The sequence below is a fragment of the Mesorhizobium sp. M0761 genome (assembly GCF_040320205.1).
GTDB lineage: Bacteria > Pseudomonadota > Alphaproteobacteria > Rhizobiales > Rhizobiaceae > Mesorhizobium.
In genome coordinates, this window is the sequence record NZ_JAMYPF010000001.1 from 1 (window position 1) to 223,234 (window position 223,234).

Here is a 223,234-nt window from a genome sequence, read left to right on the forward strand (position 1 = left end):
ATTCAACCCCGCCCCCCTACCGCCATATTCTTACGCTCGTTGGCCGCGGCCCCACTCCCCCCGCGCCCCCGCCGGGTTCCGGCGCCGGGGCTCGATGATCAGAGTGGGCTGGCGTTGCGCGTTTTGTCGCGCTCGGCCTCGATGTCGGTGTAGGGGTCGGCATTGGCATCGAAGCCGGTCCAGCCACCGGCTTCATAGGCGCGTCGGCGGTCTTGCAGATCGACCGAGTTGGACTCGCCAAGAATACGCTCGGCCTCGTCGGCGAGTTCGTCACTGACCCTGGCGGTCACCATCGTGCCACCGCGGCGAACGCCCTCCGCATAGACATGCGCATCCCTTTCGGGGACGCCTGACTCGGTCAGCGCCCCGACGATGCCGCCGGCAGCGCCCCCGACGACCGCGCCGCCAACGGCGCCGACCGCGGTGGCGGCCAGCCATCCTGCGGCCACGACCGGACCGACGCCCGGAATGGCCATGATGCCGAGCCCTGTCAGAAGCCCGCCGGCGCCGCCAATGACGGCTCCGAGACCGGCGCCGCCGGCTGCATCCTCGGCGGCGTTGGAGGTGTCGCCATCGTCGTACCAGTCGTCCGAATTGTTGGCGACGATGCTGATGTCGGCCTGCGGCACGCCGATTGCCTCCAGTTCGCCGACGGCATCGGAGGCATCATCGTAGTTGTCGAAAAGTCCGGTTACGGTTTTCATGGTCTTGATCTCCTCGATCTGGTTCAGAGGTTCAGTTGGCGCCGGCAACGACGTTGCCCTGATAATCGAGCGCCACGGTCGTGGTCTTGCCATCCTTGGTGGCCTGACCGCGCCAGATGCCCTGGTCGTCTTTGGTCAGCTTGGACACGCCGGAGAAGCCGGCATCCTGAATGCGGCTCTTCGCCTGATCCTCGGTGAAGCTGTTGGCACCCGGGACCGGGGCGGCCGAATTGGTGGTGTCGGTCGTGCTCACGGCCGGGGTGGTGGAGCTGGTGGTCGACGATGCATTGTCGGCGGAAGCGATCTTCTCGACCATTTCCTGATGCATTTTGAGCGTCGGCAAGGTCTCGGAGGCGAAGGTCTTCAGCTGCGCGTTGTCGCCGTCCTTGGCGTAGCTCTCGAACAGCGTGACCGCCTCCGAATGCGCATCGCGCTGCATCTGGACATAGGGCTTGTCGACGGCATCGTTGGCATTCTGCAGAGCCTCCAGATCGGCCTTGTGCTTGGCGTCCAGCTCCGTCGGCACTTTCAGCTTCTGTTCGCCGGCGATGGTCGCAAGCTTGGCGTTGGCGGCGCCGTGATCGTCGATCATCTTCTTGGCGAAATCCTTGACGCCTTGATCCTGGGCCTTGCCTTCTGCGATCTTGCTGGAGTCCACTTCGAACAGGCCGCCGATGGCAGCCTTGTCGACAAAGTCCTGAGCACTGTCGGCGGCGAAGGCGGGCAGGGCGAAGACCATGGCTGTGGCGGTGGCCAGCGAAGCTAGAAGAACACGTGTTTTCATGGACAGAGATCCTCGTTGGGGCACACATCGTGCTGTGAGCCTAACCAGTGCGGCCAAGCTTTGTTCCGCCGCCCAAGCGTTATAACCGGGAGGGTCGATGCCGCGATGATGGCCCCTCATCCTCGGATTTTGCGCCTTTGCGATGTCGACGCGTGGCTCGGACGGCGACCCGCTCGATGGGCGCCTTGCAAGTCCATCGCAAAGGGAAACGAGGCCTTCGCCGCCCGCAATGAATAGTGCCCGCGGTGGCCTATCGAGGTTCAGCGATCGTTGCGTTCGAGGCGGCGCGCAACCTCTGTCTGGGCGACCTGCAGCAGCGTGTCTATTTCGAACATCGCCGCCGCATGGCCGCCGTCGCGAATGACACGGCGGGCGCGGTGTAGCAGATCGGAGACCGTCCGCAGCGTTTCAGCATGGCTCGATCGATTCGACAAATGCGTGCCCTCCATCAGCCACAACCGTTGGATCGGGAGAGTGTTCCCAAAGTTGGCGGCCGGCCGGGTGAATGACTGTGAGCGCAGGCAGCGGAACCATCCTTGTCCGTTGGCCGTTCCCCCTGCCTCAACGAAAGGAACAGCCATGGCCGACAACGACACCCCGAAGGACACCGCGAAGGACACCCCCAAGGACACCCCGAAGATGTCCGCCCGAGAGGCCCAGGAGGCCCTGGAGAAGCAGGTCGCATCGCTGAAGCGCGAGATCAGCAAGATCAACCGGACGCTTGCCGACCGCGCAGAAGATGCCGTCGGCGAAGCCGGCGGCTGGTACGGCAGCGCGACCGAGCGCGCGGCACGGGCAACGCAGCAGCTGAGATCGCAGGCGCAGACGGTGTCCGAAGCCGTCCAGCAAAATCCCGGCACCATCAGCAGCGCTTTCGTGCTTGGCGGCATTGCCGGGTTGTTGATCGGCATGCTGCTCGGGCAAAGCCAGGAACGCGACCGAAGCTGGTTCTAGCGGCGTATCTTATGACTATTGCGCCCGCCGGCTTTGCTGGCGGGCTTTGTATGGACGCCAGATCACTGTGGCTTTGAGTGAAAAACTCCCCGCTCGGGTAAACGGGATTTGTGGTCGGCGCCGCCCGCGCGGCGCCCTCGACAGGTGAGTTGAGTTTCCCTGCCGCGGTCGTATGTTGTTGACCGTAGTGGAGGATCACAAATGCCCATTCGACGCAAAGCCACCGAGGCCGGCGTTTTGCAGCCATCCGAACTCGAGCTGTTGGGCCGTGTATTCGAGCAGCTTAAGCGCGACGGTCAGTCGCCCGAAGCACGCGACGCCATCGCATCCCGGATTATCGCGAACTATATGGCCGGCGTGGTCGACGAAGCCGAGCTCGTCAGTCTTTCGAGGCAACCGCTGGGCCGGTAGTGCGCTTTCCATTCCGGGTTCAGAAGAGTTTCAGGTCGACACATCAGAGGGATAAGGCAATGCCGACTGACCCACCGATAGAGCGACGGTCGCATATCCGTGATCTTGTTCTGAAGGAAGCGACAATCCGCGTTGGCGACGCCAGTATCAATTGTCTGGTTTGTAACCAGCACGCCCATGGCGCGGAGCTACGGGTGAAGGCCGATATCGCAATCCCCGACCGTTTCGTGCTTCACGTGCCGGTAGATCATACCAGCTATCGCGCCGTGGTGCGGTGGAGACGGAACGAGCGACTTGGGGTGCAGCTTGATTCGGGAAGGCAGGCCTAGATGGCGGTAGCGGGGACGGATCACCCAGCTGTTCAAGTGCAGGGTTGATGGGACAAGGCAGGGCTCGTTTGCGGCACGAACGCTTCTTCCATGCTGCTTGCGATTTGCAATCAGTTGCTATAGCGTCTGGCTGCTTGCAAATTACAAGCGGTTAACCCGTGAACCGACTATGCGAAGGCGCTGCTTATGGCCAAACTTATCTTGGGAATGAACGTTTCCATCGATGGCTATGTCGATGACCTTGCCGGAAATCTGGTCATGGGCGCACCAAGCCAGAAGCACTTCGAGTACTGGATCGAGACGATTCGCAACCATGCCGGCGCTGTGTATGGCCGCCGGATGTACGAGGTCATGCGCTATTGGGACGATGATCACGCGGAATGGGACGCTCCGCTTCGCCAGTTCGCGACACTCTGGCGCAAGCTGCCCAAATGGGTCGTTTCGCGCACACTTTCACGGGTAGGCCCCAACGCCACCCTCATCTCCGGAGATATTGAAACGCAGATTCGCGAGATCGCGGCCCGCACGGAGGGTACCCTGAGCGTTTCCGGTCCGGAACTGGCCGGTCTTATGACCGGGCTGGGCCTGATCGAGGAATATCACCTGCACGTGAGGCCGTTCGTGCTCGGCAAAGGCAAGCCCTTCTTCCACGAGGCAAGGCCTCCGCTGCAACTGGTGTCGAGCACATTGATCGATGACGATACGGTTCATATGATCTATGTGCCGCGAGGCTGAACGATAAGGCGCTTCAGCGCCAACATGCGAACCAAGCGCGAGAGGGCGTGGTCCCGGCCTTCGCACCGAGGTCTCACATGTCAGCTTGCGTGCTGGGTACCCAAGCAGCAGAGGGTCTGCTGTCGGCCGAAAATCTGCCGGTCAGCAATGCGCCCCATGCCGGTCAAAGAGGCCTTGCCGCCGTTCCTCCATAAGCAGACATTGCAGACCTACAAGGACATCGCTTTTACGCCCGAAGCGCCGCTTCGGTTGGTCCTTCAGTGACCTGGCGGCCCAAGGGCGTCGTCCTCCACCGCCCGCCCTCGTCCGCAACTCACCGTTGCCAGCGGCTCTGCTCCTGGCCTTCCCGCGATGACCGAGCGGGTAGTGAAACATCATGGTCAAGCCTGAAAAGCAAGGTCCAACCTAGCCGCCTTTCCAGGCCTGCGTCATCATCGTCCAGCAGTTCAGGATCCTGCGTGCGCCAGCCGGGTCCGTCGGGTCGGCCGGCCGCACAGTTTTTTTCATCCCGCTGGAACATTGGCGAAGGAATGCAGTTGGGGTCGCTGCAGATGCCGCCGCGTGGTGCCTGTGGGCGATTGGTGGCAACACCTGATCGGCCGCCGCTCCTTTACGAGGCGGCTTAGCGTGTGAGCCAATCCTGCAGCAAAGGCCTTGGGATTGGAACGACCAACAGGAGGCAGTCATGAAGCACCAGACACTCGATCAACTCCAGTCAGTCGCGGACATCAGTCCACTATCGCCGGCTCTGCTGGCTACAAGGACGCAACGGATAGAGCGGTGGGCGGAACTGCTCTATCGAAATCCGACGCGCTCCCTTGTGGCTCTCACCGGGACTGAGCATCTGCATCCCTCTGTCCGCGGAGAAGCGCGCGCGGTCGGATCGGCGATCAGTGTCGCCTTTGACGATCCACTGCTGCGTGCGTCGGGCATGCAATCGGATACCTACGGGGAAGCCAGACGCTTCTTCGAACTCTCCGATTGGCAGTTGCATGAGATCGTCTGCAGTTGCCACACCGGCGCCACCATGCAGGCTGGCTGGGCCGCCGGGCGTGTCCGCAGGGTCCTCAATGGGAGCAAGATATTGGCTTGGCTGAGAAAAGGATTCATCCCGCACTGAGACACAGCGCTTGCGCCTGAAGAAGCATGCAGGCTCCAGCAGAGATTGCGTCGGCTCCGCGAAGGCATGGCTGACCTCAATGGAGTAGGGCGGCCGAGTTGCTTGCGACTTCAGAAATGACGTTCACCATTGCTTAGTGGACCTCGTCAGGGTGATCGGCAAGTTCGTGAATAGCGAGTACCAGCGCCAGTTTCGACCAACCGGTCGGCAGCGCCCTCGTGACCAAGCGGGGTTACTTATCCTCGGTGCGTCACATGTGCGCTTCGTCAGCGGTATAGCCTGCCAATCCCTCCACAGCCGTTTTGACGCTGCGAAAAGCTCGAGGCGTGAGGGGGCAATTTAACCCAGGAATCCCGAAAACGGACCTTCCGCTTTCGGCCCCGAAATTGAAATCCGAGGCACCCCGCCATCACCCCGGAAAGATCGTAAACCCGCCATCGACGCGGAGCACCTGCCCATTGATAAATCGTGCGCGGGGGCCGGCTAGAAAGGCCACCGCCTCCGCGATCTCTTCCGGTTCCGCATAGCGGTTCAGCGATTTGCGGCTGGAATCCATGCGCTCCGGATCGACCACGCGGGTCGCCTGGAAGCGTGCCGTCTTCGTGGCGCCTGGGCTGACCGCGTTGATGCGCACGCCGTCGTCGATCAGTTCCTTGGCGAGACAGCGCGTGTAATGCACGACCGCGGCCTTCAAGGTGGAGTAAACGACCTCGGGCGAGCAGCCGAGATGTGCCGCCGCGGAGGCGATGTTGATGACGGAGCCGCCGCCGCGCTGCTTCATCGGCGGCAAGAAGGCCTGGCAGACCAGCATCGTGCCGATCAGATTGTTCTCGGTGAGCACGCGGATGTCGTCCAGTTCGATGTCGAGGGCGTTGTTCGGGTTCGGCTTGCCGCCCTTGGCGCCGATGTCGCCGCCGGCGCAATTGACCAGCACATGGACGTCGCCGAGATCGGCCTCGATCCTGCGCTTCATCTCGGCCACCGCCTTCTGGTCGCCAATGTTGCCGGTCACCGACGTGACCTTCGTGCCGTGCCGCTTCAGGCGCTCGACCACTTCGCCGAGATTGGCGAACTCGCCGTATTTGGCCGGCGCCGTTTCGTCCATGTCGTGGATCGCGACATTGGCGCCGAGTTCCGCCAGGCGCTCGGCCATCACGCGGCCGAGGCCACGGCCGGAGCCGGTTACGAAGGCGGTCAGTCCATCGAGTTCACGTGCCGTCATCAGATCTTCTCCATCAAACCAAATTTGCGCATGTTGGCCGCGCTGCGCCGGATCATGTCGAGCTCATAGGAAATCAGTGAGACGTCGTCTTCGCGCTCCCAGGGCGTGCGGGTGTCGGCATCGTCGGGCAGCCGGTTGCGCTGGGCTGCCGCCAGGCAGGCGGCAAACTCGCGCGCCGTCTTCGGGGGATAGCCTCGCCACCAGTCGTCGCTGAGATAGCGGACATGCCGGGCCTCCAAGGCGCCCGGTTCGAGAACGGCGGTCATGCGATCGTGGTGCTGGCCAAGAATGGCGAACAGCTCGGCAAACGGCACCGCACCGTCGCCGATGGCACAACGGATCAGCCGATAGCCTTCGGTCGTGAACTGCACGCGGTAGTCCTTGAGGTGGACATGGCGGACATAGGGGGCGATCACCTTCGTAAAATCGAGCGGCGCTTCGCCGACCGGGAACGTGTTGCCGGTGTCGAAGGTGACGCCCACACTGTCACCACCTAGCGCGCAGAATTCGACGAGTTCCCGGCTGGTAAAGTCCTGGTGGTTTTCGATCGCAAGGACATACCCTTCGGCATTCGCGCGGGGACCCCATTCCACCAATCGCTCTCGAATGATGCCGACGTACTCGCTCCATTTTGCGCCGGCGGCGTTGCGGTCGCCGCAGAGAACCGGCGTCAGCGCCGTCCGGATGATTTTGGCCTTGAGCAGGCGCGCGGCCCGAAACGCATCGTCGAGCGGTTCGCCCACCAGCAGGCCGCCGCTGACGACCGGCGTGATGCCAAGGCCGGCGAGCCGTTCGCGCAGCGCGATCACCGCGTCGTCGGAAAGCTCGCTCAGCCATGGCACCCAGATCTCCAGCACGCGCGCGCCGAGATCGGTCGCGAGCGCGATGAAACCTTCGAGCCCCGCAGGTCTAGGATTGGCGCGTGGCGTGCCGCGGCCCTGGAGGCCGAGATGATAGGTCAGGCCGTAGGGGTTCAGGCCGACCTCGAGCATGAAGCGATCCTTTGAGTCAGGTGTGGTCATCGCAGGCCGGCATCCACGGTGATCGACTGCTTGGTGATCATGCGGCTGTCATCGGCGGCGAGGAACAGCACCGTGCGCGCGATCTCCTCGCCGAGCAGAACCTTGCGGATCACCTGGCGCTGCACGACCTGGTCGACCGAACCTTGGGTCTTGTACCAAAGCTCCCGCTGCCGGTCGGTGATGACGGCGCCCGGCTCGATGGCGTTGACGCGGATGTTGTCGGGGCCAAACGCCCGCGCCAGCGCGAAGGTCAGCCCGATAACGGCAGCCTTGGCCGCCGCATAGGGCGCCATCTCTGACGCGCCGAAACGCCAGGCGATCGAGGAAAAATTGACGATCGAACCGAAGCCCAGTTCCTGCATGTGTGGATGCACGGCCTGGGCGGCAAAGAAGTGGTGCCTGAGGTTCACATCCTGGGCGTGGTCCCAATATTCCTGCGTCACGTCGGCGACGGAGAGGCGATTGTCATCGGCGGCGTTGTTGACCAGCACTGCGACAGGCCCGAGGCGCTCGCGCACCGTGCCGATCGCGGCCTGCAGGACAGGGATGTCGGTCACGTCGCAGCGCAGGAACAGGGGCGCGTGCGCTGCCGTGGCGAGTTCGCGCGCGAGCGCCTCGCCGGCCTCCTGCTGCAGATCGAGAAACGCGACGCGCGCGCCATTGGCGGCGAAGGCGCGGACCGTGTCGGCGCCGATGCCCGACGCACCGCCGGTGATCAGCACGACACGCTCGGACAGGCTCGGATAGGTGGCGAAGGACAAGGCGGAACCCTTTTCAGATCAGGCTTCGGTCAGATCGGGTCAGATCAGGCGTTGGGTCGTCGGGTCGAACAGGCACGCCCGCGCCATGTCGATGCCGAGCGTCACCGTCTCGCCCATAAGCGGCGTGCCGTCGGGGTCGAAACGGCCGGTGATCTCCTTGCCGCCCAGGCGCAGGACGGCCATGGTCTCCGCGCCTGTCGGCTCGACCAGTTCGACCACGGCATCGATCTGCGCGATGCCCGGCTTGCGGCGCGCAAGATCGGGATCGAAGCGGTAGATGTGCTCGGGACGGATGCCGAGCACGAGCTGTCGCGGCGTGTCGGATGGGAGCGCCTGGACGATCGGCAGGCTGGCCGTCTTGCCGTCGGCGGTCTGCAGGACAACAGTGCGGCGACCGCCTTCCTGGCTCAGTTCGGCGGCCAAAAAATTCATCGCCGGCGACCCCATGAAGCCGGCGACGAACATGTTGGCTGGACGGTTGTAGATCGTGGCGGGATCGTCGAATTGCTGGACCTCGCCCTGATGCATCACGGCGATGCGCGACGCCAGCGTCATCGCCTCGACCTGGTCGTGGGTGACGTAAACCGTGGTCTTGCCGACGCGGTGATGCAGCTTCTTGATTTCGGTGCGCATGTCGACGCGCAGCTTGGCATCGAGATTGGAGAGCGGCTCGTCGAACAGGAACAGTTTGGGATCGCGCACCAGCGCCCGGCCCATGGCGACGCGCTGGCGCTGGCCGCCCGAAAGCTGTCCGGGCTTGCGCCCTAGCAGCGGTTCGATCTGCAGGAAGGCGGCAACCCGCTTGACGGCCTCGTCCTGCTGCGGCTTCGGGACGCGGCGGCTTTCCATGCCGAAGGTGATGTTCTCGCGCACCGTCATCGTCGGGTACAGGGCATAGGACTGGAACACCATGGCGATGTCGCGGTCCTTCGGCGCCACCGAATTGACCAGCCGCCCGTCGATGCGGATCTCGCCGGAGGTAACGGATTCGAGCCCGGCGATCATCGCCAGCAGAGTGGACTTGCCGCAGCCGGACGGTCCGACCAGCGCGATGAACTCGCCGTTCCGCGCTTCGAGATCGATGCCCTTCAGCACCTCGACCGCGCCGAAGTTCTTGCGCAGCGATCGGATGATCAATGTCGACATGCAATGCCCTTCACTTGATCGCGCCTCATTTGATGGCACCTTGCGTCAGGCCTCGCACAAAATACTTGCCGCCGAAGAGATAGATCAGCAGCGGCGGCAGCGCGCCGATCAGCACGGCGGCGCTCATGACATCGTAGGCGCGCACATTGGTGCCGCTTGCCGTCAGCGCGACGAGCGCTGCCGTGATCGGCTGTTGCTGCCCGGAGGTGAAGACGACGCCGAACAGATATTCGTTCCAGATGCCGGTGAACTGCCAGATCACCGTGACGATCAGGATCGGTGAGGAGAGCGGCAGAATGATCTTGCGGAAGATGCGCCAGAAGCCGGCGCCGTCGATGCGCGCCGCCTTGATCAGGTCGTCGGGGATGCTGACGTAGTAGTTGCGGCAAAACAAAGTGGTGAACGAAATGCCCTGGATAACGTGGATGAGGACGAGCCCGTAGACCGAATTGCTGAGGCCGAGATTGCCGAGGATGAACGCCCACGGCATCAACGAAATCTGGCCCGGAATGAAGACGCCGAGCAGCATGCAGGTGAACAAAGCTTCCGAACCTCTGAAGCGCCATTTCGACAGGATGTAACCGTTCATCGCGCCGACCGCCGTCGAGATGATCGTGGCCGGGATCGTCATCTTCAGGGAGTTGTAGAAGTTGCGCTGCATGCCCTCGCAGGTGCCGCCGATGCAATAGGTGCTCCAGGCCTGGCCCCAGGCATCGAGGCGGAAGCTGCGCGGCAGCGAGATCAACCCGTTGCGCGCGATCTCCTGCTGGTCGCGGAATGAATTCAGCACCACCACCAGCAACGGGACCAGGTAGATCGCCGCGAAGACGACCAGCAGCCCATAGATGGCGAAGCGGGTGAGAAAATGCCGGCGCGACGCGACTGCGGCAGCGCGACGGTCGAGCGACTGGTCCAGGGAGACGTCAGCCATGGCCGGCTTCCTTGCGCCGGCGCCAGACCACCCAGAATGAATAGGGCACCAGCACCACGGCAACAGCGGCAAGCATCATGATGGCGGCGGCCGCACCTTCGCCGATCTGGCCGCGTTGGAACATCAGGTCATAGACGTAGATGGCGGGGAAGGTGGTCGAGATCCCCGGGCCGCCTTTGGTCAGGGCCGCCACGAGGTCGAAGGTCTTGATGGCGAACTGGATCTGGATGACGGCGACCGCCAGGAAGATCGGCGCAATGGTTGGCAGAAGCACCTTGCGATAGATGCGGAACGTCGATGCGCCGTCGATCTGCGCGGCCTTGACGAGGTCCTGATCCACCGAGCGCAGGCCGGCCAGGAACAGCGCCATGGCAAAGCCCGAGGCCTGCCAGACGCCGGTGATGATCACCGCGTAGATCGCATAGTGCCGGTCGCTGGCCAGTGCGAAACTGAAGCTCGTCCAGCCGAAACCGCGCACCATGGCCTGGATGCCGTCGGTCGGATTGTAGAGCCAGCTCCAGACCGTGCCGGTGACGATGAAGGAGACGGCCAGCGGATACAGGAAGATCGTGCGCCATGCCGCTTCGCCGCGCACGCGCTGGTCGATCAGGATCGCCAGCAGCAGTCCCACGGCCATCGAGCCGACGATGTAGAAAGCGCTGAAGAAAAACAGGTTGTTGTAGGCGATGTTCCAGCGCCGGTTCGCCCACAGCGACGCGTAGTTGTCCAGGCCGACGAAGCCGTAGGTCGGCAGCAGCGAGGAGTTGGACAGCGAGATATAGAGCGTCCAGCCGGTGAACACGAAGACGTAGACGAAGCTCGCCACGAGAGAGGGGCCGAGCACGAGCAAGGGCATCGCGGAGCCCAGCCGCTCGCGCCAGGGGCGGGCAGGCGTCGGTACCGACAGGATCAGGTCGTGATTTGACATTCAGAGCACGGAGATTGGCAGAGCACAGGACTGGCGGAGCGCGGGACCGGGATGGCGGACGGCCGGGTGCGGATGGCGCCCGGCCATTCCCGTCTATTTCTGTGCTTCCGCCGCGTCGGCCATCGCATTGGCGCCATCCTCGGGCGACATGTCCGGCGTCGCCACGAACTCGGTAATGGAGTCCATGATCGCGCCGCGCATCTTCTGCGGGATGGTCATGTTGTGCGCCATCGAGCGGACCAGCGTGCCCTCCTTGATCGAAGCCTGCAGATCCTTCTGCGAGAGCTGCTGGCACGGATTGAAGCCCTTCGACAGATCGATATCCAGGCGTGCGGGGATCGAGCCCTTGGCCTGGTTGAAGACCGTCTGGAAGTCGGGCGACAGGATCAGGCTGGCCAGCAGCTTCTGGCCGTCGATGTAATCCTGGTCCTTCTGCTTGAAGAACACGACCGAGTCCGAGTTGAGGATGAAGCCGGGTTTGCCCCAATCGGTCGGCGCCTGGGCGCAGACATAGTCGGTGCCTTCCTTGAAGCCGGCGGCGGTCAAAAGGCCGATCGTCCAGTCGCCCATGATGTGGAACGCCGCGTCGCCCTTGCCGACCAGCGCCGACATCGAATCCCAGTCGCGGCCGACCATGCCCGGATCCATGTATTTGCTCGTCATCAGGCGCATCTGCGTGAAGGCCTTGACCATCCCCGGGCTGCGCATGGACTCGACATCGCCTTCGACGAAGGCCTTGCGGTAGAGATCGATGTCCTGGCCGTAGAGCACGACCTCGAACACCGTCGAATCCGTCCAGTCGGCGGTCGAATGCGAGATGCAGATCTTGCCTGTGGCGACGATCTTGTCGCAGGCCGCATTGAACTCGGCCCAGGTCTTCGGCATTTCCGCCACGCCGGCCGCCTGCATGACCTTGGGCGAGGCCCAGAGCCAGTTGATGCGGTGGATGTTCATGGGCGCGGCGACCCATTTGCCGGTCGGCTTCATCACCGGAAGCAATTCCGGCGCCACCACTTTCTCCCACCCTTCCGAGGCCGCCAACTCGTCGAGATCGGCGGTCATGCCGGTCTCGTTCCATTCGGCGATCTCAGGGCCCTTGAGCTGCACGGCAGGCGGGGCATTGCCGGCGATCACGTCGGCGCGCAGCTTGGCCAGCGTATTGGCGGTGTGGCCGGCGATCGAGGTCTGTTCCCATTTGCCGCCCTTGGCGGTGAACATCTCGCCGAGCTTGGCGATCGCCTGGGCGTCCGATCCGGTCGCCCATTGGTGCAAAAGGTTGGTCTTGGGCTCGGCGAAGGCTGTTCCGGCGAAAAATGTGCACGCAGCAGCGGCCGCAAGCGCGGTCATGACGGACTTCATCGTTTCACTCCCATATCGTGTTGCACGGTTCGTCTCGACCGCTTATGGCCGCGGTTTGAAGCCGCCGCCAGCGAGATGCGTCAATCTCGAGTTCTTTCCAAGATGACATATTGGAGCTATCAGTCAACGATGTTTATGTTGAGCCATGACAAAACCTTCGCTTAGAACCTGGCTGATCGACAGACCCTCCGCGTCGCCGGAGAGCATGATCGTGCGCTGCCTGAGCGAGCGCGGCGCACTCTCCGCGTTGCAGATCGCACGCGCCACCGGTCTGGCGCGCTCGACGGTGTCAACCGCGCTTAACGGCTTGAAAAAGTCTGGAATGGTGATCGAAGCCCCGACCAGCCGCGACGGCATCAGAGGCATCGGCAGGCCAGCCGCGGCGGTGACGCTCAATCCGACAGCGGGCACCTGCGTCGGCATTCACCTGGCTCTTCAGCAGATACGGCTCATCGTCGCCGATGTCTCGCATTCCGTCATTGCCGAACAAAATATTCCAATGGCGCTGGACTACCAGCCGCAACAGGCGGCCCAGGCGGTCAAATCGGCAATTGCCCAATCTTACAGGGAAAACGGTCTGCCGGTGGCGGGGCTCCTGGGGGTTGGTGTCTCCGTCTCCGGTCCTGTCAGCCGCGATGGAGTGGTGCTGCGCGCCAGCATGGTTCCAACATGGGCCGGCGTCAACATACGAGATGTGTTCGGCCCCGTTCTGGAACAGCCGATCTTCGCCGACAACGAGAGCAACTGCGCGGCCATTGCCGAGCTGATGTGGGGTGCGGCCGTCGGCCAGGACGATTTCGTGCTGTTCAAGATCGATCTGGGTGTCGGCGGGGCCATTGTCCAGCATGGCCGGCTGGTGACGGGCGTCGCCGGCGGCGCCGGCGAATTCGGGCACATCAGCATCGATCCCGGCGGCGACCTTTGCCGCTGCGGCAATCGCGGCTGCCTGGAGCTCTACGCGAGTTTTACCCGGCCGCTGGAACAGATTTCGCGTGTCGTTGGGCGGCAAGTCACCATGGACGATGTCATCGCCATGGCCGAGCAGGGCGACGTCAGGGCGTTGCGGATGATCGAGGATACCGCCGAGATCGCCGGTCGGGGTCTCGGCCTCATCGGCTCAGTGCTCAACCCGCCGCTTATCATCATCGGCGGCCACATGGCCCTGGCAGGCGACATTCTGCTGACGCCGCTGATCGCGTCCTATGAACGCCACACGCTGATCAAGTCCCGGGATGTCGCTCCCGCGCTGCGCACGCGCATCATCGTTGGCAGGCACACCGAGAACGATGCCTTGCTGGGCGCGGTCGGCCTCGTTTTGAGACACCAGACGAAGGAACTGTCGCTGGGGTGATCGTCAGGACCTGCCTGTGCTTGTTCAAGTCAATTGCACGTGTCGGCAGCCTTGAGCGCTTCGGCGCGGGACGATTTGGGCAAATCCGCGATCCGCCGGACAGAAGCGTAAAACCTCGGATAGTCGCCGGAACACAGGTCGAACAAGCGAAGAAAGGCCGGAACCTGTTCACCGTAGACAGAAGTTGCGGCGAGCTTGGCGTTGTTGATCGGGGCAGCGAACCAGGCGTCGTATCCCCGGTATCCCGCCCAGTGCCTGTCGCGCATCCGCCGATAGCGCATCCGCAACCGGTCGATGGTTGCTGCCTTGGCGGCCGCCATCTTTTCCGGGGTGCGGGGACTACCATAGACCTGCCTTAACTCGTCGCGCGTCTTCGCCACCAGTCCAAGAAAATCGGCGCTGCGCTTGCGATCGGCTTCGTAGCGGCGCAATCCGGCCCGGTCGCCGGCGGCGCGGAGCCATTTCCTGACGCCGCTGGTTTCGACGGCAACGGCGAACGCCTCGTTGAATGCGGAATCGCCATCCACATAGAGGCGCTGATGCGCCAGCTCATGAAAAACAAGGCTGGCGAGATAGGTGTCGTCCTGACGCAGCATGGTGCTCAGTAGCGGGTCACTCGACCAGCCAAGCGTGGAATAGGCGGTGACGTCCGAGACATAGACGTCCAGCCCCTGTCTTTGAAGTTCGACTGCGTTCTCAGTCGCGGATTTCCGGGAGAAATAACCCCTGTATGGAACGCAGCCGAAGACCGGAAAGCACCATGTTCGTGGCGCAAGCGAGAATTGCGGCGCGGCAAAAACGGCCCAGGTCACGGCGTCGCGATGGATGTCGACATAGCTGCGATAGCTGTTGTTTTCGGGCAGTGCCAGTTCATCCGTCGCAAACCGTCTTATGGCGCTGGCCGACGTCAATTTGGCGCGCAATGCCTCAGGCGTCGAAGGATCACGGATGAGTTTTCCAATATTTTTGCGGGCGGCCATGATCTGCGCGTGACCCTGCAACGACTGCGCGTAGTAGGAAATGCTCGTGCAGCCGGTCGCCCCGGACGCGATGATCGCCGCGGCAAGCATCTGAAGAACGCGCTTCACTGTTTGCCCACCTTGCCCATCTCCCCATGCAGCAAACGTCCTGGTCCCCCCTCAAACAGGAGGCACCGGTTTCCGTCAAGAGCTGCAGGGGCAGGGGGCGACACCGACCTGGGCAGGGCAATGCGGGCATTCGCCTAGGATTGACGAAAGTCCACCGCAGGGCGGAGCGGGCGAGATACGGACCGTCCGTTGGGACGCCGTTCCCCCAAGCTGCCGCGCGCTATTGGTCCGAAAACTTCACGCTCACGCCGCGCTGGCGAAAATAAGCCTGCATCAACTTACGGCCCGAGCGGTTGTTCTGGGCCAATTTGGCCGGATCGAACACCGCCTGTTTTGCGCCCTCTCGTGTCAGCGCAGCCTTGAGCGTCGCGATATGGGCGTCGATGTCGGCATTGTCCGCCCGCAGCGAGGCATAGATACTTTCGGTCGCTTCGGCCACAGTCGGTTCGCTCACAGATGTCGTCCTTTGGTTGGTTGGGCGGCGGCTTTACCACAGATTTGCGGCTCCGACGATATCGACTGAACCGTCAGAGCACAGCGCCCAGGGCGCAAAACCGCAAAACGTATGTATTCGGCCCTGCTAAACATTGCCCGGCAGGCGAATGGGTCTAACTATCGTTACGAAACGGGGGGAATCAGGTGGCTGCCAATCGTCGAAACGAGATCTCATCGTCCGAGCGAGGGCTAGGACGGATTCTTGCGGCAGGCAATGCCCATCCGCGCACAGCTCTGCCTACCGTGGCAACCATCGTCACGACAGTAGCTGCGCTGTATTTCGGTCGTGAGGTGTTCCTTCCCATTGCCATCGCGCTGCTTTTGACCTTTGCGCTGGTGCCGATGGTCTCCGCACTGAAGCGTGTCGGCTTGCCTCGGCTGCCCGCAGTGCTTCTGAGCGTCATTGGCGCATTCGCGGCCCTGGGCCTGTTCAGCTTCATTGTTGCGACCCAGGTAAGCGAGCTTGCTCAGAACATTTCCGTCTACCAGACAAACATCCTGACCAAGGTGCGTTCCCTCAAGGAGACGGGCGTTGGTGGCGGCATAATTGCCAGGCTGAGCGGGGTGATCGAGCGTGTCGGTCAGGAGATCGACAAGCAGGATGTGGCGCCGCCTGCGGCCGACAAGCCCCGGCGTGAGCCCGTACCGGTCGAGATCGTCGCCCGCGAGAGACCTCTGGAGGTGTTGCAGAACATCATCGGACCGTTGATCAGCCCGCTGGCATCAGCTGGCCTGATCATCGTCGTCGTCATCTTCATGCTGCTTGAGCGCGAGGATCTGCGCGACCGGTTTATCCGCCTCGTCGGCTATGGCGACCTCCATCGCACAACGCAGGCATTGCAGGATGCCGGCAAACGGGTTGGCCGCTATCTGATCATGCAATTGGTGGTCAATATCGTCTACGCGATACCAATCGCAATTGGCCTTTGGGTGCTCGGCATTCCCAACGCGCTGCTGTGGGGGTTGCTGGCACTGGCGCTGCGCTTCGTTCCCTATATCGGCCCTGTTATCGGCATGCTGCTGCCCTTGTTTCTGGCCTTGGCGGTTGCGCCCGGCTGGTCGCTGGTGCTGTGGACCGCCGCACTGTTTGTCGTCATGGAATTGGTAACCGGCAACGTCATCGAACCGTGGCTCTATGGCTCGCGCACGGGACTTTCTCCTTTGGCAATCATCGTTGCGGCAATTTTCTGGACATGGCTGTGGGGGCCGCTCGGCCTGGTCCTTTCGACGCCGCTGACAGTTTGCCTCGTCGTCCTCGGGCGACATGTTCCGCAGTTCGAATTTCTCGACGTCCTGTTTGGCAACGAGCCCGTCCTTGAATCTCACGCCCGACTCTATCAACGGCTCCTGGCCGGCGATCCCGACGAGGCAACTGACCATGCCGAGGAGATCCTCGAGGAGAAGTACCTGATCGATTTCTACGACACTGTCGCCATTCCTGCTCTCCTGTTGGGCGAGCAGGACCGCATGCGTGGCGTGATGGGCGATCAACAGCGAAGGCAGGTGGCGGCGAGCGCCCAAATTCTTGTGGCAAATCTTGCCGACGATGCACAGGAAGAGGCAAGCGAAGAAGATGCGCCGACAACCACCGCGGAAGGGAGCGCGAGCAGGGAAACAGATGGCGTCGAAGAGGAAGAGATCGAGCTGCCCGACGGCAAGGACATGTCGGTGCTTTGTGCCGGCGGTCGCGGCGAACTCGACGATGCCGCTGCCGCCATGCTCGCTCAGGTGCTGGAGGTGCAAGGTGCTACGGTGGCGAAGGCCAGTTTTGTCGATATGGAGCCGGCAGGTATTCGTCGTCTCGAACTAGAGGCGATCGACACCGTCGTGGTCGGTTTCCTGAACCGGGATTCGCTCAAGCATGCCCGCTTTCTGGTCCGGAGACTGAAGCGCGCCAAGGCAGGTTTGAGAATTGGGATTGTGTTCTGGTCAGACGCGGAGCAGGGCGATGTCGGGCAAGAAAGGCAAGCTTTGGCCGCCGACATCAGCGCCGATTTCGTAGCGCACGGCATGGTCAACGCTGTGCTTGGCGCACTTTCTCCAGCGCCGGCCGTTCCCCTCAAAGTCGTTTCGAAACGCCGCGATCGACGCCGTCCGGCCCCTCGAAAACGGATCCCGGCCCAGGCAACGGCCGCAACAGCCTAGCCGCACCGCCATGTCTCAGATTGCCGCGCCGGCGCTGGAATGCCTGGTGAGACGGCAAGATCGTCCCCCACTCGCAAGCCATGGAACAATCTCGCGGCCTTGCGGTTCCTAACATCGAAGGAGACCCCCCATGCTTAGATTCCTTATCCGCCTTGGCGCGATCTATGCAGCGTTCCAGATCGGCAGGGAGTTCGGCCGCAAGGAGACCGAAGTCGTGCTCCTGCCGCCGCCCGTTGACTATGAGCGGCACCCGACGTCAAGAAACGAAACCGAGTTCGGAGAGACATAGGACTGCTCAATCTGCCTGGTCGATCTGGCCCATGCTGGCGCCGTCCCTGCGCGGGGCGCATTATCGTGCGAACGGACCGGCCTCTTGGCTGTGCCAGGATGGATCCGGGTAATGCAAATTGAGCCGCTATCTCCGCCCGCTCAAACGCGGCACAAAGAGGTTGACCGTGCGTCGAGGAATGAGTCTCTCGCAGATCTTGGCGTTGAGCCGATGGAGAAGGCATGCCAGCACGGGCAAGGCACGACCCTAAGAAAGTGGAAGGGAAGAAGCACTGGTGCTGTCAATTGCCAGGGATACCGGCATCACCGAGGATCACGGGCGCGACCTTGTTCGCCTGATCGGCACCGGCCGCAATTCGCTGCTCCGTGAGGCGCGGCAGCTGCTCCGGCAGCGCCTGGCTAATTTAGACCAAAGGTGCTCAGAGCACGGCTATCCCGTCGCCTTATGCTGCCCGGCGGTCATCGCTTTGAGAGCCCGGACCACCTCTGCAGGTCCGGCGGGTTTCATCACTCTTACGCCAGACGAGAACGCTTCGGGGGTTTCCTCGAGCCCCAAGCCGGAATAGACGATGAAAGGAACCGCCCGCCCTGCCAAGGTTTTTGCCGCGTCAACAGCCTCGCCGTCCGACAGCCTGACGTCCAGGATCGCTGCGGCGGGGGTATGGTCCGCAAGAAAACGTTTCGCCTGGGAACATGTCGCCGCCAATGCCACGGCAAAGCCCGCCTCCGAAAGAGTGGACTCCATATCCAGTGCTATCAAGGCTTCGTCGTCGACGACAAGGACCAAGGGTTTGCCCATGCGCGGATGATCGCACGTTTGTAGATGGAAGACGAGTCGAGGCTACGACCCTTAGGGTCCGGTTCCCGTACGCAGCGGGTCGAGATCGCGAGCAATGGGAACCAACTGATCCAAGCCGCATTATATTTGGTTGGACTGGACAAGGTGTTTGGGATGCATGAAGCAACACAGGCGACTGTTGTCGCCTTCGAAAACCCGGGAGTGTCCAGCAATGACGGTCTGGATTTCGATTACAAGGATTTCTTCGAAAACGGCGCCGTTGCCCTGCATCTGGTGAACGCAGACGGCGTGATCGTGCATGCCAACCAGGCTGAGCTCGACCTTCTCGGCTATCCCGCAGAGGACTACCTCGGTTGCCACATCGCCGAGTTCTATCCCGACCGGGACGTCATAGAGGACATTTTGGGGCGCCTTGCCAATGGCGAGAAGATCGTAAGATATCCGGCGCGATTGAGGGCCAGCGATGGATCGATCAAGCACGTCGAAGTCACCTCAAGCGGACATTTCCGGGACGGCAAGCTGATCAACACCCGGTGCTTCACGGTCGATGTAACCGACTTGGTACACACCCGCTCGGAGCTCAGGCAGCATGACAGTACCTATCACCAGATACTCGACGGCCTACCCGTCGCCATTTACACGACCGATCAGGATGGGACGATCACCTACTACAACCGCGCCGCGGCCGATCTGGCAGGCAGGGAACCTGAAATCGGCAAGGATAAATGGTGCGTGACGTTCAAGCTGTTCACTGCCGACGGCAAGGAATTGCCGCACCATGAATGCCCGATGGCCATCGCGCTCAAGGAGAATAGGCCGGTCCGCAATCAGCAAGCTGTTGCGCAGCGTCCCGATGGATCGTTTTTTCCGTTCCTGCCCTACCCGACACCGCTGCGGGACGAGCACGGCGCTCTGATTGGCGCCGTCAACATGCTGCTGGACCTGACGGACCGCCAACGTGCCGAAGAAACCAGGCAGCACCTCTCAGCGATCGTGGAATCCTCATTTGACGCGATCGTCAGCAAGGATCTCAACACCATCATAAAAAGCTGGAACCAGGGCGCCGAACGGCTTTTCGGCTACACCGCCGAGGAAGCGATTGGCCGGTCGGTGACCATGCTGATCCCCGAAGACCATCAGGACGAGGAACCCCGCATCCTCCAACGCATTCGCCGTGGCGAACGCGTCGAACCATTCGAAACGACTCGCCAGCGCAAGGATGGCAGCCTGGTTCCGGTTTCGCTGACGATATCGCCCGTGCGTAACGCAACTGGGCAGATCACCGGCGCATCGAAGATAGCGCGAGACATCACGTCGACGAAGGAGAATGAATATCGCATCCGCATGCTGATGCGCGAGGTCAACCACCGGGTGAAAAACCAGTATTCGGTCATCCTGTCGATGATCCGGGAGACCAACAAGCGATCGGAGACGCCAAAACAATTTGAAACCCAGGTGCGCGAGCGCATCATGGCGTTGTCACGATCTCACGACCTGCTTGTATCGGCGGATTGGAAGGGTGCCACGATCAGCGACCTCTTGGCGGCCCAGGTCGAGCCTTTCCCGCGGGGGGATGTGATCGAAATGTCGGGCCCATCATTGGTGCTCAGTCCCAACGCAGTTCAGTATCTCGGGATTGCCTTCCACGAACTGGCGACCAACTCGGCCAAATACGGCGTGCTCTCAGGGGACAAGGGCCGGATTTCGGTCACATGGGGCATCACCGGTTCCGGTGCTTCGAGGCTCTTTCACCTCACCTGGGCCGAAACCGATGGTCCGCAGGTTCAGACTGTCGGACAAGGTGGCTTTGGAACCGTTGTGCTGAAGCGGGTTGCGCCCGCAGCGGTCAGTGGGCAGGGAATTCTCGAACACGGTCCGCATGGCATAACATGGAGCCTGGAAGCGCCTTTGGCTTCCGTGGCAGCTTCTGCCGTCCATGAAGCTTAGAAGCAGGAAGCAGCCCTGCAACGAGCATTTGTCAATTGGAAGCCCTTGATGCGGCCTTTGTCGGGCGAAAACCCCGTTGCCGCTAAAGATCGCCGGAGCCATTGCTAAAGTCGACAGAGCAAATCACCGGCAGAGGGCGCATTTCGTTCCACGGAACGGGACAGGACCGGCGTAGCCAGAGGCGAGGTAACTATGGACGTCGACGAGTTCCGTGCGACCCTTCAGGGTGTAGAGCCCCCGGCGAATCTTGGGATGGCGCTCCACGCTCTATGGTGGGATAGACAGGGCGATTGGGAGCGGGCGCATGAGTGTGTGCAGGCCAACGAATCTGATCCGGCCTCTGTATGGGTTCATGCCTATCTGCACCGCAAAGAAGGCGACCTTTCTAATGCAGCCTACTGGTACCGCCGCGCCGGGCAGCCTGTGGCAACTGGCAAGCTAGACGCAGAGTGGGAGTCGATTACAGAATCACTTCTTGCAGGATAGTGAGGGTCGCCCAAGGGGCAGCCTAGCGCCTCATCGCCCCGTAGAGGCGAAACTCACCTCCGCCCGATGGGATCGGCTGGGCCCAGGAGGTCCGAACGTTTCCGCATAAATTGATGCAGCGAGATTGTTCTCGCGATTCCGTAAGGTCTCTGTTTAATAAGCTATATCTAATATTGACTACTTTCTGTCGCTCAAAAGTCGCAGACTTCATTTTACTGATCACCGTTAGCTTCTTGGTAGCTCTCATGACTATAAACTTCTTGCGGGCGAATAGCTTTCATGCTGCCTTCGCGCACTCAGGAATCAGGGAGCTTAGGCATGGCGGAGCGGATTGCGCGTGATGGGTTTTGGGTTTTGCATCTCGCGCGCTTGCCGCAAGTCGTGTCGCTTCGCTCCAGCACTTCCGCCTTGACGATCCTAACTGTTGCCCTTGCGCTGAGCGCCGCGCCGGCTCGGGCCGATGGCGGCAATGGTAGCAGCGCAGGCGCTGGACAAGGTGGCGTTGACGGCGCGCTCGCGAGTGCCACGGGTCAGAATGCCGCCAATGGCGCGACCGCTGGTGGCGGTGGTGGCGGCATTGACCTCACGACGGGTGACGGGGCGCCAGGAGGATCGGGAGCGGTAAGTGGGACAGCCAACAACCCAAATGGCGTTGCCGGTGCCACTGGTGCTACGGGTCTGGTCATCTCGACAGACGGGACCATTGCAACCAGCATCAGCGGCGGGGCCGGCGCTTTGGGCTCCCCTGGCACGAATGGCGTCGTCAGGAGCGGCGGCGGTGGCGGTGGCGGTGTGGGCGTCAGTGCCACGGCCGACGTTACAGTCACTGGCACAGGATCGGTGAGTGGTGGCACTGGCGGCCGAGGTGGGACCAATGGCAACAGCGGCAGCGGTGGTGGCGGCGTCGGCATATTCTCGTCCGCAAGCGTGTTTGTAGAGGCGGGCGGCAGCGTTACCGGCGGCACGAGTCTCTCCACAATTGGGGTCCAAGCAGGTGGTGGCGGCGGCGCAGCTGCCATCGTCCTGATGGGCGGCGGGACAATCCAGAACAGCGGGAATCTGCTCGGGGGTGCCGGTGGAAGAACAGTTCTCGGCGGCGGTGGGGACGGTGGCGCCGCTGTTCTGCTGCTTTCAGGTGGAACCGTCATCAACAAGCTAGGTGCGACGATCGTTGGCGGCAGTGGCGGTCAGGGCTCCTTGGCAGGCGGCGATGGCGCCGCAGGGATCAAGGGCGCCAACATCGCGGTCATCAATGCGGGTACGATCAGCGGCGGTGCCGTCGGCACCGGTGGCGGAACGCCGGCAGCCGGCAAAGCCATCCAGTTCACCGGCGGCGTCAATTCGCTGGAGATTCAGGCCGGCTCCACCATCACAGGCAATGTGGTCGCTTTCAGCGCCGCGGATACATTCAAGCTGGGTGGCGATATCAGCGCCAGTTTCGGTGTGTCGCAGATCGGCGCTGGCGCCAAATATGACGGGTTTGGGTTCTACGAGAAAACCGGAAACAGCACCTGGACCCTAACGGGGACGACAACTGCCGTCACGCCTTGGACCTTGTCCGGCGGGACCCTGCAAATTTCGAGTGACAACAATCTGGGCGCCCTGTCGGGCGGCTTGACCTTCGACGGCGGCACGTTGCGCACGACCACCAGCTTCGCCACCAATCGCAATGTCCTGATCAATTCGACCGGCGGGTTCGACACGGTGGCAGGCACGCAGTTGGACGTGTCAGGCCAGGTGACCGGCACCGGCACACTGGTCAAGAGCGGCGCCGGCACCCTCAACGTCACCAATTTGTTCAACAGCTATACCGGTGGCAACATCGTCAATGCAGGAACGCTTGTCGGCAACACCGTGGCGATCCGTGGCGACATCCTGGACAACGGCGCTGTCTCGTTTCTCGACCTCGGCCCCCACACCTTCGGCGGAAATATCTCCGGCTCGGGCAGCGTCAACATCGAAGGCTTCGGCACGCTGACGCTGACCGGTGCCAACACCCACAGCGGCGGCACCAAGGTCGGGACCGGCAAAAGCATCTCGGTCGCGTCGGACCAGAATCTGGGTGCCGCTACGGGCCTGCTGACACTCGACGGCGGCGAACTCGGCACGACAGCAAGCTTCGCCATGAGCCGCGATGTCAAGCTCACTTCCGCCTATGGCTACTTCCGCGCGGCGGCGGGTACGACGCTGACCGCGAATGGCGAGCTGAGCGGCGTGGGCGGCGTCTACAAGGAGGGCGCCGGCACCCTGGTGCTCAACGGCGACAGCACCTATTCCGGCCGTACCACGGTCGACGGGGGCAAGCTCGTCGTCGAAGGTTCGCTTGGGAATACCGAAACGACGGTCAACAGCGGCGGCACGCTGGGCGGCTCCGGCTCGATAGGCGGCGCGGTGATCGTCGCCGATGGCGGCGTGCTGGCCCCCGGCTCCAGTCCGGGTACGCTTACGGTCGGATCGCTCAGCCTGAGCTCCGGTTCTATGCTCGACTACGAGCTCGGCCAGGCAGGAATTGTCGGCGGCGGTGTCAACGACCTGATCGAGGTGACCGGAGCGCTGACGCTGGACGGCAGCCTCAACATCACCGATGTAGGCGGCTTTGGCCCTGGCGTCTACCGGCTCATCAATTATGGCGGCGCCCTCACCGACAATGGTCTCGAACTCGGCAATCTGCCGGCCGGCGTCACGGCGGCCGATTTGACGGTGCAGACTTCTGTCGCCAACCAGGTCAATCTTATCAGCAGTGTCGGTAACGACCTGTTGTTCTGGGACGGTGACGCGGCCGGGAATGCCAACAACGAGCTGGTCGATGGCGGCAACGGCACGTGGACTGCGGCAAGCCCGACGTGGACGACGAGCACCGGCCTGGTGACCGGCGCGATGAAGCCGCAACCCGGTTTCGCCATCTTCCAGACGCTTGGCGGCACCGTCACCACCGACGACAGCGCCGGCGCGCTGGAGGTTACCGGCATGCAGTTCGCTGCCGATGGCTACGGCATCGAGGGCGACTCCGTCACGCTCGCCGGCGCCGGTGGCGAGAGCATCATCCGGGTCGGCGACGGCACGGTGGCCGGAGTGGGTTACACCGCCACCATCGCCTCCGTGCTAACCGGGACCAGCAGCCTGACCAAGACCGATGCGGGCACGCTGGTGCTGTCCGGCGCCAACACCTACACGGGCGGCACCACCGTCCTGGGCGGCGTGCTATCTGTTTCAGCCGACAACAATCTCGGCGTTGCCGCTGGCGGCCTGACGCTCTCCGGCGGGACGCTGCGCAACACAGCGGCGTTCAGCTCGGCGCGCGACGTCACGCTTTCGTCGGCCGGCGGCACCTTCGACACTGTGGCCGACCTGACCTTGTCCGGTGCGATCTCTGGCGCTGGCAGCCTTGCCAAGACCGGCGCCGGCACGCTGACGCTTACGGGAACGAACAGCTATGGCGGCAACACGTTGGTCAGCGCTGGCACGCTGGTCGGCGATGCAACCTCGATTCGTGGCGACATCGGCAATTCCGGCACTGTCGTGTTCGACCAGGCGGCGGACGCCAGCTTCGCCGGCGATATCTCCGGCACCGGCGCAATGATGAAGGATGGCGCCGGCGTGCTGACGCTGTCAGGCACGTCGCTGCTGGACTGGACCGTCAATCAAGGCGGCCTCGTCTCGGCAGCCGAGCGCTTAGGTGGCGATGTCGCGATCGGCGCCGGCGCCTCCTTCACATTCGACCAAGTCGCCTCCGCCAGCTATGCCGGCGTGCTCTCGGGCGCCGGTACGTTCATCAAGGACGGCCAAGGCACGCTGCTGCTTGCGTTGGACAACTCAGGCTTTACCGGCGCCACTACGGTCAGCGGCGGCACGCTTGCCGCGGGCGCTGCGAACGCGTTCAGTTCCTCCTCGCAGTTTTCCGTCGCCTCGGGCGCCACGCTCGATCTTGCCGGCACGTCCCAGACGATTGCGGGGCTGAGCAACGCCGGAACGGTGCGCATCGCGGGTGGCGTCCCAGGCGACACACTTACCGTAAGCGGCGACTATGTCGGCAATAGCGGCGCCGTCGTTCTCAACGCTGCGCTCGGTGGTGACGGTTCGCCGACAGACATGCTGGTGATCGCCGGCAACACGTCAGGGACGGGTACCCTTCAGGTCGTCAATTTCGGCGGGTCGGGCGCCCCAACGGTCGGAGGCATCAAGATCGTCGACGTCGGCGGCGTCTCGAACGGCAGCTTCTCGCTCGACGGCAATTATACCTTCGAAGGCGATGCAGCGGTCGTCGCGGGCGCCTACGCATACAGGCTCTACAAGAACGGCGTCAGCACACCGGCCGATGGCGATTGGTATCTGCGCTCGGCCCTGGTCAACGGCGATCTCGATCCGCAGCCACTCTATTCGCCCGGCGTGCCGCTGTACGAGGCCTATGAAGGGGTGCTGCAGGCCTTCAATGAACTGGGCACCATGCAGCAACGCATCGGCAATCGGTCGTGGGGCGAGGGTGCTACGCCGCAAGGTGCGGAGCTGCCAGGCCAGGGCTCGGTCGACGGCAAGGCGATATGGGCGCGCATCGAAGCTGCCCATGCCGAGATCAAGCCGGAGACGTCGACCTCCGGCACGAACTATGACGTGACCACCTGGAAGCTGCAGGCCGGCGTCGATGGCCTGCTGCACGAAAGCGACGCCGGTACCCTGATCGGAGGGATTACGGCCCACTACGGAACCGCGTCGTCGGACGTCTCCTCGATCTTCGGGGCAGGGTCGATCGCTGCCACCGGCTACGGCGTCGGCAGCACGCTCACCTGGTTCGGCAGCGGTGGCTTCTACGTCGACGCGCAGGCCGAGGCGACATGGTATGACAGTGACATCCGGTCGGCCACGCTGGGCACCACGCTTGCGGACGGCAACAACGGTTTCGGCTACGGGCTGAGCGTGGAGACCGGACAGAAGATCGCCCTCAAAGGCAACTGGTCGCTGACGCCGCAGGCCCAGCTTGCCTATTCCTCGGTCGACTTCGACGCGTTCACCGACCCGTTTGGCGCCGTCGTGTCGCCCGGCAGCAGCAACAGTCTCGTCGGCCGCCTCGGCCTCTCCGCGGACTATGAAGACCAGTGGGTGGACGATGCGGGGCAAGTCAGCCGCACGCACATTTACGGGCTCGGCAACCTTTACTACGACTTCCTCGACGGAAATGATGTCGATGTGTCTGGCACGAAACTGGTCAGCGAAAATCAGGCGCTGTGGGGCGGTGTCGGCCTTGGTGGCTCGCTGAGCTGGGCGGACGGTCGCTACGCCGTCTTCGGAGAAGGGACAGCGCGGACAAGCCTCAAGGATTTTGGCGATAGCCACGCCCTGGGCGCCAAGCTCGGGTTCGCTGTGAAATGGTAGCGGCGATCGAGATGGACATGTCGACCTTGGCTTGAGGGTCGGGTCCGGCAAGGCTGCCGAGGTCTATGGAATCCGGACTTGCGGTCATCCGGCTCGTCGGCCCTGGACGTTTCCTTACCGGCTGCCGGCATCAAATACCAGGCTCGCATCCGAAGCACCCTGGCGCTCGATCACAGGGATGCCAGCGCGCTGGACATGCGCTCCAGCCCTTGCCGCAACAGAGGACGCGGGCAGCCGACATTCAGGCGGATGAAGCCTTCGCCGCCAGGCCCATAGACGCGGCCGTCGTAGAGATTAACCCCGGCCCGAACTGCTGCTGCGGGTAGCCGGTTGATGAACTTGCCAGCCGAAAGCGTTTGCGCAAGGCAAAACAGCCGGTCGGCCCCGCGCCTCTTTCCCCTACGCAAGAGGTGCGGGCGATGTCGCGGGCTTCAGTCCTTGTGCGGGACGATATAGCGACGGCTCACCGAATCCGCCCCTGTGCCCCGCGTGACGACAATGGTCCTGTATCCCGCGGGAACGGAACCTGTAGCCATCGGATCGATTAAACGGCATCGACCGACAATCTCTCCGTTGGGCGCGTCCGCGAGCCTCCTCGCTAGCGTCAACTGGCATGTGTCAAGGGATCCGAAAACGGCCGGTGATGTACCGAGTGGTTCGCAGACTCCCTGGCCGGGGCTGCAAGAAAGCAAAACTAGCACAGCAGCCGTTACCGGATCCATTTTTGAAGCTCCCTCCGCGAATGAGCCTCAACGCGCTATGTCGCAGTTTGTTTCATTAAGCCCGGTTGTGCCGAGCCCGGCCAGCAGGGGCAGGAAGCCATGCCCACTATATCGCGCTGCCGGAATCGCCAGACGCCGGCAGCAACCAGCGAGATGACAAGGCGCGGATGTAGAGCGGGACGAAGCTTATATCAGTGGTGGGTCTTTCGATCCGCCAGCGTAAGCGCTTCGTCTATTTGTTGGCGCAGGCGGGTGAGGTCGTCCAACCGAAAATCAAGCGGCAGTTCCGCTCCACTCTCCAATCGGAGAAAGATGGCTACAGTGCCGTCCTCTTTCATGGCCAGTTGAGTGCTCGTTATAGAAATGCCCTGCAGTTTTGGTGTCATTTCGGCAGGAAGAGTGGCGACGAGCTTTCCCATCTCGACCGAGAGGGCAGCAATTGCCAAAGGAACACATTGTGCGGAGAAATCGAGTTGGAATCTCTTTGTGTCGATTGATCCAAATGTGACCGACACCGTGCCTAAGGCGGCGTCGATCCCAGATGCTAAAACTACATCCAGAACCGGAGCCTTCATAACCGTGTCCGCCATGGCGTTCCCCCGCTTTGTTGAATCGCAGCAAATCATCATCCCTGCGCCGGCACAAGGACACGCCCAACGCTCCCCGCCAACCATGGGATCTACGCCTTGTCGACAAGTCGCGTCTTCCGCTTCGGCGCTACGTAGCTCTCCACTAAGCGAGCGTGGAAATTCGAACTCGGCGCAATGATAACCCACAAAGACCAAATCTTGCCGTCTATGGTTATGGGAGGGGTTAGGACCAGCAAGGTCCGCGGGATTTGCGGCGTGCGATCCTTCATGAACGTGGATCCCAATCGGGATAGATCTTGGCGGACAGCCTAAAGCCGATTGATGACGAGGCATGGGCGCATTGCATTCTGACTCCGGAGATGGTTGCGAAGCTCTCCGCCTAACCGCTCCGCATCGCAAACGACAGAACCCCGCCAAGTGTGGGGTTTTGTTGTGGCAGGCGGGCGGAACCGGAACGCTCTTAAACCGTTTAAAGCCCATAAGGGACGGCAACGGAAAGATAGAAGATCATGAATAAGATTGTATCGGGTATGCTGGCGGCCACGCTGTCAGTTTCGTTCGCGGCCACCGCCGCTGTGCCTGCAGGTGCAGCGCAAATGTTCACGCCGCAGGCGCCTTCGGCGTCGTCCGATGTGCAGGCGGTGGACTACAAGCCGTGGATGAAGCATCGCGGCGATCGCAATTTCTCGCGCTACAACAATGACGGCCCCTACTGGAACGGCCATCGCGGCTCGCGCCATTACCGACACGGCTATCGCCGCCACGGCGATTTCTGGTTCCCCGCCGGAGCATTCATTGCCGGCGCCCTGATTACCGGCGCGCTCAACAACAACCATCGCGTCTACCGGGGTGGCGATTCGCATGTGCAGTGGTGCTACGATCATTACCGTAGCTACCGCGCCTCGGACAACACCTACCAGCCGAACTACGGCCCTCGTCGGGAGTGCAATTCTCCCTACTGAGATTTTTGACCGAAATGAGAACCCCGCTTCGGCGGGGTTTTTCTTTGTGTGAGGCGTGACGGCGATTAGGGTTACGAGACCCGACATCGCTGTGAGGGACAAACAAATGCTCCGCCGCCACGAGACTCAAGATATCCGGCTGGGCAAGGTTCCGAAGAGTTGCTACCGTCGAGTTTCCTCGGTTATGGCAGATCGATAAATAGTCAAAGAATACAATAAAATCAACGGCGATGGCGGAGAGAGCGTCCGTCCGCCGCACTCACGACAGGTTCCGCCGAGTTCCGAAAACACAACAAATACAACGGAAAAACAGCTAAAATCGATCCGAAGAGTTCTGCCCAATTCCGGCTAAATCCAATGCTTGTTTGTGGGTTGGATTGTAGGTACATTTTGCCCATCGCAAAATAAGAGCATTGGGCGGGCTTATGGCTAGGTCGATCAACAAATTAAGCGCCGTCGAGGTGGCAAAGAAATCAAAGCCGGGCACCTACGGTGACGGCGGCGGCCTTTATCTGCAAGTGGCAAAGAGCACCGCGAAGGGTGCGCAGGAGGGCGACGTCACCAAGTCCTGGCTCTTTCGCTTCATGCTCGCCGGCAAGGCCAGGTACATGGGCTTAGGTGACGTTAACACCCGTTCCCTGAAAGACGCCCGCGATAAGGCGAGGGAAGCACGCCAGAAGATCACCGATGGCATAGACCCAATCGAGGAGCGGAAGGAGAGGAAGGCCACTCTTCGCGCCGACGACGCAAAGCGGATCACGTTCAAGCAGGCGTCCGAGCGCTATATTGCCGCCCATAAGGCGGGCTGGAAGAACGCAAAGCACGCCGAGCAGTGGACGAATACGCTGGAAACGTACGCTTGGCCGTTCATTGGGGATTTGCCGGTGGGCAAGGTCGAGACCGCCCACGTCCATCAGATACTGGACCCAATCTGGAACACAAAGACCGAGACTGCTTCGCGTGTCCGAGGCCGGGTCGAGTCGGTGCTTGATTGGGCGACCGTGAGAGGTTTCCGTCCAAAGGAAGACAACCCGGCCCGGTGGCGTGGCCACCTCGATAAGGCGCTGCCCGCGCGGTCGAAGGTCGCTAAGGTTCAACATCATGAGGCTTTGGCTTACGCTGACCTTCCCGCGTTCATGACGCGGCTTCGGGCGATGGATAGCATTTCGGCTCGAGCGCTTGAGTTCACCATCCTGAATGCAGTGCGGACCGGCGAGGCCATTGGCGCGATGGAGGGCGAGATCGACTTTGCGAACAAGCTCTGGACCATTCCCGCCGAGCGCATGAAGTCGGGCCGACCTCATCGAGTGCCGCTCTCAGAGCGGGCGATCGAGATCTTGAAAAGCGTCCCGCGCGAGGCCGACAGCCCCTACATCTTCCCCGGCGCCCGCAAGGGCAAACCGCTCAGCAATATGGCGATGCTGGAACTGCTCCGGGGCATGGAAGGGATGGAGGGCCTGACCGTCCATGGCTTCCGCTCAACGTTCCGCGATTGGGCAGCCGAGCGCTCTAATTTCCCGCGTGAGATCGCGGAGGCGGCGCTGGCGCACGTCCTCTCAGACAAGACGGAGGCGGCATACCAGCGCGGCGACATGTTGGAGAAGCGCCGGCGGCTAATGACTGCTTGGGCAGGATATTGCAGTACCGCGCCAAAGGTTCGAGTCAGCGCATGAGTTCGCGATAGTTGATGCGCGAGGTTGCGACTCGTTCGGTCGCAGTGGTCGGATCGCTCAACACACGTTCGATCCAGGCTCGCTGGTCTTTATCGACCGTAACGACCTTCAGCATTGCAGTGGCATCATTTTTGAACAACGCCTCGCGCATCAAGCTGGGGTGATGCTGTTGGTACTCCTTCAGCACATCGATCATTGAGCGGGCGTGAGGCACGAGGAACATGAGCCGAACTATGTCGGTCCCTGCCTCTTTGGCATCCAATGCCAATGTTAAGAGGGCCAAGTGGGAAGCGGTCTCTAAGTGAGAATAGCCGCTTTCCAAACTGAGAAGTGCTATGCCCATGCCATATCGAGTTAGGTCGTAAGCAAGATACTCTGCGAACGCCTCGACTTTTGCCAGATCGTCCGGGGTGGATTTGAGTCCAGTTTCACCCATCTCATTCTCCCGCCGTCACGTGAATACTCGTCTTATATGACGTGGTTTCATAGAGTGCCAGATGTTGCTCTGACTAAATGGATGTCAGGGAACGGGTCGGCTGGAATGTCCGACGTTTGCGGGTCGAGAAGGGTATGTCGCAAGACCACCTTGCGTATGCCGCTGAGATCGAGCGCGCCTATGTAGGCTACCTAGAACGCGGCAAGCGCAACGCGACAGTCACCACTCTTGAAAAGGTGGCGAAGGTTCTTGGGTCGGATATCTCCGAGCTTTTCGCGATCCCGCCGAAAGACGCCGCACCGATTGCCCCGCTAAACGCTGGTAGGCGAAGAGTCTGAAAGCCGTTACGTCACCATTAGGCTTCTAAGCTGGCGATATCCAGGAGAAGTGGCAACCCGGCCGCGCGGGTAAACTTCGCCGCTAATCCCAACAGGCTTGCTCGTGAAACCAATATGTTCTACCCCGCCTAGACGGAAACCAAAACCGTTGAGTGGGCGCCTGAAGGTAGGGGCGTTGCAGTGGGTTCGATCCCCGCCGCCCACACCTTTGTGAGCCCTCAGATGCAATATTCTTGGATCGTTTTGGCTTGGGTGGGACCGGATCTCGAAGACCGATTGCTCAAGAGCGATTTGGCTTCTGTCGAGCCAAATCCGGGCTTTTTGAAACCTCTCGGAATTGTGTCTGAACGGGCGTACCGGCCATGGGTGATCAAACCATATATTGAAGTCTGGCAAGAAATTAGCCGCAAGATAAATCGGGAAACCGACGGCAAGGTTTTTGGACGAAGTTCCCAGTTCACGATACAAGATTCAACCGGTTCAAAGCCTAGGCACTACAATTTCAATTTGCGTTTTTATCGACCTGGCACGCTATGCGTGGAAGTACATCTGGTTGAAGATATTGGACAATCAACAGAAGATTTTTTCAGTGATCGGGACCTTGCTAACCATCCGTTCGTACCAACAGTGGTCGACTGTTTAATTGGGATTATCAGCACAGGTCAATTGAGCGGCTATCCGACGTCCAACTCCTATTCGGCAAAACCTGCAATGTTAATGCCTGCACCCGTAGGGGAGAACGATTTTGAGACCTGGAGGGACAGTTCCAAGGACGAAATTGTGGGGCTTCTGATAAACAACAAACACTTCGATCACGCGAGCGATTATTTAGTACAGAAAATATTCGATAAAAATAAGGAAATGGACGTAAAATATGCAAGATCGGTTCTTTCCTTAATAAGCAAGCAGGGCGTGATAACGACATATCCGGCCCAAGGAGGCGATCTAGCACGTGATATCAAACGAGAACATGTTCGCAGATTTCGTTTTCTCGAGTACGCTCTTGCGCTTCAAAAATTCATAGAGAAGTATCGAGATATACGTACAGACAATCGGGAAAGAGCTGAGTTTTTGCTTTTCTTGTGCACGCCATTTCTAAGTGAAAAGGCAAACCTCCCGAAAACCGTTACTGGAACCAACACATGGCGGATACTGGCCGAAGAGTTTTCTTTGGAGAGATCGGTTGGCGCGCTAGAGAAGACGCATACTTCAGAAAGCGAGGCTAAGGAGGAGTACTATATTGCTATTAAAGGTGGTGGATATGACGCGCTGAATTATATGGAAAACGTTTACAACGTTACGAGACCAAGTAGAAATTGGCTGGCGCGGGATTTCAGGTCAAGTAAGATCGTGCCTTGGGTTATAACCACTTTAGTCGCAATATTAATAGGATTATTAAAGTATTTCTTCTAGTCTATATGCCAAGACAACAAGTTTTGCCGACCCGGCCAAATGACAGACTTTCGCGTAAAATTTGCGAGGGACGTGGCTGGGGGGATGACGGGGGGTGGCATCAGCGAAAGCCCCTCTGCGTCCATTGAGAATAAGGGGGGTGGGGTCCTCAAAAGCCATATCGATGTGCGCCCCGCACATGGCCCACAACGCGCGGCGGGCACGGCCCGGCATCCCATGCCCCGATTGCGTTGAACCCGCGTACACGGCCCACCCACGGCCACGGCGTTCATGGCCACCCCATCCACCATCCGCCGTGATCGCAACACACCACGTTAAGCCATGTCCCAGGCCTCCGATCGTGTTCAAAAAACCCCTCCGAAACGCCCGCGCCGAAAGGGCGGAAATCCGGGCTTTTGAGCCCGTCATTTTTGCGTTCAAAAACCATTTGTTTTTTGCACATCGCGCTTGACTGCCACGCATAGTAGAGCGACATTTTGCGAGTAAATTCAGTCGCTTAATGCGGAGTAGCCGCACCATTGAAGGAGATACAACTATGCAAGTCACGCGCACGTTTTCACATCGCGAGTTCGGCCATTTGGGCGAGGCAACTTTGGCCGTCGAAAAGGGCAAATGGACGTTGGACGGCCAAGCCCTTCCTGACGCCTCAGTCGAGTACCTCATGGGTTTCGCCCTCCAATCTCTGCAGGATGCATACGCGGGGGCGAAGAGCCAGGAGGCGGCCAGCGCCGCTTTCGACACTAAACGCAAACGGCTGATCGAGGGTGCCATTGGGCGAACGGCTGGCCCGGCCGAAGAGCCGCACGTTCGGTTTATCCGCCAGATGGTCCGCAATGCGCTCAGCCCCGAGAGTAAGGCCCGATATGAGCAGACCGAAGCGAAGGACCGGAACAAGTTCCTCATGGGGCTTTTCACCGGGCTCCCCGCCACGAAACGCGACCGTCTCGACGCTCAAGCCCGGACTGCTCATGAGGCATCGCTCGCCGCGAAGGCCGCGACTGAGTTTGAACTGACCATCTAACGACACATAGCCGATGTTCTGCTGGGCGGCTCGCGAAAGCGGGCCGTCTAGTCGAATGCTAGGCCCACACATCATGGAAAGGGCGAACGCCATGCGCGCCGCACTCTACCTCCGCGTATCCACCGACCAGCAAACCACCGACCGACAAGAGCGCGAATTGCGGGAAGTCGCGGGCCGTACGGGGTGGGAAATTGTCCAAGTCTACCGCGATCACGGCGTTAGCGGCGCAAGCGCCAAAAAACGCCCCGCCTTTGAAGCCCTCTGCAAAGACGCTGCCCGCCGCCGCTTCGATGTCGTGATGGCGTGGAGCGTCGACCGGTTGGGCCGCTCTCTTCAGGGCCTCGTCGCGTTCCTCTCCGACCTCCATGCCTTGCGCGTTGACCTTTTCCTACACCAACAAGGCATCGACACGACCACCCCAGCGGGCAAGGCAATGTTTCAGATGATGGGCGTGTTCGCTGAGTTCGAGCGCGCGATGATAAGTGAACGAGTCAAATCGGGACTCAACTCGGCGCGGGCGAAAGGTAAGACGCTGGGCCGTCCTCGCGTGGCTAAGGCGACGGAGGAGGCGATTGCCCGCGACTCTGGTAGCGTTCGCGCTCTTGCCGCCAAGCATGGCGTGAGTGTGGGCACGGTTCAGCGGATTAAGCACCAAACAGCGGGATGAAGGGGTTTAGATCACGCTGGGATGCTATGGCTCCAAAACTGGGGATCGGACCAGCATTATTTTAAAATGCTGTGTTGGCAGACTTGCGCTCAATGTTGCAGTCAGCAATGTTGCGACCGGGTAGGAATAATAAACGGGGGGAACTATGAGAAGATTTGCTTTAGTTATTTTGGCGGTTCTGGCGGGATGCGCTACGCCTCCTGATAAGATTGCAGGGGTTCCGAATGCAGGCCCATGCACGCCGGCCGACAAGGAGCGTCTTGCCGTTCTTACAAACCAGCAAAACAAGGCAGCCACAGGCGATGCACTGGGTGTTTTCCTCATAGGGGTGCCGGTTTCGTCAATGTCTGGCGGAGATCACGAAACTGAAATCGCTGTTCTCAAAGGGCGCTGCGGCCCGCCCAAAACCTGAGAAGTGTTCATTGCCAGAAATGACTGTCGCCGCCTAGAGGGTGGGAGGAGTGGCTATGCCAACTGATTGGACTGACGACGAGCTGAGGGCGTGTGTGGTCAGCTATCTGGCGATGCAATCCAAGGCATTCTCAGGAGAAAAATACGACAAGTCTGCTGTTCGTCGCCATCTCACAAAAGGGCCGCTATCCGGGCGAAGTGCGCCGTCTATTGAATGGCGAATGAGAAACATCTCGTCAGTGATGGAGAGCCGTGGTCAGCGGTACGTCCCCGGCTATTTGCCTGCAGCGAACACCGGTTCGCAAGTGGCCAGGCGGATCGCGAAATTTATAGATGAACTAACTCCGGATGCCTCCGCTGCAGCATCGGTTCCGCGAATGATATTCTTCAACGTCGGATGGATGAAGAAATATCAGGGCATGTCGCCAGGTGATCCCACGCTCGGGCGTCACGGGTATTTGCGCGAACATGCTCATGGGTGGGAAAGTTTCAATTTTCTGCCCGAAGAGGGGCGTGTGTTCGGCTACCAGCCTAGAAAAGACAAGATCTGGCTTCCTAACCTGGGAGGCTCGCCAAAGGGTGAAACGGTAGAGCACGTCTTGGTGGTTTGGCTGGCTACCCACCCGGTGACTTTGAAGGTCCTGATTGTCGGATGGTACAAGGATGCGACTGTCTATCGGACGGCTATCCCCCGCACTCCTACGCGAGGCGAAGGGGCGGGGCTGAATGAAATTCCCTACACAGTTGAAGCCCTTGCTGAGAATGCGACGCTACTGCCGGAACCTAACAGGGAGTTCAGGACGCACACTCACCATTCGATGAAGGGCGGCTTAGGGCAGTCCCCGGTCTGGTATGGCGCGAACGATGAGTTTAGGGGCCGAGTTTGGCGGTATATCCAATCGGTCGACCAAAACCTCAACTCGCCAAAGGCCAGCAGACGAAGCAAAGGGGGCGCCCCTCGTAATCCGGACCCCGAACTTCGTAGGAAAGTGGAAAAGGCTGCGATCAAACATGCCACCGACTTTTACACCTCAAAAGCAGGCGGCGGTTATGATGTAGATAGTGTGGAAGCCGACGGTTGCGGATGGGATCTCGAAGCGACGCGAGGCGACGAAACGCTATTGATTGAGGTGAAAGGTCTGAGTGGTAGCGGTGGCATCTGCGAGTTTACACCGAACGAGTATGCGAAATCTCATCATCGCGACCATCAACCAAGGTACGTGGTCTACATCGTGAACAACTGCCTGTCCGAAACACCAGCTGCCAGCATATTCCAATATACGGCGCGAGGTTTATGGGAGGCGGCTGATGGGAGACGGCTAACATTCACCGAAGTGATCGGCGCAAGGCTAACCATCATTGATTCAGTTTCAACAGACGATGGGCTTGAACCCTCTGGCTGAAGTGGGTTCGCCACGAGCCAGTCGCCCAGATTGTCTCGACCAGATCCAAATTGGTGGCGAGACCTTAGTCTCGAATCTCCGGTAGACTATCGAAATTGCCAATCGGCTTGCCATCCTTGTCGGTGATCTCGCCCATTTCTTCACCTCGCTCAAGGCGGTCCGCTACCTCTCTCAGGGACAGCACGGTCTGGGCCAGACACTCTTCCATCAGGGGTCGCTCAATGTTGATCTCGACCGTGAGTGAGATCGCATGCCCTTCGACCTCCCAATCGTCCGGCGATGTCATTTCGTCCTCCAAAATTCGATGGGTTCAGCGGGGTGAGAAAAAGCTACCGCAATACGGTCTGTAGCCAAGATAGAAATTCGGGAACGTTAGCCAAGCCGGCTTTGATAGCCTCAAGGGTCAGGGCCTTCGTCGCTTCTGCGGGCAGTGCCTTGATTTGCTCGACGATTTTGGACCGAACGCTTGGCGGCGCATCCGATTTGACGACACGATCAATCAATAGCGCTTTCACCGTGTCCTCATGGAAACGGATCGTCACCACTCCCAGGATTGCGGACAGCCCCCCATCGTCGGCCAGGAAATCCATTCCAGCGGCGGTGATGCGGGATCCGGTGGGAGCAGCAGGGGAATTTAGGGTGCGCGACCATTTGGCGTCAGCCAAACCGTGCTCGCAAAGGTAGTGCAAATTCGCGGAGAATTTGGCCCTGTCTACTCCGTCGAGAATACGAAAATTTCGGAGTGCCTCTGGATAGGCCTCGGACATCGCCCGCAACATTGTCAGCTGAAGATTACGATCAAGTGTCACGCCGCCCTCCCGGGTTCCCCGAGCCAGCTTAAGTCTTTTTATGCGCTGTTCTAGTATCTAGTTCTCGGATCAGTCTTAGTTCATCGCCTTCCGCTTCGCCTCCGCCCGCAGCCGCGCCGCCTCCAGCCGCAGGCCAAGGCCTTCCATCGGGTCTGAACCTTTCGTCGTTCCGGGCGACACGCGCCGGGCCTCCACCTTGCGGAGCAGTTCGAGGGCTTTCAACTGCAAGCCAACGTCTTGCTTTGGGTCATGAGCTACGCCCATCAGGAACTGGTAGGTCAGGTCGAAAACCTCTGGCGGGGCCTCGTACTCAATGATCGCCTTGGCCGCGTCGATGGAGCGCGGGATCGGCACGTCGGGCGAAGTCATTATGTCGAGCAGCTTTCGCAGTGCTGGGCTGATTTCGGGGTCGTCTGTCATTTCGTCCTCGTTTGAGTAGTCACGCAAAGCGGTAGATGCGGTAGCGGGGCGGTAGCGGCGTAAACGTTTGTTTTTGAACGGCTTCTACCGCTTCTACCGGTTCTACCGGTCTAAATCCGTTATGAATTGGAAATGGCGATCCGGGAAACAGCTCCATGGTGCTACCGGTAGCGACCGGTAACACCGGTAGCGCGCACCCGAGAGCCATATCATCCGCTCAACGTCAGGGGCGCTCTCCAGTAGCCTTTCACGTTAGCGCCATCGATCCGGAGGACCTTCGGGCCGCTCCAGCCAAGCTTGCGCATGCAATCGCCCAGGCGCCGGTAATCGGCCATCCGCGCGTGGCGCATCTCGATGCCCATGACCTTCTCGAAGACAGTTTGCGTTGAAATCCGCAGCTCGCCCTCCGCAATCTTCGCATGGGCGGGAAGGGCGCTCAGCAGCAAATCTTCCCACGGGTCGCCCGACACCCTTTCAGCCTGTCGTTCGGCCGCCGCTGCCCAAAGCCTTTCCGGGATCGAAATCGGCTCGGCCGCCTCGCGCTCTGCCTCTGCAGCTTCTGCCCAAAGCTGGAGCATGTCTTTCGCCAGGCATTGCAGATCAATCTTGCCCACCGTCACCGGCCAGAACCTCCGGTTTCCGGTCGCATCGTGGAGATACTGAGAGTCATTCGTCGTGCCGACGAAAATGCACCGGCGGGGCAAGTCCATCGGAAGACGCTGATAAGCACCGCGCCCTCGGTCATGCGTTTTCGAGATGAACTGCTTGACGCGAGTCACTTCCGATCGGTTTAGCCCGACCAATTCGGGAAGCTCAACAATCCACTTTCCTGCCAGCAATTCTTGCTGTTCCCGATAGCTCACCCCGATAGCGATCTCGTCCGAGAAGAAATCTTCGCCGCCAGCCATGATCTTCAGTACGCTCGACTTACCGCGCCCCTGTGGTCCTTCCAGCACCAGCACGCAGTCAAACTTGCAGCCGGGGCGGCGCGCCCTTCGAACACCAGCGACCAAAACCGATCGCCCGAATGCCCGATTGAGTTCGTTGTCATCTGCGCCCAAATACGCGCTCAACCAAGTGTCGATCCTCGGCACCCCGTCCCACGGGTGCGCCTCAATCCTATCGAGGACCGGATTGAAGGAGTTTTCTTGCGCCAGAAGGCGGATCGCGTCCCACGTGTGCGACGGCTCAGGATCGAACCCAAACGCTTGGATCACCGCCCGGCGTATATGCAGCACAATATCTTCCATCGTCACCCCGAGCCGCCCTTCCAAGCCCTCGCAGATGACCTTTTCTCGGAACTCGTCAAACCGAAACACGACCCCGAGTTTGCGGATAGCCATCATCGCATTGTCTAGCGACGCCACAATCCCACTGGGATTTCGCACCCGGCTAAGTTCCGTCGCCCCTTGCTCCGTCTTGGCTGGGGCAGGGTCTGCGGACGCCTGCTGCTTCCGGGTCAGCTGCTCCGCGAACATCTTTACTAGAGGTCCGTTGCCGCGCGCCGTCGGCTGTTCTTGCCCACGCTCAAACGCCCTCCATTCAGCCTCGGCCTCCACCGTCAGCGCCGCCATGTCATCCTCGGTGAGTGGCCCGACCACTTCCCAATCGAAAGCCTCCGTTTTCATCGCTTCGCGCACTGGCCCAATCTCTTCTGTTCCCTTTCAAGCATCACCGCCAATCCGCGCAGGAGCAGTTCCCGCGCTCGCGCCGTCCGCGGCAATTGAATGGTCTCCACGAGTTCCAGCGCCTCGAAGATGGGCTCCCACGCTGCCACAAACGCCTCATCGATCGGCGGATCTGGCGGCCTCCGCCGCTTCGCCCTCACTTCATTCAAGCTGATTATCGTTGCCATCGTTCGGGCTCCTTTCCTCTCGCCAGCACGATCCAAACAATCGCCACCACGGAAAAAGCGACCGCCCCACGAGCCATGAGAGCACTCATCACTGCGTGGGCGCCTCCATCTCATGCAGTCCTTCAAGGAGGTGACCAAGCCCACGTTGCCGAAGTATCTCTGCAGCCTTCGCCCCTGCCTTGCGGGCGAGTTCGGTCAGATCGGCGGGGGGCTCTACGCCAGAGACCCGAAAAGCGGTGAATGTCACCTTTACTTGCCTCACCGCCGGCAGCGCCTTAAGTTCGCTCAGCCCTTGCTCCGGCGCGCGGATCAGCAATTGCCAGGCGAACTCCTCCTCAACATCCGGATACTCGCAAAGCAGTGCGAGTACCCGCATCACAGCGGTAATGTTGTCAGGCCTCATATGCGCCATGATCTGTTCCCCGAAACGGTGCTTTCCGTCGGGGGAAAAGCGAAGGCTGCGGAGGATTCGGCGAACCTCCGCATCCGGGTCACTAACCTTTGGCCGCGACATCGCCGTTCCCCTCAATCAGCCCGATCAGGTAGTCCCGCACCTCGCCGTCTTCCCCCGCCATCGCGACGAGGAGGTGCGGTGCGCCAGCGGCTTTGATCCGCTGCTGCTTCGCTTGGGTCTCCCGTTGAAGTTCCAGATCGCGCCTATTGCCTTCCTGTATCTCGCCGCGCCAAGGCTCCGCGCCATAAGGCATCTCGTTCTTGTGAGCGCCCTTGTAAAATCCCTCGTCGGCTATGAAGTCGACAAAGGACTCGTAATATTGTCCACGACCCGGCGCTGAGGGAGTGGGGCCTTTCTGGGTCGGGGCAATGCCCTTCTTGAGGGCACTGAAAGATGTTTCGTCTGCCATGTGCGTTCCTCCTTATGCCGCTGCCGCATCGCGCTGGGCAATCTTGCGTTCTTGCCATTCGGTCACGTCCGCGAGTCGCCACGCGACTGCCTTCGCCCCGATCTTGATCGGCTTGGGAAAATTCCCCTCCTTCATCTGTTCGTATAGAGAACTTGTCTTTAGCCCAGTGAGTCTTTCGACATCTGGGCGGCGGATGAAAGTATTATTATCGGCACTCATTGCGCATTTCTCCTATATCCGGCAGTTTCGCCAAAGAACAATTCAATAATACCAAACAATTGCGCGCGGAAAATCCCGGAAATTGGGTGTTAGATTTATTTGTCCCCTAGGTTTTCCCTGCGTCACAACGTCGCACAACGTCGAGCCATACTTTGAACTGTGATTTATATTTGGATTGCTCGGAGCATTGTTGCTTTCCGGCGACTCCTGATGGATTTAGGAATGGGAAAAGAGTCGCGCCTAGCGCGCGTGCGCAGGGAGTCGAATGTATGGGCTTTGTGCCTCGCACAAAGTACGGCTTTTGCCCTCCAATCATGCCGCTGGAGAGTGCGTTCGCGACGAACGTGCCGACCGCTACTTGGCCGAGTTTGACTTCCGCTACAATCGCCGCGCAGCTTTGAAAGTCTCGGGATGCAGAACGCGCCGAAGACTTGCTGCGCAAGAATCGCGATAGACGTTGACCTGTCGGCGGATTGATGAAGGCAGTCTCGCCTAAGCAAAAGGCGAGGCGCATCCTGTGAAAACGCAGGAAAAAGAGAACGAAACAAGATTGATAGCCTTGCGTGAGTCACCCGACTCACCAGAACATCAAAGGCGACCGTGGTTCAGACGGTCGCCTTGACGTTGTTGTTAACCCAAGCCGTAGGAGGGCTTGTTTGTGATCACCCCATGTAAACTAAACGAGTCGGTGATTTCCGCTACCACTCCTGTGCCGCAAAATTACAGGAGCCTTTAAAATGGCACTCTACAAATACAGCACCCATCTTGCCCAAAGTGACCATGCCGCGTTCGATGCGAAAGAGAAACCGGGAACGGTCGTAGTAAACTCAGGCATCTATCGGTGCGCGACTTGCGGTGATGAGATCGCCGCGAACAAGGGCAATCCGTTGCCCCCGCAAAACCACCATCAGCATCCCAACAAAGCGCCTATAGAATGGCAACTGCTGGTGTGTTCTGTTCAGAAATGAGAATGGCGGGCGCTATCTCAACCTTCAGGTAGCGCGCCCGGCGCAAAACCTCGTCGCCCTTTTCCTGTTCCGCGTCTTTTGAGGTTTCGGGCATGGCAGTTCTCTATGTCGATGAAAGCGGAGAAGAGGGGTTTAGCGCTACCTCATCAGACTGGTTAATAGTCGGCGGCGTCATACAGCGCGATCACATCGTCTTTGAAGCTACGAAACTTGCTTATGACGCGTTCAAATCAAAGCACCGAGCGCCAAATTGGCATTTCCATTTTCAGAAGGCCAGCCACAACGTCCGCCTTGGCTTCATTGACGCGATGCGAGACACCGGGATGCGAGCGATGGCCGTAGCCATCTACAAGCCCGGCATCCTGAAGCCTGATAACTTCCGTAAACGCTACTTTCTGTATTTCTATGCTCTCCGCTTCCTGCTGGAAAAGGCTACAATTTGGTGTCGCGATCATGGCATGTACGATGAAATGCACGTGTACCTGTCGAGCCGGCGCGGACTAACCGTCGAAAACCTAAACGAGTACCTTGAACGCGTCATCTCCAGCCCGTTCGTGAAGGAGGACCGGATGGAGTGGAGCTTCCTTCGCAACAAGGGCATCTTCATAAAGCCGAACGAAGAGTTGCGCGGGTTGCAGATTGCCGATTGCGTGGTGAGTTCCATCGGACAGGCTTGGGAGGCAAGCGAGTTCGGACTATACGAACCGCGCTTCATAAAAGACCTGCGGCCGATGTTTCACCATGACGACCAAACGTATTCGCGCGCTATCAAGATATGGCCAAGCGTGCCAACCCACCTCATCAGCGGAATCCTGGAATAGTACGAGCGCCCGGACAGGGACCTGAATTTGCACTCAAGACGCCTAAGCAGCCATCGGCGTCGCGCATATAGAAATAGGAAAATATGCCTATGTGGGTAGGAATGTGGGGCCATAGCCGACGTTTTTCTAACGTGTTGATTTTATTTGGCTATTTTGGAAAAATGGCGGAGAGAGCGGGATTCGAACCCGCGTTACGGTCTCCCGTAAACACACTTTCCAGGCGTGCGCCTTCAACCACTCGGCCACCTCTCCGTCCTTGCATTCGCGCCGGCCGGTTTTGCCATGCGGGTTGGGGAGATGCATCCCTTTGGGATTTGCGGGAAGACCCGCTTGATGGACACCGCCAACCAGCGGATGCCCTTCCCGGCGCCCGTCAATCAAACAGGCGCGGGGCTCATCTAGTCGATCCGGCGCCGAATGCCAAGCCATAACGGCAGTCTATTCGCTTTGCCGTCCACGCATCGTTTCACGGGGCGTTGAACGCCTCCGCTTCTAAGGCGCTTCGGCTCTGAATGGTGTGCACGGGCAAGGCGGCAGGGCCGGCCGTGCTTGACTTCGCCCCTCGCCACCTGTCGAGTGCGGCGGAGGCTTTGCGGGGGCAACGTCCAGACATGACATCGAGCAATGAACAGCCGGCCAGCGGAACGCCGGCCGGAGGCATGCCAGGCGGGCTGACGCCCGCAGGGCCTCCGGACAGCGGGCTGTCCTTCGTGCCCGTGGTCTGGCTCCTCTTCGTCATGGCATGGTCGGTCTACTGGCTGGTCTCGGCGCGGTGGCTGTTCGAGAGTTCCGGCCTGCCGGACAGGGTCTTCTATTTCGTGCTTGGCGGACTGGCCTTCGACATCGTCACCATCGTGTGGGGGCTTTATCTGCTCGGCCTCGCCTTAAGCCGTTCCGCGCGCTTTCCGCGTCATTTCACCATCTGGCAGATCACCACCATCGCCTGGCGGCTGGCCGAGCAGGTCTATGCGCTGACCGTGCCCGATTTCACCGTCTCCGCCAGGGAGCTTGCGATCGCCGCCACCGAAATCGTCATCGGCCTGTTTTGCATTTACCTGCTGCGCCGCGGCGACGAGGCCAAGGCCTTTTATGCAAGGCCGGAAGCGCAGGCACCGTCAGCCTTTAGTTCGATCGTCGCCGCGCTGGCCGGCATCACCCTCGGCGCCGTCGTCGGCGCCGTCGCCGGCTTCGCGCTCGGCGCGGGGATCGCCGAAGCCACCGACATCAGCTGTTTCGAAGGCGGCTGCGGCTACTTCGCGGTGTTCATCGGCCTTGCCGGGCTGGTGGTCGGGGCCATTGGCGGCGGCGTCCTCGGCATCTGGCTCGTCCATCGGCGGAGCCGAAAGGTGGCCATATAGGCGGGCGATAGGCTTCAAATTCGTGTATGGTGATTGCACGCCGGGCGTGCGCATTCTATTCCTCGCCTTGACCGGAAGGTCCTCGGGAGGAACTTGAGGACTGGGGAAGATTTCGATGTTGCGTTTTTTGTTTCGCCTCGCGGCCATGATCGCACTCTCGGTCGCCGTCATCATGGCCGTGCTCGACGCGACGCGCTCGGTGGCGGCTTCCACATTGGTCATGACGCCGCTGAATTCGAGCTGGCTGGCGGTTTCGCCCGACACCCGCGCGGCCTTCGAGACCTTCGTGCGCGCCAAGGTCAATCCGATGATATGGGATGGCGGCATCGCCTGGGTGCTTGCCCAGCCGGGGTTTGCCGTGTTCGCGGTGCTTGCCTTCATCCTCTATGCGGTCGGCTACCGGCGCCGGCGGCGCGGCGGAGAATTCGCGCCGGGCTGATGGGGTGTCCCAGCGGACTTGCGACGAGAACGCGGCAATCGTCCACAGCTGTCACCGCATTGGGCATGTTTTTCCAACGGGGGGCATGCTTTTCCAAAAGGTCAAAATTCCGCGTGAATTTTGTTTCGGGCCGTGCCAGATTGCCTTGAGCGGGAGGGGAGTACACTCCTGGCTGATGCCGCATGCCTGCCGGAGAACCGGGCAGACGGGCGGCGCGTAACGGAAAAAAATAACCGACAGGGTGTGGATCACATGAAACGTATCGTTCTCGGCCTCCTGGCCGCAACCGCAATGGTTCTTCCGGCTTTCGCCGCGGATGTCCAGCCGGCCATCCTCTACGATCTCGGCGGCAAGTTCGACAAATCCTTCAACGAGGCTGCCTATCACGGCGCCGAAAAGTTCAAGACCGAGACCGGCACCGCCTATGTCGAGTTCGAAGTGTCGAACGCCTCGCAACGCGAGCAGGCGCTGCGCCGCTTCGCCGAGGACGGCCGCAACCCGATCGTCATGGCCGGCTTTGCCTGGGAGGATGCGCTGAAGGTGGTCGCGAAGGAATATCCCGATCTCAACTTCGCCATCATCGACGATGCCGTCGATATGCCCAATGTCCGTTCGCTTGTGTTCAAGGAAAACGAAGGCTCCTATCTTGTCGGCATCCTGGCGGCGATGGCCTCGAAGTCCAAGAAGGTCTCCTTCATCGGCGGCATGGACATTCCGCTGATCCGCAAGTTCGAATGCGGCTATGTCGGCGGCGCCAAGGCGGCCGGTGCGACCGATGTCATCCAGAACATGACCGGTGACACGCCCGCGGCGTGGAACGATCCGGCCAAGGGCGGCGAAATTGCCAAGACGCAAATCGACCAGGGCTCCGACGTCGTCTATGCCGCGGCCGGCGGCACCGGCGTCGGCGTGCTGCAGGCGGCGGCGGATGCCGGCAAGCTCGGCATCGGCGTCGATTCCAACCAGAACGGCCTGCAGCCCGGCAAGGTGCTGACCTCAATGCTGAAGCGCGTCGACGTTGCGGTCTACACCGCCTTCATGGACGGCAAGAACGGCACCTTCAAGGGCGGCCTGCAAAATCTCGGCCTCAAGGAAGGCGGCGTCGACTACGCCATGGACGACAACAACAAGGCGCTGGTCACCGACGAGATGAAGGCTGCCGTCGAAAAGGCCAAGGCCGACATCATCGCCGGCACGATCCAGGTGCACGACTATACCGCCGACAACGCCTGCCCGTATTGATTGATAAGAATTCGCTTACGAACCGCCGGGTAAAAGCCCGGCGGTTTTGTTTGAGGGCTTTAAAGGACGTTGAGGATTGGCGGAGGTCTCGGCGACGTCCGGTCTCCCCCCTTGCGGGGGAGATGCCTGGCAAGGCAGAGGGGGGGCTGTCCCTCGGCCTAACGGCCAATCAGGTTGGCGATCCTTCACACCCCCTCTGGCCTGCCGGCCATCTCCCCCGCAAGGGGGGAGATCGGCAGTTTCGGCGTTGCGGGTCCTTCTTCGCAAGTCCATATGCGATTGCCTTGGACGTCAGGGCAGAAGCGCACCGCCGGTCGACAACAAGCCCAAGAGATAACCCAGCGCAAACACCACGATCAGCGCGATGGCGATGACGGCGCCGCGTCGGGCACCGAGCGAATGCACGCCGACGCCATAGGGCTTCCGCTCCAGTCTGCCGAGCGCCGGCGTCGCTTCGTCCTGGCCGACCACACGCATCTGCGGCAGTTCGGCGATGCGTTGCGAGATCAGCCGCCAGCGATCGTCGTCGCCCGAGGGCCGCCCCGTGCCGTCGAAGACATGCATGCGCTCGGCCAGCCGCATCACCGTGTCGCGGAAGGCGGGATCGATCGCCAGGTCTCGCTCGGCACGCTCGCGGTCGCGATCGTTCATCAGGCCAAGCACATAGTCGCCCGCCCGCGTAACGCGATCGCTTTCACCGGCCATCGGCTTCTCCTTGCTACCAGTGCGGCGGTTTGGTTATCGGCACGTCGGGTGCCGATTGTTCCTCCAGCGCCATGAAGCGCCCGGTCAGCGCATCCAGCTTGCGCTGCATGCGCTCGATGACCGTCCACTGTTCGGCGATCTGGCCCGACAGTTCCTCGATCGTCTTTTCCTGCTCGGCGGCGCGGATTTCCAGCGTCGTCAGCCGGTCGACAGGCATGATCATTCGAAACTCCCCAGGTCCTGGTGCACGCAGTGCAGCATGATGCGACTGTCGAGCCTTGCATATTAGTGAATGTGAAGGTCTGCGGCCACGTTCGAAATTGACAAGCGCACCGGGATTTGTCGAGAGTGGCCACTGCGCCGCCAATTGGCACGGGTGGGGCATCATGCTAGGCGTTTTGACCAAGCGATAAAAAAATAAGAGTGGGACAGGCTGCATGGCGCAAGCCGCAATCGAACTGATCGGCATCAACAAGAGTTTTGGCGCCGTTCGCGCCAATCGCGACATCAATCTGGAGATCGCACGCGGCACCATCCACGGCATCGTCGGCGAGAACGGCGCCGGCAAGTCGACGCTGATGTCGATCCTCTACGGCTTCTACCAGGCCGACAGCGGCGAGATCCGTGTCGGCGGCAAGGCGGCGTCGATCAAGACCTCCAACGACGCCATCGCGCTCGGCATCGGCATGGTGCACCAGCACTTCATGCTGGTCGACAATTTCACCGTGCTGGAAAACATCATCCTCGGCGCCGAAAGCGATGCGCTGTTGAAAAAGAGCATCGCCAAGGCGCGCTCCGAACTGGAGCGGCTCGAGCGCGAATACGGGCTGGAAGTCGATCCCGACGCCATCATCGAGGAATTGCCGGTCGGCCTGCAGCAGCGTGTCGAAATCCTGAAGGCGCTTTATCGCGGCGCCGAGATCCTGATTCTCGACGAGCCGACGGGCGTGTTGACGCCGGCCGAGGCCGACCATCTGTTTCGCATCCTCAGGCAATTGAAAGACCAGGGGAAAACGGTGGTGCTGATCACCCACAAGCTGCGCGAGATCATGGCCATCACCGACAATGTCTCGGTCATGCGCCAGGGCACGATGGTGGCGACGCGCGAGACCAGCAAGACGACAGTCGGCGAACTGGCCGAACTGATGGTTGGGCGGCGCGTGCTGCTGCGGGTCGAAAAGGGCGAGACGGAGGCCGGCGCGGTCAAGCTGGCCGTCAAGAACCTGACGGTGAAAGACCAGCGCGGCGTCACCATGGTCGACGACATCTCCTTCGATATCCACGCCGGCGAGATCGTCGGCATTGCCGGTGTCGCCGGCAACGGCCAGTCCGAACTGCTCGAGGCGATTTCCGGCATCAGGCGCGCAGTTTCCGGCTCGGTGATGCTCGATGGCAAGCCGATCGACCTGACCGGGGCCGCCGATCCCGGCGAGTTGCGCGACCGTGGGCTCGCCCATGTGCCGGAGGACCGCCATCATGTCGGCCTGGTGCTGGCCTTCGAGGAGAACGAGAATTCGATCCTCGGCTACCATGACGACCCGCGCTACCTGAAAGGGCCGTTCCTCAACATCGACGCCATCATGGCTGATGCCAAGGACAAGATCGAGAAATATGACATCCGGCCCGGCAATCCGCGTCTGAAAACGGCGAATTTCTCCGGCGGCAACCAGCAGAAGATCGTGCTGGCGCGAGAAATGGAGCAGGACCCCGGTGTTCTGATCGTCGGCCAGCCGACACGCGGCGTCGATGTCGGCGCCATAGAATTCATCCACAAGCGGCTGATTGCCATGCGCGACCAGGGCAAGGCGGTGCTGGTGGTGTCGGTCGAGCTCGACGAGATCCGTTCGCTGTCCGACCGCATCCTGGTGATGTTTGCCGGGCGCATCGTCGGCGAACGCGGCCCGGAGGCGACCGAAGGCGAGCTTGGTCTGCTGATGGCAGGCGTCGATCGCCAGGAGGCGGCAGAGTGAGCACGCCTTACGCCAAGCTGCCGGCCTGGGCCGATTATGGGCTGATCCCGCTGATCAATCTGTCAGTGGCCTTCATCGTTGCCGGTTTCGTCGTCATGCTGGTCGGCGAAAACCCGTTTCGTGCCGCCGTCATCCTGGTCGAGGGCGCTTTCGGCAAGGGAACCGGCATTGCCTTCACGCTGTTCTATGCCACCACCTTCATCTTCACCGGCCTGTCTGTGGCGGTGGCCGCGCATTGCGGCCTGTTCAACATCGGGACCGAGGGCCAGGCCTATATTGCCGGCCTTGGCGTGGGCGTGGTCTGCCTCGCCTTCGACACTGTGCTGCCGTGGTGGCTGACCTTTCCGCTGGCGATCGTCGCCGGAGCCGCCGTCGGTGCGCTGTGGGCGCTGATCCCGGCCTATCTGCAGGCCAAGCGCGGGTCGCACATCGTCATCACCACCATCATGTTCAACTTCATCGCGGCCTCGATCATGGTCTACCTCCTGGTTGGGCCGTTGAAGCCGGCGGCGTCGCAGGCGCCGCAGACGCGCAACTTCCTCGCCGGCGCCGAACTGCCCAAACTCAACTGGATCATCGAACTGTTCGGCGCCAAGATCCGCTCGGCGCCGTTCAACATCTGCTTCCTGCTGGCGCTGCTCATGGCATTCCTGGTCTGGCTGCTGATCTGGCGCACCAAGCTCGGCTACGAGATGCGCACCTATGGCCACAGCCCGAAAGCGGCGCGCTATGCCGGCATTTCGGAGACCCGCATCATCATTATCGCGATGATGATTTCGGGCGCGCTGGCCGGCATGATGACGCTGAACCCGGTGATGGGCGACCAGCACAATGTGGCGATCGATTTCGTCTCCGGCGCCGGCTTCGTCGGCATTGCCGTGGCGCTGATGGGCCGTCTGCATCCGGTCGGCATCGTGCTGGCGGCGATCCTGTTTGGCATGCTCTACCAGGGCGGCGCCGAACTTGCCTTCGAAATGCCGGCGATTTCCCGCGACATGATCGTCATCATCCAAGGCCTGGTCATCCTGTTTGCCGGTGCGCTGGAGCACATGTTCCGGCCCTACGTCCAGGCGCTGTTCGCCTCGTTCAGTCCAAGGTCGGTCGGCATCGAAGCGGTCAAAGGGAAGGGCGCCTGAGATGGATGTCTTCATCGCCATCGTGCAGATCCTGGACTCGACCATACGCCTGTCGGTGCCGCTGCTGCTCGCTTGCCTCGCCGGCCTCTATTCGGAACGCGCAGGCGTTTTCGACATCGGGCTGGAAGGCAAGATGCTGGTCGGCGCCTTTGCAGGTGCGGCCGCCGCTTCGGTCTTCCATTCGGCCTTCCTCGGTCTCGGCATGGCGATCGTGATGTCGGTCGCCTTTGCCCTGGTGCACGGCTTCGCCTCGATCACCCATCGCGGCAACCAGATCGTCTCCGGTGTGGCCATCAACTTCGTCGCCGCCGGCTCGACCATCATTCTGGGCCAGGCCTGGTTCCAGCAGGGCGGGCGCACGCCGGCGCTGCAGCCGGGCGAGCGTTTCGAGGCCATCACTCTGCCAGGTGCTGCCGCGATCCATGATGTGCCCATCATCGGGCCGATCTATTCCGAGCTGCTCTCGGGCCATTCGATTCTGGTGTATCTCGCTTTCGCTATGGTGCCGTTCACCTGGTGGGTGTTGTTTCGCACCCGCTTCGGCCTGCGCCTGCGCGCCGTCGGCGAGAACCCGGCCGCCGTCGACACCGCCGGCATCTCGGTCGCCTGGCTGCGCTACCGGGCGCTGATCTGCACCGGTGTGCTGACCGGCATTGCCGGCGCCTACCTCTCGATGGTGCAGAATGGCGGCTTCGTGAAGGACATGACCGCGGGCAAGGGCTACATCGCACTGGCGGCGCTGATCTTTGCCAAATGGCGACCGGTGAACGCCATGTTCGCCTGTCTTCTGTTCGGCTTCCTCGACGCGGCGGCGATCCGCCTACAGGGTTCGCCGCTGCCGTTGATCGGCAAGGTGCCGGTGCAGTTCATGCAGGCGCTGCCCTATGTGCTGACCGTGATCCTGCTTGCCGGCTTCATCGGCAAGGCGATCCCGCCGCGCGCCGGCGGCGTGCCTTATGTCAAGGAACGTTGATCCGGGCGCCCAGGAGCACTGTGTCGAACATGCGGCTGGTGCTCGAAAGGCGCCAGGAAAACGCAAATGGCCGGGTTTTGACCACGATCGTCGGAGAGAACGTCTAGATGTCGCATGATCTGTTCGAAGCCGCGCAGGAGGCCATGGCCAAGGCCTACGCGCCCTATTCGAAGTTTCCGGTGGGTGCGGCGTTGCGCACCGAAGACGGCCGTGTCTTCACCGGCGCCAACATCGAGGTCGCGTCCTATCCGGAAGGCTGGTGCGCCGAGACCACGGCGCTCGGCCATTACATCATGGGCGGCGGCGGCAAGATTGTGGAAATCGCCGTCATTGCCTCGCGCATGGCCAAATGCTCGCCCTGTGGCGGCTGCCGGCAAAGGCTGGCGGAATTCTGCCGGCCGGACACAAAGCTCTATCTTTGCGACAACACCGGCGTGGTCGAGACCGTGACCATGGGCGACATGCTGCCCTACGGGTTTCGTGGCGACATTTTGAAGTGAGAGTTGGCTGATATGAAGGAAGCTCTGGACCACCTCGTTGAAAGGCTGGACGGGTTGGCGCCGACAACGGCGATGGTGCTGGGGTCGGGCCTTGGCGGGCTTGTCGACCAGGTCGAAAATGCCGTGCGCATCTCTTATGCCGACCTGCCGGGTTTCCCCCGCAGCGGGGTGACTGGCCATGCCGGCGAGGTGGTCGCGGGGCTTTTCGCCGGCACGCCGGTGCTGATGCTGTCCGGCCGCGCCCATTATTACGAGCACGGCGTTGCTGCGGCGATGCGGCCGGCGCTGGAGGTGCTTGCCGGCATCGGCATCACCAAGCTGATCCTTACCAATGCCGCCGGCTCGGTCGATCCCGACATGCTGCCTGGATCGGTGATGCTGATCACCGACCACATCAATTTCTCCGGCTCCAACCCGCTGATCGGCGAGCCTAGCGACCGCCGCTTCGTCGGCCTGACCGAAGCCTATGATGCCGGCCTGCGCGCGGCGATCGAACGGGCGGCGAAGGCGACAGGGACGGCGCTGCACAAGGGCGTCTATATGTGGTTTTCCGGTCCGTGTTTCGAAACCCCTGCTGAAATCCGCATGGCCCGCGTCATGGGCGCCAAAGCGGTAGGGATGTCGACCGTACCGGAGGTCATTCTCGCCCGCTTCTTTGGGCTTCGCGTAGCCGCCTGTTCGGTGATCACCAATCTCGCCGCCGGGATGACCGGGGCGGAACTGTCGCACCAGGAGACCAAGGACATGGCGCCGATCGGCGGCGCACGGCTGGCGACGATCCTTGCGCATGTGTTCCAGGATGGGTTGCCGGAGCCAAAGGGCACCTGATGCTTCCGCAGGAAATCATCCGCCGCAAGCGCGACGGCCAGAAACTGTCCGCGCAGGAGATTTCGGCCTTTGTCGCCGGCGTCACTTCGGGCAGCGTCTCGGACGGCCAGGTCGGCGCCTTTGCCATGGCGGTGTTCTTCAACGGCATGAACCGCGACGAGGCGGTGGCGCTGACGCTCGCCATGCGCGATTCCGGCGATGTGCTCGACTGGTCGGACCTGCCGGGTCCGGTCACCGACAAACATTCGACCGGCGGCGTCGGCGACAATGTCTCGCTGATGCTGGCGCCGATCGTCGCCGCTTGCGGCGCCTATGTGCCGATGATCTCCGGCAGGGGCCTTGGGCATACCGGCGGCACGCTGGACAAGATGGACGCCATCCCGGGCTATATCAGCCAGCCGGATATCGCGCGCTTCCGCAAGACGGTGCTCGAGACCGGCTGTGCCATCATCGGACAGACCGCCGATCTCGCGCCCGCCGACCGTCGCCTCTATGCGATCCGCGATGTGACCGGAACGGTGGAATCGGTGCCGCTGATCACTGCCTCTATCCTGTCGAAGAAACTCGCGGCCGGCCTGCGGTCGCTGGTGCTCGACGTCAAGGTCGGCAATGGCGCCTTCATGGAGAAGTCGCGCGACGCGACAGCACTGGCCAACAGCCTGGTCGAGATCGCCAACGGCGCCGGCCTGAAGGCCTCGGCGCTGGTCACCGGTATGAACGAGCCGCTGGCGTCGGCGGCCGGCAACGCGGTCGAGGTGCGCAACGCCGTCGATTTCCTCACCGGAAGGTTCCGCGACAAGCGACTGGAGGATGTGACGCTGGCGCTGGCCGCCGAGATGCTGCAATCGGCAGGGCTGGCGTCGTCCAATCAGGACGGTCTCAGGCGCGCGGCCGAGACGCTGGCCGGCGGCCGCGCGGCAGCCGCCTTCGCGCGTATGGTCGCAGCCCTTGGCGGTCCCGCCGATTTCGTCGAGAAGCCGGAAAAATACCTGCCGAAAGCGGCGGTGGAGTTTGCGGTCAAGGCGACAGGCAACGGTTTTGCCACCGCTATTGCCACCCGCGATATCGGCCTTGCCGTGGTCGGGCTCGGTGGCGGGCGCACGCGGCCGGACGACAGGATCGACCATGCGGTCGGCATCACCAGGCTGCTGCCGCTCGGCGCCGAGGTGCGGGCCGGCGAGCCGCTGGCGCTGGTCCACGCCCGCACGCAAGTGGAGGCCGAAGCGGCCGCAGCCGCCGTGCTTTCGGCCTATACGATCGGGGCGTCGAAACCAGCCGCCGACAAGACTGTCATCCGGCGCGTGCTGCCGCGCGGGTAGCGGAACGCGCTACTGCACCAGCAACAGTGTGCCGTTTTCGACCTGGTATTTTGCCAGCCGCTGCAAAAAGCTCATGCCAATGAGGTTGGTGCGCAGAGCCTTGTCGTCGAGCACTACCGCCTGGACGTTGTCGACGCTGATCTTGCCGATCTGCAGGCGATCGATGTTGACCACGGCGGCCCTGATCGCGCCATTGGCGGTGTTGACCTGCTGGTTGAAGTCCGACGGGTTGAGCGAGATGCCGATGCGGCGCGCCGTCGAGGTGTTGATGGCGACCAAAGTGGCGCCGGTGTCGATCATGCCGTCGACCTGGCGGCCGTTGAGCTTGAAGGCGGAGGTGAAATGGCCGCGCTCGTCAGCCGCCACCAATACTTTGCGCCCAGTGGGCAGCGGTGCGGCCGGCTTGCCGGGAACCGAGGCCATGTTCAGTTCGGGCTGAGGCTGCGCGGACGGCTTGCCGGCGACGGTCGACTTCAACAGGTTGTCGAGAATCTGCGGATTCGACTGATAGACGATCGGGATCGATGCCGACGTTCCGGCGAACACGCCCAGAATGACAAGCTTGCGCAGCATGAATGGACCTTCGTGAAGGCCCATTCTTGCCCACGTATGGTGTGTGCCGCTTTAACGCCAACCCGAAACCGCGGCTTTGCGTAAACGGGCGGTAAACGACTGGATGTCAGCTGGCCTTGCCAGCCGCCGTCATTTGGTTCCGTACATGCGGTCGCCGGCATCGCCGAGGCCGGGCATGATGTAGCCCTTCTCGTTGAGCTGGCGGTCGATGGAAGCGGTAAAGACCGGGACATCCGGATGCGCCTTGGTGAAGCGCTCGATGCCTTCTGGCGCCGCCAGCAGGCAAAGGAAGCGGATGTTGGTGGCGCCGCGCTCCTTCAGCTTGTCGATGGCCGCGATGGCCGAGTTCGCGGTCGCCAGCATCGGATCGACAACGATCACCAGCCGGTCGGCGAGATCGCTCGGCGCCTTGAAGAAATATTCCACCGCCTCCAGCGTTTCGTGATCGCGGTAGAGGCCGACATGCGCGACGCGGGCCGCCGGGACCAAGTCGAGCAGGCCTTCGAGCAGGCCATTGCCGGCGCGCAGCACCGAGGCGAAGACCAGCTTCTTGCCCTCCAGCGTCGGCGCTTCCATGGTTTCCATCGGCGTTTCGATGGTCGTCGTCGTCAGTTCGAGGTTGCGGGTGACCTCGTAGCCGAGCAGCAGCGAGATCTCGCGCAGCAGCCGCCGGAAACCGGCGGTCGACGTCTCCTTCTTGCGCATGATGGTGAGCTTGTGCTGGACAAGCGGGTGGTCGACGACGGTGACGCCCTGCATGGGTTGCTCCAGTGAATGGTGAATAGTGAATAGTGAATAGTGAGCAGGTTTGCGAGTCCCGATGGATCGATCATTGCGGTTGACAGGCCGAAGAGCCGGCAAACCATATCACCAGTCACCTCTTCGCATCGAGCCGGGCAAGCAGCGCGCTTTTCGTCTTCCTGTCGACGAAAGCCGCCTCGATCGCGGTTCGGGTGATGGCGGCCAGCGCCTTTTCGTTCATGGCGAAGTGCTCGGCGGCGATGTCGTATTCGCGCTTCAGCGAGGTCCAGAAATAGGGTGGGTCGTCGGAATTCAGGGTCACCTTGCAGCCGGCCGCCTGCAGGGCGGGGAAAGGGTGATCGGCGAAACTGTCGTAGACTTTGAGCGCGATGTTGGAGCCGGGGCAGCATTCAAGCACGATGCCCTCATCGGCGATGCGGCGCACCAGGTCGGGATTTTCGATGGCGCGCACGCCATGGCCGATGCGCGAGGGGCGGATGTGGTCGAGTGCGGCCTGCACCGTCTCCCAGCCGGTCAACTCGCCGGCATGGATGGTGATGCCAAGACCCGCTTCACGGGCGATCTCGAAGGCCCTGACATAATCCTCCATCTCGCCCATGCGTTCATCGCCGGCGACGCCGAAGCCGGTGACCAGCGGATTTCCGCAGCGCGCCGCAAAACGCGCCGCCTGCTCGATCGATTCGACGCCGACATGGCGTACGCCGGTGACGATCATGCGGCCCTCTATGCCGGTCTTGGCTTTGGCGCGCAGCATGCCTTCGCCGAGCGCATCGGTGTAGGCCTTGGGCGACAGGCCGGCCCTGACGGCATGGTCGGGCGAGGTGAAGACCTCGGAATAGATGGCGCCGTCGCGGGCAAGGCTGGTCAGATAATGGTCGGCGAGGCGGGCATAATCCTCCTCGGAGCGGAACAGGTCGGCGGAAAAGTCGTAAGCCGCGAGGAAAGAGGTGAAGTCGTGCCAGACGAACGAGCCGTTCTGGATATAAAGCGAGGTGTCCTTGCCGTATTTCTGCGCCTGGCGGACGACGAGTTCGGGCGCCGCTGCCCCCTCGATGTGGCAGTGCAGTTCCGCTTTCAAAGGCATGCAGTTATCCCGTCTCATCAGTCCAGGCCGTAAAGCCCACCACCTGGAAGCGCGGCCGAACACCGCGCCTTAAACAATAGCGCCCGCACCATCGATCGGCTATGGTCCCGCCGGTTTTATGACGGATCAAAATAATGTCAGTTGAGAGAACCACGGCCGCGGGCGGCATGGAAACCTCCTATGGTTTCAAGAAGGTAGGGCCAGGCGACAAGCAGCCTCTGGTTAATGAGGTTTTCCACAAGGTGGCGAAGCGCTACGACCTGATGAACGACCTGATGTCGGCCGGGCTGCACCGGCTGTGGAAGGATGCCATGGTGACATGGCTCAATCCGCCGAAACGTCCGGGCTGGAAAGTGCTCGACGTGGCCGGCGGCACCGGCGACATCGCCTTCCGCATCGTCGACGCCAGCCATGGCAACGCGCATGCCACGGTGCTCGACATCAACGGCTCGATGCTCAGTGTCGGCCGTGACCGCGCGGAGAAAAAGGGCCTGTCCGGCAACACCGATTTCGTCGAGGCCAATGCCGAGGAACTGCCTTTCACCGATAGCACCTTCGACGCCTACACCATCGCATTCGGCATCCGCAACGTGCCGCGCATCGATGTCGCGCTGACGGAAGCCTTTCGCGTGCTGAAGCCTGGCGGACGGTTCCTGTGCCTGGAGTTTTCCGAGGTCGAGATGCCGCTGCTGGACAAGGTCTACGAAGCCTGGTCGTTCAACGCCATTCCGCAGATTGGCAAGATGGTGACGGGCGAGGGCGAACCCTATTCCTACCTGGTCGAATCGATCCGCAAATTTCCCAATCAGCAGAACTTTGCTGCCATGATCACCCGCGCGGGCTTCGAGCGCGTGTCGTTCCGCAACTATTCCGGCGGCATTGCCGCCCTGCATTCGGGCTGGAAGCTTTGAGGCACCACAGTTTGCAGCAGCAGGGTAGGCGATGAGCAGCGTCGGCGCCGCCTTTCGGCTCGCACGGGCCGGCTGGGTGCTGGTTCGCGAAGGCGTGATCGCAGCTTTGCCGGGCGACGAACTCGGCGGCCTGCCGAAATTCGGCTGGCGCATGGCCCGGCTCTTCACCCGCCGCCGCGCACTCGCTTATGAGCGCAGCGACCGGCTGGCCAAGGCGGTGGTCCGGCTCGGACCCTCCTACGTCAAGCTCGGCCAGTTCCTGGCGACGCGGCCCGATGTCGTCGGCAACGACATGGCGCTCGACCTCGCCATGCTGCAGGACAAGATGCACACTTTTTCGCAGGCGGAAGCGGTGGCGGCGATCGAGGGCTCGCTCGGGCGCAAGATCGGCGAACTCTATACGCAGTTCGGCGGGCCGGTCGCGGCGGCCTCCATCGCCCAGGTCCATCCCGCGCAGGCCATGCATGACGGTGTCGATACCAAGGTGGCGGTGAAGGTGATCCGGCCTGGCGTGCGCCGCCGCTTCTTCCAGGACCTCGAAAGCTATTTCCTCGCCGCCCGGCTGCAGGAGAAATACATCCCGTCGTCGCGCCGGCTGCGGCCCGTCGAGGTGACCGAGACGCTGGCGCAAACCACCAAGATCGAGATGGATCTGAGGCTCGAGGCGGCAGCGCTTTCGGAACTTGGCGAAAACACCAAGGATGACCCGGGCTTCCGCGTGCCGTCGGTCGACTGGGAGCGCACCGGGCGCGATGTGCTGACCATGGAATGGGTCGACGGCGTCAAGATGAACGACATCGCCGGCCTCGCTGCGGCGGGCCACGAGCTGAAGGCGATCGCCACCAACCTGATCCAGTCGTTCCTGCGTCACACGCTGCGGGACGGCTTCTTCCATGCCGACATGCATCCAGGCAATCTGTTCGTCGAGGCCAATGGCAATATCGTCGCCGTCGATCTCGGCATTGCCGGACGGCTCGGCAAGAAGGAGCGCCGGTTCCTCGCCGAAATCCTCTACGGCTTCATCACGCGCGACTATCTGCGCGTCGCCGAGGTGCATTTCGAGGCCGGCTACGTGCCGCGCCAGCACAATGTCGCGGCTTTCGCGCAGGCGATCCGCGCCATCGGCGAGCCGATCCACGGCCAGCCGGCCGAGACCATTTCGATGGCCAAGCTTTTGACGCTGCTGTTCGAGGTCACCGAATTGTTCGATATGGCCACGCGGTCGGAACTGATCCTATTGCAGAAGACCATGGTGGTGGTGGAGGGCGTCGCGCGTACGCTCGACCCGGCCTTCAACATGTGGAAGACGGCCGAGCCGGTGGTCGGCCAGTGGATCGCCGGCAATCTCGGGCCGAGCGGCCTGCTGATGGACGCGCGCGACGGCGCCAAGGCGCTGCTGGCGCTGGCCCGCCAGGCGCCCGATCTTGCCGCCCGCACCGAGCGGCTGTCGCGCGAGATCGATTTTATGGCGGAGCACGGCCTCCGCTTCGACGAGGCGACATCGCGCGCCATCGGCAAGGCCGAAGCCCGTTACACCCGCTCGGGCCGGCTGGCGCTGTGGGTGATCGCGCTGACGCTGGTTTACATCGCGTGGAAGCTGCTCTGATCGCTTGCAACGCTAGCAACGGTGGTGCTAGCGTTGCAGTCGCGCTATTGATGTCGCGGAGCAAGTCATGGGCACCATTACTGTCCGCAATCTAGCTGACGACGTGAAGCAGAAATTGCGTGAGCGCGCTGCGGCGCGCGGGGTGTCGATGGAGGAAGAGGCGCGTGATGCGCTTGCCAAAAGCGTGCTGTCGGCGGAAGCCGGCATGCCCGAGAGCGAAACCCTCTATGCAACAATCCGCCGCTTGGTTGAGCCTCATGGAGGTTTTGACATCGATCTGCCCGAGCGAGGTCAATCCACAAAAACGCACAAAACCCTCGACCGCAAGCGCATCCTGCTGATCATCGGCGGCGGCATCGCCGCCTACAAGGCGCTGGACCTGATCCGCCGGCTGCGCGAGCGCGGTGCGGCGGTGCGCGTCGTGATGACATCGGCGGCGCAGGAGTTCGTCACCACGCTTTCGGTCGGCGCGCTTTCGGCCGACCATGTCTTCAGCGAATTGTTCGACCGCAATGACGAGCACGATGTCGGCCATATCCGCCTGTCGCGCGAGGCCGACCTTCTGGTAGTGGCGCCGGCCACTGCCGATCTGATGGCCAAGCTCGCCAACGGCCATGCCAACGATCTGGCCTCGACGGTGCTGCTCGCCACCGACAAGAAGGTGCTGATGGCGCCGGCGATGAACCCGAAAATGTGGTCGCATGCCGCGACGAGCCGCAACCGGGCGACGCTCGCCAAGGATGGCATCGCCTTCGTCGGCCCGGCCAAGGGCGAGATGGCGGAAAGCAACGAGGCGGGCGAGGGCCGCATGGCCGAGCCGCTGGAGATCGTGGCAGTGATCGAGGCACTGCTCGACAGCAGGCCGAAGCCGCTGGCCGGCCGCAGGATCATCGTCACCTCGGGGCCGACGCATGAGCCGATCGACCCGGTGCGCTACATCGCCAACCGCTCTTCGGGCAAGCAGGGCCATGCGATTGCGGCAGCGCTGGCAAGACTGGGCGCGGATGTACGCCTGGTCTCCGGTCCGGTCAGCATTGCCGATCCGGCCGGCGTTGTGACGACGCATGTGGAGACCGCGGCCGAGATGAAAGCGGCCGTCGAGCAATTGTTGCCGGCGGACGCCGCGGTCTTCGTAGCTGCCGTCGCCGACTGGCGCACCGCTGGCACGGCCGGCGAGAAGATCAAGAAGGTGGCGGGCCAAGGCCCACCGGCGCTGCAGATGATCGAAAACCCCGACATTCTCGCCAGTGTTGGTCATCAAGGGCAACGGCCGGGGCTGGTTGTCGGCTTCGCCGCCGAGACGCAGGACCTGATTGCCAACGCCGAGGCCAAGCTGAAGAAGAAGGGCGCCGATTTCATTGTCGCTAACGATGTCTCGCGTGAAAGCGGCGTCGGCCCCACCGGCGTCATGGGCGGCGACCGCAACAAGGTGCGCATCGTCTCGAAGGACGGTGTCGAGGAATGGCCTGAGATGGGCAAGGACGAGGTGGCGGCGCGGCTCGCCGCGTTCATCGCCGAGCGTTTGCAAGCCTGAGCGGCCGCCGGTTCCGCAATCGGGCAGGCCATGGTCTTGCAGGCAGCCTTGTGGCCGAGGGCATTTGACGCCGACAGCGCCGGCGGAATGCTGTCGCCAAATTCTCGATCCGCCGTGCCCTCAGCCTGTCGCCAATTGCGGCCGGCGTGCCGCCAAAGCCATCTTCAACGCCGCCAGGCAACCGACAATGCCAAGTGGCACGAAGGCCAGGTACAGCCAGCCGGCGACGTGCGCTGCTGCCTCGCGGTTCAGCCCGTCCGAAAAGCCGCTGGCATTGGCGATGATGCCGGCCATGGCGGCGCCCACGGCGTAGCCGATGCGCTGCATGGTCGGCACGGCGGCCGAGGCGATCGTCTGCTCGCCGTCGCGGGCCGAGGCAACGATGATGCGGGTCAGGAAGGGCCATGACACGCCGAAGCCACCGCCTTGCAACAAAGCGCAGAGCAGGATCACCGGGATCGAGCCGGCGGGGATGGCATAGGCGAAACCGGCGAGGCCGGCTGCAATCATCAGCGCGCCGATGACGACGATCTGCCGTTCGCGCTGCAGCGGCGCATTGGCGACGGCGATCGACAGGATTGACCAGGCGATCGATTCGGCGGCGATGATGTAGCCTGTGGTCAGGATCGGGATGCCGTGCAGCGTGGTAAGCAGAAGCGGCCCGTAGATGGAAAAAGAGACCGTCGCCACCGAGAAGGCGGCAACCATGGTCATGCCGCTGCCGACCGGCGAGCGCCATGAGAACAGGCCCGACGGGAACAGTCGCGATTGCGGCTTCATGGCGTCGACGAAAACGAACAGCGCCAGGCCGGCGAGGCCGAGGACCAGCAGCAGCGACGATCGAAGCAAGGCGACGTCGACGCCTGCGGTGGCGATCAGCACGACGGCGATGGCGAGGCAGCCAAGTGCTGCAAAGGGGAAGGGCGGCGAGGTGCCGGCGGCGGCTTGCGGCTTCGTCGCTTCCGGCGTGTTCAGGACGATGAAGCTTGCCGATGCCATGGCGATGCCACCCAGCACGAAGACGCCGAAGGCCCAGCGCCAGGACAGGAGCTCGACCATGATCGCGCCGAGCATCGGGCCGCTGAAGGCGGCGACGCCCCAGATCGCCGACATGATGCCGAACAGCTGTGGCCAGATGCTGCGGTTAAACAGCCGCTCGACCGAGACGAAGGCCAGCGACACCAGCGCACCGCCGCCGAGACCCTCGACCAGACGGCCGCCAAGAAACACCGGCATGGACGGCGCGGTGGCGCAGATCAGTGCGCCCACGGCATAGAGCAGGGCGGCGACCGTGACGTTGGAGCGTAGAGCGACATAGCTGACCAGCCGCCCGGCCGCTGCGCCGGCGACAATGGCGCCGAGCTCGTAGACGGCCAGCGACCAGCCGACGAACTGCACACCGGCGAGGTCCCCGACCATGGCCGGCATGACCGTCGCCACCATCGTCTCGTTGGTGGCGTGCAGCAGGATGCCGAGGCTGATGAAGCAGAAGCGCGCGAGGTCGCCGCTTGCCCACAATGCCCGCCAGTCGACCTTGTTGCTGGTGATTCCAGTCATTCTTTTACCCTGCCTTTGCATATCTCGATGCCGGCGCATGGCGCCAGAAGCCAGTCGGGCTTTCCGGCGGGGCCATGCGCGCTGTTTCAGTCAGGCGAGTTGTAAAACCTCAAGCGCAGTTGAGCTCAAGTGGCTTTTTATCGAAGTGCAAACGGTCGAGATTGGCCGGAAGCCTCTCCGCTTGATGCGCCGGTCAGTTCTCAATGCTGCGCAGCTGAAACTGGCTGACGCCGATCGCAATGTTGATACCGGTCTGCGTCTGCAGGCTGAGCGGCTGCAGGGTGAAGGCCTGCGAGGAGCCGCCGACCAGGAGATTGGCGCCGGCGCCGACCGCCGCGGTCACTTCGGCGCTGGCGCCGATATAGTCGCCGGCCAACGCGCCGGGCGCATAGATGTTCCTCAGCGGCGTCAGCACCAGCCATTGCATGACGGTCTGCTTGGTGGTGCCGATGTCGAGCCCGTATTTGTTGACGGCGCCGAAATAGGCTTCCGGCGAAAAGCTCTTGTCGGCCGGCGTGAAGGTGCAGCTCAGATCCTTGCTGGAGCCGAAGATGAAGCCGGTGCCGCCGCCGATGGCGCAATCGAGCACACCGAGTTCGATACCCTGGCCTTGCGCTTGGGCCTGGGCGGTACAGATGATGGTGATAGCGGCGGCGATGGCTGGTTTCAGCACGGCGGATCCCCCAAAAAGCATGCGGCGCGAAACAGTAACCTGTTCCGCGCCGCGCGTAGAGGGATCAGTCGATCCTTATTTGCCGATGCTTATTTGAACGAGTGGATCAGTTCCAGGGAGGTCACGGCGACCGCTACATTGACGCCGGTCTGCGCCTGGACGCTGAGCGGCTCCAGCACAAAGGCGCCGTCCAGCCCGCCGACCAGCAGATTGGCGCCGCCGCCGGTCACCACGCTCGCCTCGGCGTTGACGCCGTAATAATGGCCGGCAAGGTCGCCCTCGTCATGGCCGCGGGTGGCGGCCAGAACCGCCCACACCAGCTGGCCCTGATGCGTCTGGCCGAGATCGACGCCGAGCTTGGAGATCATCCCCGTGTATTTCTCGGACGGCCCATGGTGATAAGGGCGGAACGTGCAGTCGACGCCCTTGTTCGACGTGATGAAGTAACCGACGCCGCCGTCGATGGTGCAATCGAGCGTGCCGAGCTGAAGCTTGCCGGCGCTGGCGGGAACGGCAAGCAGCGTCGTGGCAAGTGCCGCGGCACAGATGATTTTCTTGATCATGGGTCAGTCCTTTCGAAAATGCCTTCAACAACGGTTGAATGGCCCGGAGCGTTCCGCTGAAAACTTGGCGCGATCAAGGCAGGGGTTAACGCTTTGCCCCCGGTGGTTAAGATTGGGTGATAGTGGGGTTTTCTGGATACGCAATCTCAAGGGGAAGCGCTCTGCGCTTTCCCGGGGAGAAACCGCTCACGCGGCGCACTGCATCAGGAATGGAACGTTGTTATAAAAGGCCGCCGATGGCGGCGCGCGGCCGCATCTCAGCCGGCGGTGGCGCCCGATGTGCGCGACAGGCCGTCCTTGGCCGGCTGGTAGGTCGGGTCGAGATGGGCGGCTTCGCGGTAGGCCTTCGAGGCCTTGACCTTGTCGCCGCGGCGCTCGTAGATCAGCGCCTGGTTGGACCAGGCTTCGGCGTTCTTGCCGTCGAGTTTGATGGCCATGTTGAAGTCGGAGAAGGCGTTGTCCTCGTCATTCATGGCGAGATAGGAGAGGCCGCGGCCGTTATAGGGTTCGGCGGCGTCCGGCGCCAGCGAGATGGCGGTCGAGAAATCCTCGATGGCAAACTTGTGCTGGCCTTGGCTTTGATAGATCAGGCCGCGATTGTGGTAGGCGCGGGCATCCGTCGTATCAAGCTGGATCGCCTTCTGGAAATCGTTGAAGGCCTGCTGGGTCTGGCCTGCCTTGCGATAAAGGTTGCCGCGGCCGATATAGGCGGCGTCATAATTTGCATTGATCTGGATCGAGCGGTTGTAGTCGGCAAGGGCGGCCGCCTGGTTGCCGAGGAAGCGCTGGATCAGCGCTCGGTTCGAATAGGCCTGGTAGAAATTCGGGTTGAGCTGGATGGCGGTGTCGAAATCCTTCAGTGCCGCCTGATACTGGCCGCCACGGCCATAGGCCGAGCCGCGCACATTGTAGCCTTCCGGATCCTGCGGATTGCGCTGGATCACCGCCGACAGCGAGGAGATGTTCTCGCTCGAGCCTTGCGCCTTGTCGATGTTGTTGAATTCGCCGGTCGGAACGCTCTGGCAACCGGCCAGCACCAGGCCGGACATCAGGGCTGCCGCCAGGGCCAAACCGCGCATTGTGGTTCTGCGCTCTACGCCGATTGCGTTCATGTCTGCCCTGTCCTCACTTCAGCCGCGCCGTCCAGGTCCCCCTCCGGGCCGGGTCACAGATTGTCGTAACAAAATCTAGAACGCCGTTTGCGCGTTCAAGGGAACGGCCTCCAACAGAATGGCGGCGCTCCAAACAAAAAGGTGGCGGCGATTCCGCATCGCGCCACCTCAGAGTATCCTTCGAAAAGGACGAAAAATTGGCGTCAGAACCGCGGCGGACGCGGAGCACCACCAGGACCACCGGCGGCGCCGGCAGCAACCGGGCGCGGCGTCATCGGCAGCAGGCCTTCGCGCTGGGCGCGCTTGCGGGCCAGCTTGCGGGCGCGGCGAACGGCTTCGGCCTTTTCACGGGCGCGCTTCTCGGAAGGCTTCTCGTAATGGCCGCGCATCTTCATTTCGCGGAAAATGCCTTCGCGCTGCATCTTCTTCTTGAGAGCGCGAAGCGCCTGATCAACGTTATTGTCGCGGACGAGTACCTGCACGGGCAATCCTGTCTTTCGGGTTTGATATCAACAGGCAAGTGACCATAGCCACATGCCTCCGCGGCGCTTTACACCACGAATTGTGGCGGCTGATAGCAGAATCAGGCCGCGCTGTCCACACTGGAAATGAAGGACAACCGCCAATTTGCCACGGCAGCCCCGAGATAGGGCGCCAACTAGGCGCTGGCCAGATGGAGCCGTGCGAAATCCTCGAAGAATTCGCCGTAATCGCAGGTAATTTCCTCGCCGGCTGATATATCTCGAGTGGCGGTGGCGCCGCCATATTGCGAAAAATCCGTGTTCGGCCGCTCGGCGTGGTTCATGAAGCGGCCATTATCGACTTCATAGACCATGAAGCCGGGACGGTCGGGGCTCGGATAGGCATAGCGGTCGAGCAATTCCTTGAGGTGCGGCGGCGCCGCCTCGTATTTGTCCATCGGGATCAGCCGGTCGAAATCCGGATCGAGCCGCCATATCGAGGCGCCCTTCCTGATCGGCTCGGCGGCGAACACGCCGACGCCTTCGATTGCGCTCTGGGCGACATAGGTCCTGATCAGCAGCATGTCCGTCCTCCTCACCCGAAACCGAATCGCCAAATCGCGTGGAAAAAGCAAGTCCGGTTTCGGGTTCTATGGCTGATCGGCGCGGGCGATGACCCGCGAAATGCTTCACGTCCGGGTGATCGAGACGCCGCCATCGGCAAACAGCGCCGATCCTGTGGTGAAGCTCGACGCATCCGATGCCAGGAAGAGCGCAGCGCGGGCGATCTCTTCAGGCACAGCGACACGTTTCAAGGCATGCAGGTTTTCCACGAAAGCGCGTGATTCCGGCGTCTTGAATGTTGCCGACGGGGTGTCGGTGCCACCCGGCATCAGCGCGTTGACCCGCACGCCCCTGGGGCCGTATTCGGCGGCCAGTACCTGCGTCAGGCCGATCAGTCCGGCCTTGCTCGCGGCATAGCTGGTCATGCCCGGCATGCCGACTGTGTGACCGACGAAGGTCGAGGTGAAGATCAGCGATCCGCCGCCGCGTTCGACCATCGCCGGCACCTGGTATTTCGCGCCGAGAAAGGCGCTGGTCAGATTGGCGTCGAGCGTCTCGCGCCATCCGTCCAGCGACAGTTCCGAAATCGGACCCATCGTTCCGACGGAGCCGACATTGTTGAAGGCGATATCGAGCCCGCCGAATTTTTCGACGGCGAGATCGACGAGGGCTTTTGCATAGGCTTCGTCGCGGACATCGCCGGCAAGCGCGACTGCCGTGCCGTCGGCGTCCTCGATTTCGACGACCAGCGCATCGAGTTCGGCCTGGCGGCGGGCGGCGATGACGACCCTGGCGCCTTCTTCGGCGAAGAGTTTTGCGGTGGCGCGGCCGATGCCGGAACTGGCGCCGGTGACGATCGCTATTTTATTGGTGAGTGCGAACATTTTTTTACATCCTTTCATCGCGCCGGCTGTGCCGGCAACCGGGATGTTGATCGCAGTTCGGGACGGTGCTAGCCACCCGATACGTGCTCGACTTGCTGAATGGCTTCGCAGCGGCACAAGCGCCGCGCGCCGGACTATTGCTTCAACAGCCAGCCGAGGCGATCGAGCGAAAATGCGTAGCTGATGGCGATGAGCAGCGTGATGACAACGCCCGTAGTCGTGTGACCGGCGGCATAGAATCCGGCTGCACCGCCAAACAGGATGGCCAGTTCAAGCACCAGCCTGACTGCGCCTGGTACAGGAACCGGCGCGCGTCCGGACCGGCTCGGATCGCCGCGCACCGCGAAGGTTCCCCACAGCGCAGCTGCAATGAACGGCAAGGCCAAGGCGAAGAGCCAGCGCCACCATCCGCCGGAGAGGCTCCAGCCGGCAAAGCCGAGGCCAAGCAAGGCGGCAAGTTCCAGCAGGAAACGCAAGGTTAGATTCCACCAGGCGTTGCCCATATTCGTCCTCCAGAGTCTCGCGATCGCCAGTGTGTCCGAACGCAGCCATGCCTGCCAGCCCGGGCAGGTCTTTTCCACCGCGGCGCAAAACGGCAAGCGCCGTCGCAAACAGCGCAAGGGTGGAAGCGCCGTTTCGCTAGTGATACACCTCGCGCGCCGGGGCTGCGTAAAATACCCCATCGCCATTTGCGAGGCTGGAACGTTGAAAAAATATTCGGTATTCGCCATCGCCCGCGAGGCCATGCGCGGCCACAAGGGCTGGGAGGAACAATGGTCCTCGCCGGAGCCGAAGAAGGAATATGACGTCATCATCGTCGGCGCCGGCGGTCATGGCCTGGCCACCGCCTACTATCTCGCCACCGTGCACGGCATCACCAATGTCGCGGTGCTGGAAAAGGGCTGGCTAGGCGGCGGCAACACCGGGCGCAACACCACCATCATCCGTTCCAACTACCTTTACGACGAGAGCGCCGGCATTTACGACCATGCGCTGAAGCTGTGGGATGGGCTCTCCCAGGAACTCAACTACAACGTCATGTATTCGGCGCGCGGCGTCATGATGCTGGCGCACAATGTGCACGACATCCAGGTGCTGAAGCGCCATGTCCATGCCAACCGTCTCAATGGCATCGACAATGAATGGCTGACGCCTGAGCAGGCGAAGGAATTCTGCCCGCCGCTCAACATTTCCAGGCAGGCGCGCTATCCCGTCGTCGGCGCCGCCTTGCAGCGGCGAGGCGGCACGGCGCGTCACGATGCGGTGGCCTGGGGCTATGCGCGCGGCGCTTCGGCGCGCGGCGTGCACATCATCCAGAATTGCGAGGTCACCGGCGTCAAGCGGGCGGCCAATGGCGCGGTCATGGGCGTCGACACGACGCGCGGCTTCATCGGCGCCAAGAAGGTCGGCGTGGTGGCTGCAGGCCACTCCTCGGTGATCATGAACATGGCGGGCGTGCGCATGCCGCTGGAAAGCTATCCGCTGCAGGCGCTGGTGTCGGAGCCGGTCAAGCCGGTGGTGCCTTGCGTGGTGATGTCGAACACGGTGCACGCCTACATCTCGCAGTCCGACAAGGGCGAGCTGGTGATCGGCGCCGGCACCGACCAGTATGTCTCCTATTCGCAGACCGGCGGCCTGCACATTTTGCAGCATACGCTGGACGCCATCTGCGAGATGTTCCCGATCTTCACCCGCATGAAGATGCTGCGCTCGTGGGGCGGCATCGTCGACGTGACGCCCGACCGTTCGCCGATCCTGGCCAAGACGCCGGTATCAGGCCTCTACGTCAATTGCGGCTGGGGCACGGGCGGCTTCAAGGCAACGCCCGGCTCAGGCCATGTCTTTGCCCACACGATTGCCAAGGACGATCCGCATCCTATCAACGCGCCCTTCACCATCGAGCGCTTCCGTACCGGCCGCCTCATCGACGAGGCAGCGGCGGCGGCGGTGGCGCACTGATGATGGTGGAGTTGGCTGTAGCGGTGCCGCTGGTGCTGGCGGGGGAGCAGGACCTGTTCCACTTTCCGTCACCGGACGAAGTGCGGACGCAGCCGATCAGCCGCGCCGGCAACGAAGCCGATTGGCCGTTTTCGATCGACGCCGGCATTCTGGCATGCGTGTGGAGCGGTGGCCAGAAGGTGGTCATCTTCATGGAGAACAGGCCCTCCGATCTCGGCGAGGACGACACATTCGATGCGCGCAGCGTCATCGTGACGACCGATCCGTTTCAGCTCACGATCGGCAACATGGCGTATCGCGAGCTGTTTCGCCCCGCCGCAAGTGTAGAGGAGCGCATTCGGCTCGTCGCGCCTTTTGCTGCGATGGGCCAGAGGCTTTGCAACCAACCGGCCGGCGCGCATGTCGGCCACGGCGAATTGTAGGAACGAACGATAATGCTTCTCATCCGCTGCCCCTATTGCGAGGAAGAGCGCCCGGAGCTCGAGTTCCGTAACGCCGGCGAGGCGCATATTGCGCGTTCGGCCAACATGGCGGGCGAGAGCGACGACGATTTTGAAAAGTTCTTCTTCATCCGCTCGAACCCCAAGGGCATCATCTATGAGCGCTGGCGCCACATCCATGGCTGCGCACGCTTCTTCAATGCGGTGCGCGACACCGTCACCGACAAGTTCGTCATGACTTACAAAGCCGGCGAGCCGAAACCGTCCAAGCTGCCCAAAAACTCCAACGAAATGGCTTCCAAATGAGCGGCGCGTTCCGCATTCCGAGCGCCGGCCGTCTCAGCCAGGCGAAGACCGCGCGGTTCTCTTTCGACGGCCAGTCTTACACCGGCATCGAAGGCGACACGCTGGCCTCGGCGCTGCTTGCCAATGGCGTGCATTTGGTGGGACGTTCGTTCAAGTATCACCGTCCGCGCGGCTTCCTGTCGGCCGGAGCGGAAGAGCCCAACGCGCTGGTCGAGGTCAAGCGCGACGCGGCACGCAAGGCGCCCAACATCCGCGCCACGGTGCAGGAGCTCTATGACGGGCTCGTCGCCAACTCGCAAAACCGCTGGCCGTCGCTCGCCTTCGACGTCGGCGCGGTCAACGACATTGCATCGCCGCTGTTTTCGGCCGGTTTCTACTACAAGACCTTCATGTGGCCGAAGGCGGCCTGGAAGAGCCTCTACGAGCCGAAGATCCGCGCCGCGGCCGGCCTCGGCGTTTCGCCTGACAAGCCAGATCCCGACCATTATTCGTCGCGCTATGCGCATTGCGACGTACTGGTGCTAGGCGGCGGTGCGGCCGGCATTGCGGCAGCGCTCGCCGCTGCCGAAACCGGCGCGCGTGTCATCCTCGCCGATGAACAGGCCAGCTTCGGCGGCAGCCTGCGCTTCGAGAGCGGGGCGAAGATCGACGGCCAGGACGGTTATGCCTGGGCGCAAGGCGCGGTGGCCAAGCTCACCGCCCTGGACAATGTCCGCGTTTTGTCGCGGACGACGGCGTTCGGCTACTACGCGCAGAACTTCGTCGGCCTGGTCGAGCGGGTCAGCGACCATCTGCAAAACCCCGGCCACGATTTGCCGCGCGAGCGCCTATGGCAGGTACGCGCCAAGCGCGTGGTGCTGGCGACCGGCGCCATCGAACGCCATATGGTGTTTGCCGACAATGACCGGCCCGGCATCATGCTGGCCTCGGCGGCGCGGACTTATCTCAACCAGTACGGTGTCGCGGTCGGCAAAAATGTCGGCGTCTACACCGCAAATGACTCGGCCTACTCCGCCGCGATCGACCTGAAGAAGGCCGGCGTCAACGTGGCGGCGATCGTCGACCTGCGCGACCATCCGACCGGACCTGTGATCGACGAGGCGAGGGCGCTCGGGATCGAGGTCAATTTCGGCCGCGCGGTGATCCGCGCCGGCGGCAAGTTGCGCGTGACCTCGATGACGGTGCAGCCGAAGAATGGGGGCGGCGAGCGCACCATTCCGGTCGACGCCATCCTGATGTCGGCCGGCTGGACGCCGTCGGTGCATCTGTTCTCACAGTCGCGCGGCAAGGTCGCCTTCAATGACGAGACCAAGCGCTTCGTGCCGGGCATCTATGCGCAGGACTGCGTTTCGGTCGGCGCCTGCAACGGTACGGATGGGCTCTCGGCGTCGATCGATGAGGCCTATGCGGCCGGCGCAAAGGCGGCGAAGGATGCGGGCGGCAAAGTGGCCAAGGGCGTAAAGCCGAAGGTCGACGCGTCGGAAAGCTGGTCGCGCGGCATGCTGGGCGCGGCGCCCGGCGCCGGGCCGGACAAGACGGTCAAGGCCTTCGTCGATTTTCAGAACGACGTCACCGCCAAGGACATCCGCCAGGCGGTGCATGAAGGCATGCGCTCGATCGAGCACGTCAAGCGCTTCACCACCAACGGCATGGCGACCGACCAGGGCAAGACGTCCAACATGCACGGCCTTGCGATTGCCGCCGAGACGCTTGGCAAGCCGATCCCCGAGGTCGGGCTGACCACATTCCGCGCGCCCTATACGCCTGTCACTTTCGGCGCGATCGTCAGCCATTCGCGCGGTCCGCTGTTCGACCCGACACGCAAGACCGCGATCCATCCCTGGGCGCAAGCGCAAGGCGCGGTGTTCGAGGATGTCGGCCAGTGGAAGCGCGCCTGGTATTTCCCCAAACCCGGCGAGGACATGCACAAGGCGGTCGACCGCGAATGCGTCGCTGTGCGCACCAATGCCGGCCTGTTCGATGCCTCGACGCTGGGCAAGATCGAAGTGGTCGGACCGGATGCGGCCAGGTTCATGGAACTGCTCTATACCAATCCATGGGAGAAGCTTGAGCCCGGCCGCTGCCGCTATGGTATCATGCTGCGCGAGGACGGCTTCATCTATGATGACGGCGTCGTCGGCCGAATGGCGCCGGATCGTTTCCATGTGACGACGACAACGGGTGGCGCGCCGCGCGTCATGAACCATATGGAGGATTATCTCCAGACCGAGTTCCCGCATCTGAACGTCTGGCTGACCTCGATCACCGAACAGTGGGCGGTCATCGCCGTGCAGGGGCCGAAGTCGCGCGACATCATCGCGCCTTTGGTCGAAGGCATCGACATGTCCGACGAGGCGCTGCCGCATATGTCCGTGCGCGAAGGCAAGATCAGCGGCGTGCCGACCAGGCTGTTTCGCATGTCGTTCACCGGCGAGCGCGGTTTTGAAGTCAACGTGCCGGCCGATCACGGCCAGGCTGTCTGGGAGGCGCTGTGGGCCGAAGGCCAAAAGCATGGCGCGACTGCTTACGGCACCGAGGCGATGCACGTGCTGCGCGCCGAAAAGGGCTACATCATCGTCGGCCAGGACACGGACGGCACGGTGACGCCGAACGATGCCGGGCTCGACTGGGCGGTCGGCAAGAAGAAGACCGACTTCGTCGGCATCCGCGGCCTGACGCGGCCCGACCTTGTCGCCAAGGGCCGCAAGCAACTGGTCGGCTTGAAGACCAAGGACCCGAAAGTGGTGCTTGAGGAAGGCGCGCAGATCGTCGCTGATCCGAAGCAGGCGATCCCGATGAAGATGATCGGTCACGTCACATCCAGCTACTGGTCGGAAAATTGCGGTCGCTCGATCGCGCTGGCGCTGGTTGCCGGCGGCCGCGACCGGATGGGCGACACGCTCTATGTGCCGATGCCGAACGGGGTGATCGAAGTGGAGGTTACCGGCATGGTGTTCTTCGACGAGACGGGAGGGCGCCTCAATGGCTAAGGCTGCTGCAAAGAAGACGGCCCCAGCTGCAGCGCCGTCGGTCGAGCGCCGCCCGGCCCTGGCTGGACGCGTCGTTTCCGCAACGGATGTCAAGGTCGAGGTGCTGCCGCCGGCGGAGCGCATGTCGCTGCGCGCGCCGGAGGCTTCCGTCGCGGCGCTGTCGAAGGCGCTCGGCCTGACCTTGCCGAAGCAGCCGAAAACTTCGGCGGCCAAGGCTGGCCGCACGGCGCTGTGGCTCGGCCCTGACGAGTGGCTGGTCATCGACGAGGCCGGCAAGGATCCGCTGGACGATTGTGCTGGGGTTGCCGCATTGCATTCGGCGGTCGGCATCTCGCACCGCAACGTCGCCTTCGCCGTCACCGGCCCGGCGGCTGCCGCCGCGATCAATGCAGGCTGCCCGCAGGATTTGTCGCTCGAGGCTTTTCCGGTGGGCGCGGCGTCGCGCACCATTCTCGGCAAGTGCGAAATCCTGCTGTTGCGCACGGCAGCCGACGCTTTCTGGGTCGAGTGCTGGCGTTCCTTCTCGGACTATGTCTTTACTTTCCTGTCGGAAGCAGCCAGCGACGCGGCGGCGTAGGAACGTTTGACGGGTCAAGCCGTTCTGCTTCCCCCATCAGGGAGAACATACGATGCCGTCGAAAGCGCCGCCGAAGTCAGCTGGCAAGACGTCCGCCGTGCGCTCACTCGAACATGAGCAGCATCACGAGGTGACTGCCGAAGAAGAGGAACTCGAGGAAGGCCTCGAGGACACGTTTCCGGCCAGCGATCCGGTGTCGATCACCTCGACCGCCATCCCAGGCGCGCCGGCAAGACCCGGCAAGGCCAAGACGGTGCCGGGTCGCAAACCGCGCAAGAAATAACCCGTTCGGCTACGCCAGGTTTGAACTCAGGAAAAGCCGGCTTGCGCTGAGGAAATGGGGCGCTGAGGAAAAAACGGGCGGCCGGGATTATCCTGCCGCCCTTAAATTAATCGTTGTGCTGTGGTCGAGCCCGATCAACTTAGAACGTGCTCGGCACGATCCATGGGTTGATCTCGATGCCGAGACGCGGGCTCTTGGCCTTGACGTCGGACTTTTCGATCGAGCCGGTCACGGCGCAATCGAGCTTGGCATTGGTCGTGGTGTCGACGCAGGTGGCGGCCTGCTTGGTCGAGTGTGTGTTGTTGGCGGCGAAAGCCGAGCCGGAGAGAGCCAGCACGGTGGCGAGAGCGAGAAGGGTCTTGTTCATGTCTGTCTCCATCGGTTAAATTTTTTTCGTACATGTACGATACAACGTACACATACGTCCACCGAGATGGGTTTTCAAGTCGGAAAACGTACGCGTACGAAAAATCTTTTTGAACGCCGAAAATTGCGGCGCACTGACACAGCCGAAGCTGTCAGGCCGGACGTTGAATTGGAGGGGCGGGGATGCTCAGCAGACGACCGGGGTCTCGGTCAGCGGCGGCACATTCTGGGTGCTGAGCGTGGCGAGTGTGAAATCGCACATCCGCGTCACGAAAGCCTGTGGATCGCCGAAGGGGTAGAACGGGAACGTGATCAAAAGCGAGATGGTGCCGTGGCCGACTGCCCAAAGCATGGTGGCGATGGCGCGCGGATCGCCCTGCAGCTTGCCTGCAGCAACGCAGGCCTCGACCCTGGATATCAGCGCTTTCATCGCCGGGTTGGCATCTTCCATGTCCTCATTGCTTCTGCCTTCCGGCAGCTTGGTCTTTTCGGTCATGAACACGGTGCGGTATTCGTTGGGATTGCCGAGCCCGAAGGCAGCATATTCGGTCATCACCGCACGCAAGGCCTCGATCGGATCGTCGGAAGGATGCTCCTCGATGCGGCGGGCAAGTGTTTCGAAGGCATCCTCGGCCAGCGCAAACAGGATGTCTTGCTTGTCGGCGAAGTAGGAATAGACCGACATCGGAGCATAGCCGACCCGCTTGGCCAACTTGCGAATGGTCAGGCCTTCATAGCCCTCTTCCTTGACGAGCTTGTGGGCTGCGTCGAGCAGTTCGGAACGCAGTTCGGCCTTTTGTTTCTCGCGGCGTTTCTGGACGCTCAGTGGCAAGATCCGGTGCCTTTGGTTGGTTGTGCATGACTAAATATATACGCTGTACGGAAACGGGCAAGGGCGCTGTCAGGGGCATCAAAAGGCGACCTCAAGCTTTCTCTCGAATAGTCGTGCCCGTTCTGGTCCATTTCGCCAGCATCTATGTCACAGCATGTGTACCCTGGGCGCACGCAGGCAACATCGGACTGTTACAAACAAAGCCTATTTGGCGGCTCTGCAAGAAATTTCGGTTTTGGGGGGCCTCTATGGCTGCGATAGAGCTTTCGTCCGGGCTGCCGGGCGCACATCCACTTTCTCATGGCGCAAGGCTAGCGCTCAGGCGGGTCGTGATAGTCGCATGGCTGGCGATCGCAATCGGCTTCGCCATGGAAGCGCTTATCTTGACTGCCGGATTTGCGGCAGGTTCGCACCCGGCGCCAACCCAGGTTCTGATAGACTTGGCGCAAGGCGTGACCTGGTCATTCTTCGTCTGCGCCGGCGTCAGCCTCGGCACGGCGATCACCAAGGTGCGAGCCTCGCTTGGCGGCCTTATCGCCATGATCTCGGGGCCGCTGGCCATGGGCATCGCCAAAGGTACGCAAAAGGTGATGGTGAGCGCGCTTGATGTATCGGCAAAGCCCGTGATCCTGTCGCTCACCACGCTCGGTATGTTGCGGGCGATCGAGTATGGTTTGCTGGGCTGGATGCTGGCTTCGCTGGCATCCAAGGAAGAACCTCGCTCGCTGCATTTCATGCTGGCGGGTGCCTTGGCCGGCGCGGTGTTCGGCGGCGGGATCACGGCGCTAACGATCGAGACTGCCGCAGCCAAGGACATTGCGCTGGCATTGCCGCAGGCTGTCGCCACCGGCCTCATTGAGATCGTGTTTCCGATCGGATGCTCGCTGGTCGTCTACATCGCCCTGCAAGTCAGCCGGCACATGAAGTTCATTTCCAGCGATGCGCGCTAGAGCAGGATGATTTCAGGTCGAATTGACCTGAAATCTGAATCCGGGTCTAATCAAATTGATAGAGCATGATGTCGTCCGAAAACCGCTTCACACTTTCGGCATCATGCTCTTTGTACAGACGGTGATCGGTTTGCGTCCTGTTTCCAGGCCGGTTGCCACCTCCGTATGGGCTTGCTCCCCGGTCGGGGAACGGAACTGATCCGATCTGTCATCAAATCGCGCCGACCACAATATCTCATTGTCGAGTCAGGTTCGGTCGATCAGCTTGGCGGCAAGGTGCGACAGCAGCTTCACCGCTTCGCCATAGGTCCTGGCCTTTTCGGGATTGGAGGCGTTGCCGTCGAGCGCCCGCTTGTAGACGCCCTGACAGATGGCCGCCAGGCGGAAGAAGGAGAAGGCGAGGAAGAAGCTCCAATTGTCGATGCCGGCCAGCCCGCGCCGACGGCAATACGCCGCGACATAGGCTTCCTCCAAGGGCAGGCCGAGGGCGGCGCGGTCGACGCCGCCAAGACCGCGAAAGCCCGAGGCGTGCGGCAGGCGCCATTGCATGCATTGATAGGCGATGTCGGCGAAGGGATCGCCGAGTGTCGACAGTTCCCAGTCGAGCACCGCCAGCACTTTCGGCTCACTGGCTGCGAAGATCATGTTGTCCAGCCGGTAGTCGCCATGCACGAGGGATATCCGGCCGTCATCGGCCGGCGTATGCGTCTCCAGCCAGGCGATCAGCCGGTCCATGTCGGCGACCGTGCCGGTCTCCGAGGCGCGGTACTGGCTGGTCCAGCGTGCCAGCTGGCGTTCGAAGTAATTGCCGGGTTTGCCGAAATCGCCGAGCCCGACCGCCTCGACATCGACATCGTGCAGGGCCGCCAGCGTGGCGTTCATAGCATCGTAGAGGGTGGCGCGCTCATCGTTGCCAGCGGCCTCCGGCACTGCCGGATCCCAGAAGATGCGGCCGTCGAGAAAATCCATGACGTAGAACATGCGGCCGATCGGCGTCGCCTCCGCCGACAGATGCAGCATCGCCGGCACCGGCACGGCGGTGCCGGCCAGCGCCTTCATGACCGTGAATTCGCGGTCGACCTGATGCGCCGATTTCAGCAACTGGCCCGGCGGCTTGGCGCGCAGGACATAGCGGCCGCTGGCCGCGGTCAGCAGATAGGTCGGGTTCGACTGGCCGGATTTGAATTTTTCGATGGAATGAAGCCCGGCAAATCCCGGGATGTGCGCCTCGAGATAGGGCGCTAGTGCCGTCTGGTCCAGCGCGTTGGCGTCGCCGCTCATGCGGTCTCCGGCTCACGCTCGATCAGCGTCAGCGTCAGCCAGCGCGCCGTCAGCGCCGGCTTCTTCGAGCCTTCGATCTCGATGGTCACGTCATGCGCCGTCTGCACCCAGCCCGACGGCCTGACCTTGACGTCGGCCAGCACGAAGCGGGTGCGGATGCGCGCGCCGGTCTTCACCGGCGCCAGGAAGCGCAGCGAATCGAAACCGTGGTTGACGCCCATCTTGCCCTTTTCCAGCGGCGGCATGGTCTCGAAGGTCATCGCCGAGAGCAGCGACAACGACAGGAAGCCATGCGCGATGGTGCCGCCGAACGGCGTCTCGTTTTTGGCCCGCTCGGGGTCGCAATGGATGAACTGGTGGTCGTCGGTGGCGTCGGCGAACTGGTCGATCATGGTCTGTGTGACCTCGCGCCATGGCGAGACGCCGACTTCCTTGCCGACGCTGGCCAGAAGCACATCGAGACTGATCGGTTCCACTGCGGTGTCCTCCCCTTGCCGCCGACCGCGGCTCATTCCTTGAACAATGTCAGCCCATGCTGCACCGACTGCCCGCCGTCGATCGGCAGGATGGCGCCGGTGACATAGGAACCGGCACGGCTGCACAAATAGAGCGTTGCGCCGCCGATGTCATCCGCCACGCCGATACGGCCGATGGGGACATGGCTGCCGACATGTCTGGCCTTTTCTTCGGTGCCGGTGGCAAAGGCGGTCATCCGGCTCTGGAAGGGGCCGGGCGCAAAGGCGTTGACGGTGATGCGCCGCGCCGCGAGCTCGATCGCCAGCGTGCGCGTCAGGTGGTGAACGGCGCCTTTGGAGGCCGTGTAGGAATAGGCATCGTCGGCCAGCGGCTGCGTGCCCATCACCGAGCCCAGATTGATGACGCGGGCCGGATCGGCATCGCTGGCCGCAGCTTCCAGCAGCGGCAGCAATTCGCGCGTCAGATGGAAGACGGCGGTGACGTTGACGGCGAACACCTTGGCCCAGCCGCTATAGGGAAAATCCTCCAGGGAGGCACCCCAGGATATGCCGGCATTGTTGACCAGAATATGCAGCTTCTCGGTGCGCGCCTTGACCTCGCCGACCAGCGCGGCAATGCCTGCTTCGCTCGAGACGTCACCGGCAAAGCCTTCGGCACTGCCGGAGCCGCCGAGCCCGTTCAACTCAGCGGCGACCTTGATGCAATCCTCGCCCTTGCGCGAAGCGATCATCACGGTGGCGCCGGCTTGGACCAAAGCGGTCGCCACCATGCGGCCGATGCCGGTCGCGGCTCCCGTCACGAGCGCGGTCTTGCCGACCACTGAGAACAACTCGTCGAGATAGCTCATCGATCCTCCGCCTCTTCCTTGCCGCCCGGCAAGAGTTCGCGTTGACAAGGCTATCCGAAGTACGGTCATCCTTGCCACGGGTAAAGTGCCTGGATGCGTGAAAGGGTTGGAGACCGATGGCGGACATGAATCTCGGCATGACCGAGCGGCTGAAGCCGATCCACGCCCGCGTCGCCGCCATGGTGCGCGACGAGATCATGCCGCTCGATCATGAGTTTTTGAGCGAGGTCGGCAAGGGCGGCGACCGCTGGGTCTATACCGCGCGGCAGACCGAAATCCTCGAAGGGTTGAAGAAAACGGCCAAGGAGCGCGGCCTGTGGAATTTCTGGCTGACCGGCTCCGAGCGCGGCTATGGGCTGTCAACCGTCGAATATGCCTATCTGGCCGAGGAGATGGGCAAGGCGCATCTCGGCGCCGAGACCTTCAACTGCTCGGCGCCCGACACCGGCAATATGGAGGTGCTGGAGCGCTACGGCTCGGACGACCACAAGCAGGCATGGCTTGAGCCGCTGCTCGAGGGCAAGATCCGCTCGGCCTATCTGATGACCGAGCCTGACGTTGCGTCCTCCGACGCCACCAACATCGCCATGCGCTGCAAACGGCAGGGCGAAAACTATGTGCTGAACGGCGAGAAATGGTGGGCATCAGGCGCCGGCGATCCGCGCTGCGCCATCTATGTCGTCATGGTCCGCACCGGCGGCGAAGCCGATCCGCAGCACCGCCGCCACTCGATGATCTTGGTGCCGTCCGGCACCAAGGGCGTGACCAAGCTGCGGCCGATGCAGGTCTATGGCGACGACGACGCGCCGCATGGCCACATGCATCTTCGCTTCGACAATGTGCGGGTGCCGGCCGGAAACCTGATCCTCGGCGAGGGCAGGGGGTTCGAGATCGCCCAGGGGCGGCTTGGCCCCGGCCGCATCCACCATTGCATGCGCGCCATCGGCCAGGCCGAAATGGCGCTGGAGCTGCTGTGCCAGCGCTCGGTGCGCCGCGAGGCCTTCGGCCAGCCCTTGGCCAAGCTCGGCGCCAATTTCGACATCATCGCCGAATGCCGCATGGAGATCGAGATGGCGCGGCTGCTCTGCCTCAAGGCGGCGTGGATGATCGACCAGGGCGATGCGCGCGCAGCCGCGCCCTGGATCAGCCAGATTAAGGTCATCGCACCGCGCGTCGCGCTCAAGGTCACCGACGAGGCAGTGCAGATGTTCGGCGCGCAAGGCATCAGCCAGGACACGCCGCTGGCACGCTCATGGACGCATCTGCGAACCCTGCGCCTCGCCGACGGGCCGGACGCCGTGCACCGCCGGCAGGTGGCGCGCACGGAGCTCAGGAAATACACGCAGGAAAGGGTCTGAGTGGATGAAAACCCTCATCGCCCGCGATTTCGCGCCGCTCGACCAGCTCGTCCATGCCGACAATCTGAAGGAGCTGGTCGGCTGGCATCTCGCCGGCAAGGTTCGGCCGGCCATCGAAGGCACTTATCCGCTGGCCGATGCCGCCGCCGTGGTGACGCGCGTGCTTGGCCGTGGCGCATCCGGCAAGCTCATCCTCAAACGTTAAGGAGCCCCGCCATGCCGATACCTTCAGACATGAGAGCACTGCTGCTGACCGGCGACGGCTACACCAGGACGCCCTCCGGCAGCGTGCTGGAGGCGATGGAGCCGTATCTCAAGCTTGGCAGCATCGGCGTGCCGACGCCCGGACCGAGCCAGGTTCTGATCAAGGTCAGCCTCGCCTCGATCAACCCGTCCGACGTCATGTTCATCAAGGGCCAGTACGGTCAGCCGCGCGCCAAGGGCCAGCCGGCCGGCTTCGAGGGTGTCGGCACGGTCGTTGCCAGCGGCGACGAGCCCTATGCGAAAAGCCTGATCGGCAAGCGCATCGCCTTCACCACAGGCGTCACCAATTGGGGCGCGTGGGCGGACTATGCAGTTGCCGAAGCTGCCGGCTGCATTCCGCTGCTCGACACGGTCCGCGACGAGGATGGCGCGGCGATGATCGTCAACCCGCTCACGGCGCTCGCCATGTTCGACATCGTCAAGGAGACGGGCGAAAAAGCCTTCATCATGACCGCCGGCGCCAGCCAGCTTTGCAAGCTGATCGCGGGTCTCGCCAAGGAGGCTGGGTTCCGGCCGATCGTCACCGTGCGCCGCGACGAGCAGATTCCGCTGTTGAAGGAGATCGGGGCTGCCCATGTGCTCAACGAGAAGGCGCCGGATTTCAAGGCAGCACTACGCGATGTGGTCAAGGCCGAGCAGCCGCGCATCTTCCTCGATGCCGTGACCGGGCCGCTGGCCTCGGCGATCTTCGACGCCATGCCGAAGCGCTCGCGCTGGATCATCTATGGACGGCTCGATCCGGACACCACTGTCATCCGTGAGCCCGGCCAGATGATCTTCCAACACAAGCACATTGAAGGCTTCTGGCTGGTCGAATGGATGCGCCACTTCCGCGACAAGCGCGGCCCGGCGATCATGGAAGCACAAAAGCGCTTTTCGGATGGGCGCTGGTCGACCGACGTGACGGCGGTGCTACCGCTGGATGAGGCGATGGCGAAGGTCCCGGCGGAGCTGGCCAAGCCGAACGGGAAGGTGTTTATCAGGCCGTGACTTTCGACCCTCCCCCTTGTGGGGAGGGTCGACGAAAGAGCAATTTTGCTCTTTCGTCGGGGTGGGGGTCTTGGCTCCTACCTCTGTTATTCGCGGGAGCGCTGCACCGACGTTAGTTGGCGCTGCACCCCCACCCCGGACCTGCGGTCCGACCCTCCCCACAAGGGGGAGGGTAAGCGGAGCTACTCCGCCGGCTCCACATTCGTGTACGCCGCTTCCTCAAGCTCCCGCTTCAGCCTCGCTTCCTCATGCGTCTTCGGCGTGACGAAGCGGCCGAGCAGGAGGTAGGCGACCGGGGTCAGGAATAGCGTCGAGACGGTGGCGAGACCCAGCCCGCCGACGATGACCCAGCCGAGCGCGATGCGCGCTTCGGCACCGGCGCCGGCGGCCAGCACCAGCGGGACCCCGCCGAGGATGGTGCAGATCATCGTCATCATCACCGGCCGCAGGCGGATGATCGAGGCCTGCTCGATCGCCTCGCGCACGCCGAGGCCGCGGTCGCGCAGCTGGTTGGCGAATTCGACGATGAGAATGCCGTTCTTGGCCATTACGCCGACCAGAAGCACGAGGCCGATCTGGCTGTAGGCATTGAGGCTGGTGCCTGACAAAAGCAGCGCAAAGATTGCGCAGGCAAGGCCGAGCGGGACCGTCGCCATGATGATGACGGCGCTGACGAAGCTTTCGAACTGGGCTGCGAGCACCAGGAGGATGATGACCAGCGCGAAGCCGAAAATGGTGATCATGGCGCTGTTGGTCTCGCCGAGCGTCGCGGCTTCGGCCAGCGGCAGGACGCGGCTGCCCGGCGGCAGCAGCGGGGCGGCGATCTGCTCGGCAACGCCGAGCGCGTCACCCAGTGCGAAATTGCCGTTCAGGTTCGAGGTGATCGCCACCGAAGGCTGCTGCTGTTCGCGGGTCAGCGACGGCGGCACGGCGCGCTCGGTCAGCGTGGCGATGGTCGACATTGGCACGAAGCGGCCGTCGGCGGTCTTCAGGAAGATGTTTTCCAGATCGGTCGGATCATTGATCGGGTTGGTGGTCGAGACCAGCTTCACGCCATAGCTGCGGTCGGCGATGTAGACATCGACGACATCGTTGCCGTCGAGCATCGCCTGCAAGGTGTTGGCGAGCCCTGATATGTCGATGCCGAGATCGGAGGCGCGCTCGCGGTCTATGGCGACAGCCAGCTGCGGCTGCGTCGGGTCGATGGAAAGCCGCGGCGTCTGGAAGCGCGGATCGGCCTGCATCCGGGCGATGATCTTCACCGCCGCGTCGCCGAGCGCCTTGCGGTCGTTGCCGACCAGCGCGAATTGCAGGCCGTTGCCGGCGCCGCGAATGCCGAGGCTATTGGCCTGCACCGGGAAGATGCGCACGGATGGCACCTGCCGGGTCAGCTGGCTTATCTGCGCCATGATCTCCTGCTGGCTGCGCGTGCGCTCGTCCCACGGCGCCAGCGTCATCACCATGAAGCCGGAATTGTAGGCGCCGTTCTGGCCGGCGTTTTCGAAGGTCGAGACGATCTCACCGGAATCGCGCAGCGGCTGGATCAGCCGCTCGATCTTCTGCATCTGCTGCGTGGTGTAATCGAGGCTGACGCCTTGCGGCGCGTTGATGCGCAACAGCACGACGGCGCGGTCCTCGCTCGGCGTCAGTTCCTGGCGGATGGTGCCGAACAGGCTGAAGGCGACGCCCGCAAACAGCACCGCAACCAGCAGCACGATCCACGGCGCGCCAAGGCAGGCATGCAGGGCGCGCTTGTAGGCCGCGTTCAGCGCGCCACCGACGCGCGCGCCAATGCCGTGACCGCCTTCATGGTGGAGCGATGCGCCGGTCAACATGCGCGAGGCCAGCATCGGGCACAGCGTCAGCGCCACCACGCAGGAGAGCAGCACCGACATGGCGAGGACGAAGCCGAATTCGCGAAACAGGCCGCCGGTCTGTCCCGGCAGGAAGGAGATCGGCACGAAAACGGCAACGAGCGTCAGCGTCGTGGCGATGACTGCGAAGAACACTTCCTGGGCGCCGAGCACGGCGGCGGCACGAGGCCCCATGCCTTCGTTGCGCCGTCGCACGATGTTTTCCAGAACGACGATGGCGTCGTCGACGACAAGGCCGGTCGCCAGCACCAGCGCCAGAAGCGTCAGGATGTTGATGGAGAAGCCGGCGAGATAGATGGCGGCGATGGTGCCAATCATGGCGACCGGCATTGAGAGACCGGGGATCAGCGTCGCGCGCCAGTCGAGCAGGAAGATGTAGATGACGATCAGCACCATGGAGATCGACAGGCCGAGCGCGATCTCGACCTCGTGCACGGCGCCGTTGACGAAGACTGCGTCGTCGCTGGTGATCTTAATCGACATGCCCTTGGGCAGGTTTTCCTGCAGCTTGGCGACGGCTGCCTTCACTCCGGTGGAAATGTCCAGCGTGTTCGATTCCGCCTGACGGATGATGCCAAGGCCAATGCCGGTCTTGCCGTCGGAGCGCAACGAGGTCTGGCCGATGTCGGGACCAAGCGTGACGGTGGCGACGTCGCGGATGCGCGTCGTGCCGCCGATGATGATGTTTTCGAATTCTTCCGGCGTCGTCACATCGGCCGTGGTGCGGACGATGAGATCCTGGTTGGTGGTGGTGATCGAACCGGCTGGTGAATCGAAAGCGACCGAGGCAAGCGCTGCCCTCAGATCGGCGACAGTGAAGCCGAGGCTGGCGAGCTTGTTCTGGTCGACATCGATGCGGAAGATCTTGTCGCGGTCGCCATAGACCTGAACGTCGGCGACGCCAGGCACGGCAGCCAGTTCGTCCTCGATCTGGTCCTGGACAATCACCGTCATGTCCTGCACCGACATGGTGTCGGAGGTGACGGCCAGTCGCATCACGGCATCGGAATTGGCATCGGCCTTGACGATGCGCGGCGGATCGGAGGTCTCCGGTATCATGTTGGCGACACGGCCGACCGCGTCGCGCACGTCGGAAGCGGCGACGTTCAAATCGACGCCGTCGTTGAACTCGATGGTGACGCGGCTCTGGCCGAAGGACGAGGTCGACGAGATCGACTTGACGCCGGATACGCGCGCGACCGCACCCTCGATGGTGTCGGTCAGTTCACGGTCGACGGTTTCGGCGGCGGCACCCTCGAAAGCCGTCGACACGGTGACCACGGCGCGGTCGACATCGGGCAGTTCGCGGATTTCGACGCCGTAGAAAGCGGCAAGGCCGGCCACTGCGATCAGCGTGTTCAGCACGAAGGCCATGACCGGCCTGCGGATGAAGAGAGCGGTGAAGCCGGTTTCGCTGGCGGTGCTGACAGGCGCGGTCATGAGCCTTCGGCCGCGTCCGCGGCGCGCTGATCCTGGCCGGCGATGCGGACCGCGCCGCCTTCGCTGACGCTCTGGGTGCCTTCGGTCACCACCATGTCGCCATCCTCGATCTCAGCGTCGATCAGCACCGTCTCGGTGTTGCGCTGGATGATGCGCACGGGAACGCGCCTGGCCTTGCCGTCCTCGACCTGCCAGACATAGGCGCCGTCGGAACCCCACAGGATCGCCAGGGGGCTGACGGCCGGGTAGGTGTCGCCGGGGAAGCGCATGGTGATGCCGAACGACATGCCGGCGCGCAGCGAATCCGCCGGATTGGCGATTGCAGCCTTGACCAGCAGAGTGCGGCTCTTTTCGTCGATGTGGTTGTCGATGGCCGACACGGTGCCGGTATAGGCCTTGCTCGGATTGGCGATCGGCGTCGCCGACAGTTGCGCGCCGACCTTGACGGCGGCGGCAAAGCGCTCGGGCACCAGGAAATCGACCAGGATGGAGGAGCGGTCGTCAAGCGTGGCGATCGCCGACTGGCTGGTGACGTAATTGCCGGCCGATATCGGCAGGATGCCGACCGTGCCGGCGATAGGGGCGACGATCGAACGACGCTGCAAGGCGAGTTCGGCATCCTGCAGCGCCAGTTTGGCGCCGGCCAGCACCACTTGGGCATCGGCGACGGCGACCGGGGTCGCGGCGTTGGAGGCCCTCAATGATTTCACCCGCTCGAGCTTGTCCTGGGCATCCTGCAAGGCGAGCTTGGCACGATCCTGCGAGATCACCTCGGTCTCGGAATCGAGAACAGCGATGATCTGCCCCTTGTCGACGCGGGTGCCGGACTGAACGAGGAATTCAACCAGCCGGCCGGAGCTGTACGGGTTGACCGTCACCGAGGCGTTGGCGCGGCCGGTGCCGATCGCCTGCAGGCGATCGTTGATGGTGGCGGTGGCCGCAGGCAAGGCGACGACATTTGCCGGGCGGCCGGCAGCGTTGCGACCGCCTGCCTGTTTTGTCGTGTCGACCGCACCGGTTGTGGCGGGCGCCGAAGCATAGGTCCAGTCGATGCCCCAGCGTGCCAGAACCTCCGGCGCGCCCGGGAAGAATCGCGCCCAGGCGAGGACAGCCGCGACCAGGATCACAAGCGCAAAAACGATCTGTTTCCAGGCGACCATCGACACTCCGGTTGGCAAAACGTCTACCGGTTTCACCAAGCAAAAAAACGCGCAGCGACGCACCCGGTATGTGCGAAGCCGCCGCAATATCATGGCTTTATGGCAATTCTGCCGCTTCCATGCACATTAAATCTGCGTAATTTTGCGCACCTGCGGCCGGGATTGAGCGTGTCAGCGCAGGCTTTCCAGGTCGCGGATGCGCTTGGCGCTGTCGGCCTCGAGTTGCCTGGTGACAGCGCCGATCAGCGTCTCGGCGACAACGAACAGAGCGGCGGAAGAGTCCCACGCCGAAGGCACGGCGGTGCGTCCTGCAATGACATGGCGGGCGAAGCGGGCGATCGGCGATAGCCACTGGTCGGTGAACAGCACGATCTGCACGCCGCGCTGATGCGCGGTCTCGGCAAAGCGTACCAGACTGTCCTGGTAGCGCCTGATGTCGAAGATCACCAGCACGTCGCGCTTGCCCATGTCGATCAGCCGGTCGCGCCAGATGCTCTCCTGACCGGCGAGGTGATAAACGTCGGGCTGGATGATGGCGAGGTGGGCGGCCATGTAGCGCGCCAACGGATCGGTGAAGCGGCCGCCGATCAGGAATGTCTTGCCGCGCCGTTCGGCGAGCCTTTCGGCGATGTCGGCAAGCTGCCTGTCGGACAGATGCCTGAAGGTCTCGCGCATATTGTCCAGCGTCGCCTCCAGCATTGGCGACACGGCACTGCTGCCCGGTGAGGCCGGATTGAGCGTGCGCGATGCCGGCGACTGCAATTGCGCCGCCAGTTCGTCCTGCAGCGCCGACTGGAATTCGGGATAGTTCTGGAACCCCAGCCTGGAGACAAAGCGCAGGATTGTCGGCGACGATACGCCGGCGGCGGTCGAGAACTCGGCGACCGTCTTCAACCCGATCAGCGGATAGTTTGCAATCAGCGTTTGCGCGGCGCGGCGCTCGCCGGCCGGCATCGTGCCGATGCGGTCCGAAATCAGTTCGGCAATGCTGGAAATCATCGTTTTCCCCACCCCTGAGCCCGTCCAGACCGCTTCCCCGAAATCGCGTTTGACAAAGCCGGACAAACTGTATGAAATCATCCACAGGGACGCAATGAGGCAAAATACGTAACATAAGATACAGCGCTCCCCAGGGGACGGCAGACTATGGAGAGAGCACGGCCCGCCAGCCTTGCATCGTCTGATACCGTAGGGGTGACGAACCCCGGCGGGTCCAGCCCTTTCGTGCTGACCTGCGACCACGCTTCCAACTTCCTGCCGTCGGCATTCGGCACGCTTGGCCTGCCGGCCGAGGACCTCTCCCGCCACATCGCCTGGGACCCCGGCGCGCTGCCGGTGGCCCGCCGCATCGCGACCGCCCTCGATGCGACGCTCATCGAAACACGCATCTCGCGCCTGATCATCGACTGCAACCGTCCGCTCGACGCGCCGGACTTGGTGCCGCAGGTCAGCGAGACGACGGCCATTCCCGGCAATGCCGGCCTGTCGGACAGTGAGCGCGCCGAGCGCATCGCCCTCTCGTGGCGGCCGTTCCACGACACGATCGCATCGATCATCGACGACCGGCAGGCGCGTGGGCAGGAGACCCGTCTGGTGTCGGTGCATTCCTTCACCCCGGTCTACAAGGGCAAGAACCGGCCCTGGCATATCGGCATCATCCATGATGACGACCGCCGGCTGGCGTCGCCGCTGATAGCGGCGCTGCAGCGGCTCTCCGGCGTCACTGTCGGCATCAACGAGCCCTATTCGCCGGCCGACCGCGTCTATTTCACTTTGGAGCGCCATGCACGCTCGCGCGGCCTTGCCTGCGCAATGATCGAAATCCGCAACGACGAGATCTCCGGCGAGACCGGGCAGCGGAAATGGGCGGATCTGCTCACAGGCATTTTTTCTGACCTGGAACCCGAGGAGGCCAAGGGTTCCCGGCGACAAGCAATGGGAAAGTCAGTTCAATCGGCCAGCTAAGAACGTTAAAAAGGGGACTTCAAATGGCAGCACCGATACACACGGACACATCGGAGGACGTGAAGGTCCTTCACAGCATGGGCTACGCCCAGGAACTATCGCGGCGCATGGGAGCATTCCAAAGCTTTGCGATCTCGTTTTCGATCATCTGCATCCTGTCCGGCGGGTTTGGATCATTCCCGATCGCGCTTTCGACGGGCGGTCCATTCTCACTGACCATCGGCTGGATCATCGGCAGCGCGTATGCGCTTGTCGTTGCGGCCTGTCTTGGCCAGATCGCGTCAGCCTACCCGACGGCAGGCAGCCTGTATCACTGGTCGTCAATCCTGGGCGGCCGGTTCTGGGGTTGGGCAACGGCCTACGTCAATCTGCTGGGACTGCTGTTCGTCATCCCGGCCGTGAATGTGTTTCTCTATCTCATCACGCGTGATCTGTTCTTCGGTTCGGTACTCGGCTGGGACGTCTCCGGCTGGGGGATGGGGACGCAAATTCTATCGGTCGCCGTCATCACCGCGGCGCAAGCCCTGCTGAACCATTTCGGCATCAGGCTGACGACCATACTGACGGATTTCTCCGGCTACCTGATCCTCGGGGTCACCGTCATCCTTATCATCATGTTTCTGATGGCGGCGCCAAGCCTGGACATCGGCAAGGCGTTCACCTTCGTAAACAACACCGGGGCTTCTGGTGGTGGCGTTTCCCCGCAAACCGGTCCATTGATGGCGATCATCATCGGCCTTCTCTATCCGCTGTTCACCATTACCGGCTTTGACGCGTCCGCACACACGGCGGAAGAAACAGTCAATGCGCGCGACACGGTGCACAAGGGCATGCTGCATTCAGTCTTCTGGTCCGGCGTGTTCGGTTTTGTGCTGATCCTTGTCATGATCATGGCCATCCCGGATCTGAATGCCGCCGCCGCCTCCGGCTGGAGTTCCTTCAACAATCTCTTCATCGCAGCCATCATGACGTCGTTTATCGGCAAGTTGATGCTGATCGGTGTGATCATTTCCAACTTCCTCTGCGCATTAGCCGCCGTGACGTCCACATCACGGATGATCTATGCGTTTGCGCGTGATGGTGGCTTGCCATTCTCGGGCCTGCTGAGCTCGGTCAGCCCGACATATCGCACGCCGGTGGCGGCGATCTGGTTCTCCGCCATCATGGCGGTCGTGTTGACCGCCGTGACGACGCCACTCAATGCCTTTGCCGCGCTCTCGACCGGCTGCGCTATGTATCTCTACATTTCATATGCAATGCCGATTGTTGCGGGTTTCTTTGCCGAAGGAAAAACCTGGACCACCTTTGGCAGCTTCCGTCTGGGCGGTTTGTCAAAAGTCTTCGCGGTCATTGTCATGATCGGAACCGTCCTGGTCACGATCGGTGGTCATGCCTTCGTCGTGTCGATCCCCGGCACACCGGGCGACGCTGCCGCCAATCCGCCGGTTGCCGCCACAAGCTTCGTGCCGGGCCTGTGGTACTATTCGGTTGGCTTCGCCATCATCCTGGCAATTCTTTGGTTCGCCATTGAAAACCGGCGTTTCCAGGGTCCGCCAATCGGCGAGGCGGCAATCGCCAAGCGCAAGGCGATCATTGCAGCCGCTGAAAAGGCTGTCGGCGAATCTGCCTGAGCAACAATCAAAGCCGTGGCGAGTTCGATAGCCACGGCTTTTTCCCTTTCAAAGTGACAAGCCCAAGCGGCTAGCTGGAGTGCCAAAGGAATGGCCGGAAATTTCTCGTTCGATCAGTTGAAGAAAGCGGTCTCCAGTGGCGAGATCGACACGGTGCTGGCCTGCATCGTCGACATGCAGGGCCGGCTCGCGGGAAAGCGTTTCCTGGCGCAGTACTTCGTCGATTCCGCCCATGACGAGACGCATGGCTGCAACTATCTGCTCGCCGCCGACATCGATATGGAGCCGGTGCCGGGCTACAAGGCGGCAAGCTGGTCGAAGGGCTATGGCGACTTCGTCATGAAGCCGGACCTTGCGACGCTGCGGCGGATTCCGTGGCTGGAAAAGACCGCGCTGGTGATCTGCGACGTGCTCGACCACCACACCCATGACGACCTTCCGCATTCGCCGCGCGCGATGCTGAAAAAGCAGGTCAAGCGGCTCACCGAACGCGGCTATATCGGCTACTTCGCCTCCGAGCTCGAATTCTACCTGTTCAACGAGACCTACGATTCCGCCCGCAAGAAGCACTGGCAGGGGCTCGACACCGCGTCGCCCTATATTGGCGACTACCAGATCGGCATCACCACCAAGGAAGAAGGCGTCATGCGCCGGCTTCGCAACGAGATGGAAGCGGCGGGCATTCCGATCGAAAACTCCAAGGGCGAATGGGGCCCAGGCCAGGAAGAGATCAATGTGCGCTATGCCGAAGCGCTCGACATGGCCGACCGCCACGTCATCCTGAAGAACGGCGCCAAGGAGATTGCCGAGTCCGAAGGCAAGTCGATTTCCTTCATGTCGAAATACAATTACGGGCTCGCCGGTAATTCCAGCCACATCCACAATTCGCTGTGGAGCGCCGACGGCAAGACGCCATTGTTCTTCGACAAGAAGGCGGACTGGACTTTGTCCACGCTTGGCCAGCAATGGGCGGCTGGGCAACTGAAATATGCCAGGGAGTTTACCTGGTTCCTGGCGCCCTACATCAACTCCTACAAGCGCTTCCAGGCCGGCACCTTCGCACCGACCAAGATCATGTGGAGCGAGGACAACCGCACCGCCGGCTTCCGCCTGTGCGGTGAGGGCACCAAGGGCATCCGCATGGAATGCCGCATCGGCGGCGCCGACCTGAACCCCTATCTCGCTTTCGCGGCGCTGATCGCCGCCGGCCTTGCCGGCATCGACGAGAAGCTCGAACTGCAGAAGCCGTTCGTCGGCGATGCCTACCAGGCCTCGCGCCTGCCGGAGATCCCGAAGACGCTGCGCGACGCCACCGAGACGCTGGCCAAGTCGAAGATGCTGAAGCAGGCGCTCGGCGACGATGTGCTCGAACATTATGTCCACACCGCAAAGTGGGAGCAATTCGAATACGACCGCCGCATTACGGATTGGGAACTGCACAGGGGGTTCGAGCGGTATTAAACTTTATACAGCTTTAATGTTGACACTGTAGTGAAGTTAGTACCATATGGTACCTGTAAACTGCAGTGCGCTACATTGAGGAGTTTGCAATGTCCAAATATGCGCCGCTCAAGGACTTTCTCATTGCCCAAAATGTCGATCGCGTTCCGATGTCATTCGCCGAAATCGAGAGAGTGCTCAATCTGCCGCTGCCCGCATCGAAGCAATACCCTGCATGGTGGAGCAACAATCCGAGCAACAATCCCATGACAAGGGAGTGGCTTGAGGCTGGGTTCGAAACCGAATCCGTCAATATAGGGAGTGGGAAACTGGTATTTCGCCGCGTTCGCAAAGTACCCATTTCGGCGCCGCCCAGTGGTAGGGTGCCTGCCGCGCCAAAGGAGGCGCGCGCGGATCGCCACCCCGGTTTTGGTTTCATGAAGGGCCTGATAACAATCGAAGCCGGATTTGATATCACCAAACCTTTCGATGACGAGCCATGGGACCGGGGCTATCTGGGCGGTGAGGCTGACGCGCGTGACGGCAAACTTGCGGTGCGTAAATGAGCGAAGGGCCAAACCTGCTTCTGGATACATGTGCGATGATCTTTGTCGCCAACGATAGTCTGATCGATCCGCACGCAAGCCGGGAGATTTCGGAAGCGGCCTATGACGGCCGTCTGTATCTTTCGCCGATGTCGGCATGGGAGATCGGAATTGGCGTAGCCAAGGGCCGGCTCAATCTGCCATTGGCGCCACTCGACTTCGTGGAGAGATTCATCGAGCGAATGTCGGCAAAGCTCAGCGCTATCTCACCAGCCATTCTGATTGCGTCATCCAACCTGCCCGGTCCGCCCCATAGTGATCCCATGGATCGGATACTGATGGCAAGTGCGAGAGCGTTGGACATGGTTCTGGTGACGCGTGACGAGCCCATCCTTCGCTATGGCCGCAATGGCCATCTGCGCACCCTAGCCTGCTAACTTGGAGTATCCTTTGGAAACCGTAAAACTCAAGTCGCCCATCGATGGTTCCATTTACGCCGAGCGGCCAATCGCGACCGACCAGGCGATCAATGCCGCGGTCGAGCGCGCCAAGGCGGCGCAGGAGAAGTGGGCGCTGACGCCGATCGTCGAGCGCGGCAAATTTATGCTGGCGATGCTCGAAGCGCTGGTCGCGATGACCGACGAGATCGTGCCGGAGATCGCCTGGCAGATGGGGCGACCGGTGCGCTATGGCGGCGAGTTCGGCGGCGTCAGGGAACGCACCAATTACATGGTCGAGATCGCTGAAGCCGCGCTGAAATCCGTGCCGGCATCCAACCCGAAGGACGGCTTCCGACGCTATGTGAAGAAGGATCCGCTCGGCGTCGTCATGGTGATCGCGCCGTGGAACTATCCCTATCTGACCGCCGTCAACACCATCGTGCCGGCACTGATGGCCGGCAATACCGTTATCCTCAAACATGCGGCGCAGACGCTGCTGGTCGGCGAACGGTTCCAGCAGGCGTTCGACAAAATTGGGCTGCCCAAGGGCGTGTTCCAGAATGTCGTGCTGAACCATTCCCAGACCGAAAAGCTGCTCGGCTCGGGCAAGATCGACCATGTCAATTTCACCGGTTCGGTCGGCGGCGGCCGCGCCATCGAGAAGGCGGCGGTCGGCACCTTCATGACGCTCGGGCTCGAACTCGGCGGCAAGGATCCGGCCTATGTGCTGCCCGACGCCAAGCTCGACCATGCGGTGGCCAATCTGGTCGACGGCGCCTTCTACAATTCCGGCCAGTGCTGCTGCGGCATCGAGCGCGTCTATGTGCATGAGAAGGTCTACGACCAGTTCGTCGAAGGTTTCATCGCCGAGACGAAGAATTATGTCGTCGGCAATCCGCTGGAACAGGCGACGACAATGGGGCCGATGGCGCAGGCGCGCTTTGCCGACCTGATCCGCGAGCAGAAGGCCGAGGCGCTGCGCAAGGGTGCAATCGCACACATCAGTATGAAGGTGGCTAACGACAAGGCCGGCTCGCCCTATCTGGCGCCGGAAGTGCTGACCGGCGTCGACCACCAGATGAGCGTCATGCGCGAGGAAAGTTTTGGCCCGATCGTCGGCATCATGAAGGTGCGTAACGACGAGGAGGCGATCGCGCTGATGAACGACAGCCCCTACGGGCTGACCGCTTCGATCTGGACCGGCGATATCGAGCATGCGGTGGCGATCGGCGACCGCGTCGAGACCGGCACCGTGTTCATGAACCGCTGCGACTACCTCGATCCGGCGCTGGTCTGGACCGGCGTCAAGGACACCGGCAAAGGCGTCGCCCTTTCGGCGCTCGGCTACGACAATCTGACCCGGCCGAAATCCTTCCATCTGCGCGAAGCCATCTGATTTTTTGAAAGACAAGACATGTCCAAGCTGATCTCCAAATGGAACTACCCGACCACCGTCCGCTTCGGTGCCGGGCGCATCAAGGAACTGCCTGAGGTGCTCGCGGCCACCGGCATTAAGCGGCCGCTTTTCGTCACCGATCCGGGGTTGGCGAAACTGCCGGTCGTCGCTTCGACGCTGAAAATCCTCGACGACGCCAAGGTATCCTATGGCGTGTTCTCCGAGGTGAAGCCGAACCCGGTCGATTCCAACCTCACCGCCGGGATCGCCGTGTTCAAGAAGGGCAAGCATGACGGCGTCATCGCCTTCGGCGGCGGTTCAGCGCTCGATCTCGGCAAGCTGATCGCGTTCCAGGCTGGCCAGACGCGGCCGATCTGGGACTTTGAGGATGTCGGCGACTGGTGGACGCGCGCCAATTCGGATGCCATCGCGCCGATCATAGCCGTGCCGACCACTGCCGGCACAGGCTCGGAAGTCGGGCGTGCCGGCGTCATCACCAATGAGGCGACGCACACCAAGAAGGTGATCTTCCATCCGAAGCTTTTGCCGGCAATCGTCATTGCCGATCCGGAACTGTCGGTCGGCATGCCCGGCTTCATCACCGCCGGCACCGGCATGGATGCGCTGGCGCACTGCCTCGAAGCCTATTGCGCGCCGGGCTATCACCCGATGGCCGACGGCATTGCGGTGGAAGGTGTGCGCCTGGTGTTCGAGAACCTGCCCAAGGCCTACGCCAACGGCAAGGACCTTGTCGCGCGCGCCCACATGATGAGTGCGGCCGCCATGGGTGCTGCCGCCTTCCAGAAGGGTCTTGGCGCCATCCACTCGCTGTCGCATCCGATCGGCGCGCTCTACGACACCCATCACGGCATGACGAATGCGGTGTTCATGCCCTATGTCTTGGCCTTCAATCGCGACTCCATCGAGGAGCGGATTGCCCGGCTCGCTGCCTATTGCGGCATCAAGGGTGGCTTCGACGGCTTTGCCAAAGCGATCATCAAGCTGCGCAAGGAATTGAAGGTGCCGCATGCGCTGCCCGATCTGATCAAGGGGCTCGACATGGACAAGAAGCGCAAAGGGCTGATCGCCGACATGGCGGTGGTCGATCCGACCGCCGGCGGCAACCCGGTCAGGCTGACCAAAAAGGCGGCGCTGACGCTGCTCGAGAACACTATCGCCGGCACTGTCTGAGGCGGTTTCTGCGCCGGACGTGATCTAAAAACGAAGGGAAAGGAAGGGCAAGGGGGCAAAAAGCAAGGCAATAAACCATTAGCCGGGAAATTAAGTCGAGGCTAATTGCTACAGCCGGTTAAAAAGAGTTAACTTTTCGTACCGCCGGGGGCCAGTTTCAAAAAGCTTTCATCTGGCTGTCATATGAAACCGATACCGCATCGCAGGCGTCCAGGACGCCAGTTCAACGGAGAGAACACATGTTCAAGTTCACAGGGAAAGTGCTTTCCCTTTCGGCCGTCGCCCTCATGGCGACCTCTGCTATCTCGTCGGCCCAGTCCATGGATGAACTGGTTGCCGCTGCGAAGAAGGAAGGCCAGCTCACGACCATCGCGCTGCCGCATGACTGGTGCGGCTACGGCGCCGTCATCGACGGCTTCAAGGCAAAGTATCCTGAGATCACCATCAACGAACTCAACCCCGATGCCGGCTCCGGCGACGAGGTCGAGGCGATCAAGGCCAACAAGGACAACAAGGGCCCGCAGGCGCCCGACGTCATCGACGTTGGCCTGTCCTTCGGCCCGACCGCCAAGGCTGACGGCCTGATCCAGCCCTACAAAGTGTCGACCTGGGACTCGATCCCCGACAGCGCCAAGGATGCCGATGGTTACTGGACCGGCGACTACTATGGCGTGCTATCCTTCCTGGTGAACAAGGACCTCGTCAAGGAAGCGCCGGCTGACTGGGCTGACCTGCTGAAGCCGGAATTCGCCAACACCGTGGCGCTTGCCGGCGACCCGCGCGCCTCGAACCAGGCCATCCAGGCCGTCTACGCGGCCGGCATTTCCGGTGGTGCGGCTGCCGGCGAAGCTGCTGGCACTGCTGGTCTCGACTTCTTCAAGAAGCTTAACGCCGCCGGCAATTTCGTGCCGGTCATCGGCAAACCGGCGACCCTGGCACAAGGCCAGACGCCGATCCTGGTGACCTGGGATTACAATGCACTTGCCGGTCGCGACACGCTGAAGGGCAATCCGCCCGTCGACGTCGTCGTGCCGAAGACCGGTGTCGTTGCCGGCGTCTATGTGCAGGCGATCAGTGCTTTCGCACCGCATCCGAACGCTGCCAAGCTCTGGCTGGAGTATCTCTACTCCGACGAAGGCCAGATCGGCTGGCTGAAGGGCTATTGCCACCCGATCCGCTTCAACGATCTTGCCAAGAACGGCAAGCTCCCGGCCGACGTGATGGCCAAGCTGCCGCCGGCCGAGGCTTACGCTGCCGCGGTGTTCCCGACGCTGGACGAGCAGGGCAAGGCAAAGGAAGCCGTCACCAAGAATTGGGATGCCGTCGTCGGCGCCAACGTCAAGTAAGACTTGAAACCAACCGGGCGGCCTCGCGGCCGCCCGGTGTTCCTCGGAGACGGTAGCCGGCGCATGACAGATATCTCGCTTTCCGATCACGCAGTTGCCGGGAAGACCGCGCCCCCCAGCGAGGCGCGTGCAATGCGACTGCCGACGCAATGGCTCGGCGTTGCGCCATTCTTCATCTTCGCCATCATGTTCCTGATCCTACCCACGCTCTATCTGATGCTGGGTGCATTCCAGAACGATGCCGGCGAATTCACGTTCGAAAACATAGCAGCACTGGCGCAGCCATCGATTGTCGCCGCCTACTGGATCTCGCTCAAGGTCAGCCTTTCCTCGTCGCTGATCGGCGCCTTCGCAGGTCTCGGCATCGCCATCGCCATCGTGCGCGGCGGCCTGCCGGAGTGGATACGTTCGGCGACGTTGACATTCTCCGGCGTGGCTTCCAATTTCGCCGGCGTACCGCTGGCCTTCGCCTTCATCGCCACGCTCGGCCGGCTGGGCCTTGCCACGGTGATGCTGAACACTTTTTTCGGTCTTAATATCTACGCGCACGGCTTCAACATCCTGTCGTTCTGGGGCCTGACGCTGACCTATGTCTATTTCCAGATTCCCCTAATGGTGGTCATCATCACGCCGGCGATCGACGGCTTGAAGAAGGAGTGGGGCGAGGCTGCGGCGACGCTTGGCGCCACCCAGACGCAATACTGGCGCATGGTGGTCATCCCGGTGATCTGGCCGAGTTTCCTCGGCACGGTCATCCTGCTCTTCGCCAATGCCTTCGGCGCCATCGCCACCGCCTATGCGCTGACCGGCTCTTCACTCAACATCGTGCCGATCCTGCTCTATGCGCAGATACGCGGTGACGTGCTGCACAATGCCCATCTCGGCTATGCGATCGCCTTCGGCATGATCGTCATCACCGGGCTGGCCAATGTCTTCTACATCTGGTTCCGGACGCGCTCGGAGAGGTGGCTGAAATGAAGTCCGGAAAATTCTGGGCCTGGGTCGTCTTCGGGCTGGGCGCGGCCTATTTCTTCATTCCGCTGATCGCGACGGTGGAATTTTCCTTGCGCATGCGGCGCGGCGCTTATTCCTTCGACGCCTATCAGATCGTGCTTGGCGACCCTCGTTTTCAGGCGACCTTTGGCTACTCAGTGCTTGCCGCCATCTTCACCATCATTCTGGGCGTGTTGATCGTGGTGCCCGCCGCCTACTGGATTCGACTGCGCCTGCCGCAACTGCGCCCGATCGTAGAGTTCATCACGCTGCTGCCGCTGGTCATTCCCGCCATCGTCATCGTCTTCGGCTATATCAGGATGTACGGTTCGAATTCGCCGCTGCCGTTCCTGGCGACCGACATGGGCACAAATGCCTTGCTGGTCATCGGCTATGCAATGCTGGCGCTGCCATACATGTATCGCGCGGTCGATACCGGACTGCGCACCATCGACGTCAGGACGCTGACCGAAGCGGCGCAGATCCTTGGCGCCGGTTGGGGCACGATCATTGGTCGTGTGATCCTGCCCAATGTGCTGATCGCCGTGCTGTCGGGCGCCTTCCTTACCTTCGCCATCGTCATTGGCGAATTCACCATGGCCAGCTTGCTCAACCGGCCCGCCTTCGGCCCCTATCTGCAAAACGTTGGCGCCAACCGCGCCTATGAGCCGGCGGCGCTTGCCATCATCGCCTTCGCCATCACCTGGGGCTGTATGTCGCTGATCCAGATTCTGTCCCGTTTCGCGCCGAGATCGGCGAACCGCCCGAACTGATCGACAAAGTACTGATCGAAAGAAAAAGCCATGGCCGAACCATTCCTCTCCATCCAGCATGTGCGAAAATCCTTCGGCGCCACCACCGTGGTCGAAGATTTCAATCTTGATGTCGAGCCGGGCGAGTTCGTTTCCTTCCTTGGGCCATCGGGTTGCGGCAAGACCACCGTGCTGCGCATGGTCGCCGGTTTCGAAGAGCCGTCGGCGGGCAAGATCGTCGTCGCAGGCAAGGACATCACGAGGCTAAAGCCCAACCAGCGCAATGTCGGCATGGTGTTCCAAGCCTATGCGCTGTTCCCCAACCTGACGGTGGCGCAAAACATCGGCTTTGGCCTGAAGGTCGCCGGCATGCCCAAGGCGGACATCGACAGACGCGTGGCCGAGATGCTCGACATCATCAAGCTGCCGCAGATGGCCGACCGCTATCCCTACCAGCTCTCCGGCGGCCAGCAGCAGCGCATCGCGCTGGCGCGTGCCATCGCGCCGAAGCCGAAGCTGCTTTTGCTCGACGAGCCGCTGTCGGCGCTCGACGCCAAGGTACGTGTGTCGTTGCGCGAGGAAATCCGCTCGATCCAGAAGAAGCTCGGCATCACCACCATCTTCGTCACACATGACCAGGAAGAGGCGCTGTCGATCTCCGACCGCATCGCGGTGATGTATGGCGGCAAGGCCGAGCAGGTCGGCACGCCGTTCGAGATCTACAACCGGCCGGCGACCAAGTTCGTCGCCAATTTCGTCGGCACGCTGAACGTGCTCGAAGGCAAGGTCACTGACGCCGCGGCCGGCACGGTGCAAGTCAACACGCAGGAAGTCTCGCTCAAGGGCAAGCTCAACGGCTCGAAGTCCGGTGACACCCTGTCGCTGGCGCTGCGTCCCGAGGCGATTTCGCTAGGGCGCCAGCCCGGTCGCGATTCAAGCCTGTCGGGCGAAATCTCCGAAGTGCACTTCCTCGGCTCGGTGATCCGCGTTCGCGTCGGCATCGGCGGCAACACGGTGTCGCTCGACACCTTCAACAGCCCGGCCACACCACCGCCGGCTGTTGGCGAGAAGGCGGAGATATCGTTTTCATCGAGCGACATGCTGGTGCTGCACTAGTAAAAGCAGCATCCCAAGGGAACCGAGACGGTCGAATCAGGCCAGCGCGATGAACGGCCGTATCCTGCCAAGGTCGGGCGTTTGCTGGACAATCAACAGCATCTTGCCATCCAGCCACTGCCCATGATGCCGCTTCGCCGCTACGATGGGCCATGGCGCTATTCGAACTTACCCTCATCCTGCTTCTGGCTGCCGTCGCGCTGACGGCGCTGTCGCGGCGGCTGGAAATTCCCTATCCGTCCCTGCTGGCTCTGGCCGGCGTCGCGATTGCCTTCGTACCCGGTGCGCCGACGATCGAGATCGATCCGGAGCTGGCGCTTGCCCTGTTCATCGCGCCGGTGCTTCTCGACGCCGCCTATGACACGTCGCTGCGCGACCTCAAGCGCTTCCGGCTGTCGCTCGCGTTGCTCGCGCTGGGCGCCGTGGTCTTCACCACCGTGGTGGTTGCCTTGGTCGGCTGGAAGATGGCCGGCCTGCCGATCGCGGCGGCAATCGCGCTTGGCGCCATCGTCGCGCCACCGGATGCGGTGGCCGCATCCGCCGTGCTCAGCCAGTTCAAGGTACCGCACCGCATCACCGCCATCCTGCAGGGCGAGAGCCTGCTCAACGATGCCACGGCGCTGCTGATCTACCGGCTGGCGGTTTCGGCCGCGCTTGGCACGATCATGCTCAGCAACGCCGTTCCGGTGATCCTGCTGGCAACGATCGGCAGTGTGATCGCGGGCTATCTGTTTGGCCGCGTCTCGCTGCTGGCGCTCGGCCGCATCGAGGATGCGGCGAGCAGCACGGTGGTGCAGTTTGCCGGAACCTTCGCCGTGTGGATCATCGCCGACAGGCTCGGCCTTTCCGCCATCATCACCATCGTCGTCTATGCCATGACCATTGCGCGCAGGGCGCCGCGCCAGTCGTCGGCGAGACGCCGCGTCAGCACCTATTCGGTCTGGGAGTCGGCGGTGTTCGTGCTCAACGTGCTGGCTTTCGTGCTGATGGGCCTGCAGGCACGCACGATCGTTGGCAGGCTGGCCGGCGACGGGCAAGGCGAAGCATTCCTTTTCGCCGCAACGGTGCTGGTCGTCGTTATCGTCGCGCGCCTTGTCTGGGTGGCGAGTTACGTCGCGATCATCCGGTGGCTTGCCCGCTTCGGCAGCCAAGAGGCAAGGCGGGAATTGCCGACGTTCGGCGGCGCCGTCATTGTCGGCTGGTGCGGCATGCGTGGGTTGGTGACGCTGGTGGTGGCCATTGCGCTGCCGGCCGATTTTCCCGGCCGCGACCCGATCGTGCTTGCCGCCTTCGCGGTGGTGCTGGGCACGCTGGTGCTGCAAGGCATGACGCTGAAGCCGCTGCTGCGCTGGATCAACTTCGACCCCGATAGAACCGTCGACAATGAGGTGGCGCAGGCGCGCGTCGCCATCATGCAGGCAGCACTGGACGTGCTGAGCCGCAAGACATCTGCGGCGGCGGCCGTCGTGCGCGAGCAGTATGAGGCGCAGCGCCTGATTGCGGAAAACCCGGATGATGCTCAGGCCGCGACCGAATACGACCGGCTGCGCCTCTATGCCATCAACCGCCAGCGCGACACGCTCGAGGAGTTGCGCAGCAACGGCACGATCGGCGACGAAGCCTACCACCGGCTGGAGGAAGAGATCGACTGGGCCGAACTGGCGGCATCGCCGGCGGGCCGGTTCCAGCCGCTGACCACATCATAGACGCTGGCCCAGTTCCGCCGTCGTGCCGGTACATTGCAACCCGTCTGCCGAACCGCTACTGCCAAAGCGAAATTGAGCCGGATAAGCAATGAAACTGGTCAGCTACAACATCCAGTACGGGTTCGGCGGCGATGGCCGTTACGATCTTTCGCGCTGCACCAAGCTGGTCGACGGCGCCGATATCATCGCGCTGCAGGAGGTCGAGCGGCATTGGCAGCGCACCAATGAGGACGACCAGCCGGAGGTCCTGTCCAAGCTGCTGCCTAGCTATTACTGGGTCTATGGCCCGGCCTTCGACATGGACGCCAGTGAGCGCCGCGACGGCCGGGTCGTCAACCGCCGCCGCCAGTTCGGCACCATGCTGCTGTCGAAGCTGCCGATCGCCTGGTCGCGGCTGCACGCGCTGCCCATGCGCCGCACGCTGCGGCCGCTCAACACGCGCAACGCCGCGCTCGAATGCATGATCCGCACGCCGGCCGGACCGGTAAGGGTCGTGTCGCTGCATCTCGCCCATATCGCGGCGGAGGAGCGTCTGGAGCAGATCGACTATCTCTTGGCCGAGCATCGCCGCGCGCCGTCCGAGGGCGGCCCGTGGAGCGGCGCGGACAATGAGCCTTCGCGCAACTGGACCAGTGGCGAGGCAGAGCCGGAAAACCCGACAGCTGCGATCTGGATGGGCGATTTCAACATGGAGCCGGGCAGCGCCGAATACAGCCGCATCGTCGGCAGCACGCCCTATCATCGCGGGGCAGCTTATCTCGACGGCTTTGTTGATGCCGCTGCCGTCGCTAGCGAGCCGGCTGCCGATTTCCACACCCATGTGAAAACGATCGACGGGAAAGTGGCAAAACGCCGGCTCGACCATTGCTTCGTCGGCGGTATGTTCGCGGACCGTGTGCGCTCGGTCAGTGCCGATATAGGCGAGATCGCTTCAGACCATTTTCCGGTCCGGATCGATATCGATCTCGAAACGCCTTTGAACTCGGGAGATCGGTGAGCCCTCGATGACGCTTTTCGTCTTTTTCGCGGTGCTTGCCGCCGCCGCCATGCACGCGATCTGGAACGCGCTGGTCAAGGTGCATCTCGATCGCTTCCTGTCGATCACGCTGATGACGCTGGGCATGGGTTTTGCCGCACTGTTCGTGCTGCCCTTCGTCGAGTTTCCAAAGGCCGCGGTATGGCCCTTTATCATCGCCTCGGTGCTCTTTCACATGGGCTACCGGACCTTCCTGATCGGCGCCTACAAGGCCGGCGATTTCGCCCAGACCTATCCGCTGGCGCGCGGCACGGCGCCGCTTTTGACCGCCCTCGGCGGCGTTGTCGTGGTGCAGGAGATGCCGGCGCCGTTCGCCATCCTCGGCATCCTGCTGCTGTCGGCCGGCACGCTGGTGATGTCGTTTCGCGGCGGCGCGCATCTGGAGCGGATCAATGTGCGGGCGGTCGGCTTTGCGCTCGGCACTTCGATCTTCATATCCAGCTATACGCTCTCCGACGGCAGCGGCGCGCGGCTGGCCGCAACGGCAACGAGCTATGCCGCATGGCTGTTCATCTGCGATGCCACGTGGGCGCTGGTGCTGTGCCTCATCTTTCGCGGGCCCAAGGCGCTGCCCGTGCTGGCGCGTGACTGGAAGGCAGGCCTGTTCACCGGCGTGCTCAGCGGCGCGGCCTACTGGATCGTCATGTGGGCGATGACCAAGGCGCCGATCGCCTCGGTGGCGTCGTTGCGCGAGACGTCGATCCTGTTTGCCATGATGATCTCGGTTTTCGCGCTCGGCGAGAAGATGACAGGCTGGCGCGGCGGGGCCGCGCTCAGCATCGTCGCCGGTGTCGTGGCCCTCAGGCTGGGCTGAGAGCCTGATACTTCAGCCGAGCACCGTCATCACCTGTCCGCGCCGTTCCGGACTGAAGCGGATGACGAGGATGATGCAGACGGCGACCACGCCGGCAAACAGCGCCAGCGCGTAGCCACGAGATTGGGCGAGAAGGCAGCCAGCGCGCCGATCACCGAATAGCTGACGATGTTGAGCATCAGAATGGGCTTGCGGCCATATTTGTCGGCCAGCCTGCCGAAGAAGAAGGCGCCGATGAAGCGTGTCGCCAGCGTCAGGAACAACGCTTTGGAGACTGCCGGGACGTCAGTGATGAATTCGGTTGCGATATCGGTGAGCAGGAACGTCAGAAGGAAGAAATCGAAAGCGTCGAGCGTCCAGCCGAGGAAGGAGGCAAGGACGGTTTTCTTCTGCTGCGCGGTGAGAGCCACGACGTTCCTCCTAAACGCCCCCGGGGAACGATATGTTCCTTGGGGCGCAAAAGAGAACAGGCGTCAGCCGGCTTTCGAAAGAAGCGCGGTCACTTTTTCGTAACGTCGAGATCGAACACCATCAGCCCGTCGGTGCCGCCTTCGAGCGCTGCGACCAATCGGGCGCCGGCGCGCTGATGCGCTTCATGCACGAGATAGGCGTCGCGGGCGGCGGCATCGCGGAAGTCGATGGTGAAGGCATGGCTGAAGCCGCGCGCGAACGGCTCCGGGCTGACATTGGTGCTGAAATGGGCCGTGTCCATGCCGTCGACAACGGAGCGCAGTGCTTCGAGATCGGCGTGGATTGCCGTGCGCTCGGTGGCGGGCACATCGCTGCGGAAGCGTACGAAGACGCAGTGTCTGAGCATTGGTTCGTTCTCCTAAGTGGCTATGCGGCCCGATTGCCGGAGAACACCGCCGGCGGAAGCGGCTCGCGGCCGAGGATGATGTCGGCGCCTTTTTCGCCGACCATGATGGTCGGCGCATTGGTGTTGGAGGAAGGCACGCGCGGCATCACCGAGGCATCGCAGACGCGCAGGCCCTCGATGCCGCGCAGGCGCAGGTCCGGTGTGACCACCGCCATATCGTCATGGCCCATGCGGCAGGTACCCACGGGGTGATGGTCGGTCTTGGCGGTGCGGCAGGCATAGTCGATCAGCTCGTCATCGCTGGCGAGCGATGGTCCGGGCAGCACCTCGCGCAACACGTAAGGTGCAAGCGCCTTTTGCCGCATGATCTCGCGCGCAAGCCTGAGGCCCTTGATCGACATGGCGCGGTCATAAGGGTCCGACCAATAGTCGGGATCGATCAGCGGGTGGTCGGCCGGGTCGGCGCTGCTCAGCCGCACCGTGCCGCGCGAGCGCGGGCGCAGGAAGGCCGAGTTCAAGGTCACGCCGGGGTTCTTCAACCTCTCGACGCCGGCCTCGATGCCGGAGCCCAGTCCCAGATGGAACTGGATGTCGGGCGAGGCGGCGGTCGGATCGGCGTACCAGAAGCCGCCGGTCTCGAACAGGCTGGAGGCGACCGGCCCTTTCTTCAGCAGCAGATACTGCAAGCCGGCCCACGCGGTGCGGTGCAGTTTGGCGTAGTTGTCATAGGTGTGGTCGCCGGTGCATTCGGCGATGACGAACAAATCGAGATGGTCCTGCATGTTGGAGCCGACACCGGGCAGATCATGCACCGGCGTCACGCCGACCGATTTCAGGTGATCAGCCGGGCCGATGCCCGACTGCATCAACAGCTTCGGCGAACCGATGGCGCCGGACGAGACGATCACTTCGCGCTCGGCGCGCATGATGGTCTTCTCGCCGCCGGGTTTGTCGGCGATCTCGACGCCGGTGGCGCGGCCTTTCTCGACGACGATGCGGGTGACCAGCACATCGGTTCGGACCGTCAGGTTCTTGCGGGCGCGGATGGGCTTCAAATAGGCGACCGAAGCGGATGAGCGCCGGGCGTCCTTCTGGGTCAGCTGGTAGTAGCCGACGCCTTCCTGGCTAGCGCCGTTGAAATCCGGGTTGAAGGGGATGCCCATCTCTTGGCCGGCGCGGAAATAGGCTTCGCAAATCGGCAGCGGCGAAATAGGGTTCGACACGCCGAGCGGCCCCTGGTCGCCGTGAAAATCGTTGGCGAAGCGCTGGTTGTTCTCGGCGCGCTTGAAATAAGGCAGCACGTCGCGATAGCCCCAGCCCGCGAGGCCCTCTTCCTTCTCCCATGCGTCGTAGTCGCGAGCGTTGCCGCGCGTGTATATCTGGGCATTGATGGACGAGCCGCCGCCGACCACCTTCGCCTGCGTATACCAGAAGACGCGGTCCTGCATGTGCCTCTGCGGCACGGTCGACCAGCCCCAGGAAGCGATGCCCTTGGTCATCTTGGCAAAGCCCGCCGGCATGTGGATGTAGGGGTGCCAGTCCTTGCCGCCGGCCTCGAGCAGCAGCACGGAGTTCGCTGGATCCTCGCTCAGCCGGTTGGCCAGAACGCAGCCGGCCGGGCCGGCACCTACGATGATGTAGTCGGTCATAACCCTATCCACCTACAGTCGAGGCACGGAGAGCGCGCCGTCGACATTGATAATCGAGCCTGTGGAAAAGCCGAGCTTGCCGGCGGCAAGCGTCGCCACCACGGCGCCGATGTCCGATGCTTCGCCCCAGCGTTTTGCCGGCACCAGGCCGCTGTCGATAAGCGCGTCGTATTTGGCTGATACGCTCGCGGTCATGTCCGTGCGAATGATGCCCGGCCGCAGCTCGAACACGCCGATGCTTTCCGGCGCAAGCCGCAGCGCCAGGTTCTTCACCCACATCGAAAGGCCGGCTTTCGAGATGCAGTAGTCGGCGCGTTCCGGCGAGGCCATATCGGCGCTGACCGAGGTGATGGTGATGATCGAGCGCGGATGATTGCTGGGAGCCGCCAGCATCGCCTTGGCGACGGCCTGGCTAAGGAAGACTGTGCCGCGCAGATTGACGTCCAGCGCACGGTCGAAATTCTCGGGCTTCAGCTCCAGCAGATCGCCGCGCACCACGGCGCCGATGCCGGCATTGTTGACCAGGCAGTCGATGCGGCTGAAGGCACGTATGGCGGCGTCGACGAGGGCCGTGTGATCCTCGAGGTTGGCGATATCACAACGGACATAGGCGAACTCCGCACCCCGTGCGGTGATGTTGGCGGCCAGTTCGTCCGGCGCTTGTTCGGCAAGGTCGGCGATCAAAATGTCGAAGCCGGCCCCGGCCAGCGCCTCGGCGCAGGCGAGCCCAATACCCCGCGCACCGCCGGTGACGATTGCTGCGGGGCGGGTCATGCCGCGAGGTCCGTTCGGCGAATATGCTCGGCCACGCGGAGCGCCTGTGCCGCAATCGACAGCGCCGGATTCACGGCGGCCGAGTTCGGCAAAAAACTGGCGTCGACAACGAACAGGTTCGGGTGGTCGAAGGCGCGGCAGAAAGGGTCGAGCGGCGACGTCGCCGGATCGTCGCCCATTTTCACCGTGCCGCACTGGTGCGAGGGCGTGCGCTTGTCGAAGGGACGCGACAGCACGATGGGATAACCGCAGGCGCGGAAGTTCTCACGCATCAGCTTGGTCAGCCCGTCCAGCGACTGCATGTTGGAGCGCCGCCATTGCATGACGATGTCCTTGCCGTCGACCATGATGCGGCTTTCCGGATCGGGTAGATCCTCGCACATCAGATACCAGTCGACGGCGTGACCGGCCATGTAATCGAGCGCGAATTTCGGCACGCGTTTGACGTTGGCCTTCAACATGTTGCCGTCGATCTTGCCGAGCAGCTGGACGTTGCCGAGCGGCTTGCCGCCTTTGCCGTCGGAGAGATAGTAGTCATTCAGCATCAGCGTCTTCTGGTAGACGCTGTCGTTCCTGCGGCGCGGATCGATCGCCAGCATGGCGCTCGAATTATGGTTCATGAAATTGCGGCCGACCTGGTCGGAGCTGTTGGCGAGGCCTTTGCCGTCTGATGACGGCGAGCGCAGCAGGATGACGGCGGAATTGACCGCGCCGGCGGACAGGATGACCAGCTTCGGCGCGACTTTCTTCAGCTCGCCATTCTGACGGTAGTGAACGGCAGCGATGCTTTTGCCGTCGGACGACGCTTCGAGATATTCGACATGGCAGCCGGTTTCGAGTCGGATATTGCTGTCCTTAAGTGCGGCCGTCAGCGGTCCGGTCTGAGCGTCGACCTTGCCCTGGGCGGTGTTGGGGAAAGCATCCCAGCCGGTCTTGCCCTCTTTCAGCCAGGTGTCGATGTCGACGCCGAGCGGCAGCGAGGCCGGATGCAGGCCGAGGGCTTTCAACTCAGCGCGGGCGCGCGCAATCGGCGCCTCGTCGGGCACCGGCTTGAAGGCATAGGGGACCGAGTGGAACGGTTCGGTCGGGTCCTCGCCGAGTGAGCCGCGGACGCGAAACAGCTGCTCGGCTTTCGAATACCAGGGCTCGAATTCATCGTAGGAAAACGGCCATGCCGGCGAGACGCCACCGAAGTGCTCCATGGCGGCGAAATCCTCTTTGCGGTAGCGGATCAGCACCGCGCCGTAGAATTTCGAATTGCCGCCGACATAGTAGTAATTGCCGGGGTTGAAGGCCGCACCGCCGGCCTCGCGCCACATCTCCTTCGGACGGTAGTGGCCGTCGACGAAGATGGAGCGCGTGTCGCGGGCATGCGGCGTTGCCGTCAAGGGCTCACCGCGCTCCAGCATCAGGATCGAGGCACCGCTGCCCGCCAGACCGGAGGCGATCGTAGCGCCGCCGATACCGGAGCCGATGATGACGATATCGGGGCTGACCATCTCGATCAGCGGATGCGGTGTTCGGTCGCCGGATCGAAGAACACGGCCTTGGTCAGGTTGAAGGCGAGCGGCGTGCTGGTGCCCGGCTGGATGTTGGCGTCGGCCCGCAACCGCGCCACCACGCCCTTGCCGCCGAGGTTGGTCACCGCGAACGTGTCGGACCCTGCCGGCTCGACCACTTCGATGTGCAGGTCGGCAGTGGCAATGTTGGAGGCGTTGCGTTCCGCACCTTCCGGATCGGTCAGCGCTTCCGGGCGCACGCCGAAGATGATCGGCTTGCCCTGGAATGCCGAAAGACCCGCCGGCGCGTTGGCCATCGGCAGCGTGATCGGCTCGCGCGCCTCGCGCTCCAACACGACGGACAGCGCATTGCCCGACGTGGCAATGGTCGCCGGGATCAGGTTCATCGCTGGCGAACCCATGAAGTCGGCGACGAACAAATTGGTCGGGTTGTTGTAGATCTCGGCCGGGGTGCCGAACTGCTGCACCTCGCCGTCGCGCATGACGGCGATCTTGGTAGCCAGCGTCATCGCCTCGATCTGGTCGTGGGTGACGTAGACGATGGTTGTGCCGGTGGTGGCATGCAGGCGCTTGATCTCGATGCGCATGTCAACGCGCAATTTGGCGTCGAGGTTGGACAAAGGCTCGTCGAACAGGAACAGCTTGGGGTCGCGCACCAGCGCCCGGCCCATGGCGACGCGCTGGCGCTGGCCGCCGGAAAGCTGGCTCGGCTTGCGCTGCAGGAGGTGGCCGATCTGCAGGACCTTGGCCACCTTGTCGATCGCCTTTTGGCGTTCGTCGGCCGGCACGCCGCGCATCTCCATGCCGAAGGAGATGTTTCCGGCCACCGTCATGTTCGGATAGAGCGCATAGCTCTGGAACACCATGGCGATGTCGCGCTTGGATGGGTGCAGATCGTTGATGGCGCGGCCGTCGACGCGGATTTCGCCCTCGGTGATCTGCTCCAGGCCGGCAATCGTGTTGAGCAAGGTGGACTTGCCGCAGCCGGACGGGCCGACCAGCACCAGGAAGCCGCCCTTTTCGAGCTCGACATCGATGCCCTTCAGGATCTCGACATTCCCGAAGCGCTTCTTCAGCCCATCAATTTCCAGAAAAGCCATGGTCGTTCCTTCCGAATTGATCAGCCCTTGACCGCGCCAGCCATCAGCCCGCGCACGAAATAGCGGCCGGCGACGACATAGACGATCAGGGTGGGCAGAGCCGCGATCATCGCGGCCGCCATGTTGACGTTGTATTCGACGACGCCGGTCGAGGTGTTGACGACGTTGTTGAGCGCCACCGTCATCGGCATGGAGTCGCCTGTGCCGGCGTAAGCCGAAGCGAACAGGAAGTCGTTCCAGATGTTGGTGAACTGGTAGATGACGGTGACGACGAAGATCGGCATCGAGTTCGGCAGCATGATGCGGCGGAAGATCTGGAAGAAGGAGGCGCCGTCGACCTGTGCGGCCTTGATCAGCTCGTTCGGGAATGCCTCGTAATAGTTGCGGAAAAACAGTGTGGTGAAGCCGATGCCGTAGACGACATGGACGAAGACCAGGTTGACCGTCGGATTGCCGAGACCGAAACTCGTACCCGTCGCATTCTGCAGCTTCACGCCGAAACGTCCCAGGCTGCCGAGGATGGTCGCCATCGGCAGCAGCACCGACTGGAACGGAATGAAGCAGGCAAACAGCATCAGCCCGAACACCAGCGTGGCGCCGCGAAAACGCCATTTGGTCAAGACGTAGCCGTTGAGCGCGCCGAGCATGGTCGAGATCAGTACGGCTGGAGCCACCATCTTGATCGAGTTCCAGAAATAGCCCTTGATGCCGGCGCAGGTGAGGCCGACGCAGGTCTCGCCCCAGGCCTTCAGCCACGGGTCGAAGGTCGGCGCCGTGGGCAACGCCAGCATGTTGCCGTTCTGGATCTCGTCCATGGTCTTGAACGAGGTCACCAGCATGACGAACAGCGGCATCAGATAGAACAGCGCAAACAGCGCCAGAAGCCCGTAGATGACGATGCGGTTGAGGGTCTTGGTGCTGATGCCGCCGGAGGCCTGCCGGGAAGCAGCGGGGCGGGCAGGGGTGGCGACAGCGCTCATCGCGGCTTCTCCCGCAGTTCGGAATAGAGATAGGGCACGATGATGGCGACGATGGTCATCAGCATGATCACGGCACTGGCCGAGCCGACGGCCATTTCGTTGCGCTTGAAGGTGTACTCATACATGAAGTTGGACGGCAGCCAGGCCGAGCCACCGGGGCCGCCGCTGGTCAGCGCCACGACGAGATCGTAGGACTTGATGGCAAGGTGCGCGAGCACGATGAAGGCCGACAGGAAGATTGGCCGCAGCAGCGGAATGACGATGCGGCGGTAGAGCTGAAAGGTGGTGGCACCGTCGATCTGCGCCGCCTTCATGATCTCGCCGTCAATGCCACGCAGGCCGGCCAGGAACATCGCCATGATGAAGCCGGAGGCCTGCCAGACGCCGGCAATGACCACCGTGTAGATGACGAAATCCTTGTTCTTGATCCAGTCGAAATGGAAGCTCGTCCAGCCCCACTGATGCAAGGTCTGCTCAAGACCGAGGCCGGGGTCGAGGAACCATTTCCAGGCGACGCCGGTGACGATGAAGGACAGCGCCATCGGGTAGAGATAGATCGGCCGCAACACACCTTCGCCGCGAATCTTCTGGTCGAGCAGGATGGCCAGGAACAGGCCGAGCGCCAGGCAGATGGCGATGTAGAGAAAGCCAAAAATGCCCATATTGACGATCGACGTGTACCAGCTCGATGGCGGGTCGGAGTCGAACGTCCAGCCCCACAGCCGTAGATACGCGCGTGGTCCGGTAATGACATAGGACGGGAAGGTCTTGGAATTAGTGAAGGACAGATAGACAGTCCACAGGATAAAGCCATAGACGAAGACGATGGTGATGGCGAAGCTCGGCGCCAGCACGATCTTCGGCAGCGCGTCCTGCAATCGCGCGCGCACGGAGGGGCGAGACCGCTCGGGTGTCAGCTTGATCTGGGTCGTCGCTACACTGCTCATGAGGCTCCTCCCGTTAGGGTCGTCCGTGCTCTGCCGTCAGGAGGCAAGGCGGCCCCGTGCATACGGGTCTCTGGTCGGCATGGTGTTCAAGAGGGTTTCACCGTTTCACGGAAACGGCGAACCTCTCTAACTCTTTCTTTTACGCAATTCCGGCCGGAAAACCGCTCACACTTTTCCTGGAATTGCGCCAGCCGTCCAATCCTGAGGCGAACCTTCCCCGCCGAAGCGGGAAAGGTGTCTTGCCGGCCAGGGCTTACTTGGCGTCGTCGATTGCCTTGACCAGTTCGGTCACGGCTTCGTCCGAGGTCTTGATCTGACCGTGGACGAACTTCGAAACGACGTCCTTGTAGGCATTGGCGACCGCCGGAGGCGCGCCATAGCCCTGGGCAAGCGAGCCGAACAGTGTGCCGCCTTCGTTGGCAGCCTTCAGGTCGGCGATGCCCTTCTTGCCGCACGCGTCGAAGTCGGTGTCCGGAACGTCGGTACGGGCGGGAACCGAACCCTTGACGACGTTGAAGGCCGACTGGAAGCTCTTCGACAGGGTGGCGGTGGCCAACGCGACCTGGGCGGCCTTGCGGTCGTCCGGAACGTTGAACATGCCGAACATGTCGGAGTTGTAGACCACCGAGCCTTCCGTGCCCGGGAAGCGATAGCACAGGAAGTCGGTGCCCGGCGTTTTCTTGGCGGCGTTGAACTCGCCCTTGGCCCAGTCACCCATCACCTGCACCAGGGCATCGCCCTTGATGACCATGGCGGTGGCAAGGTTCCAGTCGCGGCCCGAGAAGTTCGGGTCGACATAGGTGACGAGCTTGGCGAGGTTGTCGAACGACTTCTTCATCGTGTCCGACTTGAGGGACTCGTCGTCGAGGTCGTTGAAGGCCTTCTTGTAGAACTCAGGTCCGCCGGTCGACAGCACAACCGAGTCGAACATGGTGGCTTCCTGCCAGTTCTGGCCGCCAAGGGCGAGCGGAATAACGCCAGCCGCCTTGGCTTTGTCGAGCAGGGCGACGAAGTCGTCGAAGGTCTTTGGCTCGGTGCCGCCGATCTTGTCCATCACCGCCTTGTTGATCCACAGCCAGTTGACGGAGTGGACGTTGACTGGAGCAGCGACCCACTTGCCGTCATAGACGGAGAACTTCTGCAGGGCTGCCGGAACCGACTTGTCCCAGCCTTCCTTCTTCGCCGTCTCGGTCAGGTCGCCCATGACGCCGGCCGCCGCATAGTCGAGCACGGTGTAGCCGAGCATCTGCGACGCGGTCGGGTAATTGCCGGCCGCGACCATGGCCTTCAGCGCAGTCATGGCGGCGTCGCCGCCACCACCGGCCACCGGCACGTCCTTCCAGGCATAGCCTTCCTTGGCAAGGTCGCCCTTGAGGACGTTGAGAGCAGCCGCTTCGCCGCCCGACGTCCACCAATGCAGCATCTGCACTTCCTTGACGTCCTCGGCATGGGCCGAGAAAGCAAAGGCCGTCGCCAGAGCCGTTCCGATAAGCATTTTGCGCAACATGTTCTACCTCCCTTGTTGCATTACACGACCGGTGGAAGCCCACCGGGTTCTTCCAAACTCAGCCGACCCACCAACCGGTGCGCTGGCCGCGATGAAACTGGATTGTCTTTTCCTCGGTATAATCCTCGACAGCGCGTTTGCCGAGTTCGCGTCCGATGCCGGACTGCTTGTAGCCCCCGAATGGCAGCTCGGGAAAGCCTTCCATGAATGTGTTCACCCAAACGGTCCCCGAACGCACACCACGCGCCACCGACATACAAGTGTCGATGCTGGCGCTCCACACCCCTGCCGACAGACCATAGGGCGTGTTGTTGGCGATGTGCAACGCCTTTTCAATCGATCCAAAAGTCAGCACGGAGAGCACCGGGCCAAACACTTCCTCGCGCGCAATAGCCATGTCTTCGGTAACGCCGCGAATGATGGTCGGATCGAGGTACTGGCCGGCATTGGACGCCAATTGGCCGCCACCGCTATAGACATTGCTGCCGTCTTTTGCTGCTGCCGCAACGTAATCTGCGACCTTGGTCAGATGGTCGGCGGAAATCATCGCGCCAACCTTGGTTCGGTCGTCGAGTGGGTCGCCGACCGTTACCTTGGCGGTCAGGGCCTTGACAGTGGCGAGGAAATCGTCGGCGATGGCTTCATGCACGATCAGCCGGCTGCCGGCATTGCAGCATTCGCCGGCGTTGAAGAAGCCGCCGAACACTGCTGCGTCAGCGGCCGCCTCGAGATCGGCATCGGGGAAGACGATCTGGCCGTTCTTGCCGCCGAGCTCCATCGAGACTTTCTTCAGCGACTGCGCGGCGGAAGCCATGGTCATCTTGCCGACGCGGGTAGAGCCGGTGAACGACACCATCTCGACCAGCGGATGGCTGACCATCGGCCCCCCGACATCGGCGCCGAGGCCGGCCAGGATGTTGACGACGCCCGCGGGCAGGCCGGCCTGCATCAGGATGTCGCCGAGCACGAAGGTCGAGGCCGAGGTCATTTCGCTCGGCTTAACCACCGCGGTGCAGCCGGCGGCGAGCGCGAAGGGCAATTTCTGGCTGACGATCAGGAACGGGAAATTCCACGGGGTGATGATCGAGACGACGCCGATCGGCTCGCGCAGGACGACGCCCAGCATGGCGTCGCCGAGATTGGCGTAGCTTTCGCCGTGCAGCGTGCGGGCGAGCGAGGCGGCATAGCGCCAGATGTCGATGGCGCCGCCGATCTCGCCGCGCGCCTGGGCGATCGGCTTGCCGGATTCCAGCGCATCGAGTCGGGCGATGTCTTCGAGCTGGGCCTCGATCAGGTCGGCCGTCTTGAGCAGGATGGCTGCGCGCTCGGCCGCCTTCGTGCGCGGCCACGGGCCGGTCTCGAATGCCTTGTGCGCGGCCTGCATGGCCGCCTCCACCTCGGCCTCGCCGGCCTGCGCATAGCGCGAAACGGTGAAGCCATGGCCGGGGCTGTTGCGCGCAATCGTGCGGCCGTCACGGGCATCGACATGCTTGCCGTCGATCAGCAGCTTGTAAGCCTTCGGCGCCTTGGACGCCTCGGCCGGCATGGAAATGTTGAGCGGTGCGTTCATCATGCTTTCTCTAAGATCTGGAAAAGGCCGGCCTCTGCTTGGCCTTGAAGGCGCTCACGCCGGCTTTGAGGTCGCCGGTCAGCGCAACGAAGCCGCTGGCGAGCGCCTCGGTGGCGGCCGCACTTTCCTCGCCTTCGGCGACTGCGATCATCAGCTTGGCGGCTTCGGTTGCGAGCGGCCCGCGCCCGGCGATTTTTTCGGCCCAAGTCCTGGCCTCTGCCAGCGCCTGGCCGGTCTCGACCACGCGGTCAACGACGCCGAGGGCAAGCGCGTCGGAGGCGGCAAAGAGCTCGCCGCCGAGTGCCATGCGGCGCACGATCTGGGCCCCAAAGCGGCGCACGGCGCGCTGCGTGCCGGACCAACCGGGGACGACGCCGATCGATGTCTCGGGGAAGCCGAGCTTCACCTGCGTTTCGGCGACACGGAAGTCGCAGGCGACCGCCAGCTCCAGCCCGCCACCCAGCGCATGGCCGGAAAGCACCGCGATGGTCGGCTGCCGCAGCCGCGCCAGTCGGTCGAAGACACGGTGGCCGTAGCGCACCCATTGCACCTGAAAGTCGGCAGCGCTCATTTGTGCCCAGGCCTCGACGTCGCCGCCGGCGCAAAAGCCTTTGCCTTCGCCGCGGATCAGCACGACGCGCACACCTTCAGCCATTTCGGCTTCGTCGAGCGCTGTCTCGAGCGCGCGCAGCATCGGAATGTCCAGCGCGTTGAACTTCTCCGGCCGGCGCAGCGTGACGATGCCGATGGCGCCGTCCTGCTCGAAGGTGACGAGGCGCTCAGCCATGCGCGCCTCCGAGAGAAGCGCCACCATTCAGCGACAGGCCGATCGGCCGGTCCTGATAGAGAGCCGCCGGCGTGAACTTGAGATCGTTGGCGATGCCGAGCGGAATCTCTGACTGCGCCAGCACATCGCGTTCGAGGTCGATGCCGGGCGCCAGTTCCGTCACCATCAGACCGTCCGGCGTCAGCTTCATCACGCAGCGCTCGGTGACGTAGGTGATGTCCTGCCCTTGCGCGACGGCGCGCTTGCCGGAGAAGGAGATGTGTTCGACCTCGTTGACCACCTTCTTGACCTTGCCTTCTGCATCGATGCGGATGCCGCCATCGGCGAGCGACAGTTTTGCGCCGGCATTGAAGAAGCCGGAGAAGACGATCTTTTTCGCCCGTGCCGTGATGTCGACAAAGCCGCCGGCCCCGGCGGTGACATGTGGCCGGGCCGAGAGTTTCGACACGTTGACGGAGCCATGGCGGTCGATCTGCAAGAAGGAGAGCAGCGAGGCATCGAAGCCGCCGGCCTGGAAATAGATGAACTGGTGCGGCGAGGGCATGATCGCTTCGGCATTGGAAGCGCAGCCGAACTTGAAGTCGAGCAGCGGCACGCCGCCGACGGCGCCCTGCTCGATCACCCAGGTGACCTTGCCGTGCTGGCCTTCCTCGAGAAGGATACGCGGCACGTTTGCCGAGATGCCGAAGCCAATGTTGACCGCCATGCCGTCCCGCAATTCCATGGCGACGCGGCGCGCGATTACTTTCTGGACGTTCATCTCAGCGTTGCGGAAGCTGGACAACGGCCGGAAGATCTCGCCCGAAATCGCCGGGTCGTAAGGCGTCAACGTCGTCTGCAACTGGTCCGGCGCCACCACGATGTGGTCGACCAGGACGCCGGGCACGCGCACGTCATGCGGCTTCAGCGTGCCGTTCTCGACGACGCGCTTGACCTGCGCAATGACGATGCCGCCATTGTTGCGGGCGGCGAGCGCCTGTTCGAGGCCGCCCAAATAGGCGCCTTCATGCTCGTAAGTGAGGTTGCCGCGCTCGTCGGCGGTGGTGGCGCGGATGATCGAAACGTTGGGCACGATCGAGCGGAAATAGAGCCATTCCTCGCCGTCGAACTGCTGCACCGAGACGATCGGCTCGCTTGCAGCCTCATTCATGGCGCAGCCCTGGTGGCGCGGGTCGGCAAAAGTGTCGAGGCCGACCTTGGTCAGCACGCCCGGCCGCTTGGCGGCAGCTTCGCGGTGCATGTCGAACAGGATGCCGGACGGCACATTGTAGGCGGCGACCGAATTGTCGCCGATCATCTTCCATATCTGCGGCGGCTCGGACGAGGAGGGGCCCGAGGGATAGGAGCCGCAGAGCGTGCGCTTCAACAGGCCAGGCTTAGCCAGATGGTCGATGCCCTTGATGCCATACATGTCGCCGGCGGCGATCGGATGCAGCGTGGTGATGTCTTTCGGATGGCCTTCAGCGTCGAAGCGCTGGCCGATGGCAGCCAGCACGGCATCCGGGCAGCCGAGGCCGCTCGATGACGAGACGGAGACGGTCATGCCGTCCTTGATGAGGCTGGCGGCCTGCTGAGCGGAGACGAGCTTGCTCACTTGGCGCTCCCGAGTTTCGGCTCGATGGCAACCGCCTTGCCGGATTTCCCGGACAGCAACGCTGCTTCGGCGCAGGCTAGTGACCAGACGCCGTCCTCGCCGGTGGCGGAGGGCTGGCCTTCTCCACGCATGGCCGCATGGAACTGGCGCAGCGACCTGGCGTAGAGGTCTTCGCGGTCGAAGCTCAGTTCCTCCTCGCCTTTGGCGGTGCGTAGCAGCACCGAGCCGACTGGCTTCTGCGTCATCACATTTTTTGCGATCAGCGAACCTTCGGAACCATGCACCTCAAAGCCGGTATCGGCGAACTTGGTTGTGAAGCCTTCATGCGACTGGGCGATGATGCCCGACCCGAAGCGCCAGATGCACATGGCGCCGTCTTCCAGCCCGCTGCTGGCCATGCCGGCCAACTGGGTGAAGGCCGAAATCTCGACCGGGTCGTCGCCGAGCACGAAGCGCAGCGTGTCGGCATCATGCACGGTGATGTCGAGCACCACGCCGCCGCCGGCCTCAGGCTTGGTAATGCGCCAGCCCTGCAGGTTTTCCGGCAAATAGACGGAATGGAAGACGCGCGCGGCAATCGGCTTGCCGATATGGCCGGCTGATATGGCGTCGCGCATGGCGCGGTGGGCGCCGGCATTGCGCAGATGATGATTGGTGCCAAGCACGACACCGGCTTCCTTGGCGGCGGCGACCATTGTGCGCGCGTCGGCGCTGTTCAGCGCCAGCGGCTTTTCGCACAGAACATGCTTTCCCGCCTTGATCGCAGCCAATGCCTGTTCGAGATGCAGTTCATTGGTGGTCGAGATGTAGACGGCGTCGATTTCGGCGCCGAGCAAATCGTCCAGCGTCGAGACGGCAAGCGGAATATTCTGTTCCGCGGCATAAGTCTTGGCGCGCTGCGGACTGGAGCTCATCACCGCCGCGATCTCGCCACCCTCTTGCGCGCGGATGGCGTTGATCATGAACTGTTTGGCGATCGTGCTGGCGCCGATCAGTCCCCATTTGACGCTCATGCCGCGTCTCCCATTCCTGCTGATGTGTCCTGGGCGCCGCGATCGGGACCGCAGCTGTCCCTGACGACCAGATTGACGGCGCCGATATGGTCCTCGGCATGCGTGATGCGCGACTGGATCATCTTCAGCATGACGTGGGCGGCGCGTTCACCGAGGCCGGGTGTGTCGACCGAGACGCTGGTCAGCGCCGGCATATAATGCTCGGCCTCGACCACGTCGTCGAAGCCGACGACGGCAAAGTCCGCGCCGGGCTCCAGCCCGCGCTTGCGCAGCGCCAGCATGACGCCGAAGGCGACGGCATCGTTGAAGCACAGTGCCGCCGTCGGCGGCTCGGCCATGGCAAGGGCGGTTTCCAGGCACGCGATGCCGCCCCTGCGGCTGGTCTCGCCTTCGACGACAAGCACGTCGCGCCTGGCAATGCCCAATGTTTCGCAAGCTTCACGAAAACCGCCCAGGCGCTCCTGATAGACGACCAGGTCGGAGGTGCCGCCGAAGAAGGCCAGCCGGCGATGGCCCTTGCCGATCAGATGGGCGGCGGCGAGATACGCGCCGCGATGGTTGTCAGGAGCGATCACCGGGATGCGGCTGTCCGGCAGGCGGCGCATGGCGAAGACGACCGGCACGCCCGCCATCTCGAGGCGACGGAAGGCGCCCGGCGTGGTGCCGCGTGCCGGTGACACGATCAGGCCTGCGACGCCCTGTTCCATCAGCGACTTCAGCACTTCTTCCTGGCGCACCGGGTTCTCCGCCGTGTTGGCGATGAAGGGCACGATGCCGGCCGACTGGAAGACGCGCTCCATGCCGACCGCCAGCTCGGCGAAAAAGGGGTTGGTGAGATCGTTGATGACCATGCCGATGACGTTGGAATGGGCTTTGCGCAGATTGGCGGCGCCGCGGTTGTAGACATAGCCGACATCCTCGATCGCCTTGCGAACCTTGACCGCGGTTTCAGGCCGGATCAGCCCTGAGCCTTGCAGCACAAGCGACACCGTCGATTTGGACACACCAGCCTCGCGGGCGATGTCCAGGATCGTTGCCTTGGCCCGGCTGGCCATGTCGGTGGTTTCCTCCGCCTAAATGAGAAAATCTATTGGAACGTTCTAATCACTCTGCCAAACGAGAGTCAATCGGGATTCTTGCGGAGATCGAAAAGGTGATGAATGTGGTTCCTAGCAAGGACTCTTAGCCTTCTTCAACGTTTGGGCCGGTTCAATCGCCGGAATCATAAAGTTTCTTGATTTATTGGAACGTTCCATTTATAGGATGCCGAAAACGGAGGTTGCCATGGATATCACCCTGCCTACGCAGAATGGCGGCCGCGTCAGCTACAAGCTCGCGGGCAGTCCGGTCGAGCCCGTAATCGGTGCGGTTTTCCCGCGCATCGCCTATGCCGCGGCCCATGTCGTCGCCGACCCTTTCGCGATGACCGACCCCTGGTCGAAGCCTGCGGTCGACTGGGACAAGACGATGGCGTTTCGGCATCATTTGTGGCGGCTTGGCTTCCGCATCGCCGAGGCGATGGACACCTCGCAGCGCGGCATGGGTTTCGACTGGGCGAATGCGCAGGAATTGATCCGGCGCTCGATCGCCGAGGCGCGCAGCGTCGAATGCGCAGACCTCGCCTCGGGCGCCGGCACCGATCATCTGGCGCCGGCCAATTCGAGATCACTCGAAGATGTGATCGCCGCCTATGAGGAGCAGTTCGCTTTCATTGAAGGCGAGGGCGGCAAGGCGATCATGATGGCCAGCCGGGCGCTGGCAGCGGTCGCAAAGGGGCCGGACGACTATATCAGGGTCTACGATCGCATCCTCAGCCAGGCATCCGGCAAGGTCATCCTGCACTGGCTGGGCGACATGTTCGATCCTGCACTGAAAGGTTATTGGGGCAGCGGCAATTTCGAGGCCGCGCTCGACACCGTCGTCGCCATCATCGAGCGTCATGCCGGCAAGGTCGAGGGGATAAAGATTTCCCTGCTCGATGCCGGCAAGGAAGTTGCCTTGCGCAACCGGTTGCCGGAAGGCGTCGTCATGTTCACCGGCGACGATTTCAACTATCCCGAACTGATTGCCGGCGACGGGAAGCGGCACTCGCACGCCTTGCTCGGCATATTCGACGCCATCGCGCCGGTCGCCAGTGCGGCGCTCGCGAAACTGGCTGACGGCGACCGCGCCGGCTTTGACGCGCTGATGGCGCCGACAGTGCCGTTGTCGCGCAAGATCTTCGAGGCGCCGACGGAGTATTACAAGGCCGGCATCGTCTTCATGGCCTGGCTCAACGGCCATCAGGACCATTTCGCCATGGTCGGCGGCATGCAGTCGGCGCGCGGCATCCTGCACTATGCCGACATCTTCCGCCTTGCCGACCAGGCAGGGTTGCTCGCCGATCCCGAGCTTGCGCTGGCCAGGATGAAGCATTTCTGCGCGGTTGCAGGTGCCTGAGAACGACACAATCGCTGGCTGAAACCTGTCCCCCGTATGGGGGATTTGCGTTCTCGCGCCAAATCTGTATTCGGTTGCCGGGATTGGATGCGGACGGAGCGGCAATGACGGAAAAAGTGGCGCTCATCACCGGGGTTACCGGGCAGGACGGGGCCTATCTCGCAGAATTGCTTCTGCAGAAGGGCTATATTGTCCATGGCGTCAAACGCCGCTCGTCCTCGTTCAACACCGAGCGCGTTGACGACATCTATGTCGATCCGCACGAGCGCGGTGCGCGTTTCTTCCTGCATTATGGCGACCTGACCGACGCGACCAACCTTATTCGCCTGGTGCAGGAGACACAGCCCGGCGAGATCTACAATCTCGGCGCCCAGAGTCATGTCCAGGTGAGTTTCGAGACGCCGGAATACACCGGCAATGCCGATGCGCTGGGAGCACTCAGGCTGCTCGAGGCGATCCGCATCCTGCGCCTGGAGAAGTCGGTGCGCTTCTATCAGGCCTCGACGTCGGAGCTTTATGGCAAGGCGCGCGAGGTCCCGCAAAGCGAGACCACGCCCTTTCATCCGCGCTCGCCCTATGCCGCGGCCAAGCTTTACGCCTACTGGATCACGGTCAATTACCGCGAGGCTTACGGCGTGTTCGCCGCCAACGGCATCCTGTTCAATCACGAAAGCCCGACACGCGGCGAGACCTTCGTCACTCGCAAGATCACACGGGCCGTCGCCTCGATTCATCATGGCCTGCAGGACACGCTCTATCTCGGCAACATCGATGCCAAGCGTGACTGGGGCCATGCGCGCGACTATGTAGAGGGCATGTGGCGCATTCTGCAGCACAGCGAAGCCGATGACTTCGTGCTGGCGACCGGCGAGGCGCATTCCGTGCGCGAATTCGTCGAACTGGCTTTTGCCGAGACCGGACGCAGCATCCGCTGGCAAGGCGAGGGTGTCGATGAAGTCGGTGTCGATGCCGGTTCGGGCACTGTCCTGGTCCGTATCGATCCGCGCTATTTCCGGCCGACCGAGGTCGATCTGCTGCTCGGTGACCCCGCCAAGGCCAAGGCAAGACTCGGCTGGTCGCACACGACCGGCTTCAGGGATCTGGTGACGGAAATGGTGCAGGCCGATCTGGCACGCGCGGCCGGCGGCACGCGGCAGAACAGCCGTTCTGCGTGAGGCAGGCCGATGGACGCGACATTTGAACTGAAGGGCAAGCGTGTCTTCGTCGCCGGGCATCGTGGCATGGTCGGTTCGGCCGTCGTGCGCCGGCTGGCGAGCGAGGACTGCGAGATACTCACCATATCGCGCGACAAGCTCGACCTGCTCGACCAGGCGGGGGTGCGGCGCTGGATGGCCGACCACAGGCCGGATGCGGTGGTGATGGCGGCCGCCAAAGTCGGCGGTATCCTGGCCAATGACCGGTTCCCTGTCGATTTCCTGCAGCAAAACCTGGTTATGCAGGGCAATGTCATTGACGGCGCCTTTCGCAGCGAGGTCGGCAAGCTTTTGTTTCTCGGCTCGTCCTGCATCTATCCAAAGCTCGCGCCGCAGCCGATCAGGGAAGACGCGCTGCTGACCGGTCCGCTCGAACCCACCAATGAATGGTATGCGATCGCCAAGATCGCCGGGCTCAAACTGTGCCAGGCCTATCGGCGCCAGCATGGCGTCGACTACATCTCGGCGATGCCGGCCAACCTTTACGGTCCTGGCGACAATTTCGACCTGCAGAGCAGCCATGTCGTACCGGCGCTGATGCGCAAGGCGCATGCGCTGGCACTGAGCGGTGGCAGCAGCCTGGAGGTCTGGGGCTCGGGCACGCCGCGGCGTGAATTCCTGCATGTCGACGACGCCGCCGATGCCTTGGTCTGGCTGTTGAAGAATTATGCCGGCGACGGCCACGTCAATGTCGGCTCGGGAGAGGATGTCACCATTGCCGAGCTTGCCCAGACCGTCGCATCGGTCGTCGGCGTCGAGGCTAATATCGCCTTCGATACGACCAAGCCAGACGGCACGCCGCGCAAGTTGATGGATGTTTCGCGGCTGTTTGCAACGGGATGGCGCCCCCGCTACGCGCTTCGCGGTGGATTGGAACAGACATATGCGTGGTTTCTCAACCATGTTGAGAAGGGTGATGTCCGCCTCGGCGCGGCCTGATTCCAATTTTCCTTGAACCATTTCGCTGCCGCCCGCGACCAAGCGGTGTGTAGCAAACACGGTCCATCAAGGAGAACGTCAATGTTTATCACTTCAAGAAACGTCTTTCTCGCCGCCATCGCGGTTTCGGTGCTGGCAGGGTGTCAGACGGCACCGCCGAGGGAATGCGAGAAGACCAAGCCCGGTGTCACTTACAACGGCAAATGCTGCGGCATCGGCACACAGTGCCGTGAAGGCAACAACACCCCTCATGACAAGCCCGACAGGCCCGATCCGCGGCCACAGTGATCCGCGAGCCAGAAACGTCCCGGCACGTGCCGGGACGTTTCGTCCCCCGACAGGGTGGATTTACGGATCGGAAGGCCGCTACCCGGTTCCTTGCTGGCCGGCATTTGAATACGAAACGGGACGGCGGGGCAGTAGACGATGCGGTCGCGCAGATCGCGCGAAAACTTCCCGCCGGATCTGTACTTCAAGGGGCTGTTCGACTGTTCGAAGGGAAGGTCCCGTAGAAACTCAGATTTCGCTTTCCGTCGATGCGAAGGATGCTACTAAAAAAAATTCGAGATGCTCTTGAACTCATTTGGGGCGCCTCCTAATTCGATTTCCGCCAAGGCCATAAGGCTCGGCAAAAAATGGCGGCGCCGCACGGGGCGGCGTCCTTGTACCCATGTTGCTTCAAGGAGGATGTGGCTATGAGAACCTTTGATACCCTCTATCGGACCACCGTCGGTTTCGACCGGCTTTTCGACATGCTCGACAGCGGCACGCGTCCAGACTGGCCGCCCTATAACATCGAGAAGGTCGACGAGAACGATTACCGTATCTCGATGGCCATCGCAGGCTTCAGCCAGGATGAGGTTGAGCTGACCCAGCATGGACCCGAACTGGTCGTGGTAGGCCAGAAGGCTGATGATCAGAGCGGACGCCAGCTGCTGCACCAGGGCATCGCCTATCGCAGTTTCAGGCAGACGTTCAAGCTTGCCGACCACATGAAGATCAAGGCAGCCAAACTGGAGAATGGCCTCCTCTCGATCGACATCGTCCGTGAGATTCCCGAAGAGCTGAAACCGCGCCGCATTAGCATCGGCGTCGGCGACACGCCGACGGCCGCCACTCAGATCACGCAAGACACGGACCGCGCGCGTAAAGCCGCGTAATCCTGTCGATCTGTCACTTTGAACTGCGGGTCCGCCTCCCGGTTTCGGCCGGGAGGCTGTGATTGCGGAGAAACGAAGATGATCACTGCAGGACGTACTGGCGCGCATCTGTCGCGCGCCCGCAGTTGGCCTGGACCGCGCAAACCATGAACTCAATGGTTCGTTCGATTTGGAGGATCATATGAACGATCGGATGTTTGACAGCGCCGTTTTCGTGAAAAGCGGCGACAACCTTGTTCAGGAAATCACGTGTCTCGAGGACGCTCTGGAGTTCCTCTATGAATGGCCGAAGGACAGGCGCGGCCCCATTCACCAAACCGCATTGCGGGCCTGCCAGCGAGCTTTCGATAGCGATTATCCGCTTTCCGCAGCCAGAGACGCGTTCAGCGGTTTTGCGAAAGCAGCCAGAATCCTTGAGGAAGAAGTATCCACGACAATGCCGTGGATGATGGGCAGAGGTGGCGAAGGCGGAGGAGTGACTGCCTAAAGCGCGTCGCGCTGAAACCGATTCATGCGACACGCTTTAAGTCTTTGCTTTGATGCATGTCGTTGTCCCAGACCCGCGGCACACTTCTGCGTGACATGCATTAGGAAAGGAGGTCATGATGCTATCGAAACCTTTTGAAAAGCCAGTCCGGGTGTGGGTGGGCTTGGGCTTTCCCCGCCAACTCAACACGGTCGCAGATGCCTATCAATTCGCATCCGAATGGTGTGGCAACAGCCCGGAGCAGAGAGCTGCTATTCGCGCTTGCAAAGCCGCTCTGATTGGTGATGTGGAACCCGAGACAGCACGAGGCGTCTTCGTCGCGTTCGCTCGCAAGAAGGATATTCTTATGGAGGACGGCATCGAGCCTGCGCCTTCAAGGACGCTAAGCCCGCACCACGTCTAAAGCGCGTCGCGTTTGAACGGACTCAGGCGACGCGCTTAGGTCTTTGTTTTTAGGCATGTCGTTGTCTCAAAACCGGGGCCACTTTTGAGCGACATGCATTAAAATGTCCACAAACACGAGGCGGCTGCCACAAGCGGTGGCCGCCTTACCGGCTAAGTCGTCGAAGGGGTGCGCCAAAAACGGGCTTGGCTAAGTTATTGAAAGGATGGTGGGCGTGACAGGGATTGAACCTGTGACCCCTGCAATGTCAATGCAGTGCTCTCCCGCTGAGCTACACGCCCATCCGAAGCCGCGCATACACCATTTTTGGTCCAGCGCGTCAATAGCCGGAAAAGGGAAAGAAAGGCTCGTTTGTCGCGCCGCCGACGAAGCGGCGAGATCACACCGTGCGTGCTTCAGGCGGCCTGGAGCATTTTTTCGACCTCGTTGACGAGATCGCGCAGGTGGAAGGGCTTGGACAGCACCTTGGCGTCTTTCGGCGCCTTGGAATCGGGGTTGAGCGCGACGGCCGCGAAACCGGTGATGAACATCACCTTCAGGTCGGGATCGATCTCGGTGGCGCGGCGGGCGAGTTCGATGCCGTCCATCTCCGGCATGACGATATCGGTCAGCAGCAGGGAGAAAGGTTCTTCGCGCAGCCGCTCGTAGGCGCTGGCGCCATTGTCGAAATCGCTGACGTGGTAGCCGGCCCGCTCCAGTGCCTTGACCAGGAACCGGCGCATGTCGTCGTCGTCTTCCGCCAGCAGAATGCGTGCCATCTTGTCCCGTCCGAATCACCCCAGCCAAGCCTGCCGTCCGGCAAGCCCGTTAACCATCCTGTATATGAGGAGCTGACGGTAAACATCAAGTGAACGTTGGCGGCATTAATCCTGATTTGACGGGGTTCCTGACATGCCGAAATGCTGGACATGCGGCCGATGAGGTGGCAGTTTCCCATCATGATGCATTGCTGTTTCCGGGTTCGTTCAAATTGACGACGGCAGCCGAAGATTTTTCGGTCGTTCCACCCTTCGAAATCCGATCGGGCGCCGAGCAGCGCGTTCCCTTCGTCTTCAACTCACCGCATAGCGGCCGCTATTATCCAGACCGCTTCCTGGCCATGGCGCGGCTCGACCGGAACGCCATCCGCCGCTCCGAGGATTGCTATGTCGACGAGCTGTTCGGCAGCGCGGTGGTGCTGGGCGCGCCGATGCTGGCGGCGAATTTTCCGCGCGCCTACCTCGACGTCAATCGCGAACCCTGGGAACTCGACCCGCGCATGTTCGCCGAGCCGGTGCCGTCCTTCTGCAACATCCGCTCGGCGCGCGTTGCCGGCGGGCTCGGCACCGTGCCCAAACTGGTGGGTGAGGGGCTCGACATCTATTCCGGCCGTCTGCCGCTGGCGGAGGCCGTCCAGCGCATAGAGGCGGTCTACAAACCCTATCACGAGACGCTGAAGCGGCTATTGACCAGAACCCATGCCAGGTTCGGCTATGCCGTGCTGATCGACTGCCATTCGATGCCGGCGAGCATCAGGGTGGGCGACAGCGGCCTGCGGCCGGATTTCATCGTCGGCGACCGTTTCGGCATCTCGGCCACGGCGGCCCTGACCGAAACGGCGATCGGCCTGCTCATCGGCATGGGCTACACCGTCGCGCACAACAAACCCTATGCAGGCGGCTTCATCACCGAGCATTACGGCCGGCCGGCGCGCCATCTGCATGCGCTGCAGATCGAGGTCAATCGCGGCCTCTACATGAATGAGCGGACGTTCCAGAAATCGGCCGGCTTCGATGCGCTGGCCGACGATATGGCGCGCTTTTCGGCCGACCTGATGGCGATGCCCGACCACCACTTCATAGACCTGCCGCTGGCCGCCGAATGACGCCGGAGCGGCGGCTGTTCATGAGATCCCGCGCTGGCCATCCCGCACGTAAAAAAAGACCGCATCGTTTGCACGACACGGTCGAAGTCTAGGGAGGAAACGCCCAAGGAGGGCATGGACAGGAAAACCTGTCCGAGAACAAATTTATTGTGCGATGCACAAATGTCAATCGATCCACGCTTTTTTAATTCACTCTGATGTGAAAATGCGTTTCGATGGGGCCGATGTGTGACATTTCGGCAACGTTGATGTCTCTGATAAATCGATAAACCGGCTTGTTTTGGCGGGAAAGTGCCGGCAGACCGGGTTGGCACTCTGCAATGCGGGAGAATCACGTGGACATCAGCATCGATTTCATGCGCCGGATCGCGCAAGCGGCGGCGGCTGAAACCTTGCCGCGTTTCCGCGCACAGGGCGCGGTGGCCAACAAGGAAAAAGGCAGTTTCGACCCGGTCACCGAGGCCGACCGCGAGGCCGAGCGCGCCATCCGGGCGCTGATCTCGGCTGAGTATCCCGGTCACGGTATCCTTGGCGAAGAACATGGCAGCGAAAACATCTCCTCAAGGCATGTCTGGGTGATCGATCCGATCGATGGTACTCGCGCCTTCATCTCAGGCTTGCCGGTGTGGGGAACGCTGGTCGGATTGACGGTCGACGGTGACGCCGTCGCCGGCATGATGGCGCAGCCGTTCACCGGCGAGCTGTTCTACGCCAACGCTTCCGGCTCCCACTACGAAGGCCCCGGTGGGCCGCGGAAGCTGTCGACCCGCAAGAGGACGAAGCTTGACGAGGCGACCTTGTTCACCACCACGCCGGCGCTTTTCAAGGGCGAGGCGCGCACCCGCTACGACGCGTTCGAGAAACAGATCCAGCTCGCCCGCTACGGCGCCGATTGCTACGCCTTTGCCATGATTGCCTCGGGCAGCGTCGACATCGTCGCCGATCCCGGATTGAAACCCTACGACATCGTGGCGCTGATCCCGATCATCGAAAAGGCCGGCGGCGTCGTCACCACATTCGAGGGCGGTCCGGCGGAAAAGGGCGGCGACATCCTGGCCGCCGCAACGCCGGAGCTTCATGCGGCTGCAATGGCAGCCCTGCGGGGCTGATAGTCGACCCGATCAGCGCGGCTTGATCGAGCGCTGGAATTCCGCCGGCGTTCGCCCGTAGACCTGCCTGAACGCTGAGCTGAAATGGCTGTGGCTGGAGAAGCCGAGGTCCAGGCCGAGCGTGGTCAGATTGTCGTAGCGGCCAAGCAGGTCGAGCGCGCGCGCCAGCCGCAGGCGCAGATGGTAGCGATAGAGCGGCATCGCCTCGACCTGCTGGAAAACCTGCGTGAGATAAACCGGTGATACCCCGACTTCAGCGGCGATCTCGGCCAGCGTCCAGCGCCGCGAAAGATCCGAGGACAGGACGAGCTTGGCGCGATCGACCAGCTTCTGCCGGCCAGCGCTTGCGCCGGCGGCATGCGAGGTGCGCTCGCCGAGGGAGCGCCGCACCAGCGTCAGCGCAAGGGTTTCGGCCTCCAGCGTTTCGGCAATGTTGCGGCTCAGGCTGTGGCGCAGCACCGCCACCAGCGCCTGAGCCCGCGGGTCGATGCGGCGGCGCTGACGACGAAACGCCACGGCGCTGCCCGAGCGCAACTGCTCCTTCGGCGTCAGCTCCTGCAGTAGCGCCTCCTCGACAACGAGATCGAGGCAGGAATCGCCACCCTCGACGGGATGGCTGATCCGGTAGCCTTCGGCGTTGTTGAAGAACAACAACTGGTTGGCTTCGGCGACCGCATCGTTGCGGCCGACATGGCGCACGAAGACGCCGCGATAGGGAAACACAAGATGCGTAGCAGCGGTGCACTCTTCTTCGCTCTTGTGCCGGCATTCGCCGCTGCAGAGGACATCCCTCACCCTGACGGTGCCGGTGTCCAGAAGCGTCTGTACCGTGAACTGCGACATGGTGAGCTGAGACATGGCCGTTGCATTCTACCCTTGCACCGAAAGCTGCTCCGGCACATTTAGGCGATTGGCTTGTCCAAACCTGTCAGGAGACTTCACCTGTCGGGCTCTTCGTAACGGCCATGGCTCAGTCCCACAAACGGCGCATGTATTCGCAGTGAGCGTCGCTGCGCGACAGACCGATGTCCTTGAGCTGTTCGTCGGTCATTTCGAGCAAGGCAAGGCGGCTTCGGCGCCTTTCCAGTTGACGGCCGATCCAGTTGGCCGCCGCGATGCCTTGTGTCCGCAAGGACCGCCGGAACGTCGCGGTTTGAGTTGTCGGCTGATGTGCGAGGCATTGCGCCGCCGCTGCATGATCGGGGCGCATCGCTCAGGCTTCCCCGTTGCCGGCCACTGATGCGCCGGCCACTGAGGCGCCGGCTTCGTTCAGCGCAATCGCGCATTCCTCGCAGCAGACCTCGACGGTCTTGCCGCCGACCTTGACGCGGATCGGGTTGGCGTCCAGCTGGCAATCGCAGGCAGCGCAGGTTTTCTCGGTCATGACGTCATCTCCTTGGCGTTCAGTACGCGGAGAGATGAACATTCCGGGGCGGCACCGGCTGTCAGAATCTTTAGCTCTTTGTGTGCTGCCGGCGCTGCTCCTGACAGAAGGCTGTCAGCAGGCGCAAGCTCAAGGCGCCGCAACATGCAGCGCCGGCGGCATCAGGCTGTCGGGTCGTCGTTGCCGGGTATGAAGGCGTCGAAGGCGGCGAGCAACTGCTCGCGATAGACATCGGCCTCCTGCAGGATCTCGTGTTTCGAGCCATCGATCATCAGCAGCGAGCCCAGACGCAGACGCCTGGCATAGGCTTCCACGGCCTTGGTCGAGACGACCTGATCGGCGCCGGCGGCGATCATCAGCAGCGGCACCTGGATCCTGGCCATGAAGTCGGGCTCGCTGATGGCTTCGCCTGCCTTGATTGCCGCCTGCAGCCAGCGGATCGTCGGCCCGCCGAGCGCCAGTTGCGGATAGTGCTCGTAGATTTTCGTGTTGCGCTGATAGCGCTCGGGGTCCGATGTCACCTTGTTGAGGGCGAAGGGCAGGGTTTCCCTGGGACGCGGACCCCAGGCGGCGTAGAGTCGGCCGAGGCCGAGAAAGCACAATACCGAGCAGACGCGGCGCGCCGTTTTTGCCGACACGGGCGAGTCGGGCACCGTCAGGAAAGGCGCAATCAGCACCATGCGACGCACCCGGTTGACCATCGACGGCGCCGCGAGCAGCGCGATCACGGCGCCCATGGAATGGGCGAGGATGTAATACGGGCCGCGGCAGTCGGGCAGCACGATATCCTCGAAGAACTGTTCGAGGTCGCCGGTGTAATCGTAGAAGGAGCGGACATAGCCGCGTTGCGGGTCGGCGATCAGCCGGTCGGAATCGCCCTGGCCGCGCCAGTCGAGGGTGGCGACGCCGAGGCCGCGGTCGGTCAGGTTGCGGATGGTTTCGAAATATTTCTCGATGCACTCGTTGCGGCCGGGCAGCAGCACGACGGTGCCTTTCAGCGGCCGGGTGACCGCGGGAAACAGGCCGTAGCGGATCTTCTTGCCGTCGCGCGTGGTGAAAAAGCCGCCGCCGACATTTTGCGGCGGCGGATTGCCTGGCGTGGGATGGAAGAGATCCGTCATTAGGCGCTTGCGTGTTCGTGGTGTCTCACCCGGCAGGGGCGTCGGCATGGTGATAGACGCCAATGGATGAAAAGCAAAGGGAGGGCGCCAAGGGGGCGGACGAACAACGAGCAAGGCCGGAAGCAGCCTGCGGCGGCGTGCTTCCGGCCTCTGTCGATCCGGGAGGAAGGGACATTACACCCGGTCGGCCTCGTCGCGGCGCTTTCATCCGGCGCCGCCTGGTTCTTTATCGTGGGGCACTCTAGCGCCGGCCGGCTGAACGGGCGCCGAAGCGGCGGTTCATCTGCCGTTCATCGACGCCTCGATTGGCGCTCTTCGAAAATCCTTGAAATGCGCTTTTGCGCTCCCCAAATGTCGGATGCAGCCGCCGATCTTGGGGCTGCTGGTCCACCGAAACGCCTTTCCAGGGTTTCGCACCGGCCACACGCAAACATGTTGCTCAACAGGAGAACACCTCATGCGTCACGTTGATTTTTCCCCGCTCTATCGCTCGACCGTCGGCTTCGACCGACTGTTCACCATGCTCGACTCGCTGGCCCAGCCTGATGGCGCGCAGACCTATCCGCCCTACAACATCGAGCGCACCGGCGAGGACGCCTATCGCATCTCGATGGCGGTTGCCGGCTTCTCGGACGAAGAGATTTCGATCGAAGCCCACCGCAACGTGCTGACCGTCAAGGGTGAGCGCAAGGAAGAGGGCAATGGCGAAGGCTCCGAGCTGCTCTACCGCGGCATTGCCTCGCGTTCGTTCGAGCGCCGCTTCCAGCTTGCCGACCATGTCGAGGTCGTCGGCGCCACCCTGAAGAACGGCCTGCTTTTCGTCGACCTTAAGCGCAACATCCCCGAGGAGCTGAAGCCGCGCAAGATCGCGATTACCGCCTCTTCGGCCAACGCCAAGCAGATCGAGGCCAAGAACGCCGCGTGATCAAGACGGCGGCGTCACAACGCCCAAGGTTGAAAGCGTCTCCTCCCGAGACGAAAGCGGCGCCGCGAGGCGCCGCTTTTTTTCGCCGCAGCCTCTGTCACGCCAACCGAAGAGTTCTGGCTCTTTTGCGGCGGGCGCCGTCTTCCCATGAAGGGCGATGTCTGATCTCTCGGCTGATTTTTCCCTGGCCCTAACGGCAACCATTGCGGTGACCTTCCTGCTGGCCGGCATCGTCAAGGGCGTTACCGGTATGGGACTGCCGACGTTGGCGATGGGGCTGCTGGGCACAATCATGCCGCCGGTCGCCGCGGCTTCGCTGCTGATCGTGCCGTCCTTCGTCACCAATATCTGGCAGCTGTTTGCCGGCCCGAGCTTCGGATGGATCCTCAGGCGGCTGTGGCTGATGATGGTCGGCATCGTCGCCGGCACGCTGGCCGGCTCATGGCTGCTGGCCAGCGACAATGTCAAATGGACGACGGCCGGCCTCGGGGCGGCGCTGATCGTCTATGCCGTCTATACGCTGCTGGCGCGGCAGTTGACGGTTCCCGCGTCAGCCGAGCGCTGGTCGTCGCCCATCGTCGGTTTCCTTACCGGCATCGTCACCGGCGGCACCGGCGTGTTCGTCGTGCCCGCTGTACCTTACATTCAGGCGCTGGGCTTGAGCCGTGACGATCTGATCCAGGCGCTCGGCCTGTCCTTCACCGTGTCGACGATCGCGCTCGCTGCCGGCCTTGCCTCGCACGGCGCGTTCCAGGTCGGGCATGTCGCCATGTCGTCGCTGGCGGTTGCGCCGGCCTTGCTCGGCATGTGGCTCGGACAGTTGCTCCGGCAGCGGATCAGCCCGGCGACCTTCCGGCGCTGGTTTCTTGTTTTCCTGATCTTGCTTGGCCTCGAGCTTTTGGCGCGGCCTTTCCTTGCTTAGCCACCGGTGCCGGTTGCGAGAACGGCCTCGACGTTTTGCCGGTGGACGGGCTCGTACAGCGCGAAGTACTCGACCGCGCCCGTGGCGAATATGTCGGCGCCGCAGGTTTTCAGATCCTGCTTCGCAAGATCAGGCTCACGCCGGCAGCGAAGCAGTTTTTGAACGTAGGCTTGCGTCGCGGCGATGAGGCCTTTGTCGTAGCCGCCTCGCTCAATCGCTTCGAGCGAGCCGTGATTGGGCAAGATGCGGTCTATCGACCAGCCGGCCATGCGTTCGAGATCGTCCAGATGTTGCGCCAGCCGATCCGCCTCGCTGACATAGGTGATCGGATCCTCGAGCGTGTCGCCCGCCAGGAGCAGGCCGGTTTCGGGCATGAACAGCACCGTGCCGTCATGGCTGTGGATTTCGACCTGACGCAGTTCGACGGCGATCGATCCAACGGCGAGGTCAAGACTGCCTGCGAAGGTCCTGTTCGGCAGCACGAGAGGCTTGATCGGTGGAACACCGCTTTCGATCTCAGCCCGGTTGTTCGCGAGCGCCGAGGCGGTGAGCGTGTTGGCGATAATCTCGCAATCCTGAAACACCTCATTGCCGGCAACATGATCGTCATGCCAGTGGCTGAGCACCACCCGGATCGAGCTGACCCCCATGTCTTCGAGCGTCTGCCTGATGAAGCGCGCGTGGGGCAGCGAAATATGCGTGTCGTAGACCAGCGCCTGCGAGCCATCGACGATCGCATAGGTGCGGATGCCGAGGGCATAGGCACCGTCGTCCAGCCAGTTCGGCTCGTCCGACCAGGCGCGAACGCCGTCGATGCGGCCATCGTAGAAGCCGAGCACGTTTGGCGACGGGCGAACCAGCCGGACGGTTGAGCCGAGAGGTGGCTTTGTCATTGGCGCGGTCTCGCGGGTTCAGGCGATCATCTGGCCGAAGCGGTCGACCTCATCTGAAGTCGTGGCAAAGCTCGTGACGAAGCGATAGAGCAACTCGTCGTCGCCGACATGGCCGTCGAAGCCGTGCGGCCTGTGCCAGTCGTAAAAGGCGGCGCCGACGGATTGCAGCCTTTCGGCTTCCGCCTTTTTCATCACCGCGAACACCTCGTTGGCCTGCGGCAACCAGGCGAGCTTAGCCGTTGCCGAATCCTCGATCGCAGCCGCCAGGCGCGCGGCCATGGCATTGGCATGACGGGCCATGTCCAGCCACAGGCCGTCCGTGAAGTAGGCGTCGAACTGCGCTGCGATGAAGCGCGACTTGGAGAACAGCTGTGCGGCGCGCTTGCGCAGGAAGGACAGCTCCTTGGCGCGGTCTAGATCGAACAGCACCAGCGCTTCGGCGCACCAGCAGCCGTTCTTGGTGCCGCCGAACGAGACGATATCGACGCCGCGCTTCCAGGTCATTTCGGCCGGCGTCGTCTCAAGCGCGACCAATGCGTTGGCAAAACGGGCGCCGTCCATATGCAGCGGCAGGGAAAAGCGTTTGGCGATCTCCGAAATGGTGGAAATGTCGTCGAGCCCGTACACTGTGCCGACTTCGGTCGATTGGGTGATCGAGACGGCCGTCGGGCGTCCCCAATGGACGATTTCGGGTGCGAAACGGGCGACGGCGCGTTCAAGATTGTGCGGATCGATCTTGCCCAGGGTGCCGTCGACAGCATGGAGACGCGAGCCGCCGCTGAAATATTCCGGCGCGCCGCATTCGTCCTCGATGATGTGCGATTCGCGGTGCGCAAAGGAAATGCCGCCGGGCTTGTTGTAAGCGGCCAGGGACAGCGAGTTGGCCGCCGTGCCGGTAGCGACGAAGAACACCGCGACCTCGCGTTCGAAGATCTCGCTGAAACGCTGGTAGACGGCCCGGTCGAGATCGCCATCGCCATAGGCGGTCGAAAAGCCGCCAGCATTGGCTGACAGCCCGGCGGCAATGTTGGAATGGACGCCCGCCCAGTTGTCGGATGCAAAGAACATCAGGAAAGTCCCTGCCTGGTTGAGAAAGTCTGGTTGCGACAAGAGCGCGACCATGGCCGTTTCGGGGTTTGACGCGCAAGGGCCAAGGGTTGAAAAAGCGGTAAAGCCAAAGGCGATCACGAAGGAGTGCCGGGACCGAAATTTCGTTTCAACAGCGCCCGACGTAATTTTCTGTCGCCAAACGTCCAAGAATTTGGTGAATCGGTCTTGTGTGCGCCCAGGATTTCTGCCATAAAAATTTAGGACAGTAGTGCTGTCTTATTTTGTCGCACAAGTCAGGCTGGATTGGCGTATCATTTGGGCCACTCCGGCCGTTGCCGCGAGCGACGGGTAGACGGCTCGGCTGTGGCCTGTACGATACCGGATACGAACCGGCGGTGCACCGCACGGTCCGCCAAGGATTTCGAAAAGACGTGCCGCAAGATGAGAGCGGAAGCCAGTCGCTTCCCAAGGTAGACCAGCGCCCCAAATGCTAGACGTGCAAGGGGCCGGAACGGAGGACAGGACGATGACGGAACTGACGCCATCTGCGATTATCGGCCAGGCCGCGCAGACGAAAGCGGCAGCCGTTAAAAATACCGTTCTGACCAAAGAAGGCCAGACCACCAACGGCCTGACCACCAATGGCATGGCCGCGCAGGGTCTCTACGATCCGCGCAACGAGCATGACGCGTGCGGCGTCGGCTTCATCGTCAACATGAAGAACGTGAAGTCGCACCAGATCGTCAAGGACGGGCTCTTCGTGCTCGAAAACCTGACGCATCGCGGCGCTGTCGGCGCCGATCCGCTGATGGGCGACGGCGCCGGCGTGCTGGTGCAGATTCCCGATCATTTCTTCCGCGAAGAGATGGCGGCCCAGGGCGTCGAACTGCCGGCGGCAGGCCAATACGGCGTCGGCCACTGGTTCATGCCGCAGGATGCGGCACTGCGCGCCCATATCGAAGAGATCATCGCCGAATCGGCGCAGTCAGAAGGGCTGCCGCTGCTCGGCTTTCGCGACGTGCCGGTCGACAATTCATCGCTGTCGAAGGCGCCCGATATTGCGGCCTCCGAACCGTTCCATCGCCAGGTCTTCATTGGCCGCACATCGGACATTCCAGATGACGAGGAATACGAGGCCAGGCTGTACCTGCTGCGCAAGGTGATTTCCGGCCGCATCTACGCCGAGAACAACAACAAGGATATCGGCGCCTACTGTGTGTCGCTATCGGCGCGTACCATCGTCTACAAGGGCATGTTCCTGGCCTACCAGGTCGGCGCCTATTACAAGGATTTGTCGGATCCGCGTTTCGAGACCGCGCTGATCCTCGTCCACCAGCGCTTCTCGACCAACACCTTCCCGTCATGGAAGCTCGCGCACCCCTACCGCATGGTCGCGCATAATGGCGAGATCAACACGGTGCGCGGCAACAACAACTGGATGGCGGCGCGCCAGGCCTCGGTCGATTCCGAACTGTTCGGCAACAACATCTCCAAGCTGTGGCCGATCTCCTATGACGGCCAGTCCGACACGGCGTGCTTCGACAATGCGCTCGAATTCCTGTTCCAGGGCGGCTACAGCCTCAGCCACGCCATGATGATGCTGATCCCGGAAGCCTGGGCCGGCAACAAGCTGATGGATGCCGATCGCAAGGCTTTCTACGAATACCATGCAGCGCTTATGGAGCCGTGGGACGGGCCGGCCGCGGTCGCCTTCACCGACGGCCGCCAGATCGGCGCCACGCTCGACCGCAACGGGCTGCGGCCGGCGCGCTACATCGTCACCGACGACGACCGCGTCATCATGGCGTCAGAGGCCGGCGTGCTGCCGGTGCCGGAGGAGAGGATCGTCAAGAAGTGGCGGCTGCAGCCCGGCCGCATGCTTTTGATCGACCTCGCCAAGGGCCGCATCATTTCCGACGAGGAGATCAAGTCGGAGATCGCCACCAGGCATCCCTACAAGACTTGGCTCAACAACACGCAGCTGATCCTCGAGGATCTGAAGCCGGTCGAGCCGCGCGCGCTGCGCAAGGATGTCAGCCTGCTCGATCGCCAGCAGGCTTTCGGCTACACGCAGGAAGACACCAAGCTGTTGATGTCGCCGATGGCGACCACCGGCCAGGAAGCCGTGGGTTCGATGGGCACCGACACGCCGATCTCGGCGATGTCGGACAAGTCGAAGCTGCTCTACACCTATTTCAAACAGAATTTCGCCCAGGTCACCAACCCGCCGATCGACCCGATCCGCGAGGAGCTGGTGATGAGCCTGGTGTCGTTCATCGGGCCGCGGCCGAACATCTTCGACCTGGTCGGCAATTCGCGCCGCAAGCGGCTCGAAGTGCGCCAGCCGATCCTGACCAATGGCGATCTGGAAAAGATCCGCTCGATCGGCCACACCGAGGACCGTTTCGACACCAAGACCATCGACGTCACCTACGGGTCGAGCGAGGGCGCTGCCGGCATGCAGGGCGCGGTCGAACGTCTGTGCGAGCGGGCGGAAGCCGCTGTCGCCGGCGGCTATAACATCATCATCCTGTCCGACCGCCAGGTCGGTCCCGACCGTATCGCCATTCCGGCACTGCTGGCGACGGCTGCCGTGCACCACCATCTGATCCGCAAGGGTCTGCGCACCGCGGTCGGCCTGGTCGTGGAATCCGGCGAGCCGCGCGAAGTGCATCATTTCTGCTGTCTCGCCGGCTACGGCGCCGAGGCGATCAACCCCTACCTTGCCTTCGATACGCTGCTCGACATGCACAAGCGTGGCGAACTGCCGGCTGAGGTTGACGCCTACGAGGTGGTCTCGCGCTACATCAAGTCGATCGGCAAGGGCATCCTCAAGGTGATGTCGAAGATGGGCATCTCCACCTACCAGTCCTATTGCGGCGCGCAGATATTCGACGCCATCGGGCTGAAGTCGGATTTCGTCGAGAAGTACTTCACCGGCACAGCGACGCTGATCGAAGGTGTCGGCCTGGACGAGGTCGCGGCTGAGACGCTCAGCCGCCACACCGACGGTTTCGGCAACGATCCGGTGCTGCGCAACAGCCTCGAGGTCGGCGGCGAGTACATGTACCGCATGCGCGGCGAAGCCCATATGTGGTCGCCCGACGCCGTCGCCACCTTGCAGCACGCCGTGCGCCAGGGCTCGTGGGAGACGTTCAAGGAGTATTCCGCGCAGATCAACAGCGAGACGGCCCGTGCCCAGACCATACGCGGCCTGTTCAGGATCAAGCTTGCGGAAGAGACCGGCCGCAAGAAGGTGGCGATAGAGGACGTGATGTCGGCGGCCGATATCGTCAAGCGCTTCTCGACCGGGGCGATGTCGTTCGGCTCGATCTCGCGCGAGGCACACACGACGCTGGCGCGCGCCATGAACCAGATCGGCGGCAAGTCGAACACCGGCGAGGGCGGCGAAGAGGCCGACCGCTATCTGCCGCTGCCCGGCGGCAGCAAGAACCCCGAACGTTCGGCGATCAAGCAGGTCGCCTCGGGGCGGTTTGGCGTCACCGCCGAGTATCTCGTCAATTCCGATCTCATGCAGATCAAGGTCGCGCAGGGCGCCAAGCCCGGTGAGGGCGGCCAGCTGCCCGGCCACAAGGTCGACGCCACCATCGCCAAGGTCCGGCACTCGACGCCTGGCGTCGGCCTGATCTCGCCGCCGCCGCATCACGACATCTATTCGATCGAGGATCTGGCGCAGCTGATCTACGATCTGAAGAACGTCAACCCGGCGGCCGATGTCTCGGTAAAGCTGGTGTCGGAAGTCGGTGTCGGCACGGTCGCGGCGGGCGTCGCCAAGGCGCGCGCCGACCACATCACCATCTCCGGCTATGATGGCGGCACCGGCGCGTCGCCGCTGACCTCGCTCAAGCATGCCGGCAGTCCATGGGAAATGGGCCTTGCCGAGACGCACCAGACGCTGGTGCTGAACGGGCTGCGCTCGCGCGTTGCACTGCAGGTCGATGGCGGCTTGCGCACGGGGCGCGACGTCATCATCGGTGCGCTGCTCGGCGCTGACGAGTTCGGCTTCTCGACCGCGCCGCTGATCGCGGCCGGCTGCATCATGATGCGCAAGTGCCACTTGAACACCTGCCCGGTCGGCGTCGCGACGCAGGACCCGGTTCTGCGCAAGCGTTTCAAGGGCACGCCCGAGCATGTCATCAACTTCTTCTTCTATGTTGCGGAAGAGGTGAGGGGGCTGCTGGCCGAGATAGGCTACACCCATATCGATCAGATCATCGGCGACAGCGACCTGCTGGAAAAGCGCGAGATGATCCAGCATTGGAAGGCGCGTGGGCTCGATTTCGGCAAGATGTTCTTCAAGCCGGACGCGCCGCATGAGGCGGTGCACTGGACCGAACGGCAGAAACACCCGATCGACGATGTACTCGATCGCAAGCTGATCGAACTGGCGAAGCCCGCGCTCGAAAGCAAGCAGCCGGTCAAGATCGAGGTCGACATCCGCAATGTCGATCGCTCCACGGGCGCCATGCTGTCGGGCGAAGTCGCCAAGCGCTTCAGGCACAAGGGCCTGCGCGAGGACACGATCCAGGTGAAGCTGACCGGCACCGCCGGCCAGTCGTTCGGCGCCTTCCTGGCGCGCGGCATCTCGTTCGATCTCGTCGGTGCGGCCAACGACTATGTCGGCAAGGGCCTCTCGGGCGGACGCATCGTCATCCGGCCGCCGGAGGAGTCCAGGATCGTCGCGGCGGAATCGATCATCGTCGGCAACACCGTCCTCTATGGCGCGACCGAGGGCGAGGCCTATTTCGCAGGTGTCGCCGGCGAGCGCTTCGCGGTGCGCAATTCGGGCGTCGCCGCCGTCGTTGAAGGCGTCGGCGATCATGGCTGCGAATACATGACCGGCGGCATCGTCGTCGTCATCGGCCAGACCGGTCGCAACTTCGCTGCCGGCATGTCGGGCGGCGTGGCCTATGTTCTGGATGAGGCCGGCGATTTCGCCGCGCGCTGCAACATGGCGATGGTCGAGCTGGAGCCGGTTCCGGAAGAAGACGATCTGATGGAAAGGCTGCTGCATCATGGCGGTGACCTCGACCACAAGGGTCGCGTCGACGTCTCGGGCGACATGACCACCCATGACGAGGAACGGCTTTACCAGCTTATCTCGAACCACGTCCATTTCACCGGTTCGGTACGCGGCCGCGAGATACTCGACGACTGGACGACCTTCCGGCCGAAATTCCGCAAGATCATGCCGGTCGAATACCGCCGCGCGCTGATCGAGATGGAACGCATGCGCATGGGCGTGGCGGCGGAATAGGTTTTTCGACTTGCCGGGAGGCGCAGGCTTCCCGGCGGAACTTTCAGCGACAGTTTGACCTCGGATGCAAGGTTGCCACGGCTGCCTCAAGGGGTTAGCGGGTGCGAAAACCGCACCATCTGGACAGCAGGAACTGGACTATGGGCAAGGTAACAGGCTTTCTCGAAATCGACCGGCAGGTGCACAAGTACCAGCCGGCCTCCGACCGCATCCGGCATTTCCGCGAATTCACGCTGCCGATGTCGGACAAGGAGGTCGAGAAACAGGCCGCGCGCTGCATGGATTGCGGCATCCCGTTCTGCCACGGGCCGACCGGTTGCCCGATCCACAACCAGATCCCGGACTGGAACGACCTCGTCTACAATGGCGACTGGGACAATGCGATCCGCAACCTGCATTCGACCAACAATTTCCCCGAGTTCACCGGCCGCATCTGCCCCGCGCCCTGCGAGGAAGCCTGCACGCTGAACCTTGAGGACATTCCGGTTGCCATCAAGACTGTCGAACAGGCAATCGCCGACAAGGCTTATGAAACCGGCCATATCCGGCCTTATCCGCCAGAGAAGAAGACGGGCAAGCGGGTCGCTGTCATCGGCTCCGGCCCGGCAGGGATGGCGGCGGCGCAGCAGCTTGGCCGCGCCGGCCACGAGGTCAGCGTCTATGAGCGCGAAAGCCGCCCCGGCGGGCTGATGCGCTACGGCATTCCCGACTTCAAGATCGAGAAGCACTATATTGACCGCCGCATCGAGCAGATGCAGGGCGAGGGCGTGACCTTCCATTGCGGCGTCAATGTCGGCGTCGACAAGCCGGTGGCAGAGTTGCTCGCCGGATATGATGCGGTGCTCTATTGCGGCGGTTCGGAATCGCCGCGTCCGGCCAATATTCCGGGCGACGATCTCGGCGGCGTCTATGACGCCATGCCCTATCTGGTGCAGCAGAACCGTCGCGTCGGCGGCGAGCCGATCCAGTCGGTGGCCTGGCCGTCGCATCCGATCATCGCCGGCGGCCAGCATGTCGTCGTCGTCGGCGGCGGCGATACCGCGTCCGACTGCGTCGGCACCGCCTTCCGCCAGGGCGCGGTGCGCGTCACCCAGCTCGACATCCGCCCGCAGCCGCCGGAGAAGGAAGACAAGCTTTCGGTCTGGCCCTACTGGGCGACCAAGATGCGCACCTCGTCCTCACAGGCCGAAGGCGCGGAGCGCGAATTCCAGGTGGCGACGCTAGAATTCATCGGCGAGGACGGCCAACTGACCGGCGTCAAATGCTGCGAGGTCGACGAGAAGCGCAAGCCTATCCCCGGCACCGAATTCGTCATCCGTGCAGACCTCGCCTTCATCGCCATCGGCTTTGCCGGCCCGGCCGCCGTGGGCGTCGCGAAAGAGCTGGACGGTGAGATGAAAATCACCACCGACAGCCGCCGTTCCCGCAATGTCGAAGCCAATGATCGCGACTACAAGACCAGCGTCGACAAGCTCTACGCCGCAGGTGATGTGCGCCGCGGCCAGTCGCTGGTTGTGTGGGCGATCCGCGAAGGCCGCCAGGCCGCGCGCTCGATCGATGAAGCGCTGATGGGGTCGACGGTACTCCCCCGTTAACGGTTGATCGCGGCAGCGGCCTTGGGCGGCCACGAGAAGTCGTCGGCGCGGCCGGGCGAGGCCTCGGGCGCCTTGCCTTCGAGGATTAGTTTTTCGCCGGGCAGATCCGGATTGGCTTTCGGCGCCGCCGCCGCACCGAGAAGTTCGGTACCGCCGTCGAGCGCCGGATCGTTGAGCAGCATTGGAACGGTGCGGTCGACCACGATCGGGGCGGCGGGCAGCGACGGCGCCTCGACCGGGGCGCCGGCCGGTGCGGCAGCCGTCACCACGCTTCCCGGCGCTGCCAGGCCGAGGATCTTGGCCAGCGGCTTTTCGGTGTAGAAGGCGAGCTTTCGCTTGCCGGCTTTCGAGACGTTGATGCCGTCGTCGGAGCGCAGCCGCACGGCCTGGCCGTTAATGTCGGGGCCGGTCGAGACAAAGGCGCCGTTCTCGTCGACGAACCCATCCCAGACATCGACGAATTCGCCGCCGTTCTTCTCGGCAGCCGAGTGGTAGATGTCGTTGAATGCCAGCATGTCGGAGGTCATCTTCGGCGTCTTGAAGGCTGGCATGCCGACCCACAGATAAGGCACCTTGGTCGCCGCCAGTGCCTTTCCCAAGGCTTCGGTCCGGCGTTCGTATTCCTTGGTCCAGTTCTCGGAGCGCGGCTGCTCGCGCACATCGTTGACGCGCATCTGCTGGCGGTCGTTGGAGCCGAGCATGACGACGACCACGGAGGGTTTTTCGGTCTCGACCAGCGATTTGACCTGTTCGGGCCAGTTGTAGACATCATCGCGCACGAAACCCGAAGAACCGTTGGCGCGCTCGACGATCCTGACGTTGGCATTGTCGGCAAAGGCTGTTTCGAGGCCTTCGGCCAGGCCGTTGGCCATGAAATCGCCGATCACCAGAATGACGCGGGCATCCGGTGTCTTCTCGACAATCGGAGCGGAAGGTTCAATGGGTGCACGGGGCTTCTTCTTGACCTTCGGCTTTGCCTTGCGGATGTCGAGCGGCGGCTCGATGCGTTCGCTGCGGCGCGGGAACAGAAGGTCGCGCAGCGACCAGCCGCGGTTCTGCGGTTGTTCCTGCGCCAAAGCCGGTGTGTGGAAACTGCCGGCGAGTCCCGTCGCCAGGACAACGATGGCCAGAACGAGGATCGGCAAGCGGAAAACGATCACACGGATACGCGCTGCCGAAACCAAGCACCCTCTCCATCCCTTGGTGCATGGCCCTCGCAGGGGATCATGCACAGACCGATGCTACGGCATCCCTTGCGCGCCGCAATGCGCGGCGCTGCCGATGGCTCTATTTCTTTCTGAGCCATTTGAGCACTTCCATGCTCGGATACCCGTCCTGGGTCAAGCCGACCGTTGCCTGATAGGTCATGATGGCGGTTTTCGTGCCGTCACCGATCTTGCCGTCGAACTTGCCGTCGTAAAGTCCGTGCTGCGAAAGCCGCTTCTGCAACTCCTGCCTTTCCTCGAAGGACAGTTTGGTGAAAGGCCGCTTCCAGTCCTGCACCAGACCATTAGAACCGGCGATTTCGTCGGCAAGAAGGCCGACGGCCAGGGCATATTTGTCGGCGTTGTTGTAGGCCTTGATGACGGAGAAGTTCTTGATCATCAGGAAGGCCGGTCCGCCGCGGCCGTCCGGCACTTTCAGGGTCGCCTTGTCGGTTGCGTTCTTGAACGGCTTGCCATCGGCCCTGGCCACGCCGAGGGCCTGCCACTGCGCCAATGTCTTCGAGCCGGCAGGCAGTTTGCCCGCTGGAATGGTAACCTCGTAGCCCCAGGTCTTGCCGCCCTGCCAGCCATTCTTCTTCAGCAGATTGGCTGATGTCGCCAACGCATCGGGGATCGAATTCCAGATGTCGCGCTTGCCGTTGCCGTCCATGTCGACGGCATAATGCTGGTAGCTGGTCGGGATGAACTGGGTCTGGCCCATGGCGCCGGCCCAGGAGCCCATCAGGTGGCTTTCGTCGATGTCGCCGGTCTGCAGGATTTTCAGCGCCGCGACCAATTGGGTGCGGGCGAATTTCGAACGCTTCGGGTCGCCATAGGCGAGGGTTGCCAGCGAGCGGATTACATTGCGCATGATGTCGTCGCGCTTGAGGATCTCGCCGTAATTCGATTCCATCGACCAGATGGCGAGCAGGATGTAGCGGTCGACGCCGAACCTCGCCTCGATCCGTTCCAGCCACGGCTTCCATTTTTTGGCCATCTGCTGGCCGACGGCAACGGACTGGTCGTGGACGCGGTTGTCGAAATAGTCCCAGGCAGGTGCGGTGAATTCGGGCTGGGTGCGTGCCTTTTCCAGCACCACCGGGTCGGGTTCATTGATGCCCCGGAACGCCCGGTCGTAGACCGCGCCGGAAACGCCGCCCGCCACGGCGGTGGCGCGGAAGCCGGCGACCCATTGCCGAAAACCGGCATCGGCGAAGGCCGGTCCGGCCGGCATCAGCAAGGCGAGCGAGAGGCTGGCCGCCGTCAGCACGCTGGTAAAGAGTTTTGCGGCACTGCGAACGGACATATTTTCCCCTTTCTCTATCTCAGGAAAGACCATTCATCGCCGAACCGGGTTAGCAATTGGTTTACCATAGGCGGCGCCTGGAACGAAAAGACACCTGGATGCTTTACCGGTTGATGTTTCCCTCAATGGCCCGATAATCCCCAATTCCGGCGCGAAAATGTCCCGAGGCGGGATTGCCGGGCACGCCCTCAAACGGATAATTGACGCATGAAGCGAGTTCGCAAGGCAGTTTTCCCGGTCGCCGGTCTCGGCACACGGTTTCTCCCGGCCACCAAGGCCATTCCCAAGGAGATGCTGACCGTCGTCGACCGGCCGGTCATCCAGTATGTCGTCGATGAGGCGCGCGAGGCCGGCATCGAACATTTCATCTTCGTCACCGGCCGCAACAAGGCGGTCATAGAAGACCATTTCGATATCCAGTTCGAGCTCTATGATACGCTGGCACAGCGCGGCAAGGACGAGCAGCTGGCCCGCCTGCAGCGGCTGCAGCCGGCGCCGGGGCAGACCTCGTTCACCCGCCAGCAGGTGCCGATGGGGCTCGGCCACGCCGTCTGGTGCGCCCGCGAACTGGTCGGCGAGGAACCCTTCGCGCTGTTGCTGCCCGACATGATCATGCAGTCGGAAAAGAGCTGCACGAAGGCCATGGTCGAGCTCTACGAGGAGACCGGCAACAACATCATCGCCGTGCAGGAATGCGATCCGGCCGAGACCCACAAATATGGCATTGTCGGCCGCGGCGAGGACACGCATCACGGCTTCCGCATCACCGAGATGGTCGAAAAGCCGAAGACCGGCACCGCGCCGTCCAATCTCTACATCAACGGCCGCTACATCCTGCAGCCCGAGATTTTCAAGATCCTCGAAAGCCAGGAAAAGGGCGCCGGCAACGAGATCCAGCTCACCGACGCGATGCTGAAGCTGCAAAAGCAGCAGCCCTTCTTTGGCTACCACTTTCAGGGCCGCACCTTCGATTGCGGCTCGCCGGAAGGCTTCGTCGAGGCCAATGTCGCCTTCGCGCTGTGGCGCAGCGACATGAACGAGAACATGGCCGGCGTCATCCGCACGCTGCTCGATGAGATGAAGCCGTCCGAGCGTCGCGGCGCTGCTTTTTAGCTACCGCTGCAGCTTCAGCCCCAAATAGATGCTGTTGGCGGTGTAGTTGCGCCCGGGCAGATTGCTGGTCAGCTTTTCGGTGCGGGCGCGGCTGGTGAGGCCGACATAGCGGTTCAGCCACCAGGTCAGCCCGGCCTCTGCACTCAGCGTCATGTCATGGCCGTCGGAGCCGGTGTAATTGCGCCAGTCGAGCCCAAGGGCTGCGTTGCCGGTCAGGTCGGCGCGGATCTGCCGCTCGCCGGTGAGGCGGCCGGAATAGAGGATGTCGCCGCTCTTACCGGCATTCGTCGTGCCTTCGACCGTGGTTCGCCCGGTGAGGCCGATGATGGTACCGCGCTCGGGCGACCATTTGAGGTCGGCATTGATGGTGGCTCCCGAAATCGCCTCCAGGTTCTTGTCGTCGATCGCCTCCCTCAGCCAGCCGGCCGAGAACTCACCCTTGAGCTTCTCGCCCATGTCGACTTCGATACCGGCGCGCGCGCCAAGCCGGGTCGAAGAGCGCTCGAAGCCCTTGTTGTCGATCCGTTGGTCATATACCCGGCGGCCGAGCTCAATCTCAGCAAAGGGCGTCAGAGCCGGGGAAATTTCATAGCCGGTCCGCAACGTTGCGGTATAGAGCGTGTTGTCCTGGTCCTTCTGCGACAGCGACGTGCCATCGGTAAGTTCGGCATCGCCATAGATGTCGCGGGAGACTGCGCCGGTCAGCGCAAAGCGCATCTTGCCAACGTCCTTCTCGACGCCGAGGCTGCCGTCGACCGTCTGGCGGATCGGCTGCGATTTGACGCCGGCAATGGCGTCGGGCGCGGAGGCCGATTCCGGCGCAATCTCGTAGCCGAGCTTGGCGATGGCGCGCAGTTCATTGTCGAGGTCGACATTGTACGTGCCTTGGATACGGCCGCGTGCCTCATTGATCTTCTGGCCCGAAATGGTGTTGCGGAAATTGCCGTAGCCGTCGATGACCGCCGAATTCTCGCGCCAATCGGAGGCGGCGGAGAAACGCAGCGCCGTTTCGGACAGCACCGCCGACTTGCCGCCAGCGCTGGAATCGGCGTTCGACGTGACGGCAACGCCCTGCTCGAGCGTCGGCCGCAGCAGGAACGAGCCGACCTTGATGCCGGTTGCCGCGTACGGGTCGTCCTCGAGCTTCTTCTTCTGGCCCTCGATGGCGTCGGTGCGCTCGGCGCCGGGGTCGAGCTTTCGTCGGTCGACGCCGTCGACGGTGAGGACACGGCGGTTAGCTGTGTCCTGATCGGCGTCGCCTGCCGCAGTGCCGTCCGGGGTCGTTCCGGTGGTGGTCTGGTCCGTGGCTTTGCCAGGCTTCTTCTTGTCGGCAGCCTTGGTTTTGTCCTTGGCCTTGTCTGCATCCGCGGCGGCGCGTTGCTTTGCCGTCGACGGACGGCGTGGCTGGACGGTTGGCGGCTTGTCGGTGAACGAATCGTCGATGGTCGCCGGCGGGTCGAAAATGCTGTTTGCGCCGGCCTGTGACGGGTCGGTGTCGTCAGGCAAGGCGCCATCGCTGGCCGGCACATAGGCGGTTGGCGTGTTTCCCGTGGGGGCGGTGTCGGCAGGGGCGGGCTTGACCTGCGTGTTGGCCTTGCTCAATTGCCTGGCCCGGCGCTGCTGGTCGGACAGGATCGCCGATTCCGAAACTTCACCGCGCAGCTCCGTCTCCTGGGCATGAAGCGCAGTTGGCCGCAGCAAAGCGAGCACGCTCGTCGCCAGAAGCAGAGCGCAAAAGGCTCTGCCCGTTCGACCTTTTTTCTCTTGAGGCTGGGCCCGCGACATCGTCACCACTGCTTGCGCGGCGCAAGCGCGCCATACTTACCGAACCGTAAACGGGGATGGTTAACGGAGGGTTGAAGGGCGGCCTGTCGGACATGGCTGGACGGCAATTCTGTTGGACAGGCGAACGGCAAAGCGCTAATCGCATCAGCCATGCATGCGGGATCCCAAGAAAAGAAGCCTTTGGAGGCTTCGATCGCCTCGGCGCTGAGAACGGTAGCCACGGAACAGGCCGGCGTGGCGGCATTGGCCGCCGCGCTGGAGAACGAACTGGCCGAACCTTTCGCCCGCGCCGTCGACATGGTGTCGCGCATCAATGGCCGCGTCATAGTCACCGGCGTCGGCAAAAGCGGCCATATCGGCACTAAGATCGCGGCCAGTCTGGCTTCGACCGGCACGCCTGCCTTCTTCGTCCATCCGGCGGAGGCCAATCATGGCGACCTTGGCATGATCGCCAGAGACGATGCCATCATCGCCATGTCATGGTCCGGCGAGAGCAGAGAATTGATGGGCATCGTCGCCTATTCCAGGCGCTTCTCGATCCCGCTGATTGCGATTACCGCGGGCGCGGCCTCGGCGCTGGCGCGCGCGGCCGACGTGGTGCTGCTCCTGCCGTCCGTGCCGGAAGCCTGCCCGCACGGCCTGGCGCCGACGACATCGACCCTGCTGCAACTGGTGGTCGGCGATGCGCTGGCTATCGCGCTGCTTGAAGCGCGCGGCTTCACGCCCGACCATTTCCGCACATTCCACCCCGGCGGCCAGCTCGGCGCCAATCTCACGCAGATCCACGAGATCATGCATGTCGGCGAAAGGCTGCCGCTGGTGGCTTCCGGCACGGGCATGCGCGAGGCGATCCTCGAATTGTCGAACAAGGGCTTCGGCTGCGTGGCGATCGCGACGACGGATGGCGCGTTGGTGGGCATCATCACCGATGGCGACATCAGGCGTCACATCGGCAGCAATCTCATGGAAATGAGCGTCGATCAGGTGATGACGAAAAAGCCGAAGACGGCCACACCGGACACGCTGGTGGCGACGGCGCTGCAGATTATCAACAATTCGGCCATTACGAGCCTGATGGTGGTCGAAGGCAGGCGGCTCGTGGGACTGGTTCATCTGCACGACCTGCTGCGCATCGGCGCCGCCTGAAAAAATCAAAGGACGCGTCGCGTTCGGGAAGCCCTAGGCGACGCGGCCTGATTTTCCGGATCGAAAGCGGCATGCGCTTTCGAAATGTCAAACTGCCTCGACGGTCAGTTCCAGATCGGTGTCGGCCGAACTGACGACGCGCACCTGCGTGCCGGCCGGCAGGTCGGGACCGGAGACGCGCCACAGTGTGTCGCCGAGTTTGATGCGGCCGCGACCGTCCTTGATCGGCTCGGCCAGCGTTGCCATCCTGCCGACCAACTGCGCGCCGCGCCGGTTGAGCAGCGGCTGGTCGCTAGGGGTATTACGCCCACCAACCAGCTTCTTTCCGGCAAAGGCCGAGACCAGCGACAGGGCCAGGAAGGCGAGGACCTGGACTTCCCAGGCCCAGAAGCTTGCGTCCCAGACGAGCAGGGAAATCACACCGATCACCAATGCGGCGATGCCGATCCACAGCATGAATATTCCTGGCGCGATGACCTCCATCACCAGGAGGACGAAGCCCAGAACCATCCAGTTCCACGGACCAAGTTCGGAAATGATGCGGTCGAACATGGGAGTGCGCTCCTATGATCTCAGTTCTCAGCTAGCCTCAATTCTCGCTTGGGCGAACCACCGGAGGGCGGGCGGCCTGCCTGGCGGCGCCGGCGGTGCCTTCGCTGCGGAACACCTCCCTGGCGATCTCGCTTATGCCACCGAGCGTGCCGATCAGCGCCGAGGCTTCCATCGGCATCAGCACGACCTTGCTGTTGTTGGCGGTGCCGATCTTGCCCATCGCTTCAGTGTATTTCAGCGCCACGAAGTAGTTGAGTGCCTGCACGTCGCCCTTGGAGATGGCTTCCGATACAACCTGGGTGGCTCGCGCTTCGGCTTCGGCCGAGCGTTCGCGCGCCTCGGCGTCGCGGAAGGCGGCTTCCTTGCGGCCCTCGGCCTCGAGGATCTGCGACTGCTTGAGGCCTTCGGCGGCGAGGATCTGCGCACGCTTGTTGCGTTCGGCGGTCATCTGACGGCCCATCGATTCGATGAGGTTGGCCGGCGGATTGATGTCCTTGATCTCGACGCGGGTGATCTTGATGCCCCACGGATGCGCCGCTTCGTCGACGACGCGCAGCAGCCGTTCGTTGATGGCGTCGCGGTTCGACAGCAGTTCGTCGAGGTCCATCGAACCCATGACGGTACGGATGTTGGTCATCGTCAAATTGAGGATGGCGTTCTCCAGGCCGGCGACCTGGTAGGCGGCCTGGGCCGCATTGAGGATCTGGTAGAAGGCGATGCCGTCGACGCCCACAATGGCGTTGTCGCGCGTGATGATTTCCTGGCTCGGAACGTCGAGCACCTGCTCCATCATGTTCATCTTGGCGCCGATTCGGTCGACGAACGGCACGATCAGGTTGAGGCCGGGGCTTAGTGTTTTGGTGTAACGACCAAAGCGCTCCACCGTATAATTATAGCCTTGCGGGATTGTCCGGATGCCTTTGATAAGAAGCACCAATACCAGAAAGGCAAGCGCACCAATCGCAATACCGAAACCACTGAAGTCCATTTGAATCTCCCTCAGATGCCGGCCATGGCGTTGATTCCATGCAACCGACTTCACCAAACACTTAGGTGTGTTTCAATAATGTTACAATCAGGTGATCGTTGATTATTAGTGCATGGAATAGCGCAACTGCGGCGATCGATCGCGCAACGTGGCGGCCTCAGACCCAGCCCGACAGCTCGCGCCGCACCATCGCCTCGATCACCGCCATGCCTTCTGCACTGTCGTTGAGGCACGGGATGTGGGCGAATTTCTCGCCGCCGGCGTGATGGAAGGTCTCGGCCGCCTCGCGGCCGATTTCGTCCAGCGTCTCGATGCAGTCGACGGAAAAGCCTGGGTTGACGATGGCGATCGATTTCACGCCGTCCTTCGCCAGTTTCTCGACCGTCTTGTCGGTGTAGGGCTGCAGCCATTCCTGGGCGCCGAAGCGCGACTGGAAGGTGATGATCAGCTTCTTTTCATCCCACCCCAGTCGTTCACGCAACAGCCGTGTCGTCTTCTGGCAATGGCAGTGATAGGGATCGCCCTTCTCGAAATAGGGCTTCGGGATGCCGTGATAGGAGGTGATGACCACCTCGGGCTCGAAGTCTAGCGTTGCCAGATGCCGTTCGATCGAATGGGCGAGCGCCTCGATGTAGACCGGCTCGTCATAGTAGGGCGGAACACTGCGCACGGCAGGCGCGCGGCGCATCTTCATCAAGGCGCGAAACAGCTGGTCGTTGGCGGTCGCGGTGGTGGTCGCGGAGTATTGCGGGTAGAGTGGGAACGACAGGATGCGGTCGCAGCCTTGCTCGACCAGCCTTTGAGCGACGCTCGCGGTCGAGGGGTTGCCGTAGCGCATCGCCCAGTCGACCACGACATCGGGTAGGTCGATGAGCGCTGCGGCCAGCTTTTCGCCCTGCGCCCGGGTGTAGGTGCGCAGCGGCGACTCGTTCCTCTCGCGGTTCCATATCCTGGCGTAATTGGCGCCGGACTTGTTCGGTCTCGTGGTCAGCACCAAGCCGTAGAGGATCGGATACCAGATCGCCTTGTTGAGCTCGATGACCCGCGGATCGGACAGGAATTCGCGGAGATAGCGCCACATCGGCTTGAAATCGGTGCCGTCCGGCGTGCCGAGATTGACCAACATGACGCCGATCTTGCCTGCCTTTACCGGCGGATGTCCGGCCGGTAGCGGGTCGAGCGCTTTCGCGGCTTTGGGGTCGACAGGCGTGGAAAGCGTCATGAAGGTCTCCCGACACCGCGAAAACCGACGATGTCGGGCGAACCTAGCGATGCGGAGCAAGTTTTCAATGCTGCGTCTGGCCGCACCTTACCTTGAAAGCCAAAAACCCGTCCGGTTACCCGGACGGGTTTTGCTGGTCGTGAGTGCGAAGCGAGGTTACTTCGCCGGAATGGTCAAGGTCGCGCCGACAGGAAGCCGGCGTGGTTCGTAGCCTTTGTTGGCCTCGGAGATCACCTTCCACTTGGCGCCGTCGCCGTAGGCCTTCTTGGCGAGATCCCAATAGGTATCGCCGGCGACGATGACATGGCTGGCTTCGGCCGGGGCGGCGTCAGCCGGCTTTGCCGGAGCAGGTGCGGCTTCGGCCGGTTTTGCCGGTTCGGCCGGAGCCGGCGTTGCCGGGGCGGTTTCCGCCGGGACAGTCGGCGGCGTGGTGGTGATGTCGCCGGAGCCTGCCGGCAATGCGGGCATCGCCGGCTCCGCCGGTGCAGCCTCGGCCGGTTTTGCCGGTTCCGCTGGAGCAGGTGCCGGTTCGGCTGGTTTTGCCGGCTCGGCGGCCGGGGCAGCCGCTACGGTTGCGGCAACCTCGGTGATGCGGCCGTCGAGCTTGGGCGTGTAGGGCCGGTGCGCGGCGAGATAGTCGGCGACCACCTGTTCGAGGCCCGGGCCGTAATCATAGGCGTTCTTGGCCTTCTCGGCGAAGACCTTGTAGCCGTCGCCGCCCTGGCGGACGTAATTGTTGGTGGCGACCAGATAGTCCTTGTCCGGATTGATCGGCGCCCAGGCACCGTTCTGCATCACCTCGACCGACTTGACTCGGCCGGCATTGGGCGCGACCGACTTGTCGAACGAGTATTTGAGACCTGCCACCTGCGGGAAGCGGCCGCCGCCGTCCTCGACCTGGCTGACGCCGTTTTCCAGCCCGGCAACCAGATCCTTGCCGGAAATCTGGAAGGTCGCCAGCGTGTTCTGGAACGGCAGCACGGTCAGCACCTCGCCCATGGTGACGGTGCCCTTGTCGATCGAAGCACGCAGGCCGCCGCCATTCGAGACGACGATCTCGACGCCCTGTCCCTTGACGCGGTCGAGGATGGCGTCGGAGACGAGGTTGCCCATCGCGCATTCCTTGGTGCGGCAGCTTTCGCGGCTGCCGTCGATGGCCTCGGTGGTCTCGGCCACTTCCTTGTTCTTCAGCGCCTCGATCGGCGCACCGAGTTCCTTGATGCGGGCAAGAACGGCCGGATCGGGAGTGATCGACTTGTCGAGGAAGATCGGGTCGCCGCTGGCTTCCTTGACGTTGCCATTGTCGTCGAACACGACCTTGAATTCGCCGAGATATTTCGAATAGGACGCGGCCTGCACGACAGGCACCTTGGAGCCGTCGGGGTTGTCGACCATCGTCGGATAGGGGCCTTCCGCCTTCGGGTCGGTGTTGGACAGAAGCGAATGGCTGTGGCCGCCGACCACCACATCGATGCCCGGGATCTTGGCGATGACATCGCGCTCGCGCCTGTAGCCGATATGGGTGACGGCAATGATCTTGTTGACGCCTTGCGCCTTCAGCTTCTCGACCTCGGCGGTGATCGACTTCACGTCGTCCTCTATGGTAATGTTGGGGCCGGGAGAGGCGAGTTCCGGCGTGTCGTTGGTCACGGCGCCGACAATGCCGATCTTCTGGCCGCCGACCTCAAGCACAATCGACGGCTTGATCTTGCCTGCGGCGCCGGACTTGTCGTTGGGCACGACATTGGCGCTGACGATCGGGAACTTCGCCTTGTCGAGATAAGGCACCAGCGCGCTCTCGCCATCGTCGAATTCGTGGTTGCCGAGCGTCACCGCGTCGGGCTTGATCTGATTGAGGAATTCCTCCTCCGCCGTGCCCTTGTAGGTGATGTAGAACAGCGATCCCTGAAAGCTGTCGCCGGCATTGAGCAGCAGCACGTTCTGGCCTTCGAGCTTCTTGCGCTCCTGTGCGATCGCGGTGACCAGCCGGCCGGCGCCGCCGATGCACTCACCCTTGGTCTCTTCCTCGGCCGAGCAGGTCGACTCGTATTTGTTGTTGCCTTCGATGCGGCTGTGCCAATCGTTGAAATGCAGGATGTTCAACGTGTAGTCGGCAAAGGATGGTGCGGCCGACAGGCCGAGTGTCGAGGCAGAGAGGGCGGCAATGGCGGCGAGCTTCTTCATCTTCGTCTCCCGGATATGATCAAAGGCGTTTAACGCTCTTGCCCGACTGCAGGATAACAGCCAGCATTTCGGGTATGTTCACATCGCGGTTGTGGCGATGCAAGAAGAATCAGGGCGGATAACCGGTCGGTTTGCCGGCATAAAAAGGCGGCGGCATCGCGCCGCCGCCATGCGCAAAGCCGCATGGGAAAGGTTCAGCCGCGCCTGGTCAGCACGAAGTTCTGCCCGGCGGAGCTGGTGCAATTCAGCTGGTTTATGGACACCAGCAGGCAGTTGAAAGCGATTGGCTGCTGCCGGATAAGCGAGGTTCCGTTGATCTCGACCGAGGTGGCGCCGGTCTTGGTGTAGCTGCCGTCAGCGAATTTCTCACCGGTCTCCGCCGAAACGGTGGTGAAGACGCCGCCGTTCAATGTCGAGACCGCCTTGCCTTCGGCGTTCAGCCATGAGCCTTCGACGCCTCGCGCCTGCGATGAGATCGGTGGCCCGTCGGAGCCGCCGGTGGTGCAGGCGGCAAGCATCGTCGCAAGAGCGCCCGCCGCGCCCGCAGAAAGAATTTTGCGCGCAATCGTCATATCAAATCCTCTCCTGACGCATCGGCCCAATCGTCAAACGACGTTTTGGAGAACACGATGTGCGTGGCCTCATGTTTCCAGAGCCGTCCCTCGTGCGTCCAAATGGATGCACACTGCTCTCGTCCGCATCCCTTCAATCGCCCGATTTCCGGGCGATTGCAAGGCAGTGAGGCAGGGGTATGGAACCGCTATCGAACGAGGATGTTGCGGAATTGCCACGGGTCGCTTTTGTCGAGGTCCTCGGGAAACAGGCCCGGACGGTTATCGAGCGGCGTCCAGTCGGTGTAGTAGCCCTTGACTGGTCCGAGATACTGGGACTGCACTTCCAGGCAGCGCTTGTAGTCCATCTCGTCGGCCTCGACGATGCCGGCTTCCGGGTTTTCCAGCGCCCAGACCATGCCGGCGAGCACGGCCGAGGTGACCTGCATGCCGGTAGCGTTCTGGTAGGGCGCCAGCTTGCGGGCTTCGGCCAGCGACAGCTGCGAACCGTACCAGTAGGCGTTCTTGGCATGGCCGTAGAGCAGCACGCCAAGCTCGTCCACGCCATCGACCAGCTCGTTTTCGTCAAGCACATGGTGGACCGGCTGCGGCTTGCCGGCAGCGCCGAACATTTCGTGGAGTGACAACACGGCGTCGTTGCAGGGGTGATAGGCATAGTGGCAGGTCGGGCGGTATTGCACCTTGCCCTTCTTACCGCGCACGGTGAAGAAGTCGGCGATCGAGATCGCCTCATTGTGCGTCACCAGGAAACCGTATTGCGCGCCCGGCGTCGGGCACCAGGAGCGCACGCGGGTGTTGGCGCCGGGCTGTTCGAGATAAATCGCAGCCTTGGAGCCATGCTTGTGCTCCTTGCCGTTCTTCGGCATCCATTTCTCATGCGTGCCCCAGCCGAGCTCGGCCGGCTGCAGCCCTTCCGAGATGAAACCCTCGACCGACCAGGTGTTCCAAAACACGTTCATCGGCTTCGGCTTCTTGGTGCGCTGGGTGTCGCGCTCGGCGATGTGGATGCCCTTGACGCCGGCCTTCTTCATCAGCTTCGCCCAGCCGTCACGGTCGTCCTGCGCGGGTTCGGAAAACTCGAGGCCGAGGTCGCCGGCAAGGTTCAGCAGCGCCTGCTTGACGAACCACGAGACCATGCCCGGATTGGCGCCACAGGTCGAAACCGCGGTAGCGCCGCCGGGCTTGTCGTGCTTCTCCTTGATCAAGGCTTCGCGCAGCGCGTAGTTGGTGCGGCTGGCATTGTCGGCCTTGGCGTCGAAATAGAAGCCGAGCCACGGCTCGACGACGGTGTCGATGTAGAGCACGCCGAGCTTGCGGCAGAGCCGCATCAGGTCGACCGAGCCGGTATCGACCGACAGATTGATGCAAAAGCCCTGGCCGCCACCATTGGTCAAAAGCGGCGTCAGCAGTTTCTTGTAGTTTTTCTCGGTCACGTGCTCCTGCACGAAGGCGATGCCGCGCTCGTCGAGCAGCTTGCGGTCGGTGTCGAGCGGGTCGATGACCGTCATGCGCGACTTGTCGAATTTGAAATGGCGCTCGATCAGAGGCAGCGTTCCCCGTCCGATCGAACCAAAGCCGATCATCACGACAGGGCCGGTGATTTCACCGTAAACGGGCCAGTTTTCATTCGCCATTTTATCGAGCACTCCTTCAAGCAACGCGCCAAAACGGCCGTTCGACCGCCGCGCGACAAACCATAGATCATTGTCACAATAAAGCGAAAAGCAGGGATAAGGTTAGTTCCCGACGGCGCAGATGCGCCTACGGTTCGAGCAGTTTCGCGAATTCCGGCGTGAGCAGCGCTTGTGCTTCGGAGTCCGGGATTTCAACGAGATCGCCGGCGCAAGCCTGGATGACGTTGGGCAAACCTTGCAGTCCGAAGACCAGAACCTGCCTGTCGCCATCGCGCTTCAGGCTGGCGCCGAGATAGTCGCCGATCAAATCGTCGATGCCGCATTCGGCCTCGTAATCCACCTCGGTCTGGTCGCTTGGCTTCTTGCGCTTCTCCTTGACGAAGGTGGCCAGCGAGGGGCCTGGCTTGCCGTCGACCGTATCGGAAAACATGTCCTGAAGGGTAAGCAAGGCGCCACGGCGCACGTCCATGACATAGGCGTCGGAATAGTTGTTCGGATGCGCACCGCCGCAATAGAGGCTGCCGGATTCCGACCAGCTCATCAGCTTCGGCGTCAATGACGTAACTTTGGACGTCGTGTCTTCATAGCCGCCAAGCGAATCGTCGTCCATGCCCTCCATCGGCGGCCCGTCGTGGAAACCGGCATATTGCAGCGCCGCGCACGTCAAGGCGCTGAGGCTGTCATGCCAATGGCGGTTCTGCAGCAAGGCATTGGCGGCTTCGATCGGCGCCCTGCCGGCGAGATCGACGATGCGCGGCCTGGCGAATTTGGTGCGCGGATCGGTGACATAGTTGTAGGCTGCATCCGGCCAACCTTCCTTGGCGTCTGCCTTGGGCGCAAAATCCAGCTTGAGATAGTCGTAGGGCGATGCCGCCATGGTGATCGGCGCATCGTCGCCCGAGAATGTCATGTCGGTGAAATCATAGAGATCGCGTGGCGTCGTCGCCGGCGTCTCCGTCTGGGCACGGCTGGCGATCCTTGTCAGCTTCAGCGGCAGGGTCTTTTTGGCCGTCCAGGTGCCTTCCAGCGTCTTGCCCTTGTCGGCGGAACTCAACCGCCAGACGGCGCCGATGGGTGGAGCCTGGCCGTCGCCGCACTTCTTGGCATCGCAGGCTTCTTCCTCGGCCAATTGAAAGGTGGCGCCCTTGCTCGACTTCGCCTGCAGAGGAATATCGACGCCCTTGGAGCGGTAGAAATAGCGCGCCGCCAGTGCCTCTCCAGCCGTCGCCGGATCACCGGTAAACTCGACGACGATGTCGATGTTGCCGAGCTTCCCCGCATAGGTCACCGGTTCCGCATGCGCTGTTGCCGGCAACGCCAGGAATGCACCGAGCAGGACGGCTAGCTTCAGAACATGTCGGATCATCGTCACTCCTTAGCCATGGTTTGCAGGCGTTGCACCAGCCGGTCACGGTCTGATGTCATCCCCTTGTAGTCGAGTTGAGCCTCATCCAGCGCCTGCAATTGCGCCGCGAAAGAGGCGGCAAGCGTTGCCCGGTCGGGATGCCGCGCCAGCACTTTCAGCGGGTCGAGATGGATGCGGATGGTGAACAGGATGTCGCGCGACAGAGGCAGTTTGCGCAGCGTCTGGCGCTCCACGCGGATGAAGGCATGGGTGTTGACGTCGCCGTCGGGAAATCGCGAGGGGCGCCTGGTGGCGCGGTCGATGCGCTCGACATTGGAGAGCGGATGATAGAGCGCGTCGCCGGCCTGGATCGACCAGTTGAAGCGTTCGACGGCCTGGCCCTGCAGGCCGTCGAACATGCGGTTGATGAGCTCGGCCGGCCTGGTGCCCGGACCGAAGCCCGGCACCGGTGCGTGGATCTGCTGCAGCGGCCGGCCGAATTTCTCGACCAGCGACCAGGATGACGGGAAACACAGCGAGCCGGCGGCGAGCCGCCAGCCGGTGTCGTCACGACGCATCAGGATCAGGTCTTCCTGGACGAGCAGCGACGCTGCGACCAGCGGGGCATCGGGGAAGGTGGCGTCAGAGTCGGCTTTGGCGCCAATGACCTCAACCCCGGCATTGGTGCGCCGGTACATCCCGGGAAATGTCGACAGCAGATGTGCTTCGATGAGGCCGCGCACTTCGCGCTGGGCTTCGCGCGTGCCGTCTTCCTCGACAAACACCTTGTCGGGAATTTCGGCATACAGCCGGCGCTTTTCGGCGAGATGGTCGAAGAGATACCGGTCGACCTCGATCCACTTGTCGAGTTCGAGCGGCTTCAGCCCGATGGTGAAGAGCTTTGAGGAGCCATCATAGGGCGTGTGCGTGGGCTGACGAGAATTCATGCTTCGCTAGAAAGTGTCCAATGCCGGCGGTTATTCTCGCAGCCGCTTCGTATCAGGCCAATGTTGCCGGGATCAAGCCGCGCAGAGAATTGCCGACGAACAGTGTTTTGGCGGATTTCAACTCGTCATAGCTGTAGATCGCCTCCTGGGCGCGGCCTTCGTCCAGCAGCTCGGCGCGCAATACGCCAGGCAGCAGGCCGCAGTCGAGCCTGGGTGTCATCAGCATGCCATCACCGAAATCGGCGAAGACGTTGGTGATGGTGCCTTCGCAGATTTCGCTGCGCTCATTTGCGAGCAACACTTCGTCGGCCTGGGTGATCAGATATTCGGAGCGGGCGTGGGTGTAGATCTGTCGCCGGCTGGTCTTGTGGCGCAGCAGCGCGTCCGAGGAAGAGAGCCGGACCCGCGCCAGTCGCAGCCGCCAGACCTTGTCGGCGGCGAACGGCTCATAGGGCTGGACCGAGGCGGTCACTTCGCCATTGCGCTGAAGGACGAGCCGGGTGCGCAGCGCCTTTTGCTGCGCCCCGATAGTATTCGCCAGCACCTCGCCGATCCGCTGCGGATCGCAGGCAAAGCCGAGTTCTTCCGCCGAGCCGTAAAGGCGCGCGAGATGGCGTTCGAAGCGCAGAAAGCCCTGGCCGGGCTCCCAGCGCATCGTCTCGATCAGCTCGAAATCGGCGGTGTCCCCGTCGCGAAGCGCGCCTTCAGCAGACACTCCTGATACTCCTCTTGCGCCGTCGAATCGAAGACGACGCCGCCGCCGACATTGTAAACGGCCTCGCCACTGGAAAAGAGCGATATGGTGCGGATCGCCACCGAAAAGCGCATCATGCCGGCAGGCGCGATCCAGCCGATGGCGCCGCAATAGACGTCGCGCGGTGTCTCTTCCAGCTCGTGCAGGATTTCCATGGCGCGGATTTTCGGCGCGCCGGTGATCGAGCCACAGGGAAACAGCGCGCCAAAGATTTGGCGGATGCCGAGATCAGGCAGAAGCTTCGCCCGCACACGGCTCACCATCTGATGGACGGTCGGGTAGCTCTCGATGCGGAACAGTTCCGGCACTTCCAGCGTGCCGACCTCGCTGATCAGCGAGATGTCATTGCGCAGGAGATCGACGATCATTCGGTTCTCGGCCTGGTTCTTTTCGTCGTTGCGCAAGAAGGACTTCAACCGCGCGTCCTCGGCCTTGGTCGCGCCGCGCGGTGCGGTACCCTTCATCGGATGGGTTTCGATCATGCCTTCGGCATTGATCTCGAAGAACAGCTCGGGCGAACGCGACAAGACGATGGGATCGCCGAGCGAAATCAGCGCGCCATACTTGACCGGCTGGCGTCCTGTCAGTGCGTCGAAGGCAGCAAGCGGATCGCCCGACCATTGGGCACGGACCGGAAAGGTCAGGTTGCCTTGGTAGCAATCGCCCTTGCGGATGTGGTCGTGAAGGCGCGCGAAGCGTTGGGCGTAGTCCTGAGCGGACCAACTGGCCTTGGCGTCGAAGATGGGGCCATTGGTGGCCGGCGCATCGTTGCGCGGCACGGCCTCTTCGACCGGAGCATCGAACACACCCAGACAAACCAGTGGCGCGCGCCGGCCTTCAGGCAGCAGCGGCACCAGTTTCGGTTCGAGCAGATAGCCCGCTTCGTAGGAGAAATAGCCGGCCAGCCATTTGCCGGCATCGCTCGCCGCCTGCGCGGCCGCCAGCGCCGGCAGAAAATCCTTGCCATCATAGGCAATGATGATGTCGGCCGGGTGGTCGAAGACCAACTGACGGCCGCTTTCATCGTTGCGGAAAATGGCAGAGGGCAGGGGCATGGGGCTCGGGTACTGCGGTCGATGACGCCAGAACCGCTCTATATGGGGGCCGGGCGGCGTGCAATCGAGGGAGCGGCGTCGCAGGGCGCAAAGACAGTGGCGAATGCAAAAACAAAGACGGCGCCCGAGAGCGCCGCCTTCTGGTTATGTTGCCGATGACAGATCAGCTGTTGTTGGCGGTCCCGGCGCTCGGGAATTGGCGTGCGAACTCCTTTTCGTCGCCGGCGGCAAGCAGCTTGGCCTGCTCGACCCACTTTTCGCGAGCGATGCGGCCGTCGAAATTCAGCGTGTCCTCGATGCGCTTGACGTCGGCCGCGGTCCAGCCGGCGATCTGCGCGTAGGTCGTGACGCCAAGGCCCTTGAGCAGTTTGTCGTTGACCGGGCCGATACCGATCAGGCGACGCAAATTGTCGGCCTTCCCAGCTGCCGGGGCGGCCTTCTTCGGGACGGCGGCGGGCTTTGAAGCCGCGGCTTTGGGCGCGGCCTTGGCGGCGGCAGGTTTGCTGGCCGCTGGTTTTGCGGCCGCGGATTTGGCCGCAGCTGGTTTGGCCGCGGCGGGTTTGGCGGGGGCAGGTTTCGCGGCCGAGGCGGACTTGGCCGTTGCCGCTGTCGACACCAGCGCGGCCGGCGCCGAACTGGAAGGCTTGGCGGATGGAGTCGATGTTTCACGCAGCCGGCGTTCGAGATCGGCGCGGGTCTTGCCGCAGGCGTCGAGTTCGCCAGTCAGACGATCGGCGTCGGCGCGCAGTCTGTCACGCTCGCTGCGGGTGCGGTCGAGATCGCCGCGCAGGCTGTCAAGTTCGCCGCGCAGCCGGCCCCAGATAAACCAGCCAACCAACACACCTACAAGGAACGCCAGGACAATGTAAAAGAAGGTCATCGTCTCTCTCCAGTCGGATCCGTCCGCCGCCGTCCCAAGTCATGACCTTGGCAGATCGGATCATCCAATGTGGTTCGGCGGCTCAGGGAACAGCCGGTCTGTCGTCGACTGTCGGCGTTCGGCTTTCCCGCCCATTGCCAACCGTCGCTGTCGCATTCGTCAGACCGCTGCCATGGGCCGGGATGCTGTCCGGCCTTAAGCCGCGCGCCCGGCTGAGCTTCGGTCGGAAAGCTATCATACGGCTTCGGGAAAGCTAACGGAAAATTTCGCCGGAGAGTTATTCAAGAACAGATATTTAGAACAAGAACAACGCTGCCGTCACATGCATTCCGGCTAAACTGTTCTGCGATTCCGCAAAGTCGAGACCGCTCCTGAACCTGTCACTCTGCGCCATCGGTCCAATGGGTGCGCGCATTAACTGTCGAGCGCTTCCAACTCGTCGATCAGGCCGCCGATCACGCCAAGCCCGATCTGCCAGAAGGCGGGGTCGGTGGCGTCGAGGCCGAAGGGCGCGAGAAGCTCCGAGTGATGCTTGGTGCCGCCGGCGCGCAACATCTCGAAATACTTGTCCTGGAAGCCATGCTCGGCGTTCTGGTAGACCGCGTAGAGCGAGTTCACCAGGCAGTCGCCAAAGGCATAGGCGTACACGTAGAAGGGGGAGTGGACGAAGTGCGGGATGTAGGTCCAGAAGACCTCATAGCCCTCACGCAGCTTGATCGCCGGCCCCAGGCTTTCGGCCTGCACCTCGAGCCAGAACTGGCCGAGCTTGTCGGAGGTCAGTTCGCCGTTCTTGCGCTCTGCATGCACCTTGCGCTCGAACTCGTAGAAGGCGATCTGGCGCACGACCGTGTTGATCATGTCCTCGACCTTCTGGGCGAGCATCGCCTTGCGCTCGCGCTTGTCGGTGGTCTGGTCGAGCAGCGAACGGAAGGTCAGCATCTCGCCGAACACCGAGGCCGTCTCGGCCAAAGTCAGCGGCGTCGAAGCCATCAGGGCGCCCTGGCCGCCGGCCAGCACCTGATGCACGCCGTGGCCGAGTTCATGCGCCAGCGTCATCACATCGCGCGGCTTGCCCATGTAGTTGAGCAGCACGTAAGGGTGCGCCGAAGGCACGGTCGGATGGGCGAAGGCGCCGGGCGATTTGCCGGGCCTGACCGGCGCGTCGATCCAGTTGCGGTCGAAGAAGGTGCGGGCGATCTCCGCCATGTCGGGGGAAAAGCGCTGATAGGCCGACAGCACAGTGTTCCTGGCATCATCCCAAGGAATCACCGCTTGCGGCGTTTCGGGCAAGGGGGCGTTGCGGTCCCAGTGGTTCATCACCTCCATGCCGAGCCAGCGCGCCTTCATCGCGTAGTAGCGATGAGACAGGCGCGGATAGGCCTCGCGCACGGCAGACGCCAGCGCATCAACCACGCTGCGCTCGACGCGGTTGGCGAGATGGCGGGAGTCGGCGATGTCCTCAAAGCCACGCCAGCGGTCGGAAATCTCCTTGTCCTTGGCCAGCGTGTTGGTGATCAGCGTGAAGGTGCGCAGGCTCTTGCGGAAGGTTGCGGCCAGCGCTTCGGAGGCGCGGCGGCGGACCTCCCCATCGGCGTCCTGGAGGCGGTTCAGCGCCGGCTCCAGCGTCAGTTCCTCGCCGTCTATGTCGAAGCGCAGATCGGTCATCGTCTCGTCGAACAGCCGGTTCCAGGCACCGCGTCCGGTGATCGATTTCTCATGGAACAGCTGCTCGACCCGGTCCTCGAGCTGGTAGGGCTTGTCCATTCTGAGGTCGAGCACCCAGGGGCGGTAATGGGCAAAGCCGGCGTCGGCGGCGAGGGCTGCTTCGAGCGCCTTGTCGTCGATCAGGTTCAGCTCCAGCGCGAAGAACAAAAGATGCGCGCTGGCGTCGGTCATCTTCTCCTGGATGTCGCCATAGAGCTTTGCGCGCTGCGGATCGGCGGTGTTGCCGGCATAGATCAGGCCGGCATAGGAGACGATGCGGCCGATCAGTTCCTCCAGCGCCTCATAGGCTGTCAGCGCCTCGCCAAGCCTGCCGGCGCTGCCGCGCTCGGCCTCCGCAGCCAGCGTGCCCTTCCAGCGGTTCTCGAAGGCGACGGCATCGGCCGCCGCCTTGGCAAGGTCGCGCTTCAGTTCGGGCGCCTCCATGCCGGAATAAAGATCGGCGAGATTCCATTCCGGCAGGTCGCCGAGTTCCGCCGCGCCCTGACCGGACGCTACCGCCGCAAGCTGCCGACCGAGAATCCTGCTCATCAACAATTACCTTCTGGAATCAAGGGGAAAGGACAAGCCGGTCAAATCCTAAGGAATTCGTTCACCGGGTTTTTTGAAACCTTGTTTAGAACCCTGTGCCAAGATGATCCATGGGAATTTCCCAGGCGGGCAACTCAAATCAGTCATGACAGGTTCCATTCTTATAGTCGATGACGATCCCGTGCAGCGCCGGCTGCTCGAGGCGGCGGTGACGAAATTCGGCCACAGCGCCATCGTTGCCGATGGCGGCGAGGCCGGTCTGAGCGCGCTTGACGGACCCAATGCGAGGGATATTTCGGCAGTCATCCTCGACCTTGTCATGCCGGGCCTCGACGGCATCGGCGTGCTGAAGGCGATGCGCGAGCGCGGCATCACTGTTCCCGTCATTGTGCAGACTGCGCAGGGCGGCATCGAAACGGTGGTTTCGGCGATGCGCCACGGCGCTTTCGATTTTGTCGTCAAGCCGGCGTCTCCCGACCGGCTGCAGACCGCGGTCGGCAACGCGCTCAAGGTCGAGGCGGTCGAGGACGAGGTCAAGCGCACGTCGCGGCGTCGCGGCGGCCACCTGACCTTCAAGGACATGATCACGCACAGCCCGGCGATGGACCGGGTGATCCGCCTCGGCCAGAAGGCTGCGGCCTCCAACATCCCGATCCTGATCGAGGGCGAATCGGGCGTCGGCAAGGAATTGGTGGCGCGCGCCATCCAGGGCAGCGGCGAACGCCGCACAAAGCCGTTCGTCACCGTCAATTGCGGCGCCATCCCCGACAATCTGGTCGAATCGATCCTGTTCGGTCACGAAAAAGGTTCGTTCACCGGCGCCACCGAAAAGCACACCGGCAAGTTCGTCGAGGCGCATTCGGGCACCCTGTTCCTGGATGAGATCGGCGACCTGCCGCTCGACGTGCAGGTCAAGCTGTTGCGCGCCGTGCAGGATGGCGAGGTCGATCCGGTCGGCGGCCGTTCCACCGTCAGGGTCGACATCAGGCTGATCTCGGCCACGCACCGCAACCTTCTGCAGCAGGTCAAGGACGGCAAGTTTCGCGAGGACCTGTTCTACCGGCTCAACGTTTACCCGATCGTCGTGCCGCCGCTGCGCGACCGCCGCGACGACATCCCCTATCTGGTCAAGCATTTCATGGACAAGGTGGCGCCGGCGGGCAATCGCCTGCACGGCATCTCGGATGCCGCACTGGCCATGCTGCAGGCCTATGATTGGCCGGGAAACATCAGGCAGCTGGAAAACGCCGTGTTCAGGGCCTCGGTGCTTGCCGAAGGCGATGTGCTCACGACTGACGAATTTCCGCAGATCCGGGCGCAGGTCGACGGCACCGTCAATCTCGACGCCGATGCGTCCTTGTCGGACCCCGGCATGGCCTTGAGCACCGGATCGCAAGGCGATGGCGCGCAGACTGATGACGCCGGTACTGCAGCTGCCGAGCTCGCCCCTCCGGCCAGGTTGCTTCAGCGTTTCGGCACATTGAGGGCGCTGGACGAGCGTGGCAATGTGCGTGCGCTGGCCGATGTCGAACTCGAAATGATCAAGCTCGCCATCGACCATTACAACGGCCAGATGAGCGAGGTCGCACGGCGTCTCGGCATCGGCCGCTCGACGCTCTACCGCAAGCTCAAGGAATACGGCATCGACCCGGAAACCGGCCGCCTCGACCGCCTTGCCTCCTGAACGCCGAATTCCACAGCTTGCCAACGCAAGGCCGGGACCAGCTTGCCATGCCACATCCGGCGCTGCATAAGGGTTGGGGCGGGAATATGGCTGATGCGGACAGCGTTGTTCACGCATTAAGGCCAGCGGTAACAGATCGTGTAGCGGGAAAAGGCTGAATCTTGATCTAAACCAGCAGTTTACCAAGAAATCCTGTGTATATTTTTGACGGGATATCGCCACGGTGTTACCGCATTTCGGCTTCAATAAGCGATGATTAACCATTAGGATCGATATTCGGATGTGAGAACCACGCATCCGTTTGGACAAATCCGGGGACAAACGGCAGCCTGCAAGGCCTTTTGATTTGAACAAAGTCGAACGACACAGAAACGGGCGGCGCGATCACATGGGCGTCTGGCCGAGATGGCTGGCAGCGTTGATCGTTGCGTTCGCTTTCCTCGCCGCAACTGCTGCCGGCGCCAGCGCTGAAACGCGCTCGCTCAAGCTCTATCACCTCCACACGCACGAAAAGGCCGAGATCGTCTACAAGCGCAATGGCCGCTACGATCCGGCAGGCCTCAGGAAGATCAACATCATCCTGCGCGACTGGCGTCGCAACGAACCGACCAAGATGGATCCGCGCCTGCTCGATCTGGTGTGGGAAGCTTACCGGCAGGCCGGCGCCACCGACTACATCCAGGTCGTTTGCGGCTATCGCTCGCCGTCGACCAATTCGATGCTGCGCAGCCGCAGCCGCGGTGTCGCCAAGGAAAGCCAGCATATGCTGGGCAAGGCGATGGACTTCTACATTCCGGGTGTGCCGCTGAAAAAGCTGCGCAACATCGGCCTGAAGATGCAGGGCGGCGGCGTCGGCTACTATCCGTCGTCGGGTTCGCCCTTCGTCCACATGGACGTCGGCAATGTGCGGCATTGGCCAGGCATCAGCCGCCAGGAACTGGTCAGCCTGTTCCCCAATGGCAAGACGCTGCATGTGCCGAGCGACGGCAGGCCGTTGCCGGGTTATGACCAAGCGCTCGCCTCCTACAAGGCGCGCAAGGGCGCCGGTTCTCCTGCCATCATGATGGCCAGCGCAGGCGGCAGCACCAAGAAATCCGGTGGCTTCCTGTCCGCGTTCTTTGGCGGTGGCGGTGAAGACGAAGCCGACGACAGCGCCGATGTTGCTACCGCCGCGCCGCCGCCGAGAAGCGTGAAGCCGGTGCTGGCTGCCACGAGCAACAACAACAGCAATCTGCCTGGCATCGCGATCGTGTCGCCGCAGAACGCCAAGCGCGCCAACATTCCGCAGCTTGCCGACGACAGCGCTGACGATTCGGAGCCGCAGGACACGCCGGAGACGATCATCGCCGCGCTGCCCGCCAAGGAAGTGCCGCTGCCCGCTTTCGCACCGCGGCCGAAGGCCGATGTCGGCGCGCAACAACCTGAGACCGTGCCGTTCGGCGTGGCCGATGCCACCACCGAACAGACGGTGGCGACGGCGCAGGCGCCGGCCAATGTGCCGTTCGGCACGGCCGATGCGAGCAATGCCGACCAGGGGGCCGATCAAGCTGCCGCTCCGGCGCAGGTCGCGGTCAACGTCCCGTTGCCGACCTGGCGTCCCGACCGCTCTTCGCCGCCGGCTGAGCTTGCGCCGCAGGACAAGGGCGTTCTGCTGGCGCTGGCCGATACGGCTGCCCACAAGCAGACCGCAACCGACGCGTTCTCGGTGCTGCCGTCGCAGCGTCCGGACGAGGTCAAGGCGGTTCTCGAACAGGCCAGCGCCGCCGATACAGCCGGTGCTACCGACGACTATCAGGTTGCGTCGCTTGAGCCGCGCTCGGCGTTCAACGATCCGTCAGGTGTCGATGCCGCATCGCCGCGCGGCGCTATTGCTGCCCGTCCCGCCGGTACCGATCCAGCCTCGGTGATCGGCGCCGGCGTCAAGACGACACGCAAGGAAGCCAGGGCTTCGGCCCGCGACCTGAAGCCAGGACCGAAGGCAGTGGTGGTGGCGGCCGAACCGCAGGCGGCCCGCTGGGCGCTGAGCAGCGGCGACCACATCGCCACCGTTTCCAGCCCGACGACAGCGCCGCGCTATGCCTACAACATCGTGCATACGCCGCCGAGCGAGGTCTACACCGCAGGCTTCCAGGCGGACAACCAGATGGCCGATGCCAACCGCTTCACCGGCAATGCCGTAAAATTCCTTTCGGTCGCCCGCTTCCAGACGAAGTAAGAGCTCGACGGGGTAAACATCGAAGCCGCGCTGGGCAACCCGCGCGGCTTTTTGCTGTTGGCGAATCTCCAGCACTGGCTTCTAGCGTCCCGGAATGCTAACCACCAGCCTGCATTCCCGCTTCGTCTAATGGTAGGACAGCGCCCTTTGAAGGCGTGAATCGTGGTTCGAGCCCATGAGCGGGAACCAAAATCTCAACGCGTAGCAAACCCGGTCGGCGCAGCTGGCGGGTTTTTGTGCCGAGTGCAATTCCGGGAACACTGTGATTTTCCCGGGAAAGCGCGGAGCGCTTCCCTTGGGATTGCGCAAAGATAAAGTAGCGGAGGTTATTTTCCGAGCTTGCTCGCGCTCTGTGCGAGCGCCTCGATCTCATCCCACTTGCCGGCCTTGACCAACTCGTCCGGCGCCACCCACGAGCCGCCGACGCAGATAACGTTGGACAGGCTGAGATAGTCGGCGGCGTTCTTGGCCGAGATGCCGCCGGTCGGGCAGAATTTCACGTCGGCCAGCGGCGAGGCAAAGGCCTTCAGCGAGGCGATGCCGCCGGATTGTTCGGCCGGGAAGAATTTCAGGAACCGCAGGCCGGCCTCGCGGGCAGCCATGATCTCGCCGGGCGTGATGGCGCCGGGCAGCAAGGGAACGTCGCTGTCCTTGGCCGCCGCCAGCAACTCGCGCGTGATGCCGGGGCTGACGATGAACTTCGAGCCAGCCGCCGCTGCCTGGTCGAACTGCTTGGCATCGAGAATTGTGCCGGCGCCGACAATGGCGCCCTCGACCTCACCGGCCACGCGGCGGATCGCTTCCAGCGCATCGGCGGTTCTCAACGTGATCTCGATCGCCGGCAGGCCGCCGGCGGCCAGCGCCCGGGCGAGCGGGACGGCGTCCGCGACATTGGCGATCTTCAGCACCGGAATGACCGGCTGGCCATTGAGCAGCGACAGGAGCTTTTCGGTCTTGCTGGGCATTGGCTTTTCTCTCCCTGGGTGATTTCAACCGACTAGCAGAAGGCCGATTCCGAGTCCACGAAACCCGGCCTGCCGCGATGTCACATGTCGGCCAACGAGCCTGCGGGCGAATACCGACGAAGTGTCTTTAGCTCTGCCTTGAATCCGCTTTGACCACGGTCTAGTGGCTTGGCGATGACCAACCATGAACCCGTGCGCGTCGCCGCGCTCTACAAATTTGCGAGGCTGGGCGACTTCGACGCGCTGCGGGTCTTGCGCACGCCGCTTGCCGCCTTCTGCTGCGGGCGCGGCATCAAGGGCACGCTGCTTCTGGCGCAGGAGGGCATTAACGGCACGGTCGCCGGCAGCGAAGCCGACATAGCCGACCTGATCGCTTATCTCGAGGCCATCGAGGGTCTTGCCGATCTCGAGGTCAAATACAGCACTGCCGCCGAAATGCCGTTCCATCGCATGAAGGTGCGGCTGAAGCGCGAGATCGTCACCATGGGCGTCGAAGACCTCGACCCGGCGACGGGTGCGGGGACCTATGTCGCGCCGGCCGACTGGAACGCGCTGATCTCGGACCCCGGCACCATCGTCATCGACACACGCAACGCGTACGAAGTGTCGATCGGGACGTTCGAGGGCGCGGTGGACCCGCGCACGTCGAGCTTTCGCGAATTCCCGGCCTGGGTGGAAAAACACCGCGACCAACTCGACGGCCGCAAGGTTGCGATGTTCTGCACCGGCGGCATCCGCTGCGAAAAGGCGACGGCCTATGTGAAGTCGCTCGGCTTCGAGGATGTGTTCCATCTCAAGGGCGGCATCCTCAGATATCTTGAAGAGGTGCCGGCCGAAGACAGCCTGTGGCAGGGCGAGTGTTTCGTCTTCGACGAGCGGGTCTCGGTGTCGCATGGGTTGACCGAAGGCGAGGCCGAACTCTGCCGCGCCTGCCGGCATCCGCTGACGCCGGAGAACCGGCTGTCGCCGCATTTTTCCACCGGCGTGTCATGCCCGCATTGCTACGAGGCACGCTCGGATGAGGATCGCACCCGCTATGCCGAGCGCCAGCGCCAGGTCGAACTTGCGCAGGCGCAGGGCAGGGGACATATCGGCAGTTAAGTGCCGCCGACGCCCTGACTGGATCACCACACGACAGAATAGCGGTCGATCACCCACAGCCATGTGCCGTCGGCCTGCCGGCGCGCGACCTCTGAGGTTATCGAGCCGTCGGCAAGCCTGGTCGACGTCAACGCGAGGTCGCCGTTAATGGCCGCCGGGCGCTGCTCGCCGCGCTGGAATTTTCGCCAGCTCGCGGCAAAGGCGCGGATCGCCTCATGGCCACGCGTCAATTCGGCTGCTCCGGTGTCGATGACGGCATCGGGTTCGAACAGCGCTACCATGCCCTCAATGTCTCCCGCCCATTGCCGATCAATTAGCAGGCGCTCCAGATCCTGGGGATCTCGTGCTTGGTCGCGGTCTGGCTGATCGGTCACGGCAAAACTCCTCCCTCGCCGACGTTGCGGCGACACTAACCGAAGCCGAGGCGGGTTTCGACACATCGAATTTGATTTGCGGCATTGCCGGCGCCGATAGCAAAGCGCCGGTCCGTCATTGTAATGTCAACAATCGGGACCTACGTCTGCAACGTCCAAAACCTGCCCGTCCACGTTCGCGCGGGCCCTTTTCTGGAGGCACCATGTTCGACCCCAAGAAGCTTCTCGACGATCTGCTCGGCTCGCAAGTTCCCGGCACAACCGGCACCGTTCGCGACAAGGCCGGGCAGGCTGTGCAGATGGCCAAGGACAATCCGCTGGCCGCCGGTGCGCTGGCCGCGGTGCTGCTTGGAACCGGCACGGGACGGCAGGTCACCGGCACGGCCGTGAAGCTCGGCGGACTGGCTGCGATCGGCGGTCTCGCCTACAAGGCCTACCAGAATTACAAGGCCGGCAATGCACCCGAGCAGGCGCCGGCGGCCGGCCAGCCGGAATTGCTGCCGCCGCCCGCCGACACCGGCTTTCATCCTTCACAGGCGCCACAGGGGGAGGACGAGTTCACGCTGACCCTGGTGCGGGCGATGATCTCGGCGGCCAAGGCCGATGGCCATGTCGATGACGCGGAACGCCAAAAGATCGCCGGCAAGCTCAGTCTGGCCGGCATCGGCACGGAAGCGGAAAAGTTTCTGATGGCCGAGCTGGACAGCCCGCTCGACCTCGATACGCTGGTCGCAGGCGCCAAGACCGATGAGCAGAGGCTCGAGCTCTACACGGCGTCCCGACTGACGATCGACCCCGATACGCGCGCCGAACGCGGCTATCTCGACCTGCTCGCCGGCCGGCTCGGCCTGCCGGATGCGCTCGTCGATCATGTCGAGGCGACGGTGTCGGCGGCCAAGGTGCCGGTTCCGTCAGGCACGGCGCCGAACCCGCGCTGGTAGACAACGCAGCCGCGGCGGGAAAAGCGTTAACTTCTCGTTTACCGAGGAAGCGCATGATTTTAGTTAGTCGGATCGGCTTTTCCTCCTCCCAAGCCCGGTTCAGATCAGGGGGCGGTCGCCAATGACCGCCCTTTTTGTCGGACCGATCACATAAAGCGCGTGGCGCTTCATGTTTTTGTCCGGATGCATGTCGTTCTCTCAGAACCGGGGCCACTTTTGAGCGACATGCATTAGTGTCCGGCTTGCCATGATCGCCCTCATTTGCGATGGGTCGGTGCATTCGGATGCACCCCGATCTGTGCCGGGGATGCGCGGCGCGCAGGAGCAAAATCCATGACAGCCCTCACAGAGAAAACCGCCATCGTCACCGGCGCCGGCACCGGCATCGGCAAGAGCGTCGCCACGGCGCTGCTCAAGGCGGGCTGGAACACGGTGTTTTGCGGCCGCCGCAAAGCGGTGCTCGACGCCGCCATTACCGAAGCCGGGAAAGCGGACGCCAAGGCGCTGGCAGTTGCCTGCGACATCAGCAAGGCCGGCGAAGTCGATGACCTGTTCGAGACGGTGGCCGCAGCCTTCGGCCGCGTCGACCTGCTCTTCAACAATGCCGGCATGAGCTACAAGTCGACGCCGATCGACGAGATCCCGGTCGAGGTCTGGAACGATATTGTCGGCGTCAATCTCACCGGATCGTTCCTATGCGCCCGCGCCGCCTTCGGCGTCATGCGCAAGCAAAAGCCAATGGGCGGCCGCATCATCAACAATGGCTCTGTGTCGGCCTATGCGCCACGGCCGGGCTCGGTGCCCTACACCGCGACCAAGCACGCCATATCGGGGCTGACCAAGACGCTGGCGCTCGACGGCCGGCCCTATGACATCGCCTGCGGCCAGATCGACATAGGCAACGCGCTGACCGATATGGCGCACGCAATGACGGTCGGCGTGCCGCAGGCCAATGGCACCATCGCCGCCGAAGCGGTGATGGACGTCCAGCGCGTCGCCGACGCCGTCGTCCACATGGCCAGCCTGCCGCTCGATGCCAATGTGCTGTTCATGACGGTGATGGCGACCAAGATGCCGTTCGTGGGGCGTGGGTGAAGAGCCGAAGGCCTACCTCTTCAAAAACGACTCGATCCGCTCCAGCGCGCGCAAGATGTTCTCTTCGGAATTGGCGTAGGAGAGCCTGATGTAGCCTTCGCCGAGAATGCCGAAATCGGGGCCGCCGATCAGCGCCACGCCGGCCTCCTCGAGCAGTGCCGAGGCGAGCTTCTTGGCCTTCCAGCCGGTCTTCGAAACATTCGGGAAGGCATAGAATGCGCCCTTGGGCGTGATGCAGGAGACGCCGGGCAGCGCGTTCAGCCCCTCGACCACGATCTTCCTGCGGTTGTCGAAGGCGCGCATCATCTTGTCGACATCGTCCTGCGGGCCGTCGATGGCGGCGATGCCGGCGAACTGGCTCGGCGCGTTGACGCAGGACCAGCAATTGACCGCCAGCTTGCGCACCTTGTCGTAGAGATGCGCGCCCTTGTCGCCATTCGGCCAGATCGACCAGCCCATGCGCCAGCCGGTCATCGCCCATGTCTTCGACCAGCCGTTGAGCACGATCAGCCGGTCGCGAATTTCCGGAAAATTGAGCAGCGAAAAATGCGTCTCGCCGTCATAGGTCATGACGTCGTAGATTTCGTCGGAGAGGATAGCGACCTGCGGATGCGCTTGCAGCCCCTCCACCAGCTTCTCGATCTCGGCGCGCGGCGTGACGCCGCCGGTCGGGTTGGCCGGTGAGTTGAGGATTAGCAGCCTCGTCTTCGAGGTGATCAGCCCCAGCGTCTCCTCGGCCGAGAAGGCAAAGCCGTTCTCTTCGCGGATCGGCACCGGAATGGGCGCGGCGCCGGTGAACTCGATCATCGAGCGATAGATGGGAAAGCCAGGGTCGGGATAGAGGATCTCGGCGCCGGGTTCGCCGAACATCAGGATCGCCGCGAACATGGTCGGCTTGCCGCCGGGCAGGATCATCACATTTTCCGGCGAGACCTCGACGCCGGTGGTGGCCAGCGTGCGCCGCACCACCGCTTCGCGCGTCGCCAGCAGGCCGTTGGCCGGGGTGTAGCCATGGTGACCGTCGCGCAGCGCCTTGATCGCTGCGTCGACAATGTGCTGCGGCGTTTTGAAGTCGGGCTGGCCGATGCCGAGATTGACGATATCGCGGCCCTGTTGAGCCAGTGCGGTCGCCCGCGCCAGCACGGCAAAGGCGTTTTCCTCGCCGAGGCGGTCGAAGGCCGAAATCGTGTGGAGCATTTTTCCCGTCCGTGTGGTTCTTGCTGTTAGGTCGCGTTTTTGTGAGCGTCTGCTCACAAAAGTCAAACGGATTGGAGTTTTGCGTGTCGGAAAATCTCAAAGATTGGCAAGCGCGTCCGCGGCCCGAGCGCAAGCCCATTGACGGGCGCTATGTCCGGCTCGAACCGCTGAGCGCCGAAAAGCATGGCGACGGCCTTTACGAGGCGTCGTCGGTGCCTGACATTGACGGCCGCTTTGCTTGGCTGCCCGACTACCCGCCGCAAACCCGCGCCGATTTCCAGCCATGGCTGGACAAGGTCGAGGCGAGCGAGGATCCGCTGTTCTTCACCGTCATCGACAAGGCCAGCGGCAAGGCCGCCGGGCGACAGACGCTGATGCGCATCGATCCCACCTATGGCGTCATCGAGATCGGCAACATCTATTGGGGGCCGCTGATCTCGCGCAAGCCGGCAGCGACCGAGGCGCAGTTCCTGTTCATGAAGTATATTTTCGACGGGCTCGGCTATCGCCGCTACGAGTGGAAATGCAACAACCGCAACGAGCCGTCAAAGCGCGCGGCGGAACGGTTCGGCTTCAAGTTCGAGGGCATTTTCCGCCAGCATCTTGTGGTCAAGGGTGAAAACCGCGATACGGCATGGTACTCGATCATCGACAAGGAATGGCCGGCGCTGCGCAAAGCCTATGAGGCATGGCTCGATCCTGCCAATTTCGATGGCGAAGGCCGGCAGAAGCGGCGGCTCGAGGATTTCCGCGCCGAGTTCGGCGCGTAACAGGAGTTTCTTCCGATGGCGCACAGCCATGATCATGGTTTGCATGCTGGGCATGGCGCCGGCCACGTGCATGGCTCGACCGACAAGAAGCGTGTGCTGATCGCAGCCTGCCTGACCGCCGGCTTCATGGTGGCCGAAGGGCTTGGCGGCCTTTTGACGGGATCGCTGGCGCTGCTGGCCGACGCCGGCCACATGCTCGCCGACTCGATTGCGCTTGGCCTTGCCTGGTACGCCTTCCATCTTGGCGGGCGGCCGGCGACGGTGCGCCTCACCTACGGCTTCGGCCGAGTCAAGACGCTGGTTGCCTACACCAACGGCATTGCCATCTTCGCCATTGCGCTGTGGATCGTCTACGAAGCCTGGGGCCGGCTGATGACGCCGGCGCCGGTGCTGGGCGGGCCGATGCTGGTGGTGGCGATCGCCGGCCTTCTGGTAAACTTCGCCTCGTTCTTCGTGCTGCATGGCGGCGACCACGACAGCCTCAACATGCGCGGCGCCATCCTGCATGTGCTGGGCGACCTGCTCGGCTCGGCGGCGGCGATCGTGGCGGCGCTGGTCATACTGGCCACCGGCTGGACGCCGATCGATCCGATCCTGTCGGTGCTGGTCTCCCTGCTGATCCTGTCCACCGCGTGGTCGCTGATGCGCGAAGCCGCCCACGTCCTTCTCGAAGGCGTACCGGCAAGCCTCGACCGCGACCTCATCGCCAAGGACATTGCCGGCACCGTCAAGGGCGTGCGCGAAGTGCATCACATGCATGTCTGGTCGCTCGACGGGTCCAGCAACATGGCGACGCTGCATGCCTGCCTCAACGATGGCGTCGATCCGCACCAGGCGGTCAGCGCCATCAAGAAGCGGCTCGCCGCCGAACACGGCATCAGCCACGCCACGGTTGAACCGGAATTCGGCCAGTGCGCCGACAGCCATGACGAGCACGATCATGACCACGACCATGGTGCGCCACCGCATCACGGCCATTATCACTGACAGGGAATTTCATGGCATTGACATCCGAGTTGACGAGTTCCCGCTGTGGCGGGACGGCATGATGGACCGCGACACGCGAAACGCGCTGATTGCCGCAGCCTGGATCATGCTGCTGTTCGGCATCGCGGCGTTCTATCTGCCGACCGTGATGCTGGCCATCGGCAATGTCTCGACCGTACTTGCCGGCATCGTCGGCATCGCCTTCGTGCTGGCATTCTTTCTGGTGTTCTGGTTGCGGGGTCGCAGCCAGAACAAGGGCAAATAAGAGGCTTTGAAATGCGCATCCTGATTACTGGCGCCGCCGGCATGGTCGGCCGCAAACTTGTCGACCGGCTGGCCAGGGACGGCACGCTCAACGGCCGCAAGATCACCGGGCTCGACCTGCACGATATCGTGCCGCCGCAGGCGCCGGCGATGGACGGCGTCAGCATCGCCACGCATACCGGCGACCTTGCCGACGCCGGTGCTGCCGAGAGCCTGGTCGCCTCACGCCCCGACGTCATGTTCCATCTCGCCGGCATCGTGTCGGGTGAGGCGGAAGCCAATTTCGATCTCGGCTACCGCGTCAATCTCGACGGCACACGGGCGCTGTTCGACGCCGTGCGGCTGGCGGGCTTTTCGCCGCGCCTCGTCTTTACCTCGTCGATCGCGGTGTTCGGCGCGCCGTTCCCGGATGTGATCCCGGACGATTTCCACCCGACGCCGCTGACCTCCTACGGCACGCAGAAGCAGATGAGCGAAGCGCTGCTGGCCGACTATTCCAGGCGCGGCTTCTTCGACGGCATCGGCATAAGGCTGCCGACCATCTGCGTGCGGCCCGGCAAGCCGAACAAGGCGGCGTCAGGTTTCTTCTCCGGCATCATCCGCGAGCCGCTGAGCGGCCACGAGGCGATCCTGCCGGTGCCGCGCTCGGTGCTGCACACCCATGCCAGCCCGCGCTCTGCGGTCGGATTCCTGATCCATGCCGCCGGGCTCGACGGTGCCGCTGTCGGGCCGCGCCGCAACCTCACCATGCCCGGCGTTGCCGTCACCGTCGGCGAGCAGATCGAGGCGCTGGAGCGCACTGCAGGCGCCGAGGTGGCGAGCCTGATCCGTGAGGAGCCCGACGAAACGATCTGGGCGATCGTCAAGGGTTGGCCGACGCGCTTCGAGGCGCGCCGTGCAAGGGACCTCGGCTTCAGCGCCGAAAACAGTTTCGATGAAATCATCCGCGCTCATATCGAGGATGAGCTGGGCGGAGATATCGCGGGTCAGGCCTGACCCGCCGAGGTCACACAGCTCCGGACAGGCTCGCCGACAACAGCAACAGCCCGAACAGGAAGACGAAGGCGGCGCCGCCGATTTCGACGACTGTGTGGATGCGGTTGCCCATGCGGCCGTCGCCGGCGAAATAGACCGCCCAGTTCTTGGCTGTCACCGCGATCGTCGCCAGCGCCGAGACTGTGATGGCGGTGCCGATCGACATCGCCAGCACCGAGAGCAGGCCGCCGAGCCACAGGCCGTTGAGCAGCGCGAAGCTGAGCACAATCAGCGCGCCGGAGCAGGGACGGATGCCGACGGCGGCTACTGCCGACCAGGCCGTGCGCCAGTCGAAGCGATCGCCCGACAGCAGCGCCGGATCGGGCGCATGCGAATGGCCGCATGTGTCGCAGACCTCGCCGGCTGGGTGATCGTGATGAGCGTGGTCGTGATGGGAATGATCGTGCGTGTCGTGGTCGTGCGCGGCGTGATCGTGATGATCATGCGAATGGTCGTGATGCACATGCAAGGCGTGCGAATGCGCATGCGCCGCGTGGCTGTGACCGGCATGCGAATGGCCGCTATGGGAATGACCGGCGTGGGCTGCCGACAAGCTGTAGGCGGGCGCCCTGCCGAACCAGCGCTGGACCGTGAGCCCAAGCTTGCGCCACAGCAGCCAGGCGCCGAACAAAGTGACGAAGACATAGCTCATGATCTCCATGAACCAGGCTGCGTCGGTCATCGAGATCGCGGTGCCGCGCAGGACGAAATAGGCAAGCAGCATCACCAGGATCGCGGTCAGGCCCTGCAGCAGCGCCGAAACGAAGGACAGCAGGATACCGCGCCTGAGCGCCACTTCATTGGCCACCATGTAGGACGAGATGACCGCCTTGCCGTGGCCGGGGCCTGCGGCGTGGAAAATACCATAGGCGAAGGACAGGCCGATCAGCAGCCACATCTTGCTGCCGTCCTCGCGCATCGCCTTCATCGCGGTGGCCAGTGCGCGGTAGAATTCCTGCTGGCGCAGATTGATCCACATCAGGATGTGGGCGAACGGGCCGGTGGTGGGCGCCATGCCGTCATTGACACCGATGCCGAGTGAACTCTGGGCATGGGCCTGCCCGAGAAAGTGCGTCATCAGCAGGGCAGCGGCCACGAGGCCGAATGCCAAACGCAGGGACGTTTTCATCACCGGATCTATCCTTCTGGCGGGCAATTCAGTTCGAGCTTGGTGGCGAAGATCTTGCTCATGTCGGTGCCTGTCGGGTCGTTGAAGAACGCGTCCGTCAGGGTCTTCTGGTTTTCCTTGATCGCCTCGTCTGGATCCGGCCGGATGACGCTCTTGGTGCAGTTCGAGGGCAGGCCTTCCACGGTGATGTTGCTATCCTCGGTGAAGTCGATCGCTGTGTAGAAGGTTGGATCGTAGACGCCGAAATCGATCTTGCCGGCGAGCTTGATCGGCACCTTGGGTTCGGATTCGAACAGGATGATCAACTGGTCGTTGTCGAAATTGGCCATCAGATGCGGTGGCGGCGTCATAGGCACGTCCTTGCCGTCGACGGTGACGAGCTGGAAATAGTTGAATTCGGCCAGCGAGGCATGAACGGTGTCGGCGACATCCTTCAGCTCCTTGTCGTCAAGCTTCAGGTCGGAGTTCTTGTCGAACTCCATCATCACCGTACTCGAAAACAGATCATCGAAACGCCAGAGGTGACGCAGCGCTTTCACACTTTGGTGATCCGGCGAGAGGATCACGTCGAGGCGGGCCTCGGCGAAGACATGAGGATGCGCGCCAGCCGCTCCGACGGAGGCAAAAGTCGTCGCCAGGGCCGAAGCCAGCATGATTGCGTGCCGTTTCAGATGCATTCTCGGTCGCTGTTCCATCGGCCTCGGAGAGATTTCGAGAGGTTACCAGAAACGGGGCGAAATTGGGACCGCGGCACGGCAGGACCGGCTCAAGCGCTCTCGCGGTTCCTGAACCATTGCACCAGGAAATCGACGAAGACACGGACCTTGGCCGGCAGATAGCGGCGGTGCGGGTAGACGGCGAAAATGCCGCTGCCCGACTGGATGCGGTCGTCGAGCAAGGACACCAGCAGCCCGGATGCGAGGTCGGGCGCGGCGATGAAATCCGGCAGGATGGTGAAGCCCAGACCGGACACGGCGGCGGCTCGCGCGGCCATCGGGCTGTTGACCTCGATCGGACCCGATACGTTGACACTGACTGACTCCTCGCCATCGCCCCTGAAGCGCCAGTTGGCGAGCGAGCGGCCATTGGTGTCGACGATGCAGGGCAAGTTGGCGAGATCCTGCGGGCGCGTCGGCTTGCCGTGCTTGGCGATCAGCTCCGGCGAGGCGCAAAGCTTGATCGAAAACGGCCCCAGGCGGCGGGCGATCAGCGATGAGTTCTCCAGGCGCGAGATGCGCACGGCAAGATCGAAACCTTCCTCGACCAGATCGACAAAACGGTCGTCGAGATGGATGTCGAGCACGATGTCGGGATGCTGTTTGGCGAAGTCGATGAGCGACTGGCCAATCGGCGCATCGGCGAAGGTGCGCGCCGCCGACAGCTTGATCCTGCCGCGCACGTCGCCGGAGGATTCGCGCACGGCGTCGGCCAGGCTGTCGACCTCGCGCACGATTTCCGAAGCGCGGCTGTAATAGGTATGGCCGGCCTCGGTCAACGAGAACTGCCGCGTGGTGCGGTTGAGCAGCAGCGCGCCGAGTTCGTCCTCGAGTTCGCGCACATATTTCGACAGCAGCGCCTTGGAGCGACCGATCTTGCGCGCGGCCGCCGAAAAGCCTTCGGCCTCGACGACGTCGATGAAGGCGCGCATGCGGGTCAGTGTATCCATCATCAGGCCTTTCGTGCCGCATCGAGAATTCGCCGGCCGAGCCGTATCAGGGCAATGTCGCTGCCGGGAGGGCCGAGCAGCGAGAGGCCGAAAGGGGCACCGTCAACCGAGCCCAGCGGCAGGGTGATTTGCGGGAAGCCTGAAAGACCCGAAAGGCACAAAAGATGCAAGGCCCTTTCGCGGTAGGCCTGGAGCTGCTGCGGCTCGCTTTTGACCAGAGGTGCGGGGCCTGGAACGGTGGGCAGGACAAGAAACCCGTCCTGGCCGAGCAGCGCGGCTAGCTCGGAGCGGAACGTCAAGCGGCGCACCGCCTCGGCCCGCGCGGTCTTTTCGTCGATTGTCCGGCCGAAACCAAAGCGCTCCTCGACGCCCGGCCCGAGATCGCGCTCGCCCGAAATGATCCAGGCGCCATGCTGCTGCCAGGCCTCGGCGGCCTGGAGGCGGCGAAAGCACCAGTAGAGCTCGTCGGGGAAGGAGGCGAAGCTGTATTCCACCGGCGCCGGCTCGCCGACAAGGCCGGCCGCCAGCGCTCTCATCCCGGCGTATTCGGCTGCCTCGGCCGGGCCGGCGACGAAGGCGTCCAGCCAGCGGATCGACAGCGGCCGGTTGAGCGGATGCTGGTGCGGGTCGCGGCCAAGCAGCAATTTGCCGATCGTCTCATAGGTTTCGATGTCGTCGGCGAACCAGCCGAATGTGTCGAAGCTCGGCGCCAGCTTCATCGTGCCTTCGAGCGAAATGCGGCCATGCGTGGTGCGCAGCCCGATCAATCCGCAAAAGCTCGCCGGGGCGCGGATCGAGCCGCCGGTGTCGGAGCCGGTGGCGATGTCGGCAAGCTTGCCGGCCACCGCCGCGGCCGATCCGGAGGACGAGCCGCCGGTGACGCGGTCGGGGGCAGCCGGGTTCACCGGAAACGGAAAATGCGCGTTCTGGCCCATCAGCGAGAAGGCGAACTCGTCGGTCTGCGTCTTGCCGATGAAGCGCGCGCCGGCGTCGAGAATCACCTGCACGGCCGGTGCCGTGCTGGACGCGGCATGCGCCTCGTCGAACTTCACCGGATTGCCGCAACCGGTGCGGTAGCCGGCGACGTCGTAAATGTCCTTTACCGCCAGCCTGAGCCCTGCCAGCGGGCCCAGTTCCGCATTGGCCACCGGCATGCGACGAAGGTCGAGGAAGGCGTTGAGCGGGCCGTGCGTGCCTGTCATCGTTCGATATCCGTATACGGTTGGCGAAGCATTGTTCGATGGCAGGAATTTTACAACCTGGGATACGATTTTTATTGATTGTGAAATCTTTCGACCCTATATCGCGCTTGCCCAAAGTCGCACGTGCCTGTGGGTGTCCGCCGATCCTCGAATGGTGAGGGAAATCGGTAAGGTAACTGGAGCTAACCCCTCCAGTCGGTCTAGCGGCCAACCGCCAGCCCGAGGACACCTTGAAGCAACGACGGTGCGGGCCTTTCTGGTGTTCTGCCGGTCGTCCAAAGACCGGGGTTACTGAAGAGGCACACCTTCATTGCCGGCAGTGCGGACGGGTCTCCCATCCAAGCCAAGGCAGACAAAGCGAACCGAGGCCGGGCAAGGCCAAGGTTCACCGCCGCGAGACGGCGTTTCATGGTTCCGGGGTCTCCACCGGCTGGTTCCATGAATTTCCGTCCCGCCTTTGTTTGACCGCGCGTCGCGAGGCCGAGAGCCCGCGTCCGCAGCCTTATTGCGCGCCGCAAGGCGTTAATGGAGAGACCCCGATGGCCACCCAGCGCATCCTCGACTTCCTCGCCACCCGACGTCCGTCCGGCCCCTGCCTCGTCGTCGACCTCGATGTCGTGCGCGACAATTTTCGCGCCTTCGAAAAGGCGCTGCCCGATTCCCGGATCTACTATGCGGTGAAAGCAAATCCGGCGCCGGAAATCCTGCGCCTGCTTGCTGCGATGGGCTCGTCCTTCGACACCGCTTCCGTTGCCGAGGTCGAGATGGCGATGGACGCCGGTGCGCCGGCGGACCGTATCTCCTTCGGCAACACCATCAAGAAGGAGCGTGACATTGCACGCGCCTACCAGCTCGGCATTCGGCTGTTTGCCGTCGATTGCGTCGAGGAAGTCGACAAGATCGCCCGCGTCGCTCCCGGCGCCCGCGTGTTCTGCCGCGTGCTGACCGACGGCGAAGGCGCCGAGTGGCCGCTGTCGCGCAAGTTCGGCTGCGTGCCGGCGATGGCCGTCGACGTGCTGCGCCATGCCAGGACGCTCGGCCTCGACGCCTATGGCGTGTCGTTCCATGTCGGCTCGCAGCAGACCGACCTGACGGCGTGGGACCGTGCGCTGGCCGACGCCAAGAAGGTGTTCGCCACGCTCGCCGATGAAGGCATCGTCCTCAAGATGGTCAATATGGGCGGCGGTTTCCCGACGCGCTATCTGCGTGACGTGCCGGCGGCCCAGGCCTATGGCCAGGCCATCTTCTCGGCGCTGCGCAAGCATTTCGGCAATGCGATCCCTGAGACCATCATCGAGCCGGGTCGCGGCATGGTCGGCAATGCCGGCGTCATCAAGTCGGAAGTCGTGCTGATCTCGAAGAAGGCCGAAAACGACAATGTGCGCTGGGTGTTCCTCGACATCGGCAAGTTCGGCGGTCTGGCCGAGACGATGGACGAGGCGATCCGCTATCCGATCGTCACCCGCCATGACGGTTCGGAGACCGCACCTTGCGTGCTCGCCGGCCCGACCTGCGATTCGGCCGACGTGATGTACGAGAAGACGCCGTATCCGCTGCCTCTGTCGCTGACCATCGGCGACGATGTGCTGATCGAAGGCACCGGCGCCTACACGACCACCTACTCGGCGGTCGCCTTCAACGGCTTCGAGCCTCTCCGATCCTACGTGATCTGACGGCTTCGGCCTTCAGATCACCCCAGGCGGACGTTTGCGTCCGCCCGGGTTCGCCTGTGGAACAAGCTCCGCTCGTGAAGGATCGCGGAAATGGACATTGTAAATTACATTGACGGCATTGGATTCTCCCCCCTTGAGCGGGAGATGGCCGGCGCCATTCCCATCGTCGCCGAAACTGCGGCAGACATTGCATCGCGTGAAGCGTTGCTCGATCGCGCCATGGGGCCGATGCGGCGCAAGAAATCGTCGGAGAAGCTGCGGCGTGGCCGCCGGCCTTCCGAAGGTCTCGCTTTTGTCGTGCGGGATGCCGCCGGCGCGGTTGCCGGCACGGTGCGGCTGTGGGACGTACGTCTGGGCGAGGGCGGCACGGGAGCACTTCTGCTCGGACCGCTCGCCGTCGATCCGGCGCTGAAGAACGCCGGCATCGGCTCGGCGCTGATGCGCCATGCTTTGGCCGAGGCCGCGCGTCTCGGCCATGCCGCGGTGCTGCTGGTCGGCGATGCGCCTTATTACGGTCGCTTCGGCTTTTCGGCGGAGAAGACCGGCGCGCTAGCCATGCCTGGTCCGTACGAGCGGCACCGCCTGCTCGCGCTGGAACTGATCGATGGTGCGCTCGACGGCGCGCATGGCACGCTGAAGGCTGCAGGTCGCAAGCTCAAGACACAGAGGCTCTCGCTGGCCGCCTGATTGGTCAAAAACAAACGCCGCCGGTCCTTTGCATTTCAGCGAGGGCGGCGTTTTGTTTTTGCGAAGGGCTCAGCCGATCAGCTGGCTGAGCGCCATGGCGACCGACATATCGCCTTCGACCTTTATCTTGCCGGACATGAACGCCATGGTCGGATTGAGGTCGCCGGCGATCAGCGAATCCAGATCGTCGAGCGACAGCTTGATGGTGCAGTCGGTCGGCGCATCGGTGTTTGAGACGGTTGCGCCGTCGATGACGATGACGCCGTTGCTGCCGGTATCGAACTTCACGGAATGTTCGAACCCGGCGCTCGCCACGCGCGACCTCATCTTCTCGGCAATGTCCTGAACGCTCATGACTGTTCTCCTGGTCTCGTTGCGTTTTGCCGCGCTTCAGTGACCGGCCTCCGCCGAAGTCGCTGTCTCGCGCGTACCGCGATCCTGGTCGCTTGGCGCATATAGCTTCGAGTTGACGTAAACGTCAACGCGCGATGCGTCATCTCGTTTCAGTCGGAAGGAATGCGGCAGAGAACATTCACCCTGCGACGAAGGTTAGTGTTCAGCAGCGGGCTTCGCCGCCTCGGCCTGGGCCGATTCCGCCGGGGCCGGTTCGGTCGGCGTGGCCGGATCCTTGCGGCGGCGCATGGCGTTGTCGCGGATTTCGTCCTTGGTCAGGAAGTTGACCTGGTCGATCAGCACTTCATGCACCAGGTCGGCGCCGACGCGAGCGTTGACGGTGTCGCGTATGGCCTTGCGGAAGGCATCGAGATCGATGGTTTCCTTCTTGGTGAAGTCGATCTGAGGATTGGAGTAGAGATAGGAATAGACCTGATCGGTCATCAGCGCTTCGGCCGGGATCGACATCTTCTTTATCTCGGCCGGCTCGACCGTGTAGACGAGCTTGGTGAGGAAATAGCCGTCGATCTTGGAATCGCGGATCAGCGGCACCGAGATGATGTCGGTCTTGACGTAGTCGAGGCCACCCAGCATCGGTTTCGGCGTCTCGCCGACGCCGCGCTCACCGGCCGCCTGGAACGAATAGAACACCGCGCCAAGCGTGGCGGCGCAGATCCAGATCGCGGCGGCGATGAATTTGATCACCGGTTGTTCCCGCCTGTTGCCGAGATCATCAGCTCGCCCAACCGAATTCGCCGGCCGAGTATGTGCCGTCGGCTTCGGCGCGCTGAATGGCGTTCTTCAACAGCGTGGCGACTTCGTTGACCGCGTTGAGGTGGGCGAGGATTGCAGCCTCGTTTTTCGCGAGCTTCTGGCGCAGCCGCGCCAGACTGTCGCGATGCTGTTCCAGGAATTCGATCTCGTTGGCGCCCTTCATGGCGCGGGTCAGCTCATAGAGGTAGCGGCTCTTGCGGGCGTTGGAGGCCTTGAGGTCATAGCTGGTGTCGTTCTTCAAACCGGCCGTCTCTTCCTCGACCGCTTCCTCGATGCGGCCGATGATGGCGGCAAGGTTGCCCGGCCGTGCAAACGGGATCGGCGCTTCGGACGTACGCGCCGGCAGGTTGGAAGAGTATTTTGAAAAATCGGCCATTGAAAATCCTGGTCTAGATCTTGATTTCGGTTTTGATGGTCGTCTCGTCGCCGGTCATCGACCGTGCGGCCTTGCGCTGCAATTCCTCGACCAGCGAGGTGGACAGCCGGGTCTGCTGGTCGATCTCGGTCTTGTGCGGCCCGGTTGACACCGGGCCGATCGGCACGGTGCGCTTGCCGTCCTTGTAGTGGTCGGCGAGCAGCGATTTGGCGATGCCGATCCCGCCGCGCTCGGCCATGACGTCGGCGACACGCTCGGCAAGCTGCGATTTCCACATGTCGCCGGCCAACCCCTTGCCGTAGACGCCCTCGGTGTCCTTGGGCAGCATGTTCTGGATGAAGGTCTGCAAGACCATGGCCTCGAACTTCTTGAATTTTCCCGCGGGATCGGCGCCTGCCGCGGCCTTGTCGGCCGTGGCACGCGACAAGATCGAGCCGGTATCCACCGAAGCCGCCATGTCGACCAAAAAGGCGCCGCCAACGCCGTTGGCCCGCTTGGCCAGCGCGGCACGGGCAGCCTCGATATCCGTCGGGTCGACGGCTCGGGCAACATCGAGAACGATGTCGCTGGGTGGAGAAATCGCCAAGAAAGTCCGCCTCTTTGCCGGGTTTCCTGAGCGACCATGCCGCAGCAAGCTTGTGGCAGGCTTGCCGGCTCGAAATCCTTCGCCGGATGCTAGGCATTGCTATCAGCAGCGGCAACTCCGGCTGGGTCGATGCGATCTGGTCGTTTGCGGTGGGCGCTGCCGGCGTCGCCATGGTCAGATCGTAGGTGGCGTAGGCGCAGAGGCCGAACACGGCGCCGTACACCCAATACAGCCCGCCGCACGGAACGAAACCGAACGCCGTCCGCAAGTGACGCGGCTTTAACTTTCGATTATTCCTGCCCGCGCCTCTGCGCGATCAGATCGAGCCGGTCGCGGTCGGAGCGTTCGCGTTCGTCCTGTCGGCGCACGTCCTTGTAGGCGCGCTCGACCATGTTGGTGCGCGCCGTCGCAGTGGCGATGAGCGTGACCTCCTGCCTGGCGCTTTCCAAGCTCGCTTCCTGCCGGACCAGCGCATTGGCGATGCGGCGATGGTAGAGATCAGGGAACAGCACCGCCATCGACTGGTCGGCGTCGAAATGCTGGACAAGTTCCCTGGCCTCGGTTTCGGCGGTTGCCGCTGCCGCCAGGAAGGCCGCATGGCGCGTCTCGTGCAGGGCCTTCAGCTGCTCCTGCACCTTGACCAGTTTCTTCAGCCGTTCCTTGCGCGTGCTCATCTCACCTCGCCAGCGTCAGATCGACAAAGCCGTCGACGAACAGCGACAGCATGGTGCCGATGGCGAAGTAGAAGATGATCATGCCGCCGGCGATGACGAAAGGCAGTGAGATGAAGTAGACCGGAATCTGCGGCGTCAGCTTGTTGACGAAGCCGATCGTCAAATTGACCAGGATGGCATAGGCGATGAACGGGCTGCCGAGCCGGATGACCAGGAAGAAGGCGTCCGACACCGTGTCGGTGAGATCGACCAGGGCGGCCTGCGGATTGAAGAAGACGTTGACCGGCGCCACCGTGTAGGAGGCGACCAGAGCGCGGATGATCTCGTGGTCGAAATCGAAGACGAAGAGCAGCAGCAACGCTGAAAACGAGATGATGGCGGCGAGGGCCGCCTGCGGCTCTGGCTCCTCGATGGCGGGGCCGCCGGTGCCGCCATAGCCGATCAGCATGGCGATGGCCGAACCTATGAAGCGCAGCGCCTCCATGTAGAGCCTCGTCATCGCGCCGATCAGCCCGCCGACCAAAAGTTCGGAGATGATCATCGGTGTCAGCACCTGCGGACGCGCATCGACGAAGGGAAAGATCTTGTCCCACAGGAAGGCGAGCAGGCCACCGGTGGCGGCGATCGACACGAACAGCCGGACCTGGACCGGCACGCGGGCGCTGGACAGACCCGGCACCAGCATGAAGCAGGCGCCGATGCGACAGAAGGCGAGGAAGGCGGCGATGACGACGCCTTGCGACAGGATGTTCACGAGATCGTCCCGAGCACCTTGATCTCGACGCCCTTGGCGATTTCGACATGGGAGAGAACGGGAAGCGTCGTGAACAGGCGCTCGATGATCATGCGCACATAAGGCCGCGCATCGGGCGCGGTGACGAGGACAAAACGCTCGCCGGCCTCGAGATGCTTGCGGATCGCCTTGGTCGCGTCCTGGCCGAATTCCTCCAGCTGGCGCGGGTCGATGTCGAACTCGCGCACCTCGCCCTTGGCGTCGCGCTTGAGGCTCTGGTGGAAGGCGAGGTCCCAGCGGTTGCCGAGCCGCAGCACCTTGAGCATGCCGCCTTCGGAGAGATCGCCGCAGATCTGCTGGGCCATGCGGATGCGGACATGCTCGACGATCTGCTCGGTGCGGCGCACATGCGGCGCGATCTCGGCGATAGCCTCGATGATCAAATGCAGGTTGCGGATCGATACGCGTTCGGCCAGCAGCAGTTTCAGCACCGCCTGCAGGCCGGGGTAGGAGATGTGCGAGGTGCATATCTCGTCGGCCAGCTTGCGGTATTCCGGATCCTGGCGCTCGAGCAGCGCCTTCATGTCCTTGTAGGACAGAAGCTGCGGCAGGTTGTTGCGGATCACCTCGGACAAATGGGTGAGCAGCACCGACATGTTGTCGGCAAAGGTATAGTTCTCGCGCTTCAGATCCTCGGCGAAGGTTTCCAGCACCGAGAAGGCGCGCATGCCGAAGGCCGGCTCGCGGATTTCCTCGCCGGGAACGTCGGGCAAATCCCGGTTCCCCAGCAGCACCATGATCTCGCCGACGCGCATCTGATATTCGGCGACGACGGTGCCGTGGACCTTGATCTGATAGCTTTTCGGCGGGATGCCGAAATCGTCGGCGACGCGCACTTCCGGCACGACGAAGCCGTATTGCGTGGCAAATTTCTTGCGCATCTTGGCCATGCGGAACACCAGTTCCTGATGCGACACCAGCAGCCGCGTCGACAGCTGCTTGCCGATCAGAAGCTCGATCTCGGCGGTGGTCAGCGAAGCCTTGACCGAGTTCTTCTCTTCCTCGACTTTGTTCGCCTTCTCCAGATCCTTGATCGCTTCGGCGGCGGCAGCCTCGCGGTTGGCGCGCATCGGGATGACGTAGCCAAGACCGGCCATGCCTGCAGCCAGCGTGAAGAACGGGAAGAACGGCAGGCCGGGCATCAGGCCGAGCAGGACGAGCAGCGAGGCCGCGACATAGAGCGCGCGCGGATGCGCGCCGAGCTGGCCGAACACCGCCTGGTTGGTCGAGCCGCGCGTGCCGCCCTTGGACACCAGCAGGCCGGCGGCGAGCGAAACGATAAGCGCCGGGATCTGGGTGACCAGGCCGTCGCCGACCGACAGCTTGATGAAGACATCGGCGGCTTCGCCCATGCCCATGCCGTGCCTGATGTAGCCGATGGCGATGCCGCCGACGATGTTGATGGCGGTGATGATGAGGCCGGCAATGGCATCGCCGCGCACGAATTTCGAGGCGCCGTCCATCGAGCCGAAGAAGGACGATTCTTCCTCGAGTTCTCTGCGGCGCAGTTGCGCTGTCTTGTCGTCGATCATGCCGGCGGACAGGTCGGCGTCGATCGACATCTGCTTGCCGGGGATAGCGTCGAGGGTAAAGCGGGCGCCGACTTCGGCAATACGGGTGGCGCCCTTGGTGATGACGATGAAGTTGACTACGATCAGGATCATGAAGACGATCAGGCCGATGACGAAATCGCTGGCCATCACCAGTTTGGAGAAGCCGGCGATGACATAGCCGGCGGCGTGCGTGCCCTCATTGCCATGCGACAGGATCATGCGCGTGGTGGCGATGTTGAGCGACAGCCGCAACATGGTGGCGATGAGCAGCACGGTCGGGAAGGACGAGAAATCGAGCGGCCGCTGGATCCACAGCGCCACCATCAGGATCAGCACCGACAATGCGATCGAGAAGGCGAGGCCGATGTCGATGAGGAAGGCCGGGATCGGGAGGAACAGCACGGCCAGGATGATGACGATGCCGATGGCGAAGAAGACATCGCGGCCGTTCTTGGCCACTGTTCCTGTCGCTAAGCTTTCGCTGACTGCCATGTCGTCCCCAATCACAAGCCTGCCGAGCACGCGACAGCCCTTCGAGCCTAACCGGTCAAGCTTGCGCGAGGGTGGGAGGACTGGTTACTTGCCAGGACGACAGAGGCCTTGAGGAGAGAGATCATGCTGGTGATCATCGGCACCATTCGCCTGCCGGCGCAACGGCTCGACGAGGCAAGGCCGGCCATGCGGCGCATGATACTGGGCAGCCGTGCGGAGCCCGGCTGCATCGAATACTCCTACGCGCAGGACGTGCTCGACGTCGGGCTCATCCATGTAACCGAGGTGTGGAGCGACAGGGCCGCGCTCGACGCGCATTTCCGCTCGCCTCACATCGCCGATTGGCGGGCGAGCTGGGCATCGCTCGGCATAGGCGAGCGCAACCTCATGCTCTATGAGGCCGGCCAGCCGAAGCCGATCTGAGGACCGGGCACAGTCAAGAAGGCGTGGGCCCAAGAAAGTCTAGCAGGCGTTGACCTGTCTGCAGGACCATCCGCTGCCATCGGTATCGTGGCAGTCTTCATAGCTGCCGTAGCAGGTGTTCGTCGAATTGCGATACCAAGGGTAGCCGCCAGGACAGCAAACATCTTGTTGTGCAGTCTGGATAAATTCCTTTGCCGGCCGGCTTTGGTTTTCCGGATTGCCTCCCGCCAAAAAAAGAGACATCGGGTGTGACACAACAGACCTAACCGGCATATCCATGCTTGAATTGCTCACCGCAGACGAGCTCAAAAAAATCATGCCAACAGCTAATGAAAAAAATCCCCGCGCACTCATGTTCTCCTCCTTGAGGGAAATAGAGACGGGCAAAAATAACACAGCTGCGTCGATTGCGTAAGCGATCGCTCATATACCTCGACACGCTCGCGGGGAATTGAAGCGGGGCGGCAAGCCTGACTGCTCCTCAGCGCCAGAATGGCGCCGCAAGCAGCCGGCATTATGTCGGCGTGCTGATCGTCGCCGAACTGCACAGCGATCCGTCCGATGGTGAGACGCCGGTGCTGGCGCCGGCCAAATTCCGGCATGCGGTGCTGGTGCCGACCATGAACGTCCAGTCCACCGCCGAAACCATCCAGCGCGCCGTCGCGGAGGAACTGGCGGTGGTCGAGAATTTCGACAACCGGGCCGTTGTCGGGCTTTTGACCGAGGGCCATCTGATACGGCGCTACGCCGAGGAACTCGACAAGGCGCGGCGCGACCTGTCGGGCGAAGACTAGGCCTCGGCCGGCATCTTAAATGTCCCTACTCGGCGCTTGCCACGTGTACAGTGTCACTGTACAAATTGTTCAGTGGGAGAAAAAGACGGGATGAGCACCGACCAGGCTCCGGTCAAGAATGGCGTCGCCTCGACGGCGACGCATGCCCATCAGATGCTGGGCCAGCGGCTGAAGAGCCTGCGTCTCGGCCGGCGGCTTTCGCTGCGCGAACTCGCCGAGCTGACCGGGACCAGCGCCAGCTTCATCAGCCAGCTCGAGCGCGGCCTGACCGGCGCCAGCACCGCCTCGCTCAACCAGATGGCCTCGGCGCTTGGGGTGAGCGTGGCGATGCTGTTCGAGGATAGTGCCGCCGGGCAGCGCGGGGTCTTGCTGCGCAGCGAGCGGCCGAGCCTGCCGCCCAGCGACGGCTGCCGCAAGATGCTGCTCTCGCGTCCCCCTTTAAGCGACATGGAAGTCTATGTCGGCGAGTTCGAAATCGGCGGCTCGACCGGCCCAGCGCTCTACACCCATGGCGACGCGCACGAGATGCTCGTCGTGCTGCGCGGCATCGTCGAGGTTTCGCTCGGCGATGTCAGGCATGTGCTGGAAGAGGGCGACAGCATCGAATACGCGACATCGACAGCACATCGCTCAGAGAACATCGGCAGTGGCCGAGCCGAGGTGATGTGGATCATTGCGCCACCGACTTCGGTGCGCGCCGAACTCGATCAATACAGGGCCTGGAAACCGCTCGCAGCCAGGTAGGTTCAATCCATGCGGGTCAAATGGGAGAACAATAATCATGCTGAAAACAAGACATCTTGGCCTTGGCGCCGTGCTGGCGCTCGGCGTTCTGGCAACCGCAGCGTTCGCGCAGGAAAAGCCTGTCGCGGGTGAGGTCAAGGAAGGCTCGCTCAAGGGCAAGACGCTGACGCTCGTCTCCTATGGCGGCATCTACCAGGACGGCCAGGCCGCCGCGCTCAAGGAGTTCGTCGAAAAGTCCGGCGCCACGCTGCTCAATGACGGGCCGACAGAGATCGCCAAGCTGCAGGCGCAGGTCGAATCCGGCAACGTCACCTGGGACGTCGTCGACACCGCCGACCTGCCGCCTTACGTCTATTGCGGCAAGCTGTTCCAGAAGCTTGATTTCAGCAAGCTCGACGTCTCCAAGGTGCCCGAGGGCCAGGTCGGCGAATGCTCGGTGCCGGCCATGAACTACGGCGTCGTGCTGATGTACAACAAGGAGAAGTATGGGGATAACCCGCCCAAGAACTGGGCCGATTTCTTCGACACGGCAAAATTCCCCGGCACGCGCGCGCTCGACGGTTCGGGCGACCCGACGGGCGGCCTGCTGGAGCAGGCGTTGAAGGCGTCTGGCGGCGACCCGAAGGCGATGACGGCGGCCGACATCGACAAGGCCATCGATGTCATCCGCAAGCTCGGTCCCGACACGATCTATTGGAAGACCGGCGCTGAATCGCAGCAGCTTGCCGAATCTGGCGAAGCCGACATGCTGATGATGTGGACCGGACGTGCCATGACGGCGGTGAAGAACGGCGCCAAATATGCGCCGGCCTGGCAGGACTGGCTGGTGGTGATGGACCAGATGACCATTCCGGTCGGCGTCAAAGATACGGATGCGGCTTATGCGCTGCTCAATGCCTATCTCGGCAAGGGGGCGCAGGAGATCCTGGCGCAGCAGACCTCCTATACGCCGATCAACAATGACGCGCAGCCCAAGGTCGATGCGTCGGTCGCCGCCTTCCTGACCAACACGCCCGAGCGCCAGAAGCAGGGTTACAAGCAGAACATCAAGTTCTGGGTCGAGAACTTCCCGGTGGCGCAGGAGAAGTGGTCGGCGCTGATGGCCGGCAACTGAACAGCCGAGCGAGAGCCAGGCCGTGAGCGCGTCCGAACCCATCGCCCAACCCGCCGCCCATGCGCGGTCGGGTCGGGCATGGCGGCCGTTCGCGCTCACGGCGCCGGCGCTCATCCTGCTCGTCGCGGTGATCGGGTATCCGCTGCTCACCATCGTGCTGCGCAGCCTGTCGGAACCTGAGTGGGGGCTGCAGAACTATGCCTGGTTCTTCGGCGCGCCGGTCAACCTGACAGTGCTGCAGCGGACTTTCGTCATTTCGGCCTGGGTGACGCTGGTCTGCGTCATCGCGGCCTATCCCTATGCCTATCTGATGACCGCGGTCGGGCCGCGCGTCCGGCTGGTGCTTGTGCTTTGCGTGCTGATCCCGTTCTGGGTGAGTGGTGTGGTGCGAACGCTGTCATGGGTGATCCTGCTGCAGGATTCGGGCGTCATCAATTCGTTGCTGCGCTCGGTCGGGTTCGGCGGCGTCAAGCTGATCCGCACCCAGACCGGCGTGGTTATCGGCATGGCGCAGGTGCTGTTGCCGTTCATGATCCTGCCGCTCTATTCCGTGATGCAAGGTATCGACCTCAGGCTGATGCGGGCGGCGCAAAGCCTCGGTGCGCGGCCGTCGCGCGCGTTCTTCACCGTCTATCTGCCGCTGTCGCTGCCCGGCGTCTATGCCGGCGCGATCATCGTCTTCATCCTGTCGCTCGGCTTCTACATCACGCCGGCTTTGCTCGGCGGCCCGCGCTCGACCATGCTGTCGACGCTGGTGCAGACGCAGGTGCTCAGCCTGCTGCAATGGGGCAGGGGCGGCGCCATGGGCGTCGTTCTGCTGGTCACCACCTTCGTGCTGCTGGCGCTGGCAGCACCCGTGATGCGGTCCAGGCATCGGGAAGCGGGGCGGCGCTAATGGAGATGAAGCCGCTCACCCGCGTTCTTCTCGGGCTCGTCTGCCTGCTGGTGGCGATATGGCTGGTGGCGCCGACGCTGGTCGTGGTGCCGATGTCGTTCAACGAAAACAAATCGCTGGCGTTTCCGCCGCAAGGCTTTTCCTGGCAGTGGTACCAGAATTTCGCCACCAATCCGGACTGGTCGAACAGCTTCCTGAACTCGCTGAAAGTCGCCTCCATCGTTGCCGTCGTGGCAACGGTGCTCGGCACGCTTGCCGCCTTCGGCCTCGACCGCATGAAGGCGCGGCCGGCGAACCTTTTGCGTATGCTGATGCTGACGCCGATGGTGGTGCCGGGCGTGGTGCTGGCGATCGGCATCTATGCCGTCTATCTCGACACGCAGCTCGTCGGGACGCTGCTCGGCTTCGTGCTGGCCCACACCATCCTTGCGCTGCCCTTCGTGCTGATCGCGGTCTCGGCCAGTCTCGAAGTGTTCGACCGCCGGCTGGAGACAGCCGCAGCCAGCCTGGGCGCCGGCGCACTGACCACGTTTCGCACGGTGACGCTGCCGCTGATCGCGCCGGGCGTGCTCTCCGGCCTGCTGTTCGCTTTCGCCACCTCGTTCGACGAGATTGTCGTGTCGCTGTTCATCACCAACCCCTATCTCAAGACATTGCCGGTGCAGATTTTTGCCTCGATCACGCGCGACGCAGATCCGACGGTGGCGGCTGTCGGCACGATCCTGCTTTTCGCGACCACGATCCTGATCGGCGGCGGCATGCTCCTTCTTGGCCGCGAGCGGAAAGGACGCCAATGAATCCGAAGCCGACAAGCAAGGGCGCGGCGATCGATCTCGAAGCGATCAACAAGGCCTATGGCGGCTTCAAGGCGCTGGACGGCGTGTCGCTGCGCATCGAGCCCGGCGAGTTCATGACGCTGCTCGGCCCCAGCGGCTCGGGCAAGACGACGACGCTCAACGTGATTGCCGGTTTCACCGATGTCACCAGCGGCAAGCTTCTGGTCGGGGAAAAAAGCGTCGTCGGCGTGCCGGCGCACAAGCGCAACATCGGCGTCGTCTTCCAGCATTACGCGCTGTTCCCGCATATGAGCGTCGGCCGCAACGTCGCCTATCCGCTGACGTTGCGCGGCGTCGACCAGGCGACGCGGCAGACACGCGTGGCAAGGGCGCTCGACATGGTCAAGATGGGCGATTTCGCGCATCGCTATCCCAGCGAATTGTCGGGCGGCCAGCAGCAGCGCGTGGCGCTGGCGCGCGCCATCGTCTTCGACCCCCCGCTGCTCCTGATGGACGAGCCGCTCGGCGCGCTCGACAAGAAGCTGCGCGAATGGCTGCAGCTCGAGATCAAGCGCATCCACCGCGAGCTCGGCACCACCTTCGTCTATGTCACGCACGACCAGGAAGAGGCGCTGGTGCTGTCCGACCGCATCGCCGTGTTCAACCGCGGGCGCATCGAGCAGGTCGGCACCGGCCGCCAGCTCTATGACGAGCCGGCAACGCTGTTCGTCGGCCGCTTCATCGGCGATTCCACCGTGCTGCGCGGCGAGGCGCGCAGCGATGGCAACAGCACCGCGCTGAGCATCGCCGGCGAGACGGTGACGGTACCGCGTAAGCTGTCGGGAGAAGCCAGCCCGGTGATGCTGCTGCGTCCCGAAAAGCTCGCGATCCGAAGAGCCGGCCAAAGTGCTGCCAATGGCGCCAACCGCCTGTCGGGAACGATCGCGGAAGCCATCTATCTCGGCTCGGAATCGAAATACGAAGTTAAGCTCGCCGACGGCTCGGCCGCGATCGTGCGCTCACCACTGACCGGCGAGAGTTTTGGCCTCGGCGACAAGGTCGAGCTCTGCTTCGACGGCAGCGATGCCAAGCTGCTGGCGGACGACGCAAGCGCCGACACCACACTCACCTGATTCCATCTGGCCTGATCCCATCTGGCCTGATCTCATCTGAAAGTCATTCCATGCAAGCCAAGCGCAACGGCGACATATCGTTCTGGTATGCGGATCTGGGGGCGGTTCCCGTTCCGCGCCCGCCCTTGCCTGGAAACATCGAGGCCGATGTCGCCATTGTCGGCGCCGGCTATACCGGTCTGTGGACCGCCTACTATCTGAAAAAGGCGAAGCCATCGCTGCGCGTCGTGATCGTCGAGCGCGAATTTGCCGGCTTCGGCGCTTCGGGGCGCAATGGCGGCTGGCTGTCGGGCGGCTTCAGCTGGTCGCGCGAAAAATATCTCAAGACATCGAGCCGCCAAGGCGTGATGGCGATGCAGGCGGCGATGGCAGGCTGCGTTGATGAAGTGATCCGGGTCGCGACCGAGGAAGGCATCGACGCCGACATTCGCCGCGTCGACAACCTGACGGTGGCCACCAACGCAGCGCAGTTGGAGCGCGTGTGCGAAGAATGCGAGACGATCCGTTCCTGGGATGTCGACCCGAACCGCGTCGAGATGCTGGACGCCGCCTCAACGCGCACGCGCATCAACATCCGTAACGTCATGGGCGGCTTCGTCGTCCATGGCCAGGCGCGGGTGCAGCCGGCCAAGCTGGTGCGTGGGCTTGCCGATGCCGTCGAGCGGCTGGGCGTGCCGATCTATGAGAAGACGACGGTGACAAGCATCGCCAAGGGCAGCGTGACGACAGACCGCGGTACGGTGCAGGCGGAGACGATCATCCGCGCGACCGAGGGTTTTACATCAGGCATCCCCGGCGAGGAGCGGACCTGGCTGGCGCTCAACAGCGCGCAGATCGTGACTGAGCCGCTGCCGCCCGACCTGTGGCGCGACATCGGTTGGGAAGGGCACGAACTGCTCGGCAATGCGGCGCATGCCTATTGCTATGCCCAGCGCACGCGTGAGGGACGCATCACGATGGGCGGACGCGGCGTGCCTTATCGCTACGGCTCGCGCACCGACGTCAACGGCCAGACGCAGCAGGCCACGATCGACCAGCTGCACACGATCCTGACGACGCTCTTGCCGCAGACCAAGGGATGCCGCATCGATCACGCCTGGTGCGGCGTGCTCGGCGTGCCGCGCGACTGGTGCACCACGGTCGGCCTCGATCCCGCGACCCGCATCGGCTGGGCCGGCGGCTATGTCGGCCTCGGCGTGTCCAGCTCCAACCTTTCGGGGCGCACGCTGGCTGACCTTGTTCTCGGGGCAAACACCGAGCTGACGAAGCTGCCCTGGGTCAACCGCAAGGTCAGGCCATGGGAACCGGAGCCCTTCCGCTGGCTGGGCGTGCATTCGATGTACCAGCTTTATCGCATTGCCGATGGCCGCGAGGCGGCAGGGCTTGCGCGCACCTCGAAGCTGGCCGCGTTGGCCGACAGCATCACCGGCCACTAAAGCCATTTGTTCTCACGCAATTCCGGGGCAGACCCCTTTCCTGGAATTGCTCTTATCCATGGAGCTAGACTTGATCGATCTTTCGACCTTCCACGATCTCGCCAAGGCCGAGATCGGCGCGTTCTCTCCTAAGCCAAGCTCGATTGAAGGCGATCAGGTCGAGGCCGTGCGCTCGTTCTTTCAATCGCCTGACGGGACTGTCGATGTCGGCATCTGGGAATGCACGCCCGGCCGCTTCACCGCCGATCGTTCGGACTCGTCGGAGATCTGCCACATCATTTCGGGGCGCGTGGAACTGAGCCGCATCGATGGCGAGGTGCGGGAACTCGGTCCGGGCGATCTCCTCGTCCTGCCGCAGGGCTGGAAGGGCGAGTGGCTGATACGCGAGACCACGCGCAAGCTCTACATGATCCAGAGCGCCTGCTGACCGGCGCTACGGCTATGGCGAGCTCAGTGATCGATCGGCCCCTTCGGCGAGACCAGCGCGGTGCCGGCGGTCGTCGGGCGCTCGATCAGGCGGCGCACGCGCGGCGGTTCGTCGCCGCTGTGCAGCGCCCGCACCCGCTCGCCGACGACGGCGTCGGCATGGGTGGCGCGCCGGTTGTGGCGGATGTATTCCAACCAGGTCGGCGTGTGGTAGTGTTCGATCCAGACTGCGGGATTTTCTAGGTCCCGAGCCAGCGTCCAGTTGCGGGCGCCGTCGCGGCGGCGGATGCGCCCGCGCTCGGCCATGGTGGCGAGGAATTCGGGTACATCTTCGTCGCGGATAATGTACTCTATCATGATGGCGATGGGGCCGCTGCGCGGCTTCAGGTCGAGGCCGAGATGCGGCTCCTTGAAGCGGTTGAGCGGGTCGAGGTTGAGAGTCGTCTGCTGCGGCAGCGGCAGGAACAGGCCGATGGCGCCGCCAACAAGCATCGCGATGGCCGCCGCAATCAGCGCGGTTTCGGCGCCATGCGCATCGGCAACGACGCCCCAGATCCAGCTGCCCAGCGCAATGCCGCCGAAGGTCGCCGTCTGGTAGACCGACAGCACCCGGCCGACGACCCAGCGCGGCGTCGACATCTGCACCGTGACGTTGAAATGCGACAGCGCGATCACCCAGCAGGCGCCGCCGATGAGCAAACCCGCCGCAGTCTGCCAGGCATTGAGGCTGATGGCGGCATTGAAAGCGCAGACGGCAAAGCCGGCGAAGGCCATCCGCACCATCGTCTCGCTGGACAGCAATTGTCTGAGACGCACGCTTATCAGCGCGCCGCCGACGGCGCCGATGCCGAAGGCGCCGAGCATGATGCCGTAGGTCAAGGCATCGCCCTTGACGACGTCGCGCGCCACCAGCGGCAGCAGCGCCAAAACCGCGCCGGCGCTGAAGCCGAAGGCGGAGCCCCTGACCAGCACCTTGCCGATGTTGGGCGACATGGCGACATAGCGCAGGCCGGCGCCCATGGCGGCGCCCAGCGTCTCGCGCGGCAGCGTCGAGACCGGCAGCTCCGGCTTCCAGCGGAAGAGCACGATGATAAGACCTATATAGCTCAGCGCATTGGCGGCGAACGCAGCAGCCGCACCAGCGGCGGCAACGATGATGCCGCCGATCGCCGGGCCGACGCTGCGTGTCAGGTTGAAGCCCAGCGAATTCAGCGCAACCGCGGCCGGCAGCTTGTTGCGCGGCACCATGTCGCCGACCGATGCCTGCCAGGACGGGTTGTTGAGCGCCGTGCCGCTGTCGATTAGGAAGGTGAAGGCAAGCAGCGTCCACGGCGTCATCCAGCCGTTCCAGGTGAACAGCGTTAGAAGTGCAGAGACGACCAGCATGAAGATTTGGGCGATCAGCATCACCTTGCGCCGGTTGAAGCTGTCGGCGATGGCGCCGGCGACGAGTGCAAACAGCATGATCGGCAGAGTGGCCGAGGCCTGGACCAGCGCCACCTGATAGGGCGACGTGGCGATGGTGGTCATCATCCAGGCGGCGCCGACGCCCTGGATCAGGCCACCGAAATTCGACACCAGGCTGGCCGACCAGACGGCGCGGAAGATGCCGTGCCGGAACGGCGCCAGCGCCGAGACGCGTTCGCTGTCCGGCTCGTCATCGATCATTGGACCTGTCCCACCTTCACGTGCTGGTTTCGTCCGCCGGGACGACAATCATGGCATCCGTTTGAAATAGAGCACGACATCCAAAAGGGCGAACGCGTCTTCGAAAAAGATCATGGTCCAACAACAGGATAGCAAGGCGAAAATACGTCAGCCGGGAAGGGTCCGCTACCCAGAGCGATGTTCTCATTGGTCCACTGCGCGGGGGTGTCGGCCGTGCGCAAATTCAGCTTCTGTCCCGGGCAGCGGCATGCAAGGCTTCGGTCAGCGTGCTTGGCGTCTCGCCGCCGGCGTGAAGGCGCAGGAAAAGCTCCATGCCGACAAGCCGCAGCCTGGATGGTTGCTCGCGCCGCGCCAACTGGACCATGTCCTCTAAATTCGCGGCGGGCCATTTCAAGGCATCGCGCAGGAAACCGCCGCGTAGCAAAGTCTCCGTGCCGGCCGAAAATTGCGACGACATCTCGAAGCCGATCTTGCGCGCCTGGACGTTCTGGCGCGGAATATGCTTTTCAGCGACCTTTCGCAAAAGCCATTTTCCTGTTTTGTCGCGGTATTTCTGCCGCCTCGGCAAATGGATGGCGAAGTCGATCAGGCGGTTTTCCAGGAACGGGACCCGCAGTTCCACGGACGCCGCCATGCTCAGCCGGTCGTGCCGGTGCAGGATGTCCTGCAGATGCGAATAGAGGTCGTAGAGGCAACTACCGAGAAAGGCGCGATCCGCGGGCGGCATAACCGGCTCCAGGCGGTCGAAGATCTCGGTTTGCAGAAAATTCAGCTCCGGCGACAAAGCACGCAGGACCATGCTGCGATCCATTTGTGAGTGGCTTCCAGCCGAGACCTTGTAGGGGGCATGACGCTGTTGCTCGAATCTCCGGTCGAGCGAGCGCTTCGAATGGACCAGGCGCCGGGGCCACGACCAGGAACGCCACTTCTTCATGCTCAAGGCCTGCAAGGGGTAGCCGCCAAACAATTCGTCTGCGCCTTCGCCGGTGAGCAGCACCTTGACGCCATCGGCCCGGCATCGTTCGGCAAGCGCCAGCAGTGCGACATGGCTGGCGTGCCAGCCATCGCTTTCAAGATGCCAGATTACCCTTGGCCAAAGTTCGAAAAACCGGTTCCTGTCGACCGGCACCCGGCGCAAGGGCACGCCGACATGGCGGCCGGTGCGTTCGGCGTCTTCGGCCTCGCTGTTGCCGAGCTGCGGGTCGACGACATAACCGTGGACTTCCGGCCTGAACCGCTTTGCCAGCGCCGTTATCAGGCCGGAATCGACACCGCTGCTGCAGGCGGTGGCAACGCTGGTATCGGCGATGCAGTGAAGTCCGACGCTGTCCTTGAGCAACGCCTCGAGCGTCGCCATGTGTTCAGCATCAGCGGATGCATCGCCGGTAATGCGCGCGGTCTCCAGCACGTCCAGCACATGCCAGAAGCGGCGCTTCTCGATAACGCCATCGGTGATCTTCCACAGGCCGGCGGGCGGCAGGCGCTCGATGCGGTCGAACAGGCTGTAGCTGGAATCGCGGCTCTGCCAGGCAAGCCGCAAGGTGATCTCGCGGCTGTCGATGTCGCGCGGAAAACCGTCGCAGGCGAGGATCGCCTTGTCCTCCGAGGCGAACAGGATTCGCTCCGGCGTGTCGGCCACCGACATCGGCTTGATTCCAAGACGGTCACGCGCAAGCCACAGCGCACTGCTGCGAGCGTCGAAATAGGCGAAGGAAAACATCCCGTCGAACAGCGGCACGGCTTTTTCGGGACCCCAGTGATGCAAGGCTTCGAGAACCACTTCGGCATCGCAGATGGTTCGAAAGACGACGCCTTGCGCCTGCAGCGTTTCGCGCAGCGAGCGGTAATTGTAGACCTCGCCATTGTAGACGAGAACGCCATCGCCGGAAGAAGTCAGCATCGGCTCACGGGCGGCGGGCGAGGGATCGATGATGGTCAGTCGGCGGTGGCCGAGGGCCAGCCGATTGTTGTGCCAGCTGTCATGATCGTCGGGGCCGCGATGTACCAGCGCCTGCATCATGCTGGCGACGTCCGACAGGTCGTTGGCGTCGATCGGGTTTCGTTTGCGCCAGACGCCGGCTATTCCGCACATGGCCTGCCGGTGAGTTCTGCCTGAGTCATGGCCTGCAATCTAGCCGGAACACAGCCGCCTGCAAGCGCTGCCTAGAACCCGTTTTCGATGCGCTCGAAGATAACGTTGGTGAAGGCCGAGATCTGGCTGCCGATGAACGGACCGGTCAGCGCCACGACCAGCATGATGGCGACGATCTTGGGCACGAAGGTCAGGGTGATTTCCTGGATCTGGGTCAGGGCCTGGATCAGGGCGATGCCGATGCCGACTACCATGGCGACCAGCACCACCGGCGCGGACGCGACGAGCACCGTCCATACCGCGTACTGGACGATGTCGAGTGCGTCGGCCTCGTTCATGTGAGCGCGCCTCTATGGAACTGTCTAGCTGGCCGGCTTTATCGAAACGCCCGCGCCGACCGGCACTTCGGTGCCGTTCTGCAGCACGGCGATCACGCCGTTGCTTGCAAGCCTGACCGAGGCCACGACGCCGGTCGTCTTGCCGTCGGCCGAGGTGATCGAGCGGCCGATCAAGGCATCGGCCTGCGACAGCGCCGACGACTGCATGATCTGGTCGAGCTTGGTGTTGGTCTGCACCGATTGCTCTACCTGCGAGAAGGTGGCGAGCTGGGCGACATACTGCGTCGAATCCATCGGTTTCGTCGGATCCTGGTTCTTCATCTCGGCGATCAGCAGCTTCAGGAACGACTGGTAGTCGACCGCTGTCTTCGATGTCTGCTGGGTACCCTGGTTGGCACCCGTGGGGATCGTCGTCGTCATGTCCACATTCATCAGTATTGTGCTCCCACGGCCAGCGGGCGCTTCGCACCCAGAACATCGTCATTGCCGCCAAGTGCGCGGCGTTCGAGCGGATAAAGCGCGCGGATGGCCTTCAGCGCTTCATAGATATGGTCTTCGCCGACCATGCGGTCGATCTGCTTCAGCGCGCCACTGATCTGCTCATCCTCGAAGCTTGCCAAAAGCAAGGGCAGCGAGCGGCGGAACATGGCGCGCGCCTCGATGGCGCCGGCCGGGTTCATCAGCATCACCTGCAGGATGAAATAGAGCTGCTTGAGCGGCGTCGAGGCATCGTCGGCCTGGATGACATGGTTCTCGAGCAGGAACTGTACGTCGTTCATCAGCTCGACGGTGACCTTGCGGTCGACGCGGATGACGGCGCCGTTGATGTAGATCTTCTCGTTCGGCTTCAGCGATATCTTCAGCGTGTTGGTCATTGAATGCCGTCCCGGATGATCTGGGACACTTCGATCAGCCCTTCGAAATTGTCGGTGCGGCCCTGGCGGATGTCCTCGGCCTCGCGCAGCAGCCACAGGCCGATGGAGATGAGGTTGGCGCGCAGTTCCTTGGGCAGGACATTGTCGCTGGAACCGAGATCCTCGACGAAGGTGGTCCAGACCCGGTTGGTGAAGTGCAGCGCTTCGACCGCCTCCATCGAGGTGTGGCCGACCGCCGCCGCCGCCGCCAGCATTTCGATCGAGCGGGTCAAAAGCTGCCGCTCGCGATCTTTCGCATCGGCAACGGAGTCGGTCTGGATGTCGGCGTAGGAGAATTGGTACATCGTTTGGCTCTACCGTTGCGGTTGAGATTGTCAGGTCAGGTAGTTCAGCAGACTCATCTGCTGCAGGCGCGCGGTCAGCGCGAAGGACGTCTCGATATGCTGCGTCAGATCCGCGACGCGGGTGGCGGCCTCGGCCGGATCGACGCCCTCCAGATCGAGGATATGGCGCTCGAACAGGTCGACCTGCGTCTTCATGCGGTCGCTCGCGTCGGAAACACGCTTCTCGGCAAGGCCGGTCTCGGCCTGCAACTGGCCGAGTCCGCCCAGCGCCTCGCCGACCATCGTCTGGGCGCGACCGACGACGGTGGTCTTCGCCGCCTGGCTGATGTTGCCGGAGAGCAGGCCGGTGACCAGGGCGGAAGCCATGGCGAGCTTGCGGATGCTGTCTTCATTGGCGCTGGCCGAGGTCTGGGTGGTTTCGCCCAGCGAAATGCGGCTGACGATCTGCTGGTCGGTGGCGTTCGACCAGTTGGCCTGCCAGCCGGCGCCCATGAACTGCGGCACGACATTGCTGGTGATGAAGCCGTCCATCTGGGCGGCGGTGATGTTGGCGGCGAGCGGATCGGTCTGCGTGAAGCCGAAATACGACGAGAAGGAAGCGTCGAACGCCGCCTTGGCCGGCGAGCCGGCGGCGGTGAAATCGTCGATCGGCTTGACGTCGGTGTTGGTGCCGGCAAACAGATATTCGCCGTTGACGCTGGCATTGAGGATAGAGGTCATCTGCTGCACGGCGGCCTTGCCGGCTTGCTGCGTGATGGTGCTCGAGGAATTGCCGGCGGCGGTCAGTGCGGTCAGCAAATTCTGCGCAGTGTCGGAAAGCTGGCCAAGCGCAGCCTGCGTGGAGGACAGCCGAGCGGTGACCAGCGAATTGGAATCGATGATGACGTTCAACCGGTCGAGGTCGCGCGAGAAGGTGACCGCCTGCGAGGTGCGCGCGCCGAGCGCCAGACCGACATCGGCGACGGTGCCGGTCGTCGATTCCTTAGTGGCTTTGACCAGTTCGCCCTGCATGCGCATCTGCTGATAGCGCGCGGCGTTGGAGAGAGCGGCTGAGGAGACGGATGTGGCTTTCATGGCTTATCCCACGGCATCGAGCAGGGCCGACAGCATGTCGTCGACGGTTTTCATCATGCGCGCCGAGGCCTGATAGGTGTGTTCGAGGTCGAGCAGCAGCGACATCTCCTGGTCGACATTGACGCCGGTGTCGTTGGACAGCGCCTCGGCGGTGCGCGATGCCAGCGCTTCCTTGGCGTCGGCGTTGCTCGAGGCCTGCTGGCGCTGGCCTTCGAACCAGCCAATGGCATTGGCGGCGTAGTCGGACACGCTGGACGTGACGGTGATGCCGGCCGCAGCGTCGAAAGGCATCGGCTTGTCGAGCTTGTCGCCATAGCCGATCAAGAGCTGCGAATAGGAGGCGTTGCCGGCAGTGTTGGCGATATAGGCCGCACCATTGGCGCCGCCGTCGCGCAGCAGCACCGGATTGCCGCCGACGCTCGAGTCCATTGCGGCGTTGACCTTGATCGAGCCGGCAAGCCCGTCGATCAGCGTGCCGGCGGCCGGAATGGCGGGCGCACCCGACCAGGTGAACAGGCCGGTTCGGTCGGGCTGCGAAGGTGCTGTTTCGGCAAAGGCGGTGATGAGGCCGCGCGCCACTTCGTCGAGCTGGCTCTGCATCGTCGCCGCGACGCCGTCGCGCAAGGTGATGAGCCCGGCGAGCTTGCCGTCGGCGCTGGTGTTGCCGCCAGCCCCGGCGCTGACCGGCACATTGTCGATGTAGATGGTGTTGCCTGGTGTGCCGGCCGTGTAGCCCGCCGACGGGGTGAAACTTACCGAGCGCGGAATGGTCTCGAACAGTGTCGTGCCATCCTTGGTGGTGATGACCATGTCGTTGTCGCCACGCGTGAAGGTCGACACCGGCACATAGTCCGCGATCTTCTTCAGCAAAGCGTCGCGCTGGTCGAGCGCGTCGGATGCGTCGGTACCCGAACGGGTTGCGGAGATGACCGCCTTGTTGGCGTCCTGGAACTGACTAAGCAGCGAGTTGAGATCGTTAACCGCCGTTGATATCTCGCCATCGGCCTGGGTGCGGAAATCCTGGATCGCGTTGGTGCCGTCGTTCAGAGCGCGCACCACCTGCTGGGCCGCGTCGATGACGCTGGAGCCGAGGTTCTGGTTGGATGGCGTAGCGGCGTAAAGCTGCAGCGCGTTCTGCAGCTTGCCGATCGCGGTCGAGGCAGAGGAGGCGTTGTCGACGCCGTTGACGGCAACGGCGAGGCGGTCAATTCCGCTGTAAAGCGTGCTCTGGCCGCTCCATGCCGATTGCGCGCTAAGGTTCTGGCGAAACAGCAGGGCGTTGGTGGCGCGCTGGATCTCGACCGAGCGGGCGCCGGGCGCGCTGCTGACGACGACCGCCGTGCGGCGGGCATAGTCGGGGTTGCTGGCGTCGGCAATATTGCGGGAAAGGACGCTGGTCTGCTTCGATGTGGTCTGAAGCGACTGTTGGGCTATGGTCAATGCGGAAGTCAGCGACATGCGGGTCTTTCACGAGGCCAGTGGGGAGGGGATGACGTCTCTGCCCTGTCGGCGGCGTCGGCGTTCGGAAACCTGCAATCCCAGACCACTCCGGCCGGTTTGCCGGTGTGGCCTTGAATTCGAAATCCGCGCACCGCGCTGCTCTGGTTTGGGTTCATTCCCCTGGCGCCCGTCGTTTATCTCTTCAGGTTGACAAGGACATCCATGAGGTCGGAACCGGTCTGGAACACTTTCGAGTTAGCGGTGTAGCTGCGCTGCGCCGCGATCATGTTGGTCAATTCCTCGGCGATATCGACGTTGGAATTTTCCAACGCGCCGGAGATGATGCTGCCGAGCTTGCCTTCATTGGCGAAGCCGATGCGCACGGTCCCGGAGTCGGTGGACTGTGCATAGACATTGCCCGGCAGTGCGGTGAGGTTATCGGCGCTCTGGACGTCAGCCAGCGGGATCTTGAACAGCGGCTTGGTCGAGCCGTCCTGATACTGGGCGTAGATGACGCCGTCCTCACCGATCTGGATCTTTTCGATCGTGCTGGGCGCGTTGCCGTTGACCTTGGCTTCGGAGACCGTGAAGCCGGTGCCGAGCTGGGTCAGCTTGGACAGATCGAGATCGAGCGACGCACCGCCCGGCACGGGGATGGTGATTGAGTCGACGGCGCCGGTGAGTTTGCCGGTGGTGGTGTCGAAGGTCAAGTTGGCCGTGGCCAGCGCACCGCCCGTATAGGGGAAGGATGTGCCCGGCGTCGCCTGGGACTGGTCGAACACAGAGACCGACCAGGTGCCGGTCCCGGTGTTGGTGAAATAGAGGTCGAGCAGCTTCTTGTTGCCGAGATTGTCGTAGGTGACCATCGAGGATTTCGACGTGTATTCCGCCGTCGGGCTGTTGGTGGACGGCAGCGGACCGGCGGGCGGCGTGGCGCCGGCCGGCAGATTGGCGTTGAAGTTGCCCGCGGTGCTGGGCGTCGCGGTCATTTCCTGGTCGGAGATCTGGACCGGCACCAGCCCTTCGAAACCGTTGGCGGTGGCAGCCGGTGTGCCGTTGGCGTAGCTGTAGGCCATCAGCTGGTAGCCGGCGGCGTTGACCAGTCTGCCCTGAGCGTCGGGAACGAATGCGCCGGCGCGGGTGAGGAAAGGCGTTCCGCTGGGGTCCTGGACGACGAAGAAACCGTTGCCGTTGACCGCAAGGTCGGAAACCGAGGTCGTGTACTGCAGCACGCCCTGGGCGCTGATGGCCGAGCGGATGGTGGTGTTGACGCCGCCGGAATTATAGGCGCCGCCGACCTGCGGCATGATCAGCGTCGAAAACTCGGCCGAGGATCGCTTGTAGCCGGTGGTGTCGGAATTGGCGATGTTGTCGGCTGTGGCCGAAAGGCGGTTGGCCTGCGCGTTCATGCCGGAAACGCCGGTCCGCATCATTCCGTAAAGGCTCATCGAACGTCTCCTCAATGCCCAACATCGTTGGGCCCATCTGTGGTCGCGAGGATATAATTTCTGTCTTGCGCGAGGCTGGCGCAGACCGCCATCAGAACACCAGCCGGTAGCCAAGGAAGCGCTTGGAATCTATCGGGTCCTGGCCGAGCTTTTCGCGCAGCTTCTTGCGCAATTTGGAGATGTGGCTCTCGACGACGTTCTCCTCGACCTCTTCGTCGAAGATGCCGTAGATGGCGTTGAAGACCTGGGTCTTGGTGACGCGGCGTCCGCGGTTGCTCGCCAGATATTCGAGGATGCGGCGTTCGCGGCGCGGCAGAGGCAACGGCTGGCCATCGATCTCGGGATCGCGGCCGTCCATGAAGATGCGCATGGCGCCGATCTCGGTATAGCTGACGTCCTCATGGGCGCGGCGGCGGATGGCGGTGATGCGGGCCAGGATCTCCCGGATATGGACCGGCTTGCGGATGACGTCGTCGACACCGCTCTCGAACAGCCGCAGCGTATTCTCGAGCGAGTGCTGTTCGCTGAGCGCGATAACCGGAGCGCCGGTGCGGTCGCGGATCTGGCGTGGCGAGATGGCGCCTTCGCGGCAGTCGCCGATGAGGAAGGCTCGGACCGATCGCAAATCCGTGTCGGCGGCCGATGTCACCCACTCGCCGAATTCACCGGACGCGAAGCCTGCACAGGCGACGCCCTCACGATCGAAAAGTGAATTATAGCCTTCAGTTACGAGCTCACGCTCGTCAACGATTACAATCATCGGCCCCGCCTCCGAATCAGATCATCTGCCCCGTGGGAAGAGCCGTAACCGGTGCCGGGAATCCTGAACAACCATCATTTCTTGTAGCTATTTTCTTGGGAGTTATTTCGAGTTTCGAAATAACCGCAATCAGGAGGTTGTATCGTTGGTTGCCGAACGGGTGACGTGGCACGTCACCCGCCGGGCGTGGATTTGCAGCCGTTCGCAAGAGATGATTCACCTAATGGTTGCAGAAGTTGCGGGCGTTCGGGGTCCATTTGCCGAAGCCGGTGGCGACCATATTGGCGATGACGCGGCAGACATAGAATTTCTGCGCGGGGTCATTGTCGGGGCCGGCGTGGTAGCGGGCGACGGCCATCGACCAGCTGACATGACGCGCATGCAGGCTGGCCAGGAAGCGCGCGGCATAGTCGACATTCTGGCGCGGGTCCAGCATGTCGTCGACGCTGCGGAAATGCGCGGCGTGATAGTGATGGTTGATCTGCATGCAGCCGAGATCGATGAGTGTCTTGCCCTCGCGCCGGGCTGCTTCGAAGGCGGCCAGGGCCTCGGTGCGGTTCCTTGGAAATACCGCTTTCCCCTCTATATTCAACGCATTAGGCTGCAGGCTTCCCTTCTTGCCGGTCTCGGTCAGTCCGACCGCATAGAGGATGCCGGCCGGCACGCCATAGCGATCGGCGGCACGCAAAATCTCGGGCTCGCAAGGGTTGGTGGCGGCGGTGGCCGGCTTGGTGGCGAGGCTAGATAAACATATCGTCGCCAGCACGCTCGCGAGCAGGCGCGCCAGCGCGGCCGAATTCCTGGGCATCGTCATTGCGGTTTCTTCCCGACTGGTGGCCGCCCGAACCCGTATTGTTGCCGCTCGAGTTTCCGGGCTGAAAAGCGGACTGGTCGCGGCCTTGCGGCATTGGATGCGAGTTCGCTGCATCGCTGCGGGCCGCCGCGTGGATCGCTATCGAGGGTTGCAGGATGGTCACCTTGTCGACATCGAAGCCGAGCCCGCGCAACGACTTCACGATGGCGTCGCTGTCGGTGGCGAGACGGCGGTAAGCCTCATGGGTTTCGGGCTTCAATTCTATCGAAAGTTGTTCTCCGGAAAGCCTGAGACTGGCGGTGACCATGCCGAGCTCTGCCGGGTGAAGCTCGATCTTCAATATATGTGTCGGAACGGCAACAGAACCGGCCGTCTGGGCGGTCGTCGACGGCGTCGAAACCGCTTGCCGCAGGCCGTTATCCGAAGCCAGCGCGTCGATAAGCGCCGAAGTCGTTTGGTTTATCGGACTATGCGCCGGCGCGGGGAAGCTCTGTTCGGCGACAATGTCGACGCGCGCAGCGAATGGCGGCTGTTTTCCCTGTGTGGACGATGCCGCGGAATGGGCTCCATCGACGGACTTCGCCGACGGCGCGGACCGTTTTGCCTCGGGTGCCGAAACGTCGCTTGCCGTCTGGCCCGCCGGTAGAGGAGGCGTCGGACCATCCTGGTGCGGCAGTTTGCCGGACTGGAGCCCGATCGCGGGCAGCTTTTGCCCCTGATCCTGTGCGGAAACGCTGGTACCGGGCTTGGCCCGTTCCGATCGCGTCGTCGTGTCGAGTCTGTTGTCAATGCCGGACGCTGCGCGGTGTCTCTTCAGAGGCGACGTCTGTGCAGAAGTGGCCTCGCCAGCGGGCGCCGGTTGCCCAGTCTGTCCATTCGTCGCGATGCCGTTCCCGCTTGTCCGGACCGTTGAGAAATGCCTGATATCGTGCAGCGCCAGCACCAGTGGCAAATGATCCTGCAGCGATCCTGCATCCGCGTCTCGTCCGGCCACCTCAGCGTCCTTGGATGGTTTGTCCGGGCCACTATCGGCATGTTCTTTTGCGGCCTTGCCGGCAGCGGATTTCGTCCCCGTTTTGCCAGACTGGGTGTGTGGGATTTCGCTTTTGCCGGGACCGGCAGGGCTGCGTTTGGCCCAATGCAGCTCGTGCGACGCGGCCTCAATTGCTCCCTGGCCTATCGGTGTCGGCGCATCGTCGTCGCCGCGCACCATGTCGCCGAAGCTTTTGTCGCCGCCCTTGGCGTTTGAGGCCGACTGCTTCGATCCGGCGTGCGCGGGAGCCGGCAGGGCCTGGCCAACATTGGTGGTCATTTCGGGGCTGCTCCAAGCATCTGGTCGATCAAATCGAGCTGGTGACGCGTCCTCGCCATGGCGGCGTCGGTGGGATCGGTAGGCTCTACTGCGGCGGGGGCCGGCACCGATGCCGGCACGACCGGAGCCGCATCGCTGGCCGAGGCGACTGCAGGCGTTTCCGCCGCCTTTGGCTCGGGCGTGCTCGGTGCCTGCGCGGCCGGCTCACTTGCCGCCTTCGGTTGGTCGGTTGCGGGCTGTTCACTCGACGTTGTGGCGGCTGGCTGTTCCGGCATCGCGCCTTCGACCGGCGGCAGCTCTGGCTCGTCGGGTCTTTCCACGGCCGCGGTCTTGACCGGCTCCTGCCTGGCCGCGGCAGGTGCGGGCTTTTCGGCAGGCAGCGGCGCCGGCGGGGCGATGACTTCACCCGCCACGGCCTGCGCGGCATCGAGCAGGTCGCGGTCGCTTTGCGAAAGCTGGTTGCGATCGATCTTGTCCAGCTTGGCGCGGACCTCGCCGATGGTGCCGGACGTTACCGTGGACAGGCTGGAATAGAGCTGGGCGCGCGGATCGTCCTGATTGTGGATGCCGTCGCGGCCCCGTTCAGCCCTGGCCGAGGCAAAGGCGGAGAGATCGGCAAAGCCGTCGATCGCGGCGCGGCGGGCGATGCGCAGATAGATCACCTTCTCGCGTTCTGGATCCATCATTGCGGTGATGTCGGCGAGCTTGTCCTGGCTGATCGCCATGTGCAGCGTGATGACGCCGGAGACGAAGGCGTCGGCGAACTGGCTGGCATAGGGCGAATAGAGGTAGTCTTCGACGTATTGGGTTGAGGCAAGCGCGAAACGCGCACCGTCGCCTTGCGCGGCGGCGATGCCGACCGAGCGGCGCAGTGCTGCTTCCTCGACCAGCGTGCCGGGGCTGAGCAGGCGAGCATCGTCGAGCAGCGCAAGCGCGCTGACCGGTTGCTCGGTGGCGAGAAGCGAGCCCTTGACCAGCGCCAGAAAGGCACCGACATCGGGGGGCAGGGTCATCGGATCGATCGGCTTCAGCGCCTCGATCGCAGCCGCCTGCCGGCCGTTCAGATAATCGACAATGCCCTTGGCGATGGTCAGGCTTTGCGGGTCGGTCTTGGCGCGCGACACCGCCGCCTCGACGGTGACGGGGTTGCCGCCACTCATGCCATAGACCAGCAAGGCGCGAAAATTCTTCGGGTCGCTGAAATCATCTGCGTCCGCCGCGCGCAGCCTTGTGTCGGCCATTTCGAGCAGCTTGGCCTGCATCGGCAGCGCGGCGTGATCGCCGGCGGCGATGCGGTCCTGCACAAGCTGCAGCGAGCGCACCAGCTGATAGGGCTGCAAGCCGTCCTCGGCGAAGGCCGATGGCGGATGGACAGCGCTCAGCAGCAGCAGCCCGACGGCGCGGCCGATGATGGCGGCGCGCCTCATCCGTCGGTCGCCATCAGGATTTCGATGCGGCGGTTCGCGGCCGCCATCGGGTCGGCTGCAATTTTCGGCTCGCGATCGGCGAAGCCGGCGACCTCGGTGATGCGGCGCTCGTCGACGCCGCCGCGCACCAGCATGTAATAGGCGGAATGGGCGCGCGCCGTGGACAGCCGCCAATTGTCGTAAGTGTCGCTGCGGAACGGCCGCGCGTCGGTGTGGCCGTTGATGCTGATCGTGCCTTTCTGCTCGTTGACGATGCGGCCGATCTTTTCCATCGCCAGCACCAGTTCACGCCTAGGCACCGCCGATCCGATCTCGAACATGCCGAAATCGAACTGGTCCGTGATCGAAATGACGACACCCTTGTCGGTGGCTTCGACGGAGACGCCATTATGCAATTTGTCGCCTGGCTTGAAGGCCTCGGCCAGTTCCTGCTTGACCTGCGCCGCGGCTCTAACAGTGGCGGCCGTCGGCGCTTTTTCTGCGGCTTCGGGTTTGGGTGCGGGTTGTGCTTCGGCGGCTTCGGCCTTTGCAATCTGGGCCTTGGCTGCTTCAGCCTTGGCCTCTGCTTTGGCTTCAGCCTTGGTCAGCGGCTTATCGGAAACGGATTTCGCCAGCGGCTCGAGCGGCGCCGCGGCCACTGGCGGCGCGGCCGGCACGGCCTTCACCTCCGCCACTTGCGTCTGTGCCGCCTTGTCACCCGGCTTCAGGGGATCGCCTTCGATCTTGGTGCGTTCGGCGGTGGCTTCGGCGCCTGGTGCAGCCACCTGCTGCGACCAGAAATCCGGCGCGAACGGGTCGCGGTAGGATTGGCCGCCGGATGCGCCGGTAGCCGGGCCGGACGCCTGCGCGCCGCCATCGCCCTTCTCGCTGACATTTTGCATGACGCCGGTGTCGGTGGCGATTTCCGACAGCACCGCATAGGGATCGGCAAACAGATGCTCGTCGGAAAGATCCGTCTTTGGCGCCGATTCCTTCGGCTGCTTCTTGTCCGAGGTGCCGGCGCCGCCGATGCCGTCCTGTCCGGCCTTGCTGGTCTTGTCCCGCGGGTCGTCCGCCGTCAGCCCGACCTTGCTCGGGCCATCGCCGAGGTCTTCAAGGCCCTTGCGGCTGGCGTTGCGATCGACCAGCTTGACCGGGTTGAAATAGCTGGCAACGGCAGCCTTGGTCTGCTCGTTGGCGGCGTTGATCAGCCACATGACGAGGAAGAAGCACATCATGGCAGTCATGAAATCGGCAAAAGCAATCTTCCAGACGCCGCCGTGGTGGGCGTCGTCGTGGTCGTCGTGATTGCGCCGCACGATGATGATCTCGTGCCTGGGCTCAGCGGCGTCGGCAACGCTCATGACGTCCACTCGTTCATAATAGGGCCCCCGCTCATGACAGGGCCTCCGACAAGGCGGCCGACCATTCGGCAATGCGGGTTTCGAACACCGCCTCGTCAATGGCGACGGTAAGGTCGAAGCCGGGCGCCTCGATGAAATCGAGATTGGCCGCGCGTGGGCCGAGCGAAGCCTTCAGTGCCTCGAACAATGACAGCGGTCCGCGCACGGCGATGCGCACCGCCTCGCTGTCGCCGACGGCTTCGCGGATCGTGCCGGCAAGGGCTTCCAGCGAACGCTTCTGCAGATCGTCGCTGACAAGGCCGCCAATGATGCGCGCAATGGTGGCGCCGACGAGGTCGCTGACCTTGGCCTCCATGATCTCGATACGGGCAGTGACGACCGCGCCGAGATCGCCGCCGAAACTTTCCAGAAAGGCCTTTGCTTCATCGGCATTGGCCTGTCTCTGCGCCTCGAGCGCTGCCTGGTGGGCGATGGCAAGGCGGGCTTCAAGGGCGGCTTCGGCATCGATGACCGCTTCGGCGATCAGCGCGCCGATGTCGGCCTGCGGCGCCGACGTCTCCGGCCTTGGCTCGGCCATGGCCGCGAGCGAGGGCTGGCCGGCACGCTGGCTGCGTGCGCCGAAATCCGGCAAAAGGTCGAAAAGCGCTGCCGAGGCCATGGTCTATACCGCTGCTTCCTGGGCCGCCCATTTGCGCAGGATCTGCGCGGTGCGCTCCTCATTGATGTCGACCATGCGGGCAAGCCGCTCCTGTGGCGCCGGCCTGATCTTCTGGCGAAGATCATCGAGTGGAGTCGGGCCGGGGCGGCTGCCGGGCAAGGCAGCCCGCGCCGGTTCGGCGCCGGCGGCTTCGGGTGTCGGCAGCGAACGCTGGACGTCGTCGAAGCTCGGACCGGCAAGTGCCGGCGTCGGCCGCGCGCTCAGCGCGGTGGCCATTGGCCTCAGGCCGAAGAAGGCGACCAGGAACACCACGACGATGAACGCGCCGGCGTTGATCATCGTACCGGCATGGGTTCCGATCGACGCCATTATGCCCGGCTGTTCGACCGGCTCGCCGTCCAGCCCGTCGATGAACTCGACCGCCGAGACATCGATGATGTCGCCGCGCTTGTCGTCGAAGCCGGTGGCTGAGGCGACCATTTTCTGGATGTCGGCGACGCGCTTGGCGATCTGTTCGGGTGTGGCGTCCTTGCCGAGGATGGTCATCAGCCGCTGCTGGTTGACGACGACGGCGATCGACATCTTGGTGACGGAATAGCCGTTGGAGACTGTGGCGATCTTCTTGGAGTTGATCTCGTAATTGGTGATCTCCTCCTTGCGATCATTCTCCGATGACGTCTGCGGACCATCGGTGCTGGTCGCCTGGGTCTCGGGCAGGTTCTGCTCGACGGTGGCCGGGGTCGAGGCCTGCCTCTGATTGCTGTTTTCGTTGGCGCGCACCGACTGCACGGAACGCTCCACGCGTGACTCCGGATCGAAGATCGTCTCTTCGGTCTGGCGGGTGTCGGTGTTGACGTCGGCCTTGACGCTGGCGCGGAAATTGTCGGGGCCGAGATAAGGCGTCAGCGCGCGGCGGATGTTGTCGCCGATCTGCGCCTCGACGGTCTGCTCGACGCCGAGCGTGCGGGCAGCACTTGTGTTGGAGGGATCGTCGCCGGCGGCGAGAAGGTTGCCGTTGGAATCGAGCACGGTAACCTTGTCGGCCGACAGGCCCGGCACGGCGGCGGCGACGAGATGGCGGATCGACATGGCGCTCTTTTCGGCGTCGATGCCGGAATAGCGGATGACCACCGAGGCGGAGGGTTGCTGTTCGTCGCGGCGGAAATTGGCGCGCTCGGACATGACGATGTGAACGCGGGCGGCCTTGATGCCGGATATCGACTGGATGGTGCGGGCGATCTCGCCTTCCAGCGCGCGCACGCGGGTGATCTGCTGCATGAAGGAGGTCAGCCCGAGCGAGCCGACATTGTCGAACAGTTCGTAGCCGGCATTGGCGCTGGTCGGCAGGCCCTTTTCGGCGAGCAGCATGCGCGCCTGCGCGGTGGTGCCGGCCGGCACCAGCACGGAGGTGCCGTCGGAGCCGACGTCGAAGCCGATGCCGGCCTCGCCGAGCACCAGGCCGATCTGGTTCACGTCGGAGCGATCGAGCCCGACATAGAGCGTCTCATAGGCAGGGCGGTTGAGATAGACCGAGCCGATGCCGATGACGGCCATCACCAATGCGGCAATGCCGGCCAGCATGGCAAGGCGCCTGACGCCAAATGCCCTGAGATTCGAGATGATGCTCTGGATCTGTTGCGGCACGATTCAAGCGCTCCCAGCATGATATTCCGTGGGAACACTAGACCGCGAAGCTTGTGCGAAGATGATAGAGCATGTCGCCCGGAAGTGTGCAGCGGTTCCGGGTCAACGACATGCGTCAAAACACAGCCACAAAGCGAAAGGGCCGCGCTGTCGGCGCGGCCCTTCAATTCAAGAAGGAGAAAGCCGGGTCAGGCTTACTGCTTGAACAGCGCCAGGATCGACTGCGAGTTGCCGTTGGCGATCGACAGCGACTGGATGCCGAGCTGCTGCTGGACCTGTAGGGCCTGCAGCCGCGTCGATTCCTTGTTCATGTCGGCGTCGACCAGCGCGCCGACGCCCTTGTCGATCGAGTCCGACAGGTTCGACAGGAAGCTCTTCTGGGTATCGATGCGCGACTTGGCGGCGCCGAGATAGGCAGCGCCCGTGGACAGCTTGGCAAGCGCCGTTTCAACGGCGCCAAGTGCGGTGTCGATGGCTGCCGGAAGGACCTGGGTTGTGCTGGGATCGAAGAAGGTCGTCGCCAGCAGAGCGCCGACGATGCCGCCGGTGCCGGGAAGATCGAGGACCTGCGTGTCGGCCGCCTTGACGTCGATGGTGTCGATGGCGACGGTCGTGCCGGTGCGGTTATAGGACGCGACGATCTTCAGGTCGGAGGTCGCGGCAGCGTCGTTCTGCAGCAGGTTCGAGCCGGCATAGGAGGCGTTGGTGACCGACGACTTGATCTGGTCCTGGATAGCCTTGATCTCAGTGGCGATCTTCTGCTGGTCGTCCTTGCTGGCGCTGCGCGCAGTGACCAGCTTGGCCTTGATCAGGTCGACCTGGTCCTTGATGTCGGTGATGGCGGTATAGGCCGTGTCGACCTTGCCGGCGCCGAGGCCAAGCGCGTCCTGAACGGCCGAAAGCGCCTTGTTGTCGGACTTCATCGTGGTGGCGATCGACCAGTAGGCGGCGTTGTCGCTGGCGGTGGCGACGCGGTAGCCGGTCGAAATGCGCGACTGAGTGGTTTCAAGCTGCTTGTTGGTGTTGTTCAGGCTCTGCAGCGCGGTCAGAGCCGAAGCGTTCGTCATGATGCTAGCCAAGATATTTACCCCTTTTCAAACACTGGCGTGTCCCGAACACGCCGGATCAACTTCATCAAGGGGGTAGGCATAAGCCCATCGACCGTATGGTCTGCCCGCCATGGAATGGTTAACCATGACTACCGGGATATGGTTAACGGCCTGTTAAACCAAGCCATTCAGGGCGCTGGCCAAGAGCAAAAATCGGCAGCCATTCAGCAAGACTATCAACAGCCGCAAAAGAAATCGGGCCGCGCTGTTGGCGCGGCCCGACGGATGGTGTCAGTCGTAATGTCGAGAGATCAGCCGCGGAAGAGCGACAGGATCGACTGCGAGTTGCCGTTGGCGATCGACAGCGCCTGGATGCCGAGCTGCTGCTGGACCTGGAGGGCCTGCAGACGGGTCGATTCCTTGTTCATGTCGGCGTCGACCAGAGCGCCGACGCCCTTGTCGATCGAGTCCGACAGGTTCGACAGGAAGCTCTTCTGGGTGTCAATGCGCGACTTGGCGGCGCCGAGCGAGGCAGCGCCGGTGGACAGCTTGGCAAGCGCGGTTTCAACAGTGCCGAGCGCGGTGTCGATGGCGGCGGGGGTAACCGCCGTGGTGCTCGGGTCGAAGAAGGCAGCGGCGAGCAGGCCGCCGACGATGCCGCCCGTGCCGGCGACATCGAGAACCTGCGTATCGGCTGCCTTGACGTCGATGGTGTCGATGGTGACGGTCGCGCCGGTACGGTTGTAAGCCGCAACGATCTTCAGGTCGGACGCAGCGGCAGCGTCGTTCTGCAGCAGGTTCGAGCCGGCGAAGTTGGCGTTGGCGACCGAGGACTTGATCTGCGCCTGGATGGCGTTGATTTCGGTCGCGATCTTCTGCTGGTCTTCCTTCGAGGCGCTACGGGCAGTGACCAGCTTGGTCTTGATCAGGTCGACCTGGTCCTTGACGTCGTTGATGGCGGTGTAGGCGGTGTCAACCTTGCCGGCGCCGAGGCCGAGGGCGTCCTGCACGGCCGAGTTGGCCTTGTTGTCGGACTTCATCGAGGTCGCGATCGACCAGTAAGCGGCGTTGTCGGAAGCGGTGGCAACGCGGTAGCCGGTCGAGATGCGGGCCTGCGTCTGCTCGAGGGATTTGTTGGTGTTGTTCAGGCTCTGCAGCGCGGTCAGCGCCGAGGCGTTCGTCATGATACTGGACATGGCTACTCGTACCTTGATTTTTACAGGGTGTTTTTGACATACCGGCTTTTCCGGTATGACGGAGCGGCATCATGCCAATGATCGTGAGACCCGATCACCCGCCATCTGCGAGCAATATGCGGGCAAGTCCCTACCAAAGGGCTAAACGGGACGGTTAACCGGAAATATATTGCATAAAACTTTAGCAAGGCGCCAACGGCGCGCGGACGGTCAGGTGAAGGAGCGCACCAGGCTGCCGACAAGCAGGTTCCAGCCGTCGATGAGGACGAAGAACAGGATCTTGAAGGGCAGCGAAACGACGGTCGGCGGCAGCATCATCATGCCCATGGCCATGGTGATGGTGGCGACGATCAGGTCGATGACGAGGAACGGCAGCACGATCAGGAAGCCGATCTCGAAGCCGCGGCGGATTTCGGAGATCATGAAGGCCGGCACCAGGATGCGCAGGTCGACGGTGTCCCTGGCAACGACCTGGCCGCGTTCGCGGGCGAGATCGGCGAACAGGTCGAAGTCCTTGTCGCGGACATTGTGCAGCATGAAGGTGCGGAACGGGTCCGAAATCTTTTCGAACGCCTCGGTCTGGCTGATCTGGTTGTCCATCAGCGGCTTGACGCCGGTGTTCCAGGCCTGGTCGAAGGTCGGCGCCATGACGTAGAAGGTCATGAACAGCGACAGCGAGATCAGGATCAGATTGGCCGGCGTCGACTGCAGGCCGATGCCGGCGCGCAGGATCGAGAAGGCGATGACGAAGCGGGTGAAGCTCGTCACCATGATCAACAGGCCCGGCGCCACCGACAGCACGGTGATCAGACCGAACATCTGGATGATATAGCCGACGGTGGCGCCGTCGGCCTTGCCGATGCCGCCGAGATCGAGCTGCTGGGCGGCGGCGACAGAGGTGGCGGCGACGACGATCGCGGCGGCGAGGACGAGTTTTCTCATTCGAGCAGCAATGTCCTGATCAGAACCTGTTTGGCATGGCCACCGCTGCGGATTGCGGCGCGCTCCTCGAGGTCGGCTTTCAAATGCTGGTAGCCGCTGGCGCCTTCGATCTGATGCATCTTCAGGGTGCGGACCATGGCAAGCAGGTCCTGGTGAATGCTTTCGGTAAGTTCCGGCGGCTGCGGCGCATCGTAGACCACCGACGCTTCCAGCCTTATCCAGGTGTCGGCAGGCGAAGCCAGATTGGTGGTGATCGGCGCCAGCTGGACAAGCGTCGGCCCGGTGCCGGGCGCATGTTCGGCCGCCTTGCTCGGTTGCTCGGCATTGGACTGGTTCTCCGGTGCGGCGGGCACAGGCACCGGTCCCCCGACGCCCTTCAGATAGCCGCCGGACATCCAGCCCATGCCAATCGCGGCGCCCGTCACCGCCAGCAGCATCGCAAGCTGGATGACAAGCGACGGGCCCTTTTTTTGCTGAACCTGTTCGACATTTGCCACGGCGCCGTTCTCCAGTCCTAAAAGGGGAGGACTTGGTCGAGGATCTGCTGACCGTAAGCGGGCTGCTGGATTTCGCTGACGCGGCCGCGGCCGCCATAGGAGATGCGCGCCTCGGCGATGCGTTCATAAGAGATGGTGTTTTCAGCGCCGATATCGGATGGACGCACCATGCCGGCGATGGTCAGCACCCTGAGCTCGTAATTGACGCGCACCTCCTGCGAGCCGCGGATCATCAAATTGCCGTTGGGCAGGACTTCGGTGACGACGGCGGCGACGTTGAGCTCGAGGTTCTCCGAGCGCTTGATTTCGCCGTCCGCATTGGTTTCGGTGGTGGAACTCAAGCCGGCGTCGCCCTTGCCGCTGGTGGTGGCACCTTCCCATCCGAGGTTGACGTCATAGCCGAGCTTGCGACCGGCGGTGCGGCTGCGGTCGTTCTGGTTCTTGAAGTTGGCCTTGTCGTTGAGCTTGATCCTGACGGTGAGGATGTCGCCGTCGCGCAGCGCGCGTGGGTCGGTGAACAACCGGCTCTGGCGATCATCCCACAGCGAGAATTTCTTCACCGGCGCGGCTGGCGTTTCGGGATAGGAGTAGGGCGCATTGACGCTGCCGGTAATGCCGGTGCCAACCGGCGACAGCGCCGGCTCCCTGCCGATCTCCCTGGGGTCGGAGGCGCAGCCGGCAAGTGAAGCGGTGGCGACCAGGGCGAGTATATGCGACTTCATGACGGGTCTACCCTTCGCGCCGCGCTGGCCATAATGCCGGTGAGCGTGGCTGCCGCCTTCTGGTCCATTTCGTTGAGAATGACGCCGGCCTTGCGCGAATCGAGTTTCATCAGGATGGCGGCGGCGAGATCAGTGTTGACCATGGCCAGGCGCTCGGCCGCGGCATCCGGTTTCATGCCGGCATAGATCTTGACGACGCCATCCTCGGCGCGGGCCAGGAAAACTTCACGCCGCTTCAGCCATTGCTCGTATTCGGCGCGCTTGTCGTCCAGCGCCTTCATGCGCTGGTCGATGCCAGCCTGCAACTGCTTCAACTCTTCGGCCTGCAGCGCGTAACGGCGGTCGCGGGCGGCGTCGGCGATGTTGGAGCAGAAGCGCTGGATCTCGCTTTCATCGGGCACCTTCTCGCGGACCAGCTGCTGCATTGCCGCCGGCTGTTGCCCGCCAGGCAGAACCTGCCGCACCGCTTCTTCCGCGCGGACAGTGCCGCCGGCAAGGACGGTGGCGGCGATGACGCAAGCTGCCAAGGCTGCGCTGCGGCGGTGCTGCTTTTGGGAGAAGAAATCGATCATCGGCATGGCCTATTGGAGAACCAGATCGGCCTGCAAAGCGCCGGCCGACTTGATGCCTTGCAAAATGGCAATGATGCCGTCCGGCTTGACGCCGAGACGGTTGAGGCCCGACACCAGCGTTTCGAGGTTCGGTCCGTCGAGCACATTGACGCGGGCGTCAGGCCGCGTGGCATCGATGGTGGTGAAGGGTTCCTCCGCTGTCACGCCCTTGGAGAACGGTTCCGGCTGGACGATCTTCGGCTGTTCGGTGATGCGCACGGTGAGCGTGCCGTGGCTGATCGCCACCCGCGAGATCTTGACCTCGTTGCCGATGACGATGGTGCCGGTGCGTTCGTCGATGACGACGCGTGCCGGCGTGTCGGTCTCGACCACCAAATTCTCGATCTCGGCGTAGAAGCGCGCCGCCGAAACATTCTTCGGCCGCCTGATCTGCACGGTGCGTGCATCGCGCTCCGCCGCCACGCGCATGCCGAAGCGTTGCGAGGTGTAGCCGTTGATGGCGTCGGCGATGCGGACGGCAGTGGAGAAATCGGGGTTGCGCAATTGCAAGGTGAGCAGCGCTTGGTCCTCGAATTCGGCGCGCACAGTGCGCTCGACGATGGCGCCGTTGGGCACGCGGCCGGCCGTCGGCACGCCCTGCGTCAGCTTTTCGGCATCGCCCTGGGCAGTGAAGCCGGAAACGATGACCGAGCCTTGCCCGACAGCATAGATCTCGCCATCGGCCGCCTTCAGTGGCGTCATTATCAGCGTGCCGCCGGCAAGCGATGTGGCGTCGCCCATGGAGGAGACGTCGATGTCGATGCGGGCGCCCGACTGCACGTAAGGCGGCATGTTGGCGGTGACGATGACGGCGGCGACGTTCTTGGCCCGCGCGCTGCCGCCTTCGGTGGCGATGCCGAGATTTTCGAGCATGGCGCGGATCGACTGTTCGGTGAAGGGCGAATTGCGCAGGCTGTCGCCCGATCCGGCGAGGCCGATGACGAGGCCGTAGCCGACGAGCTGGTTGTCGCGCGAAGCCTGCAGCTGCGCAATGTCCTTGATGCGCGATGCGACCTGGCCGGGTGGCAGAGAGCCTGGGCCGTTGGAGACCCTGAACATGCGGTTGGTGGTGGCCGGATCGTATTCGGGATCGACAAAAGCGCCGCCATTCTGGCCGGCAAGATCGCGCTTTTGCTTCGGCGTAAGACCGTCGGCCAGCACCGGCTGCAGGCCGACAACGGCCGCGAGCAGAAGGGCAGCTCCGCGTCTCATGACGCGCTGACCCGGACGGTGCCGTCAGCCATCACCGTGCCGGAAAAGATCTTGCCGCTGTCTGTGTTGCGGACCTTGATCAAATCGCCGGCGGCACCCGGCTGCAGCGACACCGCCGTAGCCGAAATGGTGAGGTCGCCGGCGATGAAATAGACCTGCACGGCGGCGCCCTGTTCGACCAGCCAGGCGTCGCGGATGGCGGCGGCCGGGATGTAGCGGCCGGGCAGCAGCGTGCGCTTGGCGACCTTGCCCTGGAGTTCCATGGCCTGCGTGGCGACCGCATCCGGCCTGTGCTTTCCGGGGAGCAGCGTCACCGGTTTCAGCACGCCGGTGTCGATCATCTCGCCGGGATAAATGACCCGGTTGGGGATCAGAACGATCTCGCCGGTTGCCTGACTGCTCGCGACGTGGGTGCTGGTCTGCTGGTCTGCGCTCTCCTGGGCAAACGCCGGCACACCGCCGGCTACCAGCGCGAGCATCAGCGCGGTGCGGCAAAGCGCGGAGCGGGAGGCCGGAGAGAGCATCAAACCTTACCTGATGTTCTTGGACACGACGGAGGCCATGTCGTCGGCGGCCTGGATGACCTTGGAGTTCATCTCATAGGCGCGCTGCGCCGAGATCAGCTCGGTGATTTCCTTGACAGGATCGACGTTGGAGGCCTCGAGATAACCCTGCTCGACCGAGGCGAAGCCGGGATCGCCGGGCACGCCGACATTGGCCGGGCCCGAGGCCGGCGTTTCCTGGAACAGATTATCGCCGAGCGGCGCCAGGCCGGCTTCATTGGCGAAGTTGGCGAGTTGCAGCTGGCCGAGCAGCTGGAGGTCGGTCTGGCCGTCGATGCGGGCAAAGACCTGGCCGGTCTTGTTGACCACGACTTCGATGGCATCGGTCGGCACGGTGATGGCCGGGATGACATTGGCGCCGTCGACGGTCACCAGCTGGCCGGTGGCGTTGGTGTTGAAGGCGCCGGCGCGGCTGTAGAGTGTGCCGCCGTCGGCGCCCTCGATCTGGAACCAGCCTCGGCCGGTCAGCGCCATGTCGAAACTGTTGCCGGTCGAGGTCAGTTCGCCCTGGGTATGGACGTTGCGCACCGCCGTCGTCTTGACGCCAAGGCCAATCGACACGCCTTCCGGCACCAGCGATGAATTGGAGCGGTTGGGCACGCCCTGCGTGCGGTCGACCTGGTAGAGCAGGTCGGAGAATTCGGCGCGCGCGCGCTTGTAGCCGGTGGTGTTGATGTTGGCGATGTTGTTGGCGATCACTTCCAGATTGGTCTGCTGGGCATTCATGCCGGTCGCTGCGATGGCGAGTGCTTTCACGGCAAGTCTCCTCAGATGCCCATACGGCTGATTTCGAGATAGGCGGAGACGACCTTGTCGCGGATGGCGATCGTGGTCTGCAGGGCCTGCTGGGCGCTCATGACGGCGTCGACGACCTGACGGGTATCGGCGTCGCCCTTGAGCGCCTGGATCGACACCTGCTCGGCATTCTGCAAGGTGTTGACGGTCTTTGAAGCAGCCTGGCTCAGCGCTTCGGCGAAGGTGGCGCCGATTTCGCTGCCGGCCATCGGCGCCCTGGTGCCCTGGAACAGGTCGGTCGTGGTATCGGCGCCACCGATCTCCGGCTTGAGGGGAAGCGATCCGATACCGCCAATGCCGCTGATCATTACTGGTTCCTCATCAGGTCGATGGTCATGGAGATCAGATCACGCGCCTGCTTGATGACCTGAAGGTTGGCTTCGTAGGAGCGGTTGGCCTCGCTCATGTCGGCCATCTCGACCAGCACGTTGACATTGGGCATCTTGACGTAGCCCTTGTCGTCGGCGGCCTCGTTGCCGGGCTGGAATTCGACGGGAAAGTCGCTGGGGTCGCGGTCGATGGAGTTGACCTCAACTGTCGTGCCACCGGAGGCACGGTCGAGTTCCGAGACGAAACTGATGGTCTTGCGGCGATAGGGGTCAGCGCCCGGGGTGTTGCCGGTCGACTGCGCGTTGGCGAGATTTTCCGAGACGACGCGCAAGCGGTCCGACTGGGCGCTGAGGCCGGACGCGGCGATCTTGAGGGCTGAGGTCAAGGCGTCCATGGTCAGCTCTTCACCGCCATCATCATCATCGAATGGAAGGCCTTGACGATCGCGGTGTTGAGTTCAAACGAGCGGCGGACCTCGCCGGCCTTCATCAGTTCGTTCTCGACCACGACCGTGTTCTTCGAGGGCATGATGGCGCCGGTCGTCTCTTCTGGCTTGACCGTGAAGCCGGCATTAGTGGCGGCAGTGCCGAGGTGGCCTGCCTGGGTGGCGGTCAGCGACACTGCCGTGCGGTCGAGCACCTTCTCAAACGGCTCGACATCGCCGGCGGTGTAGCCCGGCGTGTTGACGTTGGCGATGTTGCCGGCAATGGCCGACTGGCGCACCGACAGCCATTGCGACTGCTTGGCGGCGAGATCGAAAAGATTGACGGGCTCCATGGGGATCTCCGGGCTGGTACGTACAAGACTAGGCTGCCAGTCTTGCGCGGACCTTGCGCGGCTCGGGGGTAAATCCGGTGTGCCGCTATTTGGAGAGTTCGATCACCTGGTCGGTGCTGGTGACCATGACCCACTTGCCGCCCCGTTGCTCGATCGACGAGACGACGCTGGTATCGGGCAGCTTCGAGCCGCGCTGGACGATCCACAGGCCGGCATCGTCCTCGATCATGGCGCGGCCATTGGCGACATGAACCATGCGAAATTTGGCGTCCGCCGGGAAGGGCTGCTCGTCGACGCCGGGAGGCTGGGTCTTGTCCTCGGGGTCCTGCAGCGTGCCGGTGGCGAACAGGTCGACATCGGGAACATCGTTTGCCGTCAGCGGCTGACCGCTGTTCTCCATCTGCGAGCCGCCGCTGACCCGCCCTGCATTGGTGCCGCTGCCGCCGAACTTGATCGCCTGCACGCCGAACTGGTCCTGATTGAAGAAGATATACCAGGGAAACAGCGCGCAGATCAGGCCAAGCGTGATGCCGAGCGCGGCAAAGACGATATCGCTGCGGCGGTCGGATTTCTTGTCGAGCCTGGGATATTGCGGCCTTGGCGGCTGCGGCCATGCGGTGACCGGGAACAGCCCGTCGAGAAGCGAGTCACGACTGGTCTCGATCGCTTCTTTGGGGCCGGCGCGAGGGGTCCTTGGCAATTCAGGCTTGACGACGCTGGGCAAGGCAGGCTCGGCCAAGCGAGGCACAGTGGACTCGACTACGCTGGCTACCCTGGGCAAGAATGGCCTGGCGGCCCTGGCCAGAATGGCCTCAGCCTTGGCGGCCTTGTCGAGATCGGCCTTTGCCCTGACAGCTCTCGCTTCGTTGGCCCGGGCTTCCTCGGCGGCACTGGCCTCTGCGATCATCTCGCGCAAAAGCCGCTCGGTGTACTGAAGCTCAGTCTCCTGCATCGACACTTTGCTTGCCTTTCAGATGACGGGCGAGGTCGGAGAATGCGTCGCTCGAGGCGCGATCCCTGGGCGACTGCGTCAGCGCCTCGTAGATCAGCGGCACCTGGCGCACGGCAATATCGAGCTCGGCATCGGCGCCGCCCTGATAGGCGCCGAGCAGGCGGATGTCGCGCGTGTCCTCGAAGCGCGAGATCATCGACTTCAGCCTGGTCACCAGCATGCGTTGCTCGGGGCTCCATGCCTTGTCGGCGAGGCGCGAGATCGACGACAGCGGATTGACCGGGGGGTAGCGGCCCTGTTCGGCAATGGCGCGGTCGAGCACGACATGGCCGTCGAGAATGCCGCGTACCGAATCGGCGACCGGGTCGTTGTGGTCGTCGCCGTCGACCAGCACCGAGATGATGGCAGTGATTGATCCCTGTCCTTTGATACCGGGGCCTTCAGCGCCCGGGCCAGCGCGTTCGAGCAGCTTGGGCAGGTCGGTGAAAACCGAAGCGGGATAGCCGCGGGCGACCGGCGGCTCGCCGGTGCCGGTCGCTACCTCGCGCAGCGCATGGGCAAAGCGGGTAATCGAATCCAGCACCAGCAGCACGCGATGGCCCTGGTCGCGAAAATGTTCGGCAACGCGCATGGCGGTATCCGGCGCGCGCCGGCGCATCATGGCGCTCTCGTCGCTGGTAGCGACGACGGCGACCGTCTTGGCCATGCTCTCTGCGCCGATCGTGTCTTCGAGGAATTCGCGTACCTCGCGGCCGCGCTCGCCGATCAGCGCCACGACCACGGTGTCGAAGGCGTCGGCGCCGGCCAGCATGGCGAGCAGCGTCGACTTGCCGACGCCGGAACCGGCAAAGACGCCGAGGCGCTGGCCGAGGCAGAGCGGCGTGAAGATGTCGATGACCTTGACCCCGGTCGTGAAGGCGGTGCCGACGCGCTGCCGCGCCATGGCGCCGGGCGTTGTGCCGTCGCCGCTCGCAGCCTCGCCGATCCTGATCAGCGGCGGGCCGCCGTCGATGACGCGGGTCAGCGCGTCGATGGCGCGCCCACGCCACGAAGCATGCGGCGTTACCGTCAGCGGGCCGCGGCGAAACACGGCGTCGCCGATGCCGGCGTCGGCGCTGCGTTCGAAAGGGGCGATGACGACTTCGTCGCGGCCGATCCTGACGATCTCGCCGCGGCGCGTGCCGGCATTGCCGCGCTGTTCGACGAGGTCGCCAAGCCTGGCGACTTCAGACAGGCCGCGCACCTTGTAATGCGTTGGCGAAACCTCCGAAACACGGCCGCCGCGCCGCAGCAACGTCTCGGTGTCATCGAAGCGGCGCCAGATCCGCTCCAGCGCAGCCAGCCGGTTTTCCGGTGCTGTCTCCGGTTGCCGTTCAAGCGCGCGTATCGATGATTTGCTGCTCGACATGCTGCTACGACTTGGAGCCGAGCGTCTTGATGGCGTCGTCGGTCGAGGCATCGGTCTGGCGCATCAGCGCCGCCGTGTTCTCGAAGGCGCGCTGGACCATGATCAGGCGCGTCATCTCCAGCACCGGATTGACGTTGGATTCCTCGACATAGCCCTGCGCGACGCCGAGATCGGAACGGTCGGTGACCGGCTCCGGCGCACGCGCGGGCACGATGCCAGAATTGCCGTAGCGGACGAAATTCGGGCCGGGATCGAAATTGAACAGGCCGATGGCGCCGACGAGCTTGTCGCCCTGGCGCAGCGAGCCGTCGGCGCCCGCCTTGGGTGGGCCGTCGCGCGGGTCGAGCTGGATCGGCGCACCGCCGGCGTCGAGCACCGGATGGCCTTCGAGCGACATCAACTCGCCGTTCTCGTTCATCGAAAAGCGTCCGTCGCGCGTCATCACGGTGCCGGCCGGGGTGTCGATGCCGAACCAGGCATCGCCCTGGACGGCGAAGTCGAACGGGTTGCCGGTCTGCGTCATCGCGCCATGCGCGCCGGACAAATAGGTCTTGCCGGAGGAGGCGAAGGACACCGATTTGGGGCCGCTGCCGGAGACGACATCCTCGAACTTCACGCCGGTGGCGCGAAAGCCGATGGTCGAGGCGTTGGCGACATTATCGGCGATGGTGTCGAGACGGCGCTCAAGCGCGATCTGCGAGGAAAGGGCGACGTAAAGGCTGTCCTGCATGGTGTTCTCAGAATCTCAGTTTCTGCATGGCCATCATCAGATCGGTCGAGATGCCGACGGTGGTCGGCTGCGCAAACAGCACACCGATCGATGTCTGGGCGGTCGAGGTCGGATGATTGATTTCCCAAAGGCTGGTGAAGCGGGTGAGGAATTTCTCGAGCTTGGCCGGGTCGGTGAAATCGGTGAGGTCGAGCTTTGCGTCGAAGGCCTGCGCCTGCTTGTCGATATCTGCGGCAGCGAAGGAATCGGGCAGGCCGATGGCGGTGCGTACCACGCTGGCCAGGGCCGTGTCGGCCAGCACGTCGTACCAGTTGGTGATGGTCGAGGCCTTGCGCTCGAAATAGAGCGCCAACCGCACGCCCTCATTGGTCTTGCCGGCGTCTTCTTCCAGGGTCTGGCGCATGTATTTGTCGACCACCGGCTGCTGCGACGGGCTGCGGGTCGTTGCCGCTTCGCCGTAGGCCTCGAAATTCAACGAGGTGGCGAGCCTGGCATAGGCCTTGTTGGAGAGCTTGTTGGCGACACTGGCGGGATCGCGGACACCGCCCTCAAGGACATCACGGACGAGATCCTTGTTGGTGGTCGCCGGATCGAGCCCGCTTGCGGACAGAGCATAGTTATAAAGGCGGCTGTCGGCCATCAGGTCGTCGACCGATTTCACCTTGGTGATGTTGGCGAGGTAGTAGCTGGTCTCGGCCTGGACGGCGTCCGCATTCGGCTTGATGAGGCCAAGACTGGACTCGGTCGTGTAGAGCTTCGGCGTGGTCTTCAGCACCGCGTCGCGCGTGATCGTCTGATCGCCATACTGGGCAAAATCAAAGGCGCTGACGAAGTTGGCGTAGCTCTTGTCGGTCAACAGGTTGGCGGGACTCAACGGATCGGTGACGCCGCCATTGACCATGGTGCGGATCTGCTTCGTCGTCTGGGTCGATGCATCAAGCCCATAGGCAGCCATGGCGAAGGTCAGCAGGCGCTTGTCCTTCAGCAGGTCTTCGATGGACTTCACCTTGGAGATGTTGGCTGCGTAGTAGTCGGCCTCGCCCTTGATGTATTGCGCGGTCGGCTTGACGAGCAACAGTCCGGTTCCGCCGATCACAGCCTTCGGCACCGCCTGCTGGACGGCGTCGCGCGCCGTAGCCTGGTCGCCATATTGGGCAAAGTCGAAAGCCGCGACGAAAGCCGCATAGCCCTTGTTTGTCGACGTGTTTGCGGGGCTGTTCGGGTCGGTGACGCCGCCTTCCAGCATGGCCCGCACGGTCGCAGCCGGCTCGGCGTCGGCGTCCAGGCCGAACGCGGCCATCGCATAGGTGAGCAGGCGATCGTTGCCCATCAGGTCGTCGATCGATTTTACGTTGGAAATGTTGCTCAGGTAGTACGAGGTTTCGCCCTTGTAGTAGGTGAAGCCGTTCTGCGAAGGGCCGACCGAGACCTGGAGACCATAATTGTTGGTCACGCCCTGCTGTGCCGAATTGTAGCTCGTGGCATTAGCGCCAAGTGCGGCGAAATTGAAGGCCGACACGAACTCGGCATAACGCTTGTCGCTCAGTTTGTTGGCGAAGCTGTCGGAATCCGACACCCCTTCCTTCAGGGCTTTGACCATGAAGGCCTTGGCGTAAGCCATGTCGCCGAGACCGAAGGCTTTCATGGCATATTTGAACAGCCGGTCGTTCTTGACGAAATCGTCGATCGATTTCACGCTGCCGATGTTCGCGAGATAGTAGTCGGTGTCGCGCTTGGTGATCGGCTCCGCCTCGATGCGGTCGATCGCCTTGGGGATGTCCCTGGCGATGAGCTGGTAGCTGGTAAAAGTGCTCAACACGACATGCCTCCGGTCGCAGCTTCAAAAGCAAGACTATGCGGACTTGCTTGCGCGAGGCTGAATCGCCTCACCTTGCATGATTCAAGCCTCACACAAGGCACGGGGGCTATCGGTTAGGCCTGACGTGATGCGGAAGGATCTGGCGTGGGCATTCTGATCGGACTTGTGGTGACGCTCGGCTGTGTTCTCGGCGGCTTCATGGCGATGGGCGGCCATCTGCATGTGCTGATGCAGCCTTGGGAAGCGGTGGTCATCTGTGGCGCCGCACTTGGCACCTTTCTCGTCGCCAACCCGATGAAGACGGTCAAGGACACCGGCAGGGGTATCCTCGAAGCGTTCAAGCAGGCGGTGCCGAAAGAGCGCGACTATCTGGAGACGCTGGGCGTGCTGCACAGCCTGATGCGCGAACTGCGCTCGAAGTCGCGCAGCGAGGTCGAGGCGCACATCGACAATCCGGAGGAGTCGGCAATCTTCCAGGCGTTCCCGACCGTGCTCAAGAACCACGACCTGACGAATTTCATCTGCGACTACTGCCGCATCATCATCATCGGCAATGCCCGCTCGCATGAGATCGAGGCGCTGATGGACGAGGAAATCCAGACCATCAAGTCCGACAAGATGAAGGCTTACCATGCGCTGGTGGCGGTGGGCGATGGTCTGCCGGCGCTCGGCATCGTCGCCGCCGTGCTCGGCGTGGTCAAGGCGATGGGCGCGCTCGACCAGTCGCCCGAAATCCTCGGCGGCCTGATCGGCGCTGCCCTTGTCGGAACCTTCCTCGGCATCTTCCTGTCCTATGCGGTGGTCGGGCCGGTCGCCACCAAGATCAAGACGGTGCGCGAGAAGAAGAACCGCCTCTATATCATCGTCAAGCAGACGCTGCTTGCCTACATGAACGGCGCCCTGCCGCAGGTGGCGATCGAGTTCGGTCGCAAGACCATCTCGTCCTATGAGCGGCCGACGATCGACGCCGTCGAGCAAAGCACGATGAACACAGCTTCCGCCGAGAAGAAAGCGGCTTGAGCCATGCATGACGACAGACAGGACCGCACGCCGTCATGACAAGTCCTGGCAGCCCCTCGCAAGCCCGCTCGCTGATCATTGAGCGTCTGGTCGGTGACAGCGGTGAGGCCGCTCATGTCATCGGCACCGGGCGCTCGATGGGCGAGCGCGCCCTGCCGCTGCTGCAGAAGAGCCTGGCCGGCGAACTCGGCGCACCGGTCACCGTCGACCTGCGCGCGGTCGAGATCAGCCGTGTTCCCGATGCCCGCACGAATGCCGGCGATGCCTTTGCCATGGCCATCATAGCATCGCCGACGTCTTCGGATGCGATGACGCTGGTGGCTGATGCGCCGGCCATCGCCGTGATGGTGTGCGCGCTGTTCGGCGGCGATCCGGATCAGCCGGTTTCGCCGATCGAGCGCGCTCTGTCGCAGATCGAGACCGATGTCGCGACCACGGTCTTCCAGGAAGTTGCGCAGGCGTTGAACGGATCGGGCCGGCGCTCGCTCGAGCTGCGGCTGCCGGTGCCGCGGGCGCTTTCGGGCAGCGAAGCCAAGCGCCGCGTGCTGCGCGATGGCGCGGCGGTGCGCATCGTCTTCGGCATCTCGACGCCGACCGACAGCGGAACGGTCACGGTGATGATCCCGCAGCGCATCCTGCTGGCCACACGCGGTATCGCCGATGTCCACGACAGCGAAGGCACGACCTCCGACTGGCGGGCACGTTTTTCCGAAGAGGTCATGCGCTCGACGGTGACGCTCGAAGCGACCATGCCGCTGGCCCGCCTGACGCTCGGCGATCTCGCCGGTTTCGAGCCGGGCCAGATCATCGAGTTCGAGGAAACCGCGCAGTCGCAGGCCAAGCTGAGCGCGCGCGACAAGACGCTGTTTGTCTGCGAGTTCGGTAAACTCGGGCAGAACTACACCGTCCGGATCAGGCATCCTTACGATGCCGGTCAGGATTTTATCGATGGGCTCATGCCGGGCTGACGCCGGGCAAGCCCAAGCATTTGGAGACGACTGATGGCCAAGACCAAGGTGGAAGCCAATATCGACCAGCCGGACGAACAGCTCGACCGCGCCATCGAGGAATTGCGCGGCGTCCTCCAGGAGGAGGAAAAGCGCCCCGACGCCGCCTTGCGGGCTGCCACGTCCGGCGCCAATTCCAACATCATCATGAGCATCCCCGTCGATGTGCAGATCATCCTCGGCAGTACGGAAATGCCGGTGTCGGACCTGATGGCGCTGCAGAAGGGCTCGACGGTGGCGCTCAACCGGCGCATCGGCGAACCGGTCGATGTCGTGGTCAACGGCCGCAAGATCGCGCGCGGCGAGATCACCGTGCTGGAAAGCGATCCGTCGCGCTTTGGCATCAGGCTGACCGAAATTATCGCGGCGACCAAGGGCGCTTGAGCAATGAATGACATGCGGTCTCAGCAGGAGCGGATGCCATGACGACGCCGGTGACGCTCACGCGCCCGCAAAAGGCCGCCGCCATCCTGGTGGCGATGGGCAAACCTTCGGCCAGCCGGCTGCTGAAATTCTTCAAGCAAGAAGAACTGAAG

General features: G+C 62.8%; 221 protein-coding genes, 3 tRNA genes and 2 pseudogenes (1 of these 226 cut by a window edge). 97 read left to right on the forward strand and 129 right to left on the reverse strand.

Annotation, left to right across the window (positions count from 1 at the left end; genetic code table 11):
• Window positions 1-98 precede the first annotated feature (98 nt).
• From NKI32_RS00005 to NKI32_RS00015, 3 genes are all read right to left on the reverse strand, one after another.
• Window positions 99-704 (reverse strand): general stress protein, encoded by a 606-nt coding sequence (locus NKI32_RS00005; RefSeq protein ID WP_023671087.1) that lies wholly within the window; start codon window positions 702-704, stop codon window positions 99-101.
• 31 nt (window positions 705-735) lie between these two features.
• Window positions 736-1,488 carry a DUF4142 domain-containing protein gene (locus NKI32_RS00010; RefSeq protein WP_023733543.1) on the reverse strand — a complete coding sequence of 251 codons (753 nt, stop codon included), beginning with the start codon at window positions 1,486-1,488 and terminating at the stop codon, window positions 736-738.
• A 260-nt stretch (window positions 1,489-1,748) separates the two neighbouring features.
• A complete protein-coding gene (locus NKI32_RS00015) occupies window positions 1,749-1,922 on the reverse strand; it encodes a hypothetical protein (RefSeq protein ID WP_155923304.1) in 174 nt (57 codons plus the stop codon).
• A gap of 145 nt (window positions 1,923-2,067) precedes the next feature.
• Here NKI32_RS00015 and NKI32_RS00020 point away from each other — a divergent pair, with 145 nt between their 5' ends.
• The 5 genes from NKI32_RS00020 (at window position 2,068) to NKI32_RS00040 (ending at window position 5,037) form a co-directional block, all read left to right on the forward strand.
• A complete protein-coding gene (locus tag NKI32_RS00020) occupies window positions 2,068-2,442 on the forward strand; it encodes a hypothetical protein (RefSeq protein WP_023833641.1) in 375 nt (124 codons plus the stop codon).
• Between the two features lie 201 nt (window positions 2,443-2,643).
• Window positions 2,644-2,853 (forward strand): hypothetical protein, encoded by a 210-nt coding sequence (locus NKI32_RS00025; RefSeq protein ID WP_023671091.1) that lies wholly within the window; start codon window positions 2,644-2,646, stop codon window positions 2,851-2,853.
• A gap of 59 nt (window positions 2,854-2,912) precedes the next feature.
• Window positions 2,913-3,182 (forward strand): PilZ domain-containing protein, encoded by a 270-nt coding sequence (locus NKI32_RS00030; RefSeq protein WP_081725353.1) that lies wholly within the window; start codon window positions 2,913-2,915, stop codon window positions 3,180-3,182.
• Between the two features lie 186 nt (window positions 3,183-3,368).
• Complete coding sequence (locus tag NKI32_RS00035) at window positions 3,369-3,917, forward strand: dihydrofolate reductase family protein (RefSeq protein ID WP_353001447.1); 549 nt, start codon at window positions 3,369-3,371, stop codon at window positions 3,915-3,917.
• Window positions 3,918-4,602: 685 nt separating this feature from the next.
• On the forward strand, window positions 4,603-5,037 hold the full coding sequence (locus NKI32_RS00040; protein ID WP_353001448.1) for a hypothetical protein: 435 nt from the start codon (window positions 4,603-4,605) through the stop codon (window positions 5,035-5,037).
• Between the two features lie 409 nt (window positions 5,038-5,446).
• On the opposite strand, the gene NKI32_RS00045 is transcribed toward NKI32_RS00040, so the two are convergent.
• The 7 genes from NKI32_RS00045 to NKI32_RS00075 all read right to left on the reverse strand — a co-directional run bounded on the left by NKI32_RS00045 (window position 5,447) and on the right by NKI32_RS00075 (window position 12,406).
• A complete protein-coding gene (locus NKI32_RS00045; protein ID WP_352862487.1) occupies window positions 5,447-6,259 on the reverse strand; it encodes an SDR family NAD(P)-dependent oxidoreductase in 813 nt (270 codons plus the stop codon).
• Window positions 6,259-7,251 (reverse strand): sugar phosphate isomerase/epimerase family protein, encoded by a 993-nt coding sequence (locus tag NKI32_RS00050; RefSeq protein WP_352862488.1) that lies wholly within the window; start codon window positions 7,249-7,251, stop codon window positions 6,259-6,261. Before NKI32_RS00050 ends, NKI32_RS00045 begins: the two co-directional genes overlap by 1 nt.
• A 26-nt stretch (window positions 7,252-7,277) precedes the next feature.
• Window positions 7,278-8,042, reverse strand: a complete 765-nt coding sequence (locus tag NKI32_RS00055) for an SDR family NAD(P)-dependent oxidoreductase (RefSeq protein ID WP_352862489.1) — start codon at window positions 8,040-8,042, stop codon at window positions 7,278-7,280.
• A gap of 39 nt (window positions 8,043-8,081) precedes the next feature.
• Window positions 8,082-9,188: an ABC transporter ATP-binding protein gene (locus NKI32_RS00060; protein ID WP_023686485.1), complete on the reverse strand. Its 1,107-nt coding sequence runs from the start codon at window positions 9,186-9,188 to the stop codon at window positions 8,082-8,084.
• A 25-nt stretch (window positions 9,189-9,213) separates the two neighbouring features.
• Complete coding sequence (locus NKI32_RS00065; RefSeq protein WP_023671100.1) at window positions 9,214-10,119, reverse strand: carbohydrate ABC transporter permease; 906 nt, start codon at window positions 10,117-10,119, stop codon at window positions 9,214-9,216.
• Window positions 10,112-11,047, reverse strand: coding sequence for a carbohydrate ABC transporter permease (locus NKI32_RS00070; protein WP_023704068.1), 936 nt, complete (start codon window positions 11,045-11,047; stop codon window positions 10,112-10,114). Before NKI32_RS00070 ends, NKI32_RS00065 begins: the two co-directional genes overlap by 8 nt.
• Window positions 11,048-11,140: 93 nt before the next feature.
• Window positions 11,141-12,406 (reverse strand): ABC transporter substrate-binding protein, encoded by a 1,266-nt coding sequence (locus NKI32_RS00075; RefSeq protein WP_023751364.1) that lies wholly within the window; start codon window positions 12,404-12,406, stop codon window positions 11,141-11,143.
• Between the two features lie 145 nt (window positions 12,407-12,551).
• Between NKI32_RS00075 and NKI32_RS00080 the strand changes: the two genes are divergently transcribed.
• Window positions 12,552-13,757 carry an ROK family transcriptional regulator gene (locus tag NKI32_RS00080; RefSeq protein ID WP_023751363.1) on the forward strand — a complete coding sequence of 402 codons (1,206 nt, stop codon included), beginning with the start codon at window positions 12,552-12,554 and terminating at the stop codon, window positions 13,755-13,757.
• Between the two features lie 29 nt (window positions 13,758-13,786).
• On the opposite strand, the gene NKI32_RS00085 is transcribed toward NKI32_RS00080, so the two are convergent.
• Both NKI32_RS00085 and NKI32_RS00090 read right to left on the reverse strand, forming a co-directional pair.
• Window positions 13,787-14,827: an aminopeptidase gene (locus tag NKI32_RS00085; protein ID WP_031202672.1), complete on the reverse strand. Its 1,041-nt coding sequence runs from the start codon at window positions 14,825-14,827 to the stop codon at window positions 13,787-13,789.
• 238 nt (window positions 14,828-15,065) lie between these two features.
• A complete protein-coding gene (locus NKI32_RS00090; RefSeq protein ID WP_023686482.1) occupies window positions 15,066-15,299 on the reverse strand; it encodes a hypothetical protein in 234 nt (77 codons plus the stop codon).
• Window positions 15,300-15,484: 185 nt separating this feature from the next.
• On the opposite strand from NKI32_RS00090, the gene NKI32_RS00095 reads away from it, so the two are divergent.
• Together NKI32_RS00095 and NKI32_RS00100 are read left to right on the forward strand one after the other, a co-directional pair.
• Window positions 15,485-17,485: an AI-2E family transporter gene (locus NKI32_RS00095; RefSeq protein ID WP_353001450.1), complete on the forward strand. Its 2,001-nt coding sequence runs from the start codon at window positions 15,485-15,487 to the stop codon at window positions 17,483-17,485.
• Window positions 17,486-17,615: 130 nt separating this feature from the next.
• Window positions 17,616-17,774, forward strand: a complete 159-nt coding sequence (locus tag NKI32_RS00100; protein WP_023726519.1) for a hypothetical protein — start codon at window positions 17,616-17,618, stop codon at window positions 17,772-17,774.
• A gap of 429 nt (window positions 17,775-18,203) precedes the next feature.
• On the opposite strand, the gene NKI32_RS00105 is transcribed toward NKI32_RS00100, so the two are convergent.
• Window positions 18,204-18,572 carry a response regulator gene (locus NKI32_RS00105; RefSeq protein ID WP_023747091.1) on the reverse strand — a complete coding sequence of 123 codons (369 nt, stop codon included), beginning with the start codon at window positions 18,570-18,572 and terminating at the stop codon, window positions 18,204-18,206.
• 153 nt (window positions 18,573-18,725) lie between these two features.
• Between NKI32_RS00105 and NKI32_RS00110 the strand changes: the two genes are divergently transcribed.
• Window positions 18,726-20,519 (forward strand): PAS domain S-box protein, encoded by a 1,794-nt coding sequence (locus NKI32_RS00110; RefSeq protein WP_353001451.1) that lies wholly within the window; start codon window positions 18,726-18,728, stop codon window positions 20,517-20,519.
• Between the two features lie 894 nt (window positions 20,520-21,413).
• Entirely contained in the window at window positions 21,414-26,372 is a 4,959-nt protein-coding gene (locus tag NKI32_RS00115) for an autotransporter outer membrane beta-barrel domain-containing protein (protein ID WP_353001453.1), read from the forward strand.
• 913 nt (window positions 26,373-27,285) lie between these two features.
• On the opposite strand, the gene NKI32_RS00120 is transcribed toward NKI32_RS00115, so the two are convergent.
• On the reverse strand, window positions 27,286-27,684 hold the full coding sequence (locus NKI32_RS00120) for a hypothetical protein (protein ID WP_023683172.1): 399 nt from the start codon (window positions 27,682-27,684) through the stop codon (window positions 27,286-27,288).
• Window positions 27,685-28,193: 509 nt separating this feature from the next.
• On the opposite strand from NKI32_RS00120, the gene NKI32_RS00125 reads away from it, so the two are divergent.
• Entirely contained in the window at window positions 28,194-28,646 is a 453-nt protein-coding gene (locus tag NKI32_RS00125; protein WP_023683173.1) for a BA14K family protein, read from the forward strand.
• A 425-nt stretch (window positions 28,647-29,071) separates the two neighbouring features.
• Entirely contained in the window at window positions 29,072-30,319 is a 1,248-nt protein-coding gene (locus NKI32_RS00130) for a tyrosine-type recombinase/integrase (RefSeq protein ID WP_353001455.1), read from the forward strand.
• Here the strand turns inward: NKI32_RS00130 and NKI32_RS00135 are convergent.
• Entirely contained in the window at window positions 30,309-30,755 is a 447-nt protein-coding gene (locus tag NKI32_RS00135) for a hypothetical protein (protein ID WP_353001456.1), read from the reverse strand. The genes NKI32_RS00130 and NKI32_RS00135 overlap by 11 nt on opposite strands.
• A gap of 77 nt (window positions 30,756-30,832) precedes the next feature.
• Here NKI32_RS00135 and NKI32_RS00140 point away from each other — a divergent pair, with 77 nt between their 5' ends.
• The 6 genes from NKI32_RS00140 to NKI32_RS00165 all read left to right on the forward strand — a co-directional run bounded on the left by NKI32_RS00140 (window position 30,833) and on the right by NKI32_RS00165 (window position 36,008).
• Entirely contained in the window at window positions 30,833-31,093 is a 261-nt protein-coding gene (locus NKI32_RS00140) for a helix-turn-helix domain-containing protein (RefSeq protein WP_353001457.1), read from the forward strand.
• A 180-nt stretch (window positions 31,094-31,273) separates the two neighbouring features.
• Window positions 31,274-32,506, forward strand: coding sequence for a hypothetical protein (locus NKI32_RS00145; protein ID WP_353001458.1), 1,233 nt, complete (start codon window positions 31,274-31,276; stop codon window positions 32,504-32,506).
• A 535-nt stretch (window positions 32,507-33,041) separates the two neighbouring features.
• Window positions 33,042-33,527 (forward strand): hypothetical protein, encoded by a 486-nt coding sequence (locus tag NKI32_RS00150; protein ID WP_353001459.1) that lies wholly within the window; start codon window positions 33,042-33,044, stop codon window positions 33,525-33,527.
• 91 nt (window positions 33,528-33,618) lie between these two features.
• Window positions 33,619-34,194, forward strand: a complete 576-nt coding sequence (locus tag NKI32_RS00155) for a recombinase family protein (protein WP_353001460.1) — start codon at window positions 33,619-33,621, stop codon at window positions 34,192-34,194.
• A 145-nt stretch (window positions 34,195-34,339) separates the two neighbouring features.
• Entirely contained in the window at window positions 34,340-34,606 is a 267-nt protein-coding gene (locus NKI32_RS00160) for a hypothetical protein (protein WP_353001461.1), read from the forward strand.
• 94 nt (window positions 34,607-34,700) lie between these two features.
• Window positions 34,701-36,008 carry a protein NO VEIN domain-containing protein gene (locus NKI32_RS00165; protein WP_353001462.1) on the forward strand — a complete coding sequence of 436 codons (1,308 nt, stop codon included), beginning with the start codon at window positions 34,701-34,703 and terminating at the stop codon, window positions 36,006-36,008.
• Window positions 36,009-36,072: 64 nt separating this feature from the next.
• On the opposite strand, the gene NKI32_RS00170 is transcribed toward NKI32_RS00165, so the two are convergent.
• From NKI32_RS00170 to NKI32_RS00205, 8 genes are all read right to left on the reverse strand, one after another.
• Window positions 36,073-36,294 (reverse strand): hypothetical protein, encoded by a 222-nt coding sequence (locus tag NKI32_RS00170; RefSeq protein ID WP_353001463.1) that lies wholly within the window; start codon window positions 36,292-36,294, stop codon window positions 36,073-36,075.
• A gap of 43 nt (window positions 36,295-36,337) precedes the next feature.
• A complete protein-coding gene (locus tag NKI32_RS00175; protein WP_353001464.1) occupies window positions 36,338-36,817 on the reverse strand; it encodes a hypothetical protein in 480 nt (159 codons plus the stop codon).
• A 75-nt stretch (window positions 36,818-36,892) separates the two neighbouring features.
• Window positions 36,893-37,237, reverse strand: a complete 345-nt coding sequence (locus tag NKI32_RS00180) for a hypothetical protein (RefSeq protein ID WP_353001465.1) — start codon at window positions 37,235-37,237, stop codon at window positions 36,893-36,895.
• A 209-nt stretch (window positions 37,238-37,446) separates the two neighbouring features.
• The gene (locus tag NKI32_RS00185; protein WP_353001466.1) at window positions 37,447-38,877 is read right to left on the reverse strand and encodes a virulence-associated E family protein; all 1,431 of its coding nucleotides are present in this window, start codon (window positions 38,875-38,877) and stop codon (window positions 37,447-37,449) included.
• The gene (locus tag NKI32_RS00190; protein ID WP_353001467.1) at window positions 38,862-39,092 is read right to left on the reverse strand and encodes a hypothetical protein; all 231 of its coding nucleotides are present in this window, start codon (window positions 39,090-39,092) and stop codon (window positions 38,862-38,864) included. The genes NKI32_RS00185 and NKI32_RS00190 overlap by 16 nt, the downstream gene beginning before the upstream one ends.
• A gap of 88 nt (window positions 39,093-39,180) precedes the next feature.
• A complete protein-coding gene (locus tag NKI32_RS00195; protein ID WP_353001468.1) occupies window positions 39,181-39,504 on the reverse strand; it encodes a hypothetical protein in 324 nt (107 codons plus the stop codon).
• Window positions 39,505-39,586: 82 nt separating this feature from the next.
• On the reverse strand, window positions 39,587-39,955 hold the full coding sequence (locus tag NKI32_RS00200; protein WP_353001469.1) for a hypothetical protein: 369 nt from the start codon (window positions 39,953-39,955) through the stop codon (window positions 39,587-39,589).
• A 12-nt stretch (window positions 39,956-39,967) separates the two neighbouring features.
• Window positions 39,968-40,174, reverse strand: coding sequence for a helix-turn-helix transcriptional regulator (locus NKI32_RS00205; protein ID WP_353001471.1), 207 nt, complete (start codon window positions 40,172-40,174; stop codon window positions 39,968-39,970).
• 352 nt (window positions 40,175-40,526) lie between these two features.
• Here NKI32_RS00205 and NKI32_RS00210 point away from each other — a divergent pair.
• The 3 genes and pseudogenes from NKI32_RS00210 to NKI32_RS00220 all read left to right on the forward strand — a co-directional run.
• Window positions 40,527-40,670: pseudogene (locus NKI32_RS00210) on the forward strand (IS1595 family transposase); the annotation flags it as partial.
• A gap of 241 nt (window positions 40,671-40,911) precedes the next feature.
• Entirely contained in the window at window positions 40,912-41,142 is a 231-nt protein-coding gene (locus tag NKI32_RS00215; protein WP_353001473.1) for a hypothetical protein, read from the forward strand.
• A gap of 92 nt (window positions 41,143-41,234) precedes the next feature.
• A complete protein-coding gene (locus NKI32_RS00220; RefSeq protein WP_353001475.1) occupies window positions 41,235-41,963 on the forward strand; it encodes a DUF3800 domain-containing protein in 729 nt (242 codons plus the stop codon).
• A 162-nt stretch (window positions 41,964-42,125) separates the two neighbouring features.
• On the opposite strand, the gene NKI32_RS00225 is transcribed toward NKI32_RS00220, so the two are convergent.
• A tRNA-Ser gene (locus NKI32_RS00225) sits at window positions 42,126-42,215 on the reverse strand.
• 359 nt (window positions 42,216-42,574) lie between these two features.
• On the opposite strand from NKI32_RS00225, the gene NKI32_RS00230 reads away from it, so the two are divergent.
• The 3 genes from NKI32_RS00230 to NKI32_RS00240 all read left to right on the forward strand — a co-directional run bounded on the left by NKI32_RS00230 (window position 42,575) and on the right by NKI32_RS00240 (window position 45,002).
• Window positions 42,575-43,321 (forward strand): hypothetical protein, encoded by a 747-nt coding sequence (locus tag NKI32_RS00230; protein WP_352912325.1) that lies wholly within the window; start codon window positions 42,575-42,577, stop codon window positions 43,319-43,321.
• Between the two features lie 115 nt (window positions 43,322-43,436).
• Complete coding sequence (locus NKI32_RS00235) at window positions 43,437-43,760, forward strand: hypothetical protein (protein ID WP_023733526.1); 324 nt, start codon at window positions 43,437-43,439, stop codon at window positions 43,758-43,760.
• A gap of 252 nt (window positions 43,761-44,012) precedes the next feature.
• Complete coding sequence (locus tag NKI32_RS00240) at window positions 44,013-45,002, forward strand: BMP family lipoprotein (protein ID WP_023683177.1); 990 nt, start codon at window positions 44,013-44,015, stop codon at window positions 45,000-45,002.
• Window positions 45,003-45,293: 291 nt separating this feature from the next.
• Here the strand turns inward: NKI32_RS00240 and NKI32_RS00245 are convergent, their stop codons facing one another.
• Both NKI32_RS00245 and NKI32_RS00250 read right to left on the reverse strand, forming a co-directional pair.
• Window positions 45,294-45,707 (reverse strand): hypothetical protein, encoded by a 414-nt coding sequence (locus NKI32_RS00245; RefSeq protein ID WP_023755057.1) that lies wholly within the window; start codon window positions 45,705-45,707, stop codon window positions 45,294-45,296.
• A gap of 13 nt (window positions 45,708-45,720) precedes the next feature.
• Window positions 45,721-45,927, reverse strand: coding sequence for a SlyX family protein (locus tag NKI32_RS00250; protein WP_196813704.1), 207 nt, complete (start codon window positions 45,925-45,927; stop codon window positions 45,721-45,723).
• Between the two features lie 217 nt (window positions 45,928-46,144).
• On the opposite strand from NKI32_RS00250, the gene NKI32_RS00255 reads away from it, so the two are divergent.
• The 6 genes from NKI32_RS00255 to deoA all read left to right on the forward strand — a co-directional run bounded on the left by NKI32_RS00255 (window position 46,145) and on the right by deoA (window position 52,433).
• Entirely contained in the window at window positions 46,145-47,677 is a 1,533-nt protein-coding gene (locus NKI32_RS00255; protein WP_023755056.1) for an ABC transporter ATP-binding protein, read from the forward strand.
• Window positions 47,674-48,813: an ABC transporter permease gene (locus tag NKI32_RS00260; protein WP_023686470.1), complete on the forward strand. Its 1,140-nt coding sequence runs from the start codon at window positions 47,674-47,676 to the stop codon at window positions 48,811-48,813. Before NKI32_RS00255 ends, NKI32_RS00260 begins: the two co-directional genes overlap by 4 nt.
• Before the next feature lies 1 nt (window position 48,814).
• Window positions 48,815-49,786: an ABC transporter permease gene (locus tag NKI32_RS00265; RefSeq protein ID WP_023683182.1), complete on the forward strand. Its 972-nt coding sequence runs from the start codon at window positions 48,815-48,817 to the stop codon at window positions 49,784-49,786.
• A gap of 107 nt (window positions 49,787-49,893) precedes the next feature.
• Entirely contained in the window at window positions 49,894-50,286 is a 393-nt protein-coding gene (gene cdd, locus NKI32_RS00270) for a cytidine deaminase (protein WP_023683183.1), read from the forward strand.
• A 12-nt stretch (window positions 50,287-50,298) separates the two neighbouring features.
• Window positions 50,299-51,114: a purine-nucleoside phosphorylase gene (locus NKI32_RS00275; RefSeq protein ID WP_023735052.1), complete on the forward strand. Its 816-nt coding sequence runs from the start codon at window positions 50,299-50,301 to the stop codon at window positions 51,112-51,114.
• Window positions 51,114-52,433, forward strand: coding sequence for a thymidine phosphorylase (gene deoA / locus NKI32_RS00280; protein ID WP_023733522.1), 1,320 nt, complete (start codon window positions 51,114-51,116; stop codon window positions 52,431-52,433). Before NKI32_RS00275 ends, deoA begins: the two co-directional genes overlap by 1 nt.
• A gap of 9 nt (window positions 52,434-52,442) precedes the next feature.
• Here deoA and NKI32_RS00285 read toward each other — a convergent pair whose 3' ends face one another.
• The 3 genes from NKI32_RS00285 to NKI32_RS00295 all read right to left on the reverse strand — a co-directional run bounded on the left by NKI32_RS00285 (window position 52,443) and on the right by NKI32_RS00295 (window position 54,852).
• Entirely contained in the window at window positions 52,443-53,006 is a 564-nt protein-coding gene (locus NKI32_RS00285) for a TIGR02281 family clan AA aspartic protease (RefSeq protein WP_023695614.1), read from the reverse strand.
• Window positions 53,007-53,135: 129 nt separating this feature from the next.
• The gene (gene upp, locus NKI32_RS00290) at window positions 53,136-53,765 is read right to left on the reverse strand and encodes a uracil phosphoribosyltransferase (RefSeq protein WP_023671129.1); all 630 of its coding nucleotides are present in this window, start codon (window positions 53,763-53,765) and stop codon (window positions 53,136-53,138) included.
• 115 nt (window positions 53,766-53,880) lie between these two features.
• On the reverse strand, window positions 53,881-54,852 hold the full coding sequence (locus tag NKI32_RS00295) for an adenosine deaminase (protein ID WP_023804686.1): 972 nt from the start codon (window positions 54,850-54,852) through the stop codon (window positions 53,881-53,883).
• Window positions 54,853-54,986: 134 nt separating this feature from the next.
• Between NKI32_RS00295 and ubiE the strand changes: the two genes are divergently transcribed.
• From ubiE to coaBC, 3 genes are all read left to right on the forward strand, one after another.
• Window positions 54,987-55,763: a bifunctional demethylmenaquinone methyltransferase/2-methoxy-6-polyprenyl-1,4-benzoquinol methylase UbiE gene (gene ubiE / locus NKI32_RS00300; RefSeq protein WP_352536161.1), complete on the forward strand. Its 777-nt coding sequence runs from the start codon at window positions 54,987-54,989 to the stop codon at window positions 55,761-55,763.
• Between the two features lie 31 nt (window positions 55,764-55,794).
• The gene (gene ubiB, locus NKI32_RS00305; protein WP_353001479.1) at window positions 55,795-57,369 is read left to right on the forward strand and encodes a 2-polyprenylphenol 6-hydroxylase; all 1,575 of its coding nucleotides are present in this window, start codon (window positions 55,795-55,797) and stop codon (window positions 57,367-57,369) included.
• A 67-nt stretch (window positions 57,370-57,436) separates the two neighbouring features.
• Window positions 57,437-58,903 (forward strand): bifunctional phosphopantothenoylcysteine decarboxylase/phosphopantothenate--cysteine ligase CoaBC, encoded by a 1,467-nt coding sequence (gene coaBC / locus NKI32_RS00310; protein ID WP_353001482.1) that lies wholly within the window; start codon window positions 57,437-57,439, stop codon window positions 58,901-58,903.
• A gap of 120 nt (window positions 58,904-59,023) precedes the next feature.
• Here coaBC and NKI32_RS00315 read toward each other — a convergent pair whose 3' ends face one another.
• The 8 genes from NKI32_RS00315 to NKI32_RS00350 all read right to left on the reverse strand — a co-directional run bounded on the left by NKI32_RS00315 (window position 59,024) and on the right by NKI32_RS00350 (window position 65,220).
• Window positions 59,024-60,460 (reverse strand): MFS transporter, encoded by a 1,437-nt coding sequence (locus NKI32_RS00315; protein WP_023820624.1) that lies wholly within the window; start codon window positions 60,458-60,460, stop codon window positions 59,024-59,026.
• Window positions 60,461-60,653: 193 nt separating this feature from the next.
• Window positions 60,654-61,133, reverse strand: a complete 480-nt coding sequence (locus tag NKI32_RS00320) for a DUF992 domain-containing protein (RefSeq protein ID WP_023671135.1) — start codon at window positions 61,131-61,133, stop codon at window positions 60,654-60,656.
• Between the two features lie 89 nt (window positions 61,134-61,222).
• Entirely contained in the window at window positions 61,223-61,696 is a 474-nt protein-coding gene (locus NKI32_RS00325; RefSeq protein WP_353001485.1) for a DUF992 domain-containing protein, read from the reverse strand.
• 257 nt (window positions 61,697-61,953) lie between these two features.
• Window positions 61,954-62,808, reverse strand: a complete 855-nt coding sequence (locus NKI32_RS00330; RefSeq protein ID WP_353001487.1) for a tetratricopeptide repeat protein — start codon at window positions 62,806-62,808, stop codon at window positions 61,954-61,956.
• A gap of 203 nt (window positions 62,809-63,011) precedes the next feature.
• Window positions 63,012-63,290 carry a 30S ribosomal protein S21 gene (rpsU, locus tag NKI32_RS00335; protein ID WP_023671138.1) on the reverse strand — a complete coding sequence of 93 codons (279 nt, stop codon included), beginning with the start codon at window positions 63,288-63,290 and terminating at the stop codon, window positions 63,012-63,014.
• 176 nt (window positions 63,291-63,466) lie between these two features.
• Window positions 63,467-63,853 (reverse strand): SET domain-containing protein, encoded by a 387-nt coding sequence (locus tag NKI32_RS00340; protein ID WP_023671139.1) that lies wholly within the window; start codon window positions 63,851-63,853, stop codon window positions 63,467-63,469.
• A gap of 105 nt (window positions 63,854-63,958) precedes the next feature.
• Entirely contained in the window at window positions 63,959-64,717 is a 759-nt protein-coding gene (locus NKI32_RS00345; RefSeq protein WP_023671140.1) for an SDR family oxidoreductase, read from the reverse strand.
• Window positions 64,718-64,851: 134 nt separating this feature from the next.
• Complete coding sequence (locus tag NKI32_RS00350; RefSeq protein WP_023671141.1) at window positions 64,852-65,220, reverse strand: YrdB family protein; 369 nt, start codon at window positions 65,218-65,220, stop codon at window positions 64,852-64,854.
• A gap of 202 nt (window positions 65,221-65,422) precedes the next feature.
• Between NKI32_RS00350 and NKI32_RS00355 the strand changes: the two genes are divergently transcribed.
• The 6 genes from NKI32_RS00355 to NKI32_RS00380 are packed head-to-tail and all read left to right on the forward strand — an operon-like array spanning window position 65,423 to window position 71,272.
• The gene (locus tag NKI32_RS00355; RefSeq protein ID WP_023686460.1) at window positions 65,423-66,676 is read left to right on the forward strand and encodes a sarcosine oxidase subunit beta; all 1,254 of its coding nucleotides are present in this window, start codon (window positions 65,423-65,425) and stop codon (window positions 66,674-66,676) included.
• Window positions 66,676-67,098 (forward strand): hypothetical protein, encoded by a 423-nt coding sequence (locus NKI32_RS00360; protein WP_023700996.1) that lies wholly within the window; start codon window positions 66,676-66,678, stop codon window positions 67,096-67,098. The genes NKI32_RS00355 and NKI32_RS00360 overlap by 1 nt, the downstream gene beginning before the upstream one ends.
• Window positions 67,099-67,110: 12 nt before the next feature.
• Complete coding sequence (locus NKI32_RS00365; protein ID WP_023683197.1) at window positions 67,111-67,422, forward strand: sarcosine oxidase subunit delta; 312 nt, start codon at window positions 67,111-67,113, stop codon at window positions 67,420-67,422.
• Window positions 67,419-70,412 (forward strand): sarcosine oxidase subunit alpha, encoded by a 2,994-nt coding sequence (locus tag NKI32_RS00370; protein ID WP_353001489.1) that lies wholly within the window; start codon window positions 67,419-67,421, stop codon window positions 70,410-70,412. The genes NKI32_RS00365 and NKI32_RS00370 overlap by 4 nt, the downstream gene beginning before the upstream one ends.
• Window positions 70,405-70,989 (forward strand): sarcosine oxidase subunit gamma, encoded by a 585-nt coding sequence (locus NKI32_RS00375; protein ID WP_353001491.1) that lies wholly within the window; start codon window positions 70,405-70,407, stop codon window positions 70,987-70,989. Before NKI32_RS00370 ends, NKI32_RS00375 begins: the two co-directional genes overlap by 8 nt.
• Window positions 70,990-71,041: 52 nt before the next feature.
• On the forward strand, window positions 71,042-71,272 hold the full coding sequence (locus NKI32_RS00380) for a hypothetical protein (RefSeq protein ID WP_023691851.1): 231 nt from the start codon (window positions 71,042-71,044) through the stop codon (window positions 71,270-71,272).
• Window positions 71,273-71,411: 139 nt separating this feature from the next.
• Here the strand turns inward: NKI32_RS00380 and NKI32_RS00385 are convergent, their stop codons facing one another.
• Window positions 71,412-71,639, reverse strand: a complete 228-nt coding sequence (locus NKI32_RS00385) for a DUF680 domain-containing protein (protein WP_353001493.1) — start codon at window positions 71,637-71,639, stop codon at window positions 71,412-71,414.
• Window positions 71,640-71,825: 186 nt separating this feature from the next.
• Window positions 71,826-72,470 carry a TetR/AcrR family transcriptional regulator gene (locus NKI32_RS00390; protein ID WP_353001495.1) on the reverse strand — a complete coding sequence of 215 codons (645 nt, stop codon included), beginning with the start codon at window positions 72,468-72,470 and terminating at the stop codon, window positions 71,826-71,828.
• 113 nt (window positions 72,471-72,583) lie between these two features.
• Here NKI32_RS00390 and NKI32_RS00395 point away from each other — a divergent pair, with 113 nt between their 5' ends.
• Window positions 72,584-73,420 carry a hypothetical protein gene (locus tag NKI32_RS00395; protein ID WP_353001497.1) on the forward strand — a complete coding sequence of 279 codons (837 nt, stop codon included), beginning with the start codon at window positions 72,584-72,586 and terminating at the stop codon, window positions 73,418-73,420.
• 246 nt (window positions 73,421-73,666) lie between these two features.
• Here the strand turns inward: NKI32_RS00395 and NKI32_RS00400 are convergent, their stop codons facing one another.
• Genes NKI32_RS00400 through NKI32_RS00410 form a run of 3 tightly spaced genes read right to left on the reverse strand, consistent with a single transcriptional unit; the run spans window position 73,667 to window position 76,025 of the window.
• Window positions 73,667-74,701 (reverse strand): phosphotransferase, encoded by a 1,035-nt coding sequence (locus tag NKI32_RS00400; RefSeq protein WP_352624719.1) that lies wholly within the window; start codon window positions 74,699-74,701, stop codon window positions 73,667-73,669.
• Window positions 74,698-75,213 carry a MaoC family dehydratase gene (locus NKI32_RS00405; RefSeq protein WP_280790513.1) on the reverse strand — a complete coding sequence of 172 codons (516 nt, stop codon included), beginning with the start codon at window positions 75,211-75,213 and terminating at the stop codon, window positions 74,698-74,700. The genes NKI32_RS00400 and NKI32_RS00405 overlap by 4 nt, the downstream gene beginning before the upstream one ends.
• Window positions 75,210-76,025 (reverse strand): SDR family oxidoreductase, encoded by an 816-nt coding sequence (locus tag NKI32_RS00410; RefSeq protein ID WP_352624717.1) that lies wholly within the window; start codon window positions 76,023-76,025, stop codon window positions 75,210-75,212. The genes NKI32_RS00405 and NKI32_RS00410 overlap by 4 nt, the downstream gene beginning before the upstream one ends.
• A 116-nt stretch (window positions 76,026-76,141) precedes the next feature.
• Here NKI32_RS00410 and NKI32_RS00415 point away from each other — a divergent pair, with 116 nt between their 5' ends.
• Genes NKI32_RS00415 through NKI32_RS00425 form a run of 3 tightly spaced genes read left to right on the forward strand, consistent with a single transcriptional unit; the run spans window position 76,142 to window position 78,637 of the window.
• On the forward strand, window positions 76,142-77,383 hold the full coding sequence (locus NKI32_RS00415; protein ID WP_352624715.1) for an acyl-CoA dehydrogenase family protein: 1,242 nt from the start codon (window positions 76,142-76,144) through the stop codon (window positions 77,381-77,383).
• Entirely contained in the window at window positions 77,286-77,588 is a 303-nt protein-coding gene (locus tag NKI32_RS00420; RefSeq protein WP_352463104.1) for a zinc-binding dehydrogenase, read from the forward strand. The genes NKI32_RS00415 and NKI32_RS00420 overlap by 98 nt, the downstream gene beginning before the upstream one ends.
• An 11-nt stretch (window positions 77,589-77,599) precedes the next feature.
• Window positions 77,600-78,637, forward strand: coding sequence for a zinc-binding dehydrogenase (locus NKI32_RS00425; RefSeq protein ID WP_352624713.1), 1,038 nt, complete (start codon window positions 77,600-77,602; stop codon window positions 78,635-78,637).
• A 182-nt stretch (window positions 78,638-78,819) separates the two neighbouring features.
• Here NKI32_RS00425 and NKI32_RS00430 read toward each other — a convergent pair whose 3' ends face one another.
• The 3 genes from NKI32_RS00430 to NKI32_RS00440 form a co-directional block, all read right to left on the reverse strand.
• Window positions 78,820-81,951, reverse strand: a complete 3,132-nt coding sequence (locus tag NKI32_RS00430) for an efflux RND transporter permease subunit (RefSeq protein ID WP_353001500.1) — start codon at window positions 81,949-81,951, stop codon at window positions 78,820-78,822.
• Entirely contained in the window at window positions 81,948-83,111 is a 1,164-nt protein-coding gene (locus NKI32_RS00435; RefSeq protein ID WP_023686447.1) for an efflux RND transporter periplasmic adaptor subunit, read from the reverse strand. Before NKI32_RS00435 ends, NKI32_RS00430 begins: the two co-directional genes overlap by 4 nt.
• Window positions 83,112-83,282: 171 nt before the next feature.
• On the reverse strand, window positions 83,283-84,110 hold the full coding sequence (locus NKI32_RS00440) for a MurR/RpiR family transcriptional regulator (RefSeq protein ID WP_023686446.1): 828 nt from the start codon (window positions 84,108-84,110) through the stop codon (window positions 83,283-83,285).
• A 147-nt stretch (window positions 84,111-84,257) separates the two neighbouring features.
• On the opposite strand from NKI32_RS00440, the gene NKI32_RS00445 reads away from it, so the two are divergent.
• The 14 genes from NKI32_RS00445 to NKI32_RS00510 all read left to right on the forward strand — a co-directional run bounded on the left by NKI32_RS00445 (window position 84,258) and on the right by NKI32_RS00510 (window position 99,482).
• On the forward strand, window positions 84,258-85,076 hold the full coding sequence (locus NKI32_RS00445; protein ID WP_353001502.1) for an N-formylglutamate amidohydrolase: 819 nt from the start codon (window positions 84,258-84,260) through the stop codon (window positions 85,074-85,076).
• Window positions 85,077-85,099: 23 nt separating this feature from the next.
• Window positions 85,100-86,707 carry an amino acid permease gene (locus NKI32_RS00450; protein ID WP_023825178.1) on the forward strand — a complete coding sequence of 536 codons (1,608 nt, stop codon included), beginning with the start codon at window positions 85,100-85,102 and terminating at the stop codon, window positions 86,705-86,707.
• Window positions 86,708-86,797: 90 nt separating this feature from the next.
• A complete protein-coding gene (locus tag NKI32_RS00455) occupies window positions 86,798-88,168 on the forward strand; it encodes a glutamine synthetase family protein (RefSeq protein ID WP_023701008.1) in 1,371 nt (456 codons plus the stop codon).
• 89 nt (window positions 88,169-88,257) lie between these two features.
• On the forward strand, window positions 88,258-88,713 hold the full coding sequence (locus tag NKI32_RS00460) for a DUF7662 domain-containing protein (protein ID WP_353001505.1): 456 nt from the start codon (window positions 88,258-88,260) through the stop codon (window positions 88,711-88,713).
• Window positions 88,710-89,129, forward strand: a complete 420-nt coding sequence (locus NKI32_RS00465; RefSeq protein ID WP_353001507.1) for a type II toxin-antitoxin system VapC family toxin — start codon at window positions 88,710-88,712, stop codon at window positions 89,127-89,129. Before NKI32_RS00460 ends, NKI32_RS00465 begins: the two co-directional genes overlap by 4 nt.
• Before the next feature lie 13 nt (window positions 89,130-89,142).
• Window positions 89,143-90,528: an aldehyde dehydrogenase family protein gene (locus tag NKI32_RS00470; protein ID WP_023817251.1), complete on the forward strand. Its 1,386-nt coding sequence runs from the start codon at window positions 89,143-89,145 to the stop codon at window positions 90,526-90,528.
• An 18-nt stretch (window positions 90,529-90,546) separates the two neighbouring features.
• Complete coding sequence (locus NKI32_RS00475) at window positions 90,547-91,719, forward strand: iron-containing alcohol dehydrogenase (RefSeq protein ID WP_023683212.1); 1,173 nt, start codon at window positions 90,547-90,549, stop codon at window positions 91,717-91,719.
• A 239-nt stretch (window positions 91,720-91,958) separates the two neighbouring features.
• Complete coding sequence (locus tag NKI32_RS00480) at window positions 91,959-93,065, forward strand: ABC transporter substrate-binding protein (RefSeq protein ID WP_023671169.1); 1,107 nt, start codon at window positions 91,959-91,961, stop codon at window positions 93,063-93,065.
• A 63-nt stretch (window positions 93,066-93,128) separates the two neighbouring features.
• On the forward strand, window positions 93,129-94,043 hold the full coding sequence (locus NKI32_RS00485) for an ABC transporter permease (RefSeq protein WP_023817252.1): 915 nt from the start codon (window positions 93,129-93,131) through the stop codon (window positions 94,041-94,043).
• On the forward strand, window positions 94,040-94,831 hold the full coding sequence (locus tag NKI32_RS00490) for an ABC transporter permease (protein WP_023671171.1): 792 nt from the start codon (window positions 94,040-94,042) through the stop codon (window positions 94,829-94,831). Before NKI32_RS00485 ends, NKI32_RS00490 begins: the two co-directional genes overlap by 4 nt.
• 30 nt (window positions 94,832-94,861) lie before the next feature.
• Complete coding sequence (locus tag NKI32_RS00495; protein ID WP_023683214.1) at window positions 94,862-95,926, forward strand: ABC transporter ATP-binding protein; 1,065 nt, start codon at window positions 94,862-94,864, stop codon at window positions 95,924-95,926.
• Between the two features lie 152 nt (window positions 95,927-96,078).
• Window positions 96,079-97,632, forward strand: coding sequence for a cation:proton antiporter (locus tag NKI32_RS00500; RefSeq protein ID WP_353001509.1), 1,554 nt, complete (start codon window positions 96,079-96,081; stop codon window positions 97,630-97,632).
• Between the two features lie 88 nt (window positions 97,633-97,720).
• The gene (locus NKI32_RS00505) at window positions 97,721-98,629 is read left to right on the forward strand and encodes an endonuclease/exonuclease/phosphatase family protein (protein WP_353001511.1); all 909 of its coding nucleotides are present in this window, start codon (window positions 97,721-97,723) and stop codon (window positions 98,627-98,629) included.
• Window positions 98,630-98,636: 7 nt separating this feature from the next.
• Entirely contained in the window at window positions 98,637-99,482 is an 846-nt protein-coding gene (locus NKI32_RS00510) for an EamA family transporter (protein WP_023737624.1), read from the forward strand.
• 119 nt (window positions 99,483-99,601) lie between these two features.
• Here the strand turns inward: NKI32_RS00510 and NKI32_RS00515 are convergent.
• The 14 genes and pseudogenes from NKI32_RS00515 to NKI32_RS00580 all read right to left on the reverse strand — a co-directional run.
• Window positions 99,602-99,892, reverse strand: a pseudogene (locus NKI32_RS00515) (MFS transporter); the annotation flags it as partial.
• Between the two features lie 89 nt (window positions 99,893-99,981).
• Entirely contained in the window at window positions 99,982-100,299 is a 318-nt protein-coding gene (locus NKI32_RS00520) for a Dabb family protein (RefSeq protein WP_353001514.1), read from the reverse strand.
• Between the two features lie 20 nt (window positions 100,300-100,319).
• On the reverse strand, window positions 100,320-101,948 hold the full coding sequence (locus NKI32_RS00525) for a GMC family oxidoreductase (RefSeq protein ID WP_353001516.1): 1,629 nt from the start codon (window positions 101,946-101,948) through the stop codon (window positions 100,320-100,322).
• Between the two features lie 12 nt (window positions 101,949-101,960).
• Window positions 101,961-102,722 carry a 3-ketoacyl-ACP reductase gene (locus tag NKI32_RS00530; protein ID WP_353001517.1) on the reverse strand — a complete coding sequence of 254 codons (762 nt, stop codon included), beginning with the start codon at window positions 102,720-102,722 and terminating at the stop codon, window positions 101,961-101,963.
• Window positions 102,719-104,221, reverse strand: coding sequence for a GMC oxidoreductase (locus NKI32_RS00535; protein ID WP_353001519.1), 1,503 nt, complete (start codon window positions 104,219-104,221; stop codon window positions 102,719-102,721). The genes NKI32_RS00530 and NKI32_RS00535 overlap by 4 nt, the downstream gene beginning before the upstream one ends.
• A 5-nt stretch (window positions 104,222-104,226) precedes the next feature.
• Window positions 104,227-105,342 carry an ABC transporter ATP-binding protein gene (locus NKI32_RS00540; protein WP_023671180.1) on the reverse strand — a complete coding sequence of 372 codons (1,116 nt, stop codon included), beginning with the start codon at window positions 105,340-105,342 and terminating at the stop codon, window positions 104,227-104,229.
• Between the two features lie 20 nt (window positions 105,343-105,362).
• A complete protein-coding gene (locus NKI32_RS00545) occupies window positions 105,363-106,322 on the reverse strand; it encodes a carbohydrate ABC transporter permease (protein ID WP_023755037.1) in 960 nt (319 codons plus the stop codon).
• On the reverse strand, window positions 106,319-107,269 hold the full coding sequence (locus tag NKI32_RS00550; protein WP_023671182.1) for a carbohydrate ABC transporter permease: 951 nt from the start codon (window positions 107,267-107,269) through the stop codon (window positions 106,319-106,321). The genes NKI32_RS00545 and NKI32_RS00550 overlap by 4 nt, the downstream gene beginning before the upstream one ends.
• Before the next feature lie 253 nt (window positions 107,270-107,522).
• Window positions 107,523-108,776: an ABC transporter substrate-binding protein gene (locus NKI32_RS00555; RefSeq protein WP_032888198.1), complete on the reverse strand. Its 1,254-nt coding sequence runs from the start codon at window positions 108,774-108,776 to the stop codon at window positions 107,523-107,525.
• 58 nt (window positions 108,777-108,834) lie between these two features.
• The gene (locus tag NKI32_RS00560) at window positions 108,835-110,346 is read right to left on the reverse strand and encodes an aldehyde dehydrogenase family protein (protein ID WP_023701022.1); all 1,512 of its coding nucleotides are present in this window, start codon (window positions 110,344-110,346) and stop codon (window positions 108,835-108,837) included.
• Window positions 110,347-110,356: 10 nt separating this feature from the next.
• Window positions 110,357-111,133 carry an enoyl-CoA hydratase/isomerase family protein gene (locus tag NKI32_RS00565; protein WP_023683222.1) on the reverse strand — a complete coding sequence of 259 codons (777 nt, stop codon included), beginning with the start codon at window positions 111,131-111,133 and terminating at the stop codon, window positions 110,357-110,359.
• The gene (locus NKI32_RS00570) at window positions 111,126-112,727 is read right to left on the reverse strand and encodes an acyl CoA:acetate/3-ketoacid CoA transferase (protein ID WP_023710931.1); all 1,602 of its coding nucleotides are present in this window, start codon (window positions 112,725-112,727) and stop codon (window positions 111,126-111,128) included. Before NKI32_RS00570 ends, NKI32_RS00565 begins: the two co-directional genes overlap by 8 nt.
• Window positions 112,724-113,740, reverse strand: coding sequence for a Gfo/Idh/MocA family protein (locus NKI32_RS00575; RefSeq protein ID WP_353001522.1), 1,017 nt, complete (start codon window positions 113,738-113,740; stop codon window positions 112,724-112,726). The genes NKI32_RS00570 and NKI32_RS00575 overlap by 4 nt, the downstream gene beginning before the upstream one ends.
• The gene (locus NKI32_RS00580; protein WP_023695643.1) at window positions 113,737-114,795 is read right to left on the reverse strand and encodes a LacI family DNA-binding transcriptional regulator; all 1,059 of its coding nucleotides are present in this window, start codon (window positions 114,793-114,795) and stop codon (window positions 113,737-113,739) included. The genes NKI32_RS00575 and NKI32_RS00580 overlap by 4 nt, the downstream gene beginning before the upstream one ends.
• Window positions 114,796-115,024: 229 nt before the next feature.
• Between NKI32_RS00580 and NKI32_RS00585 the strand changes: the two genes are divergently transcribed.
• The 7 genes from NKI32_RS00585 (at window position 115,025) to NKI32_RS00615 (ending at window position 120,382) form a co-directional block, all read left to right on the forward strand.
• Window positions 115,025-116,179 (forward strand): dihydrodipicolinate synthase family protein, encoded by a 1,155-nt coding sequence (locus tag NKI32_RS00585; RefSeq protein ID WP_023701024.1) that lies wholly within the window; start codon window positions 115,025-115,027, stop codon window positions 116,177-116,179.
• Between the two features lie 104 nt (window positions 116,180-116,283).
• A complete protein-coding gene (gmd, locus tag NKI32_RS00590; RefSeq protein WP_023704027.1) occupies window positions 116,284-117,354 on the forward strand; it encodes a GDP-mannose 4,6-dehydratase in 1,071 nt (356 codons plus the stop codon).
• Between the two features lie 9 nt (window positions 117,355-117,363).
• A complete protein-coding gene (gene fcl, locus NKI32_RS00595; protein ID WP_023817261.1) occupies window positions 117,364-118,332 on the forward strand; it encodes a GDP-L-fucose synthase in 969 nt (322 codons plus the stop codon).
• 81 nt (window positions 118,333-118,413) lie between these two features.
• Window positions 118,414-118,620, forward strand: a complete 207-nt coding sequence (locus tag NKI32_RS00600; RefSeq protein ID WP_081731494.1) for a hypothetical protein — start codon at window positions 118,414-118,416, stop codon at window positions 118,618-118,620.
• A gap of 407 nt (window positions 118,621-119,027) precedes the next feature.
• Window positions 119,028-119,492 (forward strand): Hsp20 family protein, encoded by a 465-nt coding sequence (locus NKI32_RS00605; protein WP_023671192.1) that lies wholly within the window; start codon window positions 119,028-119,030, stop codon window positions 119,490-119,492.
• A 181-nt stretch (window positions 119,493-119,673) separates the two neighbouring features.
• Complete coding sequence (locus tag NKI32_RS00610; protein ID WP_023701027.1) at window positions 119,674-119,979, forward strand: DUF982 domain-containing protein; 306 nt, start codon at window positions 119,674-119,676, stop codon at window positions 119,977-119,979.
• Window positions 119,980-120,094: 115 nt separating this feature from the next.
• Window positions 120,095-120,382, forward strand: a complete 288-nt coding sequence (locus NKI32_RS00615; RefSeq protein WP_031197745.1) for a DUF982 domain-containing protein — start codon at window positions 120,095-120,097, stop codon at window positions 120,380-120,382.
• Between the two features lie 206 nt (window positions 120,383-120,588).
• Here NKI32_RS00615 and NKI32_RS00620 read toward each other — a convergent pair.
• Together NKI32_RS00620 and cpdR are read right to left on the reverse strand one after the other, a co-directional pair.
• Window positions 120,589-120,663: transfer RNA gene (locus tag NKI32_RS00620), tRNA-Val, on the reverse strand.
• Window positions 120,664-120,777: 114 nt separating this feature from the next.
• Window positions 120,778-121,140: a cell cycle two-component system response regulator CpdR gene (gene cpdR, locus NKI32_RS00625; protein WP_023671195.1), complete on the reverse strand. Its 363-nt coding sequence runs from the start codon at window positions 121,138-121,140 to the stop codon at window positions 120,778-120,780.
• A 164-nt stretch (window positions 121,141-121,304) separates the two neighbouring features.
• Between cpdR and NKI32_RS00630 the strand changes: the two genes are divergently transcribed.
• A complete protein-coding gene (locus NKI32_RS00630; RefSeq protein WP_023704024.1) occupies window positions 121,305-122,246 on the forward strand; it encodes an N-formylglutamate amidohydrolase in 942 nt (313 codons plus the stop codon).
• A 335-nt stretch (window positions 122,247-122,581) separates the two neighbouring features.
• The gene (gene hisN / locus NKI32_RS00635) at window positions 122,582-123,355 is read left to right on the forward strand and encodes a histidinol-phosphatase (RefSeq protein WP_352987485.1); all 774 of its coding nucleotides are present in this window, start codon (window positions 122,582-122,584) and stop codon (window positions 123,353-123,355) included.
• 12 nt (window positions 123,356-123,367) lie between these two features.
• On the opposite strand, the gene NKI32_RS00640 is transcribed toward hisN, so the two are convergent.
• The 4 genes from NKI32_RS00640 to NKI32_RS00655 form a co-directional block, all read right to left on the reverse strand.
• Entirely contained in the window at window positions 123,368-124,198 is an 831-nt protein-coding gene (locus NKI32_RS00640) for a helix-turn-helix domain-containing protein (RefSeq protein WP_353001748.1), read from the reverse strand.
• Window positions 124,199-124,325: 127 nt separating this feature from the next.
• Window positions 124,326-124,565 carry a DUF1127 domain-containing protein gene (locus tag NKI32_RS00645; protein WP_023686421.1) on the reverse strand — a complete coding sequence of 80 codons (240 nt, stop codon included), beginning with the start codon at window positions 124,563-124,565 and terminating at the stop codon, window positions 124,326-124,328.
• Between the two features lie 3 nt (window positions 124,566-124,568).
• Window positions 124,569-124,739, reverse strand: coding sequence for a hypothetical protein (locus tag NKI32_RS00650; protein WP_023683236.1), 171 nt, complete (start codon window positions 124,737-124,739; stop codon window positions 124,569-124,571).
• Between the two features lie 161 nt (window positions 124,740-124,900).
• Window positions 124,901-125,860, reverse strand: coding sequence for an alpha/beta fold hydrolase (locus tag NKI32_RS00655; protein ID WP_353001526.1), 960 nt, complete (start codon window positions 125,858-125,860; stop codon window positions 124,901-124,903).
• A gap of 457 nt (window positions 125,861-126,317) precedes the next feature.
• On the opposite strand from NKI32_RS00655, the gene NKI32_RS00660 reads away from it, so the two are divergent.
• Complete coding sequence (locus NKI32_RS00660) at window positions 126,318-126,785, forward strand: Hsp20 family protein (RefSeq protein WP_023671202.1); 468 nt, start codon at window positions 126,318-126,320, stop codon at window positions 126,783-126,785.
• A gap of 157 nt (window positions 126,786-126,942) precedes the next feature.
• The gene (locus NKI32_RS00665) at window positions 126,943-127,707 is read left to right on the forward strand and encodes a sulfite exporter TauE/SafE family protein (protein ID WP_023686418.1); all 765 of its coding nucleotides are present in this window, start codon (window positions 126,943-126,945) and stop codon (window positions 127,705-127,707) included.
• On the opposite strand, the gene NKI32_RS00670 is transcribed toward NKI32_RS00665, so the two are convergent.
• Together NKI32_RS00670 and NKI32_RS00675 are read right to left on the reverse strand one after the other, a co-directional pair.
• Window positions 127,704-128,600, reverse strand: coding sequence for an MBL fold metallo-hydrolase (locus NKI32_RS00670; protein WP_353001527.1), 897 nt, complete (start codon window positions 128,598-128,600; stop codon window positions 127,704-127,706). The genes NKI32_RS00665 and NKI32_RS00670 overlap by 4 nt on opposite strands.
• Window positions 128,601-128,618: 18 nt before the next feature.
• Entirely contained in the window at window positions 128,619-129,668 is a 1,050-nt protein-coding gene (locus tag NKI32_RS00675; RefSeq protein WP_353001528.1) for a threonine aldolase family protein, read from the reverse strand.
• A gap of 508 nt (window positions 129,669-130,176) precedes the next feature.
• On the opposite strand from NKI32_RS00675, the gene gltB reads away from it, so the two are divergent.
• Both gltB and NKI32_RS00685 read left to right on the forward strand, forming a co-directional pair.
• On the forward strand, window positions 130,177-134,928 hold the full coding sequence (gene gltB, locus NKI32_RS00680) for a glutamate synthase large subunit (protein WP_353001529.1): 4,752 nt from the start codon (window positions 130,177-130,179) through the stop codon (window positions 134,926-134,928).
• A gap of 140 nt (window positions 134,929-135,068) precedes the next feature.
• Complete coding sequence (locus NKI32_RS00685; RefSeq protein ID WP_023710939.1) at window positions 135,069-136,523, forward strand: glutamate synthase subunit beta; 1,455 nt, start codon at window positions 135,069-135,071, stop codon at window positions 136,521-136,523.
• On the opposite strand, the gene NKI32_RS00690 is transcribed toward NKI32_RS00685, so the two are convergent.
• Window positions 136,520-137,707 carry an SGNH/GDSL hydrolase family protein gene (locus NKI32_RS00690; RefSeq protein WP_353001530.1) on the reverse strand — a complete coding sequence of 396 codons (1,188 nt, stop codon included), beginning with the start codon at window positions 137,705-137,707 and terminating at the stop codon, window positions 136,520-136,522. The two genes, NKI32_RS00685 and NKI32_RS00690, sit on opposite strands and share 4 nt — an antisense overlap.
• A 103-nt stretch (window positions 137,708-137,810) precedes the next feature.
• On the reverse strand, window positions 137,811-139,034 hold the full coding sequence (locus NKI32_RS00695) for a lytic murein transglycosylase (protein ID WP_353001531.1): 1,224 nt from the start codon (window positions 139,032-139,034) through the stop codon (window positions 137,811-137,813).
• Window positions 139,035-139,241: 207 nt separating this feature from the next.
• On the opposite strand from NKI32_RS00695, the gene galU reads away from it, so the two are divergent.
• Entirely contained in the window at window positions 139,242-140,147 is a 906-nt protein-coding gene (gene galU, locus NKI32_RS00700; RefSeq protein ID WP_353001532.1) for a UTP--glucose-1-phosphate uridylyltransferase GalU, read from the forward strand.
• On the opposite strand, the gene NKI32_RS00705 is transcribed toward galU, so the two are convergent.
• On the reverse strand, window positions 140,148-141,932 hold the full coding sequence (locus tag NKI32_RS00705; protein ID WP_353001534.1) for an outer membrane beta-barrel protein: 1,785 nt from the start codon (window positions 141,930-141,932) through the stop codon (window positions 140,148-140,150).
• Window positions 141,933-142,082: 150 nt separating this feature from the next.
• Here NKI32_RS00705 and NKI32_RS00710 point away from each other — a divergent pair, with 150 nt between their 5' ends.
• Window positions 142,083-143,078 carry a KpsF/GutQ family sugar-phosphate isomerase gene (locus tag NKI32_RS00710; protein WP_353001536.1) on the forward strand — a complete coding sequence of 332 codons (996 nt, stop codon included), beginning with the start codon at window positions 142,083-142,085 and terminating at the stop codon, window positions 143,076-143,078.
• Window positions 143,079-143,165: 87 nt separating this feature from the next.
• On the opposite strand, the gene NKI32_RS00715 is transcribed toward NKI32_RS00710, so the two are convergent.
• The 12 genes from NKI32_RS00715 to NKI32_RS00770 all read right to left on the reverse strand — a co-directional run bounded on the left by NKI32_RS00715 (window position 143,166) and on the right by NKI32_RS00770 (window position 157,464).
• Window positions 143,166-143,630, reverse strand: coding sequence for an NfeD family protein (locus NKI32_RS00715; protein WP_023671953.1), 465 nt, complete (start codon window positions 143,628-143,630; stop codon window positions 143,166-143,168).
• Between the two features lie 37 nt (window positions 143,631-143,667).
• Window positions 143,668-144,618, reverse strand: coding sequence for an SPFH domain-containing protein (locus NKI32_RS00720; RefSeq protein WP_023671952.1), 951 nt, complete (start codon window positions 144,616-144,618; stop codon window positions 143,668-143,670).
• Window positions 144,619-144,775: 157 nt separating this feature from the next.
• Window positions 144,776-145,840 (reverse strand): ferrochelatase, encoded by a 1,065-nt coding sequence (gene hemH, locus NKI32_RS00725; RefSeq protein WP_023683248.1) that lies wholly within the window; start codon window positions 145,838-145,840, stop codon window positions 144,776-144,778.
• Window positions 145,841-145,996: 156 nt separating this feature from the next.
• Window positions 145,997-148,024 (reverse strand): bifunctional metallophosphatase/5'-nucleotidase, encoded by a 2,028-nt coding sequence (locus tag NKI32_RS00730; RefSeq protein ID WP_023695712.1) that lies wholly within the window; start codon window positions 148,022-148,024, stop codon window positions 145,997-145,999.
• A gap of 194 nt (window positions 148,025-148,218) precedes the next feature.
• The gene (locus NKI32_RS00735; RefSeq protein WP_023683250.1) at window positions 148,219-148,596 is read right to left on the reverse strand and encodes an Omp10 family outer membrane lipoprotein; all 378 of its coding nucleotides are present in this window, start codon (window positions 148,594-148,596) and stop codon (window positions 148,219-148,221) included.
• Between the two features lie 188 nt (window positions 148,597-148,784).
• Window positions 148,785-150,230, reverse strand: coding sequence for a homospermidine synthase (locus tag NKI32_RS00740; RefSeq protein WP_023828222.1), 1,446 nt, complete (start codon window positions 150,228-150,230; stop codon window positions 148,785-148,787).
• A gap of 127 nt (window positions 150,231-150,357) precedes the next feature.
• Window positions 150,358-151,596 (reverse strand): hypothetical protein, encoded by a 1,239-nt coding sequence (locus tag NKI32_RS00745; RefSeq protein WP_352462029.1) that lies wholly within the window; start codon window positions 151,594-151,596, stop codon window positions 150,358-150,360.
• A gap of 2 nt (window positions 151,597-151,598) precedes the next feature.
• The gene (locus NKI32_RS00750; protein WP_353001538.1) at window positions 151,599-152,522 is read right to left on the reverse strand and encodes a heme-dependent oxidative N-demethylase family protein; all 924 of its coding nucleotides are present in this window, start codon (window positions 152,520-152,522) and stop codon (window positions 151,599-151,601) included.
• Between the two features lie 52 nt (window positions 152,523-152,574).
• The gene (locus tag NKI32_RS00755) at window positions 152,575-153,237 is read right to left on the reverse strand and encodes an aminotransferase class IV family protein (RefSeq protein ID WP_353001540.1); all 663 of its coding nucleotides are present in this window, start codon (window positions 153,235-153,237) and stop codon (window positions 152,575-152,577) included.
• Entirely contained in the window at window positions 153,186-154,331 is a 1,146-nt protein-coding gene (locus tag NKI32_RS00760; protein WP_353001542.1) for an aminodeoxychorismate synthase component I, read from the reverse strand. The genes NKI32_RS00755 and NKI32_RS00760 overlap by 52 nt, the downstream gene beginning before the upstream one ends.
• 163 nt (window positions 154,332-154,494) lie before the next feature.
• Window positions 154,495-155,211, reverse strand: coding sequence for a helix-hairpin-helix domain-containing protein (locus NKI32_RS00765; protein ID WP_023683256.1), 717 nt, complete (start codon window positions 155,209-155,211; stop codon window positions 154,495-154,497).
• Between the two features lie 414 nt (window positions 155,212-155,625).
• Window positions 155,626-157,464 carry a M3 family oligoendopeptidase gene (locus NKI32_RS00770; RefSeq protein ID WP_023744200.1) on the reverse strand — a complete coding sequence of 613 codons (1,839 nt, stop codon included), beginning with the start codon at window positions 157,462-157,464 and terminating at the stop codon, window positions 155,626-155,628.
• A gap of 145 nt (window positions 157,465-157,609) precedes the next feature.
• Here NKI32_RS00770 and NKI32_RS00775 point away from each other — a divergent pair, with 145 nt between their 5' ends.
• The 3 genes from NKI32_RS00775 (at window position 157,610) to NKI32_RS00785 (ending at window position 161,552) form a co-directional block, all read left to right on the forward strand.
• Window positions 157,610-159,148 (forward strand): sigma-54-dependent transcriptional regulator, encoded by a 1,539-nt coding sequence (locus NKI32_RS00775; protein ID WP_023671940.1) that lies wholly within the window; start codon window positions 157,610-157,612, stop codon window positions 159,146-159,148.
• Between the two features lie 388 nt (window positions 159,149-159,536).
• Entirely contained in the window at window positions 159,537-161,363 is a 1,827-nt protein-coding gene (gene mepK / locus NKI32_RS00780) for a peptidoglycan L,D-endopeptidase MepK (protein WP_352758749.1), read from the forward strand.
• 115 nt (window positions 161,364-161,478) lie between these two features.
• Window positions 161,479-161,552 (forward strand) — tRNA-Gln (locus NKI32_RS00785).
• 137 nt (window positions 161,553-161,689) lie between these two features.
• On the opposite strand, the gene NKI32_RS00790 is transcribed toward NKI32_RS00785, so the two are convergent.
• Window positions 161,690-162,328: a 2-dehydro-3-deoxy-phosphogluconate aldolase gene (locus NKI32_RS00790; RefSeq protein WP_023671938.1), complete on the reverse strand. Its 639-nt coding sequence runs from the start codon at window positions 162,326-162,328 to the stop codon at window positions 161,690-161,692.
• 174 nt (window positions 162,329-162,502) lie between these two features.
• Between NKI32_RS00790 and trhO the strand changes: the two genes are divergently transcribed.
• On the forward strand, window positions 162,503-163,429 hold the full coding sequence (gene trhO / locus NKI32_RS00795) for an oxygen-dependent tRNA uridine(34) hydroxylase TrhO (RefSeq protein WP_023686394.1): 927 nt from the start codon (window positions 162,503-162,505) through the stop codon (window positions 163,427-163,429).
• A gap of 23 nt (window positions 163,430-163,452) precedes the next feature.
• Here the strand turns inward: trhO and NKI32_RS00800 are convergent, their stop codons facing one another.
• Window positions 163,453-163,803 (reverse strand): YybH family protein, encoded by a 351-nt coding sequence (locus tag NKI32_RS00800; protein WP_353001545.1) that lies wholly within the window; start codon window positions 163,801-163,803, stop codon window positions 163,453-163,455.
• Between the two features lie 203 nt (window positions 163,804-164,006).
• On the opposite strand from NKI32_RS00800, the gene NKI32_RS00805 reads away from it, so the two are divergent.
• Both NKI32_RS00805 and NKI32_RS00810 read left to right on the forward strand, forming a co-directional pair.
• Complete coding sequence (locus NKI32_RS00805) at window positions 164,007-164,744, forward strand: tellurite resistance TerB family protein (protein WP_023671935.1); 738 nt, start codon at window positions 164,007-164,009, stop codon at window positions 164,742-164,744.
• A gap of 333 nt (window positions 164,745-165,077) precedes the next feature.
• Window positions 165,078-165,839, forward strand: a complete 762-nt coding sequence (locus tag NKI32_RS00810; protein WP_023671933.1) for an SDR family oxidoreductase — start codon at window positions 165,078-165,080, stop codon at window positions 165,837-165,839.
• 12 nt (window positions 165,840-165,851) lie between these two features.
• Here the strand turns inward: NKI32_RS00810 and NKI32_RS00815 are convergent, their stop codons facing one another.
• Window positions 165,852-167,036 carry a pyridoxal phosphate-dependent aminotransferase gene (locus tag NKI32_RS00815; protein WP_023671932.1) on the reverse strand — a complete coding sequence of 395 codons (1,185 nt, stop codon included), beginning with the start codon at window positions 167,034-167,036 and terminating at the stop codon, window positions 165,852-165,854.
• Window positions 167,037-167,119: 83 nt separating this feature from the next.
• Here NKI32_RS00815 and NKI32_RS00820 point away from each other — a divergent pair, with 83 nt between their 5' ends.
• Genes NKI32_RS00820 through denD form a run of 4 tightly spaced genes read left to right on the forward strand, consistent with a single transcriptional unit; the run spans window position 167,120 to window position 170,053 of the window.
• The gene (locus NKI32_RS00820; protein WP_023671931.1) at window positions 167,120-167,806 is read left to right on the forward strand and encodes a GNAT family N-acetyltransferase; all 687 of its coding nucleotides are present in this window, start codon (window positions 167,120-167,122) and stop codon (window positions 167,804-167,806) included.
• A gap of 15 nt (window positions 167,807-167,821) precedes the next feature.
• Window positions 167,822-168,793, forward strand: a complete 972-nt coding sequence (locus NKI32_RS00825) for a cation diffusion facilitator family transporter (RefSeq protein ID WP_352499075.1) — start codon at window positions 167,822-167,824, stop codon at window positions 168,791-168,793.
• Window positions 168,794-168,851: 58 nt separating this feature from the next.
• Window positions 168,852-169,058 (forward strand): hypothetical protein, encoded by a 207-nt coding sequence (locus NKI32_RS00830; RefSeq protein WP_352499163.1) that lies wholly within the window; start codon window positions 168,852-168,854, stop codon window positions 169,056-169,058.
• Between the two features lie 11 nt (window positions 169,059-169,069).
• Window positions 169,070-170,053, forward strand: coding sequence for a D-erythronate dehydrogenase (gene denD, locus NKI32_RS00835; RefSeq protein WP_352499076.1), 984 nt, complete (start codon window positions 169,070-169,072; stop codon window positions 170,051-170,053).
• A gap of 10 nt (window positions 170,054-170,063) precedes the next feature.
• On the opposite strand, the gene NKI32_RS00840 is transcribed toward denD, so the two are convergent.
• From NKI32_RS00840 to NKI32_RS00855, 4 genes are all read right to left on the reverse strand, one after another.
• The gene (locus NKI32_RS00840; RefSeq protein ID WP_502897895.1) at window positions 170,064-171,221 is read right to left on the reverse strand and encodes a nickel/cobalt transporter; all 1,158 of its coding nucleotides are present in this window, start codon (window positions 171,219-171,221) and stop codon (window positions 170,064-170,066) included.
• An 8-nt stretch (window positions 171,222-171,229) separates the two neighbouring features.
• Window positions 171,230-171,898: a DUF1007 family protein gene (locus NKI32_RS00845; protein WP_023671926.1), complete on the reverse strand. Its 669-nt coding sequence runs from the start codon at window positions 171,896-171,898 to the stop codon at window positions 171,230-171,232.
• An 89-nt stretch (window positions 171,899-171,987) separates the two neighbouring features.
• On the reverse strand, window positions 171,988-172,887 hold the full coding sequence (locus NKI32_RS00850) for a LysR family transcriptional regulator (RefSeq protein ID WP_023686387.1): 900 nt from the start codon (window positions 172,885-172,887) through the stop codon (window positions 171,988-171,990).
• A gap of 2 nt (window positions 172,888-172,889) precedes the next feature.
• Window positions 172,890-174,089 (reverse strand): amidase, encoded by a 1,200-nt coding sequence (locus NKI32_RS00855; RefSeq protein ID WP_023825417.1) that lies wholly within the window; start codon window positions 174,087-174,089, stop codon window positions 172,890-172,892.
• A gap of 539 nt (window positions 174,090-174,628) precedes the next feature.
• Here NKI32_RS00855 and odc2 point away from each other — a divergent pair.
• Both odc2 and NKI32_RS00865 read left to right on the forward strand, forming a co-directional pair.
• Window positions 174,629-175,762 (forward strand): ornithine/lysine decarboxylase, encoded by a 1,134-nt coding sequence (gene odc2, locus NKI32_RS00860; RefSeq protein WP_023671923.1) that lies wholly within the window; start codon window positions 174,629-174,631, stop codon window positions 175,760-175,762.
• A 144-nt stretch (window positions 175,763-175,906) separates the two neighbouring features.
• Window positions 175,907-176,449, forward strand: coding sequence for a GNAT family N-acetyltransferase (locus NKI32_RS00865; protein ID WP_353001750.1), 543 nt, complete (start codon window positions 175,907-175,909; stop codon window positions 176,447-176,449).
• A 69-nt stretch (window positions 176,450-176,518) separates the two neighbouring features.
• On the opposite strand, the gene NKI32_RS00870 is transcribed toward NKI32_RS00865, so the two are convergent.
• From NKI32_RS00870 to flhA, 7 genes are all read right to left on the reverse strand, one after another.
• The gene (locus NKI32_RS00870; protein WP_023695725.1) at window positions 176,519-176,803 is read right to left on the reverse strand and encodes an SCP2 sterol-binding domain-containing protein; all 285 of its coding nucleotides are present in this window, start codon (window positions 176,801-176,803) and stop codon (window positions 176,519-176,521) included.
• Between the two features lie 195 nt (window positions 176,804-176,998).
• Window positions 176,999-177,547, reverse strand: coding sequence for a hypothetical protein (locus NKI32_RS00875; RefSeq protein WP_023683275.1), 549 nt, complete (start codon window positions 177,545-177,547; stop codon window positions 176,999-177,001).
• Between the two features lie 28 nt (window positions 177,548-177,575).
• Entirely contained in the window at window positions 177,576-177,992 is a 417-nt protein-coding gene (locus tag NKI32_RS00880; protein ID WP_023671919.1) for a hypothetical protein, read from the reverse strand.
• Window positions 177,993-178,005: 13 nt separating this feature from the next.
• Window positions 178,006-178,578 (reverse strand): rod-binding protein, encoded by a 573-nt coding sequence (locus NKI32_RS00885; RefSeq protein ID WP_023747159.1) that lies wholly within the window; start codon window positions 178,576-178,578, stop codon window positions 178,006-178,008.
• Between the two features lie 290 nt (window positions 178,579-178,868).
• A complete protein-coding gene (locus tag NKI32_RS00890) occupies window positions 178,869-179,252 on the reverse strand; it encodes a hypothetical protein (protein WP_023728391.1) in 384 nt (127 codons plus the stop codon).
• A gap of 1 nt (window position 179,253) precedes the next feature.
• The gene (gene fliR, locus NKI32_RS00895; RefSeq protein ID WP_023683278.1) at window positions 179,254-180,006 is read right to left on the reverse strand and encodes a flagellar biosynthetic protein FliR; all 753 of its coding nucleotides are present in this window, start codon (window positions 180,004-180,006) and stop codon (window positions 179,254-179,256) included.
• Window positions 180,003-182,090, reverse strand: coding sequence for a flagellar biosynthesis protein FlhA (gene flhA / locus NKI32_RS00900; RefSeq protein WP_023671908.1), 2,088 nt, complete (start codon window positions 182,088-182,090; stop codon window positions 180,003-180,005). The genes fliR and flhA overlap by 4 nt, the downstream gene beginning before the upstream one ends.
• A gap of 123 nt (window positions 182,091-182,213) precedes the next feature.
• Between flhA and NKI32_RS00905 the strand changes: the two genes are divergently transcribed.
• Window positions 182,214-182,513: a putative quinol monooxygenase gene (locus NKI32_RS00905; RefSeq protein ID WP_352666916.1), complete on the forward strand. Its 300-nt coding sequence runs from the start codon at window positions 182,214-182,216 to the stop codon at window positions 182,511-182,513.
• Window positions 182,514-182,552: 39 nt separating this feature from the next.
• Here the strand turns inward: NKI32_RS00905 and NKI32_RS00910 are convergent, their stop codons facing one another.
• The gene (locus NKI32_RS00910) at window positions 182,553-182,867 is read right to left on the reverse strand and encodes a hypothetical protein (RefSeq protein WP_352666919.1); all 315 of its coding nucleotides are present in this window, start codon (window positions 182,865-182,867) and stop codon (window positions 182,553-182,555) included.
• A 170-nt stretch (window positions 182,868-183,037) separates the two neighbouring features.
• On the opposite strand from NKI32_RS00910, the gene NKI32_RS00915 reads away from it, so the two are divergent.
• The 8 genes from NKI32_RS00915 (at window position 183,038) to NKI32_RS00950 (ending at window position 189,832) form a co-directional block, all read left to right on the forward strand.
• Window positions 183,038-183,307, forward strand: a complete 270-nt coding sequence (locus NKI32_RS00915) for a hypothetical protein (protein ID WP_023683280.1) — start codon at window positions 183,038-183,040, stop codon at window positions 183,305-183,307.
• A gap of 90 nt (window positions 183,308-183,397) precedes the next feature.
• Window positions 183,398-184,051: a helix-turn-helix domain-containing protein gene (locus NKI32_RS00920; RefSeq protein WP_027049833.1), complete on the forward strand. Its 654-nt coding sequence runs from the start codon at window positions 183,398-183,400 to the stop codon at window positions 184,049-184,051.
• A gap of 37 nt (window positions 184,052-184,088) precedes the next feature.
• Complete coding sequence (locus NKI32_RS00925; protein WP_023728389.1) at window positions 184,089-185,165, forward strand: extracellular solute-binding protein; 1,077 nt, start codon at window positions 184,089-184,091, stop codon at window positions 185,163-185,165.
• A gap of 22 nt (window positions 185,166-185,187) precedes the next feature.
• Window positions 185,188-186,060: an ABC transporter permease gene (locus NKI32_RS00930; protein ID WP_023686367.1), complete on the forward strand. Its 873-nt coding sequence runs from the start codon at window positions 185,188-185,190 to the stop codon at window positions 186,058-186,060.
• Window positions 186,060-186,857, forward strand: a complete 798-nt coding sequence (locus NKI32_RS00935; RefSeq protein ID WP_023683284.1) for an ABC transporter permease — start codon at window positions 186,060-186,062, stop codon at window positions 186,855-186,857. Before NKI32_RS00930 ends, NKI32_RS00935 begins: the two co-directional genes overlap by 1 nt.
• A complete protein-coding gene (locus NKI32_RS00940) occupies window positions 186,854-187,969 on the forward strand; it encodes an ABC transporter ATP-binding protein (protein WP_353001551.1) in 1,116 nt (371 codons plus the stop codon). Before NKI32_RS00935 ends, NKI32_RS00940 begins: the two co-directional genes overlap by 4 nt.
• Before the next feature lie 50 nt (window positions 187,970-188,019).
• On the forward strand, window positions 188,020-189,405 hold the full coding sequence (locus tag NKI32_RS00945) for an NAD(P)/FAD-dependent oxidoreductase (RefSeq protein ID WP_353001553.1): 1,386 nt from the start codon (window positions 188,020-188,022) through the stop codon (window positions 189,403-189,405).
• A 58-nt stretch (window positions 189,406-189,463) separates the two neighbouring features.
• Entirely contained in the window at window positions 189,464-189,832 is a 369-nt protein-coding gene (locus tag NKI32_RS00950) for a cupin domain-containing protein (RefSeq protein WP_352518376.1), read from the forward strand.
• A gap of 23 nt (window positions 189,833-189,855) precedes the next feature.
• Here NKI32_RS00950 and NKI32_RS00955 read toward each other — a convergent pair whose 3' ends face one another.
• The 32 genes from NKI32_RS00955 to NKI32_RS01110 all read right to left on the reverse strand — a co-directional run bounded on the left by NKI32_RS00955 (window position 189,856) and on the right by NKI32_RS01110 (window position 220,671).
• Entirely contained in the window at window positions 189,856-191,499 is a 1,644-nt protein-coding gene (locus NKI32_RS00955; RefSeq protein ID WP_023671898.1) for an MFS transporter, read from the reverse strand.
• A gap of 223 nt (window positions 191,500-191,722) precedes the next feature.
• On the reverse strand, window positions 191,723-193,591 hold the full coding sequence (gene asnB, locus NKI32_RS00960) for an asparagine synthase (glutamine-hydrolyzing) (RefSeq protein ID WP_353001555.1): 1,869 nt from the start codon (window positions 193,589-193,591) through the stop codon (window positions 191,723-191,725).
• A gap of 71 nt (window positions 193,592-193,662) precedes the next feature.
• Window positions 193,663-193,929, reverse strand: a complete 267-nt coding sequence (gene fliQ / locus NKI32_RS00965; RefSeq protein WP_023671896.1) for a flagellar biosynthesis protein FliQ — start codon at window positions 193,927-193,929, stop codon at window positions 193,663-193,665.
• A 24-nt stretch (window positions 193,930-193,953) separates the two neighbouring features.
• Window positions 193,954-194,361 carry a flagellar hook assembly protein FlgD gene (gene flgD / locus NKI32_RS00970; protein ID WP_023683289.1) on the reverse strand — a complete coding sequence of 136 codons (408 nt, stop codon included), beginning with the start codon at window positions 194,359-194,361 and terminating at the stop codon, window positions 193,954-193,956.
• A complete protein-coding gene (gene flbT, locus NKI32_RS00975) occupies window positions 194,361-194,804 on the reverse strand; it encodes a flagellar biosynthesis repressor FlbT (protein WP_023695743.1) in 444 nt (147 codons plus the stop codon). The genes flgD and flbT overlap by 1 nt, the downstream gene beginning before the upstream one ends.
• Window positions 194,801-195,148: a flagellar biosynthesis regulator FlaF gene (gene flaF, locus NKI32_RS00980; RefSeq protein WP_023671893.1), complete on the reverse strand. Its 348-nt coding sequence runs from the start codon at window positions 195,146-195,148 to the stop codon at window positions 194,801-194,803. Before flaF ends, flbT begins: the two co-directional genes overlap by 4 nt.
• Before the next feature lie 30 nt (window positions 195,149-195,178).
• Complete coding sequence (locus tag NKI32_RS00985; RefSeq protein WP_023695744.1) at window positions 195,179-196,222, reverse strand: flagellar hook-associated family protein; 1,044 nt, start codon at window positions 196,220-196,222, stop codon at window positions 195,179-195,181.
• A 3-nt stretch (window positions 196,223-196,225) separates the two neighbouring features.
• Entirely contained in the window at window positions 196,226-197,680 is a 1,455-nt protein-coding gene (gene flgK / locus NKI32_RS00990) for a flagellar hook-associated protein FlgK (RefSeq protein ID WP_023686357.1), read from the reverse strand.
• Between the two features lie 176 nt (window positions 197,681-197,856).
• Window positions 197,857-199,110: a flagellar hook protein FlgE gene (locus NKI32_RS00995; RefSeq protein ID WP_023691731.1), complete on the reverse strand. Its 1,254-nt coding sequence runs from the start codon at window positions 199,108-199,110 to the stop codon at window positions 197,857-197,859.
• 91 nt (window positions 199,111-199,201) lie between these two features.
• Window positions 199,202-199,870 (reverse strand): response regulator transcription factor, encoded by a 669-nt coding sequence (locus NKI32_RS01000; RefSeq protein WP_023683295.1) that lies wholly within the window; start codon window positions 199,868-199,870, stop codon window positions 199,202-199,204.
• A gap of 220 nt (window positions 199,871-200,090) precedes the next feature.
• Window positions 200,091-200,678 carry a transglycosylase SLT domain-containing protein gene (locus NKI32_RS01005; RefSeq protein ID WP_373432824.1) on the reverse strand — a complete coding sequence of 196 codons (588 nt, stop codon included), beginning with the start codon at window positions 200,676-200,678 and terminating at the stop codon, window positions 200,091-200,093.
• Window positions 200,611-201,996, reverse strand: coding sequence for a flagellar hook-length control protein FliK (gene fliK, locus NKI32_RS01010; protein ID WP_023686354.1), 1,386 nt, complete (start codon window positions 201,994-201,996; stop codon window positions 200,611-200,613). Before fliK ends, NKI32_RS01005 begins: the two co-directional genes overlap by 68 nt.
• Window positions 201,993-203,423 (reverse strand): MotC family chemotaxis protein, encoded by a 1,431-nt coding sequence (locus NKI32_RS01015; RefSeq protein ID WP_023744229.1) that lies wholly within the window; start codon window positions 203,421-203,423, stop codon window positions 201,993-201,995. Before NKI32_RS01015 ends, fliK begins: the two co-directional genes overlap by 4 nt.
• Window positions 203,420-204,766 carry a MotB family protein gene (locus NKI32_RS01020; RefSeq protein WP_353001557.1) on the reverse strand — a complete coding sequence of 449 codons (1,347 nt, stop codon included), beginning with the start codon at window positions 204,764-204,766 and terminating at the stop codon, window positions 203,420-203,422. The genes NKI32_RS01015 and NKI32_RS01020 overlap by 4 nt, the downstream gene beginning before the upstream one ends.
• A gap of 31 nt (window positions 204,767-204,797) precedes the next feature.
• Window positions 204,798-205,424, reverse strand: a complete 627-nt coding sequence (locus NKI32_RS01025; protein WP_023683300.1) for a hypothetical protein — start codon at window positions 205,422-205,424, stop codon at window positions 204,798-204,800.
• 3 nt (window positions 205,425-205,427) lie between these two features.
• On the reverse strand, window positions 205,428-207,068 hold the full coding sequence (gene fliF, locus NKI32_RS01030) for a flagellar basal-body MS-ring/collar protein FliF (RefSeq protein ID WP_353001558.1): 1,641 nt from the start codon (window positions 207,066-207,068) through the stop codon (window positions 205,428-205,430).
• Window positions 207,069-207,262: 194 nt separating this feature from the next.
• Window positions 207,263-208,147, reverse strand: coding sequence for a flagellin N-terminal helical domain-containing protein (locus NKI32_RS01035; protein ID WP_023683302.1), 885 nt, complete (start codon window positions 208,145-208,147; stop codon window positions 207,263-207,265).
• A gap of 281 nt (window positions 208,148-208,428) precedes the next feature.
• Window positions 208,429-209,313, reverse strand: coding sequence for a flagellin N-terminal helical domain-containing protein (locus NKI32_RS01040; RefSeq protein WP_023683303.1), 885 nt, complete (start codon window positions 209,311-209,313; stop codon window positions 208,429-208,431).
• A 210-nt stretch (window positions 209,314-209,523) separates the two neighbouring features.
• Window positions 209,524-210,255 (reverse strand): flagellar type III secretion system pore protein FliP, encoded by a 732-nt coding sequence (fliP, locus tag NKI32_RS01045; protein WP_023686348.1) that lies wholly within the window; start codon window positions 210,253-210,255, stop codon window positions 209,524-209,526.
• On the reverse strand, window positions 210,252-210,752 hold the full coding sequence (locus NKI32_RS01050; protein WP_023673655.1) for a flagellar basal body-associated FliL family protein: 501 nt from the start codon (window positions 210,750-210,752) through the stop codon (window positions 210,252-210,254). Before NKI32_RS01050 ends, fliP begins: the two co-directional genes overlap by 4 nt.
• Window positions 210,753-210,769: 17 nt before the next feature.
• Window positions 210,770-211,474: a flagellar basal body L-ring protein FlgH gene (gene flgH / locus NKI32_RS01055; RefSeq protein ID WP_023691727.1), complete on the reverse strand. Its 705-nt coding sequence runs from the start codon at window positions 211,472-211,474 to the stop codon at window positions 210,770-210,772.
• The gene (locus NKI32_RS01060) at window positions 211,471-212,052 is read right to left on the reverse strand and encodes a MotE family protein (RefSeq protein WP_031195437.1); all 582 of its coding nucleotides are present in this window, start codon (window positions 212,050-212,052) and stop codon (window positions 211,471-211,473) included. Before NKI32_RS01060 ends, flgH begins: the two co-directional genes overlap by 4 nt.
• A 3-nt stretch (window positions 212,053-212,055) precedes the next feature.
• Window positions 212,056-213,297, reverse strand: a complete 1,242-nt coding sequence (locus NKI32_RS01065; protein WP_023728375.1) for a flagellar basal body P-ring protein FlgI — start codon at window positions 213,295-213,297, stop codon at window positions 212,056-212,058.
• Window positions 213,294-213,821 carry a flagellar basal body P-ring formation chaperone FlgA gene (gene flgA / locus NKI32_RS01070; RefSeq protein ID WP_023686344.1) on the reverse strand — a complete coding sequence of 176 codons (528 nt, stop codon included), beginning with the start codon at window positions 213,819-213,821 and terminating at the stop codon, window positions 213,294-213,296. The genes NKI32_RS01065 and flgA overlap by 4 nt, the downstream gene beginning before the upstream one ends.
• Before the next feature lie 6 nt (window positions 213,822-213,827).
• The gene (gene flgG / locus NKI32_RS01075; protein ID WP_023686343.1) at window positions 213,828-214,616 is read right to left on the reverse strand and encodes a flagellar basal-body rod protein FlgG; all 789 of its coding nucleotides are present in this window, start codon (window positions 214,614-214,616) and stop codon (window positions 213,828-213,830) included.
• An 11-nt stretch (window positions 214,617-214,627) separates the two neighbouring features.
• Window positions 214,628-214,963 carry a flagellar hook-basal body complex protein FliE gene (gene fliE, locus NKI32_RS01080; RefSeq protein ID WP_023701074.1) on the reverse strand — a complete coding sequence of 112 codons (336 nt, stop codon included), beginning with the start codon at window positions 214,961-214,963 and terminating at the stop codon, window positions 214,628-214,630.
• On the reverse strand, window positions 214,963-215,379 hold the full coding sequence (gene flgC / locus NKI32_RS01085) for a flagellar basal body rod protein FlgC (RefSeq protein ID WP_023686341.1): 417 nt from the start codon (window positions 215,377-215,379) through the stop codon (window positions 214,963-214,965). Before flgC ends, fliE begins: the two co-directional genes overlap by 1 nt.
• Window positions 215,380-215,381: 2 nt before the next feature.
• Window positions 215,382-215,762, reverse strand: a complete 381-nt coding sequence (gene flgB / locus NKI32_RS01090; protein ID WP_023683310.1) for a flagellar basal body rod protein FlgB — start codon at window positions 215,760-215,762, stop codon at window positions 215,382-215,384.
• An 85-nt stretch (window positions 215,763-215,847) separates the two neighbouring features.
• Window positions 215,848-216,714 carry a hypothetical protein gene (locus NKI32_RS01095; protein ID WP_353001561.1) on the reverse strand — a complete coding sequence of 289 codons (867 nt, stop codon included), beginning with the start codon at window positions 216,712-216,714 and terminating at the stop codon, window positions 215,848-215,850.
• A complete protein-coding gene (gene fliI, locus NKI32_RS01100) occupies window positions 216,701-218,122 on the reverse strand; it encodes a flagellar protein export ATPase FliI (RefSeq protein WP_023710976.1) in 1,422 nt (473 codons plus the stop codon). The genes NKI32_RS01095 and fliI overlap by 14 nt, the downstream gene beginning before the upstream one ends.
• A 4-nt stretch (window positions 218,123-218,126) precedes the next feature.
• Complete coding sequence (gene flgF, locus NKI32_RS01105; RefSeq protein WP_023671749.1) at window positions 218,127-218,852, reverse strand: flagellar basal-body rod protein FlgF; 726 nt, start codon at window positions 218,850-218,852, stop codon at window positions 218,127-218,129.
• 7 nt (window positions 218,853-218,859) lie between these two features.
• On the reverse strand, window positions 218,860-220,671 hold the full coding sequence (locus NKI32_RS01110; protein ID WP_023686338.1) for a DUF1217 domain-containing protein: 1,812 nt from the start codon (window positions 220,669-220,671) through the stop codon (window positions 218,860-218,862).
• A 144-nt stretch (window positions 220,672-220,815) separates the two neighbouring features.
• Between NKI32_RS01110 and motA the strand changes: the two genes are divergently transcribed.
• The 4 genes in view from motA to NKI32_RS01130 are tightly spaced (at most 38 nt apart) and all read left to right on the forward strand, a layout consistent with a single transcriptional unit that may run on beyond the window.
• A complete protein-coding gene (motA, locus tag NKI32_RS01115; protein ID WP_023671751.1) occupies window positions 220,816-221,691 on the forward strand; it encodes a flagellar motor stator protein MotA in 876 nt (291 codons plus the stop codon).
• Between the two features lie 35 nt (window positions 221,692-221,726).
• Window positions 221,727-222,659, forward strand: a complete 933-nt coding sequence (locus tag NKI32_RS01120) for a FliM/FliN family flagellar motor switch protein (protein WP_023714015.1) — start codon at window positions 221,727-221,729, stop codon at window positions 222,657-222,659.
• A 33-nt stretch (window positions 222,660-222,692) separates the two neighbouring features.
• Entirely contained in the window at window positions 222,693-223,082 is a 390-nt protein-coding gene (gene fliN, locus NKI32_RS01125; protein WP_023683477.1) for a flagellar motor switch protein FliN, read from the forward strand.
• A 38-nt stretch (window positions 223,083-223,120) separates the two neighbouring features.
• Window positions 223,121-223,234: the 5' end (the start) of a flagellar motor switch protein FliG gene (locus NKI32_RS01130; protein ID WP_023683476.1), read on the forward strand. Its footprint extends 903 nt past the window's final position; only the first 114 of its 1,017 coding nucleotides appear in the window; the start codon lies at window positions 223,121-223,123; its stop codon lies beyond the right edge, outside the window.

What these genes read in the sequence shown, in the direction of transcription:
- NKI32_RS00005 (WP_023671087.1), bottom strand. Translation starts at nt 704, where the DNA reads ATGAAAACCGTAACCGGACTTTTCGACAACTACGATGATGCCTCCGAT.
- NKI32_RS00010 (WP_023733543.1), bottom strand. Translation starts at nt 1,488, where the DNA reads ATGAAAACACGTGTTCTTCTAGCTTCGCTGGCCACCGCCACAGCCATG.
- NKI32_RS00020 (WP_023833641.1), top strand. Translation starts at nt 2,068, where the DNA reads ATGGCCGACAACGACACCCCGAAGGACACCGCGAAGGACACCCCCAAG.
- NKI32_RS00025 (WP_023671091.1), top strand. Translation starts at nt 2,644, where the DNA reads ATGCCCATTCGACGCAAAGCCACCGAGGCCGGCGTTTTGCAGCCATCC.
- NKI32_RS00030 (WP_081725353.1), top strand. Translation starts at nt 2,913, where the DNA reads ATGCCGACTGACCCACCGATAGAGCGACGGTCGCATATCCGTGATCTT.
- NKI32_RS00035 (WP_353001447.1), top strand. Translation starts at nt 3,369, where the DNA reads ATGGCCAAACTTATCTTGGGAATGAACGTTTCCATCGATGGCTATGTC.
- NKI32_RS00040 (WP_353001448.1), top strand. Translation starts at nt 4,603, where the DNA reads ATGAAGCACCAGACACTCGATCAACTCCAGTCAGTCGCGGACATCAGT.
- NKI32_RS00045 (WP_352862487.1), bottom strand. Translation starts at nt 6,259, where the DNA reads ATGACGGCACGTGAACTCGATGGACTGACCGCCTTCGTAACCGGCTCC.
- NKI32_RS00050 (WP_352862488.1), bottom strand. Translation starts at nt 7,251, where the DNA reads ATGCTCGAGGTCGGCCTGAACCCCTACGGCCTGACCTATCATCTCGGC.
- NKI32_RS00060 (WP_023686485.1), bottom strand. Translation starts at nt 9,188, where the DNA reads ATGTCGACATTGATCATCCGATCGCTGCGCAAGAACTTCGGCGCGGTC.
- NKI32_RS00065 (WP_023671100.1), bottom strand. Translation starts at nt 10,119, where the DNA reads ATGGCTGACGTCTCCCTGGACCAGTCGCTCGACCGTCGCGCTGCCGCA.
- NKI32_RS00070 (WP_023704068.1), bottom strand. Translation starts at nt 11,047, where the DNA reads ATGTCAAATCACGACCTGATCCTGTCGGTACCGACGCCTGCCCGCCCC.
- NKI32_RS00075 (WP_023751364.1), bottom strand. Translation starts at nt 12,406, where the DNA reads ATGAAGTCCGTCATGACCGCGCTTGCGGCCGCTGCTGCGTGCACATTT.
- NKI32_RS00080 (WP_023751363.1), top strand. Translation starts at nt 12,552, where the DNA reads ATGACAAAACCTTCGCTTAGAACCTGGCTGATCGACAGACCCTCCGCG.
- NKI32_RS00085 (WP_031202672.1), bottom strand. Translation starts at nt 14,827, where the DNA reads ATGCTTGCCGCGGCGATCATCGCGTCCGGGGCGACCGGCTGCACGAGC.
- NKI32_RS00100 (WP_023726519.1), top strand. Translation starts at nt 17,616, where the DNA reads ATGCTTAGATTCCTTATCCGCCTTGGCGCGATCTATGCAGCGTTCCAG.
- NKI32_RS00105 (WP_023747091.1), bottom strand. Translation starts at nt 18,572, where the DNA reads ATGGGCAAACCCTTGGTCCTTGTCGTCGACGACGAAGCCTTGATAGCA.
- NKI32_RS00110 (WP_353001451.1), top strand. Translation starts at nt 18,726, where the DNA reads ATGCATGAAGCAACACAGGCGACTGTTGTCGCCTTCGAAAACCCGGGA.
- NKI32_RS00120 (WP_023683172.1), bottom strand. Translation starts at nt 27,684, where the DNA reads ATGGCGGACACGGTTATGAAGGCTCCGGTTCTGGATGTAGTTTTAGCA.
- NKI32_RS00125 (WP_023683173.1), top strand. Translation starts at nt 28,194, where the DNA reads ATGAATAAGATTGTATCGGGTATGCTGGCGGCCACGCTGTCAGTTTCG.
- NKI32_RS00130 (WP_353001455.1), top strand. Translation starts at nt 29,072, where the DNA reads ATGGCTAGGTCGATCAACAAATTAAGCGCCGTCGAGGTGGCAAAGAAA.
- NKI32_RS00135 (WP_353001456.1), bottom strand. Translation starts at nt 30,755, where the DNA reads ATGGGTGAAACTGGACTCAAATCCACCCCGGACGATCTGGCAAAAGTC.
- NKI32_RS00140 (WP_353001457.1), top strand. Translation starts at nt 30,833, where the DNA reads ATGGATGTCAGGGAACGGGTCGGCTGGAATGTCCGACGTTTGCGGGTC.
- NKI32_RS00150 (WP_353001459.1), top strand. Translation starts at nt 33,042, where the DNA reads ATGCAAGTCACGCGCACGTTTTCACATCGCGAGTTCGGCCATTTGGGC.
- NKI32_RS00155 (WP_353001460.1), top strand. Translation starts at nt 33,619, where the DNA reads ATGCGCGCCGCACTCTACCTCCGCGTATCCACCGACCAGCAAACCACC.
- NKI32_RS00160 (WP_353001461.1), top strand. Translation starts at nt 34,340, where the DNA reads ATGAGAAGATTTGCTTTAGTTATTTTGGCGGTTCTGGCGGGATGCGCT.
- NKI32_RS00170 (WP_353001463.1), bottom strand. Translation starts at nt 36,294, where the DNA reads ATGACATCGCCGGACGATTGGGAGGTCGAAGGGCATGCGATCTCACTC.
- NKI32_RS00180 (WP_353001465.1), bottom strand. Translation starts at nt 37,237, where the DNA reads ATGACAGACGACCCCGAAATCAGCCCAGCACTGCGAAAGCTGCTCGAC.
- NKI32_RS00190 (WP_353001467.1), bottom strand. Translation starts at nt 39,092, where the DNA reads ATGGCAACGATAATCAGCTTGAATGAAGTGAGGGCGAAGCGGCGGAGG.
- NKI32_RS00195 (WP_353001468.1), bottom strand. Translation starts at nt 39,504, where the DNA reads ATGGCGCATATGAGGCCTGACAACATTACCGCTGTGATGCGGGTACTC.
- NKI32_RS00200 (WP_353001469.1), bottom strand. Translation starts at nt 39,955, where the DNA reads ATGGCAGACGAAACATCTTTCAGTGCCCTCAAGAAGGGCATTGCCCCG.
- NKI32_RS00205 (WP_353001471.1), bottom strand. Translation starts at nt 40,174, where the DNA reads ATGAGTGCCGATAATAATACTTTCATCCGCCGCCCAGATGTCGAAAGA.
- NKI32_RS00215 (WP_353001473.1), top strand. Translation starts at nt 40,912, where the DNA reads ATGGCACTCTACAAATACAGCACCCATCTTGCCCAAAGTGACCATGCC.
- NKI32_RS00220 (WP_353001475.1), top strand. Translation starts at nt 41,235, where the DNA reads ATGGCAGTTCTCTATGTCGATGAAAGCGGAGAAGAGGGGTTTAGCGCT.
- NKI32_RS00230 (WP_352912325.1), top strand. Translation starts at nt 42,575, where the DNA reads ATGACATCGAGCAATGAACAGCCGGCCAGCGGAACGCCGGCCGGAGGC.
- NKI32_RS00235 (WP_023733526.1), top strand. Translation starts at nt 43,437, where the DNA reads ATGTTGCGTTTTTTGTTTCGCCTCGCGGCCATGATCGCACTCTCGGTC.
- NKI32_RS00240 (WP_023683177.1), top strand. Translation starts at nt 44,013, where the DNA reads ATGAAACGTATCGTTCTCGGCCTCCTGGCCGCAACCGCAATGGTTCTT.
- NKI32_RS00245 (WP_023755057.1), bottom strand. Translation starts at nt 45,707, where the DNA reads ATGGCCGGTGAAAGCGATCGCGTTACGCGGGCGGGCGACTATGTGCTT.
- NKI32_RS00255 (WP_023755056.1), top strand. Translation starts at nt 46,145, where the DNA reads ATGGCGCAAGCCGCAATCGAACTGATCGGCATCAACAAGAGTTTTGGC.
- NKI32_RS00265 (WP_023683182.1), top strand. Translation starts at nt 48,815, where the DNA reads ATGGATGTCTTCATCGCCATCGTGCAGATCCTGGACTCGACCATACGC.
- cdd (WP_023683183.1), top strand. Translation starts at nt 49,894, where the DNA reads ATGTCGCATGATCTGTTCGAAGCCGCGCAGGAGGCCATGGCCAAGGCC.
- NKI32_RS00275 (WP_023735052.1), top strand. Translation starts at nt 50,299, where the DNA reads ATGAAGGAAGCTCTGGACCACCTCGTTGAAAGGCTGGACGGGTTGGCG.
- deoA (WP_023733522.1), top strand. Translation starts at nt 51,114, where the DNA reads ATGCTTCCGCAGGAAATCATCCGCCGCAAGCGCGACGGCCAGAAACTG.
- NKI32_RS00285 (WP_023695614.1), bottom strand. Translation starts at nt 53,006, where the DNA reads ATGCTGCGCAAGCTTGTCATTCTGGGCGTGTTCGCCGGAACGTCGGCA.
- upp (WP_023671129.1), bottom strand. Translation starts at nt 53,765, where the DNA reads ATGCAGGGCGTCACCGTCGTCGACCACCCGCTTGTCCAGCACAAGCTC.
- NKI32_RS00295 (WP_023804686.1), bottom strand. Translation starts at nt 54,852, where the DNA reads ATGCCTTTGAAAGCGGAACTGCACTGCCACATCGAGGGGGCAGCGGCG.
- ubiE (WP_352536161.1), top strand. Translation starts at nt 54,987, where the DNA reads ATGTCAGTTGAGAGAACCACGGCCGCGGGCGGCATGGAAACCTCCTAT.
- ubiB (WP_353001479.1), top strand. Translation starts at nt 55,795, where the DNA reads ATGAGCAGCGTCGGCGCCGCCTTTCGGCTCGCACGGGCCGGCTGGGTG.
- coaBC (WP_353001482.1), top strand. Translation starts at nt 57,437, where the DNA reads ATGGGCACCATTACTGTCCGCAATCTAGCTGACGACGTGAAGCAGAAA.
- NKI32_RS00315 (WP_023820624.1), bottom strand. Translation starts at nt 60,460, where the DNA reads ATGACTGGAATCACCAGCAACAAGGTCGACTGGCGGGCATTGTGGGCA.
- NKI32_RS00325 (WP_353001485.1), bottom strand. Translation starts at nt 61,696, where the DNA reads ATGATCAAGAAAATCATCTGTGCCGCGGCACTTGCCACGACGCTGCTT.
- NKI32_RS00330 (WP_353001487.1), bottom strand. Translation starts at nt 62,808, where the DNA reads ATGAACGCAATCGGCGTAGAGCGCAGAACCACAATGCGCGGTTTGGCC.
- NKI32_RS00340 (WP_023671139.1), bottom strand. Translation starts at nt 63,853, where the DNA reads ATGCTGCTGATCAGGACCTATGTCGCCCAGAGCGCAATCGAAGGCGTC.
- NKI32_RS00345 (WP_023671140.1), bottom strand. Translation starts at nt 64,717, where the DNA reads ATGTTCGCACTCACCAATAAAATAGCGATCGTCACCGGCGCCAGTTCC.
- NKI32_RS00350 (WP_023671141.1), bottom strand. Translation starts at nt 65,220, where the DNA reads ATGGGCAACGCCTGGTGGAATCTAACCTTGCGTTTCCTGCTGGAACTT.
- NKI32_RS00360 (WP_023700996.1), top strand. Translation starts at nt 66,676, where the DNA reads ATGATGGTGGAGTTGGCTGTAGCGGTGCCGCTGGTGCTGGCGGGGGAG.
- NKI32_RS00365 (WP_023683197.1), top strand. Translation starts at nt 67,111, where the DNA reads ATGCTTCTCATCCGCTGCCCCTATTGCGAGGAAGAGCGCCCGGAGCTC.
- NKI32_RS00370 (WP_353001489.1), top strand. Translation starts at nt 67,419, where the DNA reads ATGAGCGGCGCGTTCCGCATTCCGAGCGCCGGCCGTCTCAGCCAGGCG.
- NKI32_RS00375 (WP_353001491.1), top strand. Translation starts at nt 70,405, where the DNA reads ATGGCTAAGGCTGCTGCAAAGAAGACGGCCCCAGCTGCAGCGCCGTCG.
- NKI32_RS00380 (WP_023691851.1), top strand. Translation starts at nt 71,042, where the DNA reads ATGCCGTCGAAAGCGCCGCCGAAGTCAGCTGGCAAGACGTCCGCCGTG.
- NKI32_RS00385 (WP_353001493.1), bottom strand. Translation starts at nt 71,639, where the DNA reads ATGAACAAGACCCTTCTCGCTCTCGCCACCGTGCTGGCTCTCTCCGGC.
- NKI32_RS00400 (WP_352624719.1), bottom strand. Translation starts at nt 74,701, where the DNA reads ATGAGCGGCGACGCCAACGCGCTGGACCAGACGGCACTAGCGCCCTAT.
- NKI32_RS00405 (WP_280790513.1), bottom strand. Translation starts at nt 75,213, where the DNA reads ATGAGCCGCGGTCGGCGGCAAGGGGAGGACACCGCAGTGGAACCGATC.
- NKI32_RS00410 (WP_352624717.1), bottom strand. Translation starts at nt 76,025, where the DNA reads ATGAGCTATCTCGACGAGTTGTTCTCAGTGGTCGGCAAGACCGCGCTC.
- NKI32_RS00415 (WP_352624715.1), top strand. Translation starts at nt 76,142, where the DNA reads ATGGCGGACATGAATCTCGGCATGACCGAGCGGCTGAAGCCGATCCAC.
- NKI32_RS00425 (WP_352624713.1), top strand. Translation starts at nt 77,600, where the DNA reads ATGCCGATACCTTCAGACATGAGAGCACTGCTGCTGACCGGCGACGGC.
- NKI32_RS00430 (WP_353001500.1), bottom strand. Translation starts at nt 81,951, where the DNA reads ATGACCGCGCCTGTCAGCACCGCCAGCGAAACCGGCTTCACCGCTCTC.
- NKI32_RS00435 (WP_023686447.1), bottom strand. Translation starts at nt 83,111, where the DNA reads ATGGTCGCCTGGAAACAGATCGTTTTTGCGCTTGTGATCCTGGTCGCG.
- NKI32_RS00440 (WP_023686446.1), bottom strand. Translation starts at nt 84,110, where the DNA reads ATGATTTCCAGCATTGCCGAACTGATTTCGGACCGCATCGGCACGATG.
- NKI32_RS00445 (WP_353001502.1), top strand. Translation starts at nt 84,258, where the DNA reads ATGGAGAGAGCACGGCCCGCCAGCCTTGCATCGTCTGATACCGTAGGG.
- NKI32_RS00450 (WP_023825178.1), top strand. Translation starts at nt 85,100, where the DNA reads ATGGCAGCACCGATACACACGGACACATCGGAGGACGTGAAGGTCCTT.
- NKI32_RS00455 (WP_023701008.1), top strand. Translation starts at nt 86,798, where the DNA reads ATGGCCGGAAATTTCTCGTTCGATCAGTTGAAGAAAGCGGTCTCCAGT.
- NKI32_RS00460 (WP_353001505.1), top strand. Translation starts at nt 88,258, where the DNA reads ATGTCCAAATATGCGCCGCTCAAGGACTTTCTCATTGCCCAAAATGTC.
- NKI32_RS00465 (WP_353001507.1), top strand. Translation starts at nt 88,710, where the DNA reads ATGAGCGAAGGGCCAAACCTGCTTCTGGATACATGTGCGATGATCTTT.
- NKI32_RS00475 (WP_023683212.1), top strand. Translation starts at nt 90,547, where the DNA reads ATGTCCAAGCTGATCTCCAAATGGAACTACCCGACCACCGTCCGCTTC.
- NKI32_RS00480 (WP_023671169.1), top strand. Translation starts at nt 91,959, where the DNA reads ATGTTCAAGTTCACAGGGAAAGTGCTTTCCCTTTCGGCCGTCGCCCTC.
- NKI32_RS00485 (WP_023817252.1), top strand. Translation starts at nt 93,129, where the DNA reads ATGACAGATATCTCGCTTTCCGATCACGCAGTTGCCGGGAAGACCGCG.
- NKI32_RS00490 (WP_023671171.1), top strand. Translation starts at nt 94,040, where the DNA reads ATGAAGTCCGGAAAATTCTGGGCCTGGGTCGTCTTCGGGCTGGGCGCG.
- NKI32_RS00495 (WP_023683214.1), top strand. Translation starts at nt 94,862, where the DNA reads ATGGCCGAACCATTCCTCTCCATCCAGCATGTGCGAAAATCCTTCGGC.
- NKI32_RS00500 (WP_353001509.1), top strand. Translation starts at nt 96,079, where the DNA reads ATGGCGCTATTCGAACTTACCCTCATCCTGCTTCTGGCTGCCGTCGCG.
- NKI32_RS00505 (WP_353001511.1), top strand. Translation starts at nt 97,721, where the DNA reads ATGAAACTGGTCAGCTACAACATCCAGTACGGGTTCGGCGGCGATGGC.
- NKI32_RS00510 (WP_023737624.1), top strand. Translation starts at nt 98,637, where the DNA reads ATGACGCTTTTCGTCTTTTTCGCGGTGCTTGCCGCCGCCGCCATGCAC.
- NKI32_RS00520 (WP_353001514.1), bottom strand. Translation starts at nt 100,299, where the DNA reads ATGCTCAGACACTGCGTCTTCGTACGCTTCCGCAGCGATGTGCCCGCC.
- NKI32_RS00525 (WP_353001516.1), bottom strand. Translation starts at nt 101,948, where the DNA reads ATGACCGACTACATCATCGTAGGTGCCGGCCCGGCCGGCTGCGTTCTG.
- NKI32_RS00530 (WP_353001517.1), bottom strand. Translation starts at nt 102,722, where the DNA reads ATGACCCGCCCCGCAGCAATCGTCACCGGCGGTGCGCGGGGTATTGGG.
- NKI32_RS00535 (WP_353001519.1), bottom strand. Translation starts at nt 104,221, where the DNA reads ATGGTCAGCCCCGATATCGTCATCATCGGCTCCGGTATCGGCGGCGCT.
- NKI32_RS00540 (WP_023671180.1), bottom strand. Translation starts at nt 105,342, where the DNA reads ATGGCTTTTCTGGAAATTGATGGGCTGAAGAAGCGCTTCGGGAATGTC.
- NKI32_RS00545 (WP_023755037.1), bottom strand. Translation starts at nt 106,322, where the DNA reads ATGAGCGCTGTCGCCACCCCTGCCCGCCCCGCTGCTTCCCGGCAGGCC.
- NKI32_RS00550 (WP_023671182.1), bottom strand. Translation starts at nt 107,269, where the DNA reads ATGAGCAGTGTAGCGACGACCCAGATCAAGCTGACACCCGAGCGGTCT.
- NKI32_RS00555 (WP_032888198.1), bottom strand. Translation starts at nt 108,776, where the DNA reads ATGTTGCGCAAAATGCTTATCGGAACGGCTCTGGCGACGGCCTTTGCT.
- NKI32_RS00560 (WP_023701022.1), bottom strand. Translation starts at nt 110,346, where the DNA reads ATGAACGCACCGCTCAACATTTCCATGCCGGCCGAGGCGTCCAAGGCG.
- NKI32_RS00565 (WP_023683222.1), bottom strand. Translation starts at nt 111,133, where the DNA reads ATGGCTGAGCGCCTCGTCACCTTCGAGCAGGACGGCGCCATCGGCATC.
- NKI32_RS00575 (WP_353001522.1), bottom strand. Translation starts at nt 113,740, where the DNA reads ATGAGCGTCAAATGGGGACTGATCGGCGCCAGCACGATCGCCAAACAG.
- NKI32_RS00580 (WP_023695643.1), bottom strand. Translation starts at nt 114,795, where the DNA reads ATGGCCAGCCGGGCCAAGGCAACGATCCTGGACATCGCCCGCGAGGCT.
- NKI32_RS00585 (WP_023701024.1), top strand. Translation starts at nt 115,025, where the DNA reads ATGGATATCACCCTGCCTACGCAGAATGGCGGCCGCGTCAGCTACAAG.
- gmd (WP_023704027.1), top strand. Translation starts at nt 116,284, where the DNA reads ATGACGGAAAAAGTGGCGCTCATCACCGGGGTTACCGGGCAGGACGGG.
- fcl (WP_023817261.1), top strand. Translation starts at nt 117,364, where the DNA reads ATGGACGCGACATTTGAACTGAAGGGCAAGCGTGTCTTCGTCGCCGGG.
- NKI32_RS00600 (WP_081731494.1), top strand. Translation starts at nt 118,414, where the DNA reads ATGTTTATCACTTCAAGAAACGTCTTTCTCGCCGCCATCGCGGTTTCG.
- NKI32_RS00605 (WP_023671192.1), top strand. Translation starts at nt 119,028, where the DNA reads ATGAGAACCTTTGATACCCTCTATCGGACCACCGTCGGTTTCGACCGG.
- NKI32_RS00610 (WP_023701027.1), top strand. Translation starts at nt 119,674, where the DNA reads ATGAACGATCGGATGTTTGACAGCGCCGTTTTCGTGAAAAGCGGCGAC.
- NKI32_RS00615 (WP_031197745.1), top strand. Translation starts at nt 120,095, where the DNA reads ATGATGCTATCGAAACCTTTTGAAAAGCCAGTCCGGGTGTGGGTGGGC.
- cpdR (WP_023671195.1), bottom strand. Translation starts at nt 121,140, where the DNA reads ATGGCACGCATTCTGCTGGCGGAAGACGACGACGACATGCGCCGGTTC.
- NKI32_RS00640 (WP_353001748.1), bottom strand. Translation starts at nt 124,198, where the DNA reads ATGTCGCAGTTCACGGTACAGACGCTTCTGGACACCGGCACCGTCAGG.
- NKI32_RS00645 (WP_023686421.1), bottom strand. Translation starts at nt 124,565, where the DNA reads ATGCGCCCCGATCATGCAGCGGCGGCGCAATGCCTCGCACATCAGCCG.
- NKI32_RS00650 (WP_023683236.1), bottom strand. Translation starts at nt 124,739, where the DNA reads ATGACCGAGAAAACCTGCGCTGCCTGCGATTGCCAGCTGGACGCCAAC.
- NKI32_RS00655 (WP_353001526.1), bottom strand. Translation starts at nt 125,860, where the DNA reads ATGACGGATCTCTTCCATCCCACGCCAGGCAATCCGCCGCCGCAAAAT.
- NKI32_RS00660 (WP_023671202.1), top strand. Translation starts at nt 126,318, where the DNA reads ATGCGTCACGTTGATTTTTCCCCGCTCTATCGCTCGACCGTCGGCTTC.
- NKI32_RS00665 (WP_023686418.1), top strand. Translation starts at nt 126,943, where the DNA reads ATGTCTGATCTCTCGGCTGATTTTTCCCTGGCCCTAACGGCAACCATT.
- NKI32_RS00670 (WP_353001527.1), bottom strand. Translation starts at nt 128,600, where the DNA reads ATGACAAAGCCACCTCTCGGCTCAACCGTCCGGCTGGTTCGCCCGTCG.
- NKI32_RS00675 (WP_353001528.1), bottom strand. Translation starts at nt 129,668, where the DNA reads ATGTTCTTTGCATCCGACAACTGGGCGGGCGTCCATTCCAACATTGCC.
- gltB (WP_353001529.1), top strand. Translation starts at nt 130,177, where the DNA reads ATGACGGAACTGACGCCATCTGCGATTATCGGCCAGGCCGCGCAGACG.
- NKI32_RS00685 (WP_023710939.1), top strand. Translation starts at nt 135,069, where the DNA reads ATGGGCAAGGTAACAGGCTTTCTCGAAATCGACCGGCAGGTGCACAAG.
- NKI32_RS00695 (WP_353001531.1), bottom strand. Translation starts at nt 139,034, where the DNA reads ATGTCCGTTCGCAGTGCCGCAAAACTCTTTACCAGCGTGCTGACGGCG.
- galU (WP_353001532.1), top strand. Translation starts at nt 139,242, where the DNA reads ATGAAGCGAGTTCGCAAGGCAGTTTTCCCGGTCGCCGGTCTCGGCACA.
- NKI32_RS00705 (WP_353001534.1), bottom strand. Translation starts at nt 141,932, where the DNA reads ATGTCGCGGGCCCAGCCTCAAGAGAAAAAAGGTCGAACGGGCAGAGCC.
- NKI32_RS00710 (WP_353001536.1), top strand. Translation starts at nt 142,083, where the DNA reads ATGCATGCGGGATCCCAAGAAAAGAAGCCTTTGGAGGCTTCGATCGCC.
- NKI32_RS00715 (WP_023671953.1), bottom strand. Translation starts at nt 143,630, where the DNA reads ATGTTCGACCGCATCATTTCCGAACTTGGTCCGTGGAACTGGATGGTT.
- NKI32_RS00720 (WP_023671952.1), bottom strand. Translation starts at nt 144,618, where the DNA reads ATGGACTTCAGTGGTTTCGGTATTGCGATTGGTGCGCTTGCCTTTCTG.
- hemH (WP_023683248.1), bottom strand. Translation starts at nt 145,840, where the DNA reads ATGACGCTTTCCACGCCTGTCGACCCCAAAGCCGCGAAAGCGCTCGAC.
- NKI32_RS00730 (WP_023695712.1), bottom strand. Translation starts at nt 148,024, where the DNA reads ATGAAGAAGCTCGCCGCCATTGCCGCCCTCTCTGCCTCGACACTCGGC.
- NKI32_RS00735 (WP_023683250.1), bottom strand. Translation starts at nt 148,596, where the DNA reads ATGACGATTGCGCGCAAAATTCTTTCTGCGGGCGCGGCGGGCGCTCTT.
- NKI32_RS00740 (WP_023828222.1), bottom strand. Translation starts at nt 150,230, where the DNA reads ATGGCGAATGAAAACTGGCCCGTTTACGGTGAAATCACCGGCCCTGTC.
- NKI32_RS00745 (WP_352462029.1), bottom strand. Translation starts at nt 151,596, where the DNA reads ATGATCCGACATGTTCTGAAGCTAGCCGTCCTGCTCGGTGCATTCCTG.
- NKI32_RS00750 (WP_353001538.1), bottom strand. Translation starts at nt 152,522, where the DNA reads ATGAATTCTCGTCAGCCCACGCACACGCCCTATGATGGCTCCTCAAAG.
- NKI32_RS00760 (WP_353001542.1), bottom strand. Translation starts at nt 154,331, where the DNA reads ATGCCCCTGCCCTCTGCCATTTTCCGCAACGATGAAAGCGGCCGTCAG.
- NKI32_RS00765 (WP_023683256.1), bottom strand. Translation starts at nt 155,211, where the DNA reads ATGACCTTCTTTTACATTGTCCTGGCGTTCCTTGTAGGTGTGTTGGTT.
- NKI32_RS00770 (WP_023744200.1), bottom strand. Translation starts at nt 157,464, where the DNA reads ATGAGCAGGATTCTCGGTCGGCAGCTTGCGGCGGTAGCGTCCGGTCAG.
- NKI32_RS00775 (WP_023671940.1), top strand. Translation starts at nt 157,610, where the DNA reads ATGACAGGTTCCATTCTTATAGTCGATGACGATCCCGTGCAGCGCCGG.
- mepK (WP_352758749.1), top strand. Translation starts at nt 159,537, where the DNA reads ATGGGCGTCTGGCCGAGATGGCTGGCAGCGTTGATCGTTGCGTTCGCT.
- NKI32_RS00790 (WP_023671938.1), bottom strand. Translation starts at nt 162,328, where the DNA reads ATGCCCAGCAAGACCGAAAAGCTCCTGTCGCTGCTCAATGGCCAGCCG.
- trhO (WP_023686394.1), top strand. Translation starts at nt 162,503, where the DNA reads ATGACCAACCATGAACCCGTGCGCGTCGCCGCGCTCTACAAATTTGCG.
- NKI32_RS00805 (WP_023671935.1), top strand. Translation starts at nt 164,007, where the DNA reads ATGTTCGACCCCAAGAAGCTTCTCGACGATCTGCTCGGCTCGCAAGTT.
- NKI32_RS00810 (WP_023671933.1), top strand. Translation starts at nt 165,078, where the DNA reads ATGACAGCCCTCACAGAGAAAACCGCCATCGTCACCGGCGCCGGCACC.
- NKI32_RS00815 (WP_023671932.1), bottom strand. Translation starts at nt 167,036, where the DNA reads ATGCTCCACACGATTTCGGCCTTCGACCGCCTCGGCGAGGAAAACGCC.
- NKI32_RS00825 (WP_352499075.1), top strand. Translation starts at nt 167,822, where the DNA reads ATGGCGCACAGCCATGATCATGGTTTGCATGCTGGGCATGGCGCCGGC.
- NKI32_RS00830 (WP_352499163.1), top strand. Translation starts at nt 168,852, where the DNA reads ATGATGGACCGCGACACGCGAAACGCGCTGATTGCCGCAGCCTGGATC.
- denD (WP_352499076.1), top strand. Translation starts at nt 169,070, where the DNA reads ATGCGCATCCTGATTACTGGCGCCGCCGGCATGGTCGGCCGCAAACTT.
- NKI32_RS00840 (WP_502897895.1), bottom strand. Translation starts at nt 171,221, where the DNA reads ATGAAAACGTCCCTGCGTTTGGCATTCGGCCTCGTGGCCGCTGCCCTG.
- NKI32_RS00845 (WP_023671926.1), bottom strand. Translation starts at nt 171,898, where the DNA reads ATGCATCTGAAACGGCACGCAATCATGCTGGCTTCGGCCCTGGCGACG.
- NKI32_RS00850 (WP_023686387.1), bottom strand. Translation starts at nt 172,887, where the DNA reads ATGGATACACTGACCCGCATGCGCGCCTTCATCGACGTCGTCGAGGCC.
- NKI32_RS00855 (WP_023825417.1), bottom strand. Translation starts at nt 174,089, where the DNA reads ATGACAGGCACGCACGGCCCGCTCAACGCCTTCCTCGACCTTCGTCGC.
- odc2 (WP_023671923.1), top strand. Translation starts at nt 174,629, where the DNA reads ATGGCCACCCAGCGCATCCTCGACTTCCTCGCCACCCGACGTCCGTCC.
- NKI32_RS00865 (WP_353001750.1), top strand. Translation starts at nt 175,907, where the DNA reads ATGGCCGGCGCCATTCCCATCGTCGCCGAAACTGCGGCAGACATTGCA.
- NKI32_RS00870 (WP_023695725.1), bottom strand. Translation starts at nt 176,803, where the DNA reads ATGAGCGTTCAGGACATTGCCGAGAAGATGAGGTCGCGCGTGGCGAGC.
- NKI32_RS00880 (WP_023671919.1), bottom strand. Translation starts at nt 177,992, where the DNA reads ATGGCCGATTTTTCAAAATACTCTTCCAACCTGCCGGCGCGTACGTCC.
- NKI32_RS00890 (WP_023728391.1), bottom strand. Translation starts at nt 179,252, where the DNA reads ATGAGCACGCGCAAGGAACGGCTGAAGAAACTGGTCAAGGTGCAGGAG.
- flhA (WP_023671908.1), bottom strand. Translation starts at nt 182,090, where the DNA reads ATGGCAGTCAGCGAAAGCTTAGCGACAGGAACAGTGGCCAAGAACGGC.
- NKI32_RS00905 (WP_352666916.1), top strand. Translation starts at nt 182,214, where the DNA reads ATGCTGGTGATCATCGGCACCATTCGCCTGCCGGCGCAACGGCTCGAC.
- NKI32_RS00910 (WP_352666919.1), bottom strand. Translation starts at nt 182,867, where the DNA reads ATGAGTGCGCGGGGATTTTTTTCATTAGCTGTTGGCATGATTTTTTTG.
- NKI32_RS00920 (WP_027049833.1), top strand. Translation starts at nt 183,398, where the DNA reads ATGAGCACCGACCAGGCTCCGGTCAAGAATGGCGTCGCCTCGACGGCG.
- NKI32_RS00925 (WP_023728389.1), top strand. Translation starts at nt 184,089, where the DNA reads ATGCTGAAAACAAGACATCTTGGCCTTGGCGCCGTGCTGGCGCTCGGC.
- NKI32_RS00935 (WP_023683284.1), top strand. Translation starts at nt 186,060, where the DNA reads ATGGAGATGAAGCCGCTCACCCGCGTTCTTCTCGGGCTCGTCTGCCTG.
- NKI32_RS00940 (WP_353001551.1), top strand. Translation starts at nt 186,854, where the DNA reads ATGAATCCGAAGCCGACAAGCAAGGGCGCGGCGATCGATCTCGAAGCG.
- NKI32_RS00945 (WP_353001553.1), top strand. Translation starts at nt 188,020, where the DNA reads ATGCAAGCCAAGCGCAACGGCGACATATCGTTCTGGTATGCGGATCTG.
- NKI32_RS00950 (WP_352518376.1), top strand. Translation starts at nt 189,464, where the DNA reads ATGGAGCTAGACTTGATCGATCTTTCGACCTTCCACGATCTCGCCAAG.
- NKI32_RS00955 (WP_023671898.1), bottom strand. Translation starts at nt 191,499, where the DNA reads ATGATCGATGACGAGCCGGACAGCGAACGCGTCTCGGCGCTGGCGCCG.
- asnB (WP_353001555.1), bottom strand. Translation starts at nt 193,591, where the DNA reads ATGTGCGGAATAGCCGGCGTCTGGCGCAAACGAAACCCGATCGACGCC.
- fliQ (WP_023671896.1), bottom strand. Translation starts at nt 193,929, where the DNA reads ATGAACGAGGCCGACGCACTCGACATCGTCCAGTACGCGGTATGGACG.
- flgD (WP_023683289.1), bottom strand. Translation starts at nt 194,361, where the DNA reads ATGAATGTGGACATGACGACGACGATCCCCACGGGTGCCAACCAGGGT.
- flbT (WP_023695743.1), bottom strand. Translation starts at nt 194,804, where the DNA reads ATGACCAACACGCTGAAGATATCGCTGAAGCCGAACGAGAAGATCTAC.
- flaF (WP_023671893.1), bottom strand. Translation starts at nt 195,148, where the DNA reads ATGTACCAATTCTCCTACGCCGACATCCAGACCGACTCCGTTGCCGAT.
- NKI32_RS00985 (WP_023695744.1), bottom strand. Translation starts at nt 196,222, where the DNA reads ATGAAAGCCACATCCGTCTCCTCAGCCGCTCTCTCCAACGCCGCGCGC.
- flgK (WP_023686357.1), bottom strand. Translation starts at nt 197,680, where the DNA reads ATGTCGCTGACTTCCGCATTGACCATAGCCCAACAGTCGCTTCAGACC.
- NKI32_RS00995 (WP_023691731.1), bottom strand. Translation starts at nt 199,110, where the DNA reads ATGAGCCTTTACGGAATGATGCGGACCGGCGTTTCCGGCATGAACGCG.
- NKI32_RS01000 (WP_023683295.1), bottom strand. Translation starts at nt 199,870, where the DNA reads ATGATTGTAATCGTTGACGAGCGTGAGCTCGTAACTGAAGGCTATAAT.
- NKI32_RS01005 (WP_373432824.1), bottom strand. Translation starts at nt 200,678, where the DNA reads ATGCCCAGGAATTCGGCCGCGCTGGCGCGCCTGCTCGCGAGCGTGCTG.
- fliK (WP_023686354.1), bottom strand. Translation starts at nt 201,996, where the DNA reads ATGACCACCAATGTTGGCCAGGCCCTGCCGGCTCCCGCGCACGCCGGA.
- NKI32_RS01015 (WP_023744229.1), bottom strand. Translation starts at nt 203,423, where the DNA reads ATGAGGCGCGCCGCCATCATCGGCCGCGCCGTCGGGCTGCTGCTGCTG.
- NKI32_RS01020 (WP_353001557.1), bottom strand. Translation starts at nt 204,766, where the DNA reads ATGAGCGTTGCCGACGCCGCTGAGCCCAGGCACGAGATCATCATCGTG.
- NKI32_RS01025 (WP_023683300.1), bottom strand. Translation starts at nt 205,424, where the DNA reads ATGGCCTCGGCAGCGCTTTTCGACCTTTTGCCGGATTTCGGCGCACGC.
- NKI32_RS01040 (WP_023683303.1), bottom strand. Translation starts at nt 209,313, where the DNA reads ATGTCCAGTATCATGACGAACGCCTCGGCGCTGACCGCGCTGCAGAGC.
- fliP (WP_023686348.1), bottom strand. Translation starts at nt 210,255, where the DNA reads ATGAGAAAACTCGTCCTCGCCGCCGCGATCGTCGTCGCCGCCACCTCT.
- flgH (WP_023691727.1), bottom strand. Translation starts at nt 211,474, where the DNA reads ATGAAGTCGCATATACTCGCCCTGGTCGCCACCGCTTCACTTGCCGGC.
- NKI32_RS01060 (WP_031195437.1), bottom strand. Translation starts at nt 212,052, where the DNA reads ATGCCGATGATCGATTTCTTCTCCCAAAAGCAGCACCGCCGCAGCGCA.
- NKI32_RS01065 (WP_023728375.1), bottom strand. Translation starts at nt 213,297, where the DNA reads ATGAGACGCGGAGCTGCCCTTCTGCTCGCGGCCGTTGTCGGCCTGCAG.
- flgA (WP_023686344.1), bottom strand. Translation starts at nt 213,821, where the DNA reads ATGCTCTCTCCGGCCTCCCGCTCCGCGCTTTGCCGCACCGCGCTGATG.
- fliE (WP_023701074.1), bottom strand. Translation starts at nt 214,963, where the DNA reads ATGATCAGCGGCATTGGCGGTATCGGATCGCTTCCCCTCAAGCCGGAG.
- flgC (WP_023686341.1), bottom strand. Translation starts at nt 215,379, where the DNA reads ATGGACGCCTTGACCTCAGCCCTCAAGATCGCCGCGTCCGGCCTCAGC.
- flgB (WP_023683310.1), bottom strand. Translation starts at nt 215,762, where the DNA reads ATGGAGCCCGTCAATCTTTTCGATCTCGCCGCCAAGCAGTCGCAATGG.
- NKI32_RS01095 (WP_353001561.1), bottom strand. Translation starts at nt 216,714, where the DNA reads ATGCAGGAGACTGAGCTTCAGTACACCGAGCGGCTTTTGCGCGAGATG.
- fliI (WP_023710976.1), bottom strand. Translation starts at nt 218,122, where the DNA reads ATGTCGAGCAGCAAATCATCGATACGCGCGCTTGAACGGCAACCGGAG.
- flgF (WP_023671749.1), bottom strand. Translation starts at nt 218,852, where the DNA reads ATGCAGGACAGCCTTTACGTCGCCCTTTCCTCGCAGATCGCGCTTGAG.
- NKI32_RS01120 (WP_023714015.1), top strand. Translation starts at nt 221,727, where the DNA reads ATGACAAGTCCTGGCAGCCCCTCGCAAGCCCGCTCGCTGATCATTGAG.
- fliN (WP_023683477.1), top strand. Translation starts at nt 222,693, where the DNA reads ATGGCCAAGACCAAGGTGGAAGCCAATATCGACCAGCCGGACGAACAG.